General features: G+C 43.8%; 204 protein-coding genes, 3 tRNA genes, 1 rRNA gene and 2 pseudogenes (1 of these 210 cut by a window edge). 107 read left to right on the top strand and 103 right to left on the bottom strand.

The genetic code is table 11. The features are described 5' to 3' along the window. The first annotated feature begins 112 nt into the window (after positions 1-112). A 5S ribosomal RNA gene (rrf, locus tag HL061_RS08830) occupies positions 113-226 on the top strand. Positions 227-456: 230 nt separating this feature from the next. Then, complete coding sequence (locus HL061_RS08835) at positions 457-1,779, top strand: DUF6602 domain-containing protein (protein ID WP_240365637.1); 1,323 nt, start codon at positions 457-459, stop codon at positions 1,777-1,779. Between the two features lie 22 nt (positions 1,780-1,801). Here HL061_RS08835 and HL061_RS08840 read toward each other — a convergent pair whose 3' ends face one another. Further along, positions 1,802-2,062 carry a DUF1289 domain-containing protein gene (locus tag HL061_RS08840; protein WP_071002718.1) on the bottom strand — a complete coding sequence of 87 codons (261 nt, stop codon included), beginning with the start codon at positions 2,060-2,062 and terminating at the stop codon, positions 1,802-1,804. A 188-nt stretch (positions 2,063-2,250) separates the two neighbouring features. Here HL061_RS08840 and HL061_RS08845 point away from each other — a divergent pair, with 188 nt between their 5' ends. From HL061_RS08845 to HL061_RS08855, 3 genes are all read left to right on the top strand, one after another. Next, positions 2,251-2,904 carry a YqiA/YcfP family alpha/beta fold hydrolase gene (locus tag HL061_RS08845; RefSeq protein WP_071002719.1) on the top strand — a complete coding sequence of 218 codons (654 nt, stop codon included), beginning with the start codon at positions 2,251-2,253 and terminating at the stop codon, positions 2,902-2,904. A gap of 110 nt (positions 2,905-3,014) precedes the next feature. Further along, positions 3,015-4,904, top strand: a complete 1,890-nt coding sequence (parE, locus tag HL061_RS08850) for a DNA topoisomerase IV subunit B (protein WP_252962735.1) — start codon at positions 3,015-3,017, stop codon at positions 4,902-4,904. Between the two features lie 167 nt (positions 4,905-5,071). Then, the gene (locus HL061_RS08855) at positions 5,072-5,767 is read left to right on the top strand and encodes a lysophospholipid acyltransferase family protein (RefSeq protein WP_071002721.1); all 696 of its coding nucleotides are present in this window, start codon (positions 5,072-5,074) and stop codon (positions 5,765-5,767) included. 121 nt (positions 5,768-5,888) lie between these two features. Here HL061_RS08855 and HL061_RS08860 read toward each other — a convergent pair. Both HL061_RS08860 and HL061_RS08865 read right to left on the bottom strand, forming a co-directional pair. Further along, positions 5,889-5,996: pseudogene (locus HL061_RS08860) on the bottom strand (IS3 family transposase); the annotation flags it as partial. 190 nt (positions 5,997-6,186) lie between these two features. Beyond that, a complete protein-coding gene (locus tag HL061_RS08865; RefSeq protein ID WP_101204367.1) occupies positions 6,187-6,819 on the bottom strand; it encodes a recombinase family protein in 633 nt (210 codons plus the stop codon). 166 nt (positions 6,820-6,985) lie between these two features. Between HL061_RS08865 and HL061_RS08870 the strand changes: the two genes are divergently transcribed. Together HL061_RS08870 and HL061_RS08875 are read left to right on the top strand one after the other, a co-directional pair. Beyond that, positions 6,986-7,429 carry a hypothetical protein gene (locus tag HL061_RS08870; RefSeq protein ID WP_252962736.1) on the top strand — a complete coding sequence of 148 codons (444 nt, stop codon included), beginning with the start codon at positions 6,986-6,988 and terminating at the stop codon, positions 7,427-7,429. A 27-nt stretch (positions 7,430-7,456) separates the two neighbouring features. After that, entirely contained in the window at positions 7,457-7,852 is a 396-nt protein-coding gene (locus tag HL061_RS08875; protein ID WP_252962737.1) for a hypothetical protein, read from the top strand. Between the two features lie 702 nt (positions 7,853-8,554). On the opposite strand, the gene HL061_RS08880 is transcribed toward HL061_RS08875, so the two are convergent. The 4 genes from HL061_RS08880 to HL061_RS08895 form a co-directional block, all read right to left on the bottom strand. After that, positions 8,555-9,250 carry a type IIL restriction-modification enzyme MmeI gene (locus HL061_RS08880; RefSeq protein ID WP_355457575.1) on the bottom strand — a complete coding sequence of 232 codons (696 nt, stop codon included), beginning with the start codon at positions 9,248-9,250 and terminating at the stop codon, positions 8,555-8,557. 88 nt (positions 9,251-9,338) lie between these two features. Continuing rightward, on the bottom strand, positions 9,339-9,641 hold the full coding sequence (locus HL061_RS08885; protein ID WP_193007191.1) for a helix-turn-helix domain-containing protein: 303 nt from the start codon (positions 9,639-9,641) through the stop codon (positions 9,339-9,341). Between the two features lies 1 nt (position 9,642). Then, positions 9,643-9,990 carry a type II toxin-antitoxin system RelE/ParE family toxin gene (locus tag HL061_RS08890; protein WP_252962739.1) on the bottom strand — a complete coding sequence of 116 codons (348 nt, stop codon included), beginning with the start codon at positions 9,988-9,990 and terminating at the stop codon, positions 9,643-9,645. A 72-nt stretch (positions 9,991-10,062) separates the two neighbouring features. Beyond that, the gene (locus HL061_RS08895; RefSeq protein ID WP_252962740.1) at positions 10,063-11,013 is read right to left on the bottom strand and encodes a DNA-binding protein; all 951 of its coding nucleotides are present in this window, start codon (positions 11,011-11,013) and stop codon (positions 10,063-10,065) included. Between the two features lie 276 nt (positions 11,014-11,289). On the opposite strand from HL061_RS08895, the gene HL061_RS08900 reads away from it, so the two are divergent. After that, a complete protein-coding gene (locus HL061_RS08900; RefSeq protein ID WP_252962741.1) occupies positions 11,290-11,808 on the top strand; it encodes a plasmid replication DNA-binding protein in 519 nt (172 codons plus the stop codon). A gap of 24 nt (positions 11,809-11,832) precedes the next feature. Here HL061_RS08900 and HL061_RS08905 read toward each other — a convergent pair whose 3' ends face one another. Both HL061_RS08905 and mobC read right to left on the bottom strand, forming a co-directional pair. After that, positions 11,833-12,903, bottom strand: coding sequence for a relaxase/mobilization nuclease domain-containing protein (locus HL061_RS08905; protein ID WP_252962742.1), 1,071 nt, complete (start codon positions 12,901-12,903; stop codon positions 11,833-11,835). Then, positions 12,900-13,220 carry a plasmid mobilization relaxosome protein MobC gene (gene mobC / locus HL061_RS08910; RefSeq protein WP_100750148.1) on the bottom strand — a complete coding sequence of 107 codons (321 nt, stop codon included), beginning with the start codon at positions 13,218-13,220 and terminating at the stop codon, positions 12,900-12,902. The genes HL061_RS08905 and mobC overlap by 4 nt, the downstream gene beginning before the upstream one ends. A gap of 269 nt (positions 13,221-13,489) precedes the next feature. Between mobC and HL061_RS08915 the strand changes: the two genes are divergently transcribed. Continuing rightward, entirely contained in the window at positions 13,490-13,861 is a 372-nt protein-coding gene (locus HL061_RS08915; RefSeq protein WP_252962743.1) for a hypothetical protein, read from the top strand. 932 nt (positions 13,862-14,793) lie between these two features. On the opposite strand, the gene HL061_RS08920 is transcribed toward HL061_RS08915, so the two are convergent. Together HL061_RS08920 and HL061_RS08925 are read right to left on the bottom strand one after the other, a co-directional pair. Then, positions 14,794-15,021: an Ltp family lipoprotein gene (locus HL061_RS08920; protein ID WP_252962744.1), complete on the bottom strand. Its 228-nt coding sequence runs from the start codon at positions 15,019-15,021 to the stop codon at positions 14,794-14,796. 305 nt (positions 15,022-15,326) lie between these two features. Next, the gene (locus HL061_RS08925; RefSeq protein WP_101204367.1) at positions 15,327-15,959 is read right to left on the bottom strand and encodes a recombinase family protein; all 633 of its coding nucleotides are present in this window, start codon (positions 15,957-15,959) and stop codon (positions 15,327-15,329) included. Positions 15,960-16,221: 262 nt separating this feature from the next. On the opposite strand from HL061_RS08925, the gene HL061_RS08930 reads away from it, so the two are divergent. After that, positions 16,222-16,611, top strand: a complete 390-nt coding sequence (locus tag HL061_RS08930) for a DUF6122 family protein (protein WP_036592946.1) — start codon at positions 16,222-16,224, stop codon at positions 16,609-16,611. 118 nt (positions 16,612-16,729) lie between these two features. On the opposite strand, the gene HL061_RS08935 is transcribed toward HL061_RS08930, so the two are convergent. Both HL061_RS08935 and HL061_RS08940 read right to left on the bottom strand, forming a co-directional pair. Further along, on the bottom strand, positions 16,730-17,344 hold the full coding sequence (locus HL061_RS08935) for a transmembrane anchor protein (RefSeq protein WP_201532499.1): 615 nt from the start codon (positions 17,342-17,344) through the stop codon (positions 16,730-16,732). Positions 17,345-17,360: 16 nt separating this feature from the next. Next, the gene (locus HL061_RS08940; protein ID WP_101204369.1) at positions 17,361-18,101 is read right to left on the bottom strand and encodes a HupE/UreJ family protein; all 741 of its coding nucleotides are present in this window, start codon (positions 18,099-18,101) and stop codon (positions 17,361-17,363) included. Between the two features lie 261 nt (positions 18,102-18,362). Between HL061_RS08940 and HL061_RS08945 the strand changes: the two genes are divergently transcribed. Both HL061_RS08945 and HL061_RS08950 read left to right on the top strand, forming a co-directional pair. Beyond that, a complete protein-coding gene (locus tag HL061_RS08945; protein ID WP_101204370.1) occupies positions 18,363-18,641 on the top strand; it encodes a metal-sensing transcriptional repressor in 279 nt (92 codons plus the stop codon). A 29-nt stretch (positions 18,642-18,670) separates the two neighbouring features. Then, complete coding sequence (locus HL061_RS08950) at positions 18,671-19,993, top strand: MFS transporter (protein WP_101204371.1); 1,323 nt, start codon at positions 18,671-18,673, stop codon at positions 19,991-19,993. 168 nt (positions 19,994-20,161) lie between these two features. Here HL061_RS08950 and dmeF read toward each other — a convergent pair whose 3' ends face one another. Continuing rightward, on the bottom strand, positions 20,162-21,055 hold the full coding sequence (dmeF, locus tag HL061_RS08955) for a CDF family Co(II)/Ni(II) efflux transporter DmeF (protein WP_102078176.1): 894 nt from the start codon (positions 21,053-21,055) through the stop codon (positions 20,162-20,164). A gap of 102 nt (positions 21,056-21,157) precedes the next feature. On the opposite strand from dmeF, the gene HL061_RS08960 reads away from it, so the two are divergent. The 4 genes from HL061_RS08960 to HL061_RS08975 all read left to right on the top strand — a co-directional run bounded on the left by HL061_RS08960 (position 21,158) and on the right by HL061_RS08975 (position 27,368). Then, positions 21,158-21,433, top strand: coding sequence for a metal/formaldehyde-sensitive transcriptional repressor (locus HL061_RS08960; RefSeq protein ID WP_101204373.1), 276 nt, complete (start codon positions 21,158-21,160; stop codon positions 21,431-21,433). A gap of 295 nt (positions 21,434-21,728) precedes the next feature. Next, complete coding sequence (locus HL061_RS08965; protein WP_025646108.1) at positions 21,729-22,319, top strand: recombinase family protein; 591 nt, start codon at positions 21,729-21,731, stop codon at positions 22,317-22,319. 176 nt (positions 22,320-22,495) lie between these two features. After that, complete coding sequence (locus HL061_RS08970; protein WP_025646110.1) at positions 22,496-24,250, top strand: hypothetical protein; 1,755 nt, start codon at positions 22,496-22,498, stop codon at positions 24,248-24,250. 16 nt (positions 24,251-24,266) lie between these two features. After that, positions 24,267-27,368, top strand: coding sequence for a hypothetical protein (locus tag HL061_RS08975; protein WP_025646112.1), 3,102 nt, complete (start codon positions 24,267-24,269; stop codon positions 27,366-27,368). A gap of 353 nt (positions 27,369-27,721) precedes the next feature. Here HL061_RS08975 and HL061_RS08980 read toward each other — a convergent pair whose 3' ends face one another. Continuing rightward, a complete protein-coding gene (locus HL061_RS08980; protein ID WP_071002722.1) occupies positions 27,722-28,504 on the bottom strand; it encodes an SDR family oxidoreductase in 783 nt (260 codons plus the stop codon). 308 nt (positions 28,505-28,812) lie between these two features. Between HL061_RS08980 and HL061_RS08985 the strand changes: the two genes are divergently transcribed. Further along, positions 28,813-30,258, top strand: coding sequence for a hypothetical protein (locus tag HL061_RS08985; RefSeq protein WP_071002723.1), 1,446 nt, complete (start codon positions 28,813-28,815; stop codon positions 30,256-30,258). Between the two features lie 137 nt (positions 30,259-30,395). Here HL061_RS08985 and HL061_RS08990 read toward each other — a convergent pair whose 3' ends face one another. Next, positions 30,396-32,066: a mechanosensitive ion channel gene (locus HL061_RS08990; RefSeq protein ID WP_252962745.1), complete on the bottom strand. Its 1,671-nt coding sequence runs from the start codon at positions 32,064-32,066 to the stop codon at positions 30,396-30,398. Between the two features lie 462 nt (positions 32,067-32,528). On the opposite strand from HL061_RS08990, the gene HL061_RS08995 reads away from it, so the two are divergent. Continuing rightward, complete coding sequence (locus HL061_RS08995) at positions 32,529-33,260, top strand: FKBP-type peptidyl-prolyl cis-trans isomerase (protein ID WP_058025059.1); 732 nt, start codon at positions 32,529-32,531, stop codon at positions 33,258-33,260. A gap of 94 nt (positions 33,261-33,354) precedes the next feature. Here HL061_RS08995 and argA read toward each other — a convergent pair whose 3' ends face one another. After that, entirely contained in the window at positions 33,355-34,677 is a 1,323-nt protein-coding gene (gene argA / locus HL061_RS09000) for an amino-acid N-acetyltransferase (RefSeq protein ID WP_071002725.1), read from the bottom strand. 341 nt (positions 34,678-35,018) lie between these two features. Between argA and HL061_RS09005 the strand changes: the two genes are divergently transcribed. After that, a complete protein-coding gene (locus HL061_RS09005; RefSeq protein WP_058025061.1) occupies positions 35,019-35,606 on the top strand; it encodes a hypothetical protein in 588 nt (195 codons plus the stop codon). Between the two features lie 141 nt (positions 35,607-35,747). Here the strand turns inward: HL061_RS09005 and HL061_RS09010 are convergent, their stop codons facing one another. Next, positions 35,748-36,734: a patatin-like phospholipase family protein gene (locus HL061_RS09010; protein WP_071002726.1), complete on the bottom strand. Its 987-nt coding sequence runs from the start codon at positions 36,732-36,734 to the stop codon at positions 35,748-35,750. Positions 36,735-37,035: 301 nt separating this feature from the next. On the opposite strand from HL061_RS09010, the gene recG reads away from it, so the two are divergent. The 9 genes from recG (at position 37,036) to HL061_RS09055 (ending at position 49,252) form a co-directional block, all read left to right on the top strand. Then, on the top strand, positions 37,036-39,387 hold the full coding sequence (gene recG / locus HL061_RS09015) for an ATP-dependent DNA helicase RecG (RefSeq protein ID WP_071002727.1): 2,352 nt from the start codon (positions 37,036-37,038) through the stop codon (positions 39,385-39,387). A 73-nt stretch (positions 39,388-39,460) separates the two neighbouring features. After that, positions 39,461-40,144, top strand: coding sequence for a TetR/AcrR family transcriptional regulator (locus tag HL061_RS09020; protein WP_240365628.1), 684 nt, complete (start codon positions 39,461-39,463; stop codon positions 40,142-40,144). Positions 40,145-40,246: 102 nt separating this feature from the next. Continuing rightward, on the top strand, positions 40,247-41,602 hold the full coding sequence (locus HL061_RS09025) for an efflux RND transporter periplasmic adaptor subunit (RefSeq protein WP_240365627.1): 1,356 nt from the start codon (positions 40,247-40,249) through the stop codon (positions 41,600-41,602). Further along, a complete protein-coding gene (locus tag HL061_RS09030; protein ID WP_252962746.1) occupies positions 41,599-44,688 on the top strand; it encodes an efflux RND transporter permease subunit in 3,090 nt (1,029 codons plus the stop codon). Before HL061_RS09025 ends, HL061_RS09030 begins: the two co-directional genes overlap by 4 nt. Before the next feature lie 202 nt (positions 44,689-44,890). Then, a complete protein-coding gene (locus HL061_RS09035; RefSeq protein ID WP_071002730.1) occupies positions 44,891-45,409 on the top strand; it encodes a hypothetical protein in 519 nt (172 codons plus the stop codon). Between the two features lie 272 nt (positions 45,410-45,681). After that, positions 45,682-46,674: a DUF1852 domain-containing protein gene (locus HL061_RS09040; RefSeq protein ID WP_071002731.1), complete on the top strand. Its 993-nt coding sequence runs from the start codon at positions 45,682-45,684 to the stop codon at positions 46,672-46,674. 57 nt (positions 46,675-46,731) lie between these two features. Next, entirely contained in the window at positions 46,732-47,760 is a 1,029-nt protein-coding gene (locus tag HL061_RS09045) for a methionine synthase (RefSeq protein WP_071002732.1), read from the top strand. A 103-nt stretch (positions 47,761-47,863) separates the two neighbouring features. Then, positions 47,864-48,367 (top strand): flavin reductase, encoded by a 504-nt coding sequence (locus tag HL061_RS09050; RefSeq protein ID WP_025646795.1) that lies wholly within the window; start codon positions 47,864-47,866, stop codon positions 48,365-48,367. A gap of 66 nt (positions 48,368-48,433) precedes the next feature. Further along, the gene (locus HL061_RS09055; protein ID WP_071002733.1) at positions 48,434-49,252 is read left to right on the top strand and encodes a sulfite exporter TauE/SafE family protein; all 819 of its coding nucleotides are present in this window, start codon (positions 48,434-48,436) and stop codon (positions 49,250-49,252) included. A 417-nt stretch (positions 49,253-49,669) separates the two neighbouring features. Here the strand turns inward: HL061_RS09055 and HL061_RS09060 are convergent, their stop codons facing one another. The 3 genes from HL061_RS09060 to HL061_RS09070 all read right to left on the bottom strand — a co-directional run bounded on the left by HL061_RS09060 (position 49,670) and on the right by HL061_RS09070 (position 51,517). Continuing rightward, positions 49,670-50,194, bottom strand: coding sequence for a PaaI family thioesterase (locus HL061_RS09060; protein WP_071002734.1), 525 nt, complete (start codon positions 50,192-50,194; stop codon positions 49,670-49,672). Positions 50,195-50,259: 65 nt separating this feature from the next. After that, a complete protein-coding gene (locus tag HL061_RS09065; RefSeq protein ID WP_252962747.1) occupies positions 50,260-50,577 on the bottom strand; it encodes a hypothetical protein in 318 nt (105 codons plus the stop codon). Between the two features lie 61 nt (positions 50,578-50,638). Next, positions 50,639-51,517: an alpha/beta fold hydrolase gene (locus HL061_RS09070; RefSeq protein WP_252962748.1), complete on the bottom strand. Its 879-nt coding sequence runs from the start codon at positions 51,515-51,517 to the stop codon at positions 50,639-50,641. An 86-nt stretch (positions 51,518-51,603) separates the two neighbouring features. Here HL061_RS09070 and HL061_RS09075 point away from each other — a divergent pair, with 86 nt between their 5' ends. Then, entirely contained in the window at positions 51,604-51,969 is a 366-nt protein-coding gene (locus HL061_RS09075) for a MerR family transcriptional regulator (protein WP_071002737.1), read from the top strand. 1 nt (position 51,970) lies between these two features. Here the strand turns inward: HL061_RS09075 and HL061_RS09080 are convergent, their stop codons facing one another. From HL061_RS09080 to hisF, 8 genes are all read right to left on the bottom strand, one after another. Then, positions 51,971-52,282, bottom strand: coding sequence for a hypothetical protein (locus HL061_RS09080; RefSeq protein ID WP_240365620.1), 312 nt, complete (start codon positions 52,280-52,282; stop codon positions 51,971-51,973). A 111-nt stretch (positions 52,283-52,393) separates the two neighbouring features. Further along, on the bottom strand, positions 52,394-54,238 hold the full coding sequence (gene glmS, locus HL061_RS09085) for a glutamine--fructose-6-phosphate transaminase (isomerizing) (protein WP_252962749.1): 1,845 nt from the start codon (positions 54,236-54,238) through the stop codon (positions 52,394-52,396). 183 nt (positions 54,239-54,421) lie between these two features. Next, complete coding sequence (gene glmU, locus HL061_RS09090; RefSeq protein ID WP_093070089.1) at positions 54,422-55,798, bottom strand: bifunctional UDP-N-acetylglucosamine diphosphorylase/glucosamine-1-phosphate N-acetyltransferase GlmU; 1,377 nt, start codon at positions 55,796-55,798, stop codon at positions 54,422-54,424. A 167-nt stretch (positions 55,799-55,965) separates the two neighbouring features. Continuing rightward, positions 55,966-56,571 (bottom strand): phosphatidylglycerophosphatase A, encoded by a 606-nt coding sequence (locus tag HL061_RS09095; protein ID WP_252962750.1) that lies wholly within the window; start codon positions 56,569-56,571, stop codon positions 55,966-55,968. Between the two features lie 3 nt (positions 56,572-56,574). Beyond that, on the bottom strand, positions 56,575-57,609 hold the full coding sequence (gene thiL, locus HL061_RS09100; protein WP_252962751.1) for a thiamine-phosphate kinase: 1,035 nt from the start codon (positions 57,607-57,609) through the stop codon (positions 56,575-56,577). An 8-nt stretch (positions 57,610-57,617) separates the two neighbouring features. Next, entirely contained in the window at positions 57,618-58,469 is an 852-nt protein-coding gene (gene nusB / locus HL061_RS09105) for a transcription antitermination factor NusB (protein ID WP_240365617.1), read from the bottom strand. Positions 58,470-58,685: 216 nt separating this feature from the next. Then, positions 58,686-59,204: a 6,7-dimethyl-8-ribityllumazine synthase gene (gene ribE / locus HL061_RS09110; RefSeq protein ID WP_057762077.1), complete on the bottom strand. Its 519-nt coding sequence runs from the start codon at positions 59,202-59,204 to the stop codon at positions 58,686-58,688. Between the two features lie 185 nt (positions 59,205-59,389). After that, positions 59,390-60,172, bottom strand: a complete 783-nt coding sequence (gene hisF / locus HL061_RS09115) for an imidazole glycerol phosphate synthase subunit HisF (RefSeq protein ID WP_071002744.1) — start codon at positions 60,170-60,172, stop codon at positions 59,390-59,392. A 186-nt stretch (positions 60,173-60,358) separates the two neighbouring features. On the opposite strand from hisF, the gene HL061_RS09120 reads away from it, so the two are divergent. Genes HL061_RS09120 through HL061_RS09130 form a run of 3 tightly spaced genes read left to right on the top strand, consistent with a single transcriptional unit; the run spans position 60,359 to position 62,884 of the window. Continuing rightward, positions 60,359-61,525, top strand: a complete 1,167-nt coding sequence (locus HL061_RS09120; RefSeq protein WP_071002745.1) for a homoserine kinase — start codon at positions 60,359-60,361, stop codon at positions 61,523-61,525. 48 nt (positions 61,526-61,573) lie between these two features. Continuing rightward, complete coding sequence (locus HL061_RS09125) at positions 61,574-61,963, top strand: hypothetical protein (RefSeq protein WP_240365614.1); 390 nt, start codon at positions 61,574-61,576, stop codon at positions 61,961-61,963. After that, entirely contained in the window at positions 61,964-62,884 is a 921-nt protein-coding gene (locus tag HL061_RS09130) for a class II glutamine amidotransferase (RefSeq protein WP_071002746.1), read from the top strand. It abuts the gene before it with no gap. A 24-nt stretch (positions 62,885-62,908) separates the two neighbouring features. Here HL061_RS09130 and HL061_RS09135 read toward each other — a convergent pair whose 3' ends face one another. Both HL061_RS09135 and HL061_RS09140 read right to left on the bottom strand, forming a co-directional pair. Continuing rightward, positions 62,909-63,487 (bottom strand): YchJ family protein, encoded by a 579-nt coding sequence (locus tag HL061_RS09135; RefSeq protein WP_071002747.1) that lies wholly within the window; start codon positions 63,485-63,487, stop codon positions 62,909-62,911. Positions 63,488-63,531: 44 nt separating this feature from the next. Further along, complete coding sequence (locus HL061_RS09140) at positions 63,532-64,248, bottom strand: metal-dependent hydrolase (protein ID WP_071002748.1); 717 nt, start codon at positions 64,246-64,248, stop codon at positions 63,532-63,534. A gap of 128 nt (positions 64,249-64,376) precedes the next feature. On the opposite strand from HL061_RS09140, the gene HL061_RS09145 reads away from it, so the two are divergent. Both HL061_RS09145 and HL061_RS09150 read left to right on the top strand, forming a co-directional pair. Continuing rightward, on the top strand, positions 64,377-65,429 hold the full coding sequence (locus HL061_RS09145) for a DUF3025 domain-containing protein (protein WP_252962752.1): 1,053 nt from the start codon (positions 64,377-64,379) through the stop codon (positions 65,427-65,429). Between the two features lie 351 nt (positions 65,430-65,780). After that, a complete protein-coding gene (locus HL061_RS09150) occupies positions 65,781-68,621 on the top strand; it encodes an aconitate hydratase (RefSeq protein ID WP_252962753.1) in 2,841 nt (946 codons plus the stop codon). A 116-nt stretch (positions 68,622-68,737) separates the two neighbouring features. On the opposite strand, the gene HL061_RS09155 is transcribed toward HL061_RS09150, so the two are convergent. The 8 genes from HL061_RS09155 to gltX all read right to left on the bottom strand — a co-directional run bounded on the left by HL061_RS09155 (position 68,738) and on the right by gltX (position 74,623). Further along, positions 68,738-69,826: a nucleotidyltransferase domain-containing protein gene (locus HL061_RS09155; RefSeq protein ID WP_071002750.1), complete on the bottom strand. Its 1,089-nt coding sequence runs from the start codon at positions 69,824-69,826 to the stop codon at positions 68,738-68,740. Positions 69,827-69,904: 78 nt separating this feature from the next. Beyond that, on the bottom strand, positions 69,905-70,681 hold the full coding sequence (locus HL061_RS09160) for a nucleotidyltransferase domain-containing protein (protein ID WP_197496655.1): 777 nt from the start codon (positions 70,679-70,681) through the stop codon (positions 69,905-69,907). 155 nt (positions 70,682-70,836) lie between these two features. Then, a complete protein-coding gene (locus HL061_RS09165; protein ID WP_071002751.1) occupies positions 70,837-71,490 on the bottom strand; it encodes a LysE family translocator in 654 nt (217 codons plus the stop codon). A 268-nt stretch (positions 71,491-71,758) separates the two neighbouring features. Further along, positions 71,759-71,834 (bottom strand) — tRNA-Glu (locus HL061_RS09170). Positions 71,835-71,994: 160 nt separating this feature from the next. Further along, positions 71,995-72,070 (bottom strand) — tRNA-Ala (locus HL061_RS09175). 122 nt (positions 72,071-72,192) lie between these two features. Continuing rightward, complete coding sequence (locus HL061_RS09180; RefSeq protein ID WP_252962754.1) at positions 72,193-72,558, bottom strand: hypothetical protein; 366 nt, start codon at positions 72,556-72,558, stop codon at positions 72,193-72,195. A 109-nt stretch (positions 72,559-72,667) separates the two neighbouring features. Further along, complete coding sequence (locus HL061_RS09185; protein ID WP_071002753.1) at positions 72,668-72,985, bottom strand: hypothetical protein; 318 nt, start codon at positions 72,983-72,985, stop codon at positions 72,668-72,670. A 114-nt stretch (positions 72,986-73,099) separates the two neighbouring features. Then, positions 73,100-74,623, bottom strand: coding sequence for a glutamate--tRNA ligase (gltX, locus tag HL061_RS09190; RefSeq protein WP_252962779.1), 1,524 nt, complete (start codon positions 74,621-74,623; stop codon positions 73,100-73,102). Between the two features lie 370 nt (positions 74,624-74,993). Between gltX and rsmH the strand changes: the two genes are divergently transcribed. After that, complete coding sequence (rsmH, locus tag HL061_RS09195; protein ID WP_093070121.1) at positions 74,994-76,007, top strand: 16S rRNA (cytosine(1402)-N(4))-methyltransferase RsmH; 1,014 nt, start codon at positions 74,994-74,996, stop codon at positions 76,005-76,007. Positions 76,008-76,249: 242 nt separating this feature from the next. On the opposite strand, the gene HL061_RS09200 is transcribed toward rsmH, so the two are convergent. After that, positions 76,250-76,408, bottom strand: coding sequence for a hypothetical protein (locus HL061_RS09200; RefSeq protein ID WP_167669394.1), 159 nt, complete (start codon positions 76,406-76,408; stop codon positions 76,250-76,252). A 14-nt stretch (positions 76,409-76,422) separates the two neighbouring features. Between HL061_RS09200 and HL061_RS09205 the strand changes: the two genes are divergently transcribed. The 6 genes from HL061_RS09205 (at position 76,423) to HL061_RS09230 (ending at position 84,541) form a co-directional block, all read left to right on the top strand. Next, the gene (locus HL061_RS09205; RefSeq protein ID WP_093070187.1) at positions 76,423-76,905 is read left to right on the top strand and encodes a cell division protein FtsL; all 483 of its coding nucleotides are present in this window, start codon (positions 76,423-76,425) and stop codon (positions 76,903-76,905) included. Beyond that, the gene (locus HL061_RS09210; protein ID WP_071002756.1) at positions 76,902-78,986 is read left to right on the top strand and encodes a penicillin-binding protein 2; all 2,085 of its coding nucleotides are present in this window, start codon (positions 76,902-76,904) and stop codon (positions 78,984-78,986) included. The genes HL061_RS09205 and HL061_RS09210 overlap by 4 nt, the downstream gene beginning before the upstream one ends. A 67-nt stretch (positions 78,987-79,053) precedes the next feature. Further along, positions 79,054-80,808 carry a UDP-N-acetylmuramoyl-L-alanyl-D-glutamate--2,6-diaminopimelate ligase gene (locus tag HL061_RS09215; protein ID WP_252962755.1) on the top strand — a complete coding sequence of 585 codons (1,755 nt, stop codon included), beginning with the start codon at positions 79,054-79,056 and terminating at the stop codon, positions 80,806-80,808. Between the two features lie 83 nt (positions 80,809-80,891). Beyond that, entirely contained in the window at positions 80,892-82,340 is a 1,449-nt protein-coding gene (murF, locus tag HL061_RS09220; RefSeq protein WP_252962756.1) for a UDP-N-acetylmuramoyl-tripeptide--D-alanyl-D-alanine ligase, read from the top strand. Between the two features lie 3 nt (positions 82,341-82,343). After that, entirely contained in the window at positions 82,344-83,462 is a 1,119-nt protein-coding gene (mraY, locus tag HL061_RS09225) for a phospho-N-acetylmuramoyl-pentapeptide-transferase (protein ID WP_071002759.1), read from the top strand. A 128-nt stretch (positions 83,463-83,590) separates the two neighbouring features. Beyond that, entirely contained in the window at positions 83,591-84,541 is a 951-nt protein-coding gene (locus HL061_RS09230; protein ID WP_071003737.1) for a putative RNA methyltransferase, read from the top strand. 35 nt (positions 84,542-84,576) lie between these two features. Here HL061_RS09230 and HL061_RS09235 read toward each other — a convergent pair whose 3' ends face one another. Next, positions 84,577-85,359: a YdcF family protein gene (locus HL061_RS09235; RefSeq protein ID WP_071002760.1), complete on the bottom strand. Its 783-nt coding sequence runs from the start codon at positions 85,357-85,359 to the stop codon at positions 84,577-84,579. A gap of 357 nt (positions 85,360-85,716) precedes the next feature. Between HL061_RS09235 and HL061_RS09240 the strand changes: the two genes are divergently transcribed. Further along, positions 85,717-86,019: a hypothetical protein gene (locus tag HL061_RS09240; protein ID WP_071002761.1), complete on the top strand. Its 303-nt coding sequence runs from the start codon at positions 85,717-85,719 to the stop codon at positions 86,017-86,019. A gap of 782 nt (positions 86,020-86,801) precedes the next feature. Here HL061_RS09240 and HL061_RS09245 read toward each other — a convergent pair. Beyond that, a tRNA-Ser gene (locus HL061_RS09245) sits at positions 86,802-86,892 on the bottom strand. 186 nt (positions 86,893-87,078) lie between these two features. Here HL061_RS09245 and HL061_RS09250 point away from each other — a divergent pair. The 3 genes from HL061_RS09250 (at position 87,079) to HL061_RS09260 (ending at position 88,875) form a co-directional block, all read left to right on the top strand. Further along, positions 87,079-87,915 (top strand): DNA/RNA non-specific endonuclease, encoded by an 837-nt coding sequence (locus HL061_RS09250; RefSeq protein WP_227517136.1) that lies wholly within the window; start codon positions 87,079-87,081, stop codon positions 87,913-87,915. Positions 87,916-87,967: 52 nt separating this feature from the next. Continuing rightward, positions 87,968-88,231, top strand: a complete 264-nt coding sequence (locus HL061_RS09255) for a hypothetical protein (RefSeq protein WP_071002788.1) — start codon at positions 87,968-87,970, stop codon at positions 88,229-88,231. A 260-nt stretch (positions 88,232-88,491) separates the two neighbouring features. Continuing rightward, positions 88,492-88,875 carry a DUF2147 domain-containing protein gene (locus HL061_RS09260; protein WP_071002789.1) on the top strand — a complete coding sequence of 128 codons (384 nt, stop codon included), beginning with the start codon at positions 88,492-88,494 and terminating at the stop codon, positions 88,873-88,875. Between the two features lie 196 nt (positions 88,876-89,071). On the opposite strand, the gene HL061_RS09265 is transcribed toward HL061_RS09260, so the two are convergent. From HL061_RS09265 to HL061_RS09280, 4 genes are all read right to left on the bottom strand, one after another. Continuing rightward, a complete protein-coding gene (locus HL061_RS09265) occupies positions 89,072-90,334 on the bottom strand; it encodes an ammonium transporter (protein WP_071002790.1) in 1,263 nt (420 codons plus the stop codon). A 106-nt stretch (positions 90,335-90,440) separates the two neighbouring features. Next, positions 90,441-90,779, bottom strand: a complete 339-nt coding sequence (locus HL061_RS09270; protein ID WP_010197981.1) for a P-II family nitrogen regulator — start codon at positions 90,777-90,779, stop codon at positions 90,441-90,443. A 462-nt stretch (positions 90,780-91,241) separates the two neighbouring features. After that, entirely contained in the window at positions 91,242-92,096 is an 855-nt protein-coding gene (locus HL061_RS09275; protein WP_071002791.1) for a universal stress protein, read from the bottom strand. Positions 92,097-92,276: 180 nt separating this feature from the next. After that, positions 92,277-93,776, bottom strand: coding sequence for a SulP family inorganic anion transporter (locus HL061_RS09280; protein WP_071002792.1), 1,500 nt, complete (start codon positions 93,774-93,776; stop codon positions 92,277-92,279). A 668-nt stretch (positions 93,777-94,444) separates the two neighbouring features. Here HL061_RS09280 and murD point away from each other — a divergent pair. Next, positions 94,445-95,881 (top strand): UDP-N-acetylmuramoyl-L-alanine--D-glutamate ligase, encoded by a 1,437-nt coding sequence (gene murD, locus HL061_RS09285; protein ID WP_071002793.1) that lies wholly within the window; start codon positions 94,445-94,447, stop codon positions 95,879-95,881. Positions 95,882-96,169: 288 nt separating this feature from the next. Further along, positions 96,170-97,366 carry a putative peptidoglycan glycosyltransferase FtsW gene (locus tag HL061_RS09290; RefSeq protein WP_201587447.1) on the top strand — a complete coding sequence of 399 codons (1,197 nt, stop codon included), beginning with the start codon at positions 96,170-96,172 and terminating at the stop codon, positions 97,364-97,366. A 107-nt stretch (positions 97,367-97,473) separates the two neighbouring features. On the opposite strand, the gene gluQRS is transcribed toward HL061_RS09290, so the two are convergent. From gluQRS to HL061_RS09320, 6 genes are all read right to left on the bottom strand, one after another. Beyond that, the gene (gene gluQRS, locus HL061_RS09295) at positions 97,474-98,457 is read right to left on the bottom strand and encodes a tRNA glutamyl-Q(34) synthetase GluQRS (protein WP_083328916.1); all 984 of its coding nucleotides are present in this window, start codon (positions 98,455-98,457) and stop codon (positions 97,474-97,476) included. Positions 98,458-98,694: 237 nt separating this feature from the next. After that, the gene (gene dksA, locus HL061_RS09300; RefSeq protein WP_071002794.1) at positions 98,695-99,132 is read right to left on the bottom strand and encodes an RNA polymerase-binding protein DksA; all 438 of its coding nucleotides are present in this window, start codon (positions 99,130-99,132) and stop codon (positions 98,695-98,697) included. A gap of 472 nt (positions 99,133-99,604) precedes the next feature. Further along, a complete protein-coding gene (locus tag HL061_RS09305) occupies positions 99,605-100,447 on the bottom strand; it encodes a metallophosphoesterase (protein ID WP_071002795.1) in 843 nt (280 codons plus the stop codon). 527 nt (positions 100,448-100,974) lie between these two features. After that, on the bottom strand, positions 100,975-101,790 hold the full coding sequence (locus HL061_RS09310) for a metal ABC transporter permease (protein ID WP_071002796.1): 816 nt from the start codon (positions 101,788-101,790) through the stop codon (positions 100,975-100,977). 125 nt (positions 101,791-101,915) lie between these two features. Further along, a complete protein-coding gene (locus tag HL061_RS09315) occupies positions 101,916-102,713 on the bottom strand; it encodes a metal ABC transporter ATP-binding protein (RefSeq protein ID WP_083328917.1) in 798 nt (265 codons plus the stop codon). A gap of 91 nt (positions 102,714-102,804) precedes the next feature. Then, the gene (locus tag HL061_RS09320) at positions 102,805-103,383 is read right to left on the bottom strand and encodes a transcriptional repressor (protein ID WP_058023499.1); all 579 of its coding nucleotides are present in this window, start codon (positions 103,381-103,383) and stop codon (positions 102,805-102,807) included. Positions 103,384-103,582: 199 nt separating this feature from the next. On the opposite strand from HL061_RS09320, the gene HL061_RS09325 reads away from it, so the two are divergent. The 13 genes from HL061_RS09325 to HL061_RS09385 all read left to right on the top strand — a co-directional run bounded on the left by HL061_RS09325 (position 103,583) and on the right by HL061_RS09385 (position 116,585). Next, positions 103,583-104,464 (top strand): zinc ABC transporter substrate-binding protein, encoded by an 882-nt coding sequence (locus tag HL061_RS09325; RefSeq protein WP_071002797.1) that lies wholly within the window; start codon positions 103,583-103,585, stop codon positions 104,462-104,464. Positions 104,465-104,750: 286 nt separating this feature from the next. Further along, complete coding sequence (locus HL061_RS09330) at positions 104,751-105,149, top strand: ATP synthase subunit I (protein ID WP_071002798.1); 399 nt, start codon at positions 104,751-104,753, stop codon at positions 105,147-105,149. A 682-nt stretch (positions 105,150-105,831) separates the two neighbouring features. Further along, a complete protein-coding gene (gene atpB, locus HL061_RS09335) occupies positions 105,832-106,698 on the top strand; it encodes a F0F1 ATP synthase subunit A (protein WP_058023502.1) in 867 nt (288 codons plus the stop codon). Positions 106,699-106,731: 33 nt separating this feature from the next. Next, positions 106,732-106,980 carry a F0F1 ATP synthase subunit C gene (gene atpE / locus HL061_RS09340; RefSeq protein ID WP_010197960.1) on the top strand — a complete coding sequence of 83 codons (249 nt, stop codon included), beginning with the start codon at positions 106,732-106,734 and terminating at the stop codon, positions 106,978-106,980. Positions 106,981-107,097: 117 nt separating this feature from the next. Beyond that, complete coding sequence (locus HL061_RS09345) at positions 107,098-107,568, top strand: F0F1 ATP synthase subunit B (protein ID WP_071002799.1); 471 nt, start codon at positions 107,098-107,100, stop codon at positions 107,566-107,568. A gap of 13 nt (positions 107,569-107,581) precedes the next feature. Continuing rightward, the gene (locus HL061_RS09350) at positions 107,582-108,205 is read left to right on the top strand and encodes a F0F1 ATP synthase subunit delta (RefSeq protein ID WP_071002800.1); all 624 of its coding nucleotides are present in this window, start codon (positions 107,582-107,584) and stop codon (positions 108,203-108,205) included. Positions 108,206-108,298: 93 nt separating this feature from the next. Then, positions 108,299-109,843: a F0F1 ATP synthase subunit alpha gene (atpA, locus tag HL061_RS09355; RefSeq protein WP_071002801.1), complete on the top strand. Its 1,545-nt coding sequence runs from the start codon at positions 108,299-108,301 to the stop codon at positions 109,841-109,843. A gap of 209 nt (positions 109,844-110,052) precedes the next feature. After that, positions 110,053-110,934, top strand: a complete 882-nt coding sequence (atpG, locus tag HL061_RS09360; protein ID WP_071002802.1) for a F0F1 ATP synthase subunit gamma — start codon at positions 110,053-110,055, stop codon at positions 110,932-110,934. 38 nt (positions 110,935-110,972) lie between these two features. Next, the gene (gene atpD / locus HL061_RS09365) at positions 110,973-112,406 is read left to right on the top strand and encodes a F0F1 ATP synthase subunit beta (protein ID WP_252962757.1); all 1,434 of its coding nucleotides are present in this window, start codon (positions 110,973-110,975) and stop codon (positions 112,404-112,406) included. Positions 112,407-112,521: 115 nt separating this feature from the next. Further along, a complete protein-coding gene (locus tag HL061_RS09370) occupies positions 112,522-112,938 on the top strand; it encodes a F0F1 ATP synthase subunit epsilon (protein ID WP_071002804.1) in 417 nt (138 codons plus the stop codon). Between the two features lie 608 nt (positions 112,939-113,546). Continuing rightward, entirely contained in the window at positions 113,547-114,263 is a 717-nt protein-coding gene (locus tag HL061_RS09375) for a response regulator (protein ID WP_071002805.1), read from the top strand. A gap of 322 nt (positions 114,264-114,585) precedes the next feature. Beyond that, a complete protein-coding gene (locus tag HL061_RS09380) occupies positions 114,586-116,274 on the top strand; it encodes an ATP-binding protein (protein ID WP_212564091.1) in 1,689 nt (562 codons plus the stop codon). Between the two features lie 131 nt (positions 116,275-116,405). Then, positions 116,406-116,585 (top strand): hypothetical protein, encoded by a 180-nt coding sequence (locus HL061_RS09385; RefSeq protein WP_058023511.1) that lies wholly within the window; start codon positions 116,406-116,408, stop codon positions 116,583-116,585. Positions 116,586-116,618: 33 nt separating this feature from the next. Here the strand turns inward: HL061_RS09385 and HL061_RS09390 are convergent, their stop codons facing one another. After that, complete coding sequence (locus HL061_RS09390; RefSeq protein ID WP_223334027.1) at positions 116,619-118,103, bottom strand: ATP-binding protein; 1,485 nt, start codon at positions 118,101-118,103, stop codon at positions 116,619-116,621. A 437-nt stretch (positions 118,104-118,540) separates the two neighbouring features. Between HL061_RS09390 and rpsP the strand changes: the two genes are divergently transcribed. From rpsP to rplS, 4 genes are all read left to right on the top strand, one after another. Then, positions 118,541-118,810, top strand: a complete 270-nt coding sequence (gene rpsP, locus HL061_RS09395; protein WP_021812802.1) for a 30S ribosomal protein S16 — start codon at positions 118,541-118,543, stop codon at positions 118,808-118,810. A 165-nt stretch (positions 118,811-118,975) separates the two neighbouring features. Continuing rightward, on the top strand, positions 118,976-119,509 hold the full coding sequence (rimM, locus tag HL061_RS09400; protein ID WP_071002809.1) for a ribosome maturation factor RimM: 534 nt from the start codon (positions 118,976-118,978) through the stop codon (positions 119,507-119,509). Between the two features lie 105 nt (positions 119,510-119,614). Continuing rightward, complete coding sequence (trmD, locus tag HL061_RS09405; RefSeq protein ID WP_071002810.1) at positions 119,615-120,379, top strand: tRNA (guanosine(37)-N1)-methyltransferase TrmD; 765 nt, start codon at positions 119,615-119,617, stop codon at positions 120,377-120,379. 205 nt (positions 120,380-120,584) lie between these two features. Next, positions 120,585-121,004 (top strand): 50S ribosomal protein L19, encoded by a 420-nt coding sequence (rplS, locus tag HL061_RS09410; RefSeq protein ID WP_075106449.1) that lies wholly within the window; start codon positions 120,585-120,587, stop codon positions 121,002-121,004. A gap of 274 nt (positions 121,005-121,278) precedes the next feature. Here the strand turns inward: rplS and HL061_RS09415 are convergent, their stop codons facing one another. After that, complete coding sequence (locus HL061_RS09415) at positions 121,279-121,839, bottom strand: DUF4442 domain-containing protein (protein WP_252962758.1); 561 nt, start codon at positions 121,837-121,839, stop codon at positions 121,279-121,281. 501 nt (positions 121,840-122,340) lie between these two features. Between HL061_RS09415 and HL061_RS09420 the strand changes: the two genes are divergently transcribed. Both HL061_RS09420 and uvrC read left to right on the top strand, forming a co-directional pair. Beyond that, on the top strand, positions 122,341-123,867 hold the full coding sequence (locus HL061_RS09420; RefSeq protein ID WP_252962759.1) for a DUF3360 family protein: 1,527 nt from the start codon (positions 122,341-122,343) through the stop codon (positions 123,865-123,867). A 152-nt stretch (positions 123,868-124,019) separates the two neighbouring features. Then, on the top strand, positions 124,020-125,864 hold the full coding sequence (gene uvrC / locus HL061_RS09425) for an excinuclease ABC subunit UvrC (RefSeq protein ID WP_252962760.1): 1,845 nt from the start codon (positions 124,020-124,022) through the stop codon (positions 125,862-125,864). Between the two features lie 103 nt (positions 125,865-125,967). Here the strand turns inward: uvrC and HL061_RS09430 are convergent, their stop codons facing one another. The 7 genes and pseudogenes from HL061_RS09430 to HL061_RS09460 all read right to left on the bottom strand — a co-directional run bounded on the left by HL061_RS09430 (position 125,968) and on the right by HL061_RS09460 (position 133,820). Then, complete coding sequence (locus tag HL061_RS09430) at positions 125,968-126,558, bottom strand: dihydrofolate reductase (protein WP_071002814.1); 591 nt, start codon at positions 126,556-126,558, stop codon at positions 125,968-125,970. Between the two features lie 80 nt (positions 126,559-126,638). Next, positions 126,639-126,926: pseudogene (thyA, locus tag HL061_RS09435) on the bottom strand (thymidylate synthase); the annotation flags it as partial. Between the two features lie 206 nt (positions 126,927-127,132). Next, positions 127,133-128,965, bottom strand: a complete 1,833-nt coding sequence (locus HL061_RS09440) for a restriction endonuclease subunit S (RefSeq protein WP_198013332.1) — start codon at positions 128,963-128,965, stop codon at positions 127,133-127,135. Between the two features lie 2 nt (positions 128,966-128,967). Continuing rightward, positions 128,968-130,443: an N-6 DNA methylase gene (locus HL061_RS09445; RefSeq protein ID WP_252962761.1), complete on the bottom strand. Its 1,476-nt coding sequence runs from the start codon at positions 130,441-130,443 to the stop codon at positions 128,968-128,970. Between the two features lie 107 nt (positions 130,444-130,550). Next, positions 130,551-132,977 carry an EcoAI/FtnUII family type I restriction enzme subunit R gene (gene hsdR / locus HL061_RS09450; RefSeq protein WP_252962780.1) on the bottom strand — a complete coding sequence of 809 codons (2,427 nt, stop codon included), beginning with the start codon at positions 132,975-132,977 and terminating at the stop codon, positions 130,551-130,553. 178 nt (positions 132,978-133,155) lie between these two features. Next, positions 133,156-133,296: a hypothetical protein gene (locus HL061_RS09455; RefSeq protein ID WP_252962762.1), complete on the bottom strand. Its 141-nt coding sequence runs from the start codon at positions 133,294-133,296 to the stop codon at positions 133,156-133,158. 50 nt (positions 133,297-133,346) lie between these two features. Continuing rightward, the gene (locus HL061_RS09460; protein ID WP_252962763.1) at positions 133,347-133,820 is read right to left on the bottom strand and encodes an NAD(P)-binding domain-containing protein; all 474 of its coding nucleotides are present in this window, start codon (positions 133,818-133,820) and stop codon (positions 133,347-133,349) included. Positions 133,821-134,079: 259 nt separating this feature from the next. Here HL061_RS09460 and HL061_RS09465 point away from each other — a divergent pair, with 259 nt between their 5' ends. The 4 genes from HL061_RS09465 to HL061_RS09480 all read left to right on the top strand — a co-directional run bounded on the left by HL061_RS09465 (position 134,080) and on the right by HL061_RS09480 (position 138,458). Continuing rightward, positions 134,080-134,889, top strand: a complete 810-nt coding sequence (locus tag HL061_RS09465) for a metalloregulator ArsR/SmtB family transcription factor (RefSeq protein WP_252962764.1) — start codon at positions 134,080-134,082, stop codon at positions 134,887-134,889. An 80-nt stretch (positions 134,890-134,969) separates the two neighbouring features. Then, complete coding sequence (locus HL061_RS09470; RefSeq protein ID WP_252962765.1) at positions 134,970-135,980, top strand: ArsJ-associated glyceraldehyde-3-phosphate dehydrogenase; 1,011 nt, start codon at positions 134,970-134,972, stop codon at positions 135,978-135,980. Positions 135,981-135,982: 2 nt separating this feature from the next. Continuing rightward, positions 135,983-137,215, top strand: a complete 1,233-nt coding sequence (gene arsJ / locus HL061_RS09475; protein ID WP_227675434.1) for an organoarsenical effux MFS transporter ArsJ — start codon at positions 135,983-135,985, stop codon at positions 137,213-137,215. Between the two features lie 391 nt (positions 137,216-137,606). Next, positions 137,607-138,458 (top strand): thymidylate synthase, encoded by an 852-nt coding sequence (locus HL061_RS09480; RefSeq protein WP_036600623.1) that lies wholly within the window; start codon positions 137,607-137,609, stop codon positions 138,456-138,458. Positions 138,459-138,629: 171 nt separating this feature from the next. Here the strand turns inward: HL061_RS09480 and HL061_RS09485 are convergent, their stop codons facing one another. From HL061_RS09485 to urtA, 12 genes are all read right to left on the bottom strand, one after another. Next, entirely contained in the window at positions 138,630-139,142 is a 513-nt protein-coding gene (locus HL061_RS09485) for a hypothetical protein (protein ID WP_036600625.1), read from the bottom strand. Next, on the bottom strand, positions 139,139-141,247 hold the full coding sequence (locus HL061_RS09490) for a site-specific integrase (protein ID WP_252962766.1): 2,109 nt from the start codon (positions 141,245-141,247) through the stop codon (positions 139,139-139,141). The genes HL061_RS09485 and HL061_RS09490 overlap by 4 nt, the downstream gene beginning before the upstream one ends. After that, positions 141,247-143,700, bottom strand: a complete 2,454-nt coding sequence (locus HL061_RS09495) for a site-specific integrase (RefSeq protein ID WP_025646077.1) — start codon at positions 143,698-143,700, stop codon at positions 141,247-141,249. The genes HL061_RS09490 and HL061_RS09495 overlap by 1 nt, the downstream gene beginning before the upstream one ends. After that, positions 143,697-144,932, bottom strand: coding sequence for a tyrosine-type recombinase/integrase (locus HL061_RS09500; RefSeq protein WP_007394866.1), 1,236 nt, complete (start codon positions 144,930-144,932; stop codon positions 143,697-143,699). The genes HL061_RS09495 and HL061_RS09500 overlap by 4 nt, the downstream gene beginning before the upstream one ends. A gap of 42 nt (positions 144,933-144,974) precedes the next feature. Continuing rightward, on the bottom strand, positions 144,975-145,607 hold the full coding sequence (gene thyA, locus HL061_RS09505) for a thymidylate synthase (RefSeq protein ID WP_290127463.1): 633 nt from the start codon (positions 145,605-145,607) through the stop codon (positions 144,975-144,977). Between the two features lie 38 nt (positions 145,608-145,645). Then, complete coding sequence (locus HL061_RS09510; protein WP_071002816.1) at positions 145,646-146,395, bottom strand: DUF2971 domain-containing protein; 750 nt, start codon at positions 146,393-146,395, stop codon at positions 145,646-145,648. 11 nt (positions 146,396-146,406) lie between these two features. After that, complete coding sequence (gene lgt / locus HL061_RS09515) at positions 146,407-147,291, bottom strand: prolipoprotein diacylglyceryl transferase (RefSeq protein WP_071002817.1); 885 nt, start codon at positions 147,289-147,291, stop codon at positions 146,407-146,409. Between the two features lie 304 nt (positions 147,292-147,595). After that, the gene (urtE, locus tag HL061_RS09520; protein WP_071002818.1) at positions 147,596-148,294 is read right to left on the bottom strand and encodes an urea ABC transporter ATP-binding subunit UrtE; all 699 of its coding nucleotides are present in this window, start codon (positions 148,292-148,294) and stop codon (positions 147,596-147,598) included. A 133-nt stretch (positions 148,295-148,427) separates the two neighbouring features. Next, positions 148,428-149,237, bottom strand: a complete 810-nt coding sequence (gene urtD / locus HL061_RS09525) for an urea ABC transporter ATP-binding protein UrtD (RefSeq protein ID WP_071003742.1) — start codon at positions 149,235-149,237, stop codon at positions 148,428-148,430. Positions 149,238-149,272: 35 nt separating this feature from the next. Next, a complete protein-coding gene (urtC, locus tag HL061_RS09530) occupies positions 149,273-150,343 on the bottom strand; it encodes an urea ABC transporter permease subunit UrtC (RefSeq protein ID WP_071002819.1) in 1,071 nt (356 codons plus the stop codon). A 10-nt stretch (positions 150,344-150,353) separates the two neighbouring features. Further along, entirely contained in the window at positions 150,354-151,949 is a 1,596-nt protein-coding gene (urtB, locus tag HL061_RS09535; RefSeq protein ID WP_156771011.1) for an urea ABC transporter permease subunit UrtB, read from the bottom strand. Between the two features lie 447 nt (positions 151,950-152,396). Next, complete coding sequence (gene urtA / locus HL061_RS09540) at positions 152,397-153,749, bottom strand: urea ABC transporter substrate-binding protein (RefSeq protein ID WP_071002821.1); 1,353 nt, start codon at positions 153,747-153,749, stop codon at positions 152,397-152,399. 388 nt (positions 153,750-154,137) lie between these two features. Between urtA and HL061_RS09545 the strand changes: the two genes are divergently transcribed. Together HL061_RS09545 and HL061_RS09550 are read left to right on the top strand one after the other, a co-directional pair. After that, on the top strand, positions 154,138-155,793 hold the full coding sequence (locus tag HL061_RS09545; RefSeq protein ID WP_083328919.1) for a DUF4139 domain-containing protein: 1,656 nt from the start codon (positions 154,138-154,140) through the stop codon (positions 155,791-155,793). Positions 155,794-155,883: 90 nt separating this feature from the next. Continuing rightward, on the top strand, positions 155,884-156,717 hold the full coding sequence (locus tag HL061_RS09550) for an NRDE family protein (RefSeq protein WP_058023526.1): 834 nt from the start codon (positions 155,884-155,886) through the stop codon (positions 156,715-156,717). A gap of 146 nt (positions 156,718-156,863) precedes the next feature. On the opposite strand, the gene HL061_RS09555 is transcribed toward HL061_RS09550, so the two are convergent. Beyond that, positions 156,864-157,385: an RNA pyrophosphohydrolase gene (locus tag HL061_RS09555; protein WP_058023527.1), complete on the bottom strand. Its 522-nt coding sequence runs from the start codon at positions 157,383-157,385 to the stop codon at positions 156,864-156,866. A 451-nt stretch (positions 157,386-157,836) separates the two neighbouring features. On the opposite strand from HL061_RS09555, the gene HL061_RS09560 reads away from it, so the two are divergent. Both HL061_RS09560 and HL061_RS09565 read left to right on the top strand, forming a co-directional pair. Further along, positions 157,837-158,250 carry an OsmC family protein gene (locus HL061_RS09560; protein ID WP_058023529.1) on the top strand — a complete coding sequence of 138 codons (414 nt, stop codon included), beginning with the start codon at positions 157,837-157,839 and terminating at the stop codon, positions 158,248-158,250. Between the two features lie 14 nt (positions 158,251-158,264). Beyond that, positions 158,265-158,690 (top strand): MAPEG family protein, encoded by a 426-nt coding sequence (locus HL061_RS09565; protein WP_071003744.1) that lies wholly within the window; start codon positions 158,265-158,267, stop codon positions 158,688-158,690. A gap of 49 nt (positions 158,691-158,739) precedes the next feature. On the opposite strand, the gene HL061_RS09570 is transcribed toward HL061_RS09565, so the two are convergent. Beyond that, the gene (locus HL061_RS09570) at positions 158,740-159,741 is read right to left on the bottom strand and encodes a tRNA-dihydrouridine synthase (protein WP_252962767.1); all 1,002 of its coding nucleotides are present in this window, start codon (positions 159,739-159,741) and stop codon (positions 158,740-158,742) included. An 84-nt stretch (positions 159,742-159,825) separates the two neighbouring features. Here HL061_RS09570 and HL061_RS09575 point away from each other — a divergent pair, with 84 nt between their 5' ends. Both HL061_RS09575 and HL061_RS09580 read left to right on the top strand, forming a co-directional pair. After that, the gene (locus HL061_RS09575) at positions 159,826-160,230 is read left to right on the top strand and encodes a hypothetical protein (protein ID WP_093071239.1); all 405 of its coding nucleotides are present in this window, start codon (positions 159,826-159,828) and stop codon (positions 160,228-160,230) included. Between the two features lie 27 nt (positions 160,231-160,257). Next, positions 160,258-160,500 (top strand): hypothetical protein, encoded by a 243-nt coding sequence (locus HL061_RS09580; protein WP_093071238.1) that lies wholly within the window; start codon positions 160,258-160,260, stop codon positions 160,498-160,500. Positions 160,501-160,670: 170 nt separating this feature from the next. Here the strand turns inward: HL061_RS09580 and HL061_RS09585 are convergent, their stop codons facing one another. The 6 genes from HL061_RS09585 to HL061_RS09610 all read right to left on the bottom strand — a co-directional run bounded on the left by HL061_RS09585 (position 160,671) and on the right by HL061_RS09610 (position 165,807). Next, positions 160,671-162,167: a UvrD-helicase domain-containing protein gene (locus HL061_RS09585; RefSeq protein WP_252962768.1), complete on the bottom strand. Its 1,497-nt coding sequence runs from the start codon at positions 162,165-162,167 to the stop codon at positions 160,671-160,673. 162 nt (positions 162,168-162,329) lie between these two features. Continuing rightward, positions 162,330-163,217: a twin-arginine translocase subunit TatC gene (tatC, locus tag HL061_RS09590; RefSeq protein WP_071002826.1), complete on the bottom strand. Its 888-nt coding sequence runs from the start codon at positions 163,215-163,217 to the stop codon at positions 162,330-162,332. After that, a complete protein-coding gene (gene tatB / locus HL061_RS09595) occupies positions 163,217-163,876 on the bottom strand; it encodes a Sec-independent protein translocase protein TatB (protein ID WP_058023533.1) in 660 nt (219 codons plus the stop codon). The genes tatC and tatB overlap by 1 nt, the downstream gene beginning before the upstream one ends. A gap of 26 nt (positions 163,877-163,902) precedes the next feature. Then, on the bottom strand, positions 163,903-164,145 hold the full coding sequence (gene tatA / locus HL061_RS09600) for a Sec-independent protein translocase subunit TatA (protein ID WP_058023534.1): 243 nt from the start codon (positions 164,143-164,145) through the stop codon (positions 163,903-163,905). Between the two features lie 204 nt (positions 164,146-164,349). Further along, positions 164,350-165,186 (bottom strand): bifunctional phosphoribosyl-AMP cyclohydrolase/phosphoribosyl-ATP diphosphatase HisIE, encoded by an 837-nt coding sequence (gene hisIE / locus HL061_RS09605; protein WP_071002827.1) that lies wholly within the window; start codon positions 165,184-165,186, stop codon positions 164,350-164,352. A 177-nt stretch (positions 165,187-165,363) separates the two neighbouring features. Next, on the bottom strand, positions 165,364-165,807 hold the full coding sequence (locus tag HL061_RS09610) for a thioesterase family protein (RefSeq protein ID WP_071002828.1): 444 nt from the start codon (positions 165,805-165,807) through the stop codon (positions 165,364-165,366). A 434-nt stretch (positions 165,808-166,241) separates the two neighbouring features. On the opposite strand from HL061_RS09610, the gene rpmI reads away from it, so the two are divergent. The 5 genes from rpmI (at position 166,242) to HL061_RS09635 (ending at position 171,350) form a co-directional block, all read left to right on the top strand. Beyond that, on the top strand, positions 166,242-166,439 hold the full coding sequence (rpmI, locus tag HL061_RS09615) for a 50S ribosomal protein L35 (RefSeq protein WP_058023536.1): 198 nt from the start codon (positions 166,242-166,244) through the stop codon (positions 166,437-166,439). Between the two features lie 135 nt (positions 166,440-166,574). After that, positions 166,575-166,931: a 50S ribosomal protein L20 gene (rplT, locus tag HL061_RS09620; protein WP_071002829.1), complete on the top strand. Its 357-nt coding sequence runs from the start codon at positions 166,575-166,577 to the stop codon at positions 166,929-166,931. 307 nt (positions 166,932-167,238) lie between these two features. After that, on the top strand, positions 167,239-168,294 hold the full coding sequence (gene pheS / locus HL061_RS09625) for a phenylalanine--tRNA ligase subunit alpha (RefSeq protein ID WP_058023537.1): 1,056 nt from the start codon (positions 167,239-167,241) through the stop codon (positions 168,292-168,294). Positions 168,295-168,396: 102 nt separating this feature from the next. Next, on the top strand, positions 168,397-170,802 hold the full coding sequence (gene pheT, locus HL061_RS09630; RefSeq protein WP_252962769.1) for a phenylalanine--tRNA ligase subunit beta: 2,406 nt from the start codon (positions 168,397-168,399) through the stop codon (positions 170,800-170,802). 248 nt (positions 170,803-171,050) lie between these two features. Continuing rightward, positions 171,051-171,350, top strand: a complete 300-nt coding sequence (locus HL061_RS09635) for an integration host factor subunit alpha (RefSeq protein ID WP_058023539.1) — start codon at positions 171,051-171,053, stop codon at positions 171,348-171,350. 182 nt (positions 171,351-171,532) lie between these two features. On the opposite strand, the gene HL061_RS09640 is transcribed toward HL061_RS09635, so the two are convergent. Further along, entirely contained in the window at positions 171,533-171,895 is a 363-nt protein-coding gene (locus HL061_RS09640) for a hypothetical protein (protein WP_071002831.1), read from the bottom strand. A gap of 545 nt (positions 171,896-172,440) precedes the next feature. Here HL061_RS09640 and HL061_RS09645 point away from each other — a divergent pair. After that, positions 172,441-173,331 (top strand): neutral zinc metallopeptidase, encoded by an 891-nt coding sequence (locus HL061_RS09645; RefSeq protein WP_252962770.1) that lies wholly within the window; start codon positions 172,441-172,443, stop codon positions 173,329-173,331. A gap of 183 nt (positions 173,332-173,514) precedes the next feature. On the opposite strand, the gene HL061_RS09650 is transcribed toward HL061_RS09645, so the two are convergent. From HL061_RS09650 to trxA, 3 genes are all read right to left on the bottom strand, one after another. Next, positions 173,515-173,742 carry a glycine zipper 2TM domain-containing protein gene (locus HL061_RS09650; RefSeq protein ID WP_058023542.1) on the bottom strand — a complete coding sequence of 76 codons (228 nt, stop codon included), beginning with the start codon at positions 173,740-173,742 and terminating at the stop codon, positions 173,515-173,517. A 319-nt stretch (positions 173,743-174,061) separates the two neighbouring features. Continuing rightward, entirely contained in the window at positions 174,062-175,330 is a 1,269-nt protein-coding gene (gene rho, locus HL061_RS09655; protein ID WP_058023543.1) for a transcription termination factor Rho, read from the bottom strand. Positions 175,331-175,854: 524 nt separating this feature from the next. Then, positions 175,855-176,181, bottom strand: coding sequence for a thioredoxin (gene trxA / locus HL061_RS09660; RefSeq protein ID WP_058023544.1), 327 nt, complete (start codon positions 176,179-176,181; stop codon positions 175,855-175,857). A gap of 393 nt (positions 176,182-176,574) precedes the next feature. Between trxA and HL061_RS09665 the strand changes: the two genes are divergently transcribed. Then, complete coding sequence (locus tag HL061_RS09665) at positions 176,575-177,288, top strand: RluA family pseudouridine synthase (RefSeq protein WP_240365546.1); 714 nt, start codon at positions 176,575-176,577, stop codon at positions 177,286-177,288. An 89-nt stretch (positions 177,289-177,377) separates the two neighbouring features. Further along, the gene (locus HL061_RS09670) at positions 177,378-178,982 is read left to right on the top strand and encodes an NAD(P)/FAD-dependent oxidoreductase (RefSeq protein WP_252962771.1); all 1,605 of its coding nucleotides are present in this window, start codon (positions 177,378-177,380) and stop codon (positions 178,980-178,982) included. 21 nt (positions 178,983-179,003) lie between these two features. Here HL061_RS09670 and HL061_RS09675 read toward each other — a convergent pair whose 3' ends face one another. Beyond that, positions 179,004-179,951: an NAD(P)-dependent oxidoreductase gene (locus tag HL061_RS09675; RefSeq protein ID WP_252962781.1), complete on the bottom strand. Its 948-nt coding sequence runs from the start codon at positions 179,949-179,951 to the stop codon at positions 179,004-179,006. A gap of 418 nt (positions 179,952-180,369) precedes the next feature. On the opposite strand from HL061_RS09675, the gene rapA reads away from it, so the two are divergent. Further along, on the top strand, positions 180,370-183,273 hold the full coding sequence (gene rapA, locus HL061_RS09680; RefSeq protein WP_252962772.1) for an RNA polymerase-associated protein RapA: 2,904 nt from the start codon (positions 180,370-180,372) through the stop codon (positions 183,271-183,273). A gap of 373 nt (positions 183,274-183,646) precedes the next feature. Beyond that, entirely contained in the window at positions 183,647-184,549 is a 903-nt protein-coding gene (locus HL061_RS09685; protein ID WP_223334074.1) for an acyl-CoA thioesterase II, read from the top strand. A 112-nt stretch (positions 184,550-184,661) separates the two neighbouring features. Here HL061_RS09685 and mutY read toward each other — a convergent pair whose 3' ends face one another. Further along, entirely contained in the window at positions 184,662-185,948 is a 1,287-nt protein-coding gene (mutY, locus tag HL061_RS09690; protein WP_093071223.1) for an A/G-specific adenine glycosylase, read from the bottom strand. A 574-nt stretch (positions 185,949-186,522) separates the two neighbouring features. Here mutY and HL061_RS09695 point away from each other — a divergent pair. Continuing rightward, the gene (locus tag HL061_RS09695) at positions 186,523-187,449 is read left to right on the top strand and encodes an IS30 family transposase (RefSeq protein ID WP_025643743.1); all 927 of its coding nucleotides are present in this window, start codon (positions 186,523-186,525) and stop codon (positions 187,447-187,449) included. Positions 187,450-187,470: 21 nt separating this feature from the next. On the opposite strand, the gene HL061_RS09700 is transcribed toward HL061_RS09695, so the two are convergent. From HL061_RS09700 to HL061_RS09715, 4 genes are all read right to left on the bottom strand, one after another. Then, positions 187,471-188,535 carry a P-loop NTPase fold protein gene (locus HL061_RS09700; RefSeq protein ID WP_252962773.1) on the bottom strand — a complete coding sequence of 355 codons (1,065 nt, stop codon included), beginning with the start codon at positions 188,533-188,535 and terminating at the stop codon, positions 187,471-187,473. A 129-nt stretch (positions 188,536-188,664) separates the two neighbouring features. Continuing rightward, positions 188,665-189,621 (bottom strand): ribosome biogenesis GTPase YlqF, encoded by a 957-nt coding sequence (gene ylqF / locus HL061_RS09705; RefSeq protein WP_093071276.1) that lies wholly within the window; start codon positions 189,619-189,621, stop codon positions 188,665-188,667. 125 nt (positions 189,622-189,746) lie between these two features. Next, positions 189,747-192,857, bottom strand: a complete 3,111-nt coding sequence (locus tag HL061_RS09710; protein ID WP_252962774.1) for a DUF2339 domain-containing protein — start codon at positions 192,855-192,857, stop codon at positions 189,747-189,749. A 171-nt stretch (positions 192,858-193,028) separates the two neighbouring features. Continuing rightward, entirely contained in the window at positions 193,029-193,766 is a 738-nt protein-coding gene (locus HL061_RS09715) for a dienelactone hydrolase family protein (protein ID WP_252962775.1), read from the bottom strand. Between the two features lie 160 nt (positions 193,767-193,926). Between HL061_RS09715 and HL061_RS09720 the strand changes: the two genes are divergently transcribed. After that, positions 193,927-194,520 carry a YcgN family cysteine cluster protein gene (locus tag HL061_RS09720; protein WP_290127465.1) on the top strand — a complete coding sequence of 198 codons (594 nt, stop codon included), beginning with the start codon at positions 193,927-193,929 and terminating at the stop codon, positions 194,518-194,520. 47 nt (positions 194,521-194,567) lie between these two features. Here HL061_RS09720 and HL061_RS09725 read toward each other — a convergent pair whose 3' ends face one another. Continuing rightward, on the bottom strand, positions 194,568-195,872 hold the full coding sequence (locus HL061_RS09725) for a DUF4105 domain-containing protein (RefSeq protein WP_252962776.1): 1,305 nt from the start codon (positions 195,870-195,872) through the stop codon (positions 194,568-194,570). 263 nt (positions 195,873-196,135) lie between these two features. Here HL061_RS09725 and HL061_RS09730 point away from each other — a divergent pair, with 263 nt between their 5' ends. From HL061_RS09730 to HL061_RS09755, 6 genes are all read left to right on the top strand, one after another. Then, positions 196,136-197,035, top strand: a complete 900-nt coding sequence (locus HL061_RS09730) for a CBS domain-containing protein (RefSeq protein ID WP_240365533.1) — start codon at positions 196,136-196,138, stop codon at positions 197,033-197,035. Positions 197,036-197,311: 276 nt separating this feature from the next. Beyond that, on the top strand, positions 197,312-198,886 hold the full coding sequence (gene lnt, locus HL061_RS09735; RefSeq protein WP_071002847.1) for an apolipoprotein N-acyltransferase: 1,575 nt from the start codon (positions 197,312-197,314) through the stop codon (positions 198,884-198,886). Positions 198,887-199,022: 136 nt separating this feature from the next. Then, positions 199,023-199,487, top strand: coding sequence for a hypothetical protein (locus HL061_RS09740; RefSeq protein WP_071002848.1), 465 nt, complete (start codon positions 199,023-199,025; stop codon positions 199,485-199,487). Between the two features lie 159 nt (positions 199,488-199,646). Next, positions 199,647-200,573: an IS30 family transposase gene (locus HL061_RS09745; protein WP_025643743.1), complete on the top strand. Its 927-nt coding sequence runs from the start codon at positions 199,647-199,649 to the stop codon at positions 200,571-200,573. Positions 200,574-200,839: 266 nt separating this feature from the next. Continuing rightward, on the top strand, positions 200,840-202,405 hold the full coding sequence (locus tag HL061_RS09750; RefSeq protein WP_071002849.1) for a peptide MFS transporter: 1,566 nt from the start codon (positions 200,840-200,842) through the stop codon (positions 202,403-202,405). 272 nt (positions 202,406-202,677) lie between these two features. Further along, positions 202,678-204,495 carry an aminopeptidase P family protein gene (locus HL061_RS09755; protein WP_071002850.1) on the top strand — a complete coding sequence of 606 codons (1,818 nt, stop codon included), beginning with the start codon at positions 202,678-202,680 and terminating at the stop codon, positions 204,493-204,495. A gap of 214 nt (positions 204,496-204,709) precedes the next feature. On the opposite strand, the gene HL061_RS09760 is transcribed toward HL061_RS09755, so the two are convergent. From HL061_RS09760 to HL061_RS09770, 3 genes are all read right to left on the bottom strand, one after another. Further along, entirely contained in the window at positions 204,710-205,495 is a 786-nt protein-coding gene (locus HL061_RS09760; RefSeq protein WP_071002851.1) for a hypothetical protein, read from the bottom strand. A gap of 164 nt (positions 205,496-205,659) precedes the next feature. Then, positions 205,660-206,994, bottom strand: coding sequence for a beta-ketoacyl-ACP synthase II (gene fabF / locus HL061_RS09765; protein ID WP_071003747.1), 1,335 nt, complete (start codon positions 206,992-206,994; stop codon positions 205,660-205,662). A 153-nt stretch (positions 206,995-207,147) separates the two neighbouring features. Further along, positions 207,148-208,539 carry an anhydro-N-acetylmuramic acid kinase gene (locus tag HL061_RS09770; RefSeq protein WP_071002852.1) on the bottom strand — a complete coding sequence of 464 codons (1,392 nt, stop codon included), beginning with the start codon at positions 208,537-208,539 and terminating at the stop codon, positions 207,148-207,150. Between the two features lie 143 nt (positions 208,540-208,682). On the opposite strand from HL061_RS09770, the gene tyrS reads away from it, so the two are divergent. Genes tyrS through HL061_RS09785 form a run of 3 tightly spaced genes read left to right on the top strand, consistent with a single transcriptional unit; the run spans position 208,683 to position 210,777 of the window. After that, a complete protein-coding gene (gene tyrS / locus HL061_RS09775) occupies positions 208,683-209,897 on the top strand; it encodes a tyrosine--tRNA ligase (RefSeq protein ID WP_071002853.1) in 1,215 nt (404 codons plus the stop codon). Between the two features lie 38 nt (positions 209,898-209,935). After that, positions 209,936-210,514 carry a GNAT family N-acetyltransferase gene (locus HL061_RS09780; RefSeq protein ID WP_071002854.1) on the top strand — a complete coding sequence of 193 codons (579 nt, stop codon included), beginning with the start codon at positions 209,936-209,938 and terminating at the stop codon, positions 210,512-210,514. Between the two features lie 23 nt (positions 210,515-210,537). Further along, positions 210,538-210,777, top strand: coding sequence for a DUF1653 domain-containing protein (locus tag HL061_RS09785; RefSeq protein ID WP_071002855.1), 240 nt, complete (start codon positions 210,538-210,540; stop codon positions 210,775-210,777). On the opposite strand, the gene HL061_RS09790 is transcribed toward HL061_RS09785, so the two are convergent. Next, entirely contained in the window at positions 210,774-211,802 is a 1,029-nt protein-coding gene (locus HL061_RS09790; RefSeq protein ID WP_083328921.1) for an alpha/beta fold hydrolase, read from the bottom strand. The genes HL061_RS09785 and HL061_RS09790 overlap by 4 nt on opposite strands. A 175-nt stretch (positions 211,803-211,977) precedes the next feature. Between HL061_RS09790 and HL061_RS09795 the strand changes: the two genes are divergently transcribed. Next, the gene (locus HL061_RS09795) at positions 211,978-212,631 is read left to right on the top strand and encodes a hypothetical protein (protein WP_071002856.1); all 654 of its coding nucleotides are present in this window, start codon (positions 211,978-211,980) and stop codon (positions 212,629-212,631) included. Between the two features lie 19 nt (positions 212,632-212,650). Here the strand turns inward: HL061_RS09795 and HL061_RS09800 are convergent, their stop codons facing one another. Further along, positions 212,651-213,403 (bottom strand): SDR family NAD(P)-dependent oxidoreductase, encoded by a 753-nt coding sequence (locus tag HL061_RS09800; protein WP_071002857.1) that lies wholly within the window; start codon positions 213,401-213,403, stop codon positions 212,651-212,653. Positions 213,404-213,476: 73 nt separating this feature from the next. Beyond that, entirely contained in the window at positions 213,477-214,136 is a 660-nt protein-coding gene (gene upp / locus HL061_RS09805; protein ID WP_058023728.1) for a uracil phosphoribosyltransferase, read from the bottom strand. Positions 214,137-214,504: 368 nt separating this feature from the next. Here upp and HL061_RS09810 point away from each other — a divergent pair, with 368 nt between their 5' ends. The 3 genes from HL061_RS09810 (at position 214,505) to HL061_RS09820 (ending at position 217,706) form a co-directional block, all read left to right on the top strand. Continuing rightward, positions 214,505-215,206: a DNA glycosylase gene (locus tag HL061_RS09810; protein ID WP_252962777.1), complete on the top strand. Its 702-nt coding sequence runs from the start codon at positions 214,505-214,507 to the stop codon at positions 215,204-215,206. Positions 215,207-215,964: 758 nt separating this feature from the next. Next, a complete protein-coding gene (locus HL061_RS09815; protein WP_071002858.1) occupies positions 215,965-216,795 on the top strand; it encodes a nucleotide-binding protein in 831 nt (276 codons plus the stop codon). 131 nt (positions 216,796-216,926) lie between these two features. Further along, positions 216,927-217,706, top strand: coding sequence for a hypothetical protein (locus HL061_RS09820; RefSeq protein ID WP_071002859.1), 780 nt, complete (start codon positions 216,927-216,929; stop codon positions 217,704-217,706). Positions 217,707-217,943: 237 nt separating this feature from the next. Here HL061_RS09820 and HL061_RS09825 read toward each other — a convergent pair whose 3' ends face one another. Further along, positions 217,944-218,837 carry a pirin family protein gene (locus HL061_RS09825; RefSeq protein ID WP_071002860.1) on the bottom strand — a complete coding sequence of 298 codons (894 nt, stop codon included), beginning with the start codon at positions 218,835-218,837 and terminating at the stop codon, positions 217,944-217,946. A 274-nt stretch (positions 218,838-219,111) separates the two neighbouring features. Between HL061_RS09825 and HL061_RS09830 the strand changes: the two genes are divergently transcribed. Together HL061_RS09830 and HL061_RS09835 are read left to right on the top strand one after the other, a co-directional pair. Next, positions 219,112-220,164 (top strand): 5'-nucleotidase, encoded by a 1,053-nt coding sequence (locus HL061_RS09830; RefSeq protein WP_071002861.1) that lies wholly within the window; start codon positions 219,112-219,114, stop codon positions 220,162-220,164. Between the two features lie 87 nt (positions 220,165-220,251). Continuing rightward, positions 220,252-220,857, top strand: coding sequence for a rhomboid family intramembrane serine protease (locus HL061_RS09835; RefSeq protein ID WP_071002862.1), 606 nt, complete (start codon positions 220,252-220,254; stop codon positions 220,855-220,857). A 43-nt stretch (positions 220,858-220,900) separates the two neighbouring features. Here HL061_RS09835 and HL061_RS09840 read toward each other — a convergent pair whose 3' ends face one another. From HL061_RS09840 to HL061_RS09855, 4 genes are all read right to left on the bottom strand, one after another. Beyond that, the gene (locus HL061_RS09840) at positions 220,901-221,434 is read right to left on the bottom strand and encodes a hypothetical protein (RefSeq protein WP_240365517.1); all 534 of its coding nucleotides are present in this window, start codon (positions 221,432-221,434) and stop codon (positions 220,901-220,903) included. A gap of 139 nt (positions 221,435-221,573) precedes the next feature. Further along, entirely contained in the window at positions 221,574-223,442 is a 1,869-nt protein-coding gene (locus HL061_RS09845) for a sodium:solute symporter family protein (RefSeq protein WP_071002864.1), read from the bottom strand. Between the two features lie 4 nt (positions 223,443-223,446). After that, positions 223,447-223,707, bottom strand: coding sequence for a DUF4212 domain-containing protein (locus tag HL061_RS09850; RefSeq protein WP_071002865.1), 261 nt, complete (start codon positions 223,705-223,707; stop codon positions 223,447-223,449). A gap of 1,468 nt (positions 223,708-225,175) precedes the next feature. Then, complete coding sequence (locus HL061_RS09855) at positions 225,176-226,813, bottom strand: electron transfer flavoprotein-ubiquinone oxidoreductase (RefSeq protein ID WP_071003749.1); 1,638 nt, start codon at positions 226,811-226,813, stop codon at positions 225,176-225,178. 453 nt (positions 226,814-227,266) lie between these two features. On the opposite strand from HL061_RS09855, the gene HL061_RS09860 reads away from it, so the two are divergent. The 4 genes from HL061_RS09860 to HL061_RS09875 form a co-directional block, all read left to right on the top strand. Beyond that, a complete protein-coding gene (locus HL061_RS09860; RefSeq protein WP_186473513.1) occupies positions 227,267-227,950 on the top strand; it encodes a DUF1285 domain-containing protein in 684 nt (227 codons plus the stop codon). 266 nt (positions 227,951-228,216) lie between these two features. Continuing rightward, positions 228,217-229,116, top strand: coding sequence for a glutamate racemase (gene murI, locus HL061_RS09865; RefSeq protein ID WP_252962783.1), 900 nt, complete (start codon positions 228,217-228,219; stop codon positions 229,114-229,116). Positions 229,117-229,281: 165 nt separating this feature from the next. After that, positions 229,282-230,295 carry a DUF4062 domain-containing protein gene (locus HL061_RS09870; protein ID WP_071002868.1) on the top strand — a complete coding sequence of 338 codons (1,014 nt, stop codon included), beginning with the start codon at positions 229,282-229,284 and terminating at the stop codon, positions 230,293-230,295. Positions 230,296-230,516: 221 nt separating this feature from the next. After that, on the top strand, positions 230,517-230,686 hold the 5' portion of the coding sequence (locus HL061_RS09875; RefSeq protein ID WP_058024783.1) for a hypothetical protein. The gene runs 130 nt beyond the window's last position; the window shows 170 of its 300 coding nt (coding positions 1-170); it begins with the start codon at positions 230,517-230,519; the stop codon falls past the right edge of the window.

The raw sequence follows: 230,686 nt of genomic DNA on the forward strand, positions 1-230,686 counted from the left end.
CCAGGCTATAGAAACAGACAGAACATTTCGATATCACCGTTAACCTTGATTCAGTTAGGGTAAGTGGTACTTATCAAAAGTCACACGAACAGACTCATATCTAACCCCCTTTGCTGACGACAATAGCGCGATGGCACCACCTGATCCCTTCCCGAACTCAGAAGTGAAACATCGTTGCGCCAATGGTAGTGTGGTTCGCCCATGTGAGAGTAGGTCATCGTCAGCTCTCTATTCCAAAAGCCCCCTTCTGCGAAAGTAGAAGGGGGCTTTTCTTTGTGTGATATTTTATTGGAAATATTAAATTTTGCTCAGTAAAAATTTTATATTTAGTTTAAAGTCTAACTTGCACTATTATATAACTTTTATTGCTATATATAGATTGTTGGTTCTTAATATAGATGCTAAATTACATTTCATAAATGACTATATAATTTTGAAAAATTTAGGAAATTTACTTTGATTGAGAAAGCATCTGAGCTACTTGAGAAGTTTATAAAAGCTGAATCCGAAAAGTTACAAGGTATTAAGATGCCTCATATGCCTACTCTAGGCTCTGCCTATGAAGAGGTTACTAAACAAGGTATCGATAATGAGTTCACTATTCCAAAATTTCTGAAGTTGCGCGTTGTTTCTGGCTTTATTTCTACTGGAGATGAGATGCTACCACAACAAGTTGATTGTATGCTTGTGTATGGAGATGGCAATAGATATGGACTAACTGAACAATATGTTTATAGTATTGATAAGGTACTTTGTATCTTTGAGGTCAAGAAAAATTTGAGAAAAGCTGATTTTATAGACGCCATTCAACATCTTGGCTCTATACGTACAAAGTTTGCTGAACATTTTGAACATAGACTTATACACGAAAGTTATAAACCTGATATTAGGATTGCTGCAAAAGAATTTTCAAAAATTACGGGGAAAACTGCACCTAAGAAATACTCTGATATACATGACCTTTCTAAAAGCGATGCCATATTATTCTATGTATTGGTTCAAGAGTCGTTAGCTCCCATAACCATTATTCATGGTTACGAAGGGTATAAAACAGAGCAAGGATTGCGTACCACTTTTGTGGACATAATAGAAGAAAGAATACAGGAAGAAGGCGATGGCTTAGGAATACCGAGTATTCCTGCTCTAGTTACGTCGAATCAGTTTTGCCTTATAAAAAGTAATAGCGTACCTTTCTCGGTTATCAAGGATAAGAACGAATGGGTAGCTATCTGCTCAACAAGATATAATCCAGCAAAAATGATACTTGAAATAATATGGTCTAAAATATCTATATATTTCAATGTAGATATGCCTTGGAATGATAAACTTTATATGGATAATATTCAGCCTTTATTGATAGCTGAAGTAGTAGAACACGAAGGTAGAGTAGGTTGGAAATATGAATCATTAGAACTCAAGGAAAAACATCTCAAAAGAAAGGATGATAATAGTTGGAGACCTGCTGCTATTGGAAAAGCAGAAGTTGCAGCTATCCGTCTTATGATGCTGAATGGTGGCTATTTAACATCAGATGATCAAGTGGAAGAGTTTTTAAGAAACCATCATGGAACCACATTCAACGAGGTAATAGAAAGTCTTATTTTAACAAGGCTGTTTATATCTGGGGAAGGCTACTTGAAACCAATTAATATAAATACTTATATTATGATCACTGATGATGATGAAGGTTTTATTGCAAGTGAGCGAGATAGATTCGACCTGTGGTGTAATGAAAATGAGCTAGAACCTTCTTATATAAGCTTTATGTTCCTTGAGTAATTTTTCTTATTATCTGTACCTTTCAAAACAACTCACCCATCTCAAACTTTTCTTCAAAATCAAATCCTAACTGCTCATTCTTACGCAGTCGCATGAGCTCTATACGTAACTTACGTCCTGCGATAAGCCTCAGCACCTCGCGTTGCTGCTCAGTCGTCATATCATGCCATCGTTGGCGCTCGGCTCGACTGCGCAGGCAACCAAAGCAATAGCCTTTTTTATTGCTTTGACAGACACCGATACAAGGGTTGTCAATGTCGAACAGCTCAAACTGTTGATTCATGGCGACTCCATTGCGATTACCGTCATTCCTTTGACTGGTACCAGACGATTATGACTATATTATTATGTCGCAAATATTGACTAATAGTGTGCCGTTTTATTGTTATTATTTTTGTGCATCGGGTGCTATGCTTAGCGTCACTGGTCTATATAAGACAATCATAACAAAATTAATAAGTGAGATGATACGTGAACCTGATTTATATCCATGGACTGGACAGCGATGCAAACTCGACTAAAGGGCTGCTGTTAGAAAAATATTGCCAGCAGCATCATCCTGATATCACGGTGCTGCGCCCTGATCTTAATAAATCGCCTGCGCAAGTGCGTGAGCAGTTGTTGTCATTGATAGAAGGGTTAAATAATAGCAAAGACCAACAGACGGGATCGTCCAACACGGTATTGGTCGGTAGCTCATTGGGTGGGTATTTTTCTACCTTAATCAGTAATCAAATAGATTGTCCTGCATTGCTGCTAAATCCTAGCACACAGCCTCATATCACGCTACAGCGCTTTTCTGATAACTCAGCATCAAATCAAGATAGTAGTGATGAGTCATCGGATAATAAAGTCCTGCATACGACGGCAGGTGGCTGGCGTATTACGCCGTCAGATTTGCAGTGGTTTGCAGATCATCAAATTTCTCAAGTCACTTCTCCTAATAAAGTTGCTGTACTGCTGAAACAAGGTGATGAGCTATTAAACGCTGAGTTGTCTCAGGCCTTTTATCAAAGTCAGGGCGCATCAGTAACCGTACAAGCAGGAGGAGACCATCGCTTTAGTGACTTTGGTGAGCAGCTACCGATGGTGATAGAGATGCTACGAGAGTTAGTAAGGTCTTAGATAGACGACATTATATGACGTGAACGATGGACTATTGACCTTAACGTCGCTGTTTTTGGTTATAATGGTTTTATAGAGTTAAACGCACATGAATAGTTAAGGATGCATTTGTGAGTCAATATAATGCGCAATCGTTAGAAGTTTTAGAAGGGCTGGAACCCGTACGTCGTCGCCCAGGTATGTATACCGATACCACGCGACCAAACCATTTGGCGCAAGAGGTCATTGATAACTCGGTGGATGAAGCGTTGGCGGGTTATGCCAAAACCATCAAAGTGCAGCTGCATAGTGATGGATCGCTGTCTGTCGAAGATGATGGGCGCGGTATGCCAACCGATATTCACCCTGAGTTTGGTCAATCCGGTATTGAGCTGATTTTGACCCGTTTGCATGCGGGTGGTAAGTTCTCGACTTCTAATTATGAAGTATCGGGCGGTCTGCATGGTGTGGGTATCTCTGTCGTCAATGCGCTATCTACGCACGTTGAAGTGACGGTATGGCGTGATAGTACCCAGTTTGATATGGCGTTTGAAAATGGCGCAGCCGTGACGCCGTTGACGGAATCAGTCAGCTCAAACAAACGCAAACGTGGTACCAGAGTGCACTTCTGGGCCGATGGTAGTTTCTTTGATACGCCCAAATTTAACGTTAAGCAGCTCAAGCATAATTTAAAAGCCAAAGCGGTTTTGGCCGCGGGACTAACGATTGAGTTCACCGATGATATCAATGATGAAAAGGTCGTTTGGCAATTTACCGATGGGGTTGTCGAGTATCTAAGCGAGCAGCTAGACGGTCTTGAGACACTACCTGAAGCACCGTTTTATTATAATTATGATGCAAAAGCGGGCGAACGTGCGGGTGTGACCTTTGCCTTGTCTTGGCTGCCTGAGGGTGGTACACCGATTCAAGAAAGCTATGTCAACCTGATTCCGACAGCGCAGGGCGGTACCCACGTCAATGGACTGCGTACAGGTATTTTAGAAGCGTTACGTGAGTTTTGTGATATTCATAATTTATTACCACGCAGTGTGAAGCTAACCGCAGAAGATGTGTGGGATGGGGTGAACTATATCTTATCCCTGAAGTTTTCTGAGCCGCAGTTTTCTGGTCAAACCAAAGAACGTCTCTCTAGCCGCGAAGCTGCAGCCGCTGTACAGACCTTGGCAAAAGATGCCTTTAGCTTGTGGCTAAATCAACATGCGGATATGGGCACGCAGATTGCTGAATTGGCGATTAATAAAGCAGGACGTCGCCTAAAGTCAGCTAAAAAAGTCGCTCGTAAGAAAATCACTCAGGGACCAGCGTTACCGGGAAAATTGGCGGATTGTCGCGGTGATTTGCGCGATGGCGCAGAGCTGTTCCTAGTAGAGGGTGACTCGGCAGGCGGTAGTGCTAAGCAAGCACGTGATCGTCACTATCAAGCGATATTGCCACTGCGGGGTAAGATTTTGAATACATGGGAAGTCTCTTCGGATACGGTACTATCAAGCCAAGAGATTCATGATATTGCTATTGCGATCGGTGTGGATCCTGCCTCTGATGATCTGTCCGAGCTGCGCTATGACAAGATATGTATCTTAGCAGATGCTGATTCTGATGGCCTGCACATTGCGACGCTGATCTGCGCGTTATTTGTGAAGCATTTCCCTGCGCTAGTGGATGCCGGTCATTTATTCGTTGCCATGCCGCCGTTATACCGTGTCGATGTGGGTAAAGAGGTGCATTACGCGCTAGATGAGCCAGAGCTTGCGCATATATTAGCCAAGGTATCGGGCAATAAAAAAGCGCAAATCACGCGCTTTAAAGGACTGGGTGAGATGAGTGCTGAGCAGCTACGTGAGACGACGATGAGCCGCGATACGCGCCGCTTGGTGCAGCTTGATATGGACGATATGGTACTGACCAATGGCATCATGGATATGCTACTGGCGAAAAAACGTGCCGCTGATCGCAAGTCATGGCTTGAGAGTAAAGGTAACTTAGCCGATATTGCGTTATAGAGTTACAAAGTTTTTAAACGATTTTCACACAGGGATAAGCGTTAAGCGTTATCCCTTTTTTATGACTAAAATCTAGTCAAGCTATACAAATAAAGCAAAATATAAATAATAAGTTAGTCCGCTCAGGTTAATGCTATGATGGGGTATTCTCATTGTGTAGTGCTATTATGTCCTCAAACCCAAAAACCAGTCCCACTGCTAAACCTACTGCGAACAGACGCTCTAAAGTATTGCCTGAGCTTAATAAAAAAGATCTGGGCAACTTAATCCCTAAGCGCGGCGGTAAACTGACTCCTAAAATAGGTCGTATGCTGATGAAGTCGGCGGGCTGGAAGACCGTAGGCTCTATCCCTAATATCTCACAAGCGGTGGTCTTGGCTGTCCCTCATACCTCCAACATCGACGGGATATATGCGCTACCTTGCTTGTTTGCACTGGATCTCAAAATCAGTATTATGGGCAAGCATACGCTGTTCAAAATACCAGTGCTGGCGCAGCTCATGCGCTGGCTTGGTATCATACCTATTAATCGCGAAGCCAAAGGCTCAGTGCTACAAGCGAGTATCGATAAGTTTAAAAATAATAAGACTTTGTTTTTGGGTTTAGCGCCTGAAGGCACGCGCAAATATACTGACAGCTGGAAAACTGGGTTTTATTACTTGGCAGTAGGAGCCAATGTACCTATCTTACCAGTAGCGTTAGATTATAATACTAAAGAAGTTCGTTTTTTGTCTCTGGTCCATCCAACTGGCGATATCGAAGCAGATTTACCGAAAATTTATGCCCAGTACCAAGGCGTGATGCCGCGCCATCCTGAGCGTTTATCGCAGCCGCTACAGGATGTTAATAACGCAGCTGAATAAAGCTTGTGACAGCATTATTGGTACTGGCCTTAATAAGTTTTTATAATTTAGCTCTAAAAACAAAAAAGCCCCTGATATGAAACTAAATTTGAACTGACCCCCGAAACTTGGACGGTTTAGTTTATACCAAGGACTGAGTTCTGTACTGCACAGGGCTCAGTCCTTTTAGTTTGAGTTGAATACGCTCATTATTGTAATAATGCATATACTCATGATTTTCTTCTATTAAATAAGTAAAGTTACCGTTGTTACAACAATATTAAACCACAACAATGTATGGTTTATCCTTTTTCATTATCAAAGTCCAAATTAGTGTTATTACATGCAGTTCTACATGAGTATATCCCAGCGGAACCAACTAAAAAGGCTTATTAATCAATTAACAGACTACTTATAGTAGACTGCCGTAGTGGAACCACTTAATGAGTACTGAGCATCTTCGGTCTTTCCTTGGCCACATCAGCGATCAGATGCCGTGAGCACTTGGTCATTTTTTGAATATCAGAATAGCTATGACCTGATTTGAGCAGACTAGCGATGATCTTGCGCTTTTCCGTATCTTTCCTACGTCCTGAATACTTACCTTCTGCCTTAGCACGAGCAATACCTTGCATCTGACGGTTACGGCGATCTTCATAGTCTTTTCGAGCAATGGCTGCGAGCATATCCAGCATCATCGAGTTAATGGCCTGCAATACACTGCTCATAAATTCTGTACTGCTTTCAGATTGAAGCGCCATATATGAGGTCGGCAGCTCTTTCGATACGATAGAGAGCTTTTTCTCTGATAGCATTCTTTTTAGCGTATCCCAATCAGCTTGGTTCAAACGCGCCAAGCGATCAATCTGCTCAACTAAGATCACATCGCCCTTATGAGCGTCTTCAATCAGCTGCATCAGCTTTGGTCGCGCCAAGATAGCGCCTGATTCGTTTTCGACATAAAAGGCAGCAATTTTGTGGCCATGATCGTTGGCAAATGCTATGAGCTCGCTTTTGGCACGCTTAGCATCTTGTTCTTTGGTAGACGCTCGTAGATACGCTCTAATAAACATAAACACCTAAAATAGTCTGTTATAAGTGGTTCCATTATAGCAGTCTGTTTTAAGTGGTCTGTTAATACGTTTGAGTGGTGAAATAGCTGGTTCCCTTGGGGTATACTAAAAAGCGATATTTGTTTTTTGTTTATGTGGGTAGTTGCCTATATTCTAGAGAAAGTGAATGTCATTAAAAATAAATGAAATAAGAGGTTTAACAATGGTACGTCAGACTAAAATAAGTAGCAATTCTAATGCACCTGAATGGCTGTTACATTTTGAATCGAGAGAAAGTCAGTATCTAATTAATATAGTTAATAGTTTGATAGATCACACTGATTTTGATATTTCTATTGACTATACAAATAGTGTAGATAAGGAAAGAGTTTTTCATATATACGAGCCATTTATAGCACTTAATTATTTAGGTTTTATGTCACCTTCAGTTGTGTCTCTTAAGTTTAAAGAAGGCAACAAGGTAGAATTTTGGTCTGGTGATGATAATGGTCTGAATATGTTCTCTGAACGTCTGGTATTTGAAAAAGAGTCAACACTACCTAGCAATCCTCATCAATCAATAGATTTTTGGCATTTTGTAGATAGTATTGGCACTTTAACTGACGATTAATATTCATTTTCAATAACAGGTGATTATATGGGACAGGCAAAAGCTAGAGGCACTAAAGCGCAGCGTGAAGCAGAAGCGAAAAAAAGAAAGCTAGAAAAACTCGATATTAATGAAAGACCTATCGAGGAAATCTACAAAGAATTTGATTTACCTGATAATAGCCAGTTTTTAGGCTATGTAGTGAATATTACCGAGTCAGACGAGTACGTAGCTAGGTTTGAGGACACTCCCGATGTTACCAATACCGCTTATGCAAAAGTACCTGATTTGGCTATGAGGTTTAATGATATAGCTGATGCCTTAGATGTGGGCAAAAAAGTAGCAGAAAAGTATAAGACTGATATATGCCTTCTATTTGAAACTACTGAACAGTTTCGAGTTATTCCAACATTTACCGTTAACCTGTCTGATTTTGCTCACTAAGGGGAAATATATCTTGCTCTTGAATGCAAAGCCTACATTGCTTTAGAGCAATGTAGAATCTTTACTAACAATTAAAGTTAAAGTCTTTGCAAGATTGCACAGATTGTCAGTATTATCATACAGGTTTCGTATAACGACATCTTGTTCTCCTTATATTTTGTGGGTTCATATGTATTTAATAAAACTCAAAAATCGATGTTTTTTAGTCTGTTAAGCTTTGGATCATTTTGTCAGAGTTACTTCTCAAGACAAAAAAGACTAGTTTGATAATTCTTAAGTCTTAGGAACATGAAATATCTTATAGTCTTGCCTAGCTTCACGTTAGATGATGCGGTTCAGGTATGGCGTAGATGCATTCACTGCAAGACGCTTATCTTTCAGCTATAACTCTTATTTTACTGACATTGATTGCTTAATCTTACGGGACAGAGTTCCGATATCGTTATTAAAGTCCTTTACTGTAAGCCCAACAAGTACGTTTGGCGTGTATTGGGCAAATCCACGCTATCCGTTGATGTATCGAATTAGAGCCATTATTTCCGATCCGCCTAATACTATTATGAATGACCTTTTTACTAGGCTTTGAGGGGTGTTCCGCGCCTCTCTCTCATACGTAAATCACTAAATTTCAGGCACAAAAAAACCTTTAGTTACCTCTAACTAAAGGTCAGTGGCGCTTAATAAGATTTTTAGATCGTGGCTCTAAGCCTCAGCTATCTGCTTTAGCAAGAACTCAACGCGACTCGCATCATCCCCTTTGCCTTTATAGCCATACGCCTTATCTACTGCCTTATCCAGCGCGATATGGGCTTTGGTTAGCTCAGGGTAGGGGTCAATCATATAGGTGTTGTAGAGCTTGGCTAAGGTCGGTGCGTCCTCGCTACCGTCCTGATAGAGCTTACGAGCATCTAAGACGGTTTGGGCAGCTTTGGCAATGTCATCACGCGCTTTGGTCGCCTTGCTGTCGTCATCTTCTGCCATGAAGGGATAAGGGAAGTTGTTATAAACGATGGTATTTGAATAACTATAATCGCTTTTCATACGCCCAGCTGTTAAGCGCATAAAGGCATTGTGCATATTACTTGATAGAACCCCAAAGTGATAAAGTGTGCCGTTTAATACAACATACAGTTTATCACCTGCCACTTCGCCATTTAAGAATCCAATTGGTATATATCTTCTATTCTCAGATGACACTCTAGGTAAGCCAATGTATTTATTATCATTGTATCTACGCTCACCAAACAGATGAGGAGTAGCCGCTAGTTTATTTGTAGCAGCTCGATTGCTATTCAGCCTTTGGTCTCTGGTAGCTTGGATACGCTCAGATACTAATGGCGAGCCTTTCCTAAAAAGTGTGTAACTATTATTTAGATTGTAGAAGTACTTACACGAAATTTAGGAAAGGCTCAAATCTAACGCTTTCGACCACACGACCAACATGTATTTAATTAAGTTATATTTCATTTTAAGGGTCAACAACCCATTAAACCTTAAAGCCTACATGCTTTCCTGTTGGTAGCTCAACATCAATACGTAGCTTGCCGCCCATGGCTTCAACATATTTTTTCATAGTTGATATTTTAAGATCATGGCCACGATTTTCTATAGCAGACAATGACGGCTGCTTAATACCTAGGGTCTGAGCAAGCTCTTTTTGAGAGATCTCAAGCTCTTCACGGAGACGGTACAGCTGGTTTTCCAAAAGCAGCTGTTCGGCCAATTGTTGAATACGAGCTTGGCTGTCTTCTGAACGCTCCGCTAACATCTCTTGTAGTGTCTTAGTCATGTTATGGCTCTCCTAAAGTTTTGAGGTGACGCTCATACTGCTGGTCTGCCGTGGCTAGCATTTCTTTATAAAAACGCTTTTTATTGCCCTTATCAGCGATACAAAGCACAATCGCTTGGCGTTTTGGGTCAAAGGCAAAAAAGGCCCTGAGTGGTTTACCTCGGTGCTGAACCCGCAGCTCTTTCATGTTGGTAAATTTTGAGTCATACACAGTGTCCACTAAAGGACGACCTAAGCTTGGGCCCTGCTGCTCTAAAGCTACCAAAGCCGCTAACACCTTCTCTTGTGTCGATTGATCTTGCTGATACAGCCAATCATTGAACAGTTCGGTTGTGATGACAGTCCACATATAAAAGTCACTATATAGATTACAGTCTATATTTTACCGCTAATCGACACTCTATGCAACCAAAACGCGTGGTCACTCCTGATCTGTACTCTTATCCAGTGCCACTTGCATCTTCTCAAGCTCTATCGTTAATGCACCAGTCTTTTCTTGCTCAGCGCTATAGCTGGCCGTTACTGTTTCATACTGCTTAAGCAGCAGCTGATGATCTGTGTTTAATGTCGCTTGCTGTTGCGTCAGCTGCTCATAAAGTCCTGACAGCTTATCGCGTTCAACGATAACCGCTTTTAACTCTCCTTTTACCTCTGCAGTAGCGTTTGCGATCTCGTTGCGCTCAATGGTAACCGCTTTTAACTCTGTCTTAGCTGCTTCAAGTTCTGCACTTAAACGAGAAACCTCTGCTTCATCACTAGCAGCGTTAGCCTCAAGTGTGGCCACTTTTGATATGTTGGCATTCAGCTCTTTTGCTTGCTGATCAAAGCTACTACGCAGATCTGCAAGCTGCCCCTGAGCGGAATCTGTTTTGGCTCGTTCAAGCTCCAACTGGTGCTGAGTATCGCTGAGCGTCTGAGTTAGGATGTCACGTTCAGCAGTCACTTGAGCTGCGGTGATAGCGGCTGCCTCTGCGGTTGCCGTCACCTCGTCTAGTTGCACCAACAAATCAGCCTGCTCACCTTCTAAGGTCTTAACCGCCTCTTGTGCCTCATCTGTCTCAGCCTGCGCCTTAGCCTTGATACTCTCTAAGGCCTCACGCTCTTTAACCAATCGATCATTAGCGATATCAACGGCTGTCTGCCACATATCCGCACCCAGTGTTTGTAAGCGCTCAGTGATACCACTGGGCAATTCCACCTGCCTTAGCTGCGCTTCTTCTTGGTTGTCCTGACGCCAAGACTTCATGGCTTCACTAATCGTTGTAAATGAACCACCGCCTAGCGCCTTACGCACTTCGGCTAGAGTGGGCTTGATACCCTGTTCCTGCAGTTGATCAGCAGTGTTATGAACCTGTTGAATAGTGAGTGCCATAGTCATTGTCCTTAATTTTGTATGAGTAAATATGTAGCGTTTGTAGTATGTTGTATATAGTATAATACAATATACAACATACTACAATATAGAATACAAAAATACCTCAGGTGATTTGAGGTGTTTTTTAATGTATTGAGTTGATAGTTGGCCGCAGACACGGATAGAGCATTAGTATTTGCCAAGCGGCAAGGTTGGTGCGATAGTTACTCACTGAACGTTCTGAACAGTTACACTGTACAGGGGCTAAAAACGTACTTGAACACTAGGTGAGCAATGAACATATCGGTGACAAAAGCAGCGAAACAGTGGGGGGTGTCAAGAACCACTATCTATCAGAAGATCAATGATGGTGAGCTTTCCAGAACCGCTGATAAGAAAATTGACACCTCAGAGATGATCCGAGTGTTTGGTGAGCCTGTCACTAAAAAACGTACTGAACAATCAGTGAACACTAGCAATAGTACGTCCGTGAACAGTCAAAACGTACAGAACAGCACAGCACTTGAACACCAGTTAGCGCTTGAAAAGATGAAGAACGAACACTTAGAGCAGCAAGTCCGTGATCAAAAACAGCTGATAGCGAATTACCAAGAGCAAATAAGTCAGCTCAACAAAACACTAGAAAAAGCCAATGCCAGTATTCATGACTTAACGCAGATCCGACTGCTAGAGTTTAAAGGTGCTGACTCTGAGCATAGCGATCAACAATCACCATTGGAGCCTGAGCCGCTACCAGCAAAAGAAACGACAGCTGTATCTAGCGCCGCAAAGAAAACATGGTGGCCCTTTTGATTGCGTAAAAGGGCAGTAAACTTGCTATGGTCTTGGTCCACTGTATGAGCGCTGCGGAGTCGGCACCTCTACTTTAGGTGCGTTATCTTGCGGCTCCTTAGAGGTCACATGGTTATTAACAAGCGCTAAAGGCTCAGGCGCTTTGATGTCACCATATAACTCTTGATGATACGCTTTTTTGATCTCCATACCTTTAGTCCACGTTTTTAAGTCTCGATGACCGCGAGACTCACTCGTTCTCTCATAATCTCCTTGACGACCCTCAATAAGGTGCGCTTGCTGCGACAAAGCCTTAAAATCCTTCTCATAGATAGTGCCTTTGAGCCTAACATTTCGTGTCATAGCAGGATGCGCCACGCTGATGCTGCTATTCGTTGCTCTCTTAATCGTTAACCCCATACCTTCTAGGGCATAAAGCACACTACTGCGGCCATTAAGACTACCCTCTGCTAGCCTATGCCGCATTCTTCGATCAATGGCTTCTTTCAGAGCAAAAGTGCTCTCAGGATTAGCGATGATCTCATTGTCTTCTTTTTCCTGCTCCTTCTCTTTAGACTTGGGCGGCCTATCATATGGGGTTGGACGGGGCGCATTATTCACATAAGGGTTGATTAGTCGCTTACGCTCTGGCTCATTGGGATCAGTCCATCCATACTCTTGATTGATGATATTCTTAAAAGCATTCACCCGTACCAAGTCGGCCCCCGCATAAAATGGCTGCAGCCGCTTACCACTTCGTAGCTCTTGACAAGGGATCACAAAGTTCAGCTCAAGCCGTCCACCCTTATCAGTATGTTCAACCCACAATATATCGTACTGATCGGGCTCAAGCCCTACAAACAGTGTCTCTTCAAAGCGCTGCATGATGTCTTTTTTCTGCTCATCCGTGAACTCTTTGGCATCTTCGGTAAAAGACAACACCCCTGCTTTATACTTTTGCTTGAATGGTGTGGCATTGATTAGCTGCTCAGTGAGCCTAGGATCGCCGTAGAGCACCTTTGCACCCTCTCTAGGCTTACCACCCTTAGCAACCAGCAAGTAATTAATTGGACCTGCTCCTGAGCCTTTTCCACGCCTAAAAAACTTAACGATCATGATTCACCTCGCAAATGCTCATCAAGCAGCGCATTAATCAAAGATCTAATAGCGGTGATCTGTTCAAGCACATTCTCATCTACCTGTTTATTGATATTGACGTGTTTGGTGACTTGATTAAGATTAGAGCCAATGCGGCCAAGTGCGCGAACCAACTCAGGGTCAGCGGGCTTCATTGGGGTTACCCCTAACCCTAAACCACGCATCCATCCTGCCATCGTCGTTCCTTGCTGCCGTCTTTTCAGCTTGGCCAACTCATCCTCTGTGACTCGAATCGCAATCTCTTTAGTTCTTTTTTTACCGCTAATTGGTGGCATAAGACTGGCTCCTGTTCTAGGTATAGGGGTGGTTGGGGGGTCAAGGGGGCGATAGCCCCTTTGTCAGCACCTAAGAGAGGATATTGTAGCGAAGCGGAAATAGCCCCCTCTTAGGACTGCTGGCTTAAAATAATATCATAAATGTCTGTACCTAGCATAGTCGACACTGTGTATACCTATTTATACATGACTGTCTATACCTATATAACAACAATGTCTATACCTATGATATTATGACTGTCTGTACCCATACAAAGAAGGTCGCTAGTATGAATAAAAGATCTGAAAACATGAAAAAAGTGAACACCCTTCGCTCAGAGGTAACCACTGCTATGATCTATCTATTAGATGAATTAGAGGATGGTACAGGAGGTGATTATGATGGCTTTGATAGTTGGGGTATCAAAGAAGCCTATAAGCTAAAAGGACAACTAAATTCATATCGAGCACAAAAAATAACTCAGTTCCTAGGTAAAACTATTAGCAAACAAAGACTGTTGAAATATGCCAAACCCAAAGGATATATCTATACTCTCTCTAATCAAGACATTGCTCAATGGTTAAAAGACAATCAACAGGCTCTACTAAAATACTCTAAATTCAACATAGGAGTCATTACAGGTGGCCAAAAATTTAACTAACGTTTTTACTCACTGGCCACTCTTATCAATCATTAACCTCAACTCACGAAACTTTCATTTTTCAAAATTTCAAATTTTTTTTTGAACCTTTCCTCTCTCTCCCTCTTAATCAGTGTGCCCACTAGAGTATGCCCACAGCGTATGTCCACATAAGCAGCAAGGGCAACAGCGCCTGAGCTACTCCTAAAGGGCTCCGCGCTGTTGCCCTTGCTATGTGGACAACCCTGATGGACAACTCTGTGGACAACTGCTTGGAGGGAGAGAGGTTGAAGTTTTGGGCAACACTCACCCTAAAGCGCCCACAAGTAAAAACTTGCGAACCCTTTAGAGTATTGCCCTGACAACTGCCTGTCGGTCGATCGGCATCGTCTCGGGAAGTCATCACTGTATCAAGCTGACTCTGTCATGATTACGGCTGATAGCACCGCCTAGACACGCTCATAACCGCTATACGCTTTCTAATGCTAGCAAGGGCAATACACCCAATATACCGCTTCAAAAGACAATATAACCTCTCATTGCGTTGCTTAATATGTCTAGTAACCCCTGTCTCAAGCTTTCTTGTCACCCACGCAATGCAGTCGTCACTGAGGCCTGCCACCCATTGCTAGGGAACAGTTAAAGAGCGTTGATAGGGCGAAGGTAGCGAGCAAATAGGCGGTTTTACTGAGTAAGATTGGTAACTTACGGTAGTAATATGAGTGATTTGATTGCAAATTAGCCTAGACTTGGCTTAAAATAGACCCTAATGGGCTTAATTGCTGGTCAAATAACGCTGTATCAGAGCTTATTTGGTCGTTACAGATGTCGCCAAACGTCTGTAACCGTTAATGAACATTAAACGATAAACCCCCCTATTACGTCAAGTAGTAGGGGGGTTTATTTTTTAACTTAACAAAAACTTATACAAAGTATCATGTAAGAATTCTTTTTTATGAACAAACACCAGTTTTTTCTGCTGCATAAGCGGCTTCATCTTTCGTATACTCTTGAATCTCATGAAGCTGCTCTATCAAACCTTTACGTGAATAGCTTGAGTATCTAAGGTTGTCTTCGGCTGATTTTACCGCTTGTTCTTTCCAATCTACATCCAAACTATCTACTGCCGTTTTGGCCTCATCTTTCGTATACTCGTGAATCTCATAAAGCTGCTCTATCAAACCTTTACGTGAATAGCTTGAGTATCTAAGGTGACCCCTGCCGTCAAATCCGTAGAACCAAACTTGGGAGATTTTAATTACGCAGCCTGACGATAATAATCAAACCACACCTGTCTTGGCGATCGTTAGTCCAAACCTTTTTGAATCCTCGTTTGGTTATAGTACAGCTCAATATATTTTGTAATCTCGTTTATAGCTGTAAAGCTTGTTTTATAGTCCTGATGGTATATCCCAGCGGAACCAACTAAAAAGGCTTATTAATCAATTAACAGACTACTTATAGTAGACTGCCGTAGTAGAACCACTTAATGAGTACTGAGCATCTTCGGTCTTTCCTTGGCCACATCAGCAATCAGATGCCGTGAGCACTTGGTCATTTTTTGAATATCAGAATAGCTATGACCTGATTTGAGCAGACTGGCGATAATCTTGCGCTTTTCCGTATCTTTCCTACGTCCTGAATACTTACCTTCTGCCTTAGCACGAGCAATACCTTGCATCTGACGGTTACGGCGATCTTCATAGTCTTTTCGAGCAATGGCTGCGAGCATATCCAGCATCATCGAGTTAATGGCCTGCAATACACTGCTCATAAATTCTGTACTGCTTTCAGATTGAAGCGCCATATATGAGGTCGGCAGCTCTTTCGATACGATAGAGAGCTTTTTCTCTGATAGCATTCTTTTTAGCGTATCCCAATCAGCTTGGTTCAAACGCGCCAAGCGATCAATCTGCTCAACTAAGATCACATCGCCCTTATGAGCGTCTTCAATCAGCTGCATCAGCTTTGGTCGCGCCAAGATAGCGCCTGATTCGTTTTCGACATAAAAGGCAGCAATTTTGTGGCCATGATCGTTGGCAAATGCTATGAGCTCGCTTTTGGCACGCTTAGCATCTTGTTCTTTGGTAGACGCTCGTAGATACGCTCTAATAAACATAAACACCTAAAATAGTCTGTTATAAGTGGTTCCATTATACCAGTCTGTTTTAAGTGGTCTGTTAATAGGTTTGAAGGGTGAAATAGGTGGTTCCCTTAGGGTATGTCCTATATTAGCTAGTGTTTTTTTGGACAGGTACAATAATAAGAGAGTGAGTGTATGTATGATGCATATATTTCACATGCAGTCGAAAGACAAAAATATCTTATGTTTTATCTGAGACTGTTGTGCCACTACAAACTATCTTGAATCGGAAAAAACGATGATTCAAACCGTTATCCATTATTTTCTACACTTTGGCATGCCGTTGATGGTTGCCTATATATTTTTTCGTGACGACTATAAACGAGTATATTTGATTCTTTTAGCCACTATGCTAGTAGACTTAGATCATTTGCTAGCCACGCCTATTTTTTCGCCCAATCGCTGTAGTATTAACTTTCATCCGCTGCATACTTATTATGCAATGGCAGCATATGCGGCTATGCTATTTCTACCTAAGACCTATAAAATAATTGGTTTGGGGTTATTGTTACATATGCTAACTGATTTGAATGACTGCGTGATGACCTATCTGAATTGTCCGCAGTGCTTGAATAAGGCTTCTGCCCGTGAGTTGGTGAAATGGTTGGTCACAGCCACGAACGCTTGATGTAGCTGTGAGCACATCGTTTAGTATTTTTCCTAACAAGCATTTTTTTAATGCATTTTCAGCGGCTAACCTAATGTGTTTTGCTGCTAGGATTTATTTAGATTATTAGTGCACGTTTTTACATCGTTTTAATAGTGCTGTAATCGCCACGGGTACGTAAAACAACTTGAACATCTGAATCGCCACGATTTCGCCAGAACCAACCGTGATTACCTGTAAATGCGGCCTCTAAAACGCCTTCATCAGAAGCAACCCCGCGACCTTTCTCATAGCTAATGGCTTTACCCAAGGCATCACCGTGAGTATCAAAATTAACCTCACCGCCAGTGACTGCCCAAGAGTAATTTGCTTTATCACCTTCAGACATTTTCATTTTAATTTCTATTCCTTCACCTGGAGTCAGAGTAAAAGGGATTTCATCACGCCACTGCCCACTAGTTACAGTAGTATCTGCAATTGTGGCATTCACTGCTTTTTCAGTCACATTATCAATATCAGTTGTTAGTAAACCAGCAGCGTCGGCAGCAGCTTCTTCTGCCAGCTGTTGTTTAACTTGTCCCATCTCTGTTAATCGAAGCAGTTTACCAACCCCAGTTGGATCAATACCGTATTCTGCCGGTAGAACCACTGTAAATAAAAGAACTATTGCTGCGATTATAGCCAGAATAGTAGATTTTATGAGTTGATTTGAAGAGGGCAGCTCAGCTTGTGAAGGGGTGTCACTGTTATACATATTAGAAATCCTTGGGTTATTGAGACATTAAATAGCCAGTAAGCTGCATGCCCACTAAAATAAATCCTGCGCTCATCATGGCAACGTTGGCGGTATAAGCGTTACGGATGAAACTTGACGTGCGTCGCCAGTAGCTCATGCCAATCAATATGATTGCTAGAGCTAATAGTTGCCCAATCTCCACACCCACGTTAAATGCGAGTAAGTTAGGTAGCAGGCCGTCAGGAGACATATCGTATTCTAGAATCTTAGTTGACAACCCAAAGCCATGGAAAAGACCAAATATAAGTACCGCTATTTTTGTATTTGGTTGATATCCGAACCATCGCTGGAAAGCACCAATGTTGTCTAAAGCTTTATAAACAACAGAGAGGCCAATAATTGCATCAATCAGATAACTATTTATACCAATGTTGAAATACACACCTAAAATCATCGTGGTGGAATGACCTAATGCGAATAGGCTCACATAGACACCAATATGTTTCATACGGTAAAGAAAGAAGATGACCCCGAAGAGGAACAGTATATGGTCATATCCCGTTATCATGTGCTTAGCACCCAAGTACATAAAGGGTAAAATATTGACTCCTGAAATTTCCTGAATATAACCTTTATCACCTGCGGTTACAGCGTGAGCAAAAGCTTCGTTACTGCCAAAAATGACACAGGAAAGCAGTACCGAAAGTAACAGCAGACGGGTCTGCCAAGTCGCCCATGACGAGCTTGTTGACCTATTATGAGCATAGCTGTGCATTGAGAATCCTATGGTGTGAAATAATGGATACGCGGCCTAATGTAATACAATAAAAAATTTTGAACTCATTCAATAGAAAGTAATTATGACTGGCACCTCAAAGCACTTTCTTACAGATAGGGCACATAAAATACGAATTTTTTAAATGCAAGCCGAGCAATTAAGGAGTAAGATAATATCCCCTAGGGGGGGATTAGGTCAATAAAAAATTAAGTTTTTATCGGGTATAATTGCGCTCTCTAGAGGAAGGACACTGCCATTATGAAAAAACCGCACATACACGAGTCTCATCCAGCTGTTATCACACGCCTTAAAAAAGCAAATGGTCATCTGAATAGTACGATAGAGATGTTAGTAGATGGACGAACTTGTCTTGATGTAGCGCAGCAGCTGCAAGCTGTAGAAAATGCCATTCATCAAGCTAAGAAAGTTCTAATTCAGGACCACTTGGATCATTGCCTTGAAGATTTACTAGGATCTGTCGACAAAGAACAGAAAGACTCTCTAGATGAGTTTAAGGAAATAACCCGTTATCTATAAGGTCCATCGGCTGAAATAAAGAGGCTCGGATGCTAAGTGTTTTTGTGAATCGAACTTATCGTCACTTGTTTGCTGCCCAAGTCATTGCTTTAATTGGAACTGGCCTCGCTACTGTGGCGCTAGGGTTATTAGCTTTTGATCTGGCAGGTAGTAATGCTGGTGTCGTTATGGGAACCGCATTGGCCATCAAGATGATTGCTTATGTTGGTATCGCCCCAATTGCAGCAGCCTTTGCCGAACGACTGCCCAAACGTACGATGTTGGTAACGCTAGATGTGATACGAGCAGGTGTCGCCCTGCTTTTGCCGTTTGTTTCGCAGATTTGGGAAGTTTACGTGCTGATCTTTGTATTGCAAGCTGCCTCAGCGGCCTTCACGCCGACTTTTCAAGCCACTATTCCTGATGTTCTGCCTGACGAGCAGGATTACACTAAAGCCTTATCACTTTCACGCCTTGCGTACGATATGGAAAGTCTGATAAGTCCCATGTTAGCAGCAGCATTGCTGACAGTAATGAGCTTTCATAATCTGTTTACGGGAACAGTGTTGGGATTTTTAGTCTCTGCCATATTGGTCGTATCGGTGGTACTACCCTCACATGCTATACCAGAGCGTCGTAGCATCTATGATAGAACTACGCGCGGTATTCGGATCTATTTAGCCACACCTCGATTGCGCGGATTGCTTGCAGTCAATGTTGCCGTTTCTGCCGCAGCGTCTATGGTTTTTGTAAATACGGTTGTAATCATTCAGGGTGGCATGGGACTCACTCAGAGTGCAGTGGCATTAGCCTTAGCGAGCTTTGGCGCTGGTTCTATGATTGCTGCATTGGCTTTGCCAAGCCTACTAAGTAAGCTGACAGACCGTAGGGTCATGTTAAGCGGTGTAGGGCTGTTAGTGGTGGGTATGTTCGCTGGTACATTGATGATGGGACAAAACTCACTTATGGCCTTATGGTTCGTGTTAGGTTTGGGTTATTCTGCTGCTCAAACTCCCTCTGGCCGCTTGCTATGGCGATCCTCACATCAAGAAGATCGCCCAGCACTGTTTGCCGCTCAGTTTGCTTTATCTCATGTCAGTTGGTTGGTATTTTACCCCTTGGCAGGTTGGTTAGGTGCTCATTACAGTATGACTGTTGCTTTTGCAGTATTAGGCGGTGCTGCTGCACTAGCGGTATGGGCGGCTTTTAGAGTCTGGCCGTCTATTGATTTAACAGAGATTGAACATGAGCATTTCAATCTACCAGAGGGTCATATCCATGCTACTGGATCTCCTACACCCAACGGGATACGACATACCCATCCTTTCGTAGTCGATGACTATCATCCGCGTTGGCCGAGCTCAGGTCATTGATTTTGAATCTGTATACAAGAAGGGGGTTGCCATTGCGGAAGCATTAGTGTTTGAAAAGGGCACTACCAAGGACTTTTTCTCAAAAAAAATGATATACGGCGCTGATATTCTGAAGCTTACTATGCTACTGATTTATCAAGGCACTTTCCTAGATTCAAATAACCCTATTCAGGTTTTATTAACTTCAACAGACATATGAGACAGTTGAGGTAAGGATTCTAATAATATTTTTTTGTATTCTTCCGTACTTAAAGGGGATGGTGAGGACACTGAAAGGATGGCAGCTTGGTGGGTTGACGCAATTTTCCAGACATGAATATCGTTAATAATCGTATTTTTCTTATCGAGAGTCTGCGATATCTTCTCAAAAGTTGAAACATCAACAGATTTATCTAAAAGCACGGTACTCGATTCTTTGATCAATCCATAAGACCAGTGAAGAATCACTATTGCACCGACAATGCCCATGACAGGATCAATCCAGATGATGCCCATATATTTACCGGTTAATAACGCCACGATAGCAAGCACAGAAGTTAGGGCATCCGCTAAAACGTGTAAATAAGCCGCTTTCATATTGTGGTCATGGTCATGGTCATGGTCATGGTGATGGTCATCTTTAAGTATAAATGCCGATACTATGTTTACGATTAGACCAATAACAGCAACGATAATGGCTTCGTTAAAATATATATTATTTGGCTCTATTATTCGTTGGACTGATTCTAAAATCATTAATAATGCGACAATGGCTAATGCAATGGCACTCGCAAAACCACCGAGATAATTTACCTTGCCCGTACCAAAACTAAATAATTTATTATTAGCGTTCTTTTTAGCATACGAATAAGCAAAGATAGCGATAAGAAATGCGGCTGAATGTGTGCCCATGTGCCACCCATCAGCAAGTAATGCCATAGAGCCAGACCATGTACCAGCAGCGATCTCTAAAACCATGATTATCGTCGTCAACCAAAATACAATCTTTACTTTAGATTTGTTTTGGGCACTATCGACACCGAAATTATGAGAGTGTTCCCACTGAATACTTGATTCTTTCACGTTTTAAATCCTTAGCTGTATATAAAAAGATGGCAATCTTATGTATTATAAACATCATTAATAAATATACTACCCCCCAGTATAATGTAAGGCAATAAAATAATGTCACACACTCAAAACAGTAAGAGCAAGCTACTAGGACGTATCAGACGTATCAAAGGTCAGTCAGTAGCAATAGAAGCGTCATTAGAAGGTAATCCTGAATGCATGGCTCTTTTGCAGCAAATAGCGGCATTAAAGGGCGCGGTGAATGGCCTTATGAAAGAAGTCTTGGAAGAGCATATAAGAGAACATTTAGGGGCAGAAGACATTACCCAACAACAACGACAACAAGAGATAGAAGATGTGTTATCTATCCTAAAAACTTACCTAAAGTAAAAAGATAAAAGTCTTTCAAAAAGAATGATTTTTTCATGTTGAAAGGTACACTGCTATGTACAATGAGCTGCTGTAAATAATGTAGGCTATTGTTATCATTAGCCTACAGCTGAAGGTTTAAGTCCTCACTAGGGTACCGAACCAGTGAAAGCGCCTGACAATCTACCATTAGACTATACCTTAACAGTAAAATCATTAAATAATAACTCAACCTATCATTAGTCTTGTTTTACATATTAAACGATAGTATTATTCTTAAACACTAAATTACAAGTCTAAACGATAGGATAATGCTATGACAGTCAGAATTTATGTAAGAGCGAGCACTAAAGACCAAGATGCCAAGAGAGCCTTGTCTGAGTTGATTAGCTTTAGCAAAAGCTATGAAGATGACCATGCTGAGTATGTTGAAAATTACAGTGGTACTAAGTTAGATAGACCAGCGCTTACTAAATTGCTTGTTGATGCTAATCAAGACGATATATTGCTTGTTGAGAGTGTAGATAGATTGAGTAGATTATCCCAGGATGACTTTGCTATTTTAAAGCAAAGAATTAAAGACAAAGGGTTAAGGCTAGTAGTAGCAGACCTACCCACCACTCATACAATTAACGTTGGTATGAGTGGTGAAATTCTAAACGTAGTAAATAACATGCTCATAGACTTATTAGCTACGATGGCTAAATTAGATAATGACAAGCGTAGAGAGCGGATCAAACAGGGTTTAGCTAGAAGTGGTTATAAGCCCTCAGGTAAGAAGCCTAATATAGCAAAGCATAAACGTATCTTAGAATTAGATAGTCAAAACACTATGACAAAAGATGAGATAGCCAAGGCGGTTGGTGTTGGTGTGGCTACTGTCTATCGAGTATTAAAAGAGAGCTAGTGTCTTAGGTATTTTAGATAGATATACATCCTTTTCATTGCTCCTATTCATTAGTTTTAATATATGATACAAGTATTTATTAAGAGCTCCTTTGATAGGAGTTTTATATTTACCTTAACTCATAATACCGTCTATTAATATGACTCTATAATTAAAGCATTTGAAGGTTGAACTCAATGCAACTAAAACCTATCGCTGATGTACTCAATCCACTTAATTTAAATTCGCCCGACTTAGAAATGTTACGTCCAGATGAGAGACGATATACAACACTACTTATGCAACCTGATGGTCCTATATTCGCAAGTAAAGAAAGAATAGGAGCATTCGATCAAACTAAAGCCAAGATTAAAGGTAAAAAATTCTTAGAAACTGCAAATGAACGTGGTGCAACTCTTGCGATTACCCCTGAGTATTTTTTGCCTTGGGATACCTTATCAGAAGGTATTGCAGGGGGGTTAGTACCATCTGATAATGCTTTGTGGGTTCTTGGTACTGAAAGTATCACACAAGAGGGACTTGAAAGTTTCAAACAACAAGTTAGTGATCTGTGCATTATTATTCACGAGCCTTTAGAAGATCTTCCTCGAGATCGTCATCTTCTCGGTACGGTAGCACTTTTATTTCAGACAACACATATTGATGGCACAAAAAAACTCATAATATTAATTCAGTTTAAGACGTATCCATCTCGTGACGATTTGTTTTTTGAGGAATCTGTTTTAAGAAGAGGTTCGGTCGTTTACCAGTTCAAGGGTATTAATGGCCCATTAACTGCTGCCGTTATTATTTGTGCAGATGCTTTTGCTCTTGCTGAACTGGACCCTCAATCATTAAGTGACTTCAGTAATCAATCGACACTTATACATATCCAACTCAATCCTGATCCTAGAAATTCTGCTTTTAGGAGGTATCGCACAGCTACTTTTGGTACTGATCCTAGGGTAACAAACTGTCATATTGTTTGTCTTAACTGGGCACAATCCATTGTGCAATGTGATGAGCAAGGAAACGGAATCCATGACTGGCAAAATATAGCAGGATCAACTTGGTACTGTCCTGCCGATTCATGTTCATACAAAGACGAAGTTATTTTGCCTAATCATAAACTTGGTTTGTACTATGCTTATATGAAAGAGCGTCGACACGCTTTACTCTTTCATTATGACGAGGCAGTATTTGAAATATTAGTTCCTAAGATTCTTAGTTTCGGAAATGCAGTTGTTGCCAATCGGAATGGTCCTGTTGCGGTAAGTCGATATGAATGGAAAGAAGACATTAATACGTGGAAGAATGATGTTCCTCCTCCCGAAACAGGTTTTGATAATTTGATAGACAAAACTCCTGATACACGATTAGCACTAACTCACGTATTATCAGAAAACAATGCTATGAATATCGAGCGAGTGCTTGCTTTGAGTGCAGGAGCTATACCTGGAGTAGATGACTGGTATATAGCTAAAAATATAGATTCGTGTCAAATAGAGAAAGATGAAATAATTAATAGAGTGACAGTGGCTCAAGACAATAGTGAGCCTGCCACAAATTTTCGAGATATGAGACTCAAACCAGTTACACATATTCATCATGAACTTATAAACTACGAAAAATGGCCTCCACAGGTTTCAGACATTGATAAGGGTTCCACAATAAACTGGTCAAAAAGAAGCCCTAATTTCAATGTATTAACTTCTGATAAAAAACCTACACTTATTGTTTATCTAGGAGATTCTCCGTCAGCTGATGAGCTAAGTAAAAAAGGGGATATGTTTTACCATCTATTGCGCAAAGAAGGCGGTCCTCATCAGAATCGATTTTGCCTTATATATCGAAAATATGGAGAAATAAAATTCGCTTCGATTCCTACAATGACTCGCATCGATAATCCTATAGAAGATCAAACTGACATTACGTCTGTTACTCCATTTTAAAACATGAGAAATAAAAATGAATGATGTAACCACAGTACTTGAAATAATAAAAAAACAATTTTCAAGCATCCAAGATTTAGGTAAGGGTTTATTCCGATGTGAGCGGTCTTATTCAGGAAAAGTTTTCGCCACAGTTTACTTTGATATTTCAGATGATGTAGTAAAACGTGCTAATAATTTGCACGATTTCCAAGAAGGTTTGTTAGGAGCTGACTTCTTCAAAGTAAATGTTGATAGACGTTGGAATAACTATTTGTATTTTTGGGCAGGTCCAAAATCAAAAAAAGATAGTAAATTTTCTGAAGCGAAGTCTTCTATCGAAAAGGATAGACACTTTGCTCGGAAGTTTGTCCTTTCAGCAGATGAACTCTCAGGACATCTTTGTAGTATAAGTAGCCAAACGTCGCAACCGCATATTAGCGAAGATGCTAGTGTTCGATGGGGAGAGTTGTTAACTTCTGCTTCACTTGGCATAATACTGGAGAAGCGTCCACGTACTCGAGTTATTGAACTTATAAGTTCTGGAGAGGCATTCGTTTTAGATAATAGTCCAGTAGATAAATCAGTTTTAAATTTCGACCAAGATCCATTGGGAACAGGGTTTTTGCATCATTTACAGATTAATGGTTTTAGGCCAGCAATAAATGATAGCAAATTCTCATTTAGCAATGTAAACCTGATATTTGGTCAAAACGGTGCAGGTAAAACCTCTCTACTCGAATCAATAGAGGGTCTTTATTGTGGTCGAATACGGAGAGATTCTGATGCAAATATTAGTGGGATACAGGGTTGTTTAGAAATGCCGAATGGCTCTCTAGTTAATGTTAAGACTACAACTATTGCTTCAGTTATCAAAGAACGTAATCTCAGTTGGTATGGCCGATCTAATCAGCTATCAAGTGCGATTACAAACTCATTTACTAGATTCAACTTCCTTGATACAGACGCCGCTTTTAGACTCGCAAGTGATAATAATGCTGAGGATATAAAGGAAGATCTTAGCCTTTTATTGGTTGGGCCTGAAGCTTCATCCCTATGGACATATATTAAAAAGATAAACAGCGATATAGCCGATAAATATTCTGAAGCTTGCAAACAAATTCCATTTCTTTTAAAAGAAACGGATTATTTAGGTCGTGAACTAAAGCGTTTAAAAGAGTCACCCTCTGAATCAGCCACTCTAATTAAAACATATCAAGCAGGTTTGCAAGCCATTGGTATCAAATGGGATCTAGTAGAAAAATCAACATCTATTAATTTGTCCGAAAGAACTGACTTAGAGTACTTATTGAGAGGCTTTAGGAGTGCTATTTCGGTTGTCCAATCTACATCAGTTACAAAACGATTGCTGCAAGACCACAAAATATTGGTTATGGAAACTATCAATACTTTAAATGATAGTGTCAAAGAGTTTAATGCTATAAGAAAAAAAACTATAGATACTGAAGCGCTGATGAGTAAATATAAATCTGACCTTCATCTACTCAGAAGCTGGATGACATATTGCGAGAATGGTGCTCCGATAGTTCATGAATCCATAGCTCAAAAAACCAAAGCTCTTTCAGTAGTGCGTAAAACCATCGGTGACATATTTATTGATGATGTATATGAACTGTCTGAAAAGTATGAGTTACATTCTATTAGTGATGCTTTGCAAGCTGCAACTGATAATTTGAAACGTGCAACACAAGAAGAAGCTTCTTTTATCAATAGTCTTGAGCAAATAGAAGGACTAGAGGAATCAGTAGACGCATTACGTAGTGATCTGCGTTCTGCAGTAATCTCCATTATAGATCGTACAGGAGATCCAAATCACTGTCCTGTATGTATGACATTTCATAAAGAAAATGAATTATTACAAAAGATTGAAAAGCTTACTTTAGCAGAGGTGTCATCGACTACCGAAACATTACGCCAATCTGTTAAGTCGGCGAAAATGTATGCACAACAAGAAAGAAATGAAATCAAGTCTTTAGAGGCTTTGAAACGTTTTGCCGATACAAATATGCTCTCTAGCAAGCTTGTTGTAGGTGATATTCAGGAATTACTATTATCAAAATATCATGATATTTCTGTTCTTAATGAAGAATTATCAAGTCTTGAGTCCAAATTTGAATCGCTAAGCTTGCTTGGCATAGACTGGAGTAAATATGATGAGATTCGCCATGCTGCAACTATAGTTTTAGGTAAAAATGGTCACGTCTCTTCTTTGGAAGATGTTAATAAACATATACTTCTATTAAATAAAAATATTGAGATAACGTTCAAAGAACTCTCAAATCTTAGGCTTAATTTGAAAGAAATAACTGAGAAATCTTTGCATGGTTCTGCGCCTATAATTGTTCCAAATGACTTAAGTATTACTCCAATAGGACTGTTATCAAATGTGAAAGAAATAGCCGACAACCTTGAAAGCTCGATTAATTTTTTACAAGCAGCCGAACAGCAGATTGATTTAGATAGTAAAGACTCTTTCGAGGAAATCATACTATCTCTAGAGCAAATTTTAAATGATTTTGACCGCGCTTATTATGCTTTTCAAAATGAAGTAGTAGCGAAAACAGAGTTAGTTAAGAAAATGGAAGAGCTGAGCAAATCTACCGAACAGCTATATAAATATTCTTTAAATCGGGATAATTTAGAGAAGGCAAAAGTTTTACTTGACCATATAATACAAGATTACTCTCTTGAAAAAGCAACACAAAAATCTCTTGAGTCTATTCGTACACATGTGAGTAGTATATTCTCAAGAGTTCATGCCCCAATTGAATATACACTTGGGGACTTTCAGAGTGAAACACTGCTAGTTAGTCGCTCAGGAACAAACCACGGTATAAATCAAGTAAGCACTGGTCAAAGAGCAGCATTTGCACTATCTATTTTTCTTGCTCTTAATCTAAGTGCAGAAAGTGCCCCTCCAATCATTCTTATTGATGACCCTATAGCTCATATAGATGATTTAAATGCTCTCTCGTTTATAGATTATTTAAGAGATCTAGCGATTGAAACTAATAAGCAGATTTTTTTTGCTACAGCCGACTCAAAGCTTGCAGCCCTCTTTGAGAAAAAATTTGAGTTCCTAGGTGATCGCTATAAAAAAATTGTTCTAACCAAGTAAGCGACGTCTTCAATGGGTGAGTCATACAGTCTTTGAGCTATGCTGAAGAAACCGTAGAGGTAAACTTGGTAAACTAAGCGTATTAATCGGAGTTTACCATGACCAAGAAAGTAAGAACCTACAGTGACGAATTTAAAGCAGAAGCCGTTAAGAAGATAGCCTAGGTTAAATTCCTCAGCTGTAGCACGACCAGTATGTCCTTGCATATAGTATGCGATGACTTCAAGCTTAAAGTCTAGATCGTAGCGCATAAAAATACCCCATAAGTTGTGTCCAACTTATGGGGGGCAGTTCATAAGTGAGGCTTTTTTAATTGAATCGCTTTAATACTTATCCATCAGACAGCCAATATACTAAAACTGTGGCTGCCCATTAGATGCGCTGACACCACCATCAACTGGTAGATTTACCCCAGTAATCATAGAGGCATCATTACTGGCTAAAAAGGTAATCGCGGCGGCGATATCTTCAGGAGTCACAAAGCGTTCTAGAGGGCAGCGTGCTAAAAATTTATCGACCTTTTCTTGATCTTCTCGCATGTCTTTGGTCATGTTGGTCTTAGTCGCGGTAGGGTTGACCGCATTGACGCGCACACCATCAGGGCCATGATCCATCGCTAACGTACGTGTCAAGTTGGTGACGCCTGCTTTGGCAGCGTTGTAAGCGGCCATGTTCCAATCACCGCCGATACCTGAGAGCGATGAGACATTGACGATATTGCCTTGTGTCTTGATGAGATGCGGCATTGCAGCCTGACAGACATAAAAAGTACCATTTAAATTGACATCAATAGCTGCGTGCCAATCCTCACTAGATAAGTCCGTTATTTTGCCTTCCATACCTTTGCCCGCATTATTGACGACGATATCGAGCTTTTCAAACCTCTCAATCACTCGTTTTACCATTTCTTGTACTTGGCTTTGTACACTAATATCACAGGTGATGGTCATGTAGTTGTCGGTATGAATCCATGTATGATCTTCTGGAAACTGTTTTGCGGTCTCCTCTAAAGTTTCAGAGGTTCGTCCCACTAGTACCACAGTCGCGCCTTCATTAGCGAAACGCAGAGCAGTGGCGCGTCCCATACCTGAGCCGGCTCCAGTGACAATGACGGTTTTTTCTTTAAAACGCTTCATAATGCTCAATCCTTGTTATTATATAGTGCTTATTAAAATTCGATAAACGTACCTGACATTAATACGTGAGCGCAGCTTATAACTATAAGATCCACGCACAAGCATTGCTGCTTTGATATCATCATAACAAGTCATTACGTTGAAAGCGACTGCGTCTGATAGTGCTTATGTAGCGTAATTTTACATTCGTAAAAATGTTGAAATGCTGATGACTATGTTTATAAATATGCGTTTATAAATATGCCACCATTTTAATCAGCCAAAATGTCATTCATCACACATCATAAGATTATAAAGGGCTAGAATCTGTGTCTCATTCGTCTACTATAATATCCGATGGGGGCTACCTTGACCTTGCTAGTGAGCTGGCCTGTTACTTACAGACAGCAGCGGTAGACATCGCTCTAGCTGGTATGCAGACTATTGAACAGCAATATGATGCTCGCTATAGCGCACGCTCGTATCATTACCAGCTTTCGTCGGGCAAGCTGCAACTGCTGGCACTGACATTATACTTGCCAATGAGTACAAGCTCAGCTGATATTGAGCGAGCACGTATGACTGCTATAAAAGCTGCGCTGGCATGGCATAAATCATCATTGTCTCAAAATGAACATGTTGCACAGACTCATGATATTTTGGTTTTCGATATTCAGCTGACTGATAATGTAGTAGATGGTCATAAGAAAAATACTGATAGTCAGGACAGCAAGCAATTAAATCACTTGCAACATGCTTTTGGTGCTCGTTATTTTTTGGAGGACTTGGTTGTAGACATGAGTGAGGGCGGGCAGCAATTGCAAGTCTTCAGCTGGCATGACTGGCACTCAATACTGGTTGCGGTACAGACACCCTATGAGTTATGGCGGTTTTTGAATTATCACTTAGAGCAACTACAATATTCGGCTATCAGCCATGTCCCAAGTTTTGTATCAGAAGAAGTGCTAGTCGCTGAATTTTTGCAAAGCGCCTCTTTATTCACACCTGCGATCACAGTAGACAATGCACTTATCAAGTACGACATTCAGGACAAACCTAATCCAGCGTTGGTGGCCATGGCGCTTGCATATAAGAATCAGAGCACGACTGCGCAGATGTACCAACAGCATATGCAGCAGGCAGCCACGCTATGGTCACAGCTCAGTACACAAATGATAGCAGCATATGCTGATAAGCAGACATCTAGTAATGGCCAAGAATCATCAACTGAGCCGTTGGGGTTTCGTTGGCAGCAGCAACTATTAGATGAGTCTTTATTTTCGCGTCATGAGCTGATCCGTACGCTATATAGACATCCTAAGCAAAGTAAGACGCTGCAACAAGATGGTTATATCGTACATCAGCATTCCTACGAAACCTTGGGGCGGCATTATGTACTGATATTCTATGGACAAGACGCTCAAGCAAAAAATAGCAAAAATGTTATTCAACCGAATCTAGCAAAAATTGCACAGGATGTTGCGACTCGATTGCCAATAGCAGAGCTGCATCATATCGTTGTACTCGGTATCGACTTTATTACTGAGGCAAATGAAACGTTCATCGATATTGATGTGTGGATTCAGTCAGTGGACGCGATGACGCAAAGAGAGCGACAGCTAACCAAGCAAATACAACAATTAAAGAGCAAAAAGTCGCATCAAAATACGCAAGAGGCAGAGAAGCAAACTGCTCAAAACTCTGAAAGTCATCCTCAATCTGACAAGTTGCCTCAAGTACGTCTAAGCCTTTCTATACCAGCGCGAAAGAAATAATGAGCACGTAACATATTTTGAAAATCGAGCTGAGTATTCTGCTAGAAGCTGCTGTAAGTCTAACTTATACTGACACTCACAAAAAAAGACAGCCTAGGCTGTCTTTTTTTTATCTAAGAGTAGGTAATTATTGATACTTATTTATTGATGTCATCGTTAAGATCATTACCAGGAAGGATTTGATTACTGTTATAGATATCATTGGTATCAATATCTACGCGAGGAGTGTCAATCACATCAGTGCGCAAATCAGTCGTTGACGTGCTAGCAGCTGAAGGTGTGTTGTCACGAACTGAATCAGCAACTTTTTCTTGCGTTGATGAGCTTGGCTGCAGCGTGGATTTTGCTTTTGCTTCGTCGCGCTCACGATCCATTCTATCTTGCATTTTACGTAGGAAACGTGCGGCTGCTTCTTGGCCACCAAGACCAAATGATAGGGCAAAGGCGACGGCGACGGCACCTAGCGTTAGACCAAATGCTAGATTCACGATTGAATCTGCAATACCCATTGCTTTTAGACCCATAGCAAGTACAAGGCCCATAATCAATACACGCACAATGTTTGCTAAGAATTGTGAACCTTGTTCAGAGCGCTCAACAACACCTGCAATAATATTGGCAAGCCAAAATCCGATGAACAGGATAATCGCACCTAAGATGATGTTAGCGCCAAATGCGATAAACATCGTAATAATAGCTGAGATAGGCTCGAAACCTAGTAAATCAGCAGCTGCGATAGCAGCAAATAGCATAGCAAAGAAGATAATCGCATAAGCAACTAAGTCAGAGATTCTCTTGTCACCCATAGTCTCTTGCAAGCCAACTTTGGCAGGCATTTGATTGATTTGAGTGTTTTCAAGCAATCCTTTGACGATATTTGCGACCATACGTACAACATAAAAAGTCACAAATAAGATAGCCACTGCCATGAAGATGTTAGGCAATGCTTCCATGATTTTATTCAACATATTGGTCGCAGGGCGAGCAATAACGTCGATTTTTAATGCGTTCAAAGCAGCAATAATCGTTGGGATAATAACCACTAAAAATGCTAGCGAACCTGCAATATTAGGTAGGCTGTTTTGTTCACTTAAGCCAGCTTTCGTCGCTAACTCTTGAACATTAAAAGTAGAAACAAGGTTGGTCACAATGCCGCGTACGACTTTGGCAATGATATAACCAACAACAAAAACCACACCAGCGATTAGGATGTTAGGGATAAAGCTGAAGATTTTGTCGACCATATTAGTCAATGGTGCAAACAAACCATCAAGCTCTAGCTGACCGAGTACCATGGTCAAAACAACCAATAAGATGAACCAGTAAACCATATCAGCGATGGTGCTGCTCATCGGTTTTACGCCTGCTTGTGTGCTTAGACGCTCGTCCATTGTCGTTTTAGAAAGCGCCGCATTGATTGTAGTGCGTGCGACAGTGGCGATAACCCAACCAATTACACCAAGCGCGATCGCACCGATGAGGTTAGGGATAAATGCCAATACTTGATTAACCATATTTGCAAATGGTGCCGAGATTGAGTTTAAGTTTAGTTGGCTAAGCGCCCCTGAAATAGCAATGATAAAGATAAACCAAAAAACAATCTTGGAGATAATTCCCTCAAGATCGTAATTTTTACCGGTTGAAGAGTTCATGCGTTGATTAAGATTGACTTTAGAGAGCACACCGCGGACAAGTGCTGCGATACCAAGTGCGACCAGCCAACCAATGATAAATATCAAGATAGCGCCAATGATAGAACCGATAGGCCCACCAAGATAACCGTTAAAAGATGTATACATTGGGTTCATCTTATCCTCCTTGAATCATCCTATAGGTAACACTCAAAAGTATTGTGATTACAATCACTGTTGAATGAGACAAATATACAGATGGTTTATTATAAATAGTGTCTTTAAATTGAGTTATGGGAAGATATTATCATTTTCGAATAAAGGTAATTATCAAAAGTATCAGGCTGGTTTTTAGTTATCGCTTTGCTACTGACGCTCATATATCAATGATAAATACCAACATTCGATTACTTATCTCCTTACCCAATCTAGCTTAGCCTATGTATTGATGGATTTAAAGATAGAAAGCTTTACCTGCCACTATATTTGTGTGATAACTTGTTATTATAATAGGAAATATTAACACAGACTGTACATTCGCCCGATAATTTCGTGTAAAGCGTGGTTCCCAAAACTAAGATTTGTTATTATAGAGCAATGTGACATCTCGCCACTATTCTTACAATCAGAGAGTAATCTATGAAAAAAATCACTACTTTAAGCATTAGTGCCCTTGCTAGTGCTATGTTGTTAATGACAGGCTGTAGCACCAATAACGGCAGTCAAGAAACAGCTGCTCAAAGCGTTTCTATCACAGAGCAAAGCTCAGCAAGTGAAAAAGTGGGCTATAGCTTAGGATTCATGATGGCAGAAGGCAATAAAGAAGCTGTCAAAGATTTGAACCTGGATACTTTTGAAAAAGGTTTCCGTGATGGTTACGAAGGCAATGATTCAGCATTGACCCAAGAGCAAATGCAAGAAGTATTGATGACGTATCAAAAAGAGCAAGAAGAGCAGTTCGCAAAAGACATGCAAACCAAAGCAACAGAAAATAAAACTGCTGGCACAGCATTCTTAGCAGAAAATGCGAAAAAAGAAGGCGTGAAGCAAACGGATTCTGGCCTGCAATATAAAGTATTAAAAGAAGGTACAGGTAAATCGCCAAAAGCAACTGACGTGGTGGAAGTGAACTACGAAGGTAAATTGATCGATGGTACCGTATTTGACAGCTCATATGAGCGTGGTGAGCCAATTGAGTTCCCACTAAACCAAGTAATCGCTGGCTGGACGGAAGGTCTACAGTTGATGAAAGAGGGCGGCAAGTACGAGTTCTATATCCCATCAGACATCGCCTATGGCGAAGCGGGTAACGCTGGTATCGAGCCAAATAGCACGCTTATCTTTACGGTTGAGCTATTAAAAGTAAAGTAATGCGCGGCTGAAGCATTCATCTATAAAAAAAGCCTTCATAATGATTATGAAGGCTTTTTTATGCGCAGAGGTTTTATATCAGTTTGTCTATAAATTATAGGTTTTTTTGAAAGACTTTAGAGTTGCGACCATTGTGGTACTTCTCTAGACGTGCTGCTGGTAAGGCACTTGCCTCAACTTCCGCAAAGCCTTGCTCAACGAACCAATGGGCGGTACGCGTGGTCAGTACAAACAGTTTATGTAGACCATGGCTGCGCGCTTGCTGCTCTAAAAACGCGAGCAAATCAGCACCGCGGCTACCATTGCGATATTCAGGACGTACGGCAACACAAGCGACTTCTGCGGACTCTGCGTCTAGCGTATGCAAGGCTGCACAACCCAAAATCATACCATCACGTTCGATGACGCTATAGTTGTCGATTTCTTGCTCTAAGCGTTCACGTGAGCGGCTGACTAAGATACCTTGCTCTTCTAGAGGGGATAACAGCTCGATAAGGCCAACGACGTCATCGATATTGGCACGGCGAATTTCTTCGTAAGGATCATGGCTAATTAGCGTACCAGAACCGTCACGAGTGAATAATTCTTCTAATAGTGCACCGTTTTTGGCATAGGAGATGATATGCGTGCGATGGACACCTTGACGGCAAGCCAAGCTTGCGCAGTTCAAGAAATAATTGATTTCACAGTTCAAATCACGGTCACGTAAGAAGCGATCCACTTCGTTAGGAATCATCTCATGTAGCAAACGATCACCATCATTGATACCTGCTTCTTCGCCCAAAAATATCAGCTTATCAGCACCCAGCTCTACTGCGGCGCTAAGTGCAACGTCTTCAGCGAGCAAATTGAACACTTCACCTGTCGCAGAGTAGCCCATCGAGCCCAATATCACGATGTGGTCATGCAGTAGGTTGTTTTTGATGGCTTCAACGTCAATAGAGCGCACTTCACCCGTCATTTGATAATCAATGCCTTCACGAATGCCATAAGGGCGCGCCGTGACAAAATTGCCTGAGATGGCGTCAATACGTGAGCCGTACATCGGCGAATTGGCCAGTCCCATCGACAGCTGTGCTTCGATCTGTAAGCGAATTGCGCCAACCGCTTGCAGGATAGCGGGCATTGCAGCACGCGGCGTGATACGAATGTCTTGATGCAGCGGAGATTCAATATTATCGTCTTTTAGGTTTTTTTCGATCTGCGGTCGCGCCCCGTGTACCAGTACCAGCTTGATACCCAAACTATGGAGCAAGGCAAAGTCATGAATCAGCGTGCTGAAGTTAGGATGATTGACCGCTTCACCGCCAAACATAATCACGAAAGTCTTACCGCGATGCGTATTAATGTATGGGGCAGAGTTACGGAACCAATGGACGTATTCAGGGTTAATCTGTGGCATGGAACTAGTAGTCATAATGGGAACAGTAGTCGTTAGAATAAGAAAAAGGGCGTAGCAAAAAAATGCCTAACGCTAAAGATTTACCATAGCAAAAAACGCGGTTATGAGCTATCTTTTATTTCAGCTGTGTTGAGGTCTTTTTATTGCCCATCGGTGATATACACAACCTCAACACGGGGTTAATGTACCCACAAATGCTTTTTGCTATGCTAAGCGCTATTGCTTTACTGTCAATGAACGAAGATAATCAATAAAAATGATGAATCTGATTCTTTTAATTATTGACTATGTATTAAGATAACTCAGTTTTTGCCATCTGTGCTTTACCGATATATCAATCAGGGATAATGAGAACTATGAAAAAAAGTAACCAATTTGCTAGCCCATTTAGTGCTTGGAGCGGTCATCGCTTATTTCACGTTGTTGCCGGTACGCTCATCGGTGCGATGGTAGTCACGCAGGCATCTGCCATGCTGCCGACACCAGAGCAAGCAGTTGATAGCTCAATGGCAGTTCAAGCCAATACAAATGCGAGCAGCAACTCAAGTGCTCAAGCGGTCAATAGTAAAATCACCGCATCGTTGGTCAGTGTTGATGCCAATGGTCAAGAAGTACTCGTCCCTGTCGATACAAATACTCGTTTGCAATCAGGTAACGTATTGGAGTATCAAGGCTACTTTACCAACACCAATGCCGATCGCGTCCGTAAGATGACGGTCACCATGAGTATTCCGGATCAAGTAGAATTGCTTGGTACAGTGGCACCTGAGTTCCCATATGGGAGTGTCGATGGCAACAACTTCGCCCGTATGCCACTACGTACCAAGGTAGACAATCAACTACAAGATGTGGCACTAAAATACTATAAAGCGGTTCGTTGGGATCTTGAAGGTGTTGGTTTGAACGACACCGTTGCAGTGAAATATCGCGCGCGCGTAAAGTAACGCTAAGACTTTCATAGTAAAAAATTCGTCAGATAATGATGTTTATTATTGATAAAGCACCACCGTTTATAACGGTGGTGCTTTTTTATGCATTGGATCTAATGTCGCTTAACTCTTGTGATGAGTACGCAATAGAGTTAATCAAAGCGTCGCATATTTGCTAGAAGATTTCTCTCGAATCAGCTGTTTGATGGCGTTGATTTGTGGCGTTGTGGCTTGTGCACCTGCTTCTATCAGCGTACGACGCTGCCTGGTATCTATTGAGCTATTACGACCGACATTAGGCGTAATGACAATGTCCGCGCGATCTCGTTCGCGGCTTATTGATGGGGAGCGATTGGTAGGGGATACGATATTGGTTTCGAGAAAGCCCCAAAAGTCGCTTAATGAGCTGATGGTTATTGCTCTATTATCAATAGGGCCATTGACTTGAGCGGCAGTCACATCAACAGCAATAACAATATCAGCGCCCAAGTCGCGTGCGCTGTCAACGGGTACGAGGCTGACCACGCCACCGTCAATATATTTTTTGCCGACTTTTTCTGGAATACGCGGGGCAATAAAAATATTGGGCACGCTACAGGATGCTTGGACAGCAAGCCCTGCGTTACCTGTGGTAAAGACGGCTTTTTTTAGGGTGTTTTTTTCTGCTGCAACGGCGGCAAAGGTAATTGGAAAGTCTTCTATGACTTGTCCGCGAACTTTTTCATTCACAAAGTTTTTGAGTTTGATGCCTTCGACAAAGCCTTGATTGGATAAGGTAAAGTCTGTCAACTGGCTATCGGTGGTGGTCAGTGCCAACTGCTCAAGCTGTAACGGCGCGTATCCACTGGCATACAGGCTACCGATTAAACTGCCGACACTCGTGCCGACGATCAGGGTAGGTTTGATGCCATTCTCTTCCAATGCCTTTATCACACCCACGTGGGCAAACCCTTTGGCACCGCCGCCACCCAAGACCAATGCGACGCTAGGTAACTTCACGATAGGCTCTGGCGTTTTAGGTGTTTGAGCAGTGGGTGTTAGGGTGCTGCAAGCACTGACGCATAACCCAACTATGGCAAGCATGCTAAGACGTAATATACTTAAACCTTGATGAGACGGTCGATATAGAGCAGAGTCTGACATAAAAAACACCTTATAAAATGACCGTAGTTTATAAAAACCATGATGCAGAAAAACCATGTTGTAGAAAATAAGACAGCTACTATTTATATAATAGATGTAAACAAGTTGTCTTAAAGGGTTTTGCAGTCATGACGGAATAGCTTAGCATAAGTCATTGACTGTTCAGCTATAATGAGATGAATCGATGTTTATATTTTGCTGTTTTTACGGGTCATTTTATGACAATCTTTCTTAGGTGAGTTATATTTAAAACAGCCGATGACATAGATAAAAATAATAAATAACCTTGTTAGGATCTTTGATGCCAGTATCGATGAATGTTTCTTCAGCCAATTCAGCAGACCATATAAGGCCTGACTTGCCACTCTCGGCGTTAGATATGCCAGTGACAGCGTTGGCAGGTGTTGGGACAAAGGTAGCGGAGCAATTGGCACAATTGAATATTAAGCGGATATTTGATTTGCTACTGCATTTGCCGCGTGATTATGAAGATCGCAGTCGACTGGTATCAATCGCAGAAGTGGCTCACGGACAGTCGGCTATGATTACCGGACGTGTGGTCCATGTCGATACTAAACGTAGCGGCATGACCGTAACTGTGAACGATGATACGGGCACCATAGCTTTGCGGTTTTTTAAAGTCTATCGCGGCCTTGCGCAGACCATGAATGTGGGGACGCGATTACAGCTGTTTGGTGAAGTCAAAGTCAGTCGTTACGGCAAACAAATACACCATCCTGAATATCAAGTTATCACAGATAATATAGCTACGACTGATACGGGTCTACAGCCCATTTATCCGAGTGTGAAAGGCTTGCACCAAAATAAACTACGCACTTTGATCAAGCTGGCCCTGCAAACGGTTCGTAGTCAGGGTCTACCGATGACGTTGTTTACGAAGGAGGATTTTGCCGTCGTGGCTGACTTACCATTAGTACCTTTTGAGCCAGCCAAATCTTTACTGCTAGAGACAGAGTTTCCAGAAGATATTTTTTCGACATTGGCGCGAAGTGTGCCTGATCATGTGATTGGCAATAGTGTGAATAGGCCTACTGCGTCCGTTTACAACGTCAATAATGATAGCCATAGCGCAGCTGCTCGCATCGCTCATAGCAATGTTTATAACTTAACGATATTTGAAGCGCTAGTACTGCTACATACACCGCCCACCTACACCAACGCAAGCCAGCAATACAAACTGTTGACCCAACTGACTGCGCGTACTCACGCTGCCTGTCAGCGCTTGATTATCGAAGAGTTGACCGCCCATCAGCTTAGCCTGTTGTACCGTCGTCAGCAGCTGCATCAGCACAAAGCACCCAAATGTACAACCCACAGTCCGCTAGCTGATAAGCTGTTTGGTGCATTGCCGTTTGATCTAACAGGTGCACAAAAACGAGTGATGAAAGACATCACGACTGATATGGCAACCTCTATCCCAATGCTACGACTGGTACAAGGCGATGTGGGCGCTGGCAAGACTTTGGTTGCAGCAGGAGCGGCGGGTTATGCGCTTGATAGTGGTTGGCAGGTGGCAGTCATGGCGCCGACTGAGATTTTAGCAGAGCAGCACCTCGTGAACTTTAAGCAATGGTTTGAGCCGCTAGGTATCGGTGTTGGTTGGCTCGCGGGTAAGCAAACTGCCAAACAGCGCCGCGAGGCCTTAGAAGCGGTTGCGGAAAACACGGTACAAATTGTCGTTGGTACGCATGCCTTGTTTCAAGAGCAAGTACAGTTTGCCAAGCTAGGGCTCGTGATCATTGATGAGCAGCATCGATTTGGTGTTGAGCAGCGTATGGCATTGACCAATAAAGGCGTTGCCAATAGCACACCGCATCAGCTAATCATGACCGCTACCCCGATTCCACGAACGCTTGCCATGAGCGTTTATGGCGATATGGATACCTCTATCATTGATGAGCTGCCGCCAGGACGTACCCCCATTACCACGGTGACCATCGATCGTAATCGCCGCGATGAGGTGATCGAACGCATTGCCGTGAATTGCGAAGCGGGCAGGCAAGCATATTGGGTGTGCTCCTTAGTCGAGGCGTCTAGTGTGCTCGATGCACAAGCAGCTGAAGCCACGTATGAAGATTTAAATGAGCGCTTAGACATTCGCATTGGTTTAGTACACGGCAAAATGAAATCTGCGGATAAACAAGCCATCATGCAGGCGTTCAAGGCGGGTGATTTGGATTTGTTAATTGCCACAACCGTGATTGAGGTGGGGGTTGATGTGCCCAATGCATCACTCATGGTGATCGAAAATGCGGAGCGTCTAGGGCTTTCACAATTGCATCAGCTTCGCGGGCGCGTTGGGCGCGGCTCAACCAAGAGCTTTTGTGTGTTGTTATACCAAAAACCATTATCAGAAACAGGCACGGAGCGTTTGAACGTGCTACGTGATAGCACTGATGGTTTTGTTATCGCTCAAAAAGACTTAGAGCTGCGCGGACCGGGTGAACTGCTCGGTAAACGCCAGACAGGCAATGTTGGCTATTATTTGGCCGATCTTATCCGTGATGAGCAGTTATTTGCGATTGCGCAGCGTTTGGCCAAGCACTTGATTGCAGACCCTACCAGAAAAGCGGATGTCAGCCAATTGATTCATCGCTGGATGCCTGAGGCGAGTCGTTATACCAATGCTTAAAAGGGCTATTATTATATACCGTTTGGATATCTAAAACGTTTGACTCAATCAATTGATTGATTAATAATGACCCATGACAAAATTATCTGAAATTGACTTTGAAACCGCGCTTGATCGAGTCGAATCTGAACCTAGTAGTAGCGCCGCCTCCATTTTACGATGCGCCGAAGCGCTGTTTTCGGCTAAAGGCTTTAAAGCGGTTACTACTCGAGATATTGCCAAGGCTTCTGGCAAGAATATTTCCACCATTCACTTTCACTGGCAAAGCAAACGGTCGCTGTATGAAGCGGTATGTAGAATGCATGCTCGTCAGCTGTTGGCTTTTGTGTCTCAAACAGAAGCCGCGATTGCAGATAGTACACTTGAGCCCGCCCAAGCGTTAGAGCAGTGGATCGATAAAACTTTGGATTTACTGATTGAGAATCCAGCGATTGCTAAGCTAGCGTCACAGAATATCTCAGTACAAAATAACCCAGAAATGGTGACTTTGTTTGAACATGACATTCAAGTATTGGCGCGGTTTCAAGGCTATCTGTCTACATTTCTTGGTCCAACTGACGATCATACTAAGCCATTGCGCCTGTTCACCTTGCTTTATTTTACCATCGGTATGTTTACAGACTCGTCACTACAACAAGCCACGCTTGGCGGGTCGGTTTATGAGCAACCAGAGTTACAACAACAGCTTAAATCGTTTGCAAAAAATCTCGCAATGAGCTTGCTACAAAAAAATAGCGCACTAACCACTAATTCATAAGCTGTTCTGACTAGTGGCTGTCTAGTAATTGTTTTTGAGTAATGGTTTAAGTGAGCGTTTAAGCGCTGCTTTTATTATTATCCGTATTTATAGAGACCGACTATGAGTGACTTTAAAGACCCTGATAATAAGCAAGAACCGACTAGCGGACAGCAAACCAATATTGAGACACCTCAACACGCTGAGCTACCCCCGTATCGTCAAGCTGAGGCTACCTCTACCAATAAATCTGCAAAACTACCCCCGTGGCTCATACCTGCATTGATTGCGGTGCTGGTGATTGGGTTTGTGCTAGGTAAGTATTGGGGCGGTAGTGCAGACGAGTTACGAGAGGAGTCGGTTGCCTCTAGTGGTGTGGCAGGTGGCAATGAAGCTGATAGCACTGCGAGTATGGAGCAGTCTGTTTTGTCAGTAGAAACCGTTAGCCCAAGCCAAGATGATATCGGTCGCACACTTAGCGCTGATGGCACCATCAACGCCAAAGATATCGCTAGTGTCAGTGCAAAAGTCAGTGGTGTGGCCATCGAGCGTGTATTGGTCGAAGAGGGCGACCGCGTGAGAGCGGGGCAAGTGCTCGCAATGTTTGATACCGATGCGATGGAGCAGCAAGTGCTGCAAGCTGAGGCAGATGTGGCAGAGGCAGAAGCCACACTTGCCAACGCCAGCGCCGATGCGGCCCGCGTATTGCCACTCATCGATATTGACGCCATTAGTAGACAAGAAGCCGATCGCTACCGTACTTCTGAGGTACGTGCCCGCGCAGCTTTGCAAGCATCCAAAGCCCGTTTAAGCAATCAGCGTTTGACCCTTGATAATGCCACAGTAGTTGCGCCAGTCAGCGGCGTCATCAGTGATAAAATGGTGGAGGTCGGCATGGTCGTCGGCATGGTCGCAGGCGGTGAACCGCTATTTACCATCATAAAAGGCGGGGAATTAGAATGGCGCGCAGATATCGATCCAAAGCTTGTTGGGGAAGTCACTGTTGGCACGCCTGTGCGTGTCAGCCTACCAGATGGCGACTCTGTAATGGGGAAGGTCAGTCGCATCGCGCCGACAGCGGATAACAATCGCCAAATCACCATCTATGCTAGCCTAGCGGCCAACGCAAAAGTACGCGCTGGCATGTATCAAACGGGTGAGTTTTTATTGGGTAGCAGCAACACCCAAACCGTTCCTAACAGTGCGGTGGTCAGCAATGATGGCTATGACTATGTGATGATGGTCACACAAATTCGCACCAACCACGCAGCGCAAAAAACAGGCCGTATCAAGCAGCAGCGTGTGAGTTTGGGTGAGCGTCTCGGCGATAGTGTGGCGGTCACAGAGCCATTGCCGAGCGACAGTCAAATCGTCAAGCAAGGCGGTAGTTTTTTAAACGATGGCGATTTGGTGCGCATCGTCGATGGTCTTAATCAATCCAATAATAACGCTGATACAGCTTCGCAGGCGCGCTCATGAGCCTAAATGTATCTGCTTATTCGATTAGAAATCCGTTGGTCGCTATTTTGCTGTTTGTACTGCTGACGTTGGGCGGTATCTATGGCTTTATGCAAATGAAGGTGCAGCAGTTCCCTGACATTGATTTGCCTGCCGTGGTAGTGACCGTCACCCTGCCTGGCGCGGCACCTACCCAGCTCGAAAACGACATTGCCAAAAAAGTCGAAAATAAGCTGACCAGTATCGAAGGTGTCAAGCATATTCGCACCACCCTACAAACCGGCGCTGCCACCATGGTCACTGAGTTTGTCCTAGAAAAAGACATCCAAGAAGCGGTCGATGATGTGCGCTCAGCCGTCGGTGAGGTGCGAGGGGATCTGCCAGCCGCGGCCAATGATCCGATTATTACTAAGGTCTCAACCGCAGGGTTTCCGGTGGTGACGTATTCTGTCGCCGCAGAAAACATGAATGTGGCAGATCTGTCTTGGTTCGTTGATGATACGGTCACTAAGCGGTTATCTGATATCCCTGGTGTCAGTACCGTTAGCCGTATCGGTGGCCTGCAGCGTGAGATCACCGTAGCAGCGGACCCGATTGCGCTCAGTGGTTTAAAGTTTCCTATCTCTCAGCTATCGCAGCAAATCGCTGGGATTCAGCAGGACAGCTCAGGCGGTGAAGCCGAGGTCGGTAAAACCACGCAGACCATCCGTGTCCTTGGCGCCGTTGAGCGAGCGAATGAGCTTAACGATGTACAAGTCGCAGTTCCCACTGGCGGGACGCAAGCGCTCGGACGGATGGCACAAATCACTGATGGCGCCGCTGACCCAAGCTCTATTGCTAAGCTTGACGGTAAAACAGTAGTGGCATTTAATATCACTCGCTCGCGCGGTGCCAGTGAGGTCGATGTCATGGCGCTGGTTGATGATGAGCTTGCCAAGCTGACCGCTGATACTGGCAATATTAGTATCGAAAAAGTCTATGATCGAGCGACACCCATTGCTGAGGATTATGAAGCCTCTCTACGGATGTTGATCGAAGGTGGCATTTTAGCGGTCGTCGTCGTATTTTTATTCCTGCGTAATATCCGTGCGACCATTGTCGCCGCTGTTGCTTTACCTTTATCGGTGATTCCTACCTTTTTGGGCATGTATCTCTTTGGCTTTAGTCTCAATATTATCTCCTTACTGGCCTTATCACTCGTCATTGGCGTACTGGTCGATGATGCGATCGTTGAGGTCGAAAACATCATACGACATTTGCGTATGGGTAAAACCCCTTATGAAGCGGCGATGGAGGCGGCTGATGAGATTGGTCTGGCAGTGGTTGCTACGACCTTTACTTTGATTGCTGTGTTTTTGCCGACGGCCTTTATGGGCGGTATTGTTGGGCAGTTCTTCCGTCAGTTTGGCTGGACAGCGGCTTTATCGATATTTGCGTCCTTGATGGTAGCGCGACTGATCACGCCGATGATGGCAGCTTACGTACTGCGACCAGAAAAAAATCGCGTGGAAAAACAAAGCGCGCTGATGGATTGGTATCTTAAGATTGTTTCATGGACCTTACGACAACGCTGGATCACCATCGGCGCAACTTTGATGCTGTTTGTCGCTTCATTGATGCTGGTGAAGTTGCTACCAACTTCCTTTATTCCTGACAATGATATCGATCAGACGCGTGTTGAGATTGAGCTGACGCCAGATGTGGCGCTCGAAGATACCGAGCGCGTGGCAGCGATGGCCAGTGAGCGTATCTTGGCCATGCCCGAAGTGACCAATATCTTTACCTCGGTAGGGGAGGCGCAAGCTGCTATGGAGCCCAGCTCTGGCGGCAAAGCCGAAAATATCGCAGGGCTAGATATCGTCCTTGCGCCGCGAGCAGAGCGTATCTCTAAGCAAGAGATTGAGCGCAAAATCAGTCATCTGCTCGCGGAGGTACCTGGCGCACGCTTTACCGTTGGTCTATCGAGCGGCGGTGAGACAGGCTATAACTTTTCTTTGACCAGTACCAATCCAGAGGTGCTAGAGCAGACCGCCCAGCAGATTATGACTGAAATCCGAGCGCTGCCCAGCGCCGGCGCAGTGACCAGTGACCGTAGCCTGCCGAGGCAAGAGCTTACGGTCATGCCTGACAGACTGGCGATGGCAGATAAAGGCGTCACCACGCAAGATATCGCCACCACGCTACGAGTGGCGACGGTCGGCGACTATGAGCAGCGCTTATCTAAGCTTAATCTCGATACTCGGCAGATTCCTATCGTGGTGCGTCTACCCGATGTTGCCAAGCAAAACGTCAGCCAATTAGAAGGCCTATACGTGCCAAGCGCGCTGCCTGCAGGACAAGGGGTACGCGTGGGCGAGGTGGCCGATCTAAATTTTGGGACAGGCCCGGCCCAGATCAACCGGCTCGATCGTGAGCGCGCCATTAGTATTACTGTGCAGCCTTCTGATGGCGAGCTTGGCGACTTGGTGCAGGCGGTCAAGTCGGTACCAGCGATGCAGACGCTGCCGCCATCGATTACCATCATTGACCAAGGTCAGGCAGAAAACATGGCAGAGCTGTTTAGTGGTTTTGTCATTGCCATGTCGGTCGGTGTGGTCTGTATTTTGGGCGTGCTGATCTTATTATTCGGCCGTTTATTACAGCCATTTACCATTTTGATGGCACTGCCGTTATCGATAGGCGGTGCGTTTGTGGGTTTGGTCATTACCAATAGTAGTCTGTCGATGCCGTCGATGATTGGTTTTATTATGCTCATGGGTATCGCAACCAAAAATTCAATCCTACTCGTCGATTACGCGTTGATTGCTCAGCGCCGCGGGCTCGCGCGTTTTGAGGCCATTATGGATGCCTGTCGCAAGCGTGCGCGGCCTATCATCATGACCACCATTGCGATGGGCGCAGGGATGCTGCCTTTGGTATTTGGGTGGGGCGATGCCGATCCGACGTTCCGTCGCCCGATGGCCGCAGCTGTGCTGGGCGGCCTTGTCACCTCGACACTACTAAGCTTGGTAGTGATTCCGGTGGTATATACATTGATGGATGATCTATCGGGATGGTTTGCCAAATGGCTGGTGCCACATGGGAAGAAGAGAAGCCCACATATTTAACATACTGCAATACACAGTCATCATGATGATCATGCACCCCATACGTGACTACCGCGTATGGGGTTATTTGATACTTCTCACAACCAAACTGTCATAGAACCCATATGCCTTTTTACTTATCGTTTAATTGTCTGATATATCAATACGTTATAGTAACGCCATTATCAAACCGTATTCTATGATTTGTCATTAGGAGGCACTCATGAAGCTAACCGCCATCATTTTCAGTATGGTCGCCGCCTTATCACTAACCAGTTGTGCAACGCGGCAGGCAGCCAGTACCGACTGGACCCCATATCTCAAATCCATGCAAAAAGGCTGTGATTATCCTAACCCGACAACCAGCAGCTTGCCCATAGCGTATCAGCAGTCCATTATTGATACCGATACACGTATCAAACCTTACAATTCGTCTGATGAGGAGCAACTGGAGCATTTGGACGAAACCATCACCACTTACACGCTAAATAACGCGACCGCCTTTGGTAAACAGCTCTCAAAAATTGAATATCTCAGCGGTTTTGAATGGTCGCATTTAAAGCTGTATTTTGCCAATAACCCACAGTCGCTACGCAGTGGATTTACGCTGCCTGTTGATAAACATGATATTAACACCGTAACCAAAAACGACAGTAGCGGCTATCAAGTGACAGGCGAGGGCTTTACGCATTTAACGTTTGATAAAAAAGATAACAGCATTGCTTGTGGGTTTGGGGTGTAGCGTAAAGTAAGATTTTTGGTGATGTATATTTTTCAGAAGTAAAACTAATAAACCTTAAGATAGTAGCGCTGCTGTCTTAAGGTTTTTTTCTATCTATAAAATATATCTAATAGAAAATGACGTATTTATGATTAAAAAAAGTCACAACTACTAATAATGAATAAAATTCAACTTATAATAAGTTTATATCGTTTTTATTCATGTTAAAGATTTGTTTAAATATACCCATACAGACATTTAGTATTATCTCAATTTGTAGGGTAGGAATCACCATGACTAAGCCTTTTGCATGCTCAATCAAGCACATTCGTTTTGATGAAAACTATCAGCCTGCCAGCAGCACGCGCATGACGACCAACTTTGCCAATCTGGCGCGCGGCGAGCAGCGTGAAGACAATCTGCGTAAAGCGTTGACCATGATTAACAACCGCTTTAACGCGCTGGCACATTGGGACAACCCCAATGCCGATCGTTATTCGGTCGAAGTGGACATCGTGTCTGCCAACATGGATATCGAAGGCAATGGCGATGCGTTCCCTGTGATTGAGATGCTACAAACCACCATCGTGGACCATAAAGAAAACAAGCGCATCGATGGCATGATTGGCAACAGTTTCTCATCTTACGTGCGCGATTATGATTTTAGCGTGGTGCTACTGGAGCATTTTAATAAGCATCCAAATACCAAAGCGCCTGACGACTTTGGCGACTTACACGGCAAATTGTTTCAATATTTATTGAACTCAGAGGCCTACAAAGCCCACTTTAACAAACAGCCTGTGATTTGCTTGAGTGTCTCAACCAGCAAGACCTATTATCGTACTGCCAATCAGCATCCAGTATTGGGCGTAGAATACAAGCAAGATGAGTACTCATTGACCGATGATTATTTTCATAAGATGGGCCTAGTCGTACGTTACTTTAAGCCTGAGGGCAGCGCTGCACCATTAGCGTTTTATTTTGCGGGTGATTTGACCAGCGACTATACCGATCTTGAGCTGATCAGCGCAATCAGCACGATGGAGACGTTCCAAAAGATTTATCGTCCTGAGATTTATAACGCCAATTCAACGGCAGGTCAGGTCTATCAGCCAAGCCTAAAATACCAAGACTATTCGCTCACGCAGATTGTCTATGACCGTGAAGAGCGTAGCCAAATGGCGGTCAAACAAGGCAAATTTACCGAAACGCATTTTATCAAGCCTTACCAAGATATTCTTGAAGCATGGGCAGCCAATTACGCTGTAAACAAGAACGTCGCTTAAAAAATCCAAATATAAAAGCGCACGCTATAACACCTAAAATAGAGAAGACAATACGACATGACTTTATTATTACCAACATCGACCGCTGGCAGCTTGCCAAAACCCTCTTGGTTGGCAGAACCTGAAAAAATTTGGTCGCCGTGGCAACTTGACGGTGAAGAATTGCTTCAGGCAAAACAGGATGCGCTGCTAGTATCGCTACAAGAGCAAGTGCAAGCAGGCGTCGATATCGTCAGTGATGGCGAGCAAACCCGCCAGCATTTTGTGACTACATTTATCGAACACTTAGACGGCGTCGATTTTACCAATCGTAAAACCGTTAAAATTCGTGATCGCTATGAAGCAAGCGTGCCGTCGGTAGTGGGCAGTGTTAGCCGCTCAAAGCCTGTGTTTGTAGATGATGCAAAATTTTTACGCAGTCAAACCGACCAGCCGATCAAATGGGCGCTGCCCGGCCCGATGACCATGATCGATACGCTGTATGATGGTCACTACAAGAGCCGTGAAAAACTGGCATGGGAGTTTGCTAAAATTCTCAATCAAGAGGCCCGCGAGTTAGAAGCAGCAGGCGTGGATATTATCCAATTCGATGAGCCGGCGTTTAACGTCTTTTTCGATGACGTCAATGATTGGGGCATTGCGACACTAGAGCGTGCTATAGAGGGACTTCAATGTGAGACAGCAGTACATATCTGCTACGGTTACGGCATCAAAGCCAATAACGACTGGAAAAAAACGCTGGGCTCAGAGTGGCGTCAGTATGAGCAAGCGTTTCCTAAATTGCAGCAGTCCAATATCGATATCGTCTCATTAGAATGTCAAAACTCACATGTGCCCATGGATTTGATAGAGCTCATCCGCGGTAAAAAAGTGATGGTTGGTGCAATCGATGTCGCCACTAATGATATTGAAACTCCTGAGGAGGTAGCCGATACGCTACGCAAGGCCTTACAATTTGTCGATGCGGACAAGCTGTACCCCTCGACCAACTGCGGTATGGCGCCGTTGTCTCGTGAGGTGGCACGCGGCAAGCTACATGCGCTGAGCGCTGGTGCGGCAATCGTGCGGCAAGAGCTGAGCGTTTAGCAAAACTTAACAAGTTTTGGCTTGTTTAAGCTTATGAGTGGCCTCAGTAAACAAGGTACTTATAGATTTAACGTTTCTCAGGATTGTAGTAATGATAAAAGATATGATTGAAGCCACTGACTTTAGAGATGCCATGGCGCTATTGCCCACGGCGGTCAATGTGATCACCACCAATGGTCCGTCAGGCACTCATGGGTTTACTGCCTCGGCGGTATGTAGCGTCACTGATACACCGCCGACACTGCTAGTATGTATGAATCAAGCGGCGCGCTCGCATGGGCATTTTGTGGATAATAAAGTCTTGAGCGTCAATGTGCTTGGTGCCCAGCATGAACACTTATCTAATGCTTTTGCTTCTAAACTAAGCTCAGATGAGCGCTTCGAGCAAGGAGTTTGGACTGAGCTTGTGACAGGCGCGCCTATCCTGAAAGATGCGCTAGTGAGCTTTGATTGTGAGATTGAGCACATTCAAGAAGTGGGTACGCATAGTGTGCTGATGTGCCGAGTGGTCGCTATCAAACCTCCAGAATCCCCAAGCGGGCAAGATGAGAGTTTAGTGTATTTTAACCGTGCTTATCATTACGTCGGTCAAGTTGAGCTTGTATAAGTCATAACTGGCATTAATATAGAGCACTTGCTCAGAAAATAAATCTATATAAGAAGACACTATCCCGTGGAACTACTCATTTTTTTAATCATAGGTGCACTAGCAGGGTTTGCGGCCGGGCTTTTCGGCGTGGGCGGTGGCACCATTATCGTACCGCTGTTATTTATCGTCTTTACCCAAATGGGCTATGATGCCGATACCATTATGCATCTGGCTTTGGGGACGTCGCTTGCGACCATCATCGTCACTTCGATCAGCTCGCTGATGGCGCATAATAAAAAGGGCGGCGTCATGTGGCCGGTCTTTAAAAATCTAGCACCTGGTTTGGCGCTAGGGTGTTTTTTGGGAGCAGGGATAGCAGGGCAAATATCAGGGTTATATCTGCAGCTTATCGTCGGGGTGTTTTTACTGTGGGTCGCTTATAGAATGTTTACCGCTGGTAAAAGACGTACACATATGAGTGATGCGAGTCATACGCCTGTGGTATTACCGTCTAAACCCAAGCAACTTGCGGCAGGTGGTATTATTGGTGTGGCTTCGGCCATTTTTGGTATTGGCGGTGGCAGCTTAACGGTGCCGTATCTCACCCGTTATAATGTGGTCATGCAAAAGGCGGTAGGCACGTCGGCGGCGTGTGGTTTGCCTATTGCCATTGCTGGTGCGCTCGGCTTTATGTTCTTTGGTATGCAGCAGCAAGTTGATGTACCCAATACCATTGGCTTTGTGCATATTTATGCCTTTTTGGGCATTGCGAGTATGAGCTTTTTTACCGCTAAAGTTGGGGCAAAAGTCGCTCATATGCTCTCACCGCCACTGTTAAAGAAGTGCTTTTCGGTATTGTTATTCGTAGTGGGACTTTATTTTCTGTATAAAGGGTTATTTTGAAGATTTGGATTGGTGTGTTTGAAATATGAAGACTAAGAACGATATGATATTGCTTAATATTGAAAATCACGCCTAGTTTAGTAATCTATTATAAAATGCTACTTTTCTTGCTTGCTGTGACTGCGTCTCCAGAGGCTGCGAAAAATAGCGTTTAATCTTGCTATACCATTTTTATAATGGTTTCACTATAACATCCATTATATTCTTAGCGGTTTTCTTTGGTTTAGAAGCTATTAGACTTGAGACTGTCAGGTAAGCTTCATTAACTATAGTTAGCTGAATGTAAAACTGTTATGGATTTAAACGCGCTACTGGTATAAATTTTACTTGCGTGCTGCGTTCCCAGAGGCTGCGCAAAATTCATCCCAGTAGCGCTATGACATTTTTAGAGTGTATTGACTATATCGAAAATTCTATCTAAACATCAAGAATGATGCAGGTTGTGGTGGCATGAGCATACAACTTGCCATCAGGCCCTACAATTTTTCCTTCAGCAGTTGCTGTTCTTCGACCAGCATGAATGACTTTACCTTCAGCCCGTACTAAAGGTGTTGCCACTGTCAAAGCTCGCACCATATTTACTTTTATCTCTAAAGTTGTATAGGTTTTTCCTGCTGGTAAAAGGGTATGTACAGCGCAGCCAACAGCAGAATCTAAAAGCGTACAAAACCAGCCACCATGGACTGTACCCAATGGGTTGTAATGATGACGCTTTGGACGCCCTTGAAAAACGGCAATACCTTTTTCCATATGAATAGGAGTGTAGTCGAGCGTTAGACCAATAGGAGGATGAGGCAGCTCTCCTGCAAACATAGCGTTAAAAATGTCCATACCGCTGCGAGTGGTTAAGTCTGATAATGGAATGACGTCAGCGTCACCTAGCTTTTCTCTAATACGTGCTTCTTCTGTTTCCCATGTTGCTATAGTTTCTTCAACATTCATTTTCAATTCCTTAAAACGATAAATAAGAGGTTAGCTCATTCTTATAAAGACCAAAGTTTTATCAATTAGTGTTCTTGATGTTTGCTTTTATTTTTAAAATACATCGTTACATAGCCGATTAACCAAAAAGCACATATTGCTTGAAACCAGATAAGACTGTGCATGGTGATCGTCATAATATTATCAGTCTCAACGTTGTAGTGTAGTAGTGACAATAAACCCATCAAGGCATACAAATAAAGCCACCAATGCCCCTTGCTCATCTGGCTTTTGACAGCCACGATCAAGCCGTAGATACCGATTGGTGTCATGACGAACCAAAAAGCATCTACCAGATGAGGGGATAACCAATCAGGCTCAGGATAGTGGTCAAAATAAACCACATTATGAACATAGTGCAAAATGCTCGAGAACACATTAAGTAATACAATGAAAATTAAGGTCTTATAATGTTTGTAACGATTTATCATGGTGTACCTTGTTGATCGTCTCTAAAATATCTTGCCAAATATGAGTGTTCTTGCTTCTAAAATAGCCAAAATGCCCAATTGATTGGTCTGATCCCTTGCTAATGGTATAGCGTTTAAAAGTGATGGGTTGATCGCTAGTCACATTTTTCCAAAAATTATGCAGGTTGCGTTCAGTGCAGATTTCATCATCATCGGCAGTGAAGACGAAAGTTGGCACATTAAAATTCTTGTAAGTCCCAAGGGGAATGGTTTTCCCATAGAATTTATCTGAGAAAAACAGCTCTTTTTCTCGGCACCAAGCCCCCCATTCATCTGTAAAACCAGCTGGCAAATCTTCCATGAGTTTGAAGCTTTTAGCCGGCACATAATTAAAGACTTTATTACTAAGCGGGGCTAAAAAACGGAAAAAGAAGTTAGCCTTAAGACGATAGCGAAGCGGCATATAGCTAAAGTATCCTGCTGAGACAGCCACTGCAATTAGAGCATCTAATTGATCGGCGTTATGAGCCAGACCTACCTGTTGACCACCAGTACTATGACCCACACAATACAAGGGTAAATCCTTAAATAGGCGCTTAGCTGTATCGATGGCAGCTGGAATGTCATAGCGCCCAATATCAGAATACTGGTAATGACACTCCTTTAGATGACTTATTTTAGAATCGCAAAACCCTCTATAGTTCCAAAGAATGACATGAAAACCATGCTCTCTTAAGTATTTAGCAAACGGCAAATAATAAGAAGTATTGGTAGCGGTTCCTGGATTTATTAGAACAACGGCCTTAGGGTTATTCGCTTTATAGAGGGTTGCACGCAGCTCGACGTTGTCGTCCGTCAGAATATTTATATCCATAAAAGAACCTACTTGTTGTTAATTAACGCCTACTATAAACTATGGACATTACTCCACAGTCAAGCGTTAATTGAGGGTGCTCGCTAATGAATATAAAAGAATTAACTGAAACAGTCGGACTAAGCAGAGATACCATTCGTTTTTACGAAAGGGAAGGATTAATTTCGTCACCATCTAGAAAATCTAATGGTTATAGAGATTACGATAACAGGATTGTAGAACAGCTCAATATGATTATTATGGCGAAGGAGTTAGGTTTCACCTTAAAAGAGATTAGAGAGCTAACAGAGCTATTGTATTCAAACAACCTGACGCAATCACAAATGGGTGAAAAGCTTCTAGAAAAAAACAAGCAAATTGAAGTTAAGATTCTAGAGTTATCTAAAATGAAAGCGTTAATAGATGATGCATTAAAAGGCATGTGTTCTTATAAGGATAAGCTAGCGCTTTAATCTAAGTTATGAAAGGTCCCGATACAGTACCTCCAGGTCTCAAATCATCTAAACCAATATCATGGGATAAAATTGACCTACTGCTATTTACTGCCTCAATCTTGTACTTTGCTTGAGGGAACTCAGACTTCATGAACTCAGCTATCTCTTCCTTGGTTGCTGACATAGGGCTGTAGTGGTGTGTTCGTTTAGTCTTGTGACCAAAGACACGGTGAGATCTTCCAAGTGAGAATATATCAGCTATTTTGACAAATGGCTGATAATCTTTCAAAGACTCAGTTGTTGTGGGTCCTTTTCTATTTTTGTTATTCACAAAAAAATCCTTTGCCACCTCGTTGATACAAGATAGCAAAGGATGAATCCTCACACAATAGTGTGACAGGTAATTTATTAATAAAAATTATAATAAAATCAATAACTTATATTACTCAACTGTCACTGATTTGGCAAGATTGCGTGGCTGATCGACATCAGTACCGCGCATCACGGCCACATGGTAAGACAGTAGCTGTATGGGTACGCTGTAGACGATAGGGGCAAGCGTCTCGCAAACTGCTTTAACATGTACTACATGTAGGCGGTCTTCAGCATTGATGTGACTATCTTCACTGGCAAAGACGAACAGCTCGCCGTGACGGGCATGTACTTCTTGCATGTTGGCTTTGAGCTTATCGAGCATACTGTCTTTGGGTGCCAGCACGACGATTGGCATGTCTTTGTCAACAAGCGCTAGCGGACCGTGTTTGAGCTCACCTGCGGCGTAGCCTTCAGCGTGGATATAAGAGATTTCTTTGAGCTTCAATGCGCCTTCTAGAGCGATAGGGAACTGTAGACCGCGCCCTAAAAATAAGCAGCTTTTCTTATCTTCAAAGTGCTCCGCCATCGCTTTGATCGGAGCATCAAGGTGCAAGCTGGCATAGAGTTGACCGGGCAGCTTTTGTAGCTCGCCAAGTAAGGTGCTTAGGTTTGCGCTGTCGATACGCTGCTGTACTGCGCCTGTTTTTAAGACCAATAGCATGAGTGCGACCAGCTGGGTGGTAAAAGCTTTGGTCGATGCTACACCGATCTCAGGACCTGCAAGGGTCGGCAAGAATATGTCTGTCTCGCGAACCAAGGATGAGGTAGGCACGTTACATAGTGCTAGACTAACCAGTCCTGCTGGGTTTTGTTTTTTGATCTCACGCAGGGCTGATAAGGTATCGGCTGTTTCACCAGACTGAGAGATACAAATCACCAGCGAGTTGTCGAGTACTACAGGATTGCGATAGCGGAATTCACTAGCAACCTCAACAGAGCAGGATAGGCGCATCAAGCTCTCAAACCAATATTTAGCAACCATCCCCGCATGATAGCTAGTGCCGCAAGCGATGATTTGTACATGCTGTACGCCTGATAATTGCGCTTCATTGCGTGCTAAAAAGTCATCACGCAGGGCTGATGCTTGGCGGTTATCAATCGCCATCTCAAGCGTACGCGCGACTGCATCTGGCTGCTCATAGATTTCTTTGAGCATATAGTGCTTGAACTCGCCTTTGTCAGCATTATGCTGCTTGGCATCGATTTCATGCACTTCGCGGCTGACTTCCTCGCCATTGACATAGACTTTAATACTGTCACGGGTCAATTTGGCAATATCGCCTTCTTCTAGGTACATAAAGCGGTTGGTGACTGGCAGTAGTGCCAGCTGATCTGAGGCGATAAAATTTTCACCAATACCAACACCGATGACCAAAGGCGAACCTAAACGTACCGCGACCAGCTCATCTGGTGTGTCCACGTGAATGATGCCTAAAGCAAATGCACCATGCAGCTTAGGAATCACTGCGCGTACCGCTTCTAGCAAATCATTGGTTTGCTCATAAATGTCATGAATCAGATGCGCCACCACTTCGGTGTCGGTTTGTGAGGTAAACGCGTAGCCTTTAGCGATGAGCTCTTTTTTGAGTTCAGCGTAGTTTTCGACGATACCATTGTGAACGACGGCAATCTTACCAGATATGTGCGGATGGGCATTGCGCTGTGCAGGTTCGCCATGCGTGGCCCAGCGAGTATGAGCGATACCAATATGCCCATCAAAAAAATCGGTACTGGCTTCAACCGCATCGACCAAGGCTTGAACCTTGCCCACTTGACGCTCGCGATGTAATTCACCATCACGAATGACGGTTAAACCAGCCGAATCGTAGCCTCGATATTCTAGACGCTTAAGACCTTCAAGCAAGATATTCGCAATATTGCGTTCAGCAACTGCGCCAACGATTCCACACATGGCTTTTCCTTAAATTTGTTTTTTAATAATTCAATATATGATGGTACAAGACTAGTAAGTGTCGTTAGCTACCAATGCTCAGTTATTAGCTCAAAAGTATGATGAAGCAGTACTACCACGATTGCCGTACTGCTTAGGTTTACTCAAGAATGACGACGATTGATCAAACTTTCGATAAATCAGTTATTTTTTAGTCGGTCGTTGAAAGTCATTTTTTTGTACCTGACGAGCTCGGCCAAATGCTAAAGCACTACTATCAACGTCTTTGGTAATGACAGAACCTGCAGCGATGGTAGCCGTATCTCCGATGGTTACTGGCGCGACTAGGCTTGCATTGGAACCAATAAAGGCATTATCTCCAATGATAGTCTGCGACTTGTTGACACCGTCGTAATTACAAGTAATGACACCTGCACCGACATTGACGCCTGTGCCGACAGTTGCATCACCGATGTAGCTTAGGTGATTTACTTTACTGCCTTGACCGATTGTTGATTTTTTGATTTCAACAAAGTTACCGACTTTGCTGTTGTCAGACAATACCGTATCAGGACGCAGGTGTGCAAAAGGTCCTATGTCGACACCAGCTCCGATGTCAGCGCGATCAATCACACAGTAAGGCTTAATATAACAAGCATTGCCTATCTGAGCGTTTTTGATGACGCAGCCTGCTTCAATATAGACATTGTCGCCTAAAGTGCAGTCGCCTTCAAATACCACATTGACGTCAATAAACACATCTTGTCCGGCACTCAACGACCCGCGAATATCCACGCGCGTGGGATCGGCAAATTGAACGCCCGCTTCTTGTAGGTCGGCGACTATCTTGCGTTGCCACGTGCGCTCTAGGCTTGCGAGTTGTTGGCGGTTATTAACCCCTTCAATCTCAAACGTATGCTCAGGCTCAATCGCCGCAATCGTAATACCATCAGCGACGGCCATTTTGACGATGTCAGTGAGGTAATATTCTTGTTGCGCGTTATTGTTAGAGAGCTCTGGCAAATACTTATGCAGTAGGGCGTTGTCTACGCAGTAGATACCACTGTTGATCTCCTTAATATTTTGCTCGTCAGCACTGGCATCTTTTTGCTCAACGATGGCTTCAATGTTGCCGTTTTGGTCACGTTTGATACGACCCAACCCGAACGGATTATCGACAGTCAACGTCAGCATAGACATACCATCAGTATTGGCAGCTTTTAAAGCAGCTAATGTCTGGCAGCTGACCAATGGCACATCACCATATAGAATGAGACTTTTCCCTGATTTCGGTAAATCAGACAGTGTCACTTTGACCGCATGACCTGTTCCTAACTGCTCAGTTTGAGCAACCCAAGTAAACGACGACTGTGTATATTGGTTGGTAATCTCTGACTTTACTTGATCACCGCCAAAACCATGGACAATGATGGTTTCATCAACAGTGAGCTGATTGCAAGTATCTAATACGTGGGCCAATAATGACTTACCAGCTAGGGTCTGCAAAACCTTTGGCTTTGCCGACTGCATGCGAGTGCCTTTACCGGCCGCTAAAATAATCACAGAAAGAGGAGATGTCATAATAAGCCTACAAATGTAACAAAATATAATGTTGAATTATAGCGTAAAAACTTGCACAAAAAAAATTATGACGTGCAAGCTTTGTAACTTGAATACCCAAAACTTAAGCAAGCAAAATCAAATACGTAAGATGGCTAAACCGAAGTAATGATTTCCGCGGAATAATATTAAAAAGACATAAACATCATCACAATGATGTAAATAATCAACCAAATCACTGCTGCCATAACCCCTGCAATAATGTCATCCAACATTACCCCAAGGCCACCCGCAACCTTTTTGTCTGCCCAACCAATCGGTGGTGGCTTTAAAATATCAAATACGCGAAATAGGATAAAAGCAGTCGGTAGCCAGCCCCAAAACATCGGCAGCATCATTATCGACAAGGTATTTTTAGACGTAGGAAATACATATGATAATATATAAGATAACGGCAATAGGGTAATCCACATGCCAGCCCATTCATCCCACACAATATGCGGATCATCGTGTACCTGCATCAACTCAGACGTACGCCCGCAAATCCAAACACCAACCAAACACGACAAAATCGTCAAGATTAAAAAAGGAACGAAACCCAAGCTCATCAGTGGCACACCCACAATCAGACCACCAACCGTGCCCCACGTACCGGGGGCGCGTCGAGGTAGGCCGCTGCCCAAACCTAGTCCGAGCCAATAAACCATGCGGTCAAGCATACTGGCACCGATTGGTAGAGGCGGGCAATCATTTGCTTGTCGAATATCAGGCTTAGATAAGTGTTGATCAGTCATGAATTAGCCTGTGAAATGTTGATAACCGGTGAGATTAGGCCACGTAGAGAAGGGGGTAGATTGAGTCGGTGTGACTGGCTGATTTTGATAAAACAGTTCAAGACGTGAGTAATTAGGCGATTTGGCATCTGTCGCAATAGAATCTGCGAGCGCAACGATTTCTCCAATACAAGTGACAGGCGTATTAGAAGTAGGTGGTTCAATATGTGCAGGCAAGGTAAATGCCAATTCGTAGTCATCGCCACCCGCTAATTGACATAACAAACGCTCAGATAACTCTACCGTGGCTAGTGACTCGCTACTCGGTAATTGATCTAAATGAATACGCATACTGACTGAGCTTTGCTGACAGATATGTCCAAGATCTTGATAAAGACCGTCAGAGATATCGATCATCGAGGTTGCGCCAGCTTGTGCCAAGGCGGCACCTAAGGCAATGCGCGGCGTAGGCATATGCAGTCGGTGCGCCAGCTGCTGACCAATAGGGCTATCGGGGTGCTTGAGAGCATAGGCAGCATCACCGACAGTACCTGATACATAGACTTTATCGCCCACCTTAGCACCTGAGCGATAGACCGCGGGCGTCCTCCCTGTGGCAAGCAATCCCTGCGCACTGACACTCAGCACCAATTGCGCACTGCGCGTGGTATCTCCGCCAATCAACGTCACGCCAAACAGCTGGCAGGCATGAAACAATCCTTTGGCAAATGTCGTAAGCCATTCATGATTCGCTAGACGCTCAGGCAATGCCAACGCTAGCAAAATACTATGCGGCGTCGCGCCCATCGCTGCAATGTCAGAAACATTAACCGCGACCGCTTTATAAGCAATTTCAAACGCAAGCTTATCTACTTGTGCAAAGTCAGCATGAAAGTGACGCCCTTGAACCAATGTATCAATACAGCTCACCAAGCGTGATCTTGCTGGCAATGCCATCACAGCCGCGTCATCACCGATACCTTTTTCGATACCCGTTAATGGCGCATGCGTGGCCTGCATCTGTGAGAATATACGCTCAATCAGCTCAAACTCGTTCATGGCTAGTCTTAGTCTTTGGTATCGTTAGCGTTTTTCTTGCTCGCCTTGAAGTCACTGATATTGGCACTGGCTTTACTGGCACTACTGCGTTTAACGTTAGCTTTGTTAGCGCTGATACGTGGCTTATTTGATGCAGTCGGCGCATTATCGATCGCGCTTTCTGTTTCAGCAGCCGCTTCGATATTGTCAGCTACCGTTACTTCAGCCGAACTCGCTTCAGATTGTTTAGCCGCCGCTTTTTGTGACGTGCGTAGGTTGGCATTGGTATCTGCTTGTACCTCTAAAGCACGTAGCTCACCAGCCATTTTATCCAATACTGCATTGATCAGTTTGTGAGCGTCAGTCGCGCCAAAGTGATTATTCAGCTTCATCGCTTCATCGAGTACAACCTTGTAAGGAATCTCCATACGGTTTTGTAGCTCGTACGCACCAATTAGCAAAATAGCGTGCTCAACGGTATCTAATTTATCAATCTCACGATCAAGGTGTTGGCTGATAAGCGCGTCTAGCGCATCGATCTGCTCTGGGATGTCACGCATCATTTCGTGATAGTAGCCAATATGGACGGTGTGCATAGCGTTGGTTGCGCGCGTGCGTGCCGCGATATCATGCGGTGCATTGTCTTTCCAGCCAAGCTTGCCATCTATATCAAAGCGGCGGTCGGTGACGAGCCACTCGTATAGACCTTGCATGGCAAAGCGGCGCGCCTTACGGATAGCGGTGTGACTGGTCTTGTAAGAAGACTCACTCATATCGAAGGTTTGATCACCTGCACTACTGCTCGCTATACGGGTAGCTTCAGCTTGATTGGCTTGTGCGGTTTTCGCAGCGCTGATAGCGCGCTTGAGTTGGTCAGTCATAGGGGGTCTGTACCTAAATTTTTGAGATGATACCCAGTCAAAATATAAATAACAAAGTAGCTTTTTAGCTTTGTTTATTCAAAATTTTAAAGGGTATAGAAATACGGCGAAAATTCAAAAAATAGCCAATTATCTTGATAGCTGGCGTCATGTTACAAGGTGCTGCTATTGCTCAATAGCAGCACCAGTTAGACTAATAAATTTGAGCTTTAAGGCTTAAGCTTCATCGATATCATCAATATCAAGCTGTGATAGAACAGCAATCATCTCTAATACGACCATCGCAGCTTCAGAGCCTTTATTACCTGCTTTGGTACCGGAGCGCTCGATAGCTTGCTCGATGCTGTCAGTAGTGATGATACCGTTGGCGACAGGGATATTATAATCCATTGCCACAGCGCTCAAACCTTTGGCCGACTCGCTGGCTACAATATCAAAATGTGGGGTGCTGCCACGGATGATTGCACCCAATGCCACAATGGCGTCAAAACGATCTGATTCCGCAGCGCGCTGGGCCACAAGTGGTAGCTCGAATGCACCAGGAACGCGGATAACAGTAATGTTGCTACCCAATACACCATGACGGAGTAGGGCATCAATCGCACCATCAACCAATGACTCAACGACAAAACCGTTAAAACGACCGACGACAATACCAATGCGCGCGTCAGCGTTTTGATGCAAGTTACCATCGATATGAGTCACGTCGTTGCGCTGCTGTTGTAAATTCGACATAAAAAATCCTTTGCTTAATAAGCGTTCAATTGAAATATAGGCATCAATAAATAGCTAAACAGTCTGATGCGTTCAATCGACTTGGCCGCCTATTATTTTGGCGTTGCTCTAGTTAATTGAACGAAAATAAATGGTTAGCACTATGATAGCATTTTTTTGGGTGTTATTTGTATTTTACGAGCGTGCTACAGACGCATCTGTATCCCTTGTGCTGCCATATAGGCTTTGGCCTCCGACACGGTATACTCACCAAAGTGAAAAATACTGGCGGCAAGTACCGCATCGACGCCGCCTTCTAACACGCCTTCTGCCAAATGTTGCAGGTTGCCGACGCCGCCTGAGGCAATGACGGGCACATTGACGCGGCTCGTAATTTGTTGCATGAGTGCCAAATCGTAGCCTTTTTTGGTGCCATCACCGTCCATTGAGGTGACCAGCAATTCACCAGCGCCCAGCTCAGCCATTTTGCTCGCCCAAGCGACGGCATCGATACCGGTTGGCTTACGGCCACCATGGGTGAAAATCTCCCAACGCGGCACAGTAATCCCATCGACGTTGATGTCAGCGACGCGTTTGGCATCGATGGCCACAACGATACATTGGTTGCCAAACTTCTGCGCGGCTTCACCGACGAACTCAGGCGTAAATACCGCAGCTGAGTTAATTGCGACTTTATCTGCGCCCGCATTGAGCAAATTGCGGATATCAGCGATTTTTCGCACGCCGCCGCCTACGGTGAGTGGGACAAATACCGTTTCAGCCATACGCTCGACCGTATGATAAGTGGTATCGCGCTCGTCATTGGTCGCAGTAATATCCAAAAAAGTAATCTCATCAGCGCCTTGTTCATTGTAGCGGCGAGCGACTTCGACAGGGTCGCCTGCGTCTTTGATATCGACAAACTGTACGCCTTTGACCACGCGGCCATTGTCAACGTCCAAGCAAGGAATGATACGCTTTGCTAACATAGGGTCTTTCACCTTATAATCAATTCATAGGCGCTAGTCTAGCAAAATCACTGCTATTTCAGGCAGGTTTTCGCAAGATTATTACGCTTTTCACCATCGTTTTATGATGTGCGGTACAATTGCGGTCATTACCGCATCAATTTATTCTATCTAACCTCTTTACCCAATTGCTATAAGTGAGATGTCATGTCCGTCTATACCCAGTTAACCGATGATCAGTTTGCCGCCTTTTGCCAAAGTTTTGGCGTATCGTTTGCCCGCGCGATTCCGATCACTCAAGGTATTAAAAACTCAAACTGGTTTATTCAAACGACTGACGATGTAGACGGCACCTACTCTTACGTGTTTACATTATTTGAAGAGCGTCCTCCTGCTGATATCGAAAAAATGGCCGTTATCCTCAATCAGTTAAATGGCAAATTACCAGTCGCCGCACCGTTAGCCGTTATTGAGTCAAATGGTTCGCGAACAGATGGTGATGATAAACGCTATGTCATCCATTATGAAGACAAAGCCATCACTTTAGTGCCGTGTCTAGCAGGCTCACATCCCGAGCAAACTACGCAAGCGATGTGTCACGATATTGGCGCAGCATTGGCGACGCTACATGAGACGCTGCAAGCATTGCAGCCAAGTGAGCAGTACGGCGTGCCTTTGTATCCATGGAGCGACGTGCGTGACCGTGAAATGCAGTTCATGCCAGGTGACGAAGCCAAGCTGATGAGCGATATTTGGCGCGCTTATTCAGAGCTGCCATTAGATACCTTGCCAAAAGGTCTATGCCATTTAGATATGTTTGCCGACAATACCTTATGGAATCTACAAAAAGGCGAGGCGCGTCTGACAGGTCTACTAGACTTCACCGAAGTCAGCGTCGAGCATTACGTGATGGATATTGCGATCACTATCAATGATTTTTGTACCACGTGGGGCGGCGCAGAACAAGGTGAATCTGTGAACTTTGACCGCAGTAAAATGGCAGCGTTCTTACAAGGTTATGAATCGATACGTCCACTCAATGGTGAGGAAAAACGTGCACTACCTGTGATGCTAGCAAAAGCGGCCGTGATTTTTTGGTTATTGCGCCTCAATGTGATTCATTACAACCGTACCGAAGGTCGTACGGGTGATAACATCATGGTCAAAAACCCTGACCTAATGAAGCGTCTGGCCGCTTACCATTGGGCGCATGTTGAAAAGTCGCAAAACACCGTATTTGTACTATTAAGCAAACCAGACAATCAAATAGTCGGTGTGTTTAGCAGTATTACCCAAGCTGAGCAAGCACATGATCACTTAACCAACACCAATGATTTTACGATTGAAACATATACGTTAGACCAATTGGCATAAGTATGTTTTACTCAGGTATGTACCTACCAACACTTTGAAGGCGATCCCATGACCGATCACGTTGACAACTGGCACAAACTGGCGCGCTTTGATACCAATATACAAGGCGAGCTGCATGCCAATCTATTACGTAATAACGGCATAACCGTGTCCTTGCAGCCGCTCAGCGCAATCCCTGGTATGAACTCGGGTATCGTTCTCTGGGTAGAAGACACCGTCTTGGCAGAAGCTCAGCGCATTTTGGATACCATCCCAACTGATGGTGCCGCTTTGCTTGATGAGATGAGTGATGCTGACTTTGATGCGCTATCTGCCAATCAAAGCAATGCTACTCAAGGCAATGCTACTCAAGGCAATGCTACTCAAGGCAATGCTACTCAAGGCAATGCTACTCAAGGTAACTCAATAATAGATGACAATAACGGCGGTACTTTATAAATGTGTCAACTCTTAGGAATGAACTGTAATACCCCAACAGATATTGGTTTTAGCTTTGCAGGGTTTCGCAAGCGCGGCGGTATGACGGACAGTCATGAAGATGGCTTTGGTATTGCGTTTTTTGAGCGCAGCGAATGCAGCAATAATGACAAAACCAATGATGAGACGGCAAATGACTCAACGGGTCTGCGTTTGTTTCATGATAATCGTCCAAGCCATCTATCGCCAGTCGCTGATTTGGTTAACAACTATCCAATCAAAGCCATGAACGTTATTGCGCATATTCGTAAAGCGACGCAAGGGCAGAACTGCTTGGCAAACACCCATCCATTCGTCCGTGAAGTCTGGGGCGAACAGTGGGTATTTGCGCACAATGGACAGATGAATAGCGAATTTATCAAACGCTGTCAGCGCTTGCAAGACAACGGCAATGCCGCGCATTGTCAACCAGTAGGCAGTACTGATTCTGAGATGGCATTCTGCTATTTGGTCAATCGTTTAAAGAGCAGCTTTAAAACCCGTCCTGATGACAAGACACTGTTTAATTTTTTGACCACGCAATGTCGCTATCTATCGGCCAATGGGTTATTTAATTGCTTAATATCCAATGGCAGGTGGCAACTGGCGTATGCAGGTAGCTTACTGTTTTATCTCACGCGCAAAGCGCCATTTGGTGAAGCCAAACTGGCGGACGATGATATGGCGATTAATTTTAGCGATGTCACCACCGATACCGATAAGGTGACGATTTTGGTGACCGTGCCATTGACTGAAAATGAGAAGTGGCAGCAGCTCGCCGTCAATGAATGCTTAATCTTTCAAGATGGTGACGTCATTTATAAAGACAGCCCAAGTCAGCGCAAGTTTTTGACCGTTGAGGAAGGGATTGCGATTGCAAGGGAAGTTGGGGCGAGTGTTTAGCGGTCAATGGATATCTAACGTTGTTTAAATATAAACCCCACAACACCGCTTAAACTTCTCCCCTGAGCCACAAATACACGGCTGTTTTTGGCTCACGTTCATGCGCACGGTCGGGTCGATAAAGTACCAGCGTGCATCTTGATTAGTTTTGTTTGTAACCTTTACGAAAGCAGACAACTCGTGGTGCGCTTGTATTTTTCCTGCTAAATCATTTGTATTATCTTTGGTATTAAAATAAGCCTTAAACTCAACCTGTGCATGTCTTTTACCAAGCTTTGGCTTGTGTTCTACAATCTCTAATCCTGCCCAATCGGTCTTGGTGGCCCATTCCTCAATTGCTGTCACATCAAGTAAGCTTTGCTGCGCGGGTAGTGTGGTTTTGACGATGTATTCTGGCTTGATAAGCACAAAAGCGCTATAACGCGTGCACATCAGCCGCTCCGCCGTTTCTGCCTGTACGCCGTCAGTTTTATCCGCTTCTTTATTTAACAGGCTGTCATGATAAGGCTGACAGCAGTCTTTATAAAGTAGGGGCGCGGTGGTGGTTTCTGACGCGGGGTTGATTTGGCAAGGGCAGGTTTGGAGGGCGGCAGAAGTCGACATAGTGTACTCTCATTATTTATCATTTTTTGCTGGTAGAGGCGGCCTTAACTTCGCCAGCCTTTTATCAATTCTGGCCATAGACCGAGCTTAAGCTTTGCCCAAGCTGCAGGATCACTGACCTGTTGCCAAAAGGTGTCAAACGGCGGCGCGATATATAACAATAACGCCAAAATAACGTATAGCAGCAAATACCACCATTTGTCTTTATGCTGATAAAACTTCATCGCCGTACCCGACGAGCGCTTCATTTTCATATTGGACAAATTGACGCTATACAATTCGTCCAATGATAAATGCACCATCGCGCCACCAAATAAAAACAGACCATAAAACCAACTGGTTGTCAGCGGTAGATGCAGACCATAATAGCTTAGACAGGTTAACCCCAGTCCAAGTATCGCCATATAAGGCACAGAGTGGATAACGCCGCGATGTACGGTCATGGTGGTAAAAATATGAAAGATCACATAACGCATAAAACCATAACCCGCCAGCCATAATGCGATCAATGCGAGCAAGCTCAAATCACTACGCCAATGCATGACCAAGCCAAAGGCAAAGACAAACGAGGTAATATTAAAACCCAGCTTAATCGGTGTTGAATTATCTGAATCCAAATCTGGTAGCAATCCACCGATGGTACCAAGCGCCACGCATACTAAAAACCCTGAATCATCAATCAATCCAGCTTTATAAACCGTCAAACTCAGGGTGCCGCTGACCATAAAAGCGACATTTAAGTGGGTATTAAAATTTGCCATAAAAACTCATCAATAAAGAGCGCGCGAACACAACGTTTCGAGCTGCCCGTCTAGCCGTAAAAAAGCGCACCATGATACCATAGAGTAGCCAGACATCTAACAGAGATAGCCTTTAAGAGATAGCGCCTATGCCTGCCAGTGATTTACCTACCAAACCTGATTCTAACGCCTGTATTGAGCCGCCTTCTAAAATAGAGGGCACACTTGATAACAGCTTTGCTGAGATTGATTGGCAAGCGCCGTGGCTGTTGCACATTACTCAACGACATTACTTGAGCACCACTATTGAGCACCTTAGTAGACCAAGTCAGCAGATGAATAACTTAAGTGAATCGAGTAGTTTGGATAATGCAGAAAGTCTAGATACGCATGGTATCAATGCTTGTAACATCAGCACGCCTGACACGATTGCCAACGTCTTAAAAACGGCGATGCAGCAGCAGGCCAATCATTTAGAGCAGCCATTACCGCAGACCAAACCTACCCATAACCAAACGCCTCAAACGCTACAGTTTGTCTCTCAAAATGCATTGCCCGATGGCGAGGCTTACGAAAGTTTTATCGGCAGTACGGGCAATATCCCGACGCGTGATAACTTACACGACTTATTTAACGGCAGTATTTGGCTGACTTTTCCTAAGACCAAAGCCCTGCTAAACCACTATCATATGCTTGAGATTGAGCAGCAAGGGGTCGGTGCCAGTCGAGGGCGGGTGCGCGATACCATCACTGTGTTTGATGAAAACGGCGCGGTATTGGTTACCGCCAATCCTAGTATTGGCGAGGCGTTGATTGGCTTTGACTGGCAGGGCAGTTTGGTGCAGCCGCGCACGCAGTGGGATGACCCTACAAGTCCTAGTCCAAACGCGCAAGCGGTGGTTTATATTTTTGGTCATGCTCTCCTTGAGCAATTGATAACGCCGCGTAAGCCCTTGTGCGCGCATAGTGTGGTCATCAGCGTCGGCCAAGATTTCTTTGCCTTGTCAACGCAGCAGCGCATCGCCTTTTTGGATAATAAATTGGCTGATTATATGAATGAATTATTATCAAAGGACACAGTCACACCGTGTCATTTATCGCCATTGCCCATTTTAGGTGTGCCGCATTTTTGGGCCGAGAATGAAGATTCTCATTTTTATGATGATGCATTTGTGTTTCGTAGTGGTCGCCGTAAAAAATAATAAAAATGGATTTGGCTAGCCTCTCATTAATAAAGCGCTAACACATTGTTACAGTTACGATTGTGCCACGATTTGACTACGTCCAGACGTTAACAAAGTACTATATATTTGTTATGGTAAAAACAAGCTGATGTCAGGTCTTACAAGCACTTTTACAGCTTGGGTTGATGAAACATATATCTTAGGATTTTGTCTTACATGGTTTTGTAATAATGAATGTTTTTAGTGCCTACTTTGACACAGTGTTTCTTTAATAAACCACCATTTATTGAGCCACCAATATCCACATAAATGCTAAATTGTAACTGGCCATTTATGTTTAGGATTTATAACAACGATAAGGAAGCTACCATGAGTGATATTTTTAATGTAAAAGACACCATTTCGGTCGATGGCAAGGAGCATGCCTATTATAGCTTGCCCAAACTTGCCGAGACTTACGACAATATCAATACGCTACCATACTGTATGAAAGTTGTACTAGAGAACCTATTGCGTAACGAAGATGATGGTCAGTCTGTCGGCAAAAACCACATCGAAGCAGTGGCCAACTGGGACGCTGGCGCTGAGGCGTCCAAAGAGATTGCCTTCATGCCAGCACGGGTAGTGCTGCAAGATTTCACCGGCGTGCCATCAGTCGTCGATCTGGCAGCGATGCGTGATGCGGTAGTGGAGCTTGGCGGTCGTGCTGAGCAAATCAACCCATTTATTCCTAGTGAGCTGGTCGTTGACCACTCGGTACAAGTGGATGCTTATGGCCGTGAGGATGCGCTGGATCTCAACGAAAAGATTGAGTTTAAGCGTAATAATGAGCGTTATGAGTTCTTACATTGGGGCCGTAATGCCTTTGAGAACTTTGTCGTTGTCCCGCCCGCGACGGGTATCGTGCACCAAGTCAACCTTGAGTATCTTGCGCGCGTAGTCATGGCAGCGGATGTCGATGGCGAGCTGACCGCCTATCCTGACACGGTATTTGGTACCGACAGTCACACGACGATGATTAATGGTATCGGTGTGCTTGGTTGGGGCGTTGGCGGTATCGAAGCTGAAGCGGCGATGCTCGGTCAGCCGTCTTCGATGCTCATCCCGCAAGTGGTTGGCTTTGAGCTGACAGGCAAACTCAGTGAAGGCGTCACCGCAACGGATCTCGTCTTGCGTGTGGTCGAGATGCTACGAGCACATGGCGTGGTCGGTAAGTTTGTCGAATTCTACGGTGAAGGCTTGCATCAAATGCCATTAGCGGATCGGGCGACGATTGCCAATATGTCGCCAGAATATGGCGCGACTTGTGGTATCTTCCCGATTGACCAAATGGCGATTGACTATCTGCGTCTATCAGGCCGTGACGAAGCGCAAATTGAGCTGGTCGAAAAATATGCCAAGGCGCAAGGCTTATGGCATGATGCCGATACGCCAGCGGCGACTTACTCGAGCAAGCTAGAGCTCGATCTATCGTCAGTACAACCAGCATTAGCAGGGCCGAACTTGCCGCAGCAGCGTATCAACCTGTCTGATATGCATGAGAAGTTTGGCGAAACGCTAGAAAAAATGACCAAAGACCGCAAGTCAGAAGTCGAAGGCAAAGTACGCTTTGACCAAGAAGGCGGCGAGCAAGAGCAAGCGGAACACTTGGCAGCTGAACCAAAGATCGACGTTGACACCGAAACTGACGATAGCAAAGGCTACCAGCCAGCCAATAACGTGTTCTCAAGCGTTAATATTGACGAAAAAGAGCACAAATTGCGCGATGGTTCAGTCGTGATTGCCGCTATTACCTCTTGTACCAACACCTCGAACCCAGCCGTCATGATTGGTGCTGGATTGGTCGCCAAAAAGGCCGCTGCCAAAGGCCTCAAAGCCAAGCCTTGGGTTAAGACCTCATTGGCACCTGGGTCAAAAGTAGTCACCGATTATCTTGAAAAAACCAAACTGATGGATGAGCTCGAAAAAACAGGTTTTTATTTGGTCGGTTACGGTTGTACCACGTGTATTGGTAATTCAGGTCCGCTTCCTGATGTGATCGAAAAAGGCATCGAAGAGAACGATTTAGTCGCTGCCGCGGTCTTGTCAGGTAACCGTAACTTTGAAGGTCGTATTCACTCACACGTCAAGGCCAGCTACCTAGCATCGCCGCCATTGGTTGTCGCTTATGCCTTAGCAGGTACAGTCGATATTGACTTGACTACCCACCCACTCGGTCAAGACCAAGACGGCAATGATGTCTATCTAAAAGACATTTGGCCAACGTCAGATGAGATCAACGAGCTGATTGCCAATAATATCGATGCTGATATGTTCCGTAAAAACTATGGTGAAGTGTTCGACGGTAGTAAAGAGTGGAACGCGATTAGCTCAGCCGATAGCCAGCTATATCCATGGGATGAAGGCTCAACGTACATCAAAAATCCACCGTTCTTCGATGGTATGACCATGGAGCCAGAGGGTATCCCTGATATCGAAGGTGCGCGTATCTTAGGTCTGTTTGGTGACTCAATCACCACCGACCATATCTCACCTGCGGGCAATATTGATCCAAATTCACCAGCAGGTAAGTACCTGCAAGAGCGCGGCGTCATGGAAGCGGACTTCAACAGTTATGGCTCACGCCGTGGTAATGATGCAGTCATGACTCGTGGTACCTTTGCCAATATCCGTATCAAAAACCAAATGATGGGCGGCAAAGAAGGCGGTTATACCTATTACTTCAAAGATGATAAGTCGACGCTACAAGATGGCGAAGAAATGGCTATCTATGATGCAGCGATGAAGTATAAAGAAGACAAGCGTCCGCTCGTCGTCCTCGGCGGGGCGGAGTATGGCTCAGGCTCTAGTCGTGACTGGGCAGCGAAGGGTACCATTCTGCTTGGTGTCAAAGCGGTACTCACCACTTCATTTGAGCGTATTCACCGTTCAAACCTAGTTGGTATGGGTGTGCTGCCATTGACTTTCAAAGATGGCGAAGACGCTCAAACCTACAAGCTCGATGGCTCTGAAGTACTGAGCATCACTGGCCTAAACAATGGCGAGAGCAAAACCGCTCAAGTCACTGCCACCCGCGCCGATGGCTCGACCGAAACCTTTGAGGTCAATGTCGGCCTACAGACACCAAAAGAGCGCGAATACGTGCGTCATGGTGGCGTGTTGCACTATGTACTGCGTCAATTGGCAAGCGAGAGCAAAGAAGCAGGCTAATCGCTAGTTATACTCAATATGGAATGTAAGTATCATAAAAAATGCTCAGCCGATTGGTTGAGCATTTTTTTGTCCGCTACGATTTTCATATCAGCATCATATATCGCTGAATAGGTTCAATCTGTACTTGCATACAACCGATCTCTGACCATGACTAAAGCTGACAATGCTGCTTGCTCATTGGGTACATCAGGCAACTGACTGCGCTCAAAAGCGGTGGCAATCTGGATGCTTAGATGATCAGCCTGTTCCAATAGTTCGTTGTACTCACTTTGACCTGCTTTGATGCTCAGCAACGCATCACGATTAGGACGCTCGACGATGACTTTGCCAGTCGTGGCAATATCGTATGCCATCTCAAGTAGACGAATGGTATGCATCATATTTTTAGCATCATATTCTTTGGCGTGAGCAATGGTAGATTGATAGCGCGTTTCATTGCGGTTAGCAACCCACTGCCAGTATTCTTTATAGTCTCGGCAGTATTTACTATAGCCTTGCTCATTAAACGACAGATAAGCGATAGGCGTCATACCTTTTGGAATGGCACTTAGGCGCAGCTGAGTGGCATCTGCATGCTGATACAAGCCCGAAAATCTAAGTGTCTCAGTTTTATCAATATACATGGCATACATGTGCGTCGCTTTTGCCATCGCTGCCAGTCCAATACTTCGCTGATCGATTGCGGTTTTCTGTAACCACTCGTTCAGCGGCATACTACGCCCATCTATAAATACGCTGCAAAATTCTAAAATGGATTTTTTTTCACGGTCCATCGGATTGACGATCTTTTTGTTTAATCCGCGTGCTTTTTTGATTTGACTACTCGCAAAGCCTGCGAAGGTTTTTTGACACAATTTGCTAATGAACCAATCAGCAGAAAAATGTGCCATGAGCGGATGTTGATATAGGATGTGCTCGGCTGGTGTGGCAAGCAATTCCATCATATTGGGATTGTTTTGCAGCAACAGCTCAATATAGCGTCCAAGCTCATAGTAGACGATATCATTGCTACGATTACTGACTTGCGCGATATAGTCGCCGTGGCGAGCAAAGTAATAAGACTTTGGCAGATAAAACACGCCTTTGATGTCAGTGTCTGAATCGGCGGTCGCGAGGCCATAAGCGCGACTACCTGAGACGCACTCTAAGAGAATCAGCCCTTCAGCTTTGAGGCGCTCTATGGTTAAAGGGGCTGCTGGCATAACGGGCTTCTCTTTTTTTGATATTGAATGTGTCATCTATATTGGTTGCCATTTAACCTAAATATTAGCCATATACTGTTATATCGAGCGTACAACGCTACGATAAAACGCATTTAAGGGGGCAATATCGGAAGCCGTGGTGGGTGCAAAAGTGGGGTTGTCGATGCTGGCGCGTAGTGATGCAATCGCGTTGATCATTATTGGTGAAAGCTGGTGTATGTAACTTTCATCTTGCGTGCGCTTGATATCAATCAAGGTTAGTATCTCAGTTTGCACTTTTTGCTCAAACAGCTCAAGCATCTGCTTCATGATGACTGGCGGCGGCGTATGCATTGTTAATATCCACTTTGCCGCAAGCAGTGCGCGCAGTAAGTAAAACACTTTTTTGAGGCGCACAGGTGCATTAAGGTCGAGATCACGACTGGCATTTTTTGCCATACCGAGGTAATGGTGAAACACGGTGATAGGTTGAAAATAGTCTATGCTCAATGCTTGCAAGTGTGCCATTAGGTCGGTCTGCTGCTCATAAACAATAGGTGAGTGTAGCCATTCAAATACCACTGCATTGGATTTATAGAGTAGCTGTAGAGCTTTTTTGATGTCCCAGCCACCAATGTCAAATGGTACTGAGAGCAGATCGTTTTGGATAAACTCAAACGTGTCTTTACCCTCAAACAAACTCAAGTACCAGTCAGACGGTTGGCAATACAGCAGACGGACATCATAGTCGCTATCAGGTGAGGCGAAGCCCCATGCACGGCTGCCACTTTCAATAGCGTGCAGACAAGTAATCTGCCGCATCTGACAAACCTGCTGTATGGCTTGAATAATTTGATCGGTATCGTTGTTTTGCATAGAAGATATCATCGGCGGTTGTTTGTTAATGAGTATACAACAGCATAAAGGAGATGTGCGGTAATGATGAAATAGCAATCTTGATATATTAGGATGAGATAGTAAATTATTATTGCTATGGACTAATTTCCAACATACCCCAACTCAAAAATTACTCAACCCTTCTCAGTCAATAACTTAATCCCCAGCCCAATAAACACCATACCGCTGACTCTATTTAACATTGTTTCAATAGAGGGGTTTTCCCGCAAGCGTGTACTAAATCGCGCCGCCAATAGCGCCAAACATAAGCACCATATAAAGCCAGTGGTAGCAAAAGTCAGTCCCAACATCAAAAATGACAGCATGCCATAAGCATAACTAGGGTCGATAAACTGCGGAAAGAACGCAATAAAAAACAAGGCAACCTTTGGATTAAACACATTGGTCAACATGCCTTGCTGATAGATTTTCCACCCGTCTAAGGCCTTTTGGTTAGTCACATTCTGAGCTTTAGACAAACTGTTTGCGATTGAGTTCGAGTTTTTGCTCGTTAGCATTTTAAAGCCTAGATAACACAAGTAAGCCGCACCGATATATTTAACAAGCATAAAGGTGGTAGGGGAGTTGGCGAGTAGGACTGACAATCCTAGTGCTGCCAATAGTGTATGTACCAAAGTGCCCGAGGTAATGCCCAATACAGAATATATTCCTGCGGCTTGCCCTTGCGAGACACTACGAGTGATGATATACATGCTATCAGTGCCGGGCGTGAGGTTCAATAAAATAGCCGCTAGGACAAACCCTAGGTAGTTTTCAATACCAAACATAGCCAATACCTTCCTTTAATAGCACCAAAAATTCATACGTCGTAGGACATTTTTATATTGTACAGAATACTTATGGAGTAGATAGTAGCGAGCATTGAATAGCTTGGCAATAGCGCGGATAGCTATGAAAAGAACTGCGTTAAGATATATTAGAGAAATGACAGACGTAAAAAAGCCCAGACACCGGATGATGAATGGGCTTTTTTATTGTTCGCTTATTAGTCTGATCTGATGCTAAGCAAAAGGGCTAATAAGTGACGCCGAATAGTGGCGTCCCCAGGGGGATTCGAACCCCCGTTACCGCCGTGAAAGGGCGGTGTCCTAGGCCTCTAGACGATGGGGACGCATAGAGTGTTATAACCAGTGGTTACAACGGTACTTCACAATATCAGATAGCTTATCTATTAATAATAGAGCAAGCCTTGCCTAGGTGCTGATATCGTCCTACTAGCGAGTATTTACGATTACGTTTCAGTAATACTGAGCGTTGCTATAAATAAAGTATGGTGGAGCTAAACGGAGTCGAACCGTTGACCCCTTGCATGCCATGCAAGTGCTCTACCAACTGAGCTATAGCCCCTCGCTAAGAGTGTGCGTATTTTATGTAAGAGCGGCAGTCTTGTCAACCACTATTTTAAAAATAATTCATAAATATGCAAAAAAAAGCGTTTTAGCCTATTTTAAAGGCTAAACAAACCCAAATTAGCGTGGATTTTGCTTAAGCGCGATCTCTTTGATGGCTTTATCGGTATAAAACTCTGCTTCGCTACAATCAGAAAAAATAATCGCACAGCATTCCGTTGGCACATATTGACCGCCTTTTTCTCGGATTGTTCTGATACTTTTGACCCCAATGATGTCATATTTGCCTAATTTATCTAGATTATGCTTGGTATAACCGCAGTAAGTGCGGTATATCCATTTTAAATCTTCAAAATCCTGACCTGTGGTTAGGGTAAGGTTTGCCTCAAAAAGCTCTTTTACGATGGTATCGTAGTATTTTTGCGCTTCTTTTAGGGTGTTAAACACATAATCTTTGCTTTCTATTATGACGGTTTTGGCGGCCATGTTCATTTCCAATCGATAATTTTAAGTAAATATCAGTGCTAAGACAAGACTGGGCAGTCATCACCTTACTATGCTAATAATGTCTTACAAATTATTTGCTCTACATCTTTTAGAAATCAGCTTTTCCTTCAAAAAAATAGCAAAATGACCAATGTAGTGTTTTACCGCTTCTAGAACGTTCCTGAGTAACCTTAACAATATTTTTTGTTTCGATGTTTTGATAAGTTAAATTAGAGCCTCTATCAATGTCACATTGATTGTCATTTCTCTCATCAATATTTCTTTTTTCTTTGATAAGCTCCCATTTTTCAGAATTTTTAAACCTGTTATTTAACTGTGTACCACTAGTTTTCACTGGGATAAGACCATAGTTTTTACCTTTAAAAGTATCAATGTACTTATCAACTCTATAATATCCTTCTTCCATATAATATTATCCTATGTTTTTATCTAAGCTTTATAGAGCAGATTGAATTTGAAAATGACGTGAAATTAGCTTTTGCAAACCCACGTCATAATTTGATCCATTTTAAGTTTTTAACTACTCAACAGCCAAAAAGTCTGGCAATTCTGCCGCTTGTTTCTCAAGTTTTTTCAATTTCTTTTTACCGAGGCCGCCTAATACATCAACTGCATGACGCAAGCGAGTCAGAGTCATGTCAGCACCGATAATCGCCATAGAGTTCATGACTGGCGTCGATGAAGTGCTACCAGCAATCGCGATAAAGAACGGCGCCATAAAGTCACGCATCTTGATATCAAGGTGAGCAGCAAGGCCTTTTAGTGTGGCATAGATGTTTTCTTCTGACCACGTTGGTAGGGTCTCAAGCTGCCAAAGTGCTAATTGCAGCATTTCGATAATCTGCTCAGGCGAGAGTGACTTATGGGTAAAGCTCTCAGCGTTGATGTCAGGTAGGTTTTGGAAGTAGAAACCACCCCAATTAACCGCATCAGACAATAGCTCGATACGTGGCTGAATCGCCGCGGCGATAGCAGTCAGCTTGTCACTGTTGCTGGCCCATTCAAGGATTTTATTTTTTAGCTCTTCAGGGGTGAGCGCGCGTAGCCACTCGCTATTGACCCAGTTGAGCTTTTCGATATCAAAAATCGGACCACCAAGCGACACACGCTGAATATCAAAGCTTGCAATCATCTCATCTAAGGTAAATTTCTCAGCATCATTGGGCATGGAGTAACCCATACGACCGAGATAGTTGAGTAACGCTTCAGGCAGCACGCCTGCATCACGATAGTAAGTGATAGAGGTTGGGTTTTTGCGCTTAGACAGTTTTGATTTGTCAGGGTTGCGCAGTAGCGGCATGTGGCAGAGGGTCGGCATTTCCCAGCCAAAGTAGTCATATAGCAGCTGATGCTTGGGCGCAGAGTTCAGCCACTCTTCACCGCGCATGACGTGAGTGATTTCCATCAAGTGGTCATCGACGACGTTGGCGAGATGATAGGTTGGCATACCGTCTGTTTTTAGCAGTACTTGCATGTCGACTTGGGTCCAAGGGAACTCAACCGTACCGCGTAGCATGTCTTGTACCTGACAGGTGCCTTCGGTCGGCACGCGCATACGAATCACGTGTGGTTTGCCCTCGCTTACTAGTTGCTCGGTTTTTTCTGGAGCAAGATGTGCGCAGCGACCGTCATAACGCGGCGTCTCGCCATTGGCCATTTGCTCAGCGCGCATGGCATCGAGCTCTTCAGGGGTACAAAAACAGCGGAACGCATGGTCTTTTTCTATGAGTATCTCGGCGTGTTTTTTGTAGATATCACTACGCTCGCTCTGACGATAAGGGGCGTGCGGGCCGCCAATATCTGGACCCTCGCTCCAGTCTAGGCCAACCCAGTGCAAGGCATCCAAAATCATTTGCTCTGATTGCTCAGTCGAGCGCGTCTGATCAGTGTCTTCGATACGTAAGATAAATTCGCCGCCATGTGCTTTGGCAAAAGCCAAGTTAAATAGTGCAATATAGGCCGTGCCTACGTGTGGAAAGCCAGTTGGTGATGGGGCGATACGCGTGCGTACAGGGCGCTTGCTGTCAGTAGAGGTTTGCATGATAAAAGTCTCAAAGTTTACTATCAATATAGGCTATTAGTATAAATAGCGATGAAAGATATGAAGAGGGTGTTAAGAAATAGCGTAAAATATAGCGCTAGTATAACAGAGACATGTGATATTTTTAATGAAAAGCCCTTCTAGTGCTTGACTACCCGTGTATCCTTGCGATAATAATGCTAGGCAAGTCATAACTTGTTTATTTTCATCCAATTACTGGCCAGTATGGTCGTCATCTATTGAGTTGTTTGTGTCCCTATCTAAATCTAAGTCAAATGCTAACGCTAACCATTCTTCAGTCGCGGCTGCTCCTAAGCCTGCGATCAGCCCCTCTTCGATAGAAAATGATGCAGCTCAAAACCTGCAATCGTCAATGGAAGATTCTGCCCCGTCTAATAAGCTGGATTTTGTCCACGATGCGGTGCTGCTAGAGGAGACCGTCGCTGCCGTGCTAGGGGTAAAATCCCTACCCAAGCAAAAAGACGGCGACCAAAATGGCTTAAATATAAGCGGTATATACGTTGATGCGACCTTTGGTCGTGGCGGTCATAGCAGGTTACTATTAAGTCAGCTTGCCGATGACGCCACACTGATTGTCTTTGACAAAGATCCGACAGCCATTAGTGTGGCGCAGGAATTGGCAAGTAAAGACAGCCGTGTGCATGTGGTTCATGACAGCTTTGCAACGTTGACAGATAGTCTGGCTGCTATGGGCATTAGTGAAGTGGATGGCTTGATGGCGGATTTGGGTATTTCATCACCGCAAATTGATGATGGTAGCCGCGGTTTTAGCTTTATGCGCGATGGGGCAGTGGACATGCGTATGGATACCAGTCGCGGCCAGTCAGTTGCCGAGTGGCTTGAGCAGGTTGACGATGAGACATTGGCCAATGTGCTTTATGAATTTGGTGAAGAGCGTCATAGTCGCCGTATTGCTCGCGCTATCAAGCAAATGGACAGCTACGAGTCTACGCTTGAGCTGGCAGAGGTAATCAAAGAGGCGCATCCCAATTGGCAACGCGGCAAGCACCCAGCCACGCAAAGCTTTCAGGCCATGCGTATTTTTATTAATAATGAGCTGGGCGATGTTGACGACTTTTTAGCGCAAAGTATTGCTATCTTAAAGTCAGGCGGGCAGCTTGCGGTCATTAGTTTTCATTCATTAGAAGATCGCCGTATTAAGCAGTTTTTGCAGCGACATAGCAAAGGGCAATATCCAGAAGATGAAAATCTACCGATGCCGCCCAATCGTCCGCGCTATTTTAGCAAGCCAAAACGCGTTGGCCCCAGCAAAGCTGAAACGAGCCAAAACCCGCGCGCGCGCAGTGCATGGTTGCGTATGGCAACTCGCACCGACACAGAGTATCAGCAGACGGCCGCGCCATAAATCATGGATGAAAACACGGAGTAAATCGCATATGATTGCTATTGTTTGTCTGAATGATGCATAAATGTCTTAATCGCTACGCCACTGTTAAAAAGCTGTAAATATTGTCTGTTAGGCTCAGCAAATAATTTTCCGTCATTTATTAGTTGAGAGTGTCTGAGATATCAAGCGACTCAGTCATTCTTTACTCTAAAATAACGTGATTATTTATTCGACCTATTCGACTTTGCAAGATAGCAGGTTTAGTAAGACAGCAGGTTTTGATATGACATATCGCTATAGCGGCAGGCTGTTGCCGCTATAAGACGGTCATCTTTGGTTTTATTTTTATCAATGGTATGGCTGAGCAATGATGCGTTCATTGCTTGCAGACCATTATCTACTTTATCGTTTACGTTCACTTTTTGAGATCGTCATGGCAATATCTGACAAACCTGCAAACCGCCGCACCGCCGCGCCCTATAACACCGATATCGGCGAGCTATTCGTGCGTCGGTTCAATGTGGTGAGCATTTATGTGGTCGTATTACTGCTCTTGGCAGCTGCAATCGTATGGAGCGGCATCAAGACTGCCGAAGCCGTTCAGCAATATCATCAGGATTATAAAACCTTGCAAGACATGAAAAAACAAGAGCGTAAGCTACAAATAGAACATCAGCGTCTATTGATTGAGCAGCAAACCTTTAGCGCCACGCCGCAAATCGCCAGTCGTGCAGTGGCGGAATTGGGTATGTACTCACCGACACTAAAGGATAAGCTGATTATTCAGCCTGGTGTCGCCACCGCCTTGGCACCAGTAGTCTCTGATGACGACGATGAGTTAGATTTAGATGTGGTCGGACCACGAGCTTCTACCGATATCTCCCCTGAAGAACCGGTAGCGGAGGCAGGACAATGAGCGACAAAAAACCTAAATCCACATCAGCAAAAAATACCAGCAAAAAACCAGCCAGTGGCAAGGTGACCAAACCATTACGCCGTGCGAGCGCTGCCAAATCTGGACAAACGAGTGATAAAGCGGCAGGCAGTCGTAAAGCCAAATTATTTGATCGTATCAAAAAGAGTGACACGAAAGGGACGCATGCTAGTGCCAGAAACCCAAAGAGCAAAAGAGGGTTTTTGGGTAAAGCCTCTGGCGCCTCGTCTCGTGGCGGCTTTGAGCAGGATAAAAACCGTTTTCGTACCGTTTGGGGTTTGGCGCTGGTTATATTGGTGCTATTGATTGGCCGTGCCTACTATATTCAGGTGGCCAACGCGCAGTTTTATCAAGACAAAGGTAATGAGCTCATTACCAGTGAGCGTACGCAAAAATCCTATCGCGGTATGATTACTGACCGTAATGATTTACCACTTGCAGTGAGCGCACCGCTGGCGACCGTGTCATTTAGCCCGCATGATTACGCGAGCGAATACTACGAGCTCAAACGTATTATCTTGACCAATCCTAACAGTCCACAATTGCAGGCGCGTATGCAAAAGCGTTTGGACAATATGGATCTGACGACGCTGGCTGCGGCTGCCAACATCTCTGTCGATGAGCTAAAAAAAGCCACGGCAATCGATGACAGTATTGATGTGACCGATGAAGCAGCAGTCAAAGCGGCGCTGCCCTCTGGTGCAGGCTCGCATTATTTACCCCTTCTCAATAAAGTCACACCTGAGATTGCACAAAGTGTTAGCTCGCTTGATTTCCCTGGTGTCCATGAGAAAAACTTCTTTCAGCGTTATTATCCGCAGCCGCAGTCTAATGCGCAGCTGTTAGGATTTATGGGGCAAAACGCCAACGACCCTGAGGGTGGTTACGAAGGACGTGCTGGTATTGAGCGCCAGTATGAAAAAGATTTAGCAGGCGACGATGGCAAAGTGCTTGTTTTAAAAGATGCCAAACAAAACAGCTTAAAAGAGATCAAGCAACTTGAACCTGAGATACCAGGCAAAGATGTGGCACTGACGATTGATTCGCGGTTGCAATACTTGCTCTACAAAGAGCTAGAAAAAGCAGGGCGTCTGCAAAAAGCGCGCTGGTCGACGGGTATGATCGTCGATGTACAGACTGGTGAAGTACTGGCGCTCTCCACATGGCCATCATTCAACTCAAACAATCTCAATGAGATGACCGGTGAAAACCAGCGTAACCGTGCGCTATTGGATGTGTTTGAACCCGGTTCAGTGATGAAGCCCTTTACCGTTGCGGCAGCCTTAGATTCAGGCAAATATACGCCGACCACTTTAATTGACACCAATCCTGGCTCAATTCGCGTGCGTGGCTATACCATCCGCGATCATAATAACTTGGGCATGATCAACATGGCGACGCTATTACAGAAGTCTAGTAACGTGGCTTCAACTAAGATTGCGTTGTCGCTACCGCCTGATGCCATTACTAATATGCAACGACAGTTTGGCTTTGGTTCAAAAACGCCTTTACAGTTCCCAGGTGAGGGCAGTGGTCTGATTGTGACGCCAAAAGAGAAAGAGACGTCACGCCGTGCGACAGTCAGCTATGGTTATGGTTTACAAGTGACACTAGCGCAGGTAGCGCAGGCTTATTCAGCCCTCGCAGCAGGCGGAGTGATGCACCCGTTGACTTTGATCAAAGATGACAAACCGCAACCAAGCAAACGCATTATGGCGCGCGAGCAGGCGATGTCTATTGTACAGATGCTTGAGAGCGTGACCGAGGCAGGTGGAACAGCTAGAGCCGCCGCCATTGACGGATACCGTGTGGCAGGCAAGACGGGTACCTCGCGCCGTATCAACCCAGAGGGTGGCTATTATTCTGACCAGTATCGCAATGTCTTTGCTGGTATGGCACCAGCGTCTAATCCAAAGCTTGTGGGCGTCATGCTTATTGAAGATCCGCGCGGTCAGATTTATGCGGGTCTAACGGTCGCACCTGTGTTCCACAACGTGATGAAAGAAGCGTTACGATTGTATAATGTGCCTTTAGATAAGCCGCTCAAAACAGAACCACAGTAGGCGTTCAATGATTTTAAGTAGTCAGCTCTTTAAGGGCTGATTTGTATTAACTGTTTAGGATTTGCTCATGACCATGCCTACCTTATCGCCAAATAGCGCCACTGTTACGACGGCCACTCTACAGCAGCTTATCGATACTAGCGATAATAGGCTGGCGCAACAGCTAACCGCGATGATCGCAGCATCGGTTCAACAGGCGTCGAGTCAGTCAGGGGCGGATCAGATTCAATCAATTGCTCATATTCCTTTTCAGCAGTTCCAACTAGACAGCCGTCAACTATCCAATAATGACGTATTCATCCTTTTAAAAAGCCACAATCCAAATCACCAAAAGAGCCGAAATTATTTGCTACAAGCCGCTGAGAAGGCTGCTTTTGTCCTCTCAGAGATGGATCCTGCTGCCTTGATTAGCGAAGCAAATACCCCTCTGAAGATGGATGGTGAGTCTAACGCACAGCAGCAATTAGCAGCGCTGCCGTGCCCAATCTTATACGTCCCTAATATTCGTGATTTCTTAGGCAGCTTAATCCAAGCATATTTGCAATATCAGCAGCCAGTGACCCTGCCAAAGGTAGTCGCTGTCACGGGCACCAATGGTAAAACCACCATCAGTCAATTGGTGGCACAGCTGACCCAATTAACAGGCATGAGCAGTGCAGTGATGGGTACGGCAGGTAATGGTCGCCTTGGCGCTTTGGTGCAAGCCAGCCATACCACTGGAGACGCCTTGGCTGTACAGCAGTTTTTGTATCAAATGGGTACCGAGAATGCTGAAATATTGGCATTAGAGGCCAGCTCTCATGGTCTGGATCAGCAGCGTTTACAAGGCGTGCCAGTTAGCATTGCGATTTATACCAATCTGAGTCGTGACCACTTAGACTATCATGCTGATATGGAAGAATACGCGTCTGCCAAAGCCAAACTATTTGATAAAGCTCACTTCCCAGATTTGACCCATGCCATCATCAACGTCGATGATGAACATGCTCATATTATGTTGGATACAGCCACTGCTAGTGACTTGACGGTATGGACGTATAGTCTAGAGTCTGCAACATCTGCTACTTTTGTCGCTGCTGATATCGAGCCAAGTCTACAGGGCGTCAAGATAAGTCTGCGTACTGACTTTAATGATAAAACAGTTGGTGATGAGAAAACGGATATTATCGAGATTGTCAGTCCACTATTAGGGCGCTTTAATGTTGCTAATTTGCTTGCCGCTATCGCAGCAGCAGTAGCGACTGGTACTGTTGCTGGTACTAAGTCTGCTACTAAGTCTGCTACTGATTCAAATGTGGATATTGGACGCATTGCGACTGCGGTCACGCAGCTACAAGGTGCAGTTGGGCGTATGCAGCGCGTGCCATCGAATGATGGCTGTTTTATCGTTGATTATGCGCATACGCCAGATGCCTTAAGTCAAGTGCTGGCGAGCCTGAAAACTCACTGTAAAGGCCAGCTATGGGCAGTGTTTGGTTGTGGCGGTGACCGTGATGCAGGTAAGCGCCCACTGATGGCGCAAGCGGGCCTCACAGGTGCTGATCAAGTTGTCTTGACCGCTGACAATCCACGTACCGAAGACCCTAATGCCATCTTACAGGATATGCAGGCTGGGATGAGTGCTGAGCAATATCAACGTACGCATATAGAACCTGCTCGCCAAAAGGCCATTGAATATGCCGTCAGTCAGGCAGGTCCAGACGATATTGTCGTCATCGCCGGTAAAGGCCATGAGACCTATCAAGAGATTAATAACGTCCGTTATGATTTTGATGACAGTGTGATTTTGCAGCAGGCGTTAGCGCAAGCGGGCCGTATATAGTCGAGTGATTATCGATACCCCTATTATCAAAAAATTAAACATTAAATATAAAAATTGAGTAGTCATTATATAAGGTAACCATTATGACAGCCGACAACGATAACACCATCCAGTCGCAAGGGCTTTATGTCTGGCAAATGGATAATATGCTCGAGGCGACAGCGTCGCTCGATGGTCACTGGCAATTGCCACAAGACTATACAGATGCAGGCCAGCCAGCCCTAGCCAGTCAGCGTATTGCGACCGATACCCGTACGATAAAGCCTGGTGATATCTTTTTGGCGTTACGTGGTGAGAACTTCGATGGTCATGACTATATCGATATGGCAGCATCAAAAGGGGCCATTGCTGTCATTGTGTCTCGTCCTATCTTATCTGAGTCAAATGCGATTCCGCAGCTGGTTGTCAGTGATACCCGTTTGGCGTTAGGGCAGCTGGCAAGCTATCGTCGCCAGCAGCACCAAAATCTGACCGTGATTGCCATTACAGGCTCTAGCGGCAAGACCACTTGTAAAGAGATGCTGGGTAGTATTTTTGGTCGCCTTGCACCGACATTGATTACCCGTGGCAATCTCAATAATGATTTGGGTGTGCCCATGATGCTGCTTGAGTTATCAGACCATCACCGCTATGCCATTTTAGAATTGGGTGCCAACCACATTGGTGAGATCGCCTATACGACTGAGATTGTGCGCCCTGATGTGGCCTGTATCCTAAATATTGGTACGGCTCATCTGGGTGAGTTCGGTAGCCGTGAAGGTATTTGCCAAACCAAGGCGGAGATTTATCACACCTTAACGGATGCGCAGTTTGCGATTGTTCCTGATAAAGACGATTTTACCAATCAGTTACGCCGCATTGCTGAAAAGCACACGTCACATGTGATTGGGTTTGGTAATACCGATGTCAGCGCAAGCCATTTAGATGTAGAACCAGAGCGTAGTGAGTTTAAGCTACATATCGGTAATCAGATTCATGATATCAATTTGCCATTAGCAGGCGAACACAATGTCAATAATGCTTTGGCTGCTGCAGCCTGTGCGCATGCATTAAATATCAACGTCAGTGATATTGTTATCGGCCTTGAAAACGCGCGTCCAGCCAAAGGTCGTCTGAACAGTCAGATACTGGGTAAGCACCGTCTGATTGATGATACGTATAACGCCAATCCACACTCGGTACGCGCCGCTGCCAAAGTATTGGCTGCACAAACGGGTACGCAAGTGATGGTGTTGGGTGATATCGGCGAGCTAGGAGAGGCGGCAGTTAGTGAGCATCAAAGCCTCGGCCGTACTATCGCGACCACAGGTATCGATGTGCTGCTCTGTGTTGGCGAATATGCCAAGGCCACCGTTGCTGGTGCGAAAGAGGTTGCTGATATCAATGCTCAGGCATTCGCAGACAAAGACAGTTTATTACAGTATTTACAGCCGTATTTGCAAGCGCAACAAGCCAAGCCTTGTACTGTGTTGTTCAAAGGCTCGCGTTCCATGACAATGGAAACACTTATTCATGCGCTAGTAGAGGAGTAGGCGGTGTTAGTTTGGTTGTTTGGCTGGCTTGGCCAGTATTATACACCGTTTTCTGCGGTTTCTTCATTGACGTTGCGAGCGCTGCTTGCGGTTATCACAGCGCTTGTGTTTAGTATGTTTTTTGGTGGGCGGGTCATTCAGCATCTGCGTGCGCTCAAATACGGTCAGGCCATTCGCAATGATGGGCCGCAATCGCATTTGGTCAAGACTGGTACGCCAACCATGGGCGGGGTATTGATTCTCAGTGCTATTGGGGTATCGACTCTGCTATGGGCACGTTTGAACAATCCTTATGTGTGGATTTTGCTCGTTGTTATGGTGATCTTCGGTGCTGTAGGGTGGGCGGATGATTGGCTCAAAATCAAGTATAAAGACCCTAAAGGTCTGATTGCGCGAAAGAAATATTTTTGGTTGTCGATGGGCGCATTATTCGTCGGCGTCTCTTTATACTACATCGCCACACTACAGCCGGATATCAACACCACTCGCGAGATGCAGGACTTGTTGATACCGATCTTTAAAGATTGGATGATTCCATTTTCGGCAGTACCTTTTGGTATTGGTTTTATTATCTTTACCTACTTTGTGATCAATGGTGCGTCCAATGCGGTTAACTTAACCGATGGCCTGGATGGCTTGGCAATCCTACCAGTAGTGCTTATCGCAGCAGGCTTGGGTGCGATGGCTTATGTGTCAGGCGATGTGCGCTTTGCGGATTATTTGCATGTTCCGTACATTCCCTATAACTCTGAAGTCATTATCGTTTGTGGTGCTATGGTCGGGGCGGGTCTTGGCTTTTTATGGTTCAATGCGCATCCTGCACAAGTATTTATGGGTGATGTGGGCGCGTTGGCACTGGGTGCGATGCTCGGTACAATTGCCGTGATGACGCGACAAGAGATTGCCTTTGCCATTATGGGTGGTCTATTTGTCGCTGAAGCGCTATCAGTAATGCTGCAAGTTGGCTCTTATAAATTGCGCAAAAAACGCGTTTTTCGTATGGCTCCCCTACATCATCATTTTGAAGAAATTGGCTGGAAAGAAACGCAAGTGGTGGCACGCTTTTGGATTATCGCCATCATTCTCGTCATCCTTGGGCTAATGACTTTGAAGCTGCGTTAGAAAAACAAGCCTCAAACATACCTAACTTTCCTGCTTAGAAGCCATCTCGATGATTATTGAGGTGGCTTTTTATCGTCTAAGCAACACGAAATTTGTTAAAATGTGGGTCATATTGCTATGACGTTGAGATACCTGTGTCCTTATTTATTTGCCCACTTTGCCAGTCGCCACTACAGCCTGCCGCAGATACTTGGCGCTGTGACGGTAGTTTGCACCCCAAAAACACCTCACACCCTTTTGATGTGGCTCGCCAAGGTTACGTCAACCTGTTGCCTGTACAGCAGAAGAAATCAAAAGCACCTGGCGACAGTCAAGACTCTATCAATGCCCGTAAGCGATTTTTGAGTCATGGTCACTATGGGCCGTTACAGAATCTGATTAGCCAAAAGATGGCAGCGCTACTGTCAAAAAGTGAGGCCATAGAGGAGCAGGATACTCAGTCTGTGAATTGGCTTGATATTGGCTGCGGCGAGGGCTACTACACGCAGGCAATGGCACAACTGGGCTCAGGTATTATTGATAACTTACTCGCAGCGGATATCAGCAAACCTGCATTGGTGGAATTGGCTAAAGTGAGTAAAGCGGCAGGTCGTCTTTGGTATCAGCGCAATAATACTAACGCTGCCAAAACAACGGTGATTTATCCGTTAGTGACCAGCGCCGCGCATCTACCGTTACGCTCTCATAGTGTGACGGGTATTAGCAGTATTTTTAGTCCTATTTTACCTGAAGCGTTCGCTGAGGTATTGGCCGATGATGGTTATTTAATCATTGCCAAACCAGATGCCGGACACTTGGCGACGATGCGAGATGCCTTATTCGATGATGTGCGTGAGCATGATTCTGATAAGTTTTTACACGAGTTGGCGCCATACTTTACGTTGATGGGGACTGACCATGTTAGTACAGAGATGACATTATCAGCGGATGATTTGGCTGATTTAATGACCATGACCCCGTATGCCTACCGCGCACGTAGTGAAAAAAGACAAGCGTTACTGGAGCTTAGTAAGCACGCGCCATTTAATACAGAGGCCAAGTTTGTGGTTTATATTTTGCAAAAAAAGGCGTCCAGTTGAGAGCCTTTTAATATTTTTGTTACGGCATCCACTAATCAGTATTCTTGTAGTAGCCAACCGCTACCAAAGGCAAAATACTCTCGAAACCATGCATTGTAGCGAATAGACAGTGGGGTTGGGCTGGCAAGCGTGATTGGTTGCGTATAACCTTGATGGAGGGCAATGGCGGCTGCGCGGATGGTATGAAAGTCGCTGGTGACAATCGCAATCGGTACCTCTTTATCAATACCATGCTGTTCAAGTATGATTTGGCTGTACGCCAAATTCTCCTCAGTACTGGTACTTTTCCCTTCTTGATAGATACGATCTAGTGGAATGTCATGTGCTTGCGCCAAGTAAGTCGCCATGATGTCCGCCTCACTGCGCGTGTGCTCATAGCCCACACCGCCACTGGTAATAATCAATGCCTGTGGTTGCTGCTCGATCAGTGTTGCTGCCGTATCTAAGCGACTAGCTAAGGTAGGGGTCGGCTTGCCATCGACCGTCCCAGAACCGAGTACAATAATAGCTGCTACAGGTGGCAAATCTTGTTTGCCCTGGGCAATCTGCTGCTGCAATGAATAAACAAAGAGCAAAAAGCTTATGAACCATAACCCAAACGCTAGCCACAATCCGTACCAAATACGTCGCAGTAAAGGATTCTTAGCAAGTATTTTTATAATTAAAGGAGCACCTAGTCCATGCCCTACAAAAACCACGCCTATCAAAAAAGGCAGCACTGTACCAAAATTAACCTTATCTACGGCCATCAGAGCAGTACAGTCAATGATGAGTATGGATCCAAGCGCTATCAATACGATACGTAATAATCCAAACATAAATTTTTTATCCTGTCAGCACTGATAGATCAATCACGCTTTTTATATAAGTGTCAAACATTCAGCATCAAATATTAAACGCTACAGCCACATCAACAGCGACCAAAAGCGTTATACATACTTCTAGGTCTGCCCGTCTATTTACACCAGTGGCACAACTATTCAACTGTCTGCAGTTTAGTGGACGAATATGCCAAATAACGGTAACAATCGCAACCTTTCTTCAAGTTTCATAAAGCTACTTAATACGAGAACCAGTTATCATTTTCTTTGTCGATAGAGCGATGCTTTATCGTAATACTTCATAAGGTATCTTTAATCATCATTTATTGATATGAATTACATTAGGAAAAAACAATGAAAAAGATAATAGTAAGTTCGATTTTAGCCGCTACCGCTTGTTTATCTATGGTTGGTCAAGCCAACGCTGCACCTGACTACTCAAAGTCTCATGCCGCTCAAGTACAGCATCAAAAGCATGATGCTAAAGCCAAAGTAGGTAGTAAACATAAAGTTGTCAAAAACAAGGCAAAGGTATCACAGCAAAAAGCAAAAATAGTGGCTGCCAAGCATAAAGCACAAGAAAAGCATCAAGACAAATATCAGGGCAAATATAAAAACGATAAACAAAGCAAAAACGACTACAGACACCGCTCTTAAAAGTGATATCTGATTATTTAAAAATGACGCCCTAAGTAGGCGTCATTTTTATGTGCAATGGTTTGGCTAGTAGTTGTGATATATCTGGTCTTGTATCTCTATTTGAAGAGATATTACGGTTTAGCAGATATGCAAAACGCTCACACCTTAACGTTTCTTAAACTTTCATCAAGCTACTTAACATAGGAACTGGCTATGATAAGAGGCAGTATTAACATCGTCTGCGCGCGCTAGTTATCTCAAGTAGTGCTTTTCAATCAAACCAGTGATGTTAAATATTCATTGACTGTCCTAAATAATCATCTTAAAAATCGACTGAGAGCGCCCATGAGACAAACCTTGTTCGTACTATTTATCACCTTATTCAGTGTAATAGGCTACTTAGCCAACGCGATGGTACCAAGCATTGCTTTTGCAGAAGCAGTAAACGCGACTCCAAAACCAGTCAAGTCTGCTGAAACGAAAAAAATCAGACGAGACTGCCGCATAAATTTGGGGTTGAACAAGTTACATATGAATCTAAGTGACAGTGAAAAAGAAGCAATAAAGAGATGTATAGGCAGTAAACAGCTGTAGGTTTAGATATTAGCAGCAATAGAGCAGTGATATGAGCCAGCAATATTCTTTATTGGTGGTTTTTTTTGATAGATAGGATAAAAATCACCATTTAGGCAGCATTAGACGATCAGACTGACAGTCTTACTGTTAAGGTGTCTGGATTTTATTTAGGATAGAGTATGACAGTACAGAAAAACTAGTGCGTTTCTCAGAATAGATAAGATTGGCGGTGAAGGAGGGATTCGAACCCTCGATACGCGATTAACGTATACACACTTTCCAGGCGTGCGGTTTCAGCCACTCACCCACTTCACCGTTTTTTGAACGCCTAAGTATAGCGGATACCATTTAAAATGTCACGACTTGCGCGCTATCTTTCTTTATTGCTAACTGCCTGCTAGGATAGCAGATACGCAATGATGAGTATAAATGGTTGAAGATTGAATGATAAGTTTCCGTGAGCGCACATATGGACTTAAACACAGCATACTAATGACTGTCATGACAGTTGCAATAGGTATCACTCAGGCGCATGCTGATGATTTCACGCAGTGTAGCCAGTCCTTTTATGGTGGTATCTATCCTGAATTTACCAACACCAAGCTAAGTAATCAAACACAAACACTATGCATGGATGGCTTTGCCGTTATGTACTCTGGTGTATCACGGACACCGCTCTGGTCAGCAGAACATCTAGATCGCACACGTCTGCAGCAAGCCAAACAGATCGACCGCGAAGACAGTTTTCACGAAGAAAGCAAGCTCCCAGAATCAGCACGCGCGTCATTAACTGACTATTCAGGTTCTGGTTATGATCGCGGACACCTAGCACCAAATGCCAATATGGCAACGCGCAGCCAACAGTATGATAGCTTCAGTCTGGCCAATATCGCGCCGCAGTCGCCGCGCAATAATCGTTATATTTGGCGCAATATCGAATCGGCAACTCGCTATTTGACCCAGCAATACGGTGAGGTTTATACCATTACTGGCGTCGCATTTACCAATACTAAGACCAAGCAGCTTGCCAATCGTGTGCTTGTACCCAGCCATTTTTTCAAAGCAGTGTATATACCCGCGACCAATCAGGCAGGGGTATATTACGCACCAAATGACGAATCTGAACGCATTGATGTTATTAGTATCGATGAGCTGACCGCTGAAACCGGTATCGATGTCTTGCCGATGTTGGACATTCAAACTAAGCGAGAAGCATTGGATTTGCCATTGAAGGCAGGGGAGAGTTCAGACACAACTGATGCGCCAGCTCAGGAGCCGGATTGGATGCTATTCGTCTGGGCTATTTTGGAGTGGTTACTTTCGCAGTTAAAGGCATAGAGCAAAACGTAGAATACTTTTTGAGTTTTAAATACACCATAAGGATGCACACATGATTGACCCATTCGCCAATGATCACCAAAGCATGCAGGTTGGTGATCTTGTTATTGAAAACCAAAAGGACAAAATCATCATCTATGGTGATCTAGACCTGACTTTGGATGCATCCGGATATGAACACGCTCAGCAATTGCATGAGCTAATGAGTCGGGTCATAAACACATTTGAAAGTAAAAACCTTTATAATAATAATGATGATAAGTCAAAGGAAAATGATGACCAATTCGGCAAAGATATCGACAATCCCTTCTTGTAAGTCTTTGATATGGTTTTATTTTATAGAAATAATAAAGTATAAAAAAATTACTAGGCAAAGTCGGAAAATTGATTATAATGAGTCAAGACATCGCTTATGTCGCTCAAAATCTTTGACAAAGAGTTATGAGCAATATCGATAACCTACGCTTTATAAGTAGAGAGTCGCAAAGCTTGTAATAAAAGATTCTAGCAAAGGATAAGCATAGGACATCAGAAACATAATGTTTCGAGCAATCATTGTATGAAGGGAGTCAATCTATGAAATTATTTACAAAAACCACGTTAGCCGTTGCTGGTATTGGTATTGCTAGTATGGCATTTGCTGCTGACCCATTAGCCAATACGACTTGGCAGACATATGATGAAGGCAAGCCAAAAGGTACGGTAAAAATTACTGAGTCAAATGGGGTACTGACAGGTACGCTCATTGCTACTAACTCAGCCAAAGGCAAAAAGCATATAGGCAAGACCATTATTAGAGGTCTAAAATCTGATGGCGGCGGTAAATACAGCGGTGGTACGATTACTGATCCTGAAAAAGGCAAAGATTATCGTATGACGGCAAATCTAAGTGGTAATACTTTGAAGCTAAGAGGCTATATTGGTCCATTCTCTCGTAGCCAAGAGTGGAAAAAGAAATAAGTCGATCAAGTAGTTTTTTATCAGATCTGTACTTAATAGATAAAATCCCGCACTACCGAAAGGTACTGCGGGATTTTTTATGTTTTATATTTTATTGTATCAGTAAGGGGAGGTTACTCAATAAAATAATAAACGCTGACACTACGGTAAGTAGTATCAGCGTATCGAACGATAGGGTTTAGACTATTAAGAGATCTTATCTGATAAATTCTGGATAAGCTTCCATACCACACTCTGCAATATCAGCACCTTCGTACTCATCTTCTTCAGAGATACGGATACCGATGACAGCTTTGATGATGACCCAAACGATGAAGCTTGCAACAAATACCCAAGCAAAGATGGTCGCAGCGCCTGTAATCTGACCGATAAAGGTAGATGCTGGGTTGGTAATTGGTACGATTAGTAGACCAAACAGACCAACCACGCCATGAACTGAGATTGCACCCACTGGATCATCAATTTTGATTTTATCTAACGCTAAGATTGATAATACGACGATGACACCAGCGGCAACACCGAAAAGAGTGGCTTGTAGCGCAGAAGGGGTTGATGGCTCTGCAGTAATGGCGACTAGGCCGGCTAATGCACCGTTTAGGAGCATGGTTAGATCCGCTTTACCAAAGATGATACGAGCGATTAACAGAGCGCCTACAGCACCGCCAGCAGCAGCAGCATTGGTATTCAAAAAGACCATGGCAACAGAGTTGGCACTGGCGATATCGCCAAGTTTTAGTACTGAACCACCGTTGAAACCGAACCAACCCATCCATAGGATCAGCGTACCAAGCGCGGCTAGTGGAAGATTGGCGCCAGGAATCGCACGTATCTCACCGTTAGGACCGTATTTACCTTTACGGGGTCCTAGGAGTAATACACCTGCTAGAGCAGCAGCAGCGCCCGCCATATGGACGATACCAGAGCCTGCAAAGTCAGAGAAACCCATGTCACCTAGGTTAAATAATCCAAAGACATCGTTGCCGCCCCAAGTCCAACTGCCTTCTAATGGATAGATAACACCAGTCATGACAACAGCAAATAATAAGAAAGCCCATAGCTTCATACGCTCAGCAACAGCACCTGAAACGATTGACATACAGGTTGCTACAAAGACAACTTGAAAGAAAAAGTCCGAGGCTGCAGAGTAGACGGAGTCACCACTAAAGCCATTTTCGGCAGAGGCTGCTAACGCGTCTTCTACCAAGGTGTCGCCGCCTGCAATTCCGCTCAAGAACAGATCGCCACCATACATAATAGCGTAGCCGCATATCATGTACATGATACTGGCGGTTGCAAATAGCGCGACATTCTTAGTTAAGATTTCGACCGTGTTTTTTGATCGGACCAATCCGGCCTCTAACATAGTGAAGCCAGCTGCCATCCACATGACCAACGCCCCACAGATCAAAAAGTAAAACGTATCGAGCGCATACTGGAGCTCAAAGATTTGACTTTCCATTTAAATTCCCCTTGAATTTACAATATAGATATCGGTATGACCGATAGATAAAAATGCAGTAAGAGCCTTTCTCTATAAATCGATGTTTATAGATATGGCCTCAAATCTAGATAGCATCAGGTCCGGTTTCGCCCGTACGGATACGAATGACTTGCTCAAGCGCAGTGACGAAGATTTTGCCGTCACCAATCTTGCCAGTGCTAGCGATACGAGTGATTGCTTCAATAGCAGGTTCGACCATCTCGTCGATCACAGCGACTTCGACTTTTACCTTAGGTAAAAAGTCCACCACGTATTCTGCGCCGCGATAGAGCTCTGTGTGACCTTTTTGACGACCGAAACCTTTGACTTCAGTGACGGTAACACCTTTAACACCGATGTCAGAAAGCGCTTCACGCACATCGTCGAGCTTAAACGGTTTTAAGATCGCAGTGATTAGCTTCATAAAAAATTCCTTATTTGTGTGATGCCGCAGATTGATAGAGGCATTATAGTGCATCGTCGTATCTCTGCTTTGCTTACGATAAGTTATTCAAGAACTGTGCCAACCTACTCAAGGGGGAGGTAGAATTGGGTTTATTTATTCAAAAATAACCGCGGTTGCAACAGAGTATATGGGTGACGATGTAATGATGAGAGCCATCATTATAAACATAGTAAAAGCGAATCAACCTTTAGCGTTTGGTTAATGAAAACTTTATTATAACCAACTTTTTAGGTGCTTGGGGAGGCTATCCCTCTATTTCATGTGACGATTTGCTAACTTGAGTTTAGTAATAAAATGAACGTTTGATGACAGCTGATTAAAGCTAAATAGAGGAGAGGTCGCGGTAAGCGGCAGAGACCAAAAGAGTCATTGGTGCTCTGCGCTTATATAGATAGGCTATGTGTGTAGATAAAACGATGCTTAAGCCTTAGGAAAAAGGAGGTACGGTGTTTTGGTGCTGCCTAATAACTTCTTAGTATCGCTGCCTTGTAGCAACTCACGTAAACGCGATTGGCCAAACGCGCCTGTTATGAGTAGGCCGATATCGTTTTGGTTTTGGTAGTAATTTAAAGCCGCCGCAACATCACGGCAGTCTAATAATGTTTTTTTAGATTTGATACCTGCTTGCTTGAGCTTCGCGTATGCTTCACGTAGGGCGTCACAGTTATCAGAGGTTTCTTTACCGATCATGACAATATGAATGGTCAAGGCACGCACGAGCGGAGTTTTACACAACCAATTAAGTAACTTATGGCATGTTGGACTGTTGTCAAAAGCAAACAAAGCGGTAGTAGGGGGCAAAAATGGTGCATGTGTCACCAAAATGGGGCAGTGGCTGACTCTAATCAGTTGTCCTAATGTCGATTTGCACGTGACATGATGACCGATGACGATCAATTGTGCCTTGTCATCGACGTAATCGATACTCTGGTTCAGGTTTTCATGACGATGCAAGGTATAAGTTTTAAGCTTATGAGGCTTTTGCTCGCAATACGTGGTAGCTTGAGACAATAATAGTCTGCCCTGTGCTTTTAGCTCACAGTTGCCCAAATGCTCTTTGGTTGTGAACTGCTCAAGCAAGGCATTTTCATCATCGATATTGAGACAACCAGAATAATTGACCGCAGCTTTTTGCTGTAAGCTTGGGACTGAATGTAGCAGTCCTACAGGCGCGCGCAAGCGAATAGAAGCCCACATGCTGGCCTCTAATACAGCTTGAACATGATCAGGACAGTCCAAGCAAGCAATGACACTATCTGGTTTTAAGTTACTCATAAAACGGCCACATCATTCTAATCATCAAAATCAGCCACTCAGCGTAGGGCTAAGGCATCACGTACATACCCAACTCTTTTGACCAACGCAGCTGTCTATTTATCCATCTTATCCATCGATTCACAAAACCTTGCCATACAACCTTGCCATACATCAATGACAAGTTAGACGTAGATTTGCTTAATCTAATAAGCCAATATCTCGGCGATCGTGAATAGAGAAGCGGTCAATCAGTGTTCGACTCGCATTGTTGAGTCCTACCACTTTGACATTAATACCTTCACGTTGCAAGCGCATGACCAGCTTGTCCAAGGTATCAACAGCACTGATGTCCCAAAAATGTGCATGGCTGACGTCAATTTGAATGCTGTCTACCGCTTCTTTGGTATCAAAGCTATTCAAAAACTGCGTCGTAGAGGCAAAGAATACCTGTCCTTGAACATAATAATAACGGGTATTGCTACTATCATCGTACTCACTGAATATGGTTAAGAACTGACCAATCTTATTGGCAAATGCTAAGGCAGATAGCAACACGCCAACACCAACGCCATAAGCTAAGTTGTGCGTAAAGACAGTGGTCAATACCGTCGCTAGCATCACTATATTGAATGACATAGGGTGCGTTTTGAATTCGCGAATAGATTGCCAGTTAAACGTGCCAATCGATACCATAATCATGACAGCAACGAGGGCTGCCATCGGAATTTGGCTGACCCATTCACTCAAAAACACCACCATGATAAGCAGTACTACACCTGCGATCAAGGTAGAAAGGCGCGTGCGTCCACCGGATTTTACATTAATCATTGACTGACCAATCATCGCACAGCCTGCCATACCACCGAAGAAACCTGACACCACGTTAGCTATGCCTTGACCACGGCACTCTTTGTTCTTATCACTTGGCGTATCGGTCAGCTCATCGACAATCGTCGCAGTCATCATAGACTCTAATAAACCCACAATGGCAAGCGCAATAGAATAAGGAGCAATAATCAACAATGTATTTAGGTTTAATGGAATATCAGGCAATAAAAACACAGGCAACGAATCTGGCAAATCACCCATGTTACCGACGTTACGAATATCAAGATTCATATACATGGCGACCGCTGTCAAACCAACGATACAAATCAATGGAGAGGGAATCACACGGCCTATTTTAGGGATAAGTGGAAACAGATAAATAATTGCCAAACCCACAGCCGTCATGATATATACCGTCATACCGACACGTTCAGTCATGGGATTTAATTCTGGTAACTGGGCGGCGAATATCAATATTGCCAGTGCGTTGACAAAGCCAATGACGACTGAGCGCGAGACAAAGCGCATCAAATTACCGAGCTTTAGGATGCCCATGACGACCTGAATGACGCCGCACAATAAGGTCGCAGCCAGTAAATACCGCAAACCATGATCGGCAACCAAATCAACCATGACTAAGGCCATAGCACCCGTTGCTGCCGAAATCATACCTGGACGACCACCGACAAAACTAATCACGACCGCGATACAGAATGAGGCATATAGGCCGACTTTTGGATCAACACCTGCGATAATAGAAAAGGCAATGGCTTCTGGAATAAGCGCCAAGGCGACAACCAAGCCCGATAAAACGTCACCGCGAACGTTGGAGAACCACTCGTCACGCAAGTTATCAACAAAAGATATCATAAGTAAACTACATAGGGTTAGAGGCAAAAAAAGTAATCATTACTCATTTATAAAATGATCGTGTCACTAAAAATAGCTATTCATTTTTCTTTTACGTCAACATGCACAGGTCATGTTGCCGTGTTGGAATGTGAAAGGTCAATCATAAGTATGTCTACTGATTTTTTTGGTATCACAAATACGCTCATCAATATTCAAAAAGATGATAAGAGCAATAAAACTACCTAAAATATGGTTTGAACCAGATTGCTTAAAATAGGCTATAAAAAAGGCCTATCGTAAGACATAGAATCAGCAATCACTTGCTGCAGTAGAGGGTAATCAATAATCTGCCAGAAAAGAATGCGGGTCTGACATCCCATTGTGACACTTGAATCATTGCTAAAGAGACGTGACAATAGCGCGATTAATGTGACAACATGATAAACTAAAATGCTTGGGTGAACTGCTTTATCATATAGCAATGTCACGCATCAATTAAGTTAGCTATTATAGCATTAGCCACTGAATATAAAAATAGGCGAATAATAGCACAAACACATAAAAAATCAGTACCGAAATCTGAACGATACCGTTATGATGCTTGTCATCTCGACGGTGTCATTTGGAGTCGCTATCCGCATCAGTGTGCTTGATGACATCTCGCTCGTTCAATAGAAGGAATAGATATGACCGCTCATAACGCAACAGAAACCTTGATCCACAAGGGTAATGGTCTACAGGTCGTGGTTGGTTTGGGACAGTCTGGGTTATCGGTCGCGCATTATCTTGCCAAACAAGGCTATCAAGTGGCGGTAACAGATGCACAGGTCGCGCCTACACTGGCAGCACAACTGCCAGATGAGATTGAGGTTCGTCAGTTTGGTAACATTGATGCAGAATTATTGCAGCAAGCTGCCCGCATTATTATCAGTCCTGGTATCTCGCTTGACACACCTGCCATTGCAGCAGCTCGTCACGCAAATATTCCCGTCGTCAGCGACATTCAGCTTTTTTGTGAGGCTTGTACGGTGCCGATCGTGGCGATCACAGGCTCCAATGCCAAAAGCACCGTGACCACCTTAGTGGGGCAAATGGCAGCAGACGCTGGTATCAATGTGGGTGTGGGCGGCAACATAGGGATACCGGCACTCACTTTGCTGGATAATACGAACATGGAGCTGGCGGTGCTAGAACTATCTAGCTTTCAACTAGAAACCGTCACAAACTTGGGGGCAAAGGTTGCTACTGTCCTCAATATGTCGCCAGATCATCTCGATCGCCATGGTGATATGCTGGGCTACCATCAGGCCAAACATCGTATTTTCCAAGGCGCTAAGTCCGTCGTCATCAACCGTGAGGATGCACTCACCCGTCCATTGGTTGCAGACAATCTGCCAAGGATCAGTACTGGCATCCATGCGCCTGACAAAGGACAGTACGGCCTGATAACAGATGGGGAAGGTCAAACATTTATTGCGCGTGGTACAGAAAGGTTACTGTCCGCAGACAAACTGTTGATGAAAGGACGTCATAATCTGCTAAACGCGCAAGCAGCTTTAGCGCTCGGTGAGCTTGCAGGTTTGCCCCTTGAGAGTATGCTCGAAACGTTACAGCAATTCACAGGTCTTGAGCATCGCTGCCAGTATGTAGGGAGCTTTGCTAATATCGACTATTTTGATGATTCTAAAGGCACCAATATTGGCTCGACCATGGCTGCTATCGAAGGGCTAGGCGCGGTCTATGCACCAAAAGATGGTAAGCTATTATTGATTTTAGGCGGGCAAGGTAAAGGCCAGCAGTTTGGCGAGTTGACGCCCTTTATCAATCAGTATGTCAGCCAAGTGCTGTTTATTGGTGAGGATGGCAAGCAGATTGAGCAGCATTTACGCGCCGCCAAGATCAGCGACGATGTCGCATTGCATCAATGCCAAACATTAGAAAACGCCTTTGTCACTATTCAGCAAGTCACTGCCAGCAGCCTATCGCAAGTGCAAGCGGTATTGTTGTCACCTGCCTGTGCCAGTTTTGATCAATACAGTGGTTATGCGGCTCGCGGTGAGCATTTCAGTCGATTGGTTGCTCAGTTAGACACGGCACAATCAGACAGCACGATTATCAGTTAAAAGTTTTAAATGGCTATGGGCTCGAACAGATTAGCTTAGATAGTGTAGTAGCATGTGAGTTACTTATTAACCAAAGCAGCATTTCTCGTATAAATGATTGTTTTGCTTATAAATTGCTGCTACTGTCGATCGTAATGACTCTGGTTGCTAGATAAATGATTGCTCAAGCATTTTTTGATGATTGAGGGTTTTTATCATCGTCTATCTAGTAAGATTTACTTTATGATTTTTTAAACGGTGGCGTTTCATAGACGTCGTGTTTTTTCGTTTGTTAGTGTATATAAAATTATGGCGCTCTCTTCTTTTTTTCGTTCTTCGCCCAAAACCAAGCAAGCCTCTGGCTCAGATGGTGTGCTTTCTATGCCATCAGCGCGCGCAATTTTACTATCGAGCGTAGGTTGCATGATGGTACTTAGTCTGCTGATGGTGGCTTCTGCTTCTATTCCTTTTGCGCTCAGTCGCGGTATGACGGAGCTGTATTTTTTCAATAATCAGCTACTTTACATGACGATTGGGTTAATCGTCGCCATTATCCCTTATTATGGTGTGTCGTTACGGACGCTATATAAGACTGAAACGCAGTTTCTTTTGTTGGGTATTACTGGTATTTTGCTGGTGGCAACGCTGTTTAGTACACCCATTAACGGCTCTAAGCGCTGGCTCACGCTGGGAGACTTTAACTTTCAGGTAGCCGAGTTGGCTAAGCTTGTCATGATTGTGTTTGTCTCTGATTTTGTGGTGCGCCGCTCTTTTGAGGTTCGTAATGGCCTAGACGGCTTTTTACGCATTATGCTAGTGGTGGTACTGATAACGATACTGCTATTGTCGCAGCCAGATTTTGGTTCTTTTGTCGTTATTTTGGGGACGCTATTTGCGATTTTTTATATCGCTGGAGCACCTTATAAGCATTTCTTAGCATTGGGTGCGGCAGCCGTTGGTGGCGCAGTGTTGATGGTGACCACGGCAGAGTATCGATTGGTACGTGTGATGTCGTTCATGGATCCGTTTGATGATGTGCAGGATACCGATTATCAGCTGGCACGTAGTCTGATTGCTTTTGGCCGTGGACAGTTTACCGGGGTTGGTTATGGCGAAAGCGTGCAAAAACTGTCGCATTTGCCTGAGGCGCATACTGACTTTTTATTGGCGATTACGGGTGAAGAATTGGGTTTTGTTGGTGTCAGTATGGTATTGATACTTGAAGCATTGATTATCGGTAGTGCGATGCGTATCAGTTACAACGCGCTAAAACGTCGCCAAATGCGCATGAGCTATACCGCGTTCGGTATCGGTGTGGTGTTTATTGCGCAGACGATTATTAATGCGGCGATGAACATGGGTGCCATTCCTACCAAAGGTCTCACCATGCCATTCTTTAGTTATGGCGGTTCTTCAATGTTGATTAGCTTGATGATGGTGGCTTTATTATTAAAAATATATAAAGAAAGTCCTGAGATTGAAAAGAGCCAATGCCGCTACTACTAAAAAGTTTAAATTAGTCTATACATTCTATGATCAAGCACTAAAAAAGCGCCGCAAACAGTGGCGCTTTTTGCTATCTATTTTTTTTGTGAGTTGCTTTTTAGTTATCTTCAATAAGGCGAATTCAACTGCTGCTTCCCTCGTAGCGGCGTATTGTCCCATTGAGCAATTGCTTGCTTGAGCATATTGGCTGGTGTGTCGATATCGACCTTTGGTTGCTGGAGTAGCTCTAATCCATGAGTAATGAGACGGCTTGGGTCTGAGGTATCAATTGGCTGCGCAAGATTTTGCTTAGAGAGCTTTTGACCGTCAGCATTATTGATTAATGGTAAATGATACCAATGGTCGATGGTTGGCAGTTGTGCCGCCTGCATGATACTGATCTGTGCTGTGGTCATGGGTAAAATGTCCAAACCACGCATGATATGAGTTACCTGTTGTAGGCCGTCATCAATGCTGGCTGCCAGTATATAATTGATCATACCGTCTTGACGACGAGCCACCATATCTCCTAGTGTCTGCTGCGGATTGTCCCATTGCAGTCCTTGGATACCATCGTGAAAGCCAATTTTATAGTCTGGCAGCTGTATACGTAATTTATGCTGTTGCCTATCAAGGCCAGATGCAACACAGCGTCGTGGGTAACGCTGTCTGTTTGGCTGCGTTTGATTGCATGGTTGTGTTAAGTTAGCATTATTGTGATGTCTATTAATTTCCTCTTGCGCCCAATATTGCTCTAGGTATTTGCGTGAGCACTGGCAGCCGTAGGTCAATGGGCGTAACGATGAAGACAAGTATTCGTTATAAATATCAATACGTTCAGACTGATAAATGACATCACCGTCCCAGTGCAACCCAAGCACCTCTAAGTCCATCAAAATCTGTTCAGTAAACTGTCTATCACAGCGCTCGGTGTCGGTATCTTCGATACGCAGCAGCCACTGTCCACCGAGCGATTTGATATGGCAAAAGCTTGCAAGTGCCGTGGTCAAAGAACCAAGGTGCAACTCACCCGTTGGTGAAGGGGCAAAGCGGCCAATAGGCTGGGATGATTTGGTGTGAGATGGCGTATCAGTAGGAATAGTTTTCACAATAAATGGCTATCGATAAAAATAATACAGATAGAATAATAAAAATCAGGTCCAAAAGATATTTATTAAATGAGATTGTTTCGTGAGCAAAGGCAACATTTCACCAACGCTCCCTCTACTTAACACAGAGTAGGGGGAGCGTTTGCGTGAAGAGGCAGTCATCTAAACGGTCGTCTAAAATGCAAAAAGCGACCACTCATAGGGTCGCTTTGTTTTACAGTCATCTTAGTTCTATCTGATTTAAGCGCCTTGGTTTTGGCGTTCTTTAATCTCAGACAAGGTCTTGCAGTCGATACATTGGGTTGCGGTTGGACGTGCTTCTAGACGGCGCAAACCGATTTCTACGCCACAAGTTTCACAAAATCCATAGTCATCATTTTCGATTTCCAATATGGATTTGTCGATTTTGCGGATAAGTTTGCGTTCACGGTCACGTGTGCGTAAAGCAAGGGCAAACTCTTCTTCTTGAGTGGCACGATCATTGATATCAGGCATGGCGCTTGATTCGTCTTGGATGTAGCTTTTGGTACGATCCGCTTCGCCAATCAGTTGGTTTTTCCATTCCAACAAAATCGCCTTAAAATGCTCTAACTGTGCATCAGACATATACTCTTCGTCTGGGGCTGGCACATAAGGAGTAAACTTGACTTCACTTGGATTTGTGGTCACGGTGCTCATATAGGTATCCTACTTTTTCAAATTAATTCAATAAAACGACGTATCAAAAGACAAGACGTTATCAGTTTTACAAACGCTATAATTTGTCCTTTTATCAAACGTTTTACCACTTGGTAACACAAGTAACACAGCTGATCAAATAATATCGTTATGCTGGTCTATCGGTATCGACACACCATTGCTTAGGTATACTGCGATGCAAAATTTTCGTTCAATAGCATGGCTGCAATCATGTGGTAAATGACTGACTGTGAAAAACGATTTTAGCTACTATATTGCTGACTAATGTGAGATATCAGGTCATTTCGCTTCATTTTACAAGTTGTATCATTGTTTTTAATAATAATGAAGTTATTTTTTATCCTGATCTCATTTTTGCTTAATCTACTCTCTAGTGCCACTTCAGTTAATAGGTGCTAAATCCTTGACGTGTAAGCGCTATAGCTATTTTATGCACCAATAAATATGGGCATTAAGTATCCAGTCTTTCAATCCAGCTTGCAACCTTTCCATTGTTGGCTAATTGCAACCAGCGGTAACCAGGCAAGCAAGCTTCATCGTAAGCAAAATCATGCGAATAAGGTTTAAATTGATAGCAGGTAGATGGTGTGCTATAAACAGTCACACCTTGACGATGACGAATCTGCTCTTGGTGAGTATGACCGCTAATGATTACCTGTAAATGCTCAAAAGGCGCCATATACTCCCAAAAAGTTTCAGCGTTTTGCGCCATATGGGTGTCAATCCAGTCAGAATCTACTGGGATGAGGTGATGGTGTAGGGCGATAAGCGCAGGCTTATCACATGCCTCAAGCCGTTTGCATAACCAATCAATATCTGTAGTGGTTATCTCACCTGCCACTTTCCCTGTGATAGACGAGTCTAATAACAGTAGCTGCCAGTGATCACTCTCAATGATGTGCCGACTGAGTAAGCGTGAGTCAGCAGGCTGGGCAATGAGTGTCCGCTGAAAAAACGGCAAGTCTTCACCATTCTCATCAGTCACATCGTGATTGCCAGCGATACATACAAAAGGAATTTGAGTTGCCTGTAGTACGGCAAAAATATGGTCATAGGTGGCGGGCTTTACTTTACTGACCAGATCGCCAGTCACGATAATCAAATCACAGCGAATATCTTCACTCAGTGCTTGCTGCAGTACAGCTTCAAAATTACGCTGACAATCACCCACTTCATTGACATGACTACTGTCAGTATCAGCAGCGACAGGCGTAGATAGATGCAAATCAGTGATTTGTAAAATATTTATCTGTTCATCGGACGTGCTGATTTTATTGACGGGATAGTTCGGCATTGGGTCGGTCCCTTATCGAATCAAAACAATGGTCATTGTGAGAACGAATATGGATAAATGATCTACTATTTTCAAAATTATATTAGGGCGTGTTGAACATTCGACCATGGCACTGACAGCGACTATTTTTTAGGCGATTCGATGTTAAAAATAATAAGTTTAGTCATTCTAAGCGCTTATTTTTAACGATGAAGCGGCAAAAAAGAGTCCTGTCCCCTGCTTTTATCGTTGGGACTGATGCTAAAATTGCCCCATACTGCGTTACAAATCTCGCTAAGGCATCTGCATTATCGTCGCTTTGTGCCTTGTCTGGAACAATTTTAGCGATCAGCAGTGCCTATTTGTGAATGTTCAACACGCCCTAATCTATTATTAACACTAATTAATGACGAGTCATATAGTGAATCGGTACAAATAATGGCAAAGCAAGTTTATAACATAAAGCCAATGAAAGCTCTAGTGATATCAATGAAATAAAGTTGACTAAAGCAGATGTATAATGCTGCTATAGCCTATATATCAGCACGCTAGCGCGCTGACCGAAATTTTATTTTGGCTAGCTTCGAAATCATTAGCGCGATAAAAAACAATATCGCTAATATCAATACGATAGAGAGTCCAGTCTGGATATCTAGCCAGATACTTCCCCACACGCCAAGCGTCACGCCGAGCTGCGCAATGATAAACGCTGTGATCACCATTTGTTTTGGTGATGAAGACCATAAGCGTGCCGTTAGTGCAGGTAATACCAATAAACCACTGATCAATAAGCTTCCAACAGCTTGTAGCGCAATCGCACAGAACCCTGCAAGAACACCCATAAAAAATAGTCGCTGGCGGGTCGGGTTAATGCCTTGAATGCGAGCTAATGCTTCATGAGTTGCAAGTTTTATTTGAGCGGGCCAAATATACAATAGTAGCCCCAACCCAGCCAGTACACTACCAGCGAGTAGTGGCAAATCCGCCCAGTCCAGTTCAAGTAAATTGCCAAATAAAAACCCCAAGACATTGGCTTGTTGATTGGTCAGCTGCGTTAAAGTCAATAGCCCCAAACACAACAGCGTGACGGCTACCACCGCAAGCACGGCATCAGCTGGCAGACGGTCATCATCCATCAGTACCAGACACAGCACCACCGCTGCACTAACCAATGCCACACCTATACCCATGGGCAACTGCCACCAAGCAGCAAGTGCGACTCCAAGCAAGGTACCATGTGCTAAAGCATCGGCAAAGAATGCCATGCGTCGCCACAAGACTAAGCATCCTAAAGGCGCTGATAGTAGGGCTAAAATACTGCCAGCGATCCAAGCAGGTGCAATAATGGCTAACCAAGCGGTCATAAGAAGTGTCCGTAAAATTTTTATAAGAAAAGTTAGTGCTGTCTATCGGTCTGGTAACGCTGGCTTTAACGAATTTGATGTTAGCTATTTTCGATTTAGTTCATCATTGTTTTTGGTCATTATCGTTATAGCTCGCTTGGTGCATGATGCTCGCAAGCATGTGGCTGATGCACATATGGCTGCTCATAATGATGACCAAATAGCTTTTGAAACTCAGAGCTCATAGCAAGCTCGCTTGGTTGTCCTTCACAGCAAATGTGCTTGTTGAGACAAATGACACGGCGACTGCCTTTCATTACCCAGTGCAGATCATGTGATACTACCAGCATCGCACAGCGCAAAAACTCCGGCAACTCATCGATAAATTGATATAACCAAACCTCGGTATCAGGATCGAGACCCTGCATCGGTTCATCTAGAATAAGTAAATTGGGCTTATCTAATAGCGCCCTTGCCAGTAGCACTCGCTGCGTCTCACCACCTGATAATTGCAGCATTTGTCGTGACAATAAATGCGTTAGTGATAAATTATCAAAGATAAACTGTCGCTGCTCAGCGGTAAGGCGTCTCTTATCTGCTTGTCCCAACAAATCGCAGACGCGCAGCGGCAATATGGGTGGCACAGCGAATCGCTGCGGTACATAGCCAAACTGTAGCTGTTGATGAGCTGTGATACTGCCTTTTGTGGATTCGATCAGACCCAAAATAAGCTTGACCAACGTTGACTTACCCGCACCATTAGGTCCGATAATACTGACGGTCTCATTGATTGCAATATCGATATCAATATGTGAGAGCAAACGTTGGTGGCCGATATGGTAGCTGACGTCGTTCAAGCTCAGCAGTTTGCCAGCTTCATTCGTGGTACTACTATTCACAATAGCAGTAGTCGACTGGTTAGAGGGTGAGGTAGACAGGCTCATAGGATAACAACGAATAGGTAAATGGATAATACAAATAAACAATCAAGGACAGCGACGTACTTTTCAGGCAACCAAAGAGCCTCAATAAATCTTACTGGCAAACTTGGCAACGACCACTCAGCTCAATAACACTACGCTCAACCGTAAAACCGACATCTTGTTCAGCGAAACTCATCATTTCTTGTACTGGTAAGCTGCTACATTCTTGAACTCGCTGGCACTGATCGCAGATTAAAAAGGCAGCTGTGTGCTGTGCTCTGGGATGGCAGCAAGGAACATAAGCATTGATAGACGTTAATTGATGAATCAACCCTTCACTTAGTAAAAACTCTAAGCTGCGGTAAACCGTCGGCGGCGCAACATTTTTTGGCGCTCGCTTTTTGGTTGATGGTTTTTCTACAGATTGCTTTGATAAGCCAGATGCTTTTAGCGTATCACTATCATCCATCTCAAAGAGGCGCATTTGCTGCAATTGCGTGATTAAGTCATAAGCACCAACAGGTTGATCAGACTCTAAAACCAGCTGATATATTTGCTGGCGCAAAGGGGTAAAACGTGCCCCACTTAGACGACAGTGCTCTTTTGCTGCTGCTAAGCGTTCAATAACGTCATGCGGAGTCAAATCTTGCACATCATGTAAATGTTCGCAATTCGATGAGGTAGTAGACATAGTACAGGCTCCCAAAATAGCATGGTAATCGCATGACGTTTTTTATGATAGCGTTTTCTATTGTTATAGTATAACATAATAAACGTGAAATCGAATCAGTTGTCTCACATCGCTTATATATATTGATCATTTTTTATCCAATGATGCGGCACGACACTGTGACTCATAACTTTGTTACTCATTGATTAAAGAGCTTACCATGAACTCTGCTTTTACTTATTTACGACGCTCAATCATTACGTTACAGCGCTTACTGATTACAGGATTGGTAGTCTTAGGCTCTTTTACATTAAGCGCGCACGCAGCAACGGTCAGTGTCAGCAATCATCCCATGTTTTTACTCAGTCAAGCCGTAACGGAAGGCACACCTTCTGCTAACCAAATTTTACAAGCTGGCGATGTGGGGCATCATGGCAGTATTAGTCCAAGTGATAAGAAAGCCATTCAAGACAGTAAATTTGTGGTTTGGTTTGGTCCCTCATTAGAAAACAGCCTGACTGGCAGTTTAGAGATGGCACCTAATGCCATTGACTTATTTGCTTTTGATGCTTTTACTCGGCATCCTCTTCGTGATATTCAAGGAAAGCCTATTGCGGGCACGTTTGATCCACATATCTGGCTCGATCCTGAAAATGCAAAGGCCATTACTCGTGCCTTAGCTGTTATTCATAGCCATGCCAATCCAGAGTATAAAAGTACCTACCAAGCCAACGCCAAAAAATTTGCACAGCGTATGGACAATGCTGTAGCGAAAATACAGCAATCCACACAAAAACAGCGTCCTTATTGGGCCTATCACGATGCCTATCAATATATTGAAAATGCCACAAAAATAAAGCTGGCAGGTAGCTTAAGCCCAGACCATCACCTTGCTCCAAAAGCAAGTCAATTGCGCTGGCTTAATGATAATCGTCCAACCAAACAAATGTGCTTAGTCAATCAGAGCACCGCTAGCAAAGGATTGCTTGTCAAATTGCAGCCTATCAATACCACTGTCCAAATCGAAGACATGAGCGATAGCGAAGACTTTGTAGAAGGATGGACAGAAATGGCTCAGCAAATCCACCAATGTATATCCTAGAATAGGAATCTATTCGTTAGGGTTGTTCTATAAGCTAAAGTTTTAAAAAGAGTGAGACAGCTGTTTTTCAAGTATCTGGTACGGCTACGTAACATAGCAATACTAGTGGGTTGCGTTAGGTGACTGATAAAAGTCATATTTTACTTGCTTAATAGTGGCTGTCTCCTTATAATAAGTGGCGTTTTATTTTGGTTTAAAGATAATGCCTGTAGAGTAAGTCATTTACGGATAAAAGTGATGTAAGTATGCTATATTATCCCAATGCTGAAAGGCTATAGGAATATCGATGACCAAGCCTGCCAAACGCACGCAAAAAGATAAAATAGGCATCTATATCAAACGGCAAGCATGGATATTGTTTATCCTTATCATTATTGCTTGGATTATAGATACGATTTGGTTACGTAGTGAGCTTACTGTAGCAAAAAGCGCCGCCATTGGTGCGCTGCTCAGTTTTACGACTCAAGTTGTTTTTGCTTTTTTTATCTTTTGGTACACTGGATATCGCGCGCGCCAACATATCGTTAGCCAGCTATATCGAGGTCAGATGGCTAAATGGCTATTGACTGTGTTTGGTTTCGCACTAATTTTTATTACCGTACAACCCCTATCGGCACCTGCGCTATTTATCGGTTTTATGGTAATGCAAATTAGTCACAGTTGGATGTTGTGGCATATACGCTAGCGCTAATAAATGATCACTACATAGATAATTTATTCATAGTAATGGCAAGTCACCCTGCCGTCCAACTTCTCTATGACTAGTTCAAAAAGTCAAAGTACAAAACTGTCCCATGACAGCACCATTGATTATAAAAATCGAAGTATGAGCCTTTATATGAGGCGTAGTATGCAACGACACAATGATAGGGTAGAGTCAATTTAGCTACTAATATCATTGATGATTAAATTTTTACAGTTTAGTTATGGACGACTAACTATATTAGTAGCCGTTATTGTCAGCTAACTTATTCATACATTGGATAATAAAATCATAATTGACTTTACACGAATACTACGCTGCATTAATATAGACAGCTAAATATTTTGTTTATAAGCGCTGCACTAAGCGCCGGTCGTAAAAAACGGCCAGTAGACAAGCACATATATAATAATTTTGCGTATACATGCAAGGGCTATTACTGAGTTATCATAAGCCCTTTTTTGATAGCTAAAATTTATGTCAAGTTATCAAATATAGCATTAGTAATAGAACTATGGGTTGGATGTTGTTGGTTACATGGGTGCTTTTAGTATGATTTATTTGTTTGCTTAATTGCAGGGCAAATAGAAATAACAAACCCCATCAGATGACAACCATATTTTTGGTAGTTGATTAAATCGTTGATTAATAAGAAGCTTACATTATGGCATCCGAGCAAACATCATCAGAATATATCTCTCACCACTTAACGAATTGGACGTACGGTTATCTGCCGGGCGAAGGTTGGAAAGTCGCTCATACTGCTGAAGAAGCAGCGCAAATGGGCTTTAACGCTATCCATCTTGATTCTATGCTCTGGTCAGTGGGTCTGGGTATTTTATTTTGTACCATCTTTTGGATGGTTGCCAAAAAGGTTACTTCAGGCGTACCAAGTAAAACTCAAGCAGCGGTTGAGATGATCGTTGAGTTTGTTGATAACAACGTTCGTGATTCTTATAGTGGTACATCAAAATTGATCGCGCCATTGGCGTTGACTATTTTTGTTTGGATCTTCTTGATGAACTTGATGGATTTGATCCCTGTTGATTTTATTCCAGGTTTAGCTGGCCAAGTTGGCGCTGCTATGGGTCATGATCCCCATCATGTTTTCTTTAAGATTGTTCCAACGACTGATCCTAACATCACGCTTGGCATGTCGTTCTCTGTCTTTGCACTGATTATCTTTTATAGCATTAAAGAAAAAGGGTTGGGCGGCTTTATCGGTGAGTTAACACTGCATCCATTTAGTGCCAAAAACCCAATCGTACAAGCGATTTTGATCCCGATCAACTTCATCCTAGAAGCAGTTACCTTAATAGCAAAACCTGTATCACTCGGTTTGCGTCTGTTTGGTAACATGTATGCTGGGGAATTGATTTTCATACTGATTGCTCTAATGCCGTTTTGGATTCAATGGGCGTTATCGGTACCGTGGGCTATCTTCCACATCTTAGTTATTACACTTCAAGCGTTCGTATTCATGATGCTGACGATAGTTTATATGTCGCTTGCATCATCAACTGAACATTAATTAGACATTCAATAGGTAAATGAGGATACATCAATGGATCCAGTATTAGGTGGTTACACAGTTATCGCAGTAGCACTACTTATCGGTCTTGGCGCACTTGGCACAGGTATTGGTTTTGCTATTCTAGGTGGTAAATTCTTAGAAGGCGTTGCTCGTCAACCAGAGCTTGGCTCACAGTTGCAAACTCGTATGTTCATCGTAGCAGGTCTTTTGGATGCTATTCCGATGATCGGTGTTGGTATTGCTATGCTATTGTTGTTCGCTAACCCTCTAGCAGGTTAATCCGAAAGCTCAGTTGTACATGTTTGGTGCTCAAGGGTTTTCCATTAAATATAGTCAAGATTTGACTACCAAACATGATCAATGAAACTGATTTTTCATTAACAAAGAGGTGATCACGTGAATATCAATTTTACCCTCGTCGGTCAAGCCATTGCTTTTGCAATATTTGTGGTTTTTTGCATGAAATTCGTGTGGCCACCACTTATCGGTGCCATCAATGAGCGTCAGCGCAAAATCTCTGAAGGTTTGAATGCCGCAGAAAAAGCAAAAGCAGATTTGGCAACCGCGGAGCAAAATGTCCAGCAGGAACTTGATCTTGCAAAGACCAAGGCTGCCGCTCTAATCGAGCAAGCAAACAAGAGTGCCAATCAGCTCATCGAAGATGCAAAATCGCAAGCCCAAGCGGAAAGCGAGCGCATTCGTCAACAAGCGCAAGCGTCTATCGACCAAGAAATCAATCAAGCGCGTGAATCATTACGTGCCCAAGTTGCTGAACTGGCTGTACTTGGTGCAGAGAAGATTTTGCAAGACAAAGTCGATGTGCAAAAACATGCCAGTATGTTAGACCAACTGGCGGCGAAGCTGTAATTGTGAGGATATAATGGCTGACTTATCAACCTTAGCACGACCGTACGCTAAAGCCGCGTTTGACTATGCCAATGAAAACGGCGCTGTACACGAGTGGGAAGATTTCTTACTTGTCGCTAGCACTGTTGTCAATGACAAGTCGTTCAGTACTTGGCTAGACAATCCAGCTGTTTCTGCTGAGCATAAGTCAGCTGCTTTGGTCGATCTTTATGACTCACAAGTAGCCGGTGATAGCGACTCTGCTTTTAAACAGCTACTAGGCGAGAGCAAAGGTTCTCGCTACGGTAACAGTATTAGCTACCCTAAAGTATCACCCCAGCTCAATAATTTTGTTAAGCAGTTGGCGCAACAAGAGCGTCTGGCGCTGCTTCCTGAAGTTTATGAGCATTATCGCCGTCACAAGGCAATAAGCTTAAAGCAGCTTGACGCATATGTGACTTCTGCCTACCCATTGACTGATGAACAGCGTCAAATGCTACAAACGCGTCTTGCTACATCACTAAATGCAAGCATAGTCATTCATGAATCAGTGGATCCAAGTTTATTGGCAGGCGCTACAATCAAAGTCGGTGATAAAGTCATTGATGATTCGATGCGCGGCAAGTTACAACAGTTAAAAACACAGCTAACTGCCTAATGCCATTTATCGACGCAGTCATATAATGTCTGCGTGACAGTAAGAGCATTTGAGTCAGTGGGCGGGTTATCATAAATTAAAGGAAACAAGGCAATGCAACAATTGAATCCAGCGGAAATCAGTAACCTGATTAAGCAGCGTATTCAAGACCTTGATGCGGGTGCAACTGCAAAGAATGAAGGCACGATTGTCAAAGTATCTGACGGTATCGTGCAGATTCATGGTCTTGAAGATGCCATGTACGGCGAAATGATTGAGTTTGAAGGTGAAGTCTACGGAATGGCGCTTAACTTAGAGCGTGATTCTGTTGGTGCAGTAGTACTAGGTGACTTCCTAAAATTACAAGAAGGTCAAAAAGCCTATTGTACTGGTCGCATTCTTGAAGTACCCGTAGGTCCTGAGCTGCTAGGCCGTGTTGTTGACGCTTTGGGTAATCCTATTGATGGCAAAGGTCCTATCGATGCCAAGATGACTGACAAAGTTGAAAAGATCGCCCCTGGTGTTATCGATCGTCAGTCAGTAGATCAGCCAGTGATGACTGGTTATAAAGCCGTTGATACTATGATCCCAATCGGTCGTGGTCAGCGTGAGCTTATCATTGGTGACCGTCAGACTGGTAAAACAGCAATGGCTATCGATGCGATCATCGCACAGAAAGCTTCAGGCATTAAGTGTATATACGTGGCTATCGGTCAGAAACGTTCGACCATCGCTAACGTGGTACGTAAGCTTGAGCAAACTGGCGCACTAGAATACACCACTGTTGTGGTAGCTTCAGCGTCGGAGCCTGCAGCACTACAGTATATCGCGCCTTACTCAGGTTGTACGATGGGCGAATACTTCCGTGATCGCGGTGAAGATGCACTGATTGTATTTGATGATTTATCAAAGCAAGCCGTTGCTTATCGCCAGATTTCACTATTGCTACGTCGTCCGCCAGGTCGTGAAGCCTATCCTGGTGATGTATTCTATTTACACTCACGTTTACTTGAGCGTGCATCACGCGTAAACGCGGATTACGTAGAAAAGTTCACTAACGGTGAAGTGAAAGGTAAAACTGGTTCTTTAACCGCACTACCAATCATCGAAACACAAGCTGGTGACGTATCTGCATTCGTACCAACCAACGTCATTTCGATCACTGATGGTCAGATCTTCCTAGAGTCTAGCTTATTCGCCTCAGGTATCCGTCCAGCAGTCAACGCTGGTATCTCGGTATCGCGTGTTGGTGGTTCTGCTCAGACTAAGATCATCAAAAAGCTCTCTGGTGGTATTCGTACCGCACTGGCTCAGTATCGTGAACTAGCAGCATTTGCTCAGTTTGCCTCAGATCTTGATGACGCCACTCGCGAACAGCTTGATCATGGTGAGCGTGTTACTGAATTGATGAAGCAAAAGCAGTATCAGCCAATGTCAATCTCTGAGCAAGCAGCGGTTATCTATGCATCAAACGAAGGCTTTTTAGCTGACGTACCAGTCGAGAAGATTGGTTCTTTTGAGGAAGCCTACTTGCGTTATATGCATGATGAACAAAGTGAATTGATGCGTGAGATTGATGACACTGCGAACTACAATGATGATATCGCAGGTCGTTTAAAGTCAGCGTTAGAGACCTTTAAACAAAATCACAGTTATTAATTTAATGGGTTAAGCCGAAGTGGTTATGACTGTCGTTTGAAAAGTGGCGCGTTGTCTGACTAGATATTGGCGCCACTGTCTTAACCATGACCGGTATTAGATCGCGTAATGCCACAAGATATAAAATGTTATTCTATAAAAGTGATGTTGTATATCAAATGATTGTTGCATGCGCCAATGCTTTTTAACCCTCTTATATTGGAATCATTATGGCAAGCTTAAAAGAGATACGTGCCAAAGTCACCAGTATTAAAAGCACCCAGAAAATCACTCGTGCGATGCAAATGGTAGCAGCGAGTAAGATGCGCCGTGCTCAAGAGCGCATGGAAGTGGGTCGCCCGTATGCTGATAGTATGCGCCGGGTTATTTCACATTTGGTGCATGCCTCATCAGACTACAAACATCCGTATATGGTATCGCGTCCAGTCAATAAGGTTGGCTATATTGTCATCACCTCTGACCGTGGCCTAGCGGGTGGTTTGAATATTAACTTATTCAAAGCTTTAACTAAAAGTATCCAAGATTATCAAGATCAGTCAGTACAAGCTGAGTTTGCAGTCATCGGTGCCAAAGGTGTCAGCTTCTTCAAAAACTTTGGTGGTAATGTTACATCGGCTGTGACCGATTATGGTGACAAACCAACGTTTGAGCAATTAAATGCACCGGTTCAAGCCATGCTTGAGGACTACAGTAACGGTAAACTTGACCGTATCTATGTGGTCTACAACCGATTCGTCAATGCGATGACTCAGAAGCCAACGGTTAATCAGTTGGTACCTCTACCAGAGCAGTCATTTGATGATGAAGACAGTGGTCTACAGACAGAACTTAGCTGGGATTATATCTACGAGCCTGACATCAAGACGTTGATTGATGAATTGCTTGGTCGCTATATCGAGTCGATTGTTTATCAAGCGGTAATGGAAAACATTGCCTCTGAGCAGTCTTCACGTATGGTCGCGATGAAAGCGGCAACAGATAATGCTGGTGACCTTATTAACGATTTACAGTTGGTTTATAACAAGCTGCGTCAAGCGGCGATTACCCGAGAAATCTCGGAAATCGTTGGCGGTGCTGCTGCTGTTTCATAATTGACTACACCTATATATAGAAGTTCAAGGAGAACGCAATGAGTAGCGGTCGTATTGTACAGATTATTGGCGCGGTTCTTGACGTTGAGTTCAACCGTAATGAAGTTCCTCAAATTTTTGATGCCTTGCAAGTAGATGGTACCAAAACCACCCTAGAAGTACAGCAACAGCTAGGTGATGGTATCGTACGTACTATTGCAATGGGTTCAACCGAAGGTTTAAAGCGTAACCTACCTGTTACTAATACTGGTGCACCGATTTCTGTGCCTGTAGGTACTGGTACGCTAGGTCGCATCATGGATGTTCTTGGTCGTCCTATCGATGAAGAAGGTCCTGTTACTGCTGACGATAAATGGTCTATCCACCGTGAAGCACCAAGTTATGCTGAGCAATCAAACAGCACTGAGCTACTAGAGACGGGTATTAAAGTTATTGATCTACTTTGCCCGTTTGCTAAAGGTGGTAAAGTTGGTCTGTTCGGTGGTGCTGGTGTTGGTAAGACCGTTAACATGATGGAGCTGATCAACAACATCGCTCTAAAACATGAAGGTTTATCAGTATTTGCTGGTGTTGGTGAGCGTACTCGTGAGGGTAACGATTTCTATCACGAAATGCAGGAAGCTGGCGTTGTAAACACTGAAGACTTTAGTAAGTCTAAAGTAGCAATGGTATATGGCCAGATGAATGAGCCACCAGGTAACCGTTTACGCGTTGCACTGTCTGGTTTGACCATGGCTGAGTACTTCCGTGATACCAAAGATCCTGTTACTGGCAAAGGTCGTGACGTACTGTTGTTTGTTGATAACATCTACCGCTATACACTAGCGGGTACAGAAGTATCGGCACTACTTGGCCGTATGCCATCAGCGGTTGGTTATCAGCCAACACTCGCTGAAGAGATGGGCTTACTGCAAGAACGTATTACGTCAACGCAGTCAGGTTCGATTACTTCAGTTCAGGCGGTATACGTACCTGCGGATGATTTGACCGATCCATCACCTGCTACAACGTTTGCTCACTTGGATGCAACAGTCGTACTAAGCCGTGATATCGCATCACAGGGTATCTATCCTGCGGTTGATCCACTAGATTCGACGTCGCGTCAGCTAGATCCACAAGTTATCGGTGAAGAGCATTACAACGTTGCTCGTGGTGTTCAGGAAGTATTGCAGCGTTATAAAGAGCTTAAAGACATCATTGCTATCTTGGGTATGGATGAGCTATCAGAAGAAGATAAATTGGTTGTTTATCGCGCTCGTAAGATTCAGCGCTTCTTGTCTCAGCCATTCCACGTCGCTGAAGTCTTTACGGGTGCACCTGGTAAATACGTACCACTACGCGATACCATTGCTAGCTTTAAAGCAATCATCGCAGGTGAGTATGATGACCTGCCAGAACAAGCATTCTATATGGCTGGTAGCATCGATGAAGTTGTTGCTAAAGCTGAAAAAATGAAGTCTTCTGCAGCGTAAGTTGTATGAGCATGAGTTAATGAGTAGGTATAATATAAATTTTATATCTACTCTTTAGTAACGCATCGCAGTGTTTACTGTTTTTTGATTGCGCTTTGATGGTAAGGAGTTAAGTATGGCAACGTTACAATGTCGCGTCGTAAGTGCTCGTGAAGAGTTGTATTCAGGCGAAATTAGCATGTTAATAGCTACTGGTACCGAAGGCGAGATTGGTGTATTGCCAGGTCACACACCGCTGATTACTTTGCTAAAACCGGGTGCAATGCGAGTGCAAAAAGCAAACGGCGAAGAAGAAATCATTTATGTTTCAGGTGGTGTACTAGAAGTACAACCAAAAATGGTAACTGTATTGGCTGATACCGCTATGCGTGCGCACAATCTTGACGAAAGCAAAATCGTTGAAGCACGCAAAAAAGCAGAGCAAATGCTGGTCAATCAGTCTGATACACTACAAACCAATGCAGCTTTAGCGTCGCTTGCAGAGTCGGTTGGACAATTACAAACTATTCGCAAGTACAAAAACCGCGCGTAAAGCAGAGTCTTGGTTAGATATTTTTAGCTTGGATCCTCAAGCAACAATAAGACAGTCCTTTATGGACTGTTTTTTTGTGCCTATGGGTTTTTTATTGTCAGTTTTTTCAAGCTAAATTCACTAAATTCAAATAGATGAATCCATCATTCATGTCTTCTTTAAAATATAGCCACTCATCCATTGTCACATAAAATAATATGAGAATTTGTCCAAAAGTGACTGGCGACAATCGTAATATGTCGTTATATTAGACAATGAAACATTGTAAATAGGGAGTGATGATTGAGCGCATGTAAGCGTAATGTATCACTCATTTTGACAATTTATATGTATTTAGGCAGTGATTGGCAAATCAGAATAAAACGATTAGCCAGTAGAGGATAAATCACTTTATTCTTGGACGTAAACTAAAGTTTTATTCGGTATAGTTTATAGGTTTTGTTAACGACTATCAGCTATAGTATAGCAAGCGATAGGTTTAATAGTATACTGTGCTGCTAAGTTTGTAACAGCTATACGAACATCGATTGTGCCACTTTATGGTGCTATTAATTTTTACCGCTCTTACTTTTACTGCTTTTAATTTAGATGTATTAGAGGATATAACAATGACAACGACTGAAGAAGACAACACCCCCCGAATCTTGATTGTTGAAGATGATGAGCGTCTGGCCATGTTGACTCAAGATTACTTGGTCAAAAATGGTTTAGAAGTAGCAATTGAAACTGATGGTAACCGCGCTATTCGCCGTATCGTCAATGAGCAACCAGACATGGTCGTACTTGATGTTATGCTTCCTGGTAGCGATGGTCTGACCGTATGCCGTGAAGTGCGTCCGCATTATCAAAATCCAATTCTGATGTTGACTGCCCGTACTGAAGACATGGATCAAGTACTCGGCCTTGAGATGGGTGCTGATGATTATGTTGCCAAACCCGCCCAGCCGCGCGTACTATTAGCTCGTATTCGTGCGTTATTGCGCCGCTCAGAAAATGCACCATCAGAAGATGTGCCACAGCGTCTAGAGTTTGGTGAGTTGGTCATCGATAACGGTGGTCGTTCAGTCACGCTTAGTGATGAGCTGGTAGATTTTACTAGCGCCGAATATGATTTATTATGGTTACTTGCATCGAATGCTGGTCGCATTTTATCGCGTGAAGATATCTTTGAGCGCCTGCGCGGTATTGAATATGATGGTCAAGATCGCTCTATTGACGTACGTATCTCGCGTATCCGTCCAAAAATCGGTGATGATCCAGAGAACCCAAAACGTATCAAAACAGTACGTAGTAAAGGCTACCTGTTCGTGAAAGAAGGTAACTAGGTCGAACTGATTCATATAGTCATGAAATATTGAGAATCACTTCACAAAAAAACCAGCCATTATGCTGGTTTTTTTGTGGCTAAATTTTAATTTTTAAACTTAAATGCGGTGTTATGTGGTTTAATTAAGCAATTATTATAGACGCTGATTAAATACATAAACTATTTGCACGTTTTTTATGGAACATAATGGTATATGAACTTGAGTATATTATTTGGCGTTTAATCATTCTATTCTACAGAGCTTGATATTAGTAATATAGCAGTGCTCATAGGCTATAAGATATCAGCAGTTTTTATTTATTAAGTTGGTCACGGCACGTATGTCATTAGTCTCTTCTTTAAAACACAGTATTTTTGTTCGTATCTATGCTGGACTACTCATAGTCTGTTTGTGCGTAGCATTGTTTGCGCAGTTATTGATGGGTACTATCAATAAGGAGCGTGTACAGTCCTACCGTGAAAACATGGCAATGGGGGCTTTTCATTTGGTGAGCGAAGGTATTTCTCACCAAAACACTGCAGAAGAGCGTGAATACTGGTTGTCTGATGCAAGTAGTTTGTTCGGGGCAAATTTTAAAATCATACCTATTGATGACATAGATTTTACCGCAAGCGAGCTGAGACGTTTTGAAAATGACAATACCGTTGTGCGTTATGTCGAACAGCCTGTGTATGCAGATGTTTATTATCGCTTGCCGGATAATGAGAATGTCCTAACAGCACGGATATCGGAGGTTACGGAGCAACAAGTCAGAGCAATTGCGGTCTTTTTATTGGACGATTTGTCTTATGAAGTCACCTTGTCTGATAAACGTGCACGCTTGGCCGAACTTGAGGAGAAATTTTCTTTTCCTCTGGCATTTGTGCCTGTTAACACGCTCGATTTAGATTCAGATCAAATGTCACGCCTACGCCGCGATGAAGTGGTCATCTCATTACAAGACCCTAATAGTAGTACCAGTAGCTCGGCCATCAAGATAGTGGTTCCGTCTGAAATCAATGATATGGCAGTCTTGATAGGCCCTGTACCCTTATTTAACTGGTTTCCACTTAATTTGATTATTAGTATGATCCTGATTAGTATGTTTTTAATCAGTTTGGGTGTTTATGCGCTCATTTTCCCACTTGAGCGCAAGCTACAGCTGATTCAAGTTGGTGTTAATGAGGTGAGTAAAGGCAACCTTGATATTCAAGTACAAGTCATTGGTCAAGATGAGATCGCACGTCTATCAGCCACCTTTAACGCAATGACGTCACATATAAAGCGTTTGATTGAGTCGCAACGAGAGCTCACGCGAGCCGTATCACATGAGCTTCGTACGCCAGTTGCTCGTATTCGATTTGCGGTAGATATGCTGGCTGATACTGATGACGAAGATTCACGCTTTATGCAGCGTGACTATATCGATGAAGATATCGAATCACTGAATGGCTTGATTGATGAGATTTTGACTTATGCCAAGCTCGAAGAGGGCTCGCCAAAATTAGATTTAGAACCAGTAAATCTCAGAGAGCTGCTACAGCAGATTGAGCGTGAGACCAATGCACTAGGTAAGCCGATTAAAATAGTGACCAACTTGCCAAATGCGAAAGTAACCGCGATTGCTGATCGACGCTATCTGCACCGTGTGATTCAGAATCTTGCAGGTAATGCTTTACGTTATGCTGAAACTACTATTATCGTGAGTGCTGGTGTTAAGAAGGGCAATGCTTTCGTTAGCGTCGAAGACGACGGTCATGGTATTCCTGAGGCTGATCGTGAAAAAGTATTTATACCGTTTTCGCGCTTGGATGATAGCCGTACACGAGCATCAGGCGGCTACGGCCTAGGTCTGTCTATTGTATCGCGCATTGCCTTTTGGTTTAATGGTAGTATGAAAGTAGATGAGAGCCGAGAACTTGGCGGCGCAAGATTCGTAATGACATGGCCTATCAAACCATTGACACAAGTTTTGGCTGCTGATGAATTGACGCAAGAAAAAAGCGAACGCGATTTTGATACTAAATAACAATGCTGAACAATGATGACAAGTAAAAAGTTGTCATCATTAAACGAACCTGATTACCAATATTTTGATAATCAGGTGTCATGCTTGCAGCAGCTTATTCTAGGATAGTTTGACAATACAGGAGGCAAAGGATGCCATATTTATTTGGTGGCTTGGTGCTATTGAATGCGATTACGCTGGGTTACTACTTGTTTCTAAAGCAGCCATCAACAACCCAAACGCTAAAGACAGCCAAAGAAGAAATTACTCAGCCATTAGCATTTACTAATAGTGCTGAATATATTCCGCCTATCATTGGTAGCAAAGATTAATTTATCCACGCAGGGTTTGTCTGAGCTATAGTGTTAAGAGTTGTCTGCATTCGATGTAATACTATCGACTGTAGATGTGTCATCGACTGCATCAGCAGCCAAAGTATTGTCTCCAGCAACTTTAGAGAGTAGAGGTATACGCACACATACTTGCAACCCACCATCGGGATGATTGATGGCCTCAACTGTGCCATGATGTAATCGTGCAATGCGGTCTACAATGGCTAGTCCTAGACCGCTACCTTGGGTAGTACGTGCGGTCTCCCCACGCTCAAATGGCTGCATGATACGCTCCAATTGATCCTCTGCCACACCGTCACCGCAGTCACGCACACAAATCATCAGTTGCTCTTGTGCTTCTTTATTGACAACGTTCTCACTGACGACATCGCTATCTTCTTCTTCAACCGTTTCTATAAATGTTGGTATCACCGTGGCTGATAGATAAATCGGCGGTTTGCCATAACGATTGGCGTTATTGATCAGGTTGATGATGAGACGCTTGATGGATAAGGGGCGTACAGGAATGACCTTGTGACACTCTGATTGATAAACGAACTTCATGGGTGCGAACTGCACCATGATCTCATTAAATATCGTGTCCAAATTGGTCAAGCTAACTGGCTCATCGGAGCCGTCTTTCATAAATGAGATGAACTGCTCCAAAATCGCATCCATATCCTCAATGTCGTAAATTAGCCCTTCACGAAAAAAATCATCTGGTAGCATCTCAGCAGTCAAACGCATACGAGTTAATGGTGTCCTCAGGTCATGTGAGATACCTGCGAGCATGATGGTTCGCTCTTTTTGGGCTTGATTTAATGTTGTAAATAGACGGTTAAATGCCATGTTTACTTGACGTATCTCGGTAGGGCCTTTTTGCGTTGGCAGTGTGGTCGCATGACCCAGACGAATATAGTTAGTCGCTGCACGTTGTAGATAACGTAAAGGGCGGTTCAATTGCCTAGCTAACAAAATAATCGTTAGCAGCGATAAGATAGGCAAACCAATCAAAAACAATATGAGCAATGTTGGGCTGTACTGCGAGTAATAAACCACTGGCTCACGAATCCAGAAACTGTCATCGCGGCTGTCTTGTACCCAAAGCTGCGGTGTTGGTTTGAACTTGAAATAAACTTCGACAGGTCGACCCAGCTGTGCACCAATCTCATACTGAAGTACATCAGTAAAGAAGCTCACAAATGCTTTATCAGCCACCTCTGGAAAGTCACTGGGGTTGTTCACCACCACGACATGAGAATGTTGATACACCCATTGGCGGATATCAGGACGATATTGCCAGTCTTTATTTACACTATTGATTAATCGCAGCTCACTTGTCAAATAACGCGCATGGTTTTTGAGTTCTGGCAGATAAAGACTGCGCCAAAAGAATAAAATCGACAAACTCACACTTATGAGAACAATAAAAGCGACCATCAAGGTTGTCAGCCAAGTATTGGAATAAGAACGTGGCAGCCAACCTTTGCGACGGGGCTTTGAGTTTGGAGTAATCATATAAATCCAGCAGATTAAGAAAATGTCTGATTAAATTTGGTTTTGAGTTAAGCCGCAATTGTATTTTGGAGAAAGAGCGGGTTATTTCTAAACATGGCGGCTGAGAGTAGGGTGTGCCAGTCTACTTCAACACACCATAGAATAGCATAATCGATGAATCTTACTGTGACGCTATTCATTTAAGCAGTTTGTTATGTGCCTCTCCAATATTTTAATAATACCAAATCTAAAGCGCGGTATATTTTAGTAACTGATTAAAATAGAGAGTCCTTAATAATTGTATAAAACGTATGGTTATGCTCGATTATGTTTTACATAGACGGGTATTTAAGCTATTGTTAATAAATAATTAAATAAGCACAGTTTATGTTTTCAATAAATCAAGACTGTGATATAATTATGCCCTTTTTGGTATACCTGCGAAAGAGAGAATTCACATGGTTGTTATTCGTTTAGCACGGGGCGGTGCCAAGAAACGCCCATTTTATCAAGTAGTTGTTGCTGATCAACGCCGCGCGCGTGACGGTCGCTACATTGAAAACATCGGCTTTTTTAACCCACTCGCTAAAGAGTCTGAAGAAGCAGTACGCCTAAACATGGAAGCGTACAATGCGTGGATCGCAAAAGGTGCACAACCTTCAGATCGCGTTGCTTCATTAGCAAAAGCTTACAACAAGTCTGCAGCACAAACTGAAGCAACTGCTTAAGTTTCCGTTGTTATTGAGTCGCTCGTAGTCTTATTACAAGCTGATTCAGTAGACTTTAGAACACATAGCGTAACTGGTCTGACCAGGGTGCGCCATTAACTGTTTATCGCTTTTGACACAATTGTTTTTGCAATTGCTGTTGTAATCATTGTTAGGTTAGCTGCTATGTCATCCACTCCAAATGCTAGTGATCTCATGAAAATTGGTCAACTCAAGAAGCCTTATGGTATCAAAGGTTGGCTTTGGGTATTTAGCGATACGGATGATCGTACAGCAATATTCGACATGAAGCCGTGGTGGATGAAAACTGCTACTGGCATGAAACCTTTGACTGTGAAAGCTTGGCGTGAGCACGGCACAGGACTTGTGGCTCAATTTGAGCAGATTCCTGATCGCAATGTTGCTGAGACCATGAACGGTGTGACCGTTTGGGTCGAACAAAATGTCTTGCCGGAAACAGCTGAAGACGAATATTATTGGTCGGATTTGGTCGGTATGCGCGTGATGAACGAGCAGAACGAGTATTTAGGCAATATCACTGAAATGTTTGAAACTGGTGCCCACGACATCATGCGCGTGGCAGCCAATTCAGACAGTTTGGATAATGAAGAGCGCCTAATTCCATGGCATAAGCAAACGGTGATAGAAGTCGATACGACTGAAAAAACCGTACTTGTGGCATGGCCAAGTGATTATTAATATTGCCTCTGGTAATATCGCTTCTGGCTTTTTAGTCAGAATTTATTATCAGAATTTATTAATAGTCACACCGATTGTTTTAGCCTCAATGTAAGTAGACATCAGATGTATTTTGCCGTCATTAGTATTTTTCCTGAGATGTTTGCCACGATTCGTGAGTTTGGAATCACGGGACGGGCAGTGACTCAGGAGCAAGTTACGATTGAATGCATTAATCCACGTGATTATACCACTGATAACTATCGCCGTATTGATGAGCGCCCTTATGGTGGCGGTCCTGGGATGGTGATGATGGCTGAGCCATTGTCAAAAGCCATTGAGGATGCACGCTTGCGTGCCAAGGAATACGGTTGCCGTGTCGATAGTGAGCATTGTCCGGTGATTTATATGTCACCGCAAGGGCAAACGCTTAGTGAGAGTAGCGTAGTCGGTATGACTGATTATGATGGCATGATTTTATTATGCGGTCGTTATGAAGGCATCGACGAGCGCCTACTGTCACAATATGTCGATATGGAAGTATCATTGGGCGATTATGTGTTGACTGGTGGTGAGCTACCAGCAATGGTGCTGATGGATAGCGTGATACGTCGTCTACCCGATATCATGGGGGATGACAAGTCAGCGGAGCAAGACTCGTTTGTCGATGGCTTGCTTGACTGTCCGCATTATACCAAGCCGCATGAGTTTGCAGGTATGAGCGTCCCTGAGGTATTACTCTCAGGTCATCATGCCAATATCGCTAAGTGGCGTTTTGCTCAGCAAGTCAGTCGTACGCAAGCGCGTCGTCCGGATTTGTGGCAAGCGTTTACTCCGACGGTAGAGCAAGCGAAGTGGCTTAAAGCACTAGCAAAAGCAGATAAAAAGTAGGTTGTTGATACCTGACTTTATCTTCATTAAGCTTGATAAACAGTTAACAAACAGAATTTTGAGCAATAATAAAACGAGTCATCGCATAGTGGCCGTTGGTTATAACCCATTTATGTTGTATCTCACTATAAAGAGATACAATTAATTATTACAAACAGGTGATATGCGTCAAGCCTCTATTATCTAATGTGAGGAGATAACTCTCATGAGCAACAAGCATCCATTGGTTCAGGTCATCGAAAACGCTCAATTGATCGAGCGCCCAAACTTTGCACCCGGCGATACCGTTGTGGTACAAGTAAAAGTACGTGAAGGTGAGCGTGAGCGTTTACAGGCTTTTGAAGGCGTTGTAATTGCTAAGCGTAACCGTGGTCTAAACTCAGCGTTTACCGTACGTAAAATCTCAAGCGGCGTTGGTGTTGAGCGTGCATTCCAGCTGCACTCACCACTGATCGATAGCATTGAAGTGAAACGCCGCGGTGCTGTTCGCCGTGCGAAACTGTACTACTTACGTGAGCGTTCTGGTAAATCAGCACGTATCCGCGAAAAACTTGCGCCACGTCCAGCTCAGAAAAAGACTGACGCTGGTGTACCTGATGCCGTTGATACTGCACCTGGTATTTAAGCACAAGTTTGCCGTTTTGAGTTGATCGTATTATTTTAGGATTGACTCAAATAAGGTAATAGTAGATACAAGCCCTTATTCATAGGTTTATTTATAAATAAGCGGGCCATACCAAAAAAGACAAAACCCCAATCTATGCGAATGCTAGATTGGGGTTTTTGTATGCGCGCGCTTATCAATTTAAACTTGCTGAGTGGTTAACTGGATATTCACAGCTGATAGATACTATGCCTTGTCATTAGTCAAAAAGCCTTACCAGTAAAGTAGCCAAAAACTATTCAGTATGGGGTGTTTCAATTCGGCTGGCCTGCTCTTTAGATTTACTGTACTTGCGTAGTCTGATATACAAGGTTTTGGTCACGGTAGCAATGAGCTTTTGCTGGTCGTCTACGATATCGACTTTATATTCACGAAATACAGCTTCACCGTCTTTTGCCAACTCTTGAATGGTAATCACCTCAGCGCTAGGTATTTTCATTCGCGCGGTGACTTTACTGTTACCGGGCGCGATAAAATCAATATGTGAGCTTTTGTCCCAGACCACATAGTTGCTACCTAATTGATGCATCAGCATGAGCATATAGAAGGGATCTACCATGGAGTATAAACTACCACCGAATTGAGTACCGACGATATTTTTGTTGAGAGTGGTCAGTTCCATGCTGACCACGCATAATCCCTGATCAAGGCTGATGTGGTCGATTTTGATGCCTGAACCGATATAGGGCGCGTAAGTATTGAGTCGCAGCTTTAAAAGATGCGGGGTCAGTAGCGGCATGATACTTTGCTTGGCTCGACGCTTCAAAGTCTCAAAATTGCTGGGTAGCACACTCATAAATCTATCCTGTTGCTTTTATTGATTTTTCAGTGATATGGGTAGCGCTGTTTCTTAGTGCTTGCTATTAGACGATAAACCACAAAGACATTTATCATAGTTAAAAATGACTGCGCTCGCTAGTTTCAAAGCGTAACTAAGCATAGTCTTTATAGTTATCGCAAAGCAATATTTAATATGACTATCTTTAGTATTTAGTTATATGATAAAAAATGTTCAGATGTCAGTTATTCTTAAGAAAATTGGCCTTTAATTTAATTTTATGTCCAAATTAGTGCTGTTTATTCCCAATAGTTTCCTATTAAGTTTGTTATTGTATTCAATGAAAACTTTAATTTATTTTTATAACGATATATGTAGTCTTTTTAATTCACCTTAAATTCGCATTTCCTTATGCCTTAACATACAATGGTTTTCCGCTTATCATGACTGATTGGTCATTTAGCTAACGCCAAACCAAAAAAATATTCAATCAAAACCTAATCGACACAAGGAAATGTGATGAGTAACATTCAGGCCTCATCTTCAGGGTCTAATACGCCGCGACCAAACCCAGCCAATCAAGACAGCGAATTGCAAGGCAGTTATATAGATTTGCATAAGCCAAGCTCAAGCTTCGACAGTCGAGATGCCTATCTTAACCACGAATTGCAAATCATGCAGCCAAAACGCTGGCGTCCCAATCTACCATTTCGTGATTATCGTTTTGAGTATGAAGATACTATCCCAGCGATGGCAGCGACCATCGGTAAAGTGGTCATGGTGGGCGCTATTGCAGCAACTTTTGCAGGACCACTCGGCTTAGGTGATGCGTTTGTTTTAGAAAACGTTCGTTATGAGCTGTTGATTGTCTCGTTCTTTATTATCTTATTTTCTGGATTTCTGCTACCGACAGCCAACCTCGCTGGTACTCATGGGCCACTTATTCCATTGATTCCCATTGTCGTTGCTGCAGGTGGGCATCCAATGGCTTTTGGCCTACTCATTGGGGCTTTTGGCCTGCTGCTTGCTATTAGTAAAGGAGGAAGCTTACTGGCCAATTTAACCAGTAAAGGTGTATGCGGTGGTCTCTTAATTTACTTAGGGTTTATCGGTACGACGTCACAGGTTAAGAACCTTTTTGCTTGGGCAGAAGGGATTGGTATGTCGCACATTGCTTTCTTTATTATTCTAGCGACTATCCTGCTATATGCATTGCTTGAGCATTGGCAAAAGCGCTGGCTTGCGGTTCCGCTCAGTTGCGTGTTAGGTGGCGGTCTTGCTTTTACACTAGGCGCACCTTTTGCGTTCAAAACGGCACCAGGTCTACCGCATATGAACCCAATGTATTGGTGGGGTGAGAATACAGGTTGGATGTTAGGGCTACCGACGATTGAAAGCTTCATTGTGGTATTGCCGTTTGCTATCTTGGCAGTTGCTATGTGGTCACCAGATTTCTTGGGTCATCAGGTATTCCAAAAAATCAGCTACCCTAAGCGTACTGAAAAAGTGCTCATGGACATCGATGACACGATGACCAGCGCTTCATTTCGTCAGGTCGCAGGCTCTGTGCTAGGCGGTGCCAACTTTGCGTCATCTTGGGGAACGTATATTGTCCCTGCAGCGATTGCTAGGCGTCCGATTCCTGCTGGTGCGCTATTGACGGCCTTGTTCTGTATTATCGCAGGTGTTTGGGGCTATCCAATGGATTTGGCCATCTGGCAACCCGTGATGTGCGTGGCATTGATCGTTGGGGTTTTCATCCCACTCTTAGAGGCTGGCATGGAGATGACGCGCGAAGGTAAAACCACGCAGTCTGCTGCTATTGTGGTGTTTGCTTCTGCCTTAGTGAACCCAGCCTTTGGTTGGTCACTCACGCTATTGCTTGATAATTTGGGCTTGATTGGCTCAAAAGAGCGCAGTGCTAATTTGACTAAAATGAGCCGATGGATCATACCAGGTATTATGTTCGTGGTACTGACTGGCGTGATGGCTATCGTCGGTATGTTGCCAGGTATTCCAGCATTAATGGCAAACTTCCGTCATTAGACCATTGATAATTAGCATATAATCGAACAAACGAAGTCAGCATAAAGCTGGCTTTTTTGTGCGTGCTATCGAGGCAATAATCAGCTTGCAAAACCACGATTCCTGCCCCATAACTAGCAGTATTACTAAGATTTTTAAGAGCAATACATTCTATGGTTACTGTCTCAGAATTGAATCCTGTCGATGACAAAAAAGCCCGTCTTAAGCATCTGATCAAGAACTTGCCTAATTTGCCAGGGGTATATAAGATGCTGGGCAAAAACGGCGATATTTTATACGTTGGTAAAGCCAAGTCGCTAAAAAGCCGTGTGAATAGTTACTTTGCCAAGACGATCGATCATCCAAAAACGCGGGCACTGGTGGCACGGATTCATAATATTGAGACCATTATCACGCGTAGTGAGACCGAGGCGTTGTTGCTCGAGCAGAACTTAATTAAAGAGTATCGCCCGCCTTATAACGTCTTGCTACGTGATGATAAGTCGTATCTATACGTGTTTATCTCAGCGGATAAGCCTTATCCACGTTTGGCGTATGGACGCGGCAAAGGCAATCACCAAAAAGGTCGTTTCTTTGGCCCATTTCCCTCTGCCCATGCAGCAAAAGAAACGCTGGTGTTGATGCAAAAAATGTTTCAAATGCGCCAATGTACCAACACCTTTTTTAAGCAGCGCCAGCGCCCTTGTCTGGAGTATCAGATTAAGCGTTGCCGCGCGCCCTGCGTTGGACTGGTATCGCCGGAAGAGTATGCAGAAGATGTGAATAACACCATTCGCTTTTTGAAGGGCGACTCTAGTGATATTCATAGTACGCTGATCGAGAAAATGGAAGACGCTGCCGAAGCGTTAGATTTTGAAAAGGCGGTATTGTACCGTGATCAATTGTCGATGCTACGCGAAGTGCAGGCAAGGCAAGCTGTCTATACGGTGCAAGGTGAGGCAGATGTGATTGCCATTGCCAGTCAAGCGGGCATGACTTGCGTCAACGTGCTGACCGTGCGCGGTGGTCGCGTGTTAGGCGGTAAAAACTATTTCCCTGATGTGGACAGTAGCGAGCCGCTAGCAGATAACCTATCAGCTTTTATTACCTCGTTTTATTTTCAGGTGACGGACGATCTGCCAGCCGAGATTATATTAAGCCATGAGATTCCTGATCAGGTAGCGGTAAGCGAAGCACTGGCAACGCATTTTGGCAGCAAAGTAGTCATCAAAACCAATGTGCGTGAGCATCGCTCAGAATGGCTGGATTTGGCAACACTCAATACCAGTAATGCCCTAAAGACTAAGCTTGGTGATTATTTAGAGCTGCACGCACGCTTTGGCGCACTAAAAGACGTACTGGCTGAGGTGACTGATCGCACCATTGATCGCATTGAGTGTTTTGATATCTCGCATACCATGGGCGAGGCGACCATTGGTAGCTGCGTCGTATTTGATCAAGGCGGTGCGCGCAGGCGTGATTACCGTCAATATGCCATTCATGATATCCAAGGCGGCGATGACTATGCAGCCATGAAGCAAGTGCTGACAAGGCGATATAAGAAGCAGCCGTTGCCTGATTTGTTGCTGATTGATGGTGGGAAAGGTCAGCTTAATATCGCCAAAGACGTCTTGACCGAGCTGGGTATTTTAAATGACACGTTGCTTGTGAGTGTGGCAAAAGGAGAAGGGCGCAAGGCGGGTTTAGAAGTATTACATTTTATCGATCATGAGCCGCTGGATCTGCCCATGGACAGCAAGGCGCTGCATTTACTGATGCATATTCGCGATGAGGCGCATCGTTTTGCGATCACCGCGCACCGCAAAAAACGCGACAAGCGCCGCTCCTCATCGGTACTTGAGGTCATTCCAGGTCTGGGTGAAAAACGCCGTCGTGATTTGCTTAATCACTTTGGCGGTATGCAGCAATTGCTTGGCGCGTCACAGCAGGAACTAGCCGGTGTGCAGGGAATTGGCCCTGTACTGGCAAAGACGGTTTATAAAGTATTACATGAATAGCTTGATCTATTGTTTCTACCAGTGATTTGATAACGTCCAAAAAAAGGGCTGCCGCAGATAATTTAATTTATCTGCGGCAGCCCTTTTTTGAGTCAATCAAATACTATTGGTCAGTCTTCTCTACCTTATAAGTCACAAATTTAAAGCTCAAATCACTTTTTTCATCGTGCATTTGCTCAGATTCTTCTGCTACTTTGAAGCGATCTGGTAGCTCAGGATAGAACGCATCGCCATCCGTAATATCAGTATCTACGTGGGTCAGCTCAATGCGGTCGGTATACATCAGTGCTTCGCTAAAGACGCGCTCACCGCCAATCACCCAGATCGTCTCCAGATGTAGCCCATGTGCCAAACTTGCGGCATGAGTGAGCGCATCATCTAAATTATGCACCACATGCGCGTATTCATGTCCGACCAGTCCTTGCTGTTCTGCATAGTCCATTTGGGTAGAGATGATAAAGCACACACGCTTTGGTAAAGGCTTGCTACCCATGGATTCAAACGTCTTACGACCCATAATGACGATGCCCTGAATATCGCTACTAGAGGCCGTATTTTGCGAGTCACGTGTGGTCATTTTTTTGAAGTGCTGCAGGTCTTGTGAGATATGCCACGGTAGCTCGTTGTTTTTACCGATACAGCGATTGCTACTTATGGCGGCGATTTGGGCAACTTCAGTGTGGGCATAGCTCATAATGGGTCCTTTCTATTATATTTTTAAACGTCTATATTTTTAAATCACAGTCTTATTTATTGTCGTGCACAAGACGTATTTTAAACGGCGACTTTGGCTTTGATGGTCGGATGAGACTCATAGTTATTGACGCTAATATCGTCGTATTCAAAGGCAAAAATATCTTTCACCTCTGGGTTCAGCGTCAATGTTGGCGGTGTATATAGCGAACGTGTCAGTTGTAGCTCAGCCTGCTCGCGGTGGTTTTGGTAAATGTGGCAATCACCACCTGTCCAAACAAACTCACTAACCTCCAGATCACACACTTGCGCGACCATATGTGTCAATAACGCATAACTGGCAATGTTAAAGGGCACACCTATGAAAATTATAACCCCTAATTTATGCACAAGACGCCTAATAATATAGCCTTAACAACTATAATAGCATTGTGCACTTTTAATTCTGCACAATACGACTTATACGTACAAGGTTATTATACCTGATTTTAAAATATCGCTGTTAATAGAAGGTCTTATTTATTTCTTTTAGTTTTACCAAAGCATATAAAACATGATTGCTCTAACACTAAAACTCACCCTAAAGCCCGATCAACCAACGCATCGGTAAGCTGAACTTGCGTCTCTTGGGACTGCTTTAGCTTCTCTTTTAGCTGATCGCAAATAGCCATTAGTTCATCGACTTTAGCAACAATGCGATGTTGTTCTGCAAGAGGTGGTGTTGGTAATAAGATTGAACGACTTTTTGTGACTGAAATATTGTCCTGACCAGCTGTTCCTATAAGCGCAATTTTATCAAGAAACATACCTGAAACTAAGTAGGTATAGATAAATTTATTTAGATTCGAAATGAATGGTCTAAACATCACAATGGCCTGATTGCAGTTCCATTCTGGATAGGTATCGGGAATAATAGCTATCTTTCCAAGAGGTGGACCCACGATATTCATTATCACATCTCCTGGGCAAAGCTGAGAGCGCTTCAAACTTGAAGAGTGATAACCTTCCTCAATAAATTGTGGTTGGTATTCAAAATCTATTTTTTGGTTTCTTATATTATAAACCTTCAAGTATGGGATACCTGTATCATCTATAAATGAACTCTTAGGTGGCGTTGATCCAGAAGTTATACCATCGCATATATCATCTAATCGACACCATTCCCAACCTAAGGGCAAATCAAATAATCTTTCTTCATCTTCAATAGGTGGTAATGCTTTACGTGGTTTAATCTTCTTCTCTTGAATCAACTGCTCTTTCTCTTCCGCAATCTTTTCTAACAATACTGAAGCAGGTTCGTCATCTGAACTCTGTGAAACTAGCTTACCCATCACTGCCAATTGCAAAACGGTTTGCTTTAGAGCGTCAATGCTTTGCTCGGTCGTAAATAGGCTATCGAAATGCTCGGCAATTCTTGCCCAATTTTGTGCTAGCTCATCAGCGTCCGCACTATCTGTCAACGTGGATAATAATACTTCTACAAGCGTCGCGTGAGCGTCGATACTGGCTTCGGTTTGCTGCTCTAGCTGATCACATAGCAGCATCAGCTCATCGACTTTAGCGACGATGCGGCGTTGTTCTGCTAATGGAGGATATGGAAATGGTTCTTTCCTTAATGTATCAACTGAAACCATATTCTTTTGGGCGGTCCCCTTTAGATCAGACAATGTATCTGTACGCATAAAAAAGGCAGGGAATAAGATTTTAAAATATTCATTTATAAGTGCATTATTATTCAAAGCTATTTTAAGTAAAGCTTGGTTAATGACTCCTCTCTCCATATTTGGTGGGGCTATTGCGACTTTACCAACAGTACCAGAGCAACTAATAATCAAGTCATAAGGCTTAACTTCAAATGCTTTCAGCTCATTAAACTTTGTCTCATCAATATAATATTCTCCACGTGAAAAATCATCGTTTATTGCATGCTGCTGCTCATATACTTTATAGCCAGAATTAACAAAATATGCTTTTTTTAAAGCACTCCCAAAAGGTCCTCTCTTAATTGCATAGTCATCGTGGGCTATCACTTGAGGCATAAATGCCCACGTCCATCCCTGTGGTAAAGTATTCTGCTCAACTCCAGCTTCTTCCAATGACGGCAATGCTTTTTGCTTTTTTATCTTTTTATCTTTGACTAACTGAGATTTTTCTACCGCAATACGTTCAAGTAAAACCGCAGCGGGCTCATCCGTAGGATCTTGTGGAATTAACTTTCCATATACAGCTAACTCCAAGATCAGTTCACGTAATTTAGTAATACCATACAGCTCATACTTTTTACTGCTGCCACGTCCACTAGTCGACTTAGCTAGTATAGCGCTGGTCCAGATATCGATATGTTCAGTGATTAGCTGCTCTGGCTTGCTTATGTCTTTACTCATCTCTAAGCTCGTCTTTACATTCATAGCTACTTGCCCTCTGTCGTGTTAGCAGACAGCGCAGCGCCCAGCACGTCTTTTAATTGGCTGCGTAACGTATCGATGCTCTGTTGCTGTTTAGTATAGTCAGCCAGTAGCTTATTAGGATCATAATCAATGACTTCACCTTGGTAGGGGTTGGAGATATCGAGGTTATAGTTACGCTCGATGACTTCATCAATGCTGACCTTCCAAGCCTGATTGTTTTCGATACGACTGGTAAAACCATCAGATTCATCACCCCACCAATCAATCTCTGTTTGAAACTCTTCGAACTTCATTGGTTTGGTTTTGCTATAGTTTTTGACGCCTTCAGGATAAGGATGCTCATAAAACCAAATATCTTTGGTTGGCTGACCTTTGGTAAAGAAGAGAATATTGGTTTTAATGCTTGTATAAGGGTTAAACACACCATTTGGCAGGCGCACGATGGTGTGCAGATTACATTCTTCTGTCAGCATTTTCTTTAGCTTAGTTTTTACCCCTTCACCAAACAAGGTGCCATCAGGCAACACAACAGCAGCACGACCTTTATCTTTCAAGACCTCGATGATTAATTGTAAAAACAAATCTGCCGTTTCGCGTGTTTGGAGCTCAGCAGGGAAGTTCTTTTCTATACCATGCTCTTCAGTGCCGCCAAAAGGTGGGTTGGTTACGATGACATCAATATCACTGTCCCAGCTCGATAGCGGCTTATTTAGGGTGTTATCGTGACGTATCTGTACGGGTACTTCGATGCCATGCAGCATCATATTGGTCGTGCAAAGCAAATGTGGCAGTTGTTTCTTTTCAAACCCTAAAATCTGCTGCTGTAGTACTTGGTGATCTTCAGCAGTTGCAACATAGTTGTTTTTGACATGATCAAACGAACAGGCCAAAAATCCACCTGTACCACAGGCTGGATCCATAATGCGCTCACCCAGCTTTGGATCGACACGGTCAACGATGAAGCGCGTCACGGCACGAGGGGTATAGAACTCACCTGCATTACCCGCACTCTGTAAATCACGTAGCAGTTGCTCATAAATATCACCAAACAGATGGCGCTCATCTGAACGATTGAAGTCCACTTCATTGAGCTTGTTAATTACTTGGCGTAGCAGCGTGCCGTTTTTCATATAGTTGTAGGCATCGCTCAAACCTTGACGCACCACAAAGCCACGTGGGTTAGTATCTACTGGCGCTGTCAGGTTTTTTAGCTCAACGAATATTTCATCGTTTACGAACTCTAGTAACTCATCACCAGTGATACCTTCGGGATCAGCCGCCCAATTACGCCAAAGGTATTGCTCAGGGATGGGGGTCTTATAGTTTTCTTGTTCGAACTCAAGCGCTTCTTCTTGTGCATCAAATATTTTGAGAAACAATAGCCATGACAATTGGCTTAAACGTTGGGCATCACCATCGACACCAGCATCTTGACGCATGATATCTTGAATAGACTTAATAACCGAACTGATTGACATGTAGTTTCTCTTTTTAATAAACGATAGGTTTTAATAAACAGTATGAATAAAACAAGCCTCAATAAGAGGCTTAGATATATGGATTGTAGCTAATTTTTTCTAGTTACTTAAGCTTGTTTGGGTGGCGGTGCCCAATAGATTTCGTTTTCAAGATCACTGATGGCTTGCTGATAGTCTTTTTTGCTACCAAAGCCTTCTCTGACAATTTCCATCGGGCTACCTAGCTGATCAAGTGGTTTTACTTTAAGCACGTTCAAGCTTTCGATCTCTTCTACACCCGCATCAGCATATTTATCGAGCAAGGCATTCAGTACTTTTTGAGCGGTATCTGAGTATTTAGTAAAGTAATTGCGCTTTTTGACTTCATCCGCACGTTCACGACGGGTCAAGGGCGGTTGGTCATAAACCACATGACAAATCAGGTCGAAGGGGTCCATATCTGACCCGATCTCTTCCTGCAATACTTCCCAAATAATACCAGCATTTGCCAGCTCATCAATGATGGTTTGTTTACGCTCAGTTTCGTTCCAACGCTTTATAAACTCATCCAAACTAGCGAACTGCTTGCTGAAGGTTTTGCGAGTATAGTCCTGAAATGACTCGGTGACTAGCTTACCGTCAGTATCATAATACTGGATACGCTGCGCCATGACTTGGACAGCTACACCTTTCACATGGTATTTTTTCGCGGGTTCACTGACACCTATGTCATCACCCATACCAGCCCCTAAATCAAAGCCGCTATCATCACTCTGGTTTGTATAGGCTGGGTCAGTGCCATTGACAATATCTAATTCTGCGTCTGACTCTCCATCTACCACTTCGTCAAGCTCGTCGCTGCCTTCATTAATCTGCGATGGCGTCACAGTCATGATACGTTCAGGAACACCATCAAAGCGCTCATCTGCGAATAGCTCAGTTGCTTTTTTGAAGTCGAGAATCGTAAACCATAGCTTGCCGTATTTATCATTGATACGGGTGCCACGGCCGATAATCTGCTTAAACTTAGTCATCGATTTGATGTTTTGATCTAACACGATGAGCTTACAGGTTTGAGCATCGACGCCTGTTGTCATCAGCTCTGAGGTCGTCGCTATCACAGGATAAGGTTTTTTTGGATTGATAAAGTTATCAAGCTGCGCTTTGCCTAACTCATCATCGCCCGTGATTTTCATAACATACTTTTCGTTCTTTTTGACTTGCTCTGGGTTGCAGTTAATCAAAGCACGGCGCATCCGCTCTGCATGATCAATATCATTACAGAATACAATGGTTTTGGCCATGGGGTCAGTGCGCTGAAGGTAGCTAGTGATGGTCTGTGCCACCAACTCAGTACGCTCATCAATCACCAAACTACGATCAAAATCTTTCTGATTATAGATACGATCCTCAATCAGTTGACCATGCTTATCTGTCTGTCCTTTCGTTGGACGCCAGCCTTGCATATCAATATCGATATCAACCCGAACCACTTTATAGGGCGCTAAAAATCCATCTTCGATACCTTGCTTTAAGGTATAAGTATAAAGAGGGTCGCCAAAGTAATAAGAATTAGATACCTCTTCAGTCTCTTTAGGGGTCGCTGTCAAACCGACCTGCGTAGCGCTATTAAAGTATTCCAATATCTCACGCCAAGCACTGTTTTCAGCAGCGCTGCCTCTGTGGCACTCGTCAATGACAATTAGGTCAAAGAAGTCTGGTGCAACCTGTTTAAAGGCTTTCTGATGCTCTTCTGGGCCTGTTAACGCTTGATATAAGCCAAGATGAATCTCAAAGGCAGGATCAACCGTACGACCTTCTATTTTGGTCATCGCAGTGCCAAAAGGCTGAAAGTCATTAACGCGAGTTTGATCGACTAAAATATTGCGGTCAGCTAAAAACAAAATGCGCTTTTTTTCTCTCGCTTTCCACAGACGCCAAATGATTTGAAAGGCAGTGTAGGTTTTGCCCGTTCCTGTTGCCATCACGAGCAGGATACGATTCTGTCCGCAAGCAATGGCCTCTATGGTCTTATTGATGGCTTGTAGCTGATAGTAGCGTGGTGACTTACCACTGCCATCATCATGATAGTCTTGAGTGATGATAGGCAACTGAGCTTGCGTATAGCCTTTCCACTGACAATACTTATCCCATAGCTCAGCTGGTGTTGGGAAGTCTGATAGTGAAATCTCTGTTTCGAGGATAGTGCTATTGGTTTTATCATGAAAAATAAAGCCATCACCATTAGATGAAAATACAAACGGTACTTCGAGCAGCCCAGCATAATCAAGCGCTTGCTGCATACCTTTACCAATAGAGTGTTTATTAGCTTTGGCCTCGATAACAGCAAGCGGCAGATTAGGCTTGTGATATAAAACAATGTCAGCAGACTTGACTGTTTTACGTACTGCCATTTGACCGCGAACGATAACCTTACCATCACGAAGCTTAACCTCTTCACGAATTTGGGTCATGTCATCCCAGCCTGAACCGATAACGGCAGGTAGAATGAACTTACTGATAATGTCCGCTTCGGATAATTCTAATTTGTTGATACCAGCCATGGCAGTACGTTTCCTATATAGCTAGCGTTAGTGATAGCCTATACTCTAACATATGTTGTGTATTAATAGCCTATTAGGATTGAACCGCTCATATCAGGAAATCGATGCAATTATTAAATTGTAAAAGTGACCCCTGCCGTCAAATCCGTACACATAAACTTGGGAGATTTTAATTACGCAGCCTGACGATAATAATCAAACCACACCTGTCTTGGCGATTGATAGCCCAAACCCTTTTGAATCCTCGTCTGATTGCTTCTGCTTCTTTTAAAATGGATACTATTTGGGTCTCAGTCATTCGTTTGCTCATATCAAAACTCCTTATGGGTATTTTATAAGAAATTCTACGTTTGAGCTGTGTTATTTTAGGGGATAGTTACACCCAAGATACGCTTGCTGACCTTTGGTAGAAGGAATTATAGGATTGCTCCACGTTCCCGTTGCGCTCACGACGGTTTTTGCCAACCATGTAAAACTTCCATCAGTCACCCGTAAGCAATTGTTTTCATCATCACGCTGTACGCTTTGGACTTGATAAGGTCGGTAGATTGGTAACTTATAATGTTCTTCGTAGTCAGCAAGGTAATGGATGACCTCGTCTCTATGGGGATACTCTCCATCTTTTGCTTTTGGCATCAAGCGACCTGGCAAGGAGCTCATAAGAGCAGGAGAAAATAGGCGTAACGATGGCCAAGTATGCTGCCACGCGCCGCCACTTTGGTCTTGATTGTCAAGAATGATGAAGTCAAGTTTCGCACGTCTCAGATAGTAGCCAACGGCTAAACCGGCTTGACCACCGCCGATAATGATGGTGTCGAATACTTTAATTGACATAATGCTCCTTAGTGTCTGCTACCAGAAAAATCAATTGCTCATACTGAGGCTTGCTTTTTACTCTTCAGATCTTAATTGAAGACATGTTTTGACGAAATTTTTATCGACATCTTGATTCAGCTTATCATGCAAATAATCTTGCATCGCTCCAAAATATCATTTCACTAACTAAAGCCAATAATAACTATCAAAAGACTGTACATATGAAATATTGTATATATAATATTTCATATGTACAGTCTTTTGATAGGGTTAGGTTATGGAACATTCAAATAAGAAAAAGGTATTGTTTCTCTGTACCAGTAATTCAGCCAGATCACAAATGGCTGAGATATTATTAAAGTATAAAGCCGGTGATATCTATGATGTCTATAGCGCAGGTATAGAAAAAGGCGAAGTAGATGAACGAACCATTCAAGCCTTAGAAAGGTTCGACTTCGACGCCAGTGGCTTAAGATCCAAGCACGTTGACGAGTTTGAAAGCCAGTTTTTTGACTACGTCATTACTTTATGCGAAAAGGCCAGTACCGAATGCCGAAGCTACCCCAATACGGCCAAGCAACTGGCGTGGGATATCCCTGACCCAAAAACACGTGCTGGCAGTCATCCCTTTACCACTACCTTGAGTGAATTAAATAGTCGCTTAACGATGTTTCTGTCTGTAGAAAAACATAACCTCACAAAGACTGCCGTCAATACAGAAGACACGGCATCATCTGACTTTGATCCCATTACCTTTTACAAAAGCTTGACGGATGACGTTCGACTCAAAGCGTTGATGCTGATCGAATATCATGGTGAGCTGTGTGTGTGCGAATTGATGGAGGCCTTGGAAGAAGACAGTCAGCCCAAAATCTCACGCAATCTTGCTGTGTTAAAAAAGGCAAACGTCATCACTGATCGAAAACACGGTCAGTGGGTATTTTATCGTATCAATCCTGAGTTACCTGTATGGGCAAAGATTGTGGTTGCAAAAACCACAGAAAACAACACTCACTTAATTGAGCATGAGATTGGGCGATTAGATGCGATGCAAAACCGCCCCGATAGAGCCAGTTTTTGTAAATAACCCATTATTCATACTTAAATAACACTGAACGTTTTACACCATTTTTTCTGATGGTTTTAAACAGCATTAAGGACAATTTTATGACAATCAAAGTAGGTATCAATGGTTTTGGACGTATGGGACGTTTGACCATGCGCGCGGCATTTGATTGGGACGACATCGAGATCGTCCACATCAATGATCCGGCGGGTGACGCCAAGACCCTTGCGCATTTGATGACGTTTGATTCTGTGCATGGTCGCTGGCATCACGACGCCACTCACGAAGGTACGTCCATGATTATCAATGGCAAAGCCATTCCTTGTACACAAAACAAAGCGACCGAAGACACCGACTGGTCACTATGCGATGTGGTCATCGAAGCCTCAGGAAAGATAAAAACCAAGGCTTTACTACAAGCGTATCTAGACCAAGGGGTCAAACGCGTCGTTGTCACAGCCCCCGTCAAAGAAGAAGGCGTGTTAAATATCGTTATGGGTGTAAACGAGCATTTATACGACAAGGAAGCTCATCCTATTGTTACTGCTGCATCTTGTACTACCAACTGCCTAGCGCCTGTGGTTAAAGTGATACACGAAAAAATCGGCATCAAGCATGGCTCGATGACCACCATTCATGACATCACCAATACCCAAACGATACTAGATGCACCGCATAAAGACTTACGCCGGGCACGTGCTTGCGGTATGAGCCTTATCCCGACTACAACGGGTTCTGCAACCGCCATCACGCATATTTTTCCTGAGCTAAAAGGCAAGCTAAACGGTCATGCCATCCGTGTGCCTTTAGCCAACGCCTCGCTGACCGACTGTGTGTTTGAAGTGGCGCGTGGCACCACGGTTGAGGAAGTCAATGAACTACTCAAACAAGCATCTGAAAATGAGCTAAGAGACATATTGGGCTTTGAGACCCGTCCACTGGTATCGATTGATTACAAAACCGATCCTCGTTCAAGTATCGTCGATGCGCTATCGACGATGGTCATCAATGACACCCAAGTAAAACTCTACGTTTGGTACGACAATGAGTGGGGTTACGCCAATAGAACGGCTGAATTGGTCCAAATGGTTGGTCTAGCAGATAAGGGTTAATCATGGGACTGCTATCCGTTACGGATTTATCGTCGCAAGTGAAGCAATACTTAGTCATCACTGGCAACTATTGGGCATTTACCTTAACGGATGGCGCATTACGAATGCTCGTTGTGTTGCATTTTTATCAGTTAGGCTATAGTCCGTTAAGCATTGCGATGCTATTTTTGTTTTATGAAATCTTTGGGGTTATCACCAATCTGGTTGGTGGTTGGCTTGGCACCAGTCTTGGGCTCAACAAAACCATGAATATTGGGTTGGCCATACAGATCGTCGCCCTTGCCATGCTTGCTGTGCCTGCGGATATGCTGACTGTGGTTTATGTGATGATCGCCCAAGCGCTCTCAGGTATCGCCAAAGACTTGAATAAAATGAGTGCCAAAAGCGCCATCAAATTATTAGTGCCAAAAGATGCTGAGAGTAAGCTTTATCAATGGGTGGCATTACTCACAGGATCTAAAAACGCGCTAAAAGGCGTGGGTTTTTTTATCGGTGGTTTGCTACTGACCTTGATTGGGTTTAAAGGCGCTATGATACTGATGGCATCACTTTTGGCCATCGTCTGGGTGTTTAGTTTAATAGTCTTAAAAGAAGACATCGGCAAAGCCACCAACAAACCTAAATTTAAAGACATTTTTTCTAAAAGCCCTGCTATCAATATCCTCTCCGCTGCCCGCATGTTTTTGTTTGGGGCAAGAGACGTTTGGTTTGTGGTGGCCCTCCCTGTGTTTTTGGCAGCGACTTTTGACTGGAGTCACTGGTGGGTTGGCAGTTTTATGGCAAGCTGGGTCATCGGTTATGGCATTGTCCAGTCGGTTGCGCCTTACTTTACGGGCAAGAAAAAAGGCGTGTTGCCAACGGGTCGTGCAGCCTTTTTGTGGGCAAGCTATCTGACGTTTATTCCTGCGGCGATCGCGCTGGCTTTATATTTTGATTTTTATATTCAAGCATCGGTTATTATTGGCTTACTGATATTTGGTGTGGTTTTTGCCGTCAATTCTTCGTTACACAGCTACCTCATCGTCAGCTATGCTGATAGTGATGGCGTGTCATTGGATGTGGGGTTTTACTACATGGCAAACGCGATGGGCAGATTGATTGGCACGGTGCTGTCAGGTTGGGTCTACCAAGAGTTTGGCTTAGAGGCTTGTCTTTGGATATCGAGTGCGTTTGTGGCAATCGCGGCTTTATTATCATTAAAATTGCCTAACCAGTATAAAGCGGCGGCATACTGATGAGGGTTTTATCAATGAATCTGCTGTTTATTTGAAATCACAACACACTTATGATGATATAGGGTTTATCTCAGTTGCACTACTTTCGTTTTTTATGGGTTGGCTATGAGCTACGCTTAAAGAAGCTATAAAACTCTAAAAAACCTGACCTTTCTCATAAAGCTGCATTATGGTAAATGGTTTTAGATAGAATGATTCGGTTTCATTGGATCCATTGGGGCATAGCCTGTTGATAAGTTATTAAGACAATTAGTTGTTACGAACAGGTTTGTACAATTGAGCCTTGAAACTTTATAATGCTCAATGAAATCAAAAGGTAAAATGTATTGTCCACGCAGTTCAACAAAAATCACCTTTTGAGATAAGTTTGTAGTCCAACTAAGGTTATTGAATGAAACAGTATCTAGATTTATGTCAACGTATAGTTGATGAGGGTGTATGGGTCGAGAATGAACGGACTGGAAAACGCTGCTTAACCGTTATTAATGCTGATTTAAACTACAATGTAGGAGCTAATGAGTTTCCCTTAGTAACTACTCGAAAGAGTTATTGGAAAGCAGCTATCGCAGAATTATTAGGGTATCTACGTGGTTATGATAGCGCAGCTCAGTTTCGAGCTATTGGATGTAATACATGGAACGCTAATGCCAATGAAAATGAAGCTTGGTTAGCTAATCCTTATCGTAAAGGTAAGGATGATATGGGCCGAGTTTATGGTGTACAGGGGCGCAGGTGGCGTAATTCAGTAGGAGAGGAGTTTGACCAGCTTCATAAGATCTATGATAACTTGCGAAACGGTATTGATGACCGAGGTGAAATTCTAACCTTCTACAATCCAGGTGAGTTTCATATGGGATGTTTACGTCCTTGTATGCATACTCATACATTTTCGTTGTTAGGTGGCAAGCTTTATTTGACTTCATCACAACGTTCATGTGATGTACCATTAGGTCAAAATTTTAATCAGATTCAAGTGTTTACCTTACTAGCTCTCATGGCTCAAATTACGGGCCACGAGGCCGGAAAAGCTTATCATAAGATCGTAAATGCACATATTTATGAAGATCAATTACAATTAATGCGTGACGTGCAATTAAAACGCGAACCGTATCCAGCCCCTAAACTTCACATTAACCCTGAAATTAAGTCTCTCGAAGATATTGAGACATGGGTAACATTGGACGATTTTGAAGTGGAAGGGTATCAGTATCATGAGTCTATCGCGTATCCATTCTCAGTTTGATATCAGCATAAAGTGAAAGCTGAGAAAAGTGATAAATTTCTGTTAGGCATAAAGTATTAATATATGTGATTTATGCTATAAGGTATATATTTGTTAGCTAAGCTCTTGCTAGCTTTTAAGTACAAGGAAATTAAGTTTATACTTTTTATAGCATAGGTAGTTTTCGATAGATTAGTGCATCAGCTGGTTCGGTGTTGCATCTTTTAAAGCTAACATTTGTCTCAGTTTTTTAATCTCCTGTCTAGCTTCTAATAACGACCTTTTATCTGTATCAGATTGTGTTTTATAAAAATCTCGTGACTCTCTCATTTTTTGTAACCGTTTATCTGAGTGTTGAGCGACTCTTTTTATATCTTGATATTCATTAAACCAGTAGATAACCTCATTTTGTGCTTGAATCATTTTTGCTTCAAGCGCATTCTTAACATCAGCGTTATCTATAGCTTTTTTTTCTTTACGCGATTTCTCTTCAGCTTTTCTGATATCTTTGATCTGATTTAGCTTTTGGACAGGCCAACCACGGTTTGTAATAGTATTTCGATGAATACCAGTCATCTTCGAAAGTTGCGCTATAGTGGGTTTTAGTTTTTTGTTATTTTGAAGATCTATTAGGGCAGTATTTAGAGCAGAAGTAATTGCTTCATAGTCATCATTATTTTTTTGATCATAAGCTTCATTACTCATAGTTCGATTGCCTCACCAAGATTTTCCAATACCATTTTGGCCTCGTTCATTGCTGCTAGAATTTGTTCACGAGACTCCAAATATTCTGGTTTATTGAGGTTATTCTTATTTAACATGTAAACTTCACGCCATTTGGGAGCATGCTTGGTAGTTACAACGGCTTGTTTGCATCGAGCTGGATTACAACGTAGTGAACCAATACATGGTAGGCTTGAGTCATACTCTTCTGCTCTACCACCATAGCAAAGCCCTTGTCCCATATAGACCATGGCAACCCCTTGATCTACCATAGCCTCATAAACCTCATCCTCTGTGTATCCTTCAGCTATATATCCACTAAACGTCTTGATCAGACCTTTTTTATGCTCACTCGCTTTACCACCATAATATGTACCATTTGGATTATGGGCAGTTTTAATAGCATCTAATTCAGCTGCTCGGCGCAGTGATTTCGTATCACCTTTTCGGTTACCGTCTTTTGACAGCATCTCACCTATATCACCGTAGCCTAACGTAACTGACGAGGTAGCGCCAGTAGATGTGTACTTAGAGATGCTCTCTACAAAATGTTTCAATTGAAACGATATAAGAGGCAATCCAACTTCAGCCTTAAACAATTGATATGTTAATGTGTGTCTTAGCATGTAAGGATTAAACTTCAGTTCATCAGCAATGTTTTTGCCTAACAGTTGGCCTATAAAACTATTCATTTGATGTGTAATACCCTTACTAGCCATCGACTGAGGGGAGCTACCTGGTTTAACAGTATCTACATTAGAAATTAAGTAAGGTGAAACTTTAATTTTTGAAATATACGATGCTGCTAATATTGCATCTTTAACAATCGGTATAGCTACCCATCTGTCGTCAAACAAGCCTGTACTAATTTCATCTTTATGTTTCTTAACAGTACTTTCAATAAGCCAAACGCCATCATCTTGAACTAAGCACGAACAATCTTGAACTCTTATTTCTGATAGTTCAGATGGTCTCATACCTGTATACTGGCCTACTACATATGTGCATGCATACGCTACGAGGTTAAAGTATTCTCTAAGATCATCTAACTTGTAACCACGTTTTTTCAATTCTTTACGTAAAGTCGTTCCACCCATGACATTAGAGTCTTTGTTAAGCATCCAATTATAAGGTTTGACTATATTTGTAACGAAACTCGGAGGATAACCTTTGGTTCTTAATCTAATAGCAATATAGGCGTTGAAAATTTCGTGGGTTACTCTTTCTTTGTTTGCCCATGATAAATATTCGCTCGTATTGAAACGTTCTAAAGAGTTAGGATCTGATATCTTTGCTGAAGCTCCTATAGCACTTAAAAAGTCAACTATGATAAAGGAAGCCATTTTCGAGAGAGATTCAAATACCAGATCTGGCAGTACTTGTTCTTTTTTCGAACTATTAGTATTAGCGAGTTTCTTCCATTTTAGGCTATTTAACTCTACATAAGCGATAGGTTTTTCAAATACATACTGAACCGACGCTGGGCTGCGTAGATATTTGAAAAATTTATCTAGCTCTATATCTTTTATACGATCATAGTTTTCAGCGGCTTTGGAATACAGTTCGGGTGTTATATCGGACAGTGTTCTGATTTTTTCCTGAACAAACTCATAGCCTAACTCATGAGATGCCTGCTTAAATATTTCACTAATAAACGTTAATCCATTTTCAAAAATTGTAATTAAAGAGTTTGCTTTTAAGACTTTTTTTGTTCGACTTTGGCCTTCCTTACTTTGAAGCTTGAAAATCGAATTGTTTAGCAAGGCCAACTCGAATATGATTTTTATTTCTATTAAAACGAATCTTGGGATATCTGTATACTTTGAAAAACTAATGCGGAGCTTTGCGCCCTGAACATTTCGTGCAGCATTAGGATAGTCGTCATTAAAGTCCCAAAAGTCGTCAGAAAACTTTGATAATTTCGATACAGGTTTGTCCATAAGGTACGTCACATACTCTATGTCATCTGTGTAATTATTTTGAAGTTGTTTCTTCTTTTGAACTGTCGCATGGTCTAGAGCATCTAAAACATATAAACGATGTTCTGCAAAACCTGTTAATACATTCAGCTTTTTTTCATAGTCCATTAGATTACTCCATCAACTAGTGTGGTCGTTTCAATGTATTCTGCTAAACGCCGTCCATTTTCTAATTCTTCTAAGGAAAAATTAGATAGTTCTGGTTCTGTGATGCCTTTTATCAGTTCTAAATTCTCTGAAATAACATGCCCATAGGGTGTATCCATGACACGGGAGTGCTCTTTCAAAAGCGTATAGTCGCGCTTCATTGCAAAAATTTCAGGCAGATTCTTAGCTGTAATAATGACATTGTCACAACCCAAACATTTGTTATATTGTGAGCATGGAGTACCAGGTATGTAGGATGAAAGATTTTTTACAAAATCTGGTGGGTCAAAAATATTTCTGCATTCAGCTAGAGGAGTATGAAAGGTTGTTACCAACTCATCATTTTTTTTGGACTCTATATCTTCTGGCACTTTCTCAACTTTTTTATCCAGAGTCGATTGATGTATCTCTTCTAATTCATCATTTATCTTCATTCTACTCATGGAGTTAAAATCTAGAGAATCTATATAACCGAGAGTTGTTTGGAGTGAGGAGTGACCCAACATGAGTTGAATTTCACGTACAGTTACGCCATTTCTAAGCATCTCACTAACAAATGTTGGTCTAAACCGACTTATTGTAAGAGTTAGGGGATCTCCTGCATCATTTTTTAAATTATATTTCTTAACAAACCTGGACAAACTAGCTCCCAATGCTTTTGCATTTTTTTCTTTGTTTCCTAATAGTGGAGATACTCTGCCGTGCTTTTTTGTACTATTCGACTGATAGATGAACAACCTATCTTTAAAGGCATCATCTTCAATATCTTGTCGAAAACTACTCGTCAATTGGACTAATTCTTCAAAAATAATTTTTATAGACTTAGCTTGAGATGACGTAAGCCATGTCAGTTCTGCATTAAAAAGATCGAGGTGGTATTCTTTATGACCATCAGACCTTTCTTTCCAATATCTAAGACAAGGCCGCGATGTTGCCGGATGGGAATCTACATAATCGTTTATATCAAGAGAAAGTAAAGGATTTGCATTTAAACCAGTAATTTGAGCAAGCCTTAAAACGTAAGGCGTTAGTGTATCCATATTTATCATTGGGGTAATGCCCCAGTCGTTGTATACCTCTATCAAACCCTTATCTGAATCATTAATAATTCTTAAGAAAGACTTCTCAATAGGTGATTTAGCTGTATTGTAATGAACTGGCTTACACATTAAGCGGTTTTCAAAGAGCCATCGCGCATTCTCTAGTGTCGAAAGGCCTCTAATGACTGAACCCTTTTCGTCCAAAGGATTGCTGCCTAAACCCGTTTTCTTATAAGGTTTGAGGGCTTTTCTAGATTCGCTCAATCCTTTTTCAATAGCCTCTAATATTCGAAGTCGCTCGTTCATTGTAAATGGCTTTTTAACATCTGTTTCTCTAGTTGTAGCAAATCCATTTATATTGAAAAAGCTATATTCTATATCGCGTACTTGAGTCAGCCGATTCAATGTTATACGGACTGAACTCAAAACTGTATTTGCATGATAACTTGATATTTCTTTATTTATTACCTTGTCCTCTAAATATTTCCGATATCTAGATAATAGGTATTCATCAAAAGTTGTTACGATTCTAAAGGGTTTATTTCCATACAGTTTAGATAAGAACTCTATAAATGAACTACTCGCAACTCTATAATTACTCTTGCCTGATTTTGAAGAGACAGTTTTGCTACTACAAGCAAACAGTTGCTCAACCTGAATAAACGGTTCTAATTTTGAAGGAGGGAAGAAGTCATCAGCTGCATTTAGCTCTCTTGCTGCGAGTCTATGAAAACGCTCTATCTGACTTTCACTATGATTTCTTCTATTGACATTCGCTTCGCTTGTTCTTTCAGCAACGCTTCTATAATTTGGATCAATAATTCCAATTTTTTCTAAGTCTTTGTGAATGAATTCCCAAGCATCTTTAACAACACTAAATCTTAAGGATTCTTTTTTTATAGGTAGTTGTTCTGGAGACATTTTTCCTATCGAAATTTTGTTGCCGAAAATAGGTAAAGTGTGCTTTTCCTCTACAGTTAGCTTTCTGTACCAATTCAAAAGTTTTCTAGTGTTTTCGATGCCAGCCGCTTCGTAGCTTTCACTTGGTATTATTAGAATCCCTTCTTCGATCATCCTTTCAATTAAAGGAGTAGTAAGACTCCTATATTTTTGTGCAACAGAGTATGAGACGCCTACAGCACTCTGAATATGCTTAACAGCTACACTGAAGCCTAAAGTATTATCCGCTTTACTAATTGGTATTTCCCATAATGCTTCTGTATCCGCAGTTGTTTTCGATACCCATTCTATAACAGCTGCTTCGGCGTCTTTAATTGGTTGTTTTTCTTCAACGATTTTACAGTCTGCACCTAAAATCCCTAGCTCAGGAAAATCCTCATGAAACTCATCAATGGTTATTCCAATGTTTTTCATTTGATGTCCTTAATGCCAATTCTTAATTGCGTTTGTTCAGACAAGCGCCTCATCTTCTCGGCCCTAGTTAATAAGTCACCGTTCTCATCACACATACTGTTATAGATATCTTGGGGGATACTTGTATATATCTGTGTAGTCTGGAGATGGTTGTGCCCTAAGTTTTTTTGCACAATAACGAGCCGATCTAAGTAATCGGAACCTAAATCATTTGACTGCAATATTGAATAAGCATTTCCGTGCCTTAACTTGTGAGGAGAGATGCTTCGATCAAGGCGACCTTTCTTTATTGCACGTTCACTTATACGTTCAAGCAATTTGTTGATTGCACTAGGCGTGTAGGGAGTACCTTTAGCATTAAAAAATGCTGGGGTTTTAGACGGGTCTACATATTTACGGGCATATTTTTTATACAGGGGAGATGCATGATATTTCTGCACACGTTTGATAGTTGCTAAGCTAAGCAAAGTCCAGCGTGGCTTAATTTGATTACCACGGCCTTTACTTCCTTTGACTTTTAAAGGCACGTAATCAGCATGGATAGGCTGTTCATTATCGGAGGAAATAAACTTTTCAGAATTGAAGTTGTTAGTATCGTTAAAGTCCTGAAGAGTAACTCTAGGTAGTTCTGAACGACGTAAGCCAGAGTCGTATAAAAATTGGAGTAAAGCTCTTTCTCGTTCTGAATCAGTAAATTCAATCAATATAAAAAGGTCATCAAGTGTGCAAGAGCTAATGGGTGTGCGCTTTGGTGGTTTTGATAGCAAGCCATCGCTATATGGGTTATCTTCTCTAAGCTTATCACGGTCTTCTGTAGGGCTACAAAGGTATTCGATGAAGGCATGTATTGTCTCATCTCTACTTCTAACAGTAGATGAGTTCTTATGATCTTCACGAATTAAAAATGTCAGGTATTCTTGAATTACGTATTTTGGAACTGTAATAAATACTTCATCAGATTCACTGTCATCATAATCTGGACGACTACGAATATAACTTAAGAAGTAGCTTAGGTTTCTACCATAAGTAACTGCTGATTTATAAGAGATTATTTGATGTTTGGTTCGATACGACAAATACTCAGAAACAAGAGGAAGGATCTTGCCATCATCATCAAATACTCCAACACCATTCACTTTTACGGTTTTGTTCAATGATAAGTTTGGAATCTCATTGAGTAAACAAGACTTAGATAAATCTAACTTTGTATCAGAACAAACTTTAACATCCATAATAATCACTATCTCAATACATAGACTAAGTTATGTATTGCATTATATACGATCTATTACTCCGTATTGTGCATTATTGTTATGGGGGTATAATAGGAAAAGATCAGCCGAACGTTGATACAGCTGGCAAGAGAGCTTACCATCCGCCACAAAAAACTGAAACAGTGTATGACACGGGGGTAGTGCCACTTGCTCTGCCTCTCCTGGATTCCAGCCTGATACAATCAAGCGGCGCGAGTTGGGGTTGGTCTTGATTTGCTCAACGACCTGTGCGATTTGATCGACACCATCATCGTTGTAGCTGCCGTCCGCGTCTTTACTTGCACCATAGTTACGCCATTGATGACCGTAGACAGGGCCCAGCTCACCTTCAGGACGATTGAAACGTGCGGTTTGCTCCGCTGTCGCCCACTCATTCCAGATACGCACGCCATGGTCCTGCAAATATTGAACATGGGTGCTGCCACTCAAAAACCATAGTAGCTCATAAGCAATGGACTTAAAGTGGACTTTTTTGGTCGTCAATAATGGAAAACCTGCCACTAAGTCAAAACGCAGCTGCGCGCCAAAATGACTCAGCGTACCCGTACCCGTGCGATCGCCTTTTTCAGTACCGTTGTCTAAGACGTGGCGCAGCAAATCAAGATACGCTTGCTCGTTGTTGCTATTCATCATATTTTTTAACTTCAATAATATTTAAAAGGTTTTAACGTTCAGTTAGATAGGCTTTTATGACCAACTAACGATGATTTGTAAATTGGAATATCTAGTTTGTATGTGTCTTTAACAAGCTTACGAATGGTATTTTCGAACCAGTCCGAACAGTTAGGATGTAATATAATTTTCTTAATCATTTCTCTACTATGCTTAGCCGAAAGATGAATGCCAAGCTTGTCATTGCTTTTTGCCACTGTAGCATCATTGTCAATCAATAAAAATCTTGCTTCTTTTTCAAAAGAAAAAGCATGATGCTTGTGAAATAAATAGAAACGAGGATACGTAGTTTTTGGATCTTTCGAATCATTATTATTGTTTCCAAGCCAAGGTCGAATACTTTGATTGTCATAAAGCTCTGGGGCGCTCGCTGGCATATGATATTTAACTTTACCAACATAAGAACACATTGGATCTATTTTTGAGCCATGATAAGCGGCTTTGAAATCATATTGTGTTGTCTGTATTGCTACAGCGTTATCTGAGTTTCCGTAAGAGTTCCACATGGCGTGTGTCTCTGGTTCATTTGCATACCAGCAACTTACGTAAATCCAATCTTTGGCAGTTTTAAGTTCTTCTTTGGTTAAAAACGGATCTTCTTTACCATTAAATAAGTGTAAACCGCCTTCCCATTTGTCACTGAAAAGATTCGCTTTAGGAATAAAGAAGCCTTCTTCCAACATAGAAACTAGCTTAATAAAAGGCATGTATCGTGTTAACACAGCATAATGTTCTATGGGTTCAATCATTGCTTGACACCTTAATAAGCGGCATGCTTACCCCAATCGTAGATGCCACGCTTGTAAGCGTAACCGATTAAAAACAGACCAATAATAATCATCGGCGTGCTCAATATTTGCCCTTTGGTCACCCAACCTAACAAAATAAACCCTTGGTCAACGTCTGGCTGACGGAAGAACTCAATGATAAAGCGGCTCAAGCCATAGCCGAGCATAAAGACACCAGTCACTGCCATGCGCGGACGAGGTTTTGATGAGTACCACCAAAGGAATAAAAATAACAGCAGACCTTCGGCAAAGGCTTCATACAGCTGTGACGGATGACGAGGCAATAAATACTGACCATTGACCTCGGTCATCACCTCTTGTAGCGCAGGATTGGCTTGTAGCTGCTGCATATCAAAGCCAGCCGCTTGGGGAAAGTAGGTGAGCCAGTTATAGCCACCATCAGAGACACGGCCCCATAACTCGCCATTGATATAGTTACCGATGCGACCAAATAACAAGCCTGTCGGGACGCAAGGCACGATAAAATCGAGCACTTGAAACGGAGTCTTTTTATATTTGCGAGCAAAGTACAGCATCCCCAGCATGACACCAATCAGGCCACCATGGAATGACATGCCGCCTTCCCAAACCTTGAAGAGGTAGGCTGGGTTTTGTAGCAACTCGCCAAATTGATAAAACAACACGTAACCGACACGGCCACCTAAGATGACACCCAGTGCGCCAAAGAACACAAGATCTGAGACCATATCTGTTGTCCAGCCCTCACGCTTGGTGCTGCGATACCATGCCAGACCGTAAGCGGCAGCAAACGCCAATAAATACATGAGGCCATACCAGTGGACTTGGACGGGCCCAAGTGCCAAGGCGACAGGATCGTACTGAGGATGAATCATCATAAGAGTGTCATAATATCGATAATAAAGTGCTGACTATAATAGCAAATTTCAAGCGCTGGTCATACACAATTGCTATCAAGGCAAGCACGCGGTATTGATGATTTAGGGCATTGATTTGATGCCCTGTTTTTGGGTAGGTAGTAATGAGATATGATGAATACACTGCCGCAGATATGGGTTATAGGCGTGATGCGAGCGGTTTAGACCGATCATAAAGAGTTTCTTATGATGCACAGCGTAAGATAGAGACACAATTATCAGTGGCAAAGAGCGAGCATGACTATCTAAGTATGAGAAAGAGTCATCAAATGGCGACCAAATCTTGTACCTTGTTGTCGACCATCGTATCGCCTGCACCTTGAGAGATGACCTTGCCACGCGAGAGCACGGTGTAATTGTCAGCAAGCTCTTCGGCAAACTCATAAAACTGCTCAACCAGTACAATCGCCATGTCCCCTTTGTCAGCCAAGTCGCGAAGCACACGGCCGATATCTTTAATAATAGACGGCTGAATACCTTCGGTTGGCTCATCCAAAATAAGGACAGTCGGCTCGGAGGCGAGCGCACGAGCAATGGCAAGCTGCTGCTGCTGACCGCCAGACAAATCACCACCGCGGCGATGTTTCATCTCATCAAGCACTGGGAAAATATCATATAAATGCTTGGGTACTTGCTTGGCTTTAGCGCGTGAAAACTTTGCCATACCAATTAAGATATTTTCTTCTACCGTTAGTGTCGAAAAGATATCACGTCCTTGCGGCACATAAGCCAAACCTGCTCGCACGCGCTGCTCGGGGGAGAGTTTGCTGATGTCTTGGTCATTGAGCAAAATTTGTCCTGATTTGATCGGTAATATCCCCATCAGGCATTTGAGTAAGGTGGTTTTGCCCACGCCATTACGTCCAAGTACCACACTGCACGCGCCTACAGGCGCTGTAAACGAGACATCTCGTAAAATATGACTGCCGCCGTAATATTGATTGATACCATTGACTTGTAACATGACGGTCTCCTAATCTTTCAATGATTTTTAATATTTGCAGGGTTTCGCATTTGCATAGCTTGGCATTTGTATAGCTTGGTATTTGCATAGTTTCGCGGTTTATGGGCTAATGATGTATTGAATCATTGTCCAACTATCGACCCAGATAGGACTCAATCACCGCTTCATTGGCTTGCACTTCCGCCAAGGTACCTTCGGCCAATATCGCCCCTTGTGCCAATACCGTGACTTTTTCACTAATCGCATCAATAAAAGTCATGTCATGCTCGACCACCACTAAGGTATGGTTCTGTTTGAGGCGCAGGCACAGCTCGGCAGTATGCTCAGTTTCGGCGTCCGTCATACCAGCCACAGGCTCATCGAGCAGAATGAGCTTGGGGCTTTGCATCAACAGCATACCGATCTCTAGCCATTGCTTTTGACCATGAGAGAGTAAGCCTGCTGGCTTATTGATTTTGTCCGTCAAGCGGATTTGCTCAAGGGTCGAATTGAGGGTATCGCGCGTATCGGCATCGAGTTTGTTGAATAAGCTTTTGACCACGCGCTTGTCTTTTGGCGCAGCAAGTAGCAAATTATCCATTACCGTAAAATTTTCGAACACGGTGGGTTTTTGAAACTTACGCCCGATACCCGCTTCAGCGATTTCTTCGGTAGATAGGCTGGCAAGATTATGCGTTTGACCAAAAAACACACTGCCTTCGGTAGGGCGGGTTTTACCAGTGATGACATCCATCAGGGTGGTTTTACCCGCACCATTGGGGCCGATGATACAGCGTAGCTCGCCTTCCTCAATATAGAGCGACAGATTGTTGAGTGCGCGAAACGAGTCAAACCAAACGCTCACCTCTTCTAGATATAGCGCAATGCCATGGCTAAAATCGACGCCTGCTGGCTTTGGGTGGCTGCGACCCGTACCACCATGAGTACGCCCATACTCATGGATTGACTGCTCAGATGGTGTTGATTTATCAGTTAGCATTACTGTTTCTCCTTTTTGAAGCGATCGAACAAGCCCATGATGCCATTGGGCAAAAATAAGGTGACTACAACGAACAGCCCGCCCAATATCAATAGCCAAAACTCAGGATAGGCAACCGTAAAATAGGTTTTTACTGCATTCACCACACCTGTTCCCAAAATCGCACCTACCAAGCTGCCTCGACCACCAGTGGCTACCCAAACGGCCATCTCGATTGAGTTCACAGGGTTCATCTCACTTGGATTGATAATACCGACTTGCGGCACATAGAGCGCACCTGCGATACCAGCAATGACGGCGGACAATACCCAAGCGGAGAGCTTGTACCACAGCGTGCGATAGCCTAAATACTGTAAGCGGTTTTCGCTATCGCGAATCGCACCCAATACGCGTCCATAAGGCTGGTTCATTAAATAACGCAGACCCATGTAAGAGAGGAGTAATGCCAAGGCGGTAACAAAACACAGCATAGAACGGGTTGAGGCAGCAGTAATGTCATAACCTAAGAGGGTAGTAAAGCCCGTGAAGCCGTTATTGCCACCAAATCCTGTTTCGTTACGGAAGAATAGCAGGGCGGCGGCATAGACCATGGCCTGAGTGATGATAGAAAAATAAACACCTTTGATTTTTGAGCGGAAAGCAAAAAAACCAAAGATAAAGGCAATCACACCTGGCACCAAAACCACCAATGCCATCGCCCACCAAAAATGCTGCGTGCCGGCCCAATACCATGGCATCTCAGTCCAGCTCAAAAAGCGCATAAAATCAGGCAGGCCATCGCCAGCAGTCTCACGCGTTAAGTACATGCCAAACGCATAACCACCCAGTGCAAAATATAAACCATGCCCCAAGCTCAAAATACCAGCGTAGCCCCAGACCAGATCTAGTGCCAAGGCCACCATTGCCAATGCCATGATTTTGCCAATCAGGGTAATCCAGTAGGCGGATAGGTGAAAGGGTGACGTCTCTGGCATTAAGTGTAGCCAAGGGAGTATCAATAGCACGGCAAAGCACAAACCGATTAAAATGGCGCTACGCCTTGTATCAGACAGTAATTTGGTCAGTATCATAAGAGTCTCCTTATTCGACAAAGCGGCCTTTGAGCGCAAATAAACCTTGTGGCCGCTTCTGAATGAACAGAATCACAAGAACCAACAACACAATCTTGGCCAAAACCGCGCCAATGCCAATCTCAAGCACCGTGCCACTGACACCCAATCCCAAGGCGGCCAAAACCGCGCCCCATACTTGTCCGACCCCGCCAACGACGACGACCAAAAAGGTATCGATAATATACGTCTGACCCAGATCAGGACCCACGTTGCCCACTTGAGCAAGCGCGCAACCAGCCATGCCAGCCAGTCCAGAGCCCAAACCAAATGCCATCATATCGATGCGCGCAGAAGGGATACCAACGGCACGTGCCATTTGACGGTTTTGAGTGACGGCGCGTATAAATAATCCGAAGCGAGTCTTATTGAGCAAGTACACCAGTAGCGCCACGACAATGACGGTAAACACGATGATGGCAATACGGTTGTAAGGCAGTACCAAACTTGATGACACTTGATAGGCACCGCTGAGCCACGCCACATTGCTGACTTCAACGTTTTGCGCGCCAAAAATCATCCGCACCAATTGCATTAAGATTAGACTCACACCAAAGGTTGCCAATAGGGTCTCTAGTTCACGACCATATAGCGGACGAATCACAATGCGCTCAATAATCATACCGATGATGGCACTGACCAAAAATGCAGCGGGAACCGCCGCAAGCAAATACCAGCCAACCATATCTGGCAGATAAGCTTGAAATAAGTTTTGCACCACATAAGTGGTATACGCGCCAATCATAATCAGCTCACCATGCGCCATATTAATCACGCCAAGCAAACCAAAAGTAATCGCAAGGCCAAGTGCCGCGAGCAATAAAATGCTGGCGGTACTCATGCCAGTGAAAATATGACCTGTCCATGTGCTTATCTCAATACGGCGTGCCACGCTATCTCTGGCATCACTGAGCGCCGCCTCAAGCGTCGGATCCAAGTTGTCAGATGCAAGGGCAGATTCAAGATCAACCAATACCTGCGGATTATCGCTATCAGCGAGTAGGTTCACAGCCTCAATCTGAGTGGGTAAATCGCCATTTTTGAAATCAATACGAGCCTGTAACGCCGTTAGTGCTTTTTGAACGTTGGCATTGTCCTCATTTGCGGCAGCGGCTGTGATAATGGCTGGATCGACTTGGTCAATGTTATCTGCCAAAATCTCCACAGCCTGCAAGCGCTGTGCTGGCTTGTCAGATTCGAGCTTTACCTTGGCCTGTCCAAAGATAAGCGCCGAGCGTAAGGTATTGGTCAAGGTGACTTGGGACAAATCGCTTGGCCAATCAGACGTTTCGGTTTTGTCGGGATATGTGAAGAGCTGATCCTCTGCATTGAGCAAATACGTTTGCCCACGGTTGCCTTGATACAGCTCATCATTAGCAATCAACTCGACTAGATTGTCCAAACTCTCAACCGATCCTGGCCAAGCACTTAGCATGGCTTGGCGCTGACTAAAATCGCCCGCCACAAATTGTTGAATAGCATCGCCTGATACTGCCGTCGTAGGCTGTGTCGGGGTAGTCAATGACTGCTCATTATTGGTGCGCAGCGTGTCACTACCATCGGTCATCGACTCTGAGGTCACAGTGGCGATATTTGCCGATTGAGCACCGTCATCTGCATGAACGATGGTGGTGAAGGCCGCTAACAGTAAGGCGATTAATACCAGCAGCCGTCGCGGCACAACCATTGAGATACTAGACGCGTATGTCTTTGCTAATGCTTGCTGATCATTGTTGCTTTTGGATAATATCTGCCCCAACAATGGGCGTAAAGTATGGTGCTGCATGTGCGGCTCCCTGTTTTTACAGACAACAAATCCTTGTCCTCTATTACTTAACGCAGTAAGTCATAGAAGCCGTGATAAGGTTTGGAGGTACTTAAAATTTTGAGAATAAGTGCTGAACTTCAAGATAGCGGGTAGGCGTTGGCTCGTTCATTGATATAGTATATTGGTCGACTATTCATACTTGCTACCACCATGCGCTTTTCAGCACCTATTTATTGAGGGAGCCATTTATTTCGGGATATACTCGCTCCATGGCTGCGCTCGGATGACCTCTGGCGTTTTAAAAATCGTATCAAACTGACCATCGGCGCGAATTTGACCAATCATGACAGGCTTCCATAAGTGATGGTTTTCTTCATCCATCTTGAGGGTGTAGCCAGAGGGCGCATCGAATGTCTGTCCAGCCATGCTAATACGGACTTTATCAACATCGGTGGTGCCAGCATCTTCCACGGCTTGTTTCCACATATTGATACCCACATAAGTGGCTTCCATAGGATCGTTGGTCACAACCTTATCGGCATTCGGTAGGTTTTTGTCCAAGGCGTACTGCTTATAGCGTTTGGTAAAATCGTTATTGACGGGATTTTTGATCGACATAAAGTAATTCCATGCCGCCAAGTGTCCTTGTAGCAAGCTGGTATCGATACCGCGCAGCTCTTCTTCGCCAACTGAGAATGCCATGACGGGAATATCCGAGGCTTTGATACCTTGGTTGGCAAGCTCACGATAGAATGGCACGTTTGAGTCGCCATTGATGGTAGAGATCACCGCCGTCTTTTTGCCTGTTGAGAATTTTTTAATATTCGAGACGATGGTTTGATAGTTGCTAAAACCAAATGGCGTGTACTCTTCCATGATGTCTTCATCAGCCACGCCTTTTGATTTCAAAAATGCCTTTAGAATCTGGTTGGTAGTTCGTGGATAGACGTAATCGGTACCCAATAATACAAAGCGCTCTGCACCGCCGCCTTCTTCACTCATCAAATACTCAACTGCTGGAATGGCCTGCTGGTTGGGCGCCGCGCCAGTATAAAAGATGTTTTCTGATTGCTCTTGTCCTTCATACTGCACGGGATAAAACATCAAGCCGTTCAGCTCTTCAACCACGGGCAAGACAGACTTGCGCGAGACCGAGGTCCAACCACCAAAAATCACATCGACTTTGTCTTGAGTAAGCAGCTGACGCGCTTTTTCGGCAAACAAGGGCCAGTCAGAGGCAGGGTCAACAACGACAGGCTCTAGCTGCTTACCGAGCACACCGCCATTGGCATTGATTTCGTCAATGGTCATCAGTGCGGTATCTTTTAGGGAAGTTTCAGAAATGGCCATGGTGCCAGATAGCGAGTGCAAGATGCCTACTTTGATCGTGTCGCCATCAGCGGCAGGAGTGGTTGTTGTTTCTGTCGTGGTTTCGGTTGTTGTCTCTGTCGATGTCGCAGTTTCGGCAGGCTTTTGACAGCCAGCTAGACTCAGGCTACCAACGACGGCAATCGCTAATAATGAAAAACGTGATTTGATTTTGCCATGTAGGTGAGCATTAACAAACTGAGGATTGGCTAAAGTGGGTAACGAAAACATGGACATCTCCTAAATAGACACAAAAGATAAAGTATGGCTCCTGAACAGTTATTAAGCGTTCAAGTTCCGTGCCAAGTCAAAAATGCCAATAATCGTATAATATTTGAGCAATAATTAAATATTTTCTATGATTTTCGTTAATTTAGTGCACGATTGTTAATAGAGCGCACCATAACGGGGAAGGAGATAAAAAATTGGTGCAATTGACAGACTGGTAGCAAAAAAAGAGCCGTTATTATCAAAATAGCACAACGAACAAAAGCATTTATTGCCAAAGACTGGCAAAACGGCTACGGTAATGCCTATAGAATAGACATTATTTCACATACGTATCTCATGAACAGATTACGCTGACGCCATGATTAATCACACCCCCAAGGAAAGATATATGAACGCATACCGAACACAGTGGTCTGGCCTAACGGCTCATGCTCGCACCTCATCACGGCGCTCGCAACGATCGCGCCTTATGGTTTTGCCACTTGTGCTTGGTGGCAGTACGGTATTAGGCTTACCCGTCGCCCAAGCGGCAACGAGTAGTATCGAGCAAGTGACTGTCTATCAAGGGCTGGCGAGTGTGACACGCTCATTGCCCATTACTGGTAGCGGTGAGCAAACCGTGGTATTTTCGTGCCTATCACCTTATATGGATAAAGACAGTCTCAGCGTGCAGGCAATAGGTGGTGTCAATATTGGTGAAATCAGCATTGAAGAGTTAACAGGAGAGCAAGCAATCCAGTGCCAATATCAAGGCGATGCCGAGGTACAAACACAGCAAAATACTTTAGCTAGTATTAATGCGGAATTAGAAGCGGCGCGCTTAGCAAAAGCCTATTTGCAAAATTTGACTAAGGCCACGCAAGTCAACACGGCGAGTACGATTGCTAGTAACGCACGCGATATAGAGGCGCAGGCGACCCGTATTAACCAAAGTATTATTGAGATGGAGCGGCGACAAGCAAGCGCCCAAGATACACTGAATCAGATGATGGCAAGCAGTGTCACGTCAACGGCGAGTAATGTGACCCAAGTGAGTGTACGCACTGCCAGTCGCGCGCCAAGTAGCATTAAATTGCATTATCAAGTACAAGGCGCAGGCTGGGAGCCTACGTATCAGGCGCGTCTCAACACCAATAGCGAGCACCTAAATATCACCGCTTCTGCGATTATCGCCCAACAAACGGGCGAGAATTGGACCAACGTTCCTGTCACTCTCAGTACAGCCAACCCCAACCAGCGCGCGACAGGACGACTGCCTCATGTGCCGCGCCTATCACTTTATGAAGAAAACCAAAATGTTGAGTATGCAATACCTATGTCGGATAACACGCCTGTCGTAGTATCTGCCAGAGAAGGTTATAGCGACGATTCTAGAGCACCAAATATGGCACCACTGCCGAACTTTACGGTCAGTAGCCAAAATAAAAACGGTATTATTGAATATCGCTTGCCGCAGCGAGTGACGATACCCAGTGGTGGCAGGCGAGTACGTACTGTCATTGGCGAGCAGTCTGGCAGCAGTAAGCTGTGGGTTCGTAGTACCCCGAGCGTTGAGACGGCCGCCTATTGGTACGCATCAGCGCCGTTCCTGACGCCAGAGTGGGTAGATGGCTCACTACAGCTGTACCGTGATGACAACTATGTTGGACAATCGCGCTATAACTATCAAATGCTAAAAGAGCAGGGGATTGGTTTTGGTCGTGATCCAAGCATGATGGTCAAAGCGCTAATCAATGAAGACAAGCAAGGGGAAAAAGGCGTGCTCAACCGCACCCAAACTCTAACAACGACCCAAGCCTATGAATTTACCAATCAGCATAACCGCCCTGTGCGCCTGCAAGTGTTGGGGAGCGAGCCTATCAGCCGTGATGACAGTCTTAAAGTCGACGTTACCCACACGCCGCCTGTCACCGAGCGTAATTGGAATGACAATCAAGGCATGGTAGCGTGGGAGTTTAACGTGCCGAGTAAACAGTCACAGGCGATACGCTCAACCTCGCAAATCAGTTACCCTGCCAATAAGATATTGAGTGGTGATCGATAAATGATACTTGCTCAGCAAATCAGTTTTAAGCGATGATGTTTATTTTTACCAAAAATCTCGCGCCCCATAAACGTTTATCAAAGGAATATTATGTGTATTGTCGCCATTGCTTGGCAGTTATTTGACGAGCTGCCATTAGTACTCTTGTCCAATCGCGATGAGTTTTTGCAGCGTCCGACGGAGCCTCTGCACCAATGGGCCGATCAGGATATCTATGCAGGGCGTGATAAGCAAAGTGGCGGTACGTGGTTGGGTATCCATCAGCAAGCGTTACAAACGCAAAGTTCGGAATATTATGAACAAAATGGACGCTGGGCCGCCGTATTGAACTTTCGTGATGGCGTGCAGGCAGGTATTAATGAGCGTTCTCGTGGTGAATTGGTCACGCGTTTTTTGACCGGTACGCTCAGTCCGATGGCGTTTGCACGGCAGATTGAATTACAAGCTTATGCGGGTTTCAATCTGATTATTGGTGACGCTAGGCAAGCAGTCATTGTTAATAACCGCGGTCATGCCCCCACGCCGCTACATGCAGGATTACATGTGATTTCAAACGGTCAGCCAGAGGACAGCTGGTTTAAGACCGAGCGGTTGCGTGGGCGTTTACGCCAAGAAGTGCTACCGCTAATTGCCGAGGACAGCGCGGCTAGCTACTGGCAAGCAGCTGCATTCAATGTGCTGTCAGATAATACCAAGGCACCGGATGATCAGTTGCCAGATACAGGGATGAGCACTGAGCTTGAACAGACCTTATCCTCTGTCTATATTGAGCCTGTGAGCTTTGGCAATGCTGACATCAGCAAGCCTACTTATGGAACACGAACCCAGAGTATTTTGACCTTGAGCAAAAATGGCGGGGTAGATTCAGAGATCACCGCTCACATTGTCAGTCGAGAGTATCCACATTCAGTGGCTAGTGAGTAAAAACTTATTATTCAATGTCAGTGATAACTTCTACTGATTTCACGAGAACCTATACATCATTATTAAAACCATTCACACAAAAAAGCCTGCATCACTGGATACAGGCTTTTTGTAATATGACAAACAATAAAAGTACGTTTTACTGATTAAGACTGAATCAAATGATTGCTTTGCTCAGGCAAGATCAGCTCTTGCTTTAAGGGTAGCTCACGTACCAGCTCTTGTAGGGCGCGACGATACACGCCTCGTTTGAAGTGAATCACTTGTCCGAGTGGATACCAGTAGCTGACCCATTGCCAATGGTCAAATTCAGGTTTCCCTTCATCAAAGCGGATGTGTTGGGTATTCGGCTCATCTAAGCGTAGCAAAAACCATTTTTGTTTTTGCCCAATACATAAGGGGTGCTGTCCATGGCGTACGTAACGTTTTGGCAGACGATAGCGCAGCCAGTCTTGAGTGACTGCCAATAAGTCCACATGACGCGGGTGTAAACCGACCTCTTCCCAGAGCTCGCGATACATTGCATCCATCGGCGTCTCCCCGCGGTCGATACCACCCTGCGGAAATTGCCAAGCGTTGTGACCAATACGTTTTGCCCACAGAACCTGCCCTTGTGTATTTGCCAAGATGATGCCGACATTGGCGCGAAAGCCGTCTGCATCTATCATGACTAAACCTTTTTAATTTGTTTAAAAATAGCCTGTTTTCATTTGATACTGCGATAGCAATCATAATTATTATAAGGTGATGGTTATCAATATCAGCTAAAAACAAGATTCATTACCGTCATTAAACCAAGAAACAAGCAGAATGTGTAACAGTATTTTGCTATAAAATGTTTCACGAGTTTTACCTTTTAAAATCAATTGTTTATAAACAGACTTTTGTAGGTTTTTCAAATAAAAATTTGATAAATATCGATGCGAGTAACGATAGCTTCATAGTACTCAAATCATTTATTGAAGAAGAGAATAAGACCAAGAAATTGTTTTCTCATGACACGATAGCCAAACAATGGCTTTATCAAATCTTGCTTTGGCTTATGCTACACTAGCCAAGCTGCATATATTTCAAACAATAAAAATAGGCTTATGCCAATTACAGTAAGGAACATTTACAATGTCAGAATCAAAAGCAAGCGTTACATGGCAAGAGAACAAAGCCTTTATGGGCGTGTCACCATCAGGACATAACGTACAAATCGATGCGGACAAAGAAAAAGGCTCAAGCCCAATGGAGCTAGTCTTACTAGGGCTGGGCGGTTGTGCGAGCTACGATGTGGTGTCAATCCTCCAAAAGTCGCGTCAAGATGTCACGGATGTACGCTGTGAGCTGACCGCCAAGCGCGCCGAAACCGTACCAGCTGTTTATACCGATATTCATCTGCATTTTGTAGTCACAGGTCAAGACATCAAAGACAAACAGGTCGAAAAGGCCATTCATCTATCAGCAGAGAAGTACTGCTCAGCCAGTCGCATGCTGGTCGCAGGTGGGGTCAATATTACCCATGATTTTGAAGTGATTGCAGGCTAAGGATTTATACGATGATCAGTGCATTTTTTGACTTGGTTTCTGATAAAGTGGCGTCTGCCATCTGGGCAATGGTGGTAGCGAGCTTACTGCCATGGGCGGTATCAATAGTGGCAAAAGTATCTGGCGGCTTTAGGGTCAGAAATAATGCACATCCTCGCGATTTTTTTCAGCACACAACTGGAATGGCTGCACGTGCCAATGCTGCGCAGCAAAATAGCTATGAAACTCTGCCAGTGTTTTTGGCGGCCGTGTTGGTGGCCATGCTGTTCTTTGTACCACAATCGATCATTAATGTGTTGGCATGGCTGTATGTGATCATTCGAATTGGTTATTGCACCGCTTATATCACCAACTTATCGACGTTTCGCTCTATTCTCTGGGTGCTATCCATGGCATGCTATCTGATGCTGTTTTATCTGGCGATACGAGTCAGTGTATAGCGTTACCCGTCTATATTTACCAAGTAGACCACATATGATCAGGTGATTATTATTGTACGCTTGCTTGTAGTGCATTGATAATCACCGCTTTGTTTTTCTCTCGCTTGATACTTTCCCACACTGTTTGCGCCTCAGCATAGCCTTTGGTGAGCATCCCTAACCACTGTTTATAACGCCCAACCAATACCACATCATTCTTTGCCTCACCTTCCAAAAACTTAACTTGATGGGCGATCAAATCTTGCCATAGCAAGGTTGCCGTGTTTTTTCCGCTGTCATCATGATTTTCAGTATAGTTATCGACTTGCGCAACCAAATCAGGTCGTGTGACTGCGCCGCGACCTAACATGAGATGTGACGTGCCTGCTTGCATCATACAGTCATTTGCTTGCGCTGCGCTCCATATCTCGCCATTGGCAATCACAGGAATATCAAGTGCATTAAAACTTTGGATTTTGTCCCAATAGGCAGGCGGCTTATAACCTTGGGTTTTGGTGCGTGCATGGATAGTGAGCCAATCAGCGCCACTAGCAGCAATCGCGCCGCGAATGTCATCCATTCGGCTAGTATCGGTATAGCCTAGACGAATCTTAGCTGATACTGGTATGTCAGTGGGAACGGCTTGACGTACGGCACTGATAATCTGATACATGGTTTCAGGTTCATCTAACAATACAGAACCACCACGATGGCTATTGACCGTTTTTGCAGGACAGCCAAAGTTGATATCAATGGCAGGCGCACCAAGCTCGACAGCATAAGCAGCATTTTCTGCCATCAGCTGCGCGTCGCTACCCAAAAGCTGCACATGAATGGGCGTACCAGAAGCCGTTTTGGCATCGTGATGCAGCTCAGGCACGTATTTATAAAACACATGGGCTGGCAAGACATGCTGGGTGATACGAATAAACTCACTGACTGACCAATCATAGGGACGACCTAAGTCTGCTGCAATTTGCGTTAAGATTTGGCGCATTAGTGGGTCAGTCAAGCCCTCCATGGGGGCGAGGAGGCGGACGGGATTGGCAAATAGGTTTTCTGATAGAGGCATATATTCAAAGGACTGTTTTTAATAAATGTAAAATAATTTCATTCTAGTATTATAGTCCTTAATAAATTAAAACAGGACTTTATTATGTCTGAAATACGAGTAGAGTCAGTCAAAAGTATTCCGCTTTATAGTGTTGTACCGTTAATTAATCATATAAGTTATGATTCATGGTTATTAAGAGTGTCTTTATTCTTTTCAACTGAAGAAATACGGCAAATGGTGTACGTCGATTTCACTGATATTATTGGATTTAGAGTATTAGATAATGGAAACCTTGTTGAATTTTGGAATGATGATTGTCCGAACGGTTGGCTATGGGAGGTTAGCGATGGAGGTTGGTTCGACTTAGAAAAACAGCGAGAAGGATTTGTAACAGGTTATGTTGAAAAAGACCTATTAACAGAGTATCTAGTAATCGGAACAGACGACTGTATTAGCATACTATCCTCTAGTACACCAAAAATTACTACAGTAAATACTCTACTTTAAAAATATATTAGCTACTTGGGATAAGATATGCACAATACGTTTAGAAGGTGGTTAGTAGAGCTAGAAGAGATGGTAGTGATATGTGCTGAAGATATTCATCAGGAAGCAGCGCAAAACATAGTTAGCTTTGGCGTTAACCAAGATCTACTTGTAGAGTGGAGCGAAGATTCTGTCATAGAGTTTATTGGTGAATGCGCTAATTTATATCATAGAAAAAGTGGTGTTTCAGAAATGCTATTTTATGCATGGTTCGATGAGCAAGCAGGATAAATCAGAATTTCTGCCGTTAGCCAGTCGCACAAAAAACTGCCTTTTAGATGCGAGCTAAATCAAGTGACTTTAAATGAACTGGTGAACGGAATCTATGCTGATGACTCTGACTTATATACAAAAGGTAAATTAGATGTATGGCAACAGAATATCTAAAAACCAAAACGACGTTAAGACCCAAAAATCACCTTCTTCCCTGTCTGTAATCCAGAGATCAAGTCTTTGATATTATGAATATCTAGATTACTCTGCGCCCGCGTACAAGCGACATAAAGCAAGCGCAGCTCTTCTGGAGTTATCTTGACCGCATTGGTCGTCACATCGTAGTAAAAATCATCATCTAGTTGTACTTTCCCCCATTCAAGCCCTTTGGCTTTGTGCGCGGTAGAGATGACGTAATCCGCATTTTCGATACTAGTGAGACTATTGACCGCTTGGCTTAATACATTAGTCCCATGATCATCGACCAGTTTGACTAGTGTTTTGAGATCGCTACCCTCGTTGGTTTCAGCATACTCTTGTACATCGCCCCAATTATAAAAATAAGCCAGCTCGGGTACACCATAAGCCGATTTACCATTTTTTAAGTTTTCTGCTGCTTGACAGAATTTGAGCATGCGATCAGTATCTGCTTGTAGCGCTACACGGTGCCCGTGCTTTAACCCTGTGAGTAATTGCGACATCGCCGCAGCATTGGTCCGGCATAAAATGGCGTCTTTTTTACTGTGTACCATACCTTTATCAGTAGAAGACTGTTTGTTTGGATTGCCCTTTAGCGGTACATCTTCTTGCAGCGCTTTTAGTAAAGTATTGGCCACTTCTGCAATCGGCTCACCAAAGCGAAAGGATTGCGTTAATAACGTCTGTGGCAATGGCAGTTTTTTCATTGCATTCACAGCGCCGCGCCATTCATAAATCTGCTGGTGCGCATCGCCCACATAGATGACTTGTCTTGATTGCTGGGTCAAGATACCCATCATTAATGGATCAGCATCTTGCGCCTCGTCAAACAAAATAAAGTCCGCAGGGATGCTCGGCTTGGACAATGCCCACAGTTTGAGATAAATATCATGCCCTATGCCCGCAGGATGACGCGCATCGATCGACTGTAGCCAGCGCTGCTCAACGGCAGGGTAGAGAATCTCGCGTAATTGCTCGGCGTCTGAATCATCGAGCCAGCTTGGAAACAGTATGTGCCTTGGCGCAGGGTAGCTGGCATGTGTACTACAAAAATTACTCACTGCGTCACTGACGAATCGAGACAACCGTGCTGGTGTCAGCGTAATGTATTTATTAACCCCATCCATTTGCCGACGGACTTGCACAGGTTGCAAGCCCAAATCATCACCCAGACGCTTAGGTGAAAATCGCGGTAGAGATAGCTTGGCGGTAATATCACGCGCGACATGACGGTAGGCCAGCGAGTGAAAAGTGCGGCATTCTACATGCGGTGGAAACTTGGAACGAGCATCATTGGCAATCGCTTTGTTAAAGGCCAGATACAGTCCGCGACCTCGCAAGCGCTCACCGATTAGCTTGAGTGTCGTGGTCTTACCAGCGCCTGCGTACGCCACCACTTTAAATGATTTTTGGTCCATCGCCATATTCAGCGCGGCGAGCTGCTCATCAGTGGGATCGCTCATATAAGCTGGCATCGATGCGGACATAATAAAGCTACCTAAATACAAGAAGTGATTAAAAACACAAGGGGCAAAAAAAGCCACTGGATAAACAATGGCTCATAGATGGTGGTACTCAATCGTGACAATAAGCACTAAGCTTACGCGTGGGGCAAGAAGAAAACAAGATAAGTCAGACGGGTAAATGCTTTATTCTTTGACTGTTGATATCAGGTCAGTGCTAGGTTCTTCTTTGATCAAGATTTTAGCCAAAAATAACCCAAGCTCAAACAGTAACCACATCGGGATTGCTAGCATCAGCATCGATACCCCGTCAGGCGGCGTGACCACGGCAGCCACAGCAAAACAGCCCACAATGATATAACGACGCTTTTCCTCTAGACTCTGAATGGAGACAATCCCTGCCAATATCAATAGCAAGGTCACAACTGGAATCTCAAAGGTCAAGCCAAACACCATAAATAGCTTTAAAGCAAAACTCAGATAACTGTCGATATCGGTCATCGGTAGTACGTTTTGTGGGGCAAATAGAATAAAAAACTTTAAGACGCCTTTGAGCACAATAAAATAAGAAAACGCCACACCTGCATAAAACAAAAATATAGAAGACAGCAGCACTGGGATAGCGATTCTTTTTTCTTTTTTATATAAACCTGGCGCAACAAATGACCAAATTTGATAAAGGATATAAGGCATCGCCAAAAAGGCAGCAACAAAAACCGTCAAACGTATCGGTGCCATAAAGTTCGAGGTGATATCTGTGGCAATCATGGTCGAATTGGCAGGCAACTGTGCCACCAACGGATCTGATAAAAAGTTATACAGCTCACGTGAGTAACCGACCAATCCCAAAAATATGATCAAAACAGCCACGCATATTTTAATTAAATGGCGGCGTAGCTCAATCAAATGCTCAGTGATAGGCATATCGCCCAATGCGCTTAAAACATCCTCTGATGATTCATTTTGAGTGCTATCAGTTGTTGCTTTACCGTCTTGATTAATGCCATTTAAAGCAGGAATATCTGAATCAGTGAGTTTTTCTTGGCGGCTTTTCTTGCGTTTGAGTAGTTGCATCAGTCAGTCCCCTGCTTATTATCAGAAGTCTGCGTACTTACCGAGCTATTTAGTAAGGTATCGGCTTTATAGTTCGGTAGATAAGGTGGCATTGGGAGGCGACGAGCTTTATCGTAAGCACCCAAACGGAACCACATATTTTCCCACGGTCGGGTATTAAGGATTTGAGTAACGGGCGCGGCCATATCACTATCATCATTGCTGTTACCGTGCTTTGATAACTGACCCTTCTCTAAAGTATCTTGGGGCTCGTCAGTTGCGTAAGAGTAGTCGAATGCTTTTGGTGTGGGTGATTGCTGATGGTTTTTTGTGCCGTCAGCTTTGTTATCTCTATCACTCGCTACCGCTTCATTCGAGGTTTTTATAGAATGGTTTTGTGAGCTTTCAAAAGCCTTCATATTGCCGCGCATCTCCGCCATCTCACGCCTCATATCGGCTTCGGTTTGACGAATTTTGGCCAGCTCTTTTTGCATTTGTTGGCGTGTCTCAGCCAAGTCTAGCTCGGCCTCTATTTCAGACTGTAATGTGGAGACGGTGCGGCGAATTTTGGCATACCATTGCCCAGCCGTACGCGCTGCCTGTGGCAGTTTTTCTGGGCCCAAGACGATTAGGGCGATTACGCCAAAGAGAAGTAGTTCAGAAAACCCGATATCAAACATAATGGTCCGATGTCACTGTCTAGATGCTATACATTATGCTTGTCATCAACCTTAGTGGTTGTTGGGCGCTCGTCGGTATGGGCCGTGCCATCATGGTCAAGCACCACGCGTTTTTTGGCATGCTCTGTATTTTCATCTTTGACCGCTTCTTTAAAGCCTTTAACCGCACTGCCCAAATCTTTGCCAGCGTTTTTTAGTTTTGCAGTGCCAAACACGACAACGACGACGACCAATAGTATCAGCCAATGCGTAATAGAAAAACTACCCATAATGGTATCCTTGTGACCTGGTTTTGTGATTTGATTTTCAGTCTTCATATGTCTGCTTTGAATTGATAAAAGAGTTATGTATCAAAAAAAGCATCACATATAATGCGAGATAAAACAGAGCTATATTATAACCCGCAGTTATTACAAATAGGTGAAATCAACAATAATCAAACAGGGTCGATGCTTTTTTTTGTATCTTAATAACTATCTAGCCGCTTTTTCGTCGATACCTGATAAGCCAAACCGTCTACCTAGCTCATTTAGTACAGCGTCTGATTCTATGTCAAACCATGCCAGTCCGACTAAAGTATGGAACCAGACATCTGCCACTTCATAGATCAGCTCGTGGCGCGCCGCCTCAAAAGCAGCTTTGTCTTTATTTTCATCACAGTGAGCAAAATCTTTGGCAGCAATGATGCTCTCTGTACTCTCTTCACCGACTTTTTCTAATATTTTATTCAAGCCTTTGGCGTATAGGCTGGCGACATAAGAGCTGTTGGCATCGGCTTGTTTGCGCTCTGCCAATACCTGATCGAGCTGTTGTAGCACAGAGCCTTTATCGACTTGCGCTTGAGTGTTATTAGAGTCGATGGTCGCGCTAGCATTTTCGTTTTCAGCATTGGTGCTAGCAGATTTGTCAGAATGATAAATCTCCGCAGGGTCTTTCAATACTTTATCGACTGTCTGCCATTCAGGTGTTTGGCCTGATAGATCTAAACGCTGATAAAAACAAGACTCACGGCCTGTATGACAAGCAATACCGCCCGCTTGAGTCACGCTTAGCACAATCACGTCTGCGTCACAGTCTAGACGAATATCGTGGACGGTTTGCGTATGACCTGATGATTCGCCTTTGTGCCACAATTTGCCACGTGAACGCGAAAAATAAACCGCGGTCTGCGTTTGTACGGTGAGCTGTAATGCGTCTGCATTCATCCAAGCCATCATCAAAATACGGCCTGACTTGTGATCTTGAGCAATTGCAGGAATCAAACCATCAGCATTAAAAGTTATGGCAGTCAGCCAAGCAGGTAGAGTCATAATGTATGTATCGTCTTATAGTTAGAAAGAGTAAAAATATCAATAAGTAATTATACTACTTATGATTGGAGCGAGTTATGATTAGAGCGAGGAGATTGTCTAAAATGCTCTGAAATATGATGTCATATGAAAGCTGCGCGAGCATTAAAATGAGAAAGGTGATATTGACTCGCTATTTTACAGCCTAAATAAATGAGGATATAGAGCCTCTTTGGTCGTGTTATCGTGCTTAATCACTTTATTGAGATTAAAATCATAATTTCTAAAATGTTGTCTTGCTTTGGCGACCACTTCACCTGTGTGCATACGTGTGATCTTTATCACGATGCTACCGCCATTATCATATATTGGCTCAACACCGACTTCAAACAAAAGCTCTTCGCATACTCGTATACGACTCAAAATAACCAACTGCAATGTATCAATAATTAAGCCCTGGTTATCTGAATTGATTCCTTTAATACCTTTAGCGTGTAGAAATCTTAGTCGCGCTTCGGACAGAAGGGCAGTCAGAGATTCGATGGTCACATGCTGTCCCAAGTCGATTTCGGTATGACGCACGCACATCACTGTCTCAAAAACAAATAAATAATCCTCAAATACCAACTCTTGCTTTGACACACTATCTCCTAAAGTGGTGGCAAACAATTATGCTACTTATCATGCGATAGGTTGGCAGAATCATAATAACGATGAACAAATAAAAGGCTGTATACACTTGATAAATGAGTGTGCTTTCATGACACTCATATTATGATGTAACTTAAGTATCTACTTAAGCACAGCTTCAGCTGACATTCAATCTATTTGGATGAAAATTGACCATTTTTATGAGGTTTTTAAGAGATGCGCTGTAGCGCTACTCATGCTGGCTAACGGTCTTTATTTCCAAGTAAAGGTTAACCAAAACTTTACTTGGCAAAACAAGGCACTATCTGCTAAAATACCGCCTCCCACCTCGAGGCAAATAGAGGTTTAGTGGTTATTTATATAGCGATTATTCGGTATGACTATTTGACGACCAGGTTCTAAAACAGAAAAAGAGGCAAATCATCATGAAAGTTAAGATGAAAACCAGAAGCGGTGCCGCTAAACGCTTCAAAAAAACAGCAAATGGCTTTAAACGTAAGCAAGCATTCAAAAGCCATATTTTGACCAAGAAATCACCTAAGCGTATTCGCCAGTTGCGTGGTCTTAAGTTGGTACATAAATCTGACGAAGCAGCCATTCGTCGTATGTGCCCATACATCTAATAGCCTACTGTCATCTATCTTTGATTGAAAACTATCTGATGAAATGATAGTTGACTTTGCAATCTGACAATGATGTTTGTTATTTGACAGCATCATCACTCGCTTAACAGTGATTACAAAATCTTGGAGTAAATTATGGCCCGTGTAAAACGTGGTGTACAGGCAAATCGCCGTCACAAAAAAATCTTAAAACGCGCAAAAGGCTACTACGGTGCCCGTTCACGTGTTTACCGCGTAGCGGTACAGGCAGTGACCAAAGCTGGTCAATATGCTTATCGTGACCGTCGCAACAAAAAACGTACTTTCCGTCGTCTTTGGATTGCACGTATCAATGCTGGTGCACGCTTAAATGGTTTGAGCTATAGCCGCTTTATCAATGGCTTGAAAAAAGCAAACATCGCAATCGATCGTCGCGTTCTAGCAGACATCGCTATGCATGATGCAGCGACTTTCACAGCATTGGTCGAAAAAGCAAAAGCGGAACTAGCATAAATATTAACTACTCTTTAGAGATTAAGTAGATATAAAATTTATCTAAGTAAGCGTCTAAACGAATAGAACTAATATTGATTAATAGTACGATATTAATAAAAGCTACCGCTGGTCGGTGGCTTTTTTTATTTTAAATTATGGTGTATTTACTTAGTCTGAGTGGATACCAGCACCTGCTCTTTATCTGTCTAAATATTCAAGCCTTTTAGACCACTTATCTTTATGAAGATAACGGGATAAATGGTTTGCAATATTTGGTCAAATCCCTACAATTAATAGTCCGTTCAAATCAGGAATAATGCGTCTTATGACTAACCCTGCTGCTACCAACGACTTGTCGGCGCTACCGACCTTGTCTTCAGAGCTAAACGAGCTCAATGAAGCTCAGCTTACCGACTTTGCGAGTGCTGCTGAAGCTTTGATTCTACAAGTAACTGATGCGCGTACCTTGCAAGACTTGCGTGTGCAATTGACTGGCAAAAAAAGCCCATTGACTGGCTGGTCAAAGCAGATGGGCAAACTCGATGCTGATGATAAAAAAACCTACGGTGGCTGGTTGCACGAGGTGCGTAGCCGCATTCAGCAAGCGCTGAGCGATCAACAGCAGCAGTTAGAAGTCGCCGCGCTCAACGCTAAGCTAGAAGCAGAGAGCATTGATATTACTCTTCCTGCTCGCGGTGGTCAAAAAGGCCATCTGCATCCCGTGACGATGATTACTCAGCGTATGCAGCAGTACTTTATTCAAGCGGGCTTCAATGTTGCCACCGGCCCTGAAGTTGAGAGCGATTACTATAACTTTGAAGCGTTGAATATCCCGTCGCACCATCCTGCGCGCGCGATGCATGATACATTCTATTTCGATGCGCATTATCTACTGCGTACGCATACCAGCCCAGTGCAGATTCGTACCATGGAAAAGAACGAGCCACCGATTCGCATCATTTGCCCAGGCCGTGTTTATCGTAACGACTCAGACCAAACCCACTCTCCGATGTTCCATCAGCTAGAAGGCCTTATGGTCACAGAGTCGAGCACTTTTGCTGAGCTAAAAGGTCTGATTAGTGAGTTTCTAGAAGCATTTTTTGCCAAAGAGCTGACCGTGCGTTTCCGTCCTTCATTTTTCCCATTCACTGAGCCGTCTGCAGAAGTAGATATCTTAGATGATAACGGCAAGTGGCTTGAAGTGATGGGCTGCGGTATGGTACATCCACAAGTATTGACCAATTGCGGTATTGACAGCGATAAATACACAGGCTTTGCATTTGGTATGGGTATCGAGCGCTTTGCGATGTTGTATTACGGTATTGATGACTTACGTTTGTTTTTCCAAAATGACGTGCGCTTCTTAAAGCAATTTGGCTAACGTGCTTTTGTTGATATAAAAGTGCTCCTTGTTAATACAACAAGTTAATTTGCCAAGCTTTACTCCAACATCTTTATTATAAAATTCTGATCCGAGATATTTATGAAAATTAGCGAACAGTGGCTACGTCAATGGGTAAACCCCAAAAATACCAGCGAACAGTTGGCTGAACAGCTGACCATGGCAGGGCTTGAAATTGATGACCGTTACGCAGTTGCCCGTGCATTTAGCGGTGTGGTCATCGGTGAAGTTATCAGCGTTGAGCCGCATCCAGATGCAGACAAACTGCGTGTCACGCAGGTAAATATTGGCGACGCTGAGCCGCTGCAAATTGTCTGCGGCGCACCTAATGTGACCGTCGGTATGAAAGCACCGGTTGCTACCGTTGGTGCGATACTACCAAGCGATGACGCAAAAGGTTTTAAGATTAAGAAAAGCAAGCTACGCGGTGTTGCCTCAAACGGCATGCTATGCGGCGCCTCTGAAATTGACTTGGTAGATGATATAGATGGACTGCTTGAGTTGCCTGAAGATGCACCAGTTGGTACCGATATCCGTGAGTATTTAGGTCTAGATAATCAGATATTAGATATCTCTATCACCCCAAACCGTGGTGATTGCTTTAGCGTTCGCGGTATCGCTCGCGAGATTTCAGTCATCAATGACTTGCCTTTACAGTTGCCAGAGATTCCTGACAATGTCGTCGCTTCTGATAATGGTGCAACGCCCGCTGTCACTGTTGATGCGGTAGAGGCGTGCCCTCGCTATCTGTTGCAATCGATTAGCAATATTGATCGTAGCATTGAGACACCAAAATGGATGCAAGATGCATTGGTACAGTCAGGACTACGTTCACACAACTTCTTGGTCGATGTGACCAACTATGTGCTCTTGGAGCTGGGTCAACCGCTACACGCTTTTGATGCCGATACCATCGAAGGTGATATTGTTGTGCGTTTGGCACAGCCTGATGAAACCATTACTTTGCTCAACGAGCAAACGGTTACGCTAACCGGTGATGAGCTTGTGATTGCTGATGACAAAGGTGCCTTGGCACTGGCTGGCATTATGGGTGGTCAGCGTAGCAGTGTCACCGATAGTACGACCAATATCGTGGTAGAAAGCGCTTTCTTTAATCAACTGGCTATCGCTGCGCGCGCACGCCGTTTTGGATTGCATACGGATGCATCACAGCGTTTTGAGCGTGGGGTCGATTTTGAATTGCCGAAACTTGCCTTGGCACGAGCTTGTGACTTGATCACAAGCATCACGGGCGGCGAAGCAGGACAAATAGTCACGGCCGAAAACCTTGAGCATCTGCCAGCACGCGAACCGATCACATTGCCAATTGCGAAAGTACGTGATGTTATTGGTATTGATATCGAGCCATCAGAGATGGTGCGTATCTTAACTCAATTAGGTTTTGAGGTAGAGCAGCAAAACGACGCATTGATTTGTAAGCCGCCGTCTTACCGTTTTGATATGAGTATCCGCGAGGATCTCATCGAAGAAATTGCCCGTATCTATGGCTATGACAATATTCCAAGCGTATTGCCATATTTGCAAGTCAGCATGGATTATGACGATACTGCAGATTTGACTCATGGGATGAAGCTAGCACTGGTTGATAACGGTTATATGGAAGCCATCAGCTTTAGCTTTAGTGGTGCAAAATTAGAAGCATTGCTTGATGATGAAGCGCTAGGGGAGGTGTTGGCACTGGCAAACCCTATCTCTAGTGATTTGGCGGTCATGCGTCGTACCTTGCTGTCAAGTTTACTGCCTTGCGTGCAATATAACTTGAATCGTCAGCAGCCACGCGTACGTTTCTTTGAGACGGGTCTTAGCTTTGTTGGACAAAGTATCAGTGATTTGGTGCAAACCCCAAGCATTGCATTGGTCGCAGTGGGTGATGTATGGAGTGAGCAGGCTTATCAAAACAGCGTCTTAGATTTTTATGATCTCAAACATGATATTGAACAGTTATTACCAGCGCAGATCGATAGCGCCCGTATTCGCTATGAGCGTAGTGCGCTGAGCTTCCTGCATCCAGGACAAAGCGCTGAGTTATATATCGATGATATCTATGTTGGTTGGTTGGGTCAGCTACATCCAAATACTGCTAAGCAGTTGGATCTGCCAACGACATGGGTTGCCCAATTGTCACTGGCACCGCTATTGACGCTTGCTCGTGAGCAGCATTCGATTACGACGCCTAGCAAGTTCCCACAAGTGCGCCGTGATATTGCTATTTTAGTAGACAGCGATATCAGTTTGCAGACTTTAGAGTCAACGGTACGAGCTGCGGCAGGTGATTTGTTGACTGATCTGTGGCTATTTGATGTGTATCAAGGCGATAAAGTACCGACTGGTCAGCGCTCATTGGCGTTTGCACTTGTATGGCAAGATGCTACACAAACCCTATCGGATGAAGCTGTAAAAACTGCCACTGATAAGGTTGTACAGGCATTAACGGATCAACACGCAGTCCAGTTACGTGACAGCTAATATTTAGTCTTTTAAAAGACCCAATGCTCTATAGCCTCTTCAGTTATGAGGCTATGGAGCATTGCTATTCGTAAAAACTATTATTTATAACCCTTTTATTTGTAAAATAAGTTAAGTCATTATTAATAAAGGATTTTAATGTATAGTTTATTAAAAACTACTCAAAAAACCTTTATAATAATTAGACTTAACCCTCATACCGCTAAACCATGATATTCGACATCACGACATAGTATAGGAGTCGTACTGTGAGCACCTTAACCAAATCTGACATGATTGAGCACTTAATGAGTCATCTAAATCTGACACGCCAAGAAGGTCGCTGTCTGGTGGAGAACTTTTTTGATGAGCTGTCAGATAGTTTGATTGATGGCAAAGAGGTCAAGCTTTCAGGCTTTGGCAACTTTGAGCTTAAAGACAAAAACAGCCGTCCAGGCCGCAATCCAAAGACAGGAGAGCCTGTCGCCGTATCCGCGCGCCGCGTGGTGACGTTCAAGACAGGACAAAAATTTCGTCAGAAAGTTGATGAGCGTTTATTCGATACTTAATGCGTTATTGAGTATGACAGCTTGCTTGTTTTCGCTATAGCCTTGTAAAACTATTGGCTTGTATAGCCAATAAATACCAAGTATGGTTATAAGTAACTAACTGTCATAAATTGCAGGCATAAAAAAAGAGAGCATAGGCTCTCTTTTTTTTATTACCGTTTATTTATTGTATGAACAATAAATTACTGAGCTGGCTCTTCAACAACAACTTCGTCAGAAGCGTCAACAGCAGCAGTATCAGTTTCGCTAGCTACGTCAACGCTAGTAGTAGTACCGTCTACAGGAACTTCAGCGTCCATTTCGTCAGTAGCAGTTGCAACTTGAGCGTCAGCGATGTCAGCTTCAGCGTCAGCAACAGCAGCGTCAGCATCAGCAGGGATAGCTTCACCGTCAGCAGCGCCTTCAGCTAGCTCTTCTTGTGCGTCTTGCACTTCTTCTTGCGCGTCAGATAGATCTTCAGCAGCGTTTTCTTTGTTGCTGTCACAGGCAGTTAGGCCCATAGTTGCAGTCATGATACCAGCTAGAGCAAGTAATTTAAGTTTCATAAGATTTTCTCCGGAAAAATGAAATGAGCAGTAGCAGCAACAAAGGACGAATTCCGAGGTTTCTCAGAATTCAATTAGTCTTAGTTACAGCTACTCAGCTTCCACGCATTCTATATGTTTTATATGAAAATGGAAATAGGGTTGTACAATTAAGTAACAATAATATTTAAAATAATATTTTACTTCATCTGTTCGATAGTATTTTTAATACAACAAACCTGATTAATCGACGTATAATCAATGACATCAGACTGTTACGGCACAATATGCAGTCCTACTTTTGGTTGTAATTTAACGTATTTATGGTGTTTGGTTAAGTAAAATTAGAGTCGATTGTCTCGTCTAATGAGGCACAAGTACGCCATTAATATGGGACAAGTAAATATGGGACAAATAAGCCATGATAATTAGCGCTATTTATATTAAGAAAAATTGCTTGTGAGTGAGCAAACCAAAAATCAAATCAACGTATTGAGCGGCTTACTGTACAACATGAATAATGAACAATACGAGTGATTATATCTCGTATATTTGAGGAATAAACTATGAAATGGCAAGGCAGACGAGGCAGTTCTAATGTTCGCTCTAGTACGGGCGGCGGCAAAATGATAGGTGGTGGTATTGGCGGTATCATTATCGCAGGTATTTTATGGCTGGTATTTGGGGTAAATCCTATGACTGCGCTGCAAACAGGTCAGGTAATCGCTGGTGGTGGTAGTAATGGAACTTCCAGCGAACCTGCGATAAGTGAAGATCGAGATACCCAGTTTGTCAAAGTTGTGCTGGCGGATACTGAAGAGGTCTGGCATCAGATATTTAACGAAGCGGGTAGTACTTATAAAGAGCCCTCGCTAATTCTGTTCAATGGTCAAGTAAATTCGGCGTGCGGTAGTGCCAGCGCGGCGACAGGGCCTTTTTATTGTCCAGGTGATCAAACGGTCTATTTAGACACATCATTTTTTGTGGAGATGCGTCAAAATCTGGGTATCGCAGGGGATCAGCAAGGCTCTGGGACTCAGGAAAACCAAGGTAAAGCGGGGGATTTTGCGCAGGCTTATGTTATCGCACATGAGGTGGGTCATCATGTTCAGACGCTACTAGGTATTAGTCAGCAGGTCAATGAAGCCCGTCGGCAAGTGACCCAAGCACAATCCAATAAGTTGTCAGTGTTACAAGAGCTGCAGGCAGATTGCTTTGCTGGCGTTTGGGCGCAGCGTAACCAAGAGCGTGTACAGTTTTTAGAAGCGGGTGATATTGATGAGGCTATTAATGCTGCCGGTCAGATCGGCGATGATCGATTGGCACAGGCGAGTGGTAGAGCGGTTGCGCCTGATAACTTTACGCATGGTACCAGTCAACAGCGTGTTGAGTGGTTCACTCGGGGCTTAGAGAGCGGTAATGTACAATCTTGCGATACCTTTAGTGGTGCGCTTTAAAAGTAAGATTATTTTTTGCAAATCCGCCTACGGGTTATCAGTACAACAATAACGGGTTGTCAGTACAATAATAGCCATGCAAAAAGTTGATATAAAAAAGCCTGCAATCAATTGCAGGCTTTTTTATTATCTTCTATCTGATATGACTCAACGCATTATTAAGAAATATCAGTGTAGAAGTTTTTAGTTGTTATCAAGCACATAACCACCAGCGCCGCCAATAGCTGCACCAGCCAATGCGCCACGAGCGATGTCTTTGCTGTCGCCTTTACTTCTGATAAGTGCACCAGCTGCGGCACCTGCTGTTGCGCCTTTAGCGGTATTGCTCATACCACCATATGAATTACAACCAGTCATGATGAGTGCTGAGCTCGTAATTGCTGTCATTGCGATCGTTTTAGCAAATTTCATATTATCACCTATTTATTCGTCAAGTTTGAAATATAATACCTTTAAAAAAACAATGTCCATGATATTTTCAAATATATTCCTGCTGTCTGCCATAATAGTGGGTTAGCAGATAGTTAGTCGTAGTAAAAACGCTAAACTTTGCAAACGACATGTAATTGATGTTTCCAGACTGTATCATAAAACGGGTACTTGCTTATATGAGGTACTTAACGCAAAAATAGGTAGGCGAGTATTTTGGCAATCGGAAATAAAAAAGACCACCGAACGGCAGTCTTTATATCAAGCAAACAATGGCATGCCTTGGAAAAATATGCGTAAATTAGTTCTGTGATTTGCGTTTCATTTGCTCAAAGAACTCGTCATTGGTTTTCGCTTCTTTGAGACGATCTAACAAGAATTCAGTAGCTTGGACGCCATCCATCGGCTGCAGCAGTTTACGTAAAATCCAGACTTTACGTAGTTTATCTTCGTCCAACAAGCGCTCTTCGCGGCGTGTGCCTGATTTTTTGATATTGATTGCAGGGAAGACACGTTTTTCGGCCAAGTCGCGCTCAAGGGTGATTTCTTGGTTGCCCGTTCCTTTGAATTCCTCAAAGATCACGCTGTCCATCTTACTACCAGTATCAATTAACGCACTGGCAATAATCGTCAAACTGCCACCTTCTTCGACATTACGCGCAGCGCCAAAGAAACGCTTTGGACGCTCAAGCGCATTGGCATCCAAACCACCGGTCAATACTTTGCCTGATGATGGTATGACCGTGTTATAGGCACGTGCCAGACGAGTGATCGAGTCTAATAAAATCACCACATCTTGCTTATGCTCGACCAGACGTTTGGCTTTTTCGATGACCATCTCAGCCACTTGTACGTGACGCTGAGGTGGCTCATCAAAGGTAGAGGCAACGACTTCACCGCGCACGGTACGCTCCATCTCGGTGACTTCCTCTGGACGCTCATCAATCAACAGGACGATTAAGTAGCATTCAGGATTATTGCGAGTGATGGACTGAGCAATAGATTGCAATAACATCGTTTTACCCGCTTTTGGCGGTGCGACAATAATAGAGCGCTGACCTTTACCAATTGGTGCAATCAAATCAATGATACGCCCTGTCAGATCTTCGGTAGTACCATTACCAAGCTCAAGCTTTAGCTGCTCAGTAGGGAATAGCGGTGTTAGGTTCTCAAAAATCAGCTTATGACGTGAGCGATCTGGCGTATCAAAGTTGATTTCACCAACTTTTAGTAACGCAAAATAACGCTCAGAATCTTTTGGTGGGCGAATCGTACCAGCGATACTGTCGCCCGTTTTTAAGCTGAAGCGGCGAATTTGACTAGGGCTGACATAGATGTCATCAGGACCTGCTAGATAAGAGCCTTCTGATGAGCGTAAAAAGCCAAAACCATCAGGAAGAACCTCAAGCACACCGTCACCATAGATGGCTTCACCGTTGCGGGCATGGGTTTTTAAGATAGCAAAGATAATGTCTTGTTTACGGCTACGCGCCATGTTATCAAGACCCATTTCCTTGGCAATAGCCAACAGCTCAGAGATTGATTTTTTCTTTAATTCAGTTAGATTCATAGATAGGTCATTAGCAATTGATCAGATGAGAGATGCCATTAGCAGCACAAGTCACGACAGTGAGTAAAACGACAGTAATATGATGATAGAAGGTATTTGTACAGCGCAATGGCTTATGTAGTGTTGGTATTGCATGTCTGCTTATAGACGTATTGCTATCGCTGGATGCAAGGTCATAAGAATTAGGAATAAAAAAGGCTACATAAGAGTCTGCGTCAAAAACTCAATATCAGTCATTGCGTTTAGTCATTTCGTTTAGCAATGGTGTTTATAATGACGATTGTGTTTTTGTTGATAAACACGAGGAGAATAGCGACAAGATACTAGGAAAACAGATGGTTTTCTCTTGTCAGCAGACTATACGGTCTTCACAATAGCGTTGTCAATAAATTTTGCCAAAAAATTCGTATAATCAAGTTTTTTGCACAAAAAACAAGCAAAAAGCCATTATCGTTATCAGATAATGGCTTTCTTTATCGCTTTAGCTCATTGATTCAAAAAACTTTGAAATGATAACATTCAACTTATAAATGCTTGTCCAATACTTTGGCCAATTCAGCTTTTGGCTGTAGACCCATCACTGAATCTACTTTTTCGCCGTCTTTGAAGACAAATAAAGTTGGGATGTTGCGGATACCAAAACGGCTCGCTGCTTGTGGGTTGTTATCCACGTCAACTTTAACGATCTTAACTTTACCTTGGTACTCAGTCGCTAAATCTTCTAAAATAGGCGCAATCGCTTTACAAGGACCACACCAAGTTGCCCAAAAATCTACCAATACAGGAAGATCTGATTCTAGAACGTCTTGGTCAAAGTTTGTGTCGGTAGTATTAACAATAAGGTCTGACATAATTTTATCTCTCTTGTTTTATTTATTCTGTCACCACACACCAGCTGTCATATTTATCTAATAATAAGTGGGTCAGTGGTCAAAGAATCGTTTAGAAGTGGTGAAAATGTGCCATTATATTAACATGTTTGCTCAGTCTTGACAGATTCAGGCTGGTTAAATTGTTCAACAATTACGATTAGCACAATAAATCAAAACAGAATGACACAGGTTGGGTTTTCTCTGTTACGTGTGATCATTGCTTTGCTAAAACATACTTTTTGAGCACTTTTAGCCGTCTGTTTTTACATTGAATCATCCCACTTTTACTCTCAATAAATAGGGCGCTACTGTGCCAAAATAACAGCCGCCAAAGCCCCATATTACGTTTAATTTATATAAGTAGTTAAGTTTATGCCTTTTACTGATGAAGAAGTCGACGCTCTCAACGCGCAAGAAAATGCCTATCCACTTGAGTTTTTCAAACAATTTGCGCAAAAAATTACGGTCTACGAAGACGATGATATTTGGGTAGTGGATAAACCGGCAGGGCTGTTAAGCGTCGATGGCAAGACCCTCAAGGTAAGCCTGCTTGCCCGGCTTGAGCGTGCTAATCCAGCGGTAAAACTGATTCATCGATTGGATATGGACACGTCAGGTCTGATTATTTTCGCAAAAAATGCCGACGCCCAAACCAATATCAGTAAACAGTTTATTGAACGCTTACCGCAGAAAAAATACCAAGCACGAGTTTTTGGGGAATGGGAGCAGGTGGGCGCAGCGGGTGAGATATCGGTGCCAGTACGCTATGAGCCGACGACCAAGCCGCGTCATATCGTTGATCATGACTGGTCAAAGCATGCTTTAACACTGTATGAAGTCATAGCGCACGAAATGTGTGATGGTCAACCAGTTACCCGAGTGATGCTTAAACCCGTTACGGGTCGCAGCCATCAACTACGCGTGCATATGGTGCATGCAGGTCATGTGATGATTGGCGACCCGATATATGCTGAAGGCGCGGCACTCAAGATTGCGCCAAGGCTAAATCTACATGCGCAGCAATTGCGCTTAAAGCATCCAGTATTGGGTGCTTGGATGGACTGGGAAAGTCCATGCCCATTTTGATGCATTAGCTGCCTGAATATGAAGTCGAAGCGCGCGATTAATAGAAGCACTAAGGCTATCGCTGATCATGTAAACACAAGGATGAGAATATGCTTGATATCGCTACTACCAAACAGGCGATTAAAAGTCGCCTCGCACGTAGACAGTCGCAAAGGGGTAAGCCTGCTGATTATGAAGTGCTGATTATTGGTGCGGGCATTGCGGGTATCGGTATGGCCTGCCGCTTACAGCAACTAGCGCATAAAAATTTATTTGGTCATAAAGGTGCAAAAAAACAAAAACAGACAAAAACGCAGCGTTTTGTCGTATTAGAAAAGCGGGCTGATTTGGGCGGGACGTGGGATTTATTTACCTATCCTGGTATCCGCTCGGACTCTGATGCCTTAACCTTTGGCTATAATTTTAGACCGTGGCTAGATTATAGAATGCTGGCAGCAGGTGGCGATATCAAGCGTTATATCGCTGATACGGCGCGCGAGTTTGGTATTACTGAGCATATTCGCTATGAGCATGAAGTTCAGCAAATATCATGGTCGAGTATGGATCAGTTATGGACAGCAACCATAAAAAACCATACCAGCGGAGAAGTGTTCGTTAAGACGGCAAAGTTTATCGTCGGTGCTACGGGCTACTACGACTATGAGCAAGGCTATCGACCTCATTTTGCGGGAGAAGAAGATTTCCGCGGTCGTATTGTCCATCCGCAGCATTGGGATGATTTAGACTATAATGACAAAAAAGTGGTCATTATTGGCAGCGGTGCCACTGCAATGACGCTATTGCCGGCATTGGTAGATGACAGCAGCGAGCAGTGTGCGCGTCATGTCACGATGCTACAGCGGACACCCACTTATGTGGCAAGCGTACCGGGCGATGATCATGCTATCGACTGGCTATCAGGCAAGTTTTCACCTTTATCAAAAGAGCAGGCCTATACGGTACTGCGAGCGCGCAACGTGTTGCGGCAGCAAGGGCTGTATAAATTAGCCACTCACGCGCCCAAGCTGATGAAAGCTGTGCTAAAAGGCGGCGTGACAAAAGAGTTAAAAGGTAGCGGCGTTGATGTCGAGCACTTTATGCCCGACTACAATCCGTGGGATCAACGCGTATGCGCTGTGCCAGACAGTGACTTATTTAAGTCTTTGCACGGTGAGCGTGCAGCAGTGGTCACCGATCAGATCGACCACTTCACCGAAACCGGTATTATGTTGCAATCAGGCGAGCATCTTGAGGCTGATATCATCGTCACAGCAACCGGATTGAAGCTGCAAATGCTAGGCGGAGCAGCGGTATATATCGACGGGCAGGCCATTGATATCGGCACGCGCATGACGTATAAGGCAGTCATGATCGAAGGCGTGCCCAATCTGGCGGCCTTATTTGGCTACACTAACGCCTCATGGACGCTAAAGATTGATCTGGCGTGTCAGTATTTGGTGCGGCTGTTGAGTTATATGCACAAAAACCGCTACCAAGTCGCGCTGCCACAGGCACAGGCGGCGAATGCTACCGCCTACGCCCAAGCAAATACGGTGATGGGCTCGCTATCGTCTGGATATGTCAGACGTGCCCAAGATAGACTGCCGAAGCAAGGCGATCGCTACCCGTGGTACGTGACCAACAACTATCTTAGCGACCGTGTGATGCTCAAATACCGCAAAATAAAAGACGACTGGTTGCGGTTCAGTCGTTAGGTTTTAATTGATCGATAGTCGTTATTGATGCTGATTATTGATAAAGTCAGCAACTTGCTTGCTTAATATCTGCCACAAGGTCTCTTGGGCGCTTTTGCTGCCCCAAGCATTGTGCGGGCTAAATATGACGCGTGGATGGTCGCTGAGACTGAGTAATGGGTCATCGTTCGCGATGGGCTCTTGTTCAAATACATCACTGGCATAACCGATGATTTGCTCGTTGTTAATCGCATCAGTCAATGCTTGGCTATCAACGACGCCGCCACGAGCGACATTGACGATGAGCGGTTGTTTGCTCATTTTTGCCAAGGTATCTTTATTAATGAGGTGCTCGGTTTTTTCAGTCAATGGGCAATGCAAACTGAGGACATCTGCACGAGCTAATACCTCATCAAATGCCGTATAATCGTCGTTGCGCGGCGTGCGTCCTTGATGCTCCGCCCATAGAACTGTCATACCAAATGCACGCGCGATTTCGGTCACGCGCTTGCCAATGGTGCCAATACCAATGATGCCTAGCGTCTTGTCTTCCAAATCTATCAGCGGAATATCCAGCAGACAAAAATTCCCGTTTGCTAGCCATGTGCCATCAGCGACTTTTTGATGGTAATGAATACCGGCACGCATCGCAGTCAGCATGAGCATAAAGGTATGCTCAGGCACGCTTTTTACCGCATATCCCGCCACATTATAAAGTGCTACGCCATGTTTATCGCAAGCGGCTTGATCGACGTTATTCATGCCAGTGGCGGTCAGTTGAATCAATTTTAGCTTAGGTAGGTCAGCGATCACCTCCGCGCCAATTTGCACTTTATTAGTGATGATAATATCGGCATCTTTACAGCGCTCAATAATGAGGTCCGTGTCTTTTGGCGTATCGTTATAAGTGACGTAATCGCTTATGCCTGCTGGTGCGGGCAAATCAATGCCATCAGAAAAAGTGCCTTTATCCAAAAAAACGGCTTGCATCATGATTCCTTATTTATTGTTGTCCTATAGATAGAAATAGTTGTCAAATGAATCGTTATCGGCTTAATGTAGCACGTTGGCATTTTTAGTCAAAAACGAATCCATTAAATATTGGCTAAGTGGTGATAAGCGTTTAAAAACAAAGTAATTTATATCATGGGCGGATTTACTGAGCCTGATTGGGCCCAAAGACCTTATAAAGTCATGGGTATCATAAGCCGCCTCTTGAAAATTGAACTTAACGCACTCATCTAGCCGCTAACGTTATATAATGGTAAGGCTTGGCTATTGGTTTCACTAACATTATGACACTGCGTTTGCATCTATTAACGATTTGCCTCATTTTTAACCTGACTGCTATCGCAAGCCACCATTGCTATCTAATTTTTAATTATCTGAGTACAAAAGACATCGCCTTATGACTATCTCTATTGCTTCATTGCACAGTACTGAATTCGCCGTTGGCCAACGTTATTTATCTGATACGGAGTCTGAGCTTGGCTTAGGTGTGGTTATCGATGTCGATGATCGATGTGTGCATATTTTATTTCCACAAAGTGAAGAGACGCGCGTCTACGCAAAAAACTCTGCGCCACTATCGCGCGTGGTGTTTAAGGTTGGCGATACGATCTATGACCAAGATGGCAAAAGCTATACAGTCAATGCTGTCGATGAAGTCATGGGTGTGCTCAAATATAGCGTCGATGAGCACGAGGGCGGCACTGCTTCTAAAGGAATAATGGAGACGCGCCTTGCGGCCAATATCACGCTAGCCAAGCCGCTTGAGCGTCTGCTCGCTGGTCGTATCGAACGCGGCGATTGGTACGAGCTGCGCCAAGATATCTTGCGTATGCAATCAGCATTGGCAGGCCATCCACTCAAAGGGTTGATGGGCGCGCGTGTCGATATCATCGAGCATCAGCTCTATATCGCACACGAAGTCGGTAAGCGTATCGCGCCGCGTGTCCTGCTCGCTGATGAAGTAGGTCTTGGTAAAACCATCGAAGCGGGCATGATTATCCATCAGCAGCTACTAACGGGTAAAGCTGAGCGTGTTTTGATTTTGGTGCCAGACAGCTTACAGTATCAATGGATGATTGAGCTGCGTCGTCGTTTTAATCTGAATTTTGCATTGTTTGATTTGGTGCGCACAGCTGCGATCAAAGAACATGATCCTGAGCAAAACGTCTTTGCCACTGAGCAGTGCATCATCGCGGGCATGGATTTGTTGCTTGATCATCCTGATTTGTACGATCAGGCGATGGAAGCGGGCTTTGATCTATTGGTCGTCGACGAAGCGCACCATTTGCACTGGGATGAAGAGCAGGGCGGCAATGACAAATACGATTTGATTGCTGACTTTGCTGAAGAGACGCCTGGGGTGATGCTACTGACAGCAACGCCAGAGCAACTTGGCGCGCAGAGTCACTTTGCCCGTTTGCGCCTGATAGATCCTGATCGCTTTGATGATTTGGATGAGTTTATTGATGGGCAAGAAGCCTTTGCCGAAACCGCTGCCGTCGCTGGCGTCTTGATAGAAGACAAGCCACTGAGTGATGGGCAAATTGCAGCTTTGAGCCATTTATTAGACATTAGTATGGATGAGCTGGGCGCAATCAATGACGATGAGCGCTTGCGTACTTATGCCCTTAACGAGCTACTGGACCGTCATGGTACCGGCCGTATCTTATTTCGCAATACTCGTGAGAGTGTCAAAGGGTTTTATGGACGAAGCCATCAGCCATATCCACTGCACCTGCCTGACGCATGGGTTGATAGCTACCAAACCACGGGCAAACTGCGTGAGCAGCTGTGGGGCGAAGAAAACCAGCCCGACGGTGGTTGGCTAGAAGATGATCCACGCGTCTCTTGGTTGGTTGATATCTTACGCGGTGAGCTTAAGCAGCAAAAAGTACTGCTAATCGCTCGCAGTGGCGCGACAGTAGAGAGCTTAGAAGCTGTATTGCGTCTGCATGCCGGCATCAAAACCGCTATATTTACTGAGCAGATGACCCTGCTTGAGCGTGACCAAGCAGCAGCATTTTTCGCGGATAGTGAAGGCGCACAAATATTATTATGCTCAGAGATTGGCTCTGAAGGTCGTAACTTCCAGTTTGCAAGCCAACTGATACTCTGGGATTTACCGGCAAACCCAGATACTTTGGAGCAGCGTATCGGTCGTCTAGATCGTATCGGTCAGACACAGCAGATCATGCTGCATGTGCCTTATGTACAGGGCACGGCGCAAGAGCGTCTGTATCATTGGTATAACGATGCGCTGAATATGTTTAACCAAATATCACCAACGGCACAAAGCGTGCAAGAGCAGTATATCCAAGAGCTCAAGCCTGTACTTGAAGGCGCGGATACTGCGGATAACAATGCTATCTTACAAGACATCATTGATGAGGCGCTACAGACGCGTTTGGGCTTAGAGGCGCAGCTACAAGCGGGCCGTGATCGTCTGCTAGAGTACAACTCGTGTCGTCCGCGTGTCGCTGGACGTATTGCGGATGCCATGCGTGACTTTGATGGCAATAATTTGTTGCCGCATTTCATTGAGCGCTTCTTTGCCTCTGCCAATATCGACCATAATATCCAGCGTGATGGCTCGTGGGTCATCGCACCGATTGATAGCACTGAGATCAGCGACTATATCGATGGCTTGCCGCTTGGTGATGAAGATGGTATGACGTTGACTTTTGAGCGTGAGCAAGCGCTTCAGCGTGAAGATATCGATTTTATTACGCATGAGCATCCATTGATGCGCGCTATTTATGAGCTTGCCAGTACCAGCACTTTTGGTAATACGACAGTGGCTATGCTAAAAAGCGCCGCTGTGCCGCAAGGGATGGTACTGCTAGAAGTAAACTTCCGTATCGAAGCCATCGCACCAAAAGTGCTCAATCTGCCAGCGACATTGACCACGCAAAATATCCGTGTCTTTATCAGTGAGCAGGGTAGTGACTTGTCCGCTCGTATCAGTGCTGATATGATCATGCCGCATGTGGAACGCTTGGACAAAAACCGTGCTCGTCAAGTGATCAAAGTGCGCGGCGATGTGATCGAGCAGCGGTATTACGAGGCTGAAGACATCGCACGTGAGCAAATCGCGGAGATTGGTGAACAAGCAAGTGCGCGCTTTAGTCAGCAGTGGTCACGTGAGATCAAACGTCTCAAGCACTTGCAGACCATTAATCCAAATGTACGCCCCGAAGAGATTGAGCGCCTAGAGCAGCTCAAGGCTCAAGGAGAGCAAGCGCTTGGTAATTTATCGCTAGTGCCGGACTCTATTCGCGTACTGATAGCAGTGAAGCCATAAACTTTTAGATGATTGTCAAAAACGAGATGTTGTTAGACATCTCGTTTTTTTATGAATGAGATTGCTTGGACGAGTAAAGTAGATGCGATTTTTTATCGCAAATCGTTAAGCAATACTTATGAGTAAGCTGACAGTAACTAGTCAAAGCCAACAATATTGGGTAAGATATTTACCTTTTCTATCGAAAATGAACAGATAGCCATGGCCTGATGAGCTATGGCTGTGTGTTTGTTCTAAAGTCTCTCTTGTGTATTTCCGCAAGCGATCTCATATTATTTTAAATTCAAGCGCAGCGGCTATATGGCATCGAGATTGTTAGATGCTTACTTTTGGATGCTGAGCGTGTTTGATAAAAATAAGGAAACATATTGTCATGTCCGATAATTCACAACTGATTGATGAGCTGCTGGCTACAATCGCGCTTATTGAGGTTACCCCCGATGTCTTTGAGGGTAAGAGCCATGATTATGTGGGCAGTCGTATATTTGGCGGGCAAGTACTGGCCCAAGCGATCATGGCAGCAGCGCATACATTAGATCAAGACAAGCCTTGTCACTCTTTGCATGGGTATTTTTTGCGTGGCGGTGATATCAATCAACCAGTGATCTATCAAGTGCGCCGTCTACGTGATGGTCGCAGTCTATCTGCCCGTGAAGTGACGGCTATTCAGTACAAAGAAGTACGCGGTAAAGCGCCTATTGAGCAAGTGATATTTTCGATGATTGCGTCGTTTTCTCCCATGGAGGATGGCCTTGCGTATCAAGAAGACATGCCTGTTTATCCACCGCCAGAAGATCTATTGACCGAGCAAGATTTAAAAGAAGAGTACGTGGGCAAAGTACCAGATGCGCTCAAGGCACGGTTTATGCGCCGCCGTCATGTCGAGATAAAGCCTGTCAAACCGCGCAATCCGATCAATCCAGAACCAATGAAACCTAAGCAAGCCAACTGGCTACGTATTCGCGAGCTAGGCAATCAGCCGGTGGCGATTCAGCAAGCGCTTTTGGCGTTTTCGTCTGATTTTTACTTGGTGGGCACGGGGCTGATGTCACATGGCGTAAGCTTTATGACCAGCGGATTGCAAGCTGCTAGTATTGACCACTCTATGCACTTCCACCGTGAGTTTGATTTGAATGATTGGCTGCTCTATGACATGTGGAGTGATACCACGTCCAATGCAAAAGGGCTGAACCATGGGCAGTTCTGGCAAGATGGCAAACTGGTTGCCACCGTGCAACAAGAAGGCCTAATGCGCTTGCGTGTGCCAAAGTCCTAACCCTAGCCTTAGCGCTATTTATTGTTAGCTACTGTCATCTTGTCATCATAAAAAAGCGACTCACTATAGTTAATGAGTCGCTTTTTTTTATGCCAGTTTTTTACACTAATTTTTATTCTAAGATTTTAATCATCGCACGAGGCAATCCTAGACTGTCTTGTGCTGTTTGTTCGGTGAGCCATTTAAAATCAATCTCAGCTGCTGCTAGTTTCTCGTTGAGTTCTATCGTTTGCGCAGCATCGACAGTGAGTTTGCGCGGTGTTAAATACCAATGAAAATGCGTCAATGAGTGCTTGATAGGGGCGTCATCTAATAAGGTATTGCTAACTGATTCGGTTACCAGTTCATTCTTTATTAGCCATTCATTAATGATTTGCTCAGCAGTGGTGAACTCTGTCTCATAGACTTTTTCATTACTACGCACGCCACTTGCCAAGCTTGATGACTTATCGTCGCTCGTGACTGGTTTTTTAGCAGTATTTTTGCCAGTTATCTTGCTATTTGCTTTACCATCAATTTTTTCTACGAACTGTAATGGCAAGCTCCATAATCCGCCCCAAATGCCGTTATCAGGGCGTTGTAGCCACAATATTTCACAGTCTATATTTTCTATCAGCAATGCATCGCTAAACTTACTCGGTTTGGGCTGTTTTTTCGCTTTGACAGGATAATCAGTCTCGCGTCCCTCAGCATGTGCCAAGCAATCTTCTTGTAGCGGACATAATCGGCAAGCAGGTTTGCTACGCATACATAACGTTGCGCCCATATCCATCATGGCTTGTGCGAACAGTCCTGAGTTCTCTGTCGGTGTTAAACGCTCCGCTAATGCCCATAACTCTTTCGTCGTAGCAGATTTGGTAATGTCGCCGTCGATAGCGGCCCAACGTGTCAGCACCCGTTTGACATTGCCATCGCAGATAACGCCATAATGATGCAATCCCATCGCCATAATCGCGCCTGCGGTCGATGGCCCAACGCCCGAAATCGCCTCCCAGTCCGCTAGCGTCTGCGGAAAATCACCGGTCTCGTCAATTATCTCGGCCAGTTGCTTTGCGCCTTTATGCAAATTACGCGCGCGTGCATAGTAGCCAAGCCCCGCCCAATGCTCGGCGACCACATCCCAGTCAGCAGCGGCTAAGTCTTGCACGGTCGGAAAGGTGTCCATAAAGCGCGCAAAGTAGGGCAGTACTGTGGTCACTTGTGTTTGCTGAAGCATCACTTCGGATAACCAAACGACATAAGGATTGGGCGTATCGGTCTGGTGCTGTTGCCACGGCAAATCATGGCGACCGTTTTCGGCAAACCAATCGAGTAGGCGCGGGGCGAAGGAGTTTAGAGATGTTTTAGAGTGATTAAAGTTGGTTTCAGAAGGTATAGAGTTAGCAGTTGGCTGGGTCATAGGCTCTTATATTTGATTTTTTGAAGGTAAACAATTATACCTGATATACGTATTTGCTACGACCCAACTTTGGCGCAATGCTATTAAATAATATAATAAAAATAACTACTTAACGATATCGAAAAGTAAAAGGTTATTTATAGTATGATCAATATAATGATGAATTGATGAATTTTTACTATTATGTTGAATCAGGTTGTCAACGCTATCTTTTAGCTCATAAAGATCTAAATTCTTTCTTAGCGTCATAATTGTATCTCTTTGTTCCCAATGGTCATTTGGAAGCTTTATACGACTACTAGTAAAATACCTATCGAATATTATAGTTATCAACTCTTGTAATGTGATAACGCTTTGTTCACGAAAGTATTGAGGAAGTTTAAAACTACGAGTTGATATCAAACTATAAAAATTTGAAGAGTCCAATCTTCTATATATTATTTCTTCTAAAACATTATTATTTAATCTGTCTTAGATTAACACATGAAGTGCAATACCAAATGCAAGGTGAAAAAAAGACCTAGATGCGCTAGCATCAAAGTTTTTATCCACCGACCAAAGTGAGATTGCAACCATGAGCTATACACATCTAAGCCTAGGTGAACGATACCAGATTTATGCCCTTAAAGGGGCAAAACATAGTATTAATTTTATAGCGAGGGTGTTAAACAGAAGTCCCAGTACCATATCAAGAGAGCTTAGGCGTAATAAAAGCCTACGAGGTTACCGAGCAAAGCATGCTAATAACAAGGCTTGTGACAGACGGGCTAACAACGCCACAACTATTGTGACTGACCTCTGGGCATGGGTGACAGACAAGCTTAAAGAGAACTGGAGTCCTGAGCAAATATCTGGCGTTCATGCTGGTATCAGTCATATGAGCATTTATCGCTATATTTGGCGTGATAAGAGGCAGGGCGGTACATTGTGGCAGTGTCTCAGACGTAAAGGAAAACCATACCGGCAGCGTCTAACCGCTGAGACTCGAGGCCGTATCAATGACAGAGTCTCGATTCATGAGCGCCCTTGTATTGTTGAAGAACGCTCACGTATTGGAGATTGGGAAGCGGATACCGTTATCGGTCAGCATCACAAGCAAGCGATTGTCACGCTCGTTGAACGTAAAACGGGGCTGCTGAAGATGAAGCGTGTGGGTCATAAAACAGCACAGCAAGTATCAGAGGCAATGATAGAACTCTTAGCGCCAGTGAGGTTGCAGGTTAAGACCATTACCTCTGACAATGGTAAAGAGTTTGCTCAGCATAAGAAGGTGAAACAAAAGCTCTTTAGCCCTTTCTTCTTTGCCGATGCTTATGCGTCATGGCAGCGAGGAACCAACGAGAATACCAATGGCCTTATCAGAGAGTACTTGCCTAAGGGTTGTGACTTTAGACAAGTCTCTGATAATGAAATACAGGACATTGAGAACAAACTAAACAACAGACCAAGAAAACGATTAGGGTTTAAAACGCCTATGCAGGCGTTCTATAATATTAATTAGCGTTGCACTTGGTGTGTTAATCTAAGTGTATAAAAAAGATAGGAAGACCATTAAAACTTGCTCGATTACATAAGATTGACTTTTTTCTTTATCTTCAAAAACTATCAACGTCTCTATACAACGTATAACCTGTTCAATATTCCGAAGCGATAGCGTGCTAATATCAATAAACAATGGGATTTGGTAGATAAGTTTGTTTTCTTTAAATTCTTGTGAAATTACATTACTGTCCTGTATAACTCTTCTAAAATAAGTCACATTATTACTAACTGAACGGTTTTCTTCATCTTTATTGGTCGTTGGTAGGTTGATTTGATACTTAAAAAATTTATAAAGATAACTATGCGAGTCCGTTTCGCTACCATAGCTATGTTTTATAGTGGCTTTAAGCTGCTCAGCATTGGTAATTAATATAATTTGTACATTATCTACATCAAACACATGCTTGATGGTCTCTAACATCATCACTGCAAAATCTGGACGACATCGGTCAAGCTCGTCAATGAGTAAAATGATAGGGTTTGTGGAAGCAATATCTGATAGAGCATCGCGCAATGTCGATAAATTCTTTTCCGCTTCTACTTGATCTTTAATCATAGACTCAAGTGACTGGTCGATAAGAGATTTTGACCCATCCTTTATTTCTTCCACTCCGTCTGCTAGTGCATCAGGAATATCTGCCGCATATCTACCGAATGCAAATCCTAATCCTGCTTTGAGACCTATACCAGAAATAAGCCTTAGGCAAGGGACTGCATTTTTTATAAAATTCTTTCGCTTGTCGTCTTTTTCATCGTAAAAACTAGCCACCTCAGCTATAAGTGTTAAGAGCGGCTCATTGGCATGATCAGCTTGAAAAGCATTTACATAACCAACCTTATAATCATTCGGATTATTCTCCTCAATCAGATTTTTTAGTTTAAAACAAAACTCTGTCTTTCCTGTACCCCATTTACCGTCAATGATAAGTGGTGATACTTCAATATCTGAATCTAATAGCTTAATGATTTTCTCAGCGATAGGCTCACGTGTAAACTCATCTCTTTCATGAAAAGTGAAATCTTTCATTAAATTGTAATCTGTCATTACTTATTCTCTATATTTGTATTTTTGACATACGATACTTATGTTATACAGAGAATAAAGACATAAAAAAAGCCCACAAGGGCTTTTATATAGGCAATTATTTTTTGAGTAATGAGCCTTGAACCAAACCTACTTCCGATTCTTCCGCGTTTTTAGACGACGTAAGCGTTTTTCTTCCTCGCGGGCTTTTTTCTTTTCTTCAGCAGCGATGCGTTGTTCGGCGACGACGATTTCTTCTGCTTCTATCATCGCTGGTGTTTCTAGCGTGATACGACCAATTTTTGCGCTACGTAGCTCATTGATGAGAATCTCAGACATACGGTAGGTGTCGACCTGATTGCCCGAACGCACACAGCCGCGATTACGACCTGCCACTTCAAAGAACTCCCAATCGGTCTTGGGTAACTCGTCAATTTTATAGCGGGTTTTTAGCAACTCAGGATAGGCGTGCATCAAATACTCAGCGGTATAGCTGGCGACATCAGCAAAATCAAAAGCGGTATCACGGATACCGCCCGTCGCTGCCAGACGATAGCCAGAGTTTTCGTTTTCGACCTTTGGCCAGAGCATACCGGGTGTGTCATAGAGCATGATGTCATCGTCAAGCTTAATCAGTTGTTGCGACTTGGTTACCGCTGGCTCATCGCCTGTTTTTGCCACGGCGCGACCTGCTAACGTATTGATCAGCGTTGATTTGCCCACATTTGGAATACCCATAATCATCGCTTTGATTTGACGACCAGTCCCGACTTTATTGGGGACGAGGTGTTTGCAGATGGCGATGATGCGTTTTACGTCATTGGCTTTTTCAGTGTCGCAAGCAATGGCTTTAACCCCATCTTGCTGCTCAAGATGATCCATCCAGATTTGGGTCAATTCAGGATCGGCAAGGTCAGCTTTGTTCAGGATTTTGATAACAGGCTTTTCACCGCGCAGTGCAGCAACCATTGGGTTTTCACTACTATAGGGAATACGCGCATCGATGACCTCGATGACCACATCCATCTGCGGCATGATTTCTTTGATTTCGTTACGGGCTTTGTTCATATGCCCAGGGAACCACTGAATACTTGCTCTCTTATCCATCTGCTTTCATAACCTTTTATAAAAAATGCTAAAAGTAAAACAATCAATGTTTACTTTCTAATGGTGTCCAGTTTACTACAGAACCACCTTGCTCACGGGACAATTTCACTCGACCAAATCTATCACTATTCTTTAGTATGGTTTTCTGTTTCCTCGTACGCTGGTGGTAAGGGTGCCAAATAACCAATGAGCAGAATCAAACTACCTGCGCCAAGGAAAGATATGACTCGCCAAATCGCCTCGGTCTGTGACAAATCGACCAAGACCAGCTTGAGTACGACAATGCCAAGTAGACCAATCCCCATAAACCAAAGCGCGCGCTGCCAATAGCGGCTGGCAAGGATGGTGGCGACCAAGGCTAAGAGCGTCCATAAAATTGTCAGTCCTGTTTGTACTTGCTCGCTACTCCATGCACCGCCCTGAGCACCGTCCCAAAGTGGCGTGCCGATAAAGGCGTGTAGCGTTCTGACCAACATGCTGGAGATTAACCAAAAACTGATCAGTCCCAATATGATTAGCAGATTCTCAGCGGTAAATATGCGCTTAGATTTGGCAGTTGTACTTGCTCCGATAAGTGTCTCATCGCGGTTTTTTTGGCTTATATAGTACAGACTAAAACCAACCGATAGCGTCAGCCATGAGGTGATGTCGTATAGGTTAAATAATGGAAAATAGGGCAGTCCCCAAATCATACCGTCATAATACCAATTGGTAAGAACAACCCAAAGTAGGGCAATGGGAGCAAAAATGGCAGCGCAACCTAATAGGGCCTGTTGCCAGTTAAACCAATACAGCAGACCGTGTTCTGAAACTTTATTAGTCGAGGTGCTTTCTTCATTTTGACTAAGATCACGATGATTGAGCCATAACCCCAATAATATGAGTACCGCTGAAAACAAGATAGCCATCACGCCATCAGAGTCTGGTAGGCTATAATGCGCAGCCGCAACAATCAGTAACAGCCCTGTACCGAGCCAGCTTACCTCAGTATAACGTGCCGTGTTTTTAGTATCAGACCATGTTTTTAGCCATAGCTGGCCTATCAGTAACCAGCCAATTATCAAGCCTATGAATACCAGCCATTCCGCTGTTGCCCATGTTAGATTTCGCTCGAATTTTTGTGGCAGTTGCAGTATTAGCATGAAATAAAACAATAACAATAATCCACGACTCAGCTGTCTAATCTCCGCCCACGGACGATAACGGTTGATGACCCAATAGGCGGCCAGGCTGATGAGTGCTGACAGCGCAATGACTGTCGTATCTGATTGCCAACTATCAAACCAATGATGCAAATCAAGTATCAGCACTTGTAGCATCCACGCTATCGCTGTCAATGTTAAAAACTTTATTAATTCAGGACTGTGCCAAACGAGTTTGAACGCATGGCTTTGATGACTGATAGCGTTCAGCCATTGCTGCGCCGCTTGATCATTGATACCCAGTGCATGAGTATAATTGGTCATCGTATCTGATGGGTTGCCACGCTTTTGTGCCTTTATGGTAGAAGGCATTACAGCGTCATGATTCTGACTATTACTGTTATCTAGCTTATTCATTAATATCGTAGGAGAGTTGCTAGCGCGTAAGATAAAAACGGTCGCCAGATAAGCAATTGCTGAAATACTAAAGGCTAAAACCGGATAGTCGTTGCTAGAGAATATCGCTGTGGTCACGAGCATGCCGATACTGACGAGCTGTAATAGTAAGCCGAATAACACCGACCACGACCGCAATGAACGCCTGCCAAACCAAACCAGAGCAAGTCCCTGTACTGACCAACCAAAGGCAATCCATTCCGCATCTAGCGCCAGCGGAATCACCAGCGCCAAAAACCCAAATCCTAAAGCCAGCATGCCTTCAGTGATTAAAGCATAGCGCTCACTGCGCTGGATAAACAACCAGCCCAGCCCAAGGTAGACAGTCGCCAAAATCGCGCTAGTGATGGTCAAGGCATTAGGAATCTTATCAAGTAAAGCAGAAAGTAAGCCGAAAGACAGAAGCGGTACTGAAAACAGTAAGCCAGTATCGATGGGAAATAAATAGGCATTGTTGCCTACGGTAGCTTTATCTAAACGCTTGATATTATTTGTACTATCGATATGGCTAAGGGCTTTTTCGCTAAGTGCGTTGTAGGCAATAACTTGCTGCGCGTAACGAATGACGACAAACAAGTAAAGCAACCAATGCAATGTAATAAGCAAAACCAATGGCCAAAGCTGCGTCTCAATAATTGGATCAAGATTCTGCGTGCTGCCCCAATAGTAGGCCAATCCAAACGTGACAATTACGCCAAATAGATTCAGTATCTTCCATGGACGATAATGAGCAATCACAGCAATCGTGACATTCAATAATAGGTAGTAGCTGAATAAGGCGACTAAGCTACCAGTATCTTCACTGGTCAAAATCGGCGCAAAAAATCCACCAGACAACGCTAACAACGCGAGCGGAAAAGCGTTTTGGCGTACAGCAAGGGCAATGGTCACAGCAGACAATAATCCAAGCCCAATAAAGCTTGGAATACTTGGTATGATTTCATAAACACTATAAGCAAAAAAGGTGCTCAAATATGTAATCGCTAAGCCTGCGCCCTGTAGCGTAATCCCATACGAAAAGCGTTTTGCCGTGAGCTTTAACCCAAGTGCTGCCAACGCAAGCCCCGCGATGCCAATTGCTACAAGCTTTGTGGTAATTGAAATTTCGATATATTCGCTGAGTAACCGCAGCAGTAGCACCACGCCTACTAGCAGCACCAATACGCCGACCCGAACGACGAGATTGCCACCGAAAAACCAGTTTTTGATTGAATGAATGAGCGACGTCACAATAGGTAGTGAGCGTTCATCAGGCTCAATCGGCGCATTTGCTATTTTATTTTTGGTCGGAGTTGGCGTAGTAACAGGCAGTGGTGGTGGCAATGATGTAAATGACAGCGTTGAAAGATTATCTATAGACCGCTGTTGTGAATCAAAAATTGCATGCTTAGCAGCATCATTTTTAGTAGTATTGCCTTCACTAGCGCTCGCGCGCGTATAAACACGCTCATCAGCCAAATGGGTAGATGAAGCGTTCATACTGCGATTTTTTTGCTGCTCAAGTTCAGCCTGTAGATTTGTCACATCGCGGCGCAAATACGTGATTTCTCGCTTTATCTTGGTGTATAGCGCGACTACCACGATCAATAAAATTGTAAAGGCCAGCCAACCCAACTGGGTTACCAATAGATATAACATCTTCGTCGCTCAATCCAATTGATAGTAATGTGATAATGACGTGATTTGCTAAGAAGCACAAGACCGCTCTGATTACTTACCCAAAAGCTCATCAATAAAACAAGACTGAAAATAAAAAGGCAGCTTAATAGTTAAGCTGCCCTTCTTTATGAGTTTTATATCAAATGGTTCTTATGCCAAATTGGCTTTCATAAACTCAAGCATATTATCCCAGCTTTGCTTGGCGGCAGCTTCGTTGTAGCCGAGATCGACGTCGTTTTTGGCTGCACGCTCATCGGCATGGGGGTTGGTAAAGCCGTGCTTGGCATTGTCATACACATCGATAGTGTAGTCGACATCGGCCGCATCCAGCTCAGATTTTAGGCCCTCGATGGCGTCCATTGATACCATTGAATCATCACGGCCGTGCGCGACCAATACTTTTGCTTTAAAGTTTTTGTCTGCTGGTTGTTTTGGCGTTGGGTTACCATGGAAGGTAGCAACCGCTTTTAGCGGCATGCCTTCGCGAGCCATGTCTAGGACAACTTTACCACCGAAGCAGTAACCGATTGCGCCTAGATTGTCACCGTCAACTGATAACTGATCGCTAAAGTCGTTCAAAATCAAGCGGCAGCGTGCCATCAGCATGTCTTGATCATCAAGCACTTGCTCCATCCACATGTTAGCTTGCGCCGCATCGGTGGTGAGTTTGCCTTCGCCATAAACGTCCATTGCAACTGCTGCGTAGCCTGCTTCTGCCAAACGCTCTACTACTGATTTTGGATGATCGACCACGCCCCACCATTCTGGTGCGACCAAGATGCCAGCCGCTGGGTTTTCTTCCGATGCGTCTTCTGGTAGCGCCACATAGCTGATAAGTTCAACACCATTTTCGGTGGTACTGATTAACTCGAAAGTCTTAACTGACATAGGATTGTCCTTTTTTATGTTATGAGTTTTGATTATTCGTCGTTTTGATTATTTGTCATTGTGATGGTTCGTTTTCTAACTCGTACTACCTTAACGCCCATCTCTAGCAAAAACAGCTATAATAGTGTAACGCTCTTTATCAAAACGCTACTGCGACCCTATGACTATAAATTTCTTAAACAAAAATGATGAACAATCAGGCTTGCATTCAGGCGTCAATCCGGATGCTAAGCTTGAGCAGTCGGTAAGTTTATTTCCTAATAATGCTGACACTGGTTCTAGGTCTGAGCCACTACGCCCGCAGTTTTGGTCACGATTTGCCTTATCAGAGCTGACGCATCATGAATGGGAGGCTTTGTGTGATGGCTGCGGTAGCTGCTGCCTGATCAAATATATCGATGATGATGACGCCGAAGCGTTGGTTGAGTATACCGATGTGACCTGTCAGCTGATGGACTGTGCGACGGGTCATTGTCAGCACTATGCCACGCGTCAAGAGTATGTGCCTGACTGTATTCAGCTCACGATGGAAAACCTGCCCAACATGATGTGGCTACCATCACACTGCGCCTATAAACGCTTGTATAAAGGGCAGAAGCTCCCAAGTTGGCATTTGTTATTGACTGGCGATGCGGCGCGCACCGAGCAGCAGATGCGCGCGGCCAATGTCGGGGTGGCAGGGCGCTGTGTCTCTGAGGTTGGTATGACAGATGAAGAGATGGAGGAGCGGGTGGTGACATGGGTACAGCCCTAGCGGTATCCATTTAGACTCTTATCATTAGTTTATGGCGAGTAGTGAGTTTATGGCGCGGCGGCCTGCGCCGCAAATTGTGCTTTGGCTTCAGCTGCCGCTTTTGAGTCAGCCAATGGCGGGATAGGAATATCCTGACGAATCTGCTTGGAGAACTCGCGGCTATTGACTACGCTGCTGCCTGCTAAATTATCAAAACCACGCACTTTTGGATTGATATGAGTGCGCTCGTACCAAGTATCCATCGACCAATTCTGCGCGCCGCTGTTGGGCTTGGCGTCGAGCATACCGACATCGTATAGATAGTTTGGCAGCCACCCAGAGACCCAAATCCGATAATCCCATGGCAAACGCTCGCCACTGACGATACGCGCCATATAAAAGATAATATTAGTACAGTTACTCGTCAATGTGTTGTACCAAGCGGGTTTGGTATTGAGCTCATCCATTGCCGTTAGGTAAGATACAAACAACGATCTCACCTCATGTTGCTGCAAATTGCTGATAGGAAACAGATAGACTTGCTCACCACGCGCGTTGCTGCGCGTATAGATAATATCGCGCTCTTCGGCGGCAATCAGGCTCAGCTCATACCGTCTAAAAAATCCCGCCAGTGCCGAAAAAGACTCGCCATTTTCTTTACGAATCTCAAATGAGAAGGCAAGTGGTCTATCGTCTTCAAAGCGAAAACTGACCAAAGTATGAGCAATCAGTGGCCCCATCCAATAAGAGTTGGTTACATCAACGCCAGAGAGTTTAGATAAATCAATCGTGCGCGTCTCCCAATGCTCTGTGGCGTCCTCGTCTGTGCGCCAATCAAAATTACGGACATTGGTTAAGGTAATCAAATCAGGGTTGGTTGCATCGCGCTCATAAGCCACTTGCTGGTCGACCTCAGCCATCCAGTCGCGATCTTGCTGGGGTTCGATAGAAAAAAACCAGCCTAGACCTATGAGCCAAGTTGCTCCATATAAGCCAATGAGGTATCTAGTCGCTGTGTTTTTATGAATTGATTTTTTATTAGACAATGAGTCACTGAGCAGTATCTTTGTGACTGTATGCCAATAACGCATACTTAGCAGCGCAGCTAATATACCCACGATGATGAGTGTTGCAAGCCAAGTGAGTACAGAGCTTATCCCGTACTGATACCAAATCGCTAATAGCAACCATATTGCTGATAGCAATATTGTGATAGCAATCAAAAAAATAACAAGACGATGTCGCCATGTCGGTCTTGGTGGTTTGTTATCTGCTGATATGTTGTCCAAATCGCGACTGACAGAATGGCTATCTGCAAGCTGGCTGCGTGAACGCGACGATAATAAGCGGTAAAAAACGGAGCGTAGCGACATAAGGTTTGTTTTGATAAATAATGGCTTTGACCATAGCAAAGTTTATAACACACTGACAATACAATTTGAGTGAATTTGTCGTTGAATGTCGGTGAGGCTTGCGATAAAGTGAAGCTAAATTGTGCTGGTATGTCTGTTGTTTGCTACACAGATAATGATAAGCTCGCTGTTTTATTTGGCGCTTTTGTCCCCATCTAGGCTCTACTTATTTTATGAACGGTTATTCTAATTGCCATTAACTAAAGAGGTTAAATCACACCACCATGTCTGACGACACTCCCAGCCCGAGTAGTTGGTCGATGCGCGGCTTAAAACGCTGGCTATCGACCGCCCCCGAAACCCGTGATGAATTGATTCGTCTGGTACAAGACTCGCGCCAGTTTTTAGAGCCCGATACGGTCGATATGTTAGAAGGCGTGCTCGATCTGCCGGCGACACAAGTGCGCGAAATCATGACGCCAAGGCCGCAAGTGATTGGTCTGCACGAAAGCACTAGCCTTGACGAAGTGATGGACATCATTCTTGATACGACGCACTCGCGCTATCCTGTTTTTGATAGTCAAGATGATGATGCGGTCATTGGTATCTTATTGGCAAAAGATTTGATTCCTATTCTGGTGCACATGGTACGCAATCAAGAAGACAAAATCGATAGCAAACGTCTAAAAGACTTGGTGCGCCAGCCATTATATATCAGTGAAACAGCTCGTTCAGATACCCTGCTGCGCTCATTGCAGCGCACGCAAGTGCATATGGCGATCGTCGTTGATGAGTTTGGCAACTTTGGTGGTGTCGTTACCATGGAAGACTTGTTAGAGGAGATCGTTGGTGACATCGTCGATGAGCATGATGACTTCGATGAAGACAGCGATATTAATAATATCGTCCCTGATCCCGAAAAGCCAAACACATGGCGCGTGCAAGCATCCACGGTGATTGAAGACTGTAATGAGGAGCTTGGCAGTCGTTTTGATGATACCGATGTCGACACGATGGGCGGTCTGGTCATGCAAGCGCTCGGTTTCGTTGGTGATTTAGAGGGTGAAAGCGTGGTGATAGATGATTGGCAAATCACCATCACTGATGTGGAAGGGCGCTTTATCCAAAATCTAGAGCTGACCAAAACCAATGGGGATCAGCAGATATTGATAGGCAGCCATTAATTTGTTTGTATTCCCATAATCAATAGTTAGTGATAAAACATTCTTAGCATATCCAATAAAAAACACGATGAACCATCGTGTTTTTTGCTTTCTGCCTTTTGCATTTTGGTATGAGACTTTCGCGACGTAAATTTACCCATTGATGGGTTTTGACTGGTATCATGGGTGGATTTTATTTGTGGTCCTGCATAGAGCATTATGCAGTCAGTTTTTGCTTGGGTTTTGTCTCAGTGCTGAGCTGTAAAATTTTGAAAAATATGGTTTTGGATAACTGCTATGCGTCTGTCTACTGTTGATTTACAAAAACGCCTGAACCCTGAACAGCCAAAAGGCTTACATCTGGGACTGACGGTACTGATTGCTTTGCTGGCAGGAGGCGCTTTTATACTTGCACTGGCACCTTATGGTATTTGGCCAGTTGCATTAGTATCACCTGCCATTTTATATGCGTTGTTGATGCCGGATATGACAGGTCGCCGCGCCTTTCTAATTGGTCAGGCATACGGTACGGGGCTTTGGTGTGTGGGTGCGTTTTGGCTGTACACATCTATCCATGTCTATGGTTCGACGCCCGTATGGCTTGCGCTGATTATGATTGCGCTGATGGGTCTCGGCATGGGGTTGTTCCATGGCTTTTTGGCGCTGATTTTTAATCGAGTGGTTGGCAAACAGCCATTATCTTTTGCTGCGCTTTGGGTACTCCAAGAGTGGATGAAAACGTGGCTATTCACCGGCTTCCCTTGGCTATTCGTCGGTTATGCATTTACTGAGCAATATTGGTTGTCATCCTTGGCGCCTGTTGCGGGTGTTTTCGCGGTTTCTTTTGTGGCGGTATTATTGGGAGCCAGCGTCGTTGAGCTACTACGTCGCCGCGCAGGCTATATGATTCCGTCGATAGCTTTGCTGGTTGTTAGCTGCTCGCTATGGTTGATCAATCCGCAGTGGACCAAACCAAAAGGCACGCCTGATCTATCAGTGTCTTTGATTCAAGGCAATATCCCGCAAGATCTAAAATGGCTTACTGAGTATCAAATAGAAACCCTAAAAATCTACGCAACCTTGACTCGCGATGAGTGGGGGCGTGACATTGTGCTGTGGCCTGAGTCATCGATTCCGATGTTTCAGACAGAAGCGGTTGGTTTTATCAATGAAATGGTCAAAATGGCCAAAGAGACGGACACGGCATGGGTGACGGGCATCCCTTATAAGGACGAAGCCGCGTTTGATGCCAGTAAAGATAAATATGCGCCGTTTTATAATAGTGTGGTGGCGCTAGGGGCTCAGGCAGATGGCTTGTATAAAAAACAGCGTCTGGTACCCTTTGGTGAATACATTCCATTTGAAGGGGTGCTTGATATCCTGCCAAATCTGGCAGGTAGCCAAGATATCATGAGCTATAGCCGCGGTAGTGACCAACAGTCACCGCTACGAGTGCGCGGTCATAATTTGGGCGCTGCTATCTGCTATGAAGTGGCGTATCCAGATACCACGCGCAAAAACGCGATTGGCACAGACTTTTTATTGACCATCTCAAACGATGCGTGGTTCGGTACGTCGGCAGGCCCGCTACAGCATCTACAGATGGTACAGATGCGCGCGCTCGAAAATGGTCGCTGGTTTATGCGTGCGACCAACACGGGGGTGACAGCTATCATCGACCATAAAGGTCGCATCGTAGCGCGTGCTCCGCAGTTTGAGCGCACCGTACTACGCGGTAATATACAGGCGCGCGTTGGTAATACGCCGTTTATGCGTTTTGGCCAATATCCTATTTTGTTTATTATGGCGCTACTGCTGATACTGAGTTACTTGGGTAAGCGTCCTAAGAAGTTAGTACGTTTGGGTAAATAACTGTCATCAACGCTAAAAGCGAATAGTAAAATTGATGATAATAAACCCTTTAAATACTTAAGGGTTTTCACAAATCAGTATAAATTGCGATATAATAGGTCAATATTTCAAATATTTTGTGCAAGGTGGATAAGGTATGTCAGAAGGTATCGTCAATAACAATCCAAAAAAAGAGCTGTTATACACTCTAGGTGGCATTGCCTTGTTTTTAGGTATTGTCTTACTTATTGGTATTTCTGCGTTTTTGCGTCCAGCAGGCGAGCACATCACGGCGACGCCAACGGAAGCATCAGAAGCGGCTGATGAGGCAGAAGCCATTGCTACCGAAGACGCTGCTGCCCCAGCTGAAGCAAATGCTGAAACAGCACCAGTAGATGCAGCAGCATCTGATACGGCTGCAGATGCAACCGTCACCCCAGCGACAGATGCAGATAGTGCAGTCGTCACTGCAGAAGCAGGTACAGCGACCGCTTCTGGTACAGTAAGCCAAGCGGCTGTTGCCGATGCTGATTTAACTGCTGAGCAAGCGGATGGTGACTTAGATGCTGGGGATGCTGGGGATGCTGGCACCGCCGCTGATGACACAGCAGTAGCGCAGTAATTTTTGACATTGCAATTGATAGTTTATATAGCAAAAAACGACTCTTAAATGAGTGCTTAGATTAACACATGAAGTGCAATACCAAATGCAAGGTGAAAAAAAGACCTAGATGCGCTAGCATCAAAGTTTTTATCCACCGACCAAAGTGAGATTGCAACCATGAGCTATACACATCTAAGCCTAGGTGAACGATACCAGATTTATGCCCTTAAAGGGGCAAAACATAGTATTAATTTTATAGCGAGGGTGTTAAACAGAAGTCCCAGTACCATATCAAGAGAGCTTAGGCGTAATAAAAGCCTACGAGGTTACCGAGCAAAGCATGCTAATAACAAGGCTTGTGACAGACGGGCTAACAACGCCACAACTATTGTGACTGACCTCTGGGCATGGGTGACAGACAAGCTTAAAGAGAACTGGAGTCCTGAGCAAATATCTGGCGTTCATGCTGGTATCAGTCATATGAGCATTTATCGCTATATTTGGCGTGATAAGAGGCAGGGCGGTACATTGTGGCAGTGTCTCAGACGTAAAGGAAAACCATACCGGCAGCGTCTAACCGCTGAGACTCGAGGCCGTATCAATGACAGAGTCTCGATTCATGAGCGCCCTTGTATTGTTGAAGAACGCTCACGTATTGGAGATTGGGAAGCGGATACCGTTATCGGTCAGCATCACAAGCAAGCGATTGTCACGCTCGTTGAACGTAAAACGGGGCTGCTGAAGATGAAGCGTGTGGGTCATAAAACAGCACAGCAAGTATCAGAGGCAATGATAGAACTCTTAGCGCCAGTGAGGTTGCAGGTTAAGACCATTACCTCTGACAATGGTAAAGAGTTTGCTCAGCATAAGAAGGTGAAACAAAAGCTCTTTAGCCCTTTCTTCTTTGCCGATGCTTATGCGTCATGGCAGCGAGGAACCAACGAGAATACCAATGGCCTTATCAGAGAGTACTTGCCTAAGGGTTGTGACTTTAGACAAGTCTCTGATAATGAAATACAGGACATTGAGAACAAACTAAACAACAGACCAAGAAAACGATTAGGGTTTAAAACGCCTATGCAGGCGTTCTATAATATTAATTAGCGTTGCACTTGGTGTGTTAATCTAAGGTGGTTATTAAAGTCTCTACTAGCAGTAATATCAATACGATAGGACTGCATTGAAGACCACAAAAAAGCTCGTTCTCTGGGATTGAGAGCGAGCTTTTTTGTGGGTGTTTGTGTAAGTTTTAGCCAACTTTTTCTTTACTTGGGTATAACCAAGTGAAACAATGTTCCGCCTATATGACCGCTTATCGGAATAATTAGGCATTTGGTCATTACCAAAATAACCTTTAAAGGAATAAAGTTGTGAGTACACAATCAAAATCAGAAGCTAGTGCGGCTGAGCTGCAAGCACTAGACAATGGCTTTATGGGTCATCCTGCGCCATTACGCTCGTTGTTTTTTACTGAGATGTGGGAACGTTTCTCTTACTATAGTATCCGTCCGCTACTCGTGCTATTTATGGTAGCAACAGTAAGTAGTGGTGGTTTTGGGTTTGATGAAGTCACGGCTTCTGCTATCTATGGTATTTTTGCTGGTTCATTATATTTGGCAGCCGTACCGGGCGGTTGGCTAGCAGATAACTGGCTGGGTCAAGAGCGTGCCCTGTGGTGGGGTAGTATTGTGATTGCCCTTGGTCACTTATGTATTGCGCTTTCTGCCATGTTTGGTATGACGCTGTTTTTCGTCGGTTTGATCTGTATCGTTTTGGGGTCAGGGCTATTTAAGACCTGTATCTCGGTAATGGTAGGGGCTTTGTATCCTAAGGGTGACTCTCGCCGTGATGGCGGTTTTACCTTATTTTATATGGGTATCAATATTGGCGCACTCTTGGCGGCGCTCATCGTTGGCGTATTCAAAGAAAAAGGCATGTGGCACGTCGGTTTTGGCGTTGGTGGTTTAGGGATGCTCGTATCCTTGCTTACCTACCGCTTTATCGCCCGCAAGAACTTGACGCGTTATGCGCAGGCCAAAGGTGTCGATGCCGAGTGGGAGCAATCCAATGATCGCTACAAAAACATTGGCCGTTGGGTAGGTGGTTTTGTTGCATTGTTGGTCGCTGCGGTGCTGTTAATCTCTACGGGTATGGTGTCATTCAATCCTGAGATGGTGGCGGAGTATATGACCTATATCATTGCAGCCGTCGTCATCCTTTACTTTGCCATTATGTTTATTTCACCGCGGTTGGATAAGACGGACAAACTGCGCTTGCTGATCTGCTTTATTTTAATCATTGGCTCGACGCTATTTTGGTCAAGTTTTGAGCAGCAGCCAACCTCTTTTAACCTATTTGCCGATCGTTATACGGATCTAAATGTTATGGGGTTTGAAATACCAAGCATTTGGTTTCAGTCGCTGAACCCACTATTTATTTTAATATTGGCGCCTATCGTTAGTATTATCTGGGTCAAGCTGGGTAACCGAGGTCTTGAGCCGAGCAGCATGGCGAAATTTGCACTCGGTATGCTACTTGCCGCCGCTGGTTTTGCCTTGATGATTTTTGCCTCAAAAAGCATCTTAGCGCCTGGTGCTGGCTTAGCATCGCCTTTATGGTTGGTGGGAAGTCTGCTGTTATTGACCCTTGGCGAGCTTGCGCTTAGCCCGGTAGGTCTGTCATCAATGACCAAGCTTGCACCAAAAGGCATGCAAGGTCAGATGATGGGGTTGTTCTTTGCTTCTATTGCGATGGGTAACTTGGTTGCGGCCTTCTTTGGTGGTCATGTCTCAGCGGACAAAATCGAAGGTTTGCCGACCTTGTTTACTACCATGACGATCTTCTTGGTAGTCTCTGCTGTGATACTGTTGGTATTGGCCAAGCCTATCAATAATATGCTGCAAAAAAGCGAGCATGCTGACGAGGTAAGCCAATAAAGACAGATAACTGGTGTATGCAAATCCTCTATCATGCCCGTAGAATCAGTCCATAACTCATGATAAGACGTGTTACCATAACTGGCAGCACGTTTTATTATTTCAATCAGTGAGATATTTTTTAGGCTATTGAAAGCCTACATTCTGCCCAAACATCTAGTTATGTTCTACTGCAATACTATCAAGCAGCATCTAATAAGACGACTATTCATAGTTGCTACTCACCTCTCGATTTCTAAATAATTTATCTAAAATAAATAAGGACACATTCAATGAACAAACAAATCATCCAAGCGCGTATCGATACGCTACGCAAAACACTAGTGGCTCAAGACCTCACTGCGATCATCATACCCTCTGCCGATCCACATCTGTCTGAGTATTTGCCAGAGTATTGGCAAACCCGTCAGTGGCTATCAGGATTTACGGGTTCAGTAGGGACGCTTGTCGTGACGGCTGATTTTGCTGGTCTATGGACGGATAGCCGTTATTGGGTACATGCCGCTGAGCAGCTAGAGGGTACGGGTATCACGTTGGAGAAGCTGGCACCTGGTCAACCAAATCATATCGACTGGCTGGCCGATCATTTGCAAGAAGGAAATAGCGTGGCAGTTGATGGTAATGTGCTCTCTATCGCTGAGCAAGATCGACTATTGAAGGCATTTGATGCCAATGATATTACCTTGATCACTGAACGTGATGTATTGACGAGCGTTTGGACAGATCGTCCAGCACTGCCAGATGCCAAATTGTATGCACATGATGAGCCGTTTGTTGCGCAGTCTGCGACTGCAAAACTTGCGGCAGTACGCGCAGGCATGGCAAAAGTAGGTGCGACCCATCATTTACTTTCAAGCTTAGATGACATCGCTTGGTTGACGAACTTACGCGGTGCTGACGTTGATTATAACCCAGTGTTCTTAGCACATATGCTCATTGATACAGACAGCGCAACGTTATTTGTTGATACCGATAAAGTGAGCGAAGATATTGCACAAAGTCTAAAAGATAGCGGTATCACATTGGCTGATTACTCTGCTGTACAGGATGCATTAAGCTCATTAACACCAGAAGATTTATTACTGTTAGACCCAAATAAAGTTGCTGTTGGGACACTCTCCAAAATGGCAGACGATATTGGCTTTGTTGAGCAAATGGCACCGAGTACACTGCTCAAATCTGTCAAGTCTGACTCAGATATCGATCATGTGCGTGAGGCAATGCGTCAAGACGGTGCGGCTTTAGCTGAATTCTTTTCTGAGTTTGAGCAGCGTCTAGCAGCAGGCGAGCGCCTGAGTGAGCTGGATGTAGATAGTATGCTGATAGAGGTGCGTAGCCGTCAGCCGCATTATGTATCGCCAAGCTTTCCAACCATCGCGGGTTTCAATGAAAATGGGGCATTACCGCATTACCGCGCAACGCCAGAGCAGTTTAGCTATCTTGATGTGGCTGAGGGTGAAGGTGGTTTACTACTCATTGACTCAGGTGCTCAGTACCAAAACGGTACGACAGATATCACTCGCGTGGTCGGTATTGGCCAAGTTACCGCTGAGCACAAACGTGACTTTACGACCGTACTCAAAGCCCATATTGCGCTCGCTCGTGCTCACTTCCCTGATGGTATTGCCTCCCCATTGATTGATGCGATTTGCCGCGCCCCATTGTGGCAAGCTCAGATGGACTATGGTCATGGTACTGGTCACGGTGTTGGTTATTTCTTAAATGTGCATGAAGGCCCGCAAGTCATTGCTTATAGCGCCAGCACATCAAAAGAGCGTGCGATGAAAGTCGGTATGATTTCAAGTAATGAGCCAGGTTTGTATCGCGAGGGCAAATGGGGTATCCGTATCGAAAACTTGGTTGTGAATACACCAGTTCCTAGCCCTACTGAGACAGAGTTTGGTCAATTCTTACACTTCGAAACCATCACTTATTGCCCAATCGACACGCGTCTGATTGAGCCATCACTACTGGATCAAGTCGAAATTGATTGGTTAAATAGCTATCATAGCCAAGTGTATGCTGAGCTGAATGATCGAGTGGAAGGCGCTGCCCTTGAGTGGTTGACTGAACGTACCAAAGCCATCTAGTACCTAGCTCAAGTAATATAATGAGTGGTGTCAAATTCGCTTAGTCTACTGGATCTAGTACCTACGCTTGTTTGCCTTGTTACTTACGTTTTTGAAAGTGGTATAAAACAAGGTCAATAATTTTCAAGCAAACATTAAAAAGCCCCGTAAATAATTTACGGAGCTTTTCGCGGTTTATGCTGCCTGATTTTTCAGGACAGATAGTGCATTACCGTTAGTGAATGTTTTTTGTAGAGGCGTTTTTAGTAGGAGCAGGCGCGTTTTGCTCACTGAAATGCTGTGTCATCTCGGCACGTAGCCAAGATTTTAGGTTTTCCGACATCAGCATCATTTGCTCACTCAAGTAGTCGTCGATTTGACTCTCAAGCTCACGAATCAGTGTATGATCCGTCGCATCCAGCTCACTGTCTTCTAGTACCAAGTTGATCGTGGTATTGGCGTTGTCTGGTATATTTTTGATGGGCTTATCACTCAGGGTAGCATCCTGTTTGCTAATCGTCTGACTGTCAGTGCTGTTGTTATTCTCACCACTTGCTGCGCCCGTGCTGACTTTCTCAGTTTTTAGGTGATCCACCGCATCGTCTATAGCCTCTTGTTCGGTTAGATTGTCTTTTTTATTATGGGTTTTATTTGCAGCCAGCTCCTCATTTTTTTCTTGTTCTTTTTGAGCTGCTTCTGCTTTGCGCGCCGTCTCTTCGGCCTCTTTCTTCTGGGCTTCTTCCAACTGCTGCTTTTCAGCCGCCGCGCGTTCTTGTTCTTGTTTGTCTATGATCGCTTTGGCAATGGCTTGCTCGGCATTATAGTTGTCATACAGCTCATCCACATACGCATCCAAATCATGTGTATTGAACTCAAAGCTCTCAAATACAGTCTCTGCTTGTAGTAGGGTCGTGATGTCTTTTAGCTCTTGGGTAATGGCTGCGCGTACGGTCTCAGGTGCACACGTCCAGCGCTGATAAAACTGATGGGAAAATGAGTAGCTTGACATGGTATCTTCCATAAATGTTCCAAAAATTACCCCTTATCATACGCAAGTACGATAAGGGGCTGCAAGTGGACAAACGTAGCCAAACTGACACCAACGTTACAACGTGGCAAAGTAGCGAAGCGACAAAGTGAGCATACGATAAAGCGGTATCGCATCGCACGATAGGCTTTTGGCTATTAGTGGTTGGTAGGCCAGCGTGCAAATATCAAGGATCCATTGGTACCACCAAAGCCGAAGCTGTTGGATACAGCATATTGCAGGTTATCGACTTTACGTGATTGGTTGGCCACATAGTCGAGATTGCAGTTGTCTTCTACCTCTTCTAGGTTAATCGTTGGTGGTACGTGCTGATGCTGTAGGGCAAGCACCGTAAATATGGCTTCTACGCCGCCCGCTGCACCAAGTAGGTGTCCTGTCATAGATTTGGTTGAGCTCACCAAAATGCTGTCTTTCACTGGCGAAAATACGGTTTCGATAGCAATTGATTCAGCGACATCACCTGCAGGGGTACTGGTACCGTGCGCATTGACGTAACCGACGCTTGCGGGTTCAATCCCAGCATCATTGAGGGCATTGCGCATGGCTTTTGCAGCGCCGCTACCATCTTCTGGTGGTGCGGTAATATGGCTCGCGTCATCGCTCATGCCAAACCCGACCAGCTCTGCCAGTATGGTGGCACCGCGCGCTTTGGCGTGAGCAAGGCTTTCTAAGACGATCATACCAGCACCGTCACCCAGTACAAAACCGTCACGGCCTTTATCAAACGGACGTGATGCTTTGGTTGGCTCATCGTTACGTGTGGAGAGGGCATGCATGGCACTAAAGCCTGCTATACCAAGTGGGCTTGAGCCTTTTTCACTACCGCCAGCCAACATGACATCAGCATCACCATAAGCAATCAAGCGTGCTGCTAAACCCATGGCATGAGTGGCAGTGGTACAAGCCGTTGATGTCGCAAGATTTGGACCTTTTAAATTGTGTTTAATCGCGACCAACCCCGCTGCCATATTGACAATAGAGCCTGGAATGATAAAGGGTGAGACTTTGGCAGCCCCTTTTTCACGTAGGGTATCTCGGCTGTTTTCGATGGTTTGGATACCACCAATACCTGAACCCAAGATAATACCAAAGCGATCTTGGTCAACCCCTTGTACAGGTGCATCAGTGGCACTGACTTCATCGATAAACCCTGCATTCTTCAATGCCATAGAAGACGCTGCAATCCCGTAATGTATAAACTCATCATAGCGGCGCGCATCTTTGGCGCTCATGTACTGCTTGGCATCGAAATCTTTGATCACACCTGCGATTTGTGCGCGGTAGCCAGTCGCGTCAAAATGGGTGATCGGTGAGATACCGCTGTCGCCATTGAGCAATTTGGTCCATGAGCTATCCACGTCTAGACCAAGTGGGGTGATGGCACCCATACCAGTCACCACCACACGCGTATCATCAGAGCGCTCATAATGAGGCGGTTTTTGACGCGATTTGTATACAGGAGCTGCGGTCATATTATTTGTGTCATCATTGGTGGCTTGGTCGATAGGTGAAGTGCTGTGTTGGCTCATGCGATATGTCCTATACTTACGGGTCCTAAGAGGATGGCGTTTTTAAAGTTATTATAAAACACATTGGTGCACGTATGTAAACTAAAATCTAACTGGTCAGGCAAAGCAAACTTGCCCCAATACCACGCCTTTATTGGCACCAGTTACAGCGGGTAGATTACCAGTTTCACCCATCAATGTTTGTCTGGCTAACCAAGCAAAAGCGACTGCCTCTACCCATGTTGGTGCCAGCCCTAAATGATCTGTGGTCATCACTGTAGAGTGGGGTAGATGGGCTTGCAGACGCGTCATCAGATAATCGTTCAAAGCACCGCCACCGCAGACAGACACCGAGCTATTTTTATCAGTAGTTATAAAATTATTGATCTGCGCGCTTGCACTCATGGCAGTTAGCTCAGTCAAAGTGGCTTGTACATCTGCAGATGAGTAGTGGGTATAGACAGAAGTTTGATCGAATGTTTGTAGCTCATCTTGTAGCCAAGCTAAGTTGAAAACTTCGCGACCCGTGCTTTTTGGATGAGGCTGAGTAAAGAACGGATGTGCCAACAGCTGCTCGAGTAGTGGCTCGATAATTTTCCCAGACTGCGCCCAAGCACCGCTCGCATCATAGCTATTATCATTATGCAATGCTGTCCACGCATCCAACAATAAATTGGCAGGTCCCGTATCGTAGCCAACAACCTGATATTTTCCATCAGCAGGCAAGACGGTTATATTAGCAATACCGCCCAAATTTAATATCACGCGTGTGTCATCAGATGCGCCAAACAGTGCTTGGTGGAAGGCAGGTACCAAAGGCGCACCTTGACCACCGACGGCCATGTCACGGCGACGAAAGTCACTGACGACGCTAATGCCTGTACGCTCAGCGATGATATTGGCATCGACCAATTGCAAGCTAAAACCCATCTGTGGACGATGGCGTACCGTTTGCCCATGACAGCCAATCGCCAGTACTGATTCAGCATCGATATCTGCTTGCTGTAATAAGGTATTGACTACTTCGCTGGCAAATTCCGCATATTCGCGGCTTGCCCAACCAAACCAGTCAAGCTCGCTAGTTGGCTCATCGGCCTCTGGTACGAGTTGATTCACACCATTGGGCTGACATAATGCCAATAGGACCTCACGCAATCGCGGTGGAAAATCTTGACTATACGTCGCCAGCAGCTGCATTGGCGGTTGGGTGCTGTCTTTATTACTGATGCTTTCTTTGTTGGTAGTCTCTTTATCAGCCATGTCGTTACTGAACTGACAAATAACCGCATCCATCCCGTCCAAACTGGTGCCTGACATCATGCCGATATATAAACCATCATCGAAGCTTTCAAACACCGTTTGCTCAAGCGCGTCGGTCAGTGTGGCATAGTTCGAATTATCATCGGTCAAATCATCAATATCGTCTGAGCCATTACCCAAACCATTATTCATAAGTAAGTCGGCGATAGCATTGTGTTCAGTGTCAGCAATGGATGCGGGGTTGGTCATGGCAATTTACCTTAAAAAACGCTAGTATATCCGTCAAATTCTAGCATTTTTTCTAACCCTTTGAGCTGCTAAACGTCATAAGGGGTTGCGCCAGTAACCAATATTCCTAAAAATCCCAATTCAAGCGATATATAGAGAGCATCATGACCGATCAAACCTACACCCTAGAAGAACAACTGGCCCTAATTCAGCGCGGTACGCAAGAGATATTATCTGAAGACGACTTAGTGGCTAAGCTAAAGCTCAACCGTCCGCTACGTATCAAGGCAGGCTTTGACCCGACCGCACCTGACCTGCATTTAGGTCATACGGTACTGATCAATAAACTCAAGCATTTTCAAGATTTGGGTCATGAGATTTATTTTCTAATCGGTGACTACACCGCTAAAATTGGTGACCCTTCTGGTAAAAATAGCACGCGTCCGCCATTGACTGATGAGCAAATCAAAGCCAATGCTACGACCTACGCTGAGCAAGTATTCAAAATCTTGGACAAAGAAAAAACCCGCGTGGTCTTCAACTCTGAGTGGTTCAGTGACATGAGCGCCGCTGATATGATTCAGCTTGCGAGCCAGCAGACGGTCTCGCGTATGCTTGAGCGCGATGACTTCTCGAAACGTTACGCATCGCAAACGCCTATCTCAATTCATGAGTTCCTCTACCCATTGGTACAAGGCTATGATTCTATCGCCCTAAAAGCGGATGTTGAGTTAGGTGGTACAGATCAGACCTTTAACTTATTGATGGGTCGTACGTTGCAAGGCCGTTATGGTCAAGAGCCGCAAGTGTGTATTACGGTGCCGATCTTAGAAGGTTTGGACGGTGTCAATAAAATGTCTAAGTCGCTCGGCAACTATGTTGCTATCTATGATGCACCAGGCACCATGTACCAAAAAATTCTATCGATGCCAGATACTTTAATCCAACGCTATTTTGAGTTTTTGAGCTTTAAGCCAATGGACGAAATCGAAGCCTTGATGGCGGAAATGGAAGCTGGTCGTAATCCACAAGAAATCAAACGTATCCTAGCCGAAGAATTGATTGAGCGTTTCCATGATGCGGATGCCGCTGCCAACGCGCATAAATCAGCAGGCAATGTCCTAGCAGATGGTGAGTTGCCCGTTGATTTGCCAGAAGTGACATTGACGCTTGAAGAGGGTCAAGAAGCCTTGTTTATCACACAGGTATTAAACCAAGCAGGTTTGACTAAGAATAGTGCAGCGGCAAAAGACATGATCAAGCGCAATGCAGTCAAAGTCGATGGTGAGGTGGTCAATGCTGGCTTTAGCTTAACCTCAGGTCAAACAGTTGTGATTCAAGCTGGTAAAAAGGCTTATGCAAAAGTGACGATTGCTTAAGCGCTTGCTCACATCAATAATGGCTTGAGGAGAGATAAATGCTAGAACGGGTTACCTTATCGAGCAATGACATTACCCTTGAGCCATTAACGCTCGCTCATGCCACTGACTTGATTGAAGCTTGCCAAGATGGTGCGCTGTGGCAGATAAACGAGACGTCTATACCTGAGCCAGACAAGGTCATGGATTATATTAATGTTGCAGATTCAATGACGGATAGGCAAGCTTTTGCCGTCATTGATGAGCGTACTGGTAAAGCGATTGGCTCAACCAGCTTCCATGACATTTTGCCGACTACCAAAAGATTAGAGATTGGTTATACTTGGTATGCCAAATCTTACTGGCGCACGCATGTCAACACCACCTGCAAGCTCATACTGCTCACTTATATATTTGAAACGCTACAATATCAAACCGTAGGCTGGCGTACAGATGTCGATAATCATCGCTCACAACAAGCCATCGAGCGCTTAGGTGCCAAAAAGGATGGTGTGATTCGTGGCAATCGAGTACGCCGTGACGGCGTTATTTCAGATACCGTGATGTATAGTATGGTCTATTCTGAATGGGCGGGTATAAAACCCAAGCTTGCAGCAAAAGTACAAAGCATCTTTTAATTATCAATATAAATGAGTGGTTTATGTCTCAAAAAAATCAAAATTCGGTACCCCAAGGCATTTACCGACACTATAAAGGCAATCTTTACCAAGTATTGCATACCGCGCAGCACTCAGAAACCGAAGAAGCCTTAGTCGTTTATCGTTGTCTTTATGGTGAGTACGGCGTATGGGTACGACCGCTGTCGATGTTTGCTGAAACTGTGATGCGTAGTGGCACAGAAGTGCCTAGATTTGAGCTGATAAAACCCCTAGTGGATTAACTCTTGAACTTGGCAGCATCTCCTAAAAAAGCGACTTTACTAAGTCGCTTTTTGGTTGCGACTCGTAAATCATTCTCACAAAACTTCTTTAACACCTTATGAAAACCAATCGGCTCATCCATAGGGACGGCATGTCCTGAGCGCGGTAGGATGACGTCACGAGCATTGGGTAGCATACATGTGATTTCTTGCTGCCAATTGGGATCATAGAGTTTTGATTGACCACCAATGAGACTGACCACTGGGATGGTGACGTTTTCTATAACTGCCCGAAAATCATAAGGTATGGCGAGATACGCCTGCAGGCAGCGCATTTTGTGTTGCCAGGTTTGGTGATTATAAAATGCCAGCTTATGATCGTTTTGATGAGTAAGTGCTTGTACGACAGCTTTTGAACGTGGACGGCTGACAGAGAGTAAAGAAAACAATCTTTCGACATCTGTCACATGGCGTTTGAGAGAAAACGGCAAGTGCGTAAAGTGTTCAACGTGCGCATACGGTAGTGTCCTATCGACAATTTCTTGAAACACGGCAAACCTCTCTTTTTGCCGATCCCCAAACAACCCGCCTTGCCAATCTGGTTGATTGTGAATCACAGGGCTTTGATCAATATTTAGATAGCGACTGACTCTGGCTGTACCAAAACGCTCAAAATAAGACCACATGACGAGCGCACCCATTGAAATCGCGGCCACAGGTAATGACTCTACGTGACGCCTCAGGCAGATGTGCTCAATCACTGTATCAATATCCTCAGCGTACTGATGCACGAAATCAAACTGCGTCAACTCAATATCTTTTGCAGCACCAAAACCTCGGAAATGCGGCAAGTAAAATTCATATTTACCCATTAGTGGCAGTATAAAAGGTAAAAACTCACGCGCATCCATGCCATAAGCATGCATCATCATGATGGGTTTACCATTCCCAATGACAGATATGGGTAGCGCCGTACCATCAGCTGTCTTTATATCGATTGTTCGTAATCGATATGATGCGGGTAGAGAAAAAAGGAGGTTTTTCATAGAATGACATCACTTTTGGTTATCAAGCCATCTTGGTTGAGTGGTCAAGATGTATTTTTACAAACGTATTCATACCGCGAATAAAAGACTGTTATATTGAAGCAGTCATCTGACCATAGCATAGAATTTAGCTAACGGTAAAAGCAGTAGCGATAACTGATAAGGGTAGAAGGGTATGAGCAAATCGATATTGTCGTCATTGGATAGTAGCTTGTATCCACAAGTTTGGGAGCAGCAGACATTTACCAGTCCACAAGCGCTTTTATTGTCGATGTTGAATAATGAGGTCACGATAGATGCCAATAGCTTTTCCAAGCGACTACTGGCGAACGATATTTATCAAGAATGGATCAATGCCACAGTATTTGGACGGTATTTGCATCGCAACTTTACCGCGTTTTATCAACAAACAGAAGACAGTTTTAATGTAGAAATGCCCGCTTTGTTTCGTCAAGAGCTGACCCGCCATGCGCAGTATATGCCATTAGATCAGGTGGTATTTTTTGCAGGAGAGGTGCCAAAAGTGGTACGACAAACAAAACTACTCACCACCACCGTCAATCCAGCCACGGCAATCATTAACGCACAAAAAATGGCAACTCATCAGGTTTCTTATTCAAAGATAATCGTTAATCAAATCACCATCGTCGGTAAGCAAGTATTAGGGTTTCCGATACGCCATAATAAACGCACTAGCGAGCGCCTGCGTAATGAAGTATTGATTATGGACTTTCAGGACTTACGCTTGGTAAATGAGGTAACAATTGAGGACATAAAAAAAAGCAATATAGAGTCATCTATATTGCTTCGGTCTTACGAGTTACGTTGATTGTTAAATAGATGCGCTTTTAACGGTCTTTTTTAGCCACCGTTAGACCGTTATAGGTTTGCGCGACTGGCATCACTTCCAAACGATTGACATTGATATGCGCAGGCGACTCAATCAACCACAGTAATATATCGCCGATATCTTCACCTGTCATGGTCTTAAAGCCATCGTAGACTTTAGCTGCTTTATCGTCATCACCATGGTAGCGCACGTTTGAAAACTCAGTACCCGCGACTACGCCCGGTTCAATATTGGTCACGCGTACTTGCGTACCGACAAGGTCAGCACGTAGATTTAGGCTAAATTGTTTGACAAAGGCTTTAGTTGCGCCGTATACATTGCCACCAAAGTATGGCCAGCTACCAGCAATCGAGCCGACATTGATGATATATCCGCTATCGCGCTCGACCATCGCTGGCAAGACTGCATGAGTCAATGACATTAGACCTTTAACATTGGTATCGACCATTTGCATCCAATCATCGAGACTGGCTTTGTGTGCAGGCTCTGTACCCAGCGCCAATCCTGCATTATTAACCAAGACATCAATGTGTTTAAAGTCATCAGGCAAGTCAGCAATGATTTGCGGAATAGAATCCGTATCACTCACATCCATCACCACAGGTAAAAAATTCTCACCTAAAATCTCTGCTAAAGCATTCAGCTTATCGATACGTCTAGCGCAACCAATCACGCGATGACCATTAGCCACCAAACGCTCTGCCAACGCTTTACCAAAACCCGCGCTCGCTCCTGTAATCAATACGTTCATTGTCTGTCCCTATTATTGATGTTGTCTGCTGTTGCCATAAACTTGATGACGGCTTTATTTACCCTAATGAGACTTATCTATTTGATAACTGCTTACCAAAGATTTTATCGCCCGCATCGCCAAGACCTGGGATGATGTAACCGTGCTCATCCAAATGGCTGTCTAACGCAGCGGTATAGATAGTCACGTCAGGATGTGCTTCATTAACTAAGCGGACGCCTTCAGGTGCAGCTACCAATACCAATGCTTTGATATTAGTACAGCCATTTTTCTTTAGCATCTCGATGGTCGCAACCATTGAGCCACCCGTAGCTAGCATTGGATCAATGATTAGCGCAGGACGCTTGTCCATGTGACTGACAAATTTTTCAAAGAATGGTACTGGCTGCAGCGTTTCTTCATCACGCTGTAAACCGACCACAGAAATCTTGGCAGTAGGGATCAGATCGAGTACCCCATCAAGCATGCCAATACCTGCACGCAAAATCGGCACGATAGTCGCAGTCTTACCGATGATTTGCTCACCCGTGATTTCGCCGCACCAGCCTTGCATTGGGAAGGTCTCAATTTCAAAATCACGGCTTGCTTCATAAGCCATCAAGCGTGCAAGCTCTTTAGTCAATGTACGAAATTTATAAGTACTACAGTCTTTTTCGCGCATGAGGCTGAGTTTATGACGGACCAATGGATGATCAATGACCGTAATGTTTAAATCGTTGTTTAAATCACTCATAAGTATTCTCTTGGTTTTTTGTCTGATGCGTGCGCAGTCATTGCGGTTGCTATTAATATAAAAAGATACAAACACTTACCCCACTTTAACTCTGTTTGGTCTCATTGATAGTAAAATAAAAACCTCAATGACCATGCAAATCAAATAAACGTGCTACTTGTATAAGAGTGTAATGTCACCAAAAGTGATCAGTTAGACACTCACAATTGGCAGCCAAGCCTAAACCGCTCAGGCTAAGCGACTATATTATTGTCATATTGTCGCACTATTTGAATCGACTAAGTTTGACTGTATAAAATTATCATAAGTGCAGTAGTGTCTAGGCTTGCTATGATACCAAAAAAACCGCTTTTCTGATGAAGAATATCATGACTATAACACCATCAAACACCCAAGAAGACGCTAATAACAAGGCTAATAACGAGATAGTAGCAACCGAGAGCTCATCAGGAGAAATTGAAAATCATCCTTTTGCGCCTGTTTTACCACCAAATGCGACTATCATGATGATGGGTACGTTTCCGCCGACTAGCGATAAATGGGCAATGAGCTTTCATTATCCCAATTTTTATAATGATATGTGGCGTATCTATGGCCGAGTGTTTTTTGATGACGCTAACTATTTTAGAGTCGGCGATGAGAAGCGCTTTGACCCTGAGCGCATACGCAATTTTATGTTCGAGCGTGGCATCGCTTCTTGCCCGACAGTCAAGCAGGCTATTCGAGAGACTGGCAATGCTTCGGATAAAAACCTAACCGTGGTGACGCCAGTTGATTTGGATAGTATCTTGCCGCAAGTGCCAAAGGTAGCGACATTATTCACGACAGGAGGCAAGGCGACCGAAGTGCTACTTGGGTTATTAGATAAGCCAATTGCCAAATCAAAACATCCAAAAACCAATCAAAGTATGGATTACCCTTATCAATGGCAGGATGCAGATAATAAAAAAATGGATGTTAATGACTTAACCTTATATAGATTACCATCGACCTCACGCGCCTATCCCTTATCGTTGGATAAGAAAGTCGCGGCGTATAAGGCGTTTTTTGAGAGGATGGGTAAGTTATAAGGTGAATAGAATTGTGTTAATAGACGGAAAAATCTGAAAAATAGTAAAAGGTCTATAGCTGTTAAAGCAGAATATTCTTACTGCAAGGGAAATCCGTCCTCATCTCTCTACTATGCTCACCAATCGACCAATTCATAACCTATTGAAAATACTTAAAATTTCAAATGGCTGTAAAATAATTTTAAAAACATGTATAAATTGGTTGACACAAAAGTTAAACCCTCTATAATACGCCCTCATCAGACGGACTGGCAGTAAGAGATGTGTAGATTACACATTAATAACCCAGTTAACCTGGCGAAACAAATTATAAAAAGTCTTGACAATTCAAATCATTATGATAAGATAGTCGGCTCGCTAGATAGCTTAACCGGAGACGGAAAAGGCAGATAGCGTTAGTAATACCCTATATATCGATGACTGGACGACAGTGATTGAGACTATTTAAAAGCATAACTAAAGAACAACTTGTGTGGATTTTTGCTGATTCAGAATGCTAAAAAATAAAGTTGGTCGTGATAATGAAATACAGGACATTGAGAACAAACTAAACAACAGACCAAGAAAACGATTAGGGTTTAAAACGCCTATGCAGGCGTTCTATAATATTAATTAGCGTTGCACTTGGTGTGTTAATCTAAGAGATGATTTAATCAATTTCTTTCTTCATTTTCTATTATTATATTTAGATTGTTGGTCTGTCGTATTAATGCTAGATTTACAGGATAGTAAATTGTTAGTCTTTATAAGGAATCAAAATGTATTACCATGTAAAAGTAAAACCAAAATCAGATACACATTACGGTGAGTACAAAACAGATCTTACTAAAGAACAATTAATTTCAAGGTTTGTTGAACCTTATGAGCAAGGAAAACCAATTGTCATTAATGGAAAGACTGTTCAGCCTGATGATCTTGAGAGGATAACTATTGCTAAAAGTGAAAAAACAATTGAATCTTTTATTCCTCAAATCAGAGCAGAGAATCAAAACTCATCAATGGTTATAATCGGTGGTCCATCTGATACCTATCAGGCTATTGGACGGGCAACAAACGTCACTGATGATTTTATTGAAGGTGCAGTAGGCTATAAGAAAGAGCTTGTAGCTACACGATCTGTCAGGCAAGAGTCTAGAGATGCCAAACCAAATAGAGTGTTTATAGTCCATGGTCATGATGAGGGCGCGCAAAACAAAGCTGCTAGATTCGTAGAAAGATTAGGATTCGAAGCAATTATTCTTCACGAAAAGGCAAGCTCAGGAAGAACAATTATTGAGAAAATAGAGCATTATTCCGATACTGGATTCGCGATAGTTTTATATACACCTGATGATGTTGGTAATGTAAAAACAGATGCTGGAAACTTAAATGTTCGAGCACGACAAAATGTAGTTTTTGAGCACGGTTTACTTATTGGTAAACTTGGACGAGAAAATGTTTGTGCTTTAGTAGATGGTAAGCTAGAACTGCCAAATGACATTAGTGGTGTAGTTTATATTTCGTTAGATGAATCCTCTGCATGGCAGTTGCAACTAGCTAAAGAAATGAAACAGTCTGGCTACAGCATTGATATGAACAAATTGATCTAAGACCAACTGCGTGTGATAGCTAATTAATCAGATACTAATCTGCTTTGCGTATAGTTTATTCATATAATACAGAATTAAATACTAATTAAAATACAGTTTACTCTGTATCATACTTTAAGTAGAGACATCAAATGGAATCCAGTTTAGATGAATTTACAGGCCGAATAGAGAACACTATTCGAAACTCTATTAGCGAAATAACAGGTCACGAATGGAATGAAGACTTCATTACTCTAAAATTACTTTCTGACTTGAGACGTGAACTAGATGGCATGTATTTTACTAGTAACGATAGAAAGAACAAAATAGACTGGCAAATATATAAATTAAAGGGGAACTTTGAGAATAATTTTGGCGACATTGCTCTAGTTATAAATATTAATTATAAAGACGGCACTGATCTTCATGGAGCTGCATTTCTTGAAGCAAAAAAGCGTGACTGGAGAAAAGCATCCTTCAGTGCAATGAAAATACCCCAAGCTAAAAAAATATTGAAGAACGCTCCTCGTTCTCAGTACTTGCTTTATGATTATGAAGAAATTACAAACTTTGTGTTAGGTTCTTCGTATCAAGAAGCGTTAAGGCAATACCCTTATCATAGAGGTTCTCAAATCTCATTTTCTGCGGTAACTAGAGCTGTATGTGTACCTCTTAACTTAGCTCTAGAAACAGGTGGTAAAGATACATTGCTTTATCGCTATGGTACACCATTTTCATTACAGCTTGCGAAGCGTTACTTTAATGGTTTGGATTTAGAGTTTGATGAAACATCTAAAAAAGTTGCTACAGGTTTCTTAGATAAATTTGGTTTACCAAAATATATTATCAAAATTAATATTATTGAGAATGGTGTAGAACCTAAAGAAAATGAACTTCGGGTGAATCAAGCAAACTATAACCGGATAGATTAAAGACTCATAACTTAAATTTATTATCTAGCTCATAACCGCAATCTCTTAAAATCAAACCAAAATTGCTCGCCTACTGGTCTAAATACCCTACGGAGCTGCTCAGTCATAATGTTATAGTTAGAGTATATGAGGACTCCACAAACAGCCAAAGCAGCAATTTTCCCACAAAAAAGCCCATATTAACAAATAATACGGGCTTTAACATTCAATAGAGTATTTAACAAACTAGGCTAATCATTAAGCCCCTTCACCAAACTTACCACTTTGGAAATCAGTGACCGCTTGCATGATTTCTTGCTGGCTGTTCATGACAAACGGACCATATTGCACAATCGGCTCGCGTAGTGGGCGACCAGTGATTAAGATCACTTTGGTATCCTCACTACTATTGGCGGTAATAGTGACGCCATCAGCACTATCATTGTTTTCAAGAATAGCCATAGTCTTAGTTGGTACTTCTCTACCTTCAATATCTACTTTACCACGATATACAAAGGCAAACGCATTATGATCGGCTGGAATCGCTTGGCTAAAGCTCTTTCCTGCTGGTAAATGGATATCCAAATACGTCGGCTCAGTAATGTCGCGGGTGACTGCACCTTCTACGCCATGCGATGTACCTGCGATTACCGTAACGTCTACGCCATCTTCAGTTGTGTATTTAGGCAAGTCCTCACTTTGGAAATCTTTATACCAAGGGTCATTCATTTTATCTTTAGCAGGTAGATTAAGCCACAGCTGGAAGCCTTCCATCGCGCCGTCTTCTTGTTCCGGTAGCTCTGAATGGATCACACCGCTCGCCGCTGTCATCCACTGCACGCCGCCGTTCTGTAATAGCCCTTCGTTACCCACGCTATCACGATGACGCATACGCCCCGTAATCATATAAGTAATGGTTTCAAAGCCGCGATGCGGGTGATTGGGGAACCCTGCGACATAATCATCTGGATTGTCACTTTTAAAGTTATCGAGCATCAAGTACGGATCGAGGCGCTGTTGCAGCTGCTGCGTCAGTACGCGAGTCAATTTAACGCCAGCGCCGTCTTGGGTATCGACCCCAGCAAAAAGCTGCTCGATTTGACGCGATTGGGTCACAGTATCTTTTTTGCTATTCGCTGCAGTATTATTCATTATTCTCTCCTGATATTTTTAATATCTGTTGGTGAGCATTGATTTATTACTCTTAGCTATTTATTTGAGGCCAAGGGGATATATTTCAATATTATTATATAGTTTATATTAATAAATAATAATGATAATTAAGTATTATTTAATCAATTATCAGTACAAAAGGGATTACTATTAAAGAGTAGCCAATAATAAAAATCTTACTTACCTACTGAGGTTTAATTGCTAAACTGATGAGCATTAACCAATACCATGCTTAGAATAGAGAACGGATAATATGGCAGTCGATTTAACCAATACTTTAATAGTGGCTATATCAGCGACAGCATTGTTTGATTTAACGGAGTCTGAGAACCACCTTTTACAGCTACTACAGCAGCGCCCTGACGAGGCAGTAAAGGAGTTTCGCGATTATATGGCGAAGCGTGAAGATCAGCCATTAGATAGTGGTGCAGGATATCCATTAATCAAAGCGCTGCTGAATCTAAATAATTACTGTAACGACTGTCTATCAGCGGATTTAACGACCGAGTCGCCACTTGTGGAAGTCGTCATCGTCTCAAAGAGCAGTCCTGATACTGGCATTCAAGTGCTCAATGCCATTCGTGACAACGGTTTGAATATTTCACGTTCCGCCTTTGTATCCGGAAGTCCTGTCGCTCCATATATCAAAGATTTTAATGTCGATCTGTTTTTGACGACTAACCGTGAGGACGCCCAGCAAGTCGCCGATGCCAACATTTGCGCTTGTGCGATATTGGACGCCACTCCAGTCAACACTTACGAGCTTGATACCGATCAGCTACGCATTGCCTTCGATGGGGATGCGGTCTTATTTGACGACTCAGGGGAGCTATTGTATAAACAAAAAGGCCTACAAGCTTTTCATGATAGGGAAGCTGAGATGATCGACTTACCGATCGAAAAGGGCCCTTATGCCGAGCTATTAATTAAGCTATCAAAATTGCAGCAGCGCTTACCTGCCAAAGTGCATCACTGTCCGATAAAGATTGCTTTAGTGACGGCCCGCAATGCTCCTGCAGACCTGCGAGCGATAAAAACCTTGCGAGCTTGGGGCGTAGATGTGGATATGGCTTTCTTCTTGGGAGGGCTTGAGAAAACATCGGTGCTCAAAACCTTTGCTCCGCATATCTTCTTTGACGACTCTATAAAGCACATAGATGCGGCTCGGCGCTTTATGCCGACCGCTTTAGTCCCTTATCGTTCTACCTCGCTACTGCATGATAATAGCTATTTAGACTCCAGTGAGGTGGCGTCGACTTTGACCTTCAAGCCAACTGTGCAACCACTTTTTGCACTTAAGGTATGAGTCATTTCAGCTGGATACAATATAAAGTATTCTCACTGATGCTAACACTATTTTGAAGGGTTATCAGTTAATGTTAAGAGGCAATCGATGAATTGGCAAGCGATACTATCTTTGGTTATAACACGCCTAAAGCAGGTCATAGGGCTATACGCTTTTGTATTGGTACCGATGTGGGGCATGTTTTTTCTTAATGAAAGCGTGCTATTTGGCTTATGGAATATCTTCGGTATTGTGCCGCGCACCCTAGATTTGGGTAGTATGATAGGCGTGATAGCATCATGGACGATGCACGGTAATTTTGCTCATTTGATGGGCAATACTTTTATATTATTGCAGATATTGTTTTTGTTTGGGCTGTTTGAAAACAATGCGTATCGTACAACATTGAAGCTTATTGTCGCCTCAGGAGTGGCCACTTGGGTGATAGCATCACCCTTGACCATTCATATTGGAGCGTCGGGGTTATGTTTTGCGATGCTTGGCTATATGATAGGCGGCGCTGTTTTTGCACGGCGTTGGGGATATTTATTGGCCTGTATTATCATGGGAACAGGTTACTGGCTAATCATCAAGCAAGGTCTGATGCCGCAGCCGGGAGTTTCTTTTGCCGCACATTTTGGGGGATTGTGCGCAGGGTTACTGCTGGGAGCAACTTCCAAGCATCACTATACCAGTGTCAGTCGCCATCAATAAATGCTTAAGGCTGCTGATTTAACCATCTTGTCATGGTGTGGTTTTACTGACAAACACTCAAAAACAAAGGATCGTCAGTAGTTAGCGGTCGCCATTGGGTGGTATTTGCCACATATTCTCTCAAGCCAAGCTCACGGTCTTTGGCTACAGGTATCCTATAATCGGCACGTGCAGGCGCACGGCAATCAATCACTTGTGGCATTTGCTGTACACTCATACGCCGCTCAAACAAATATAAATTGACCAAATATAGACCCTGATCGGCACTGCGCGCACGTTCGTTGTCAACAGCCATAAAGCGCACGGTCTGAGGCTTTAGGTAAGACCAAGGTCGAAACCAAGCGGTATCCTCGATTTTTTTGACGACGGTGACACCCTCTGGCAGCTGAACCACTTGCTGATCGTACCAGTTGTATTCTTGATGAATCTGAAACGCAAAAATACCGATGGCAGCAAACAATGGAATCAGCCACTTGGGCGCACGCTTTCCTGCCAGTTTGCTCAAATGTGTGATAATCAGTGCCAACCCAGCCATACCAAACCCAGCAGCGATGGTCGCAATAAACTCATAAATCATAAAATAAATCCTCAAAGCGGTGGGTCAGTGTGTCAGTTGGTTAATTCATCAATCAAGCAGTGATACCATAAAAAATCACCCACAAGCAGCTATGGCTCATGAGTGATGGTCATCTTAACAGATAAAAGCGAAAGTCGGCTTAATGATCAATCGCACCACCTGCACCGCGTGGGTAACGGACACCTTCGACCAACTCTTGAATCTCTCTTGGAGGCGCTTTGGTAGCGTAAGAGACTGCAAAGGCAACCGCAAAGTTCAATAGCGCGCCAATCGCGCCGAATGACAGTGGCGAGACACCAAGAATCCAGTATTCAGCCGTGTCAGGTAGGTTGGCCGTACCAGCGATAAAGAACCAGCCTTTGTACATAAAGATATAGACCAAGGTGGTAAATAGGCCTGTGAGCATACCGGCAATCGCGCCGACATTATTGATGCGTTTTGAGAAAATACCCATCATCAAGGCAGGGAAGAGCGACGCCCCTGCGATACCAAAGGCCAGTGCTACCACCTGAGCGGCAAAGCCTGGTGGGTTCATACCCAACCATGTGGCGATCAAAATCGCGACACCCATCGAGATACGCGCCGCCATCAGCTCGCCTTTATCCGTGATATTGGGGTTAAAGTGACCTTTGATCAAATCATGACTAATGGCTGATGAGATGGCGAGCAGTAGACCTGCGGCGGTTGATAGTGCCGCGGCCAGACCACCTGCTGCGATCAGACCAACCACCCATGGTGGTAGCTGCGCAATCTCTGGGTTTGCCAATACTAAGATATCGTTATTGACATCTAGCTCGTTACCTGCCCAGCCTGCATCAGCAAAGCGGCCTTCAGCTTCAAGATCGTGTAAGACGCGAGCGGCGTCAACCGCCGTGGTAGCTGCGCCAACATCACCACCTTCGGTTTCGGCATTGGTTAAAGCCAGCTCCGCTGCGCCAAGGCCACTATCGTTATACATCTGAATGCGGCCATCGCCGTTTAGATCGTTATATTTGATTAGACCTGTTTGCTCCCATGTACGCATCCAATCTGGACGTTGGTCATACTCGAGCGCAGGCTCATTCACGCCTTGTGGGTAGATGGTATCAAGTAAGTTCAAACGTGCCATAGAGCCTACCGCAGGCGCAGTGAAGTAGAGCAGGGCAATAAAGACCAATGCCCAACCCGCTGACCAGCGCGCATCGGCCACTTTGGGTACGGTAAAAAAGCGAATGATGACGTGCGGCAAGCCTGCTGTACCAATCATCAATGACAACGTAAACAGCACCATATTTAGCTTATTGGGCACATCAGCGGTATACGAGGCAAAGCCTAAATCTGTCACCACTTGATCAAGTTTGGTCAATAGCGGTAAGCCTGATTCTGTATGAGTTGAGAACATACCAAACCCAGGGATCGGGTTGCCCGTCAATTCAAGCGAGATAAAGACCGCAGGAATGGTATAGGCGATAATTAACACCACATACTGCGCCACCTGCGTATAGGTAATCCCTTTCATACCGCCAAGTACCGCGTAAAAGAACACCACAAATGCTGCAATAATCAAACCTGTGTTGTTATCGACTTCCAAAAAGCGCGAAAATGCCACGCCTGCACCCGTCATCTGACCGATAACATAGGTGGTTGACGCAATAATCAAACAAGCAACTGCCACCATGGCTGCGGTCTTAGAGTAAAAACGGTCCCCAATAAAATCAGGAACCGTAAATTTACCAAACTTGCGCAAGTAAGGTGCCAGTAGCATGGCCAGTAGCACATAGCCACCTGTCCAGCCCATCAAATAAGAAGACGCACCGTAGCCGCCTGCCGCGAGTAGACCTGCCATAGAAATAAATGACGCTGCACTCATCCAGTCTGCGCCTGTTGCCATACCATTGAGTACGGGGTGTACACCGCCACCTGCCACATAAAAATCGCTGGTCGACCCTGCACGCGCCCAAATCGCAATCCCAAAATATAGCGCGAAAGACAGCCCCACAAAGATAATATTAATTACAAATTGACTCATAAGGCTATTCCTCGTCTAGGCCATATTGTTTATCCAACTTATTCATACGCCACGCGTAAAAAAAGATGATGATAATAAAGATCGCAATAGAGCCTTGCTGCGCAAACCAAAAGCCCAGATCAGTACCGCCAATGGCGATGCCCGCCAATAAAGGCCGTAGCAAAATAGCAAAACCATAGGAACACAGCGCCCAAACGACTAGGCAACCTAAAATCAGCCGCACATTGGCACGCCAATATCCAGAGGGATCATCATGGTTTTTCATAGGACAACTCCTTTTGTCTTACATAAAACAGGGTGAGTGGTTGGCGATAGCCATTCAATGATGATGTGTACCAATACTTTGTTAATAACACCCAATCTGATTGTAGAAGCTATTAACGGTATATAGATTAGATACAAACCAAGCGATCAAATGGCTGATCAAACCAACAGGTGGATAACGGTTGTTATATTTTTAGCACACTTGTGGTGACTAAAAACAGTAGATAGTCAAACGATTACAGGTCGTACATGGTCATTATTACGCGTAAGCATGCGGTGATTGGCCAGTCAGTGCTTAACGCTATTGCCATCATCATGAAAAAAAGAGGGAGTGGTGCCGAAGAGAGACAATCCGCTGTCTTTTTTAACTCTTGTCTTCTTGACAAAAGAGAGTATGGCTCGTTCACATGGTGGTTATATCACCATGATGGTTATGGTAGAACGTCATTGGGTAATGATCCAAATGTGTACGCCATAATAGGGTTATATCGATACTATAAGCATCAATCATCTAAACCCTATTGGGAATATATACAAAATCTCAGTAATTCACAATAAGTATATTTCACAAGCTTTTTGTAACAAAATATATATGAATACAACTACTCAGTATCAAACAGGTAATGTTTTACTCACAGTAAATATCGGATATATGGACAGTTATACGTCAATTTTGTTAAATCCACAACCTTCATGGGGATTTAAAATGCTAAAAAATATGGCTGATTGCTAATATTTTTTATCTCAATAATGATTTTGTCCTCATATGGATTCGAGTATAACGGTAATCGGACATTGTAGGCAAATTATTACTAATATCGTATTTTTAATTGAAATAAAGGTGATATCCACTATTTAGTAAAACAAAAGTTAATTATTGCGTATGGATACAAATGAATACGGTTATAAAATGGCAGCAATAAATTGAATGTATAGATTTTATGGTTCATAGAATAGGTAAAAAAAGATATAAGCTGAACGAAATAGCCGCGCTTTAGTCAAAATACCGCCACTTATCGCTAGACTGTACTTCAGCGATGGCCTTCGTCTTTGTGCAGCGAACAATAACCATCAAGCAGCCATCATGATGTTTTTAAGACATGGCTCACTGTAGCCAACTCTCAGCAGCGATTGTACTGATTATAAAATCAGCTTATAGAACGGAAAACCATCTTTAATCCTGACAGCTGTGTGAAGCCGAAAGACGAGGCCAATCGTCATGTTTGGATGGATTAAATTCTACTCTCAGAGAGTTTAGAGTTATAAGTAGTAGGTCAACATATAGTCGAACCACTATTAAAGCGTTACAGCGTTAGACTCGTTTAGCCTACTACTGTAGTACTTGCACTCGTCTGCCTTGTACCACTTTCAATATTGATTGACTATAGTCTGCTTAAACGAAAAAACCGCTCTTCTCTTTATACAGAGAAGAGCGGTTTTTATTGATCTTTATGATGTTACATCATCTTTTACATGTTTGGATAGTTAGGGCCACCGCCACCTTCTGGGGTTACCCACGTGATGTTCTGTGATGGGTCCTTGATGTCACATGTTTTACAATGCACGCAGTTCTGCGCATTGATGACGAATTTGGCGCCTTCAGCATCTTTGACCACTTCATATACACCCGCTGGACAATACAAGCGTGCAGGCTCAGCATAGAGCGGTAAGTTGATAGAGATAGGCACGGTTGGATCAGTCAGCTTCAGATGCGTTGGTTGATCCTCTGCATGGTTGGTATTTGAGATGAATACCGATGACAATTTATCAAACACCAGCTTGCCATCAGGCTTGAGATAAGTCGGCTGATAAGCATGGTTGGCGCGCTCTAACTGATCGTAATCTGGTACATTATCATGCAAGGTCAGTGGCATTTTGCCTTTTAATAAGTTGTGCTCGATAAAGGTGAAAGCACCGCCCATAAACAGACCCATGCGGTGGATTGCAGGAGAGAAGTTGCGTGCCTCATAGTTGTCTTGATAGAGCCATGATTCTTTGTACATGGTGCTATAAGCCACTACTTCGTCATGCTGACGCTCTGCCTGTAGCGCCTCAAAGATCGCTTCGGCGGCGAGCATGCCTGACTTCATCGAGGTATGGGTGCCTTTGATTTTTGCGGGGTTCAAGAAACCAGCATCATCACCCACCAACACACCGCCTGGGAATGTGAATTTTGGTAATGAGTTAAGCCCGCCTTTAGTCAAAGCACGTGCGCCATAAGAAATACGCTTACCACCTTCTAAAACACGCTTGATAACAGGATGGGTCTTCAAGCGCTGCATCTCATCAAATGGCGACATGTAAGGGTTGTGATAAGACAGATCCGCTACTAAGCCAAAGCTCACTTGGTTGTTTTCATCGAAGTACAACCACCATCCGCCAGTTGAGCCGGTTTCAGTTAATGGCCAGCCAAGACCGTGCATGACCACGCCTTGCTCATGCTTGTCAGGCTCGACTTCCCACAGCTCTTTTAGACCGATACCATAATGCTGAGGATCGGAGTCTTTATCTAGATCAAAACGACTGATTAAGCGTTTGCCCAAGTGTCCACGGCTGCCTTCGGCAAAAATAGTGTATTTGGCCAGCAGCTCATAGCCAGGCTCGAAGCTTGGCTTGGCTTCGCCATTGGCAGCCACACCCATATCACCAGTCAAAATCCCTTTTACCGAACCATCGTCATTGTATAAGATGTCATCGGCAGGGAATCCTGGGAACATCATCACTTCAAGCTCTTCTGCCTGTACAGCCAACCAACGAACCACATTGCCTAATGAGACAATGTAGTTACCGTCATTATGCATTGGGCCTGGAATCAATGAGTGCGGTACTTGAGTTGAACGTGTGGCAGAGTTTAGATAATAAAACCGATCTTCCGTCGCTGGTACGTTAAGCGGTGCGCCTTTTTCTTTCCAGTCTGGAATCAGCTCGTTTAGAGCGCGTGGCTCGATGACTGCACCAGACAACGTATGGGCACCAAACTCAGAGCCTTTTTCGACCACACACACCATAAATTCATCGTTACCGGCTTCAATAGCGAGCTGACGTAAACGAATAGCCGCAGAGAGACCTGCAGGTCCACCACCAACGATGATGACATCGAACTCCATGGACTCACGCTCGATCTCAGGTTCCGGCTCTACGACTGGCGCTGCCGTCTCTGTTACTACTGGTGCGTCAGCGTCTACAGTAGTGCTGTCTACAACTGGCGCTTGATTGTCTTGCTCTTGCATACCTACTCCTAAACTTTAGTGGCTTATCTCAGGGCATCATTAGCGTAACAACCGAATAATAGATTTGCGGCGCTAACGTCACTCAGACATATGGCTGCCCGATAAAAATGTGTCATCAATACAAAATCCACTTGACCATTTCAATAAAAAATCGTTACTCATTATAAAAGAAAAGTCCTACAAACACGATACGCATTTATGAGCAACGGTGTTAAGGTTATATTGAAACAATAAGGGTGTTTAGATGATAAAGCTTCATCATACCCGAAACGAAAATTTATAGTAATAATAGATTTGCCAAACTTTGAATACTAGATAAAGGATTGTGCGATGAATAATGATAACAATTATACTGATGGGAATAACGGAAATAATTTGGAAGCCCCAGTCAATAAGACCTCCAGTCTAAATAATATGAATGCCCTCAGCCAATATCTCAAATCAACCGCTGCCACTCGTGAAGGGAGGGCAATACCGCCGCTTGATAAATGGCATCCAGAAAATATTGCCGATATGGATCTGGTGATAAAAGCAAATGGCGAGTGGTGGCATGAGGGTGGGAAAATGACCAGACAGTCACTCGTCAATCTCTTTGCAACCATCTTGTGGAAAGAAGAGAACGACGGTGTAACCGAATATTTTTTGAAAACTCCTGTGCAAAAAATTCGTATTCAAGTAGAAGATGTGCCATTGCTGATCAATGATGTCGGTATCGTAAAAGAAAATGAGGTGAGCTGGTTGGAGTTTGTGACCACCACCGGTGACGTGGTGCGCTTGGACGATGAGCATCCCATTAGCTTACAAGCATATCAGCCTGATAATGCCGCAGACCGTATAGATGAGTCGCAAGTACGCCCTTATATGCCAGTAAGAAATGGTCTGAACGCGCTGATTGGACGAAATACCTTTTATCATTTGACGGAGATTGGTGAACTAACAGAGCATGATGGTAAGACGATGTTGACGTTACAAAGCGGTGGGAAGTCTTACTCTATAACTATGCCAGACCGTTAAACGTTAATACATCAACAGCAGTATTTATAGATTATGACAATAAAATCCATTTCATCAGTGGAGATGTCATAATACAAGAAACGCAGATATCTCTGATTGAGTAGAAATCAGAGATAATATAGAGATGATGATATGTATCTAAAAGTGGCGGTGAAGTAACGATGGCGAGTGCTGCAAATCAGATGACAACAAGTCAAGCAAATATAGAGCACACAAATATTTTGGATAGTCATGTGCTGTCAAACACTTCTATTAACAATGCTGGCATGAATGCAATGGTTATCGATGCAACCAGCACTGATGATGCCCAACGTGCTCCGATAGGACTATTCGATTCGGGGATTGGCGGCTTATCGGTTTATTTGCATTTAGCCCAGCAACTACCTAATGAGCGCTATATATATTACGCTGATACCTTAAATGTCCCTTATGGCAACCGCGAGAGCGATGATATCGAGTCGCTCACGCTAAAAGCCGTTGAATGGCTGCATAAGCAAGGCTGTAAGCTGATTGTGATCGCTTGTAATAGCGCATCAGCTTATGCCCTAGATACAGCGAGACGCTCTTATCCGAATATGCCTATTGTAGGTCTAGTACCAGCGTTAAAGCCTGCGATATTGGCAAGCAACAGCGGTCATGTCGCGGTATTGGCCACGAAAGCGACGCTCAATGGCCGGCTGCTTAATGACGTTATTACCAATTTTGCCAATCCAAATGGTACGGTGGTGACAAAATATTTTGATCCACAGCTGGTACCTTGGGTTGAGGCTGGCATGCCATTACAAGATGAGACCGCGCAGCGCTTGCGCCAACAAATACAAGTATTTGCAAATGAAGGAATTGATCATCTCGTGCTAGGCTGTACACATTATCCATTTTTTAAATCGTTTTTATTAGACGAAATTGCGCAGCAGCAGTTGGCCATACAGGTGGTTGACTCTGGGCAAGCCATCGCTGAACGAGTCAAGCAACTTTTGAGCGAAAGTAAACTCTCCACGGCTTTTTTGGACAAGACAAGTATTCATAATCTGAATACAATCGATATGACAAATGTTGATATTAGACAGCCATTAACTTTCCATGCGACTAAATATAGTGATAGACTAAGCGCTTTGATTGAGCGTTTACTTGGTCAAGAGACTATACTGCAATACTATTCTGAGTAATGGTTAGCAAAGATATTTATGCAAAAACCTTTATTGCAGCATGGATGTGGTTAAAATACGTCGAATGTATTTTCGCAAGACTGTGCGAGTTGATACAAAACAAGATATTTTTGCTCTATTTCGTTCTATTCCCTTTTATGCCGCAACCTAAGCTCAGAGGTAATCGTGCCACATCGCCGCTATCACATTCATGTTATATGTGCTGATAATGATCAATTATTGGTCTTGGACAGCGTAGCGATATTTTTTCAAGTACGGGCGTTTTTGACTTATGACGTGTCTAGTAAGTTGCCAAAAGCTTCGCTATATGGTCGACAATGTATTGATTCTTGTGATTATGCATTGATGATCATTGGAGACAGTTACGGAGCCGTACAAAAGACAGGCGTGAGCCAAATGCATTTGAGTTACCTGAATGCCAAAGCTAAAGCCAAGCCCCTACTGATTTTCATCAAAAATCACTACCAAGAAACGGGTGTCAGTCGCCAATTACAAGAACTGATTAAACTCGTCTCTAGGCAAGAAAATCAGATTTATTACTATGATACAGAGGACGATATCGAAGCGTTACTCGTACAAGCCTACTACAGCGCAGTAGCCAGTCATAAAGTGAGAGGTGGCTGGGTGAGAGCGACTGAGGAGATGATTAAATTTAGTCGACAAACGGTCGCCGAAAGACTTGCTGATCTCTTATCTAAGAATACTAATACTAATACTAATACCAAGAAAGAACGTTCTGTTGATGAGGGTTTTGCGGCTGACAATGTTAGCAAACCAATTGTATTGACACAAACGTTTGATGTGCAATATAGTGCTCAAGCTTATGAAGGTGGTAACTTGAAGGATGTTACCAGAGAAGTAATATTATCTTGGCAAGAAGTATTAATCACCTTAATGAAAATACCGTCTACATTTTCGAGCTACGGGCTACAAAATGCCATTAATCGTCTGATCGCGCCAAAAGCTGAGATAGATATCAAAAACGATATGCCAAACGTTCACGCTGTCTCACGCTGCCAAATCTCTCAAGATGATCTCAATAACCTACAACGTCAGCTAGTAAGCGCCAACTGGATACAATTAACAACCTACGGTACACGTTTGTCACAAGAGCTTTGGAAGCTTACTTTTCATGCCAGAAGCCTACTAGAAAATGAAGATTCTCAAACGTCTGAATAAGATCCATCCTCATGACTGCTACCCTTTAATATCATCAAAAATTCTCTGCAGAAATGCTCACGGTGACCATGACTACGTTTTGTAATACAAAGCATACGCGGCAATGGTTGTGAATCGACTCAAGACTCGTGATAATAATAGCCATCAGATACGAGAATTTGTGTCAGAATTAAAAATACATAAAACGTACTACACTATTGATCGATTAAGGAGAGCACACAATGAGTAACGCTAAAAATGACGAGTTATTAAGAGAGCTTGATGGTCTAGAGAAAAACATGCATGACGCTGATCAATTTCATACACTAGAAGAACAAGTGGCAGATATGAAACGTCGCGGTATCGACCCTAGCCAAGCCTACAAAGATTTGGATAGAAAAGCAGAAGATGA

The organism is Psychrobacter sp. PSP (assembly GCF_024085615.1).
GTDB lineage: Bacteria > Pseudomonadota > Gammaproteobacteria > Pseudomonadales > Moraxellaceae > Psychrobacter > Psychrobacter pacificensis.

What these genes read in the sequence shown, in the direction of transcription:
- HL061_RS09665 (WP_240365546.1), top strand. Translation starts at nt 176,575, where the DNA reads ATGCCTTTTACTGATGAAGAAGTCGACGCTCTCAACGCGCAAGAAAAT.
- lnt (WP_071002847.1), top strand. Translation starts at nt 197,312, where the DNA reads ATGCGTCTGTCTACTGTTGATTTACAAAAACGCCTGAACCCTGAACAG.
- HL061_RS09710 (WP_252962774.1), bottom strand. Translation starts at nt 192,857, where the DNA reads ATGTTATATCTATTGGTAACCCAGTTGGGTTGGCTGGCCTTTACAATT.
- HL061_RS08895 (WP_252962740.1), bottom strand. Translation starts at nt 11,013, where the DNA reads ATGGCACTCACTATTCAACAGGTTCATAACACTGCTGATCAACTGCAG.
- HL061_RS09260 (WP_071002789.1), top strand. Translation starts at nt 88,492, where the DNA reads ATGAAATTATTTACAAAAACCACGTTAGCCGTTGCTGGTATTGGTATT.
- HL061_RS09685 (WP_223334074.1), top strand. Translation starts at nt 183,647, where the DNA reads ATGTCCGATAATTCACAACTGATTGATGAGCTGCTGGCTACAATCGCG.
- HL061_RS09330 (WP_071002798.1), top strand. Translation starts at nt 104,751, where the DNA reads ATGACCAAGCCTGCCAAACGCACGCAAAAAGATAAAATAGGCATCTAT.
- HL061_RS09370 (WP_071002804.1), top strand. Translation starts at nt 112,522, where the DNA reads ATGGCAACGTTACAATGTCGCGTCGTAAGTGCTCGTGAAGAGTTGTAT.
- HL061_RS09485 (WP_036600625.1), bottom strand. Translation starts at nt 139,142, where the DNA reads ATGAGTAATGAAGCTTATGATCAAAAAAATAATGATGACTATGAAGCA.
- HL061_RS09270 (WP_010197981.1), bottom strand. Translation starts at nt 90,779, where the DNA reads ATGAAGCTAATCACTGCGATCTTAAAACCGTTTAAGCTCGACGATGTG.
- HL061_RS09040 (WP_071002731.1), top strand. Translation starts at nt 45,682, where the DNA reads ATGACTAAGCCTTTTGCATGCTCAATCAAGCACATTCGTTTTGATGAA.
- HL061_RS08935 (WP_201532499.1), bottom strand. Translation starts at nt 17,344, where the DNA reads ATGTATAACAGTGACACCCCTTCACAAGCTGAGCTGCCCTCTTCAAAT.
- HL061_RS09850 (WP_071002865.1), bottom strand. Translation starts at nt 223,707, where the DNA reads ATGAAAAACCATGATGATCCCTCTGGATATTGGCGTGCCAATGTGCGG.
- HL061_RS09800 (WP_071002857.1), bottom strand. Translation starts at nt 213,403, where the DNA reads ATGAACGTATTGATTACAGGAGCGAGCGCGGGTTTTGGTAAAGCGTTG.
- HL061_RS08925 (WP_101204367.1), bottom strand. Translation starts at nt 15,959, where the DNA reads ATGTTTATTAGAGCGTATCTACGAGCGTCTACCAAAGAACAAGATGCT.
- HL061_RS08870 (WP_252962736.1), top strand. Translation starts at nt 6,986, where the DNA reads ATGTCATTAAAAATAAATGAAATAAGAGGTTTAACAATGGTACGTCAG.
- argA (WP_071002725.1), bottom strand. Translation starts at nt 34,677, where the DNA reads ATGACTACTAGTTCCATGCCACAGATTAACCCTGAATACGTCCATTGG.
- HL061_RS09670 (WP_252962771.1), top strand. Translation starts at nt 177,378, where the DNA reads ATGCTTGATATCGCTACTACCAAACAGGCGATTAAAAGTCGCCTCGCA.
- HL061_RS09205 (WP_093070187.1), top strand. Translation starts at nt 76,423, where the DNA reads ATGGCAATATCTGACAAACCTGCAAACCGCCGCACCGCCGCGCCCTAT.
- HL061_RS09135 (WP_071002747.1), bottom strand. Translation starts at nt 63,487, where the DNA reads ATGTCGACTTCTGCCGCCCTCCAAACCTGCCCTTGCCAAATCAACCCC.
- HL061_RS09445 (WP_252962761.1), bottom strand. Translation starts at nt 130,443, where the DNA reads ATGTCAATCAGTTCGGTTATTAAGTCTATTCAAGATATCATGCGTCAA.
- rsmH (WP_093070121.1), top strand. Translation starts at nt 74,994, where the DNA reads ATGGAAGATTCTGCCCCGTCTAATAAGCTGGATTTTGTCCACGATGCG.
- HL061_RS09810 (WP_252962777.1), top strand. Translation starts at nt 214,505, where the DNA reads ATGACTATAACACCATCAAACACCCAAGAAGACGCTAATAACAAGGCT.
- HL061_RS09570 (WP_252962767.1), bottom strand. Translation starts at nt 159,741, where the DNA reads ATGCCTCTATCAGAAAACCTATTTGCCAATCCCGTCCGCCTCCTCGCC.
- HL061_RS09035 (WP_071002730.1), top strand. Translation starts at nt 44,891, where the DNA reads ATGAAGCTAACCGCCATCATTTTCAGTATGGTCGCCGCCTTATCACTA.
- HL061_RS09730 (WP_240365533.1), top strand. Translation starts at nt 196,136, where the DNA reads ATGTCTGACGACACTCCCAGCCCGAGTAGTTGGTCGATGCGCGGCTTA.
- HL061_RS08885 (WP_193007191.1), bottom strand. Translation starts at nt 9,641, where the DNA reads ATGACTAAGACACTACAAGAGATGTTAGCGGAGCGTTCAGAAGACAGC.
- rplT (WP_071002829.1), top strand. Translation starts at nt 166,575, where the DNA reads ATGGCCCGTGTAAAACGTGGTGTACAGGCAAATCGCCGTCACAAAAAA.
- HL061_RS09180 (WP_252962754.1), bottom strand. Translation starts at nt 72,558, where the DNA reads ATGGCCGCCAAAACCGTCATAATAGAAAGCAAAGATTATGTGTTTAAC.
- HL061_RS09215 (WP_252962755.1), top strand. Translation starts at nt 79,054, where the DNA reads ATGACCATGCCTACCTTATCGCCAAATAGCGCCACTGTTACGACGGCC.
- tatB (WP_058023533.1), bottom strand. Translation starts at nt 163,876, where the DNA reads ATGTTTGATATCGGGTTTTCTGAACTACTTCTCTTTGGCGTAATCGCC.
- HL061_RS09855 (WP_071003749.1), bottom strand. Translation starts at nt 226,813, where the DNA reads ATGGAGTTCGATGTCATCATCGTTGGTGGTGGACCTGCAGGTCTCTCT.
- HL061_RS09145 (WP_252962752.1), top strand. Translation starts at nt 64,377, where the DNA reads ATGCCTGCCAGTGATTTACCTACCAAACCTGATTCTAACGCCTGTATT.
- HL061_RS09645 (WP_252962770.1), top strand. Translation starts at nt 172,441, where the DNA reads ATGAAATGGCAAGGCAGACGAGGCAGTTCTAATGTTCGCTCTAGTACG.
- HL061_RS09720 (WP_290127465.1), top strand. Translation starts at nt 193,927, where the DNA reads ATGACTATAAATTTCTTAAACAAAAATGATGAACAATCAGGCTTGCAT.
- HL061_RS09430 (WP_071002814.1), bottom strand. Translation starts at nt 126,558, where the DNA reads ATGAGCTATGCCCACACTGAAGTTGCCCAAATCGCCGCCATAAGTAGC.
- HL061_RS08940 (WP_101204369.1), bottom strand. Translation starts at nt 18,101, where the DNA reads ATGCACAGCTATGCTCATAATAGGTCAACAAGCTCGTCATGGGCGACT.
- atpG (WP_071002802.1), top strand. Translation starts at nt 110,053, where the DNA reads ATGGCAAGCTTAAAAGAGATACGTGCCAAAGTCACCAGTATTAAAAGC.
- HL061_RS08915 (WP_252962743.1), top strand. Translation starts at nt 13,490, where the DNA reads ATGAATAAAAGATCTGAAAACATGAAAAAAGTGAACACCCTTCGCTCA.
- HL061_RS08975 (WP_025646112.1), top strand. Translation starts at nt 24,267, where the DNA reads ATGAATGATGTAACCACAGTACTTGAAATAATAAAAAAACAATTTTCA.
- HL061_RS09150 (WP_252962753.1), top strand. Translation starts at nt 65,781, where the DNA reads ATGAGTGATATTTTTAATGTAAAAGACACCATTTCGGTCGATGGCAAG.
- HL061_RS08855 (WP_071002721.1), top strand. Translation starts at nt 5,072, where the DNA reads ATGTCCTCAAACCCAAAAACCAGTCCCACTGCTAAACCTACTGCGAAC.
- tatA (WP_058023534.1), bottom strand. Translation starts at nt 164,145, where the DNA reads ATGGGTAGTTTTTCTATTACGCATTGGCTGATACTATTGGTCGTCGTC.
- HL061_RS09675 (WP_252962781.1), bottom strand. Translation starts at nt 179,951, where the DNA reads ATGCAAGCCGTTTTTTTGGATAAAGGCACTTTTTCTGATGGCATTGAT.
- tyrS (WP_071002853.1), top strand. Translation starts at nt 208,683, where the DNA reads ATGACCGATCAAACCTACACCCTAGAAGAACAACTGGCCCTAATTCAG.
- HL061_RS09575 (WP_093071239.1), top strand. Translation starts at nt 159,826, where the DNA reads ATGTCTGAAATACGAGTAGAGTCAGTCAAAAGTATTCCGCTTTATAGT.
- HL061_RS09050 (WP_025646795.1), top strand. Translation starts at nt 47,864, where the DNA reads ATGATTGAAGCCACTGACTTTAGAGATGCCATGGCGCTATTGCCCACG.
- HL061_RS09265 (WP_071002790.1), bottom strand. Translation starts at nt 90,334, where the DNA reads ATGGAAAGTCAAATCTTTGAGCTCCAGTATGCGCTCGATACGTTTTAC.
- HL061_RS09835 (WP_071002862.1), top strand. Translation starts at nt 220,252, where the DNA reads ATGAATTGGCAAGCGATACTATCTTTGGTTATAACACGCCTAAAGCAG.
- rpsP (WP_021812802.1), top strand. Translation starts at nt 118,541, where the DNA reads ATGGTTGTTATTCGTTTAGCACGGGGCGGTGCCAAGAAACGCCCATTT.
- HL061_RS09420 (WP_252962759.1), top strand. Translation starts at nt 122,341, where the DNA reads ATGAGTAACATTCAGGCCTCATCTTCAGGGTCTAATACGCCGCGACCA.
- HL061_RS09045 (WP_071002732.1), top strand. Translation starts at nt 46,732, where the DNA reads ATGACTTTATTATTACCAACATCGACCGCTGGCAGCTTGCCAAAACCC.
- HL061_RS09005 (WP_058025061.1), top strand. Translation starts at nt 35,019, where the DNA reads ATGAAAAAAAGTAACCAATTTGCTAGCCCATTTAGTGCTTGGAGCGGT.
- HL061_RS09770 (WP_071002852.1), bottom strand. Translation starts at nt 208,539, where the DNA reads ATGACCAACCCCGCATCCATTGCTGACACTGAACACAATGCTATCGCC.
- lgt (WP_071002817.1), bottom strand. Translation starts at nt 147,291, where the DNA reads ATGATGATTCATCCTCAGTACGATCCTGTCGCCTTGGCACTTGGGCCC.
- HL061_RS09715 (WP_252962775.1), bottom strand. Translation starts at nt 193,766, where the DNA reads ATGTCAGTTAAGACTTTCGAGTTAATCAGTACCACCGAAAATGGTGTT.
- HL061_RS09560 (WP_058023529.1), top strand. Translation starts at nt 157,837, where the DNA reads ATGTCAGAATCAAAAGCAAGCGTTACATGGCAAGAGAACAAAGCCTTT.
- HL061_RS09140 (WP_071002748.1), bottom strand. Translation starts at nt 64,248, where the DNA reads ATGGCAAATTTTAATACCCACTTAAATGTCGCTTTTATGGTCAGCGGC.
- atpA (WP_071002801.1), top strand. Translation starts at nt 108,299, where the DNA reads ATGCAACAATTGAATCCAGCGGAAATCAGTAACCTGATTAAGCAGCGT.
- HL061_RS09500 (WP_007394866.1), bottom strand. Translation starts at nt 144,932, where the DNA reads ATGGATGTTAAAGTTTGTTCTGATACAAAGTTAGATTTATCTAAGTCT.
- HL061_RS09375 (WP_071002805.1), top strand. Translation starts at nt 113,547, where the DNA reads ATGACAACGACTGAAGAAGACAACACCCCCCGAATCTTGATTGTTGAA.
- HL061_RS09790 (WP_083328921.1), bottom strand. Translation starts at nt 211,802, where the DNA reads ATGAAAAACCTCCTTTTTTCTCTACCCGCATCATATCGATTACGAACA.
- HL061_RS09310 (WP_071002796.1), bottom strand. Translation starts at nt 101,790, where the DNA reads ATGACCGCTTGGTTAGCCATTATTGCACCTGCTTGGATCGCTGGCAGT.
- atpE (WP_010197960.1), top strand. Translation starts at nt 106,732, where the DNA reads ATGGATCCAGTATTAGGTGGTTACACAGTTATCGCAGTAGCACTACTT.
- mutY (WP_093071223.1), bottom strand. Translation starts at nt 185,948, where the DNA reads ATGACCCAGCCAACTGCTAACTCTATACCTTCTGAAACCAACTTTAAT.
- HL061_RS09830 (WP_071002861.1), top strand. Translation starts at nt 219,112, where the DNA reads ATGGCAGTCGATTTAACCAATACTTTAATAGTGGCTATATCAGCGACA.
- atpB (WP_058023502.1), top strand. Translation starts at nt 105,832, where the DNA reads ATGGCATCCGAGCAAACATCATCAGAATATATCTCTCACCACTTAACG.
- HL061_RS08945 (WP_101204370.1), top strand. Translation starts at nt 18,363, where the DNA reads ATGAAAAAACCGCACATACACGAGTCTCATCCAGCTGTTATCACACGC.
- glmS (WP_252962749.1), bottom strand. Translation starts at nt 54,238, where the DNA reads ATGTGTGGAATCGTTGGCGCAGTTGCTGAACGCAATATTGCGAATATC.
- HL061_RS09210 (WP_071002756.1), top strand. Translation starts at nt 76,902, where the DNA reads ATGAGCGACAAAAAACCTAAATCCACATCAGCAAAAAATACCAGCAAA.
- HL061_RS09840 (WP_240365517.1), bottom strand. Translation starts at nt 221,434, where the DNA reads ATGATTTATGAGTTTATTGCGACCATCGCTGCTGGGTTTGGTATGGCT.
- HL061_RS09235 (WP_071002760.1), bottom strand. Translation starts at nt 85,359, where the DNA reads ATGTTTGGATTATTACGTATCGTATTGATAGCGCTTGGATCCATACTC.
- HL061_RS09640 (WP_071002831.1), bottom strand. Translation starts at nt 171,895, where the DNA reads ATGAAACTTAAATTACTTGCTCTAGCTGGTATCATGACTGCAACTATG.
- HL061_RS08890 (WP_252962739.1), bottom strand. Translation starts at nt 9,990, where the DNA reads ATGTGGACTGTCATCACAACCGAACTGTTCAATGATTGGCTGTATCAG.
- HL061_RS09280 (WP_071002792.1), bottom strand. Translation starts at nt 93,776, where the DNA reads ATGATATCTTTTGTTGATAACTTGCGTGACGAGTGGTTCTCCAACGTT.
- HL061_RS09390 (WP_223334027.1), bottom strand. Translation starts at nt 118,103, where the DNA reads ATGATTACTCCAAACTCAAAGCCCCGTCGCAAAGGTTGGCTGCCACGT.
- arsJ (WP_227675434.1), top strand. Translation starts at nt 135,983, where the DNA reads ATGGGACTGCTATCCGTTACGGATTTATCGTCGCAAGTGAAGCAATAC.
- HL061_RS09740 (WP_071002848.1), top strand. Translation starts at nt 199,023, where the DNA reads ATGTCAGAAGGTATCGTCAATAACAATCCAAAAAAAGAGCTGTTATAC.
- HL061_RS09415 (WP_252962758.1), bottom strand. Translation starts at nt 121,839, where the DNA reads ATGAGTGTGCTACCCAGCAATTTTGAGACTTTGAAGCGTCGAGCCAAG.
- HL061_RS08995 (WP_058025059.1), top strand. Translation starts at nt 32,529, where the DNA reads ATGAAAAAAATCACTACTTTAAGCATTAGTGCCCTTGCTAGTGCTATG.
- rimM (WP_071002809.1), top strand. Translation starts at nt 118,976, where the DNA reads ATGTCATCCACTCCAAATGCTAGTGATCTCATGAAAATTGGTCAACTC.
- murD (WP_071002793.1), top strand. Translation starts at nt 94,445, where the DNA reads ATGACCGCTCATAACGCAACAGAAACCTTGATCCACAAGGGTAATGGT.
- HL061_RS09385 (WP_058023511.1), top strand. Translation starts at nt 116,406, where the DNA reads ATGCCATATTTATTTGGTGGCTTGGTGCTATTGAATGCGATTACGCTG.
- ribE (WP_057762077.1), bottom strand. Translation starts at nt 59,204, where the DNA reads ATGTCGAATTTACAACAGCAGCGCAACGACGTGACTCATATCGATGGT.
- HL061_RS09075 (WP_071002737.1), top strand. Translation starts at nt 51,604, where the DNA reads ATGAATATAAAAGAATTAACTGAAACAGTCGGACTAAGCAGAGATACC.
- HL061_RS09725 (WP_252962776.1), bottom strand. Translation starts at nt 195,872, where the DNA reads ATGTCGCTACGCTCCGTTTTTTACCGCTTATTATCGTCGCGTTCACGC.
- urtA (WP_071002821.1), bottom strand. Translation starts at nt 153,749, where the DNA reads ATGTTTTCGTTACCCACTTTAGCCAATCCTCAGTTTGTTAATGCTCAC.
- HL061_RS09020 (WP_240365628.1), top strand. Translation starts at nt 39,461, where the DNA reads ATGACAAAATTATCTGAAATTGACTTTGAAACCGCGCTTGATCGAGTC.
- HL061_RS08980 (WP_071002722.1), bottom strand. Translation starts at nt 28,504, where the DNA reads ATGAAGCGTTTTAAAGAAAAAACCGTCATTGTCACTGGAGCCGGCTCA.
- HL061_RS09010 (WP_071002726.1), bottom strand. Translation starts at nt 36,734, where the DNA reads ATGTCAGACTCTGCTCTATATCGACCGTCTCATCAAGGTTTAAGTATA.
- HL061_RS09070 (WP_252962748.1), bottom strand. Translation starts at nt 51,517, where the DNA reads ATGGATATAAATATTCTGACGGACGACAACGTCGAGCTGCGTGCAACC.
- atpD (WP_252962757.1), top strand. Translation starts at nt 110,973, where the DNA reads ATGAGTAGCGGTCGTATTGTACAGATTATTGGCGCGGTTCTTGACGTT.
- HL061_RS09695 (WP_025643743.1), top strand. Translation starts at nt 186,523, where the DNA reads ATGAGCTATACACATCTAAGCCTAGGTGAACGATACCAGATTTATGCC.
- HL061_RS09320 (WP_058023499.1), bottom strand. Translation starts at nt 103,383, where the DNA reads ATGTCTACTACCTCATCGAATTGCGAACATTTACATGATGTGCAAGAT.
- murI (WP_252962783.1), top strand. Translation starts at nt 228,217, where the DNA reads ATGAATGCAATGGTTATCGATGCAACCAGCACTGATGATGCCCAACGT.
- HL061_RS09700 (WP_252962773.1), bottom strand. Translation starts at nt 188,535, where the DNA reads ATGACAGATTACAATTTAATGAAAGATTTCACTTTTCATGAAAGAGAT.
- trxA (WP_058023544.1), bottom strand. Translation starts at nt 176,181, where the DNA reads ATGTCAGACCTTATTGTTAATACTACCGACACAAACTTTGACCAAGAC.
- HL061_RS08990 (WP_252962745.1), bottom strand. Translation starts at nt 32,066, where the DNA reads ATGAACCCAATGTATACATCTTTTAACGGTTATCTTGGTGGGCCTATC.
- trmD (WP_071002810.1), top strand. Translation starts at nt 119,615, where the DNA reads ATGTATTTTGCCGTCATTAGTATTTTTCCTGAGATGTTTGCCACGATT.
- rplS (WP_075106449.1), top strand. Translation starts at nt 120,585, where the DNA reads ATGAGCAACAAGCATCCATTGGTTCAGGTCATCGAAAACGCTCAATTG.
- HL061_RS09780 (WP_071002854.1), top strand. Translation starts at nt 209,936, where the DNA reads ATGCTAGAACGGGTTACCTTATCGAGCAATGACATTACCCTTGAGCCA.
- HL061_RS09760 (WP_071002851.1), bottom strand. Translation starts at nt 205,495, where the DNA reads ATGGAAGATACCATGTCAAGCTACTCATTTTCCCATCAGTTTTATCAG.
- HL061_RS09240 (WP_071002761.1), top strand. Translation starts at nt 85,717, where the DNA reads ATGAAAAAGATAATAGTAAGTTCGATTTTAGCCGCTACCGCTTGTTTA.
- glmU (WP_093070089.1), bottom strand. Translation starts at nt 55,798, where the DNA reads ATGACATCTCCTCTTTCTGTGATTATTTTAGCGGCCGGTAAAGGCACT.
- HL061_RS08905 (WP_252962742.1), bottom strand. Translation starts at nt 12,903, where the DNA reads ATGATCGTTAAGTTTTTTAGGCGTGGAAAAGGCTCAGGAGCAGGTCCA.
- HL061_RS09860 (WP_186473513.1), top strand. Translation starts at nt 227,267, where the DNA reads ATGAATAATGATAACAATTATACTGATGGGAATAACGGAAATAATTTG.
- HL061_RS09185 (WP_071002753.1), bottom strand. Translation starts at nt 72,985, where the DNA reads ATGGAAGAAGGATATTATAGAGTTGATAAGTACATTGATACTTTTAAA.
- thiL (WP_252962751.1), bottom strand. Translation starts at nt 57,609, where the DNA reads ATGAACGAGTTTGAGCTGATTGAGCGTATATTCTCACAGATGCAGGCC.
- HL061_RS09745 (WP_025643743.1), top strand. Translation starts at nt 199,647, where the DNA reads ATGAGCTATACACATCTAAGCCTAGGTGAACGATACCAGATTTATGCC.
- HL061_RS09785 (WP_071002855.1), top strand. Translation starts at nt 210,538, where the DNA reads ATGTCTCAAAAAAATCAAAATTCGGTACCCCAAGGCATTTACCGACAC.
- HL061_RS09350 (WP_071002800.1), top strand. Translation starts at nt 107,582, where the DNA reads ATGGCTGACTTATCAACCTTAGCACGACCGTACGCTAAAGCCGCGTTT.
- recG (WP_071002727.1), top strand. Translation starts at nt 37,036, where the DNA reads ATGCCAGTATCGATGAATGTTTCTTCAGCCAATTCAGCAGACCATATA.
- HL061_RS09550 (WP_058023526.1), top strand. Translation starts at nt 155,884, where the DNA reads ATGTGTATTGTCGCCATTGCTTGGCAGTTATTTGACGAGCTGCCATTA.
- HL061_RS09545 (WP_083328919.1), top strand. Translation starts at nt 154,138, where the DNA reads ATGAACGCATACCGAACACAGTGGTCTGGCCTAACGGCTCATGCTCGC.
- HL061_RS08970 (WP_025646110.1), top strand. Translation starts at nt 22,496, where the DNA reads ATGCAACTAAAACCTATCGCTGATGTACTCAATCCACTTAATTTAAAT.
- urtB (WP_156771011.1), bottom strand. Translation starts at nt 151,949, where the DNA reads ATGACCGATGGTAGTGACACGCTGCGCACCAATAATGAGCAGTCATTG.
- urtC (WP_071002819.1), bottom strand. Translation starts at nt 150,343, where the DNA reads ATGATACTGACCAAATTACTGTCTGATACAAGGCGTAGCGCCATTTTA.
- HL061_RS09025 (WP_240365627.1), top strand. Translation starts at nt 40,247, where the DNA reads ATGAGTGACTTTAAAGACCCTGATAATAAGCAAGAACCGACTAGCGGA.
- rho (WP_058023543.1), bottom strand. Translation starts at nt 175,330, where the DNA reads ATGAATCTAACTGAATTAAAGAAAAAATCAATCTCTGAGCTGTTGGCT.
- HL061_RS09815 (WP_071002858.1), top strand. Translation starts at nt 215,965, where the DNA reads ATGTATTACCATGTAAAAGTAAAACCAAAATCAGATACACATTACGGT.
- fabF (WP_071003747.1), bottom strand. Translation starts at nt 206,994, where the DNA reads ATGACCGCAGCTCCTGTATACAAATCGCGTCAAAAACCGCCTCATTAT.
- HL061_RS09820 (WP_071002859.1), top strand. Translation starts at nt 216,927, where the DNA reads ATGGAATCCAGTTTAGATGAATTTACAGGCCGAATAGAGAACACTATT.
- HL061_RS09825 (WP_071002860.1), bottom strand. Translation starts at nt 218,837, where the DNA reads ATGAATAATACTGCAGCGAATAGCAAAAAAGATACTGTGACCCAATCG.
- HL061_RS09155 (WP_071002750.1), bottom strand. Translation starts at nt 69,826, where the DNA reads ATGCCAGCAGCCCCTTTAACCATAGAGCGCCTCAAAGCTGAAGGGCTG.
- pheT (WP_252962769.1), top strand. Translation starts at nt 168,397, where the DNA reads ATGAAAATTAGCGAACAGTGGCTACGTCAATGGGTAAACCCCAAAAAT.
- upp (WP_058023728.1), bottom strand. Translation starts at nt 214,136, where the DNA reads ATGAGTGATTTAAACAACGATTTAAACATTACGGTCATTGATCATCCA.
- HL061_RS08950 (WP_101204371.1), top strand. Translation starts at nt 18,671, where the DNA reads ATGCTAAGTGTTTTTGTGAATCGAACTTATCGTCACTTGTTTGCTGCC.
- HL061_RS09580 (WP_093071238.1), top strand. Translation starts at nt 160,258, where the DNA reads ATGCACAATACGTTTAGAAGGTGGTTAGTAGAGCTAGAAGAGATGGTA.
- HL061_RS09510 (WP_071002816.1), bottom strand. Translation starts at nt 146,395, where the DNA reads ATGATTGAACCCATAGAACATTATGCTGTGTTAACACGATACATGCCT.
- HL061_RS09380 (WP_212564091.1), top strand. Translation starts at nt 114,586, where the DNA reads ATGTCATTAGTCTCTTCTTTAAAACACAGTATTTTTGTTCGTATCTAT.
- HL061_RS09275 (WP_071002791.1), bottom strand. Translation starts at nt 92,096, where the DNA reads ATGAGTAACTTAAAACCAGATAGTGTCATTGCTTGCTTGGACTGTCCT.
- HL061_RS08965 (WP_025646108.1), top strand. Translation starts at nt 21,729, where the DNA reads ATGACAGTCAGAATTTATGTAAGAGCGAGCACTAAAGACCAAGATGCC.
- hisIE (WP_071002827.1), bottom strand. Translation starts at nt 165,186, where the DNA reads ATGACTCTACCTGCTTGGCTGACTGCCATAACTTTTAATGCTGATGGT.
- HL061_RS09060 (WP_071002734.1), bottom strand. Translation starts at nt 50,194, where the DNA reads ATGAATGTTGAAGAAACTATAGCAACATGGGAAACAGAAGAAGCACGT.
- rpmI (WP_058023536.1), top strand. Translation starts at nt 166,242, where the DNA reads ATGAAAGTTAAGATGAAAACCAGAAGCGGTGCCGCTAAACGCTTCAAA.
- HL061_RS09490 (WP_252962766.1), bottom strand. Translation starts at nt 141,247, where the DNA reads ATGGACTATGAAAAAAAGCTGAATGTATTAACAGGTTTTGCAGAACAT.
- nusB (WP_240365617.1), bottom strand. Translation starts at nt 58,469, where the DNA reads ATGACTGACCAACTCAAGCGCGCTATCAGCGCTGCGAAAACCGCACAA.
- HL061_RS08875 (WP_252962737.1), top strand. Translation starts at nt 7,457, where the DNA reads ATGGGACAGGCAAAAGCTAGAGGCACTAAAGCGCAGCGTGAAGCAGAA.
- HL061_RS08930 (WP_036592946.1), top strand. Translation starts at nt 16,222, where the DNA reads ATGATTCAAACCGTTATCCATTATTTTCTACACTTTGGCATGCCGTTG.
- HL061_RS09480 (WP_036600623.1), top strand. Translation starts at nt 137,607, where the DNA reads ATGAAACAGTATCTAGATTTATGTCAACGTATAGTTGATGAGGGTGTA.
- tatC (WP_071002826.1), bottom strand. Translation starts at nt 163,217, where the DNA reads ATGCAACTACTCAAACGCAAGAAAAGCCGCCAAGAAAAACTCACTGAT.
- HL061_RS09120 (WP_071002745.1), top strand. Translation starts at nt 60,359, where the DNA reads ATGTCCGTCTATACCCAGTTAACCGATGATCAGTTTGCCGCCTTTTGC.
- HL061_RS09470 (WP_252962765.1), top strand. Translation starts at nt 134,970, where the DNA reads ATGACAATCAAAGTAGGTATCAATGGTTTTGGACGTATGGGACGTTTG.
- HL061_RS09460 (WP_252962763.1), bottom strand. Translation starts at nt 133,820, where the DNA reads ATGTCAATTAAAGTATTCGACACCATCATTATCGGCGGTGGTCAAGCC.
- HL061_RS09250 (WP_227517136.1), top strand. Translation starts at nt 87,079, where the DNA reads ATGACAGTTGCAATAGGTATCACTCAGGCGCATGCTGATGATTTCACG.
- HL061_RS09585 (WP_252962768.1), bottom strand. Translation starts at nt 162,167, where the DNA reads ATGTCCGCATCGATGCCAGCTTATATGAGCGATCCCACTGATGAGCAG.
- HL061_RS09455 (WP_252962762.1), bottom strand. Translation starts at nt 133,296, where the DNA reads ATGAGCAAACGAATGACTGAGACCCAAATAGTATCCATTTTAAAAGAA.
- dksA (WP_071002794.1), bottom strand. Translation starts at nt 99,132, where the DNA reads ATGAGCACCGTGACCACAAATCCAAGTGAAGTCAAGTTTACTCCTTAT.
- HL061_RS09555 (WP_058023527.1), bottom strand. Translation starts at nt 157,385, where the DNA reads ATGATAGATGCAGACGGCTTTCGCGCCAATGTCGGCATCATCTTGGCA.
- HL061_RS09030 (WP_252962746.1), top strand. Translation starts at nt 41,599, where the DNA reads ATGAGCCTAAATGTATCTGCTTATTCGATTAGAAATCCGTTGGTCGCT.
- urtE (WP_071002818.1), bottom strand. Translation starts at nt 148,294, where the DNA reads ATGTTACAAGTCAATGGTATCAATCAATATTACGGCGGCAGTCATATT.
- mobC (WP_100750148.1), bottom strand. Translation starts at nt 13,220, where the DNA reads ATGCCACCAATTAGCGGTAAAAAAAGAACTAAAGAGATTGCGATTCGA.
- HL061_RS08840 (WP_071002718.1), bottom strand. Translation starts at nt 2,062, where the DNA reads ATGAATCAACAGTTTGAGCTGTTCGACATTGACAACCCTTGTATCGGT.
- hisF (WP_071002744.1), bottom strand. Translation starts at nt 60,172, where the DNA reads ATGTTAGCAAAGCGTATCATTCCTTGCTTGGACGTTGACAATGGCCGC.
- rapA (WP_252962772.1), top strand. Translation starts at nt 180,370, where the DNA reads ATGACTATCTCTATTGCTTCATTGCACAGTACTGAATTCGCCGTTGGC.
- pheS (WP_058023537.1), top strand. Translation starts at nt 167,239, where the DNA reads ATGACTAACCCTGCTGCTACCAACGACTTGTCGGCGCTACCGACCTTG.
- HL061_RS09755 (WP_071002850.1), top strand. Translation starts at nt 202,678, where the DNA reads ATGAACAAACAAATCATCCAAGCGCGTATCGATACGCTACGCAAAACA.
- HL061_RS09795 (WP_071002856.1), top strand. Translation starts at nt 211,978, where the DNA reads ATGAGCAAATCGATATTGTCGTCATTGGATAGTAGCTTGTATCCACAA.
- HL061_RS09305 (WP_071002795.1), bottom strand. Translation starts at nt 100,447, where the DNA reads ATGCCGAACTATCCCGTCAATAAAATCAGCACGTCCGATGAACAGATA.
- murF (WP_252962756.1), top strand. Translation starts at nt 80,892, where the DNA reads ATGACAGCCGACAACGATAACACCATCCAGTCGCAAGGGCTTTATGTC.
- HL061_RS09130 (WP_071002746.1), top strand. Translation starts at nt 61,964, where the DNA reads ATGTGTCAACTCTTAGGAATGAACTGTAATACCCCAACAGATATTGGT.
- HL061_RS08865 (WP_101204367.1), bottom strand. Translation starts at nt 6,819, where the DNA reads ATGTTTATTAGAGCGTATCTACGAGCGTCTACCAAAGAACAAGATGCT.
- thyA (WP_290127463.1), bottom strand. Translation starts at nt 145,607, where the DNA reads ATGATGAATAGCAACAACGAGCAAGCGTATCTTGATTTGCTGCGCCAC.
- HL061_RS09465 (WP_252962764.1), top strand. Translation starts at nt 134,080, where the DNA reads ATGGAACATTCAAATAAGAAAAAGGTATTGTTTCTCTGTACCAGTAAT.
- HL061_RS09440 (WP_198013332.1), bottom strand. Translation starts at nt 128,965, where the DNA reads ATGAATGTAAAGACGAGCTTAGAGATGAGTAAAGACATAAGCAAGCCA.
- HL061_RS09165 (WP_071002751.1), bottom strand. Translation starts at nt 71,490, where the DNA reads ATGTTTGGTATTGAAAACTACCTAGGGTTTGTCCTAGCGGCTATTTTA.
- HL061_RS09315 (WP_083328917.1), bottom strand. Translation starts at nt 102,713, where the DNA reads ATGAGCCTGTCTACCTCACCCTCTAACCAGTCGACTACTGCTATTGTG.
- HL061_RS09650 (WP_058023542.1), bottom strand. Translation starts at nt 173,742, where the DNA reads ATGAAATTTGCTAAAACGATCGCAATGACAGCAATTACGAGCTCAGCA.
- HL061_RS09160 (WP_197496655.1), bottom strand. Translation starts at nt 70,681, where the DNA reads ATGCAAAACAACGATACCGATCAAATTATTCAAGCCATACAGCAGGTT.
- HL061_RS08960 (WP_101204373.1), top strand. Translation starts at nt 21,158, where the DNA reads ATGTCACACACTCAAAACAGTAAGAGCAAGCTACTAGGACGTATCAGA.
- HL061_RS09290 (WP_201587447.1), top strand. Translation starts at nt 96,170, where the DNA reads ATGGCGCTCTCTTCTTTTTTTCGTTCTTCGCCCAAAACCAAGCAAGCC.
- HL061_RS09125 (WP_240365614.1), top strand. Translation starts at nt 61,574, where the DNA reads ATGACCGATCACGTTGACAACTGGCACAAACTGGCGCGCTTTGATACC.
- uvrC (WP_252962760.1), top strand. Translation starts at nt 124,020, where the DNA reads ATGGTTACTGTCTCAGAATTGAATCCTGTCGATGACAAAAAAGCCCGT.
- HL061_RS09495 (WP_025646077.1), bottom strand. Translation starts at nt 143,700, where the DNA reads ATGAAAAACATTGGAATAACCATTGATGAGTTTCATGAGGATTTTCCT.
- HL061_RS09845 (WP_071002864.1), bottom strand. Translation starts at nt 223,442, where the DNA reads ATGAGTCAATTTGTAATTAATATTATCTTTGTGGGGCTGTCTTTCGCG.
- ylqF (WP_093071276.1), bottom strand. Translation starts at nt 189,621, where the DNA reads ATGGATAAGAGAGCAAGTATTCAGTGGTTCCCTGGGCATATGAACAAA.
- HL061_RS09255 (WP_071002788.1), top strand. Translation starts at nt 87,968, where the DNA reads ATGATTGACCCATTCGCCAATGATCACCAAAGCATGCAGGTTGGTGAT.
- HL061_RS09325 (WP_071002797.1), top strand. Translation starts at nt 103,583, where the DNA reads ATGAACTCTGCTTTTACTTATTTACGACGCTCAATCATTACGTTACAG.
- HL061_RS08900 (WP_252962741.1), top strand. Translation starts at nt 11,290, where the DNA reads ATGAACATATCGGTGACAAAAGCAGCGAAACAGTGGGGGGTGTCAAGA.
- HL061_RS09095 (WP_252962750.1), bottom strand. Translation starts at nt 56,571, where the DNA reads ATGACTGATCAACACTTATCTAAGCCTGATATTCGACAAGCAAATGAT.